221 protein-coding genes, 3 tRNA genes and 6 pseudogenes (2 of these 230 running past the window's edge) are annotated in these 230686 nt (G+C 44.1%); 77 read left to right on the forward strand and 153 right to left on the reverse strand.

Features of this window, described 5'->3' with window-relative positions:
- Both mgtE and E4N69_RS10395 read left to right on the forward strand, forming a co-directional pair.
- Nucleotides 1-317 carry the end of a magnesium transporter gene (mgtE, locus tag E4N69_RS10390; RefSeq protein ID WP_162664227.1) on the forward strand. The gene continues 1033 nt to the left of window position 1, outside the view, so only the last 317 of its 1350 coding nucleotides appear in the window; the start codon falls outside the window, past its left edge; the stop codon is at nt 315-317.
- A 24-nt stretch (nt 318-341) separates the two neighbouring features.
- Nucleotides 342-968, forward strand: a complete 627-nt coding sequence (locus E4N69_RS10395) for a diacylglycerol/polyprenol kinase family protein (protein ID WP_253823774.1) — start codon at nt 342-344, stop codon at nt 966-968.
- A gap of 1 nt (nt 969) precedes the next feature.
- On the opposite strand, the gene E4N69_RS10400 is transcribed toward E4N69_RS10395, so the two are convergent.
- Entirely contained in the window at nt 970-1836 is an 867-nt protein-coding gene (locus tag E4N69_RS10400; RefSeq protein WP_253714315.1) for a hypothetical protein, read from the reverse strand.
- 479 nt (nt 1837-2315) lie between these two features.
- Here E4N69_RS10400 and E4N69_RS10405 point away from each other — a divergent pair, with 479 nt between their 5' ends.
- Both E4N69_RS10405 and E4N69_RS10410 read left to right on the forward strand, forming a co-directional pair.
- Entirely contained in the window at nt 2316-3614 is a 1299-nt protein-coding gene (locus E4N69_RS10405; protein WP_253714316.1) for an NCS2 family permease, read from the forward strand.
- A 122-nt stretch (nt 3615-3736) separates the two neighbouring features.
- Nucleotides 3737-4672: an NYN domain-containing protein gene (locus E4N69_RS10410; RefSeq protein WP_162664229.1), complete on the forward strand. Its 936-nt coding sequence runs from the start codon at nt 3737-3739 to the stop codon at nt 4670-4672.
- Between the two features lie 296 nt (nt 4673-4968).
- Here the strand turns inward: E4N69_RS10410 and E4N69_RS10415 are convergent, their stop codons facing one another.
- The 9 genes from E4N69_RS10415 to E4N69_RS10455 all read right to left on the reverse strand — a co-directional run bounded on the left by E4N69_RS10415 (nt 4969) and on the right by E4N69_RS10455 (nt 14173).
- A complete protein-coding gene (locus E4N69_RS10415) occupies nt 4969-6735 on the reverse strand; it encodes an ABC transporter ATP-binding protein (protein ID WP_253823775.1) in 1767 nt (588 codons plus the stop codon).
- Nucleotides 6732-8510, reverse strand: coding sequence for an ABC transporter ATP-binding protein (locus E4N69_RS10420; protein ID WP_253823776.1), 1779 nt, complete (start codon nt 8508-8510; stop codon nt 6732-6734). Before E4N69_RS10420 ends, E4N69_RS10415 begins: the two co-directional genes overlap by 4 nt.
- Before the next feature lie 107 nt (nt 8511-8617).
- The gene (locus tag E4N69_RS10425; RefSeq protein ID WP_253823777.1) at nt 8618-9064 is read right to left on the reverse strand and encodes a hypothetical protein; all 447 of its coding nucleotides are present in this window, start codon (nt 9062-9064) and stop codon (nt 8618-8620) included.
- 72 nt (nt 9065-9136) lie between these two features.
- The gene (locus E4N69_RS10430; protein WP_253823778.1) at nt 9137-9538 is read right to left on the reverse strand and encodes a type II toxin-antitoxin system tRNA(fMet)-specific endonuclease VapC; all 402 of its coding nucleotides are present in this window, start codon (nt 9536-9538) and stop codon (nt 9137-9139) included.
- Nucleotides 9538-9768: a type II toxin-antitoxin system antitoxin VapB gene (locus tag E4N69_RS10435; RefSeq protein ID WP_162664233.1), complete on the reverse strand. Its 231-nt coding sequence runs from the start codon at nt 9766-9768 to the stop codon at nt 9538-9540. Before E4N69_RS10435 ends, E4N69_RS10430 begins: the two co-directional genes overlap by 1 nt.
- A gap of 142 nt (nt 9769-9910) precedes the next feature.
- Nucleotides 9911-10525 carry a TetR/AcrR family transcriptional regulator gene (locus E4N69_RS10440; RefSeq protein WP_253823779.1) on the reverse strand — a complete coding sequence of 205 codons (615 nt, stop codon included), beginning with the start codon at nt 10523-10525 and terminating at the stop codon, nt 9911-9913.
- Nucleotides 10526-10700: 175 nt separating this feature from the next.
- Nucleotides 10701-12068, reverse strand: a complete 1368-nt coding sequence (locus tag E4N69_RS10445) for a CCA tRNA nucleotidyltransferase (RefSeq protein WP_253823780.1) — start codon at nt 12066-12068, stop codon at nt 10701-10703.
- Between the two features lie 27 nt (nt 12069-12095).
- Entirely contained in the window at nt 12096-13331 is a 1236-nt protein-coding gene (locus E4N69_RS10450; protein ID WP_253672900.1) for a dicarboxylate/amino acid:cation symporter, read from the reverse strand.
- Nucleotides 13332-13588: 257 nt separating this feature from the next.
- Nucleotides 13589-14173 (reverse strand): flavin reductase family protein, encoded by a 585-nt coding sequence (locus E4N69_RS10455; protein WP_162664237.1) that lies wholly within the window; start codon nt 14171-14173, stop codon nt 13589-13591.
- Between the two features lie 61 nt (nt 14174-14234).
- On the opposite strand from E4N69_RS10455, the pseudogene E4N69_RS12825 reads away from it, so the two are divergent.
- Nucleotides 14235-14312: pseudogene (locus E4N69_RS12825) on the forward strand (flavodoxin family protein); the annotation flags it as partial.
- Between the two features lie 37 nt (nt 14313-14349).
- On the opposite strand, the gene E4N69_RS10460 reads toward E4N69_RS12825, so the two are convergent.
- From E4N69_RS10460 to E4N69_RS10505, 10 genes are all read right to left on the reverse strand, one after another.
- Nucleotides 14350-17439 carry an AAA domain-containing protein gene (locus E4N69_RS10460; RefSeq protein ID WP_253823781.1) on the reverse strand — a complete coding sequence of 1030 codons (3090 nt, stop codon included), beginning with the start codon at nt 17437-17439 and terminating at the stop codon, nt 14350-14352.
- Between the two features lie 67 nt (nt 17440-17506).
- Entirely contained in the window at nt 17507-19750 is a 2244-nt protein-coding gene (locus E4N69_RS10465) for a DEAD/DEAH box helicase (protein ID WP_253823782.1), read from the reverse strand.
- Nucleotides 19751-19920: 170 nt separating this feature from the next.
- On the reverse strand, nt 19921-20787 hold the full coding sequence (locus tag E4N69_RS10470; RefSeq protein WP_253823783.1) for an Rpn family recombination-promoting nuclease/putative transposase: 867 nt from the start codon (nt 20785-20787) through the stop codon (nt 19921-19923).
- A 310-nt stretch (nt 20788-21097) separates the two neighbouring features.
- Complete coding sequence (locus E4N69_RS10475) at nt 21098-22429, reverse strand: ATP-binding protein (protein WP_253823784.1); 1332 nt, start codon at nt 22427-22429, stop codon at nt 21098-21100.
- Entirely contained in the window at nt 22426-24249 is a 1824-nt protein-coding gene (locus tag E4N69_RS10480; RefSeq protein WP_253823785.1) for a TerB N-terminal domain-containing protein, read from the reverse strand. The genes E4N69_RS10475 and E4N69_RS10480 overlap by 4 nt, the downstream gene beginning before the upstream one ends.
- A gap of 24 nt (nt 24250-24273) precedes the next feature.
- Nucleotides 24274-24768, reverse strand: coding sequence for a methylated-DNA--[protein]-cysteine S-methyltransferase (locus tag E4N69_RS10485; RefSeq protein ID WP_253823786.1), 495 nt, complete (start codon nt 24766-24768; stop codon nt 24274-24276).
- A 37-nt stretch (nt 24769-24805) separates the two neighbouring features.
- Nucleotides 24806-26164 (reverse strand): hypothetical protein, encoded by a 1359-nt coding sequence (locus E4N69_RS10490; RefSeq protein WP_253823787.1) that lies wholly within the window; start codon nt 26162-26164, stop codon nt 24806-24808.
- Nucleotides 26165-26547: 383 nt separating this feature from the next.
- Nucleotides 26548-27699 (reverse strand): molecular chaperone DnaJ, encoded by a 1152-nt coding sequence (gene dnaJ, locus E4N69_RS10495; protein ID WP_253823788.1) that lies wholly within the window; start codon nt 27697-27699, stop codon nt 26548-26550.
- Nucleotides 27700-27936: 237 nt separating this feature from the next.
- Nucleotides 27937-29853, reverse strand: a complete 1917-nt coding sequence (gene dnaK, locus E4N69_RS10500) for a molecular chaperone DnaK (protein WP_253823789.1) — start codon at nt 29851-29853, stop codon at nt 27937-27939.
- A 44-nt stretch (nt 29854-29897) separates the two neighbouring features.
- Nucleotides 29898-30632: a nucleotide exchange factor GrpE gene (locus tag E4N69_RS10505; RefSeq protein ID WP_253823790.1), complete on the reverse strand. Its 735-nt coding sequence runs from the start codon at nt 30630-30632 to the stop codon at nt 29898-29900.
- A gap of 681 nt (nt 30633-31313) precedes the next feature.
- Between E4N69_RS10505 and E4N69_RS10510 the strand changes: the two genes are divergently transcribed.
- The 3 genes from E4N69_RS10510 (at nt 31314) to E4N69_RS10520 (ending at nt 38277) form a co-directional block, all read left to right on the forward strand.
- Entirely contained in the window at nt 31314-35249 is a 3936-nt protein-coding gene (locus E4N69_RS10510) for a right-handed parallel beta-helix repeat-containing protein (protein ID WP_253823791.1), read from the forward strand.
- 185 nt (nt 35250-35434) lie between these two features.
- On the forward strand, nt 35435-36838 hold the full coding sequence (trkA, locus tag E4N69_RS10515) for a Trk system potassium transporter TrkA (RefSeq protein WP_253823792.1): 1404 nt from the start codon (nt 35435-35437) through the stop codon (nt 36836-36838).
- Complete coding sequence (locus E4N69_RS10520; protein ID WP_253823793.1) at nt 36835-38277, forward strand: TrkH family potassium uptake protein; 1443 nt, start codon at nt 36835-36837, stop codon at nt 38275-38277. The genes trkA and E4N69_RS10520 overlap by 4 nt, the downstream gene beginning before the upstream one ends.
- A 51-nt stretch (nt 38278-38328) precedes the next feature.
- On the opposite strand, the gene E4N69_RS10525 is transcribed toward E4N69_RS10520, so the two are convergent.
- The 5 genes from E4N69_RS10525 to E4N69_RS10545 all read right to left on the reverse strand — a co-directional run bounded on the left by E4N69_RS10525 (nt 38329) and on the right by E4N69_RS10545 (nt 44159).
- A tRNA-Asn gene (locus tag E4N69_RS10525) sits at nt 38329-38401 on the reverse strand.
- A 93-nt stretch (nt 38402-38494) separates the two neighbouring features.
- The gene (locus E4N69_RS10530; RefSeq protein WP_253823794.1) at nt 38495-40222 is read right to left on the reverse strand and encodes an AMP-binding protein; all 1728 of its coding nucleotides are present in this window, start codon (nt 40220-40222) and stop codon (nt 38495-38497) included.
- A 63-nt stretch (nt 40223-40285) separates the two neighbouring features.
- Nucleotides 40286-42214 (reverse strand): DNA topoisomerase IV subunit A, encoded by a 1929-nt coding sequence (locus E4N69_RS10535; RefSeq protein ID WP_253823795.1) that lies wholly within the window; start codon nt 42212-42214, stop codon nt 40286-40288.
- Nucleotides 42215-42263: 49 nt separating this feature from the next.
- The gene (locus E4N69_RS10540; protein ID WP_253823796.1) at nt 42264-43265 is read right to left on the reverse strand and encodes a LacI family DNA-binding transcriptional regulator; all 1002 of its coding nucleotides are present in this window, start codon (nt 43263-43265) and stop codon (nt 42264-42266) included.
- Nucleotides 43266-43277: 12 nt separating this feature from the next.
- Nucleotides 43278-44159, reverse strand: coding sequence for a DMT family transporter (locus E4N69_RS10545; protein ID WP_253823797.1), 882 nt, complete (start codon nt 44157-44159; stop codon nt 43278-43280).
- A 408-nt stretch (nt 44160-44567) separates the two neighbouring features.
- Here E4N69_RS10545 and E4N69_RS12830 point away from each other — a divergent pair.
- Nucleotides 44568-45388: pseudogene (locus E4N69_RS12830) on the forward strand (hypothetical protein).
- Nucleotides 45389-45422: 34 nt separating this feature from the next.
- Here the strand turns inward: E4N69_RS12830 and E4N69_RS10560 are convergent.
- From E4N69_RS10560 to E4N69_RS10595, 8 genes are all read right to left on the reverse strand, one after another.
- Nucleotides 45423-48512 (reverse strand): glycoside hydrolase family 2 TIM barrel-domain containing protein, encoded by a 3090-nt coding sequence (locus E4N69_RS10560; RefSeq protein WP_253823798.1) that lies wholly within the window; start codon nt 48510-48512, stop codon nt 45423-45425.
- 161 nt (nt 48513-48673) lie between these two features.
- Entirely contained in the window at nt 48674-50380 is a 1707-nt protein-coding gene (locus tag E4N69_RS10565) for an amylo-alpha-1,6-glucosidase (protein WP_253823799.1), read from the reverse strand.
- On the reverse strand, nt 50377-51198 hold the full coding sequence (locus E4N69_RS10570) for a carbohydrate ABC transporter permease (protein WP_016519051.1): 822 nt from the start codon (nt 51196-51198) through the stop codon (nt 50377-50379). Before E4N69_RS10570 ends, E4N69_RS10565 begins: the two co-directional genes overlap by 4 nt.
- Nucleotides 51176-52087 carry a carbohydrate ABC transporter permease gene (locus E4N69_RS10575; protein WP_253823800.1) on the reverse strand — a complete coding sequence of 304 codons (912 nt, stop codon included), beginning with the start codon at nt 52085-52087 and terminating at the stop codon, nt 51176-51178. The genes E4N69_RS10570 and E4N69_RS10575 overlap by 23 nt, the downstream gene beginning before the upstream one ends.
- Nucleotides 52088-52368: 281 nt before the next feature.
- Complete coding sequence (locus E4N69_RS10580; RefSeq protein ID WP_162664258.1) at nt 52369-53589, reverse strand: ABC transporter substrate-binding protein; 1221 nt, start codon at nt 53587-53589, stop codon at nt 52369-52371.
- Nucleotides 53590-53822: 233 nt separating this feature from the next.
- On the reverse strand, nt 53823-55913 hold the full coding sequence (locus E4N69_RS10585) for a methyl-accepting chemotaxis protein (protein WP_253823801.1): 2091 nt from the start codon (nt 55911-55913) through the stop codon (nt 53823-53825).
- Between the two features lie 154 nt (nt 55914-56067).
- Nucleotides 56068-57276 carry a peptidase T gene (gene pepT / locus E4N69_RS10590; protein WP_253823802.1) on the reverse strand — a complete coding sequence of 403 codons (1209 nt, stop codon included), beginning with the start codon at nt 57274-57276 and terminating at the stop codon, nt 56068-56070.
- 27 nt (nt 57277-57303) lie between these two features.
- Complete coding sequence (locus tag E4N69_RS10595; RefSeq protein ID WP_253823803.1) at nt 57304-59091, reverse strand: DEAD/DEAH box helicase; 1788 nt, start codon at nt 59089-59091, stop codon at nt 57304-57306.
- Between the two features lie 223 nt (nt 59092-59314).
- Between E4N69_RS10595 and nifJ the strand changes: the two genes are divergently transcribed.
- Together nifJ and E4N69_RS10605 are read left to right on the forward strand one after the other, a co-directional pair.
- On the forward strand, nt 59315-62869 hold the full coding sequence (nifJ, locus tag E4N69_RS10600; protein ID WP_253823804.1) for a pyruvate:ferredoxin (flavodoxin) oxidoreductase: 3555 nt from the start codon (nt 59315-59317) through the stop codon (nt 62867-62869).
- A gap of 489 nt (nt 62870-63358) precedes the next feature.
- Complete coding sequence (locus E4N69_RS10605) at nt 63359-63508, forward strand: hypothetical protein (RefSeq protein WP_253823805.1); 150 nt, start codon at nt 63359-63361, stop codon at nt 63506-63508.
- A gap of 303 nt (nt 63509-63811) precedes the next feature.
- On the opposite strand, the gene E4N69_RS10610 is transcribed toward E4N69_RS10605, so the two are convergent.
- The 4 genes from E4N69_RS10610 to E4N69_RS12835 all read right to left on the reverse strand — a co-directional run bounded on the left by E4N69_RS10610 (nt 63812) and on the right by E4N69_RS12835 (nt 66081).
- Nucleotides 63812-64720, reverse strand: coding sequence for a radical SAM mobile pair protein B (locus E4N69_RS10610; RefSeq protein ID WP_006188103.1), 909 nt, complete (start codon nt 64718-64720; stop codon nt 63812-63814).
- Nucleotides 64708-65397, reverse strand: a complete 690-nt coding sequence (locus E4N69_RS10615) for a radical SAM mobile pair protein A (protein WP_253823806.1) — start codon at nt 65395-65397, stop codon at nt 64708-64710. The genes E4N69_RS10610 and E4N69_RS10615 overlap by 13 nt, the downstream gene beginning before the upstream one ends.
- Nucleotides 65394-65831 carry a radical SAM mobile pair system MarR family transcriptional regulator gene (locus E4N69_RS10620; RefSeq protein ID WP_006188101.1) on the reverse strand — a complete coding sequence of 146 codons (438 nt, stop codon included), beginning with the start codon at nt 65829-65831 and terminating at the stop codon, nt 65394-65396. The genes E4N69_RS10615 and E4N69_RS10620 overlap by 4 nt, the downstream gene beginning before the upstream one ends.
- 70 nt (nt 65832-65901) lie before the next feature.
- On the reverse strand, nt 65902-66081 hold the full coding sequence (locus tag E4N69_RS12835; protein ID WP_371922387.1) for a recombinase zinc ribbon domain-containing protein: 180 nt from the start codon (nt 66079-66081) through the stop codon (nt 65902-65904).
- 140 nt (nt 66082-66221) lie between these two features.
- Here E4N69_RS12835 and E4N69_RS10625 point away from each other — a divergent pair, with 140 nt between their 5' ends.
- Genes E4N69_RS10625 through E4N69_RS10640 form a run of 4 tightly spaced genes read left to right on the forward strand, consistent with a single transcriptional unit; the run spans nt 66222 to nt 71192 of the window.
- Nucleotides 66222-67337 (forward strand): hypothetical protein, encoded by a 1116-nt coding sequence (locus E4N69_RS10625; protein ID WP_253823807.1) that lies wholly within the window; start codon nt 66222-66224, stop codon nt 67335-67337.
- Nucleotides 67338-67360: 23 nt separating this feature from the next.
- Entirely contained in the window at nt 67361-69190 is a 1830-nt protein-coding gene (locus tag E4N69_RS10630; RefSeq protein WP_253823808.1) for an ABC transporter permease, read from the forward strand.
- 1 nt (nt 69191) lies between these two features.
- A complete protein-coding gene (locus tag E4N69_RS10635) occupies nt 69192-70301 on the forward strand; it encodes an ABC transporter ATP-binding protein (RefSeq protein ID WP_044015199.1) in 1110 nt (369 codons plus the stop codon).
- 39 nt (nt 70302-70340) lie between these two features.
- The gene (locus E4N69_RS10640; protein ID WP_253823809.1) at nt 70341-71192 is read left to right on the forward strand and encodes an inositol monophosphatase family protein; all 852 of its coding nucleotides are present in this window, start codon (nt 70341-70343) and stop codon (nt 71190-71192) included.
- Here E4N69_RS10640 and E4N69_RS10645 read toward each other — a convergent pair.
- A complete protein-coding gene (locus tag E4N69_RS10645) occupies nt 71110-71985 on the reverse strand; it encodes a ketopantoate reductase family protein (protein ID WP_253823810.1) in 876 nt (291 codons plus the stop codon). The two genes, E4N69_RS10640 and E4N69_RS10645, sit on opposite strands and share 83 nt — an antisense overlap.
- A gap of 108 nt (nt 71986-72093) precedes the next feature.
- Between E4N69_RS10645 and E4N69_RS10650 the strand changes: the two genes are divergently transcribed.
- The 3 genes from E4N69_RS10650 to E4N69_RS10660 all read left to right on the forward strand — a co-directional run bounded on the left by E4N69_RS10650 (nt 72094) and on the right by E4N69_RS10660 (nt 75227).
- Nucleotides 72094-72648, forward strand: coding sequence for an NAD(P)H-dependent oxidoreductase (locus E4N69_RS10650; RefSeq protein ID WP_253823811.1), 555 nt, complete (start codon nt 72094-72096; stop codon nt 72646-72648).
- Nucleotides 72649-72685: 37 nt separating this feature from the next.
- Nucleotides 72686-73603, forward strand: a complete 918-nt coding sequence (locus E4N69_RS10655) for a restriction endonuclease (RefSeq protein WP_253823812.1) — start codon at nt 72686-72688, stop codon at nt 73601-73603.
- 418 nt (nt 73604-74021) lie between these two features.
- Nucleotides 74022-75227, forward strand: coding sequence for a hemin-binding protein B (locus tag E4N69_RS10660; protein ID WP_253823813.1), 1206 nt, complete (start codon nt 74022-74024; stop codon nt 75225-75227).
- Nucleotides 75228-75521: 294 nt separating this feature from the next.
- Here E4N69_RS10660 and E4N69_RS12840 read toward each other — a convergent pair.
- A pseudogene (locus E4N69_RS12840) lies at nt 75522-75614 on the reverse strand (VapC toxin family PIN domain ribonuclease); the annotation flags it as partial.
- Between the two features lie 236 nt (nt 75615-75850).
- Here E4N69_RS12840 and E4N69_RS10665 point away from each other — a divergent pair.
- Genes E4N69_RS10665 through E4N69_RS10680 form a run of 4 tightly spaced genes read left to right on the forward strand, consistent with a single transcriptional unit; the run spans nt 75851 to nt 79320 of the window.
- Nucleotides 75851-76453: a TetR/AcrR family transcriptional regulator gene (locus E4N69_RS10665; protein WP_253823814.1), complete on the forward strand. Its 603-nt coding sequence runs from the start codon at nt 75851-75853 to the stop codon at nt 76451-76453.
- A gap of 43 nt (nt 76454-76496) precedes the next feature.
- The gene (locus E4N69_RS10670; RefSeq protein WP_253714386.1) at nt 76497-77093 is read left to right on the forward strand and encodes an MptD family putative ECF transporter S component; all 597 of its coding nucleotides are present in this window, start codon (nt 76497-76499) and stop codon (nt 77091-77093) included.
- Entirely contained in the window at nt 77090-77842 is a 753-nt protein-coding gene (locus E4N69_RS10675) for an energy-coupling factor transporter transmembrane component T (RefSeq protein WP_253823815.1), read from the forward strand. Before E4N69_RS10670 ends, E4N69_RS10675 begins: the two co-directional genes overlap by 4 nt.
- Nucleotides 77839-79320 (forward strand): ABC transporter ATP-binding protein, encoded by a 1482-nt coding sequence (locus E4N69_RS10680; RefSeq protein ID WP_253823816.1) that lies wholly within the window; start codon nt 77839-77841, stop codon nt 79318-79320. Before E4N69_RS10675 ends, E4N69_RS10680 begins: the two co-directional genes overlap by 4 nt.
- Before the next feature lie 145 nt (nt 79321-79465).
- On the opposite strand, the gene E4N69_RS10685 is transcribed toward E4N69_RS10680, so the two are convergent.
- The 8 genes from E4N69_RS10685 to E4N69_RS10720 form a co-directional block, all read right to left on the reverse strand.
- On the reverse strand, nt 79466-79648 hold the full coding sequence (locus tag E4N69_RS10685) for a hypothetical protein (protein WP_253823817.1): 183 nt from the start codon (nt 79646-79648) through the stop codon (nt 79466-79468).
- Between the two features lie 18 nt (nt 79649-79666).
- The gene (locus E4N69_RS10690; RefSeq protein ID WP_253823818.1) at nt 79667-80410 is read right to left on the reverse strand and encodes a hypothetical protein; all 744 of its coding nucleotides are present in this window, start codon (nt 80408-80410) and stop codon (nt 79667-79669) included.
- A gap of 63 nt (nt 80411-80473) precedes the next feature.
- Nucleotides 80474-81388, reverse strand: a complete 915-nt coding sequence (locus E4N69_RS10695; protein ID WP_253823819.1) for a hypothetical protein — start codon at nt 81386-81388, stop codon at nt 80474-80476.
- Between the two features lie 378 nt (nt 81389-81766).
- Entirely contained in the window at nt 81767-82303 is a 537-nt protein-coding gene (locus E4N69_RS10700) for a hypothetical protein (RefSeq protein WP_253823820.1), read from the reverse strand.
- Nucleotides 82296-83174 (reverse strand): DUF4261 domain-containing protein, encoded by an 879-nt coding sequence (locus E4N69_RS10705; RefSeq protein WP_253823821.1) that lies wholly within the window; start codon nt 83172-83174, stop codon nt 82296-82298. The genes E4N69_RS10700 and E4N69_RS10705 overlap by 8 nt, the downstream gene beginning before the upstream one ends.
- Nucleotides 83175-83220: 46 nt before the next feature.
- Complete coding sequence (locus E4N69_RS10710) at nt 83221-83679, reverse strand: flavodoxin family protein (RefSeq protein WP_253714394.1); 459 nt, start codon at nt 83677-83679, stop codon at nt 83221-83223.
- Nucleotides 83672-84589 carry a 4Fe-4S dicluster domain-containing protein gene (locus E4N69_RS10715; protein ID WP_253823822.1) on the reverse strand — a complete coding sequence of 306 codons (918 nt, stop codon included), beginning with the start codon at nt 84587-84589 and terminating at the stop codon, nt 83672-83674. The genes E4N69_RS10710 and E4N69_RS10715 overlap by 8 nt, the downstream gene beginning before the upstream one ends.
- On the reverse strand, nt 84586-85062 hold the full coding sequence (locus E4N69_RS10720) for a MarR family transcriptional regulator (protein WP_253823823.1): 477 nt from the start codon (nt 85060-85062) through the stop codon (nt 84586-84588). Before E4N69_RS10720 ends, E4N69_RS10715 begins: the two co-directional genes overlap by 4 nt.
- A 315-nt stretch (nt 85063-85377) precedes the next feature.
- Between E4N69_RS10720 and E4N69_RS10725 the strand changes: the two genes are divergently transcribed.
- Nucleotides 85378-87174, forward strand: a complete 1797-nt coding sequence (locus E4N69_RS10725; RefSeq protein WP_253823824.1) for a hypothetical protein — start codon at nt 85378-85380, stop codon at nt 87172-87174.
- Nucleotides 87175-87269: 95 nt separating this feature from the next.
- A complete protein-coding gene (locus E4N69_RS10730) occupies nt 87270-88049 on the forward strand; it encodes a hypothetical protein (protein WP_253823825.1) in 780 nt (259 codons plus the stop codon).
- 239 nt (nt 88050-88288) lie between these two features.
- On the opposite strand, the gene E4N69_RS10735 is transcribed toward E4N69_RS10730, so the two are convergent.
- Complete coding sequence (locus E4N69_RS10735; protein WP_253714398.1) at nt 88289-88567, reverse strand: hypothetical protein; 279 nt, start codon at nt 88565-88567, stop codon at nt 88289-88291.
- Between the two features lie 420 nt (nt 88568-88987).
- Between E4N69_RS10735 and dxs the strand changes: the two genes are divergently transcribed.
- Both dxs and E4N69_RS10745 read left to right on the forward strand, forming a co-directional pair.
- Complete coding sequence (gene dxs / locus E4N69_RS10740; RefSeq protein WP_253823826.1) at nt 88988-90859, forward strand: 1-deoxy-D-xylulose-5-phosphate synthase; 1872 nt, start codon at nt 88988-88990, stop codon at nt 90857-90859.
- A gap of 1036 nt (nt 90860-91895) precedes the next feature.
- The gene (locus E4N69_RS10745; RefSeq protein WP_253823827.1) at nt 91896-94184 is read left to right on the forward strand and encodes an immunoglobulin-like domain-containing protein; all 2289 of its coding nucleotides are present in this window, start codon (nt 91896-91898) and stop codon (nt 94182-94184) included.
- A 16-nt stretch (nt 94185-94200) separates the two neighbouring features.
- Here E4N69_RS10745 and E4N69_RS10750 read toward each other — a convergent pair whose 3' ends face one another.
- Nucleotides 94201-94350 carry a hypothetical protein gene (locus tag E4N69_RS10750; protein WP_253823828.1) on the reverse strand — a complete coding sequence of 50 codons (150 nt, stop codon included), beginning with the start codon at nt 94348-94350 and terminating at the stop codon, nt 94201-94203.
- A gap of 420 nt (nt 94351-94770) precedes the next feature.
- Between E4N69_RS10750 and E4N69_RS10755 the strand changes: the two genes are divergently transcribed.
- From E4N69_RS10755 to E4N69_RS10800, 10 genes are all read left to right on the forward strand, one after another.
- The gene (locus tag E4N69_RS10755; RefSeq protein ID WP_253823829.1) at nt 94771-95826 is read left to right on the forward strand and encodes an aldose epimerase family protein; all 1056 of its coding nucleotides are present in this window, start codon (nt 94771-94773) and stop codon (nt 95824-95826) included.
- Nucleotides 95827-95891: 65 nt separating this feature from the next.
- Nucleotides 95892-96506 (forward strand): V-type ATP synthase subunit E, encoded by a 615-nt coding sequence (locus tag E4N69_RS10760; RefSeq protein WP_162664301.1) that lies wholly within the window; start codon nt 95892-95894, stop codon nt 96504-96506.
- Between the two features lie 3 nt (nt 96507-96509).
- Complete coding sequence (locus tag E4N69_RS10765) at nt 96510-97055, forward strand: hypothetical protein (protein WP_162664302.1); 546 nt, start codon at nt 96510-96512, stop codon at nt 97053-97055.
- On the forward strand, nt 97052-98845 hold the full coding sequence (locus E4N69_RS10770) for a V-type ATP synthase subunit A (protein ID WP_253823830.1): 1794 nt from the start codon (nt 97052-97054) through the stop codon (nt 98843-98845). Before E4N69_RS10765 ends, E4N69_RS10770 begins: the two co-directional genes overlap by 4 nt.
- Nucleotides 98826-100145 carry a V-type ATP synthase subunit B gene (locus E4N69_RS10775; RefSeq protein ID WP_253714407.1) on the forward strand — a complete coding sequence of 440 codons (1320 nt, stop codon included), beginning with the start codon at nt 98826-98828 and terminating at the stop codon, nt 100143-100145. The genes E4N69_RS10770 and E4N69_RS10775 overlap by 20 nt, the downstream gene beginning before the upstream one ends.
- 31 nt (nt 100146-100176) lie before the next feature.
- Entirely contained in the window at nt 100177-100794 is a 618-nt protein-coding gene (locus E4N69_RS10780) for a V-type ATP synthase subunit D (protein WP_253714411.1), read from the forward strand.
- Nucleotides 100791-102740: a V-type ATP synthase subunit I gene (locus E4N69_RS10785; protein ID WP_253823831.1), complete on the forward strand. Its 1950-nt coding sequence runs from the start codon at nt 100791-100793 to the stop codon at nt 102738-102740. The genes E4N69_RS10780 and E4N69_RS10785 overlap by 4 nt, the downstream gene beginning before the upstream one ends.
- Nucleotides 102741-102905: 165 nt before the next feature.
- Nucleotides 102906-103328: an ATP synthase subunit K gene (locus E4N69_RS10790; RefSeq protein WP_006187911.1), complete on the forward strand. Its 423-nt coding sequence runs from the start codon at nt 102906-102908 to the stop codon at nt 103326-103328.
- Between the two features lie 83 nt (nt 103329-103411).
- The gene (locus E4N69_RS10795; protein WP_253823832.1) at nt 103412-103966 is read left to right on the forward strand and encodes a DUF2715 domain-containing protein; all 555 of its coding nucleotides are present in this window, start codon (nt 103412-103414) and stop codon (nt 103964-103966) included.
- 423 nt (nt 103967-104389) lie between these two features.
- Nucleotides 104390-106153 (forward strand): hypothetical protein, encoded by a 1764-nt coding sequence (locus E4N69_RS10800; RefSeq protein ID WP_253823833.1) that lies wholly within the window; start codon nt 104390-104392, stop codon nt 106151-106153.
- Here the strand turns inward: E4N69_RS10800 and E4N69_RS12720 are convergent.
- The 9 genes from E4N69_RS12720 to smpB all read right to left on the reverse strand — a co-directional run bounded on the left by E4N69_RS12720 (nt 106135) and on the right by smpB (nt 115473).
- On the reverse strand, nt 106135-106785 hold the full coding sequence (locus E4N69_RS12720; RefSeq protein ID WP_305880167.1) for a shikimate kinase: 651 nt from the start codon (nt 106783-106785) through the stop codon (nt 106135-106137). The genes E4N69_RS10800 and E4N69_RS12720 overlap by 19 nt on opposite strands.
- 22 nt (nt 106786-106807) lie before the next feature.
- A complete protein-coding gene (locus tag E4N69_RS10815) occupies nt 106808-107530 on the reverse strand; it encodes a YkgJ family cysteine cluster protein (protein ID WP_253823834.1) in 723 nt (240 codons plus the stop codon).
- Nucleotides 107527-109668, reverse strand: coding sequence for a methyl-accepting chemotaxis protein (locus E4N69_RS10820; RefSeq protein ID WP_253823835.1), 2142 nt, complete (start codon nt 109666-109668; stop codon nt 107527-107529). Before E4N69_RS10820 ends, E4N69_RS10815 begins: the two co-directional genes overlap by 4 nt.
- A 53-nt stretch (nt 109669-109721) precedes the next feature.
- On the reverse strand, nt 109722-110375 hold the full coding sequence (locus tag E4N69_RS10825) for a hypothetical protein (protein ID WP_253714422.1): 654 nt from the start codon (nt 110373-110375) through the stop codon (nt 109722-109724).
- A 39-nt stretch (nt 110376-110414) separates the two neighbouring features.
- Nucleotides 110415-111089: a DUF2259 domain-containing protein gene (locus tag E4N69_RS10830; protein WP_162664309.1), complete on the reverse strand. Its 675-nt coding sequence runs from the start codon at nt 111087-111089 to the stop codon at nt 110415-110417.
- Nucleotides 111090-111245: 156 nt separating this feature from the next.
- Entirely contained in the window at nt 111246-111998 is a 753-nt protein-coding gene (locus E4N69_RS10835; RefSeq protein WP_253823836.1) for a lysophospholipid acyltransferase family protein, read from the reverse strand.
- Between the two features lie 10 nt (nt 111999-112008).
- The gene (locus tag E4N69_RS10840; protein WP_253823837.1) at nt 112009-114138 is read right to left on the reverse strand and encodes an ATP-dependent DNA helicase; all 2130 of its coding nucleotides are present in this window, start codon (nt 114136-114138) and stop codon (nt 112009-112011) included.
- 6 nt (nt 114139-114144) lie between these two features.
- The gene (locus tag E4N69_RS10845; RefSeq protein WP_253823838.1) at nt 114145-114966 is read right to left on the reverse strand and encodes a TP0183 family DNA metabolism protein; all 822 of its coding nucleotides are present in this window, start codon (nt 114964-114966) and stop codon (nt 114145-114147) included.
- A gap of 42 nt (nt 114967-115008) precedes the next feature.
- A complete protein-coding gene (gene smpB / locus E4N69_RS10850) occupies nt 115009-115473 on the reverse strand; it encodes an SsrA-binding protein SmpB (RefSeq protein ID WP_253824898.1) in 465 nt (154 codons plus the stop codon).
- Between the two features lie 124 nt (nt 115474-115597).
- Between smpB and lepB the strand changes: the two genes are divergently transcribed.
- From lepB to mtaB, 5 genes are read left to right on the forward strand one after another with little or no spacing between them, the layout of a single operon-like run.
- Nucleotides 115598-116311 (forward strand): signal peptidase I, encoded by a 714-nt coding sequence (gene lepB, locus E4N69_RS10855; RefSeq protein WP_253823839.1) that lies wholly within the window; start codon nt 115598-115600, stop codon nt 116309-116311.
- A 9-nt stretch (nt 116312-116320) separates the two neighbouring features.
- Nucleotides 116321-117517 carry a coproporphyrinogen-III oxidase family protein gene (locus E4N69_RS10860; RefSeq protein ID WP_253823840.1) on the forward strand — a complete coding sequence of 399 codons (1197 nt, stop codon included), beginning with the start codon at nt 116321-116323 and terminating at the stop codon, nt 117515-117517.
- A 20-nt stretch (nt 117518-117537) separates the two neighbouring features.
- The gene (locus E4N69_RS10865; protein ID WP_162664314.1) at nt 117538-117900 is read left to right on the forward strand and encodes a bactofilin family protein; all 363 of its coding nucleotides are present in this window, start codon (nt 117538-117540) and stop codon (nt 117898-117900) included.
- 13 nt (nt 117901-117913) lie between these two features.
- The gene (locus E4N69_RS10870; protein WP_162664315.1) at nt 117914-118552 is read left to right on the forward strand and encodes a tetratricopeptide repeat protein; all 639 of its coding nucleotides are present in this window, start codon (nt 117914-117916) and stop codon (nt 118550-118552) included.
- A 56-nt stretch (nt 118553-118608) separates the two neighbouring features.
- Complete coding sequence (gene mtaB / locus E4N69_RS10875) at nt 118609-120141, forward strand: tRNA (N(6)-L-threonylcarbamoyladenosine(37)-C(2))-methylthiotransferase MtaB (protein WP_253823841.1); 1533 nt, start codon at nt 118609-118611, stop codon at nt 120139-120141.
- Nucleotides 120142-120237: 96 nt separating this feature from the next.
- Here mtaB and E4N69_RS10880 read toward each other — a convergent pair whose 3' ends face one another.
- From E4N69_RS10880 to E4N69_RS10900, 5 genes are all read right to left on the reverse strand, one after another.
- On the reverse strand, nt 120238-121875 hold the full coding sequence (locus E4N69_RS10880) for an ABC transporter substrate-binding protein (protein ID WP_253823842.1): 1638 nt from the start codon (nt 121873-121875) through the stop codon (nt 120238-120240).
- Nucleotides 121778-122566, reverse strand: coding sequence for an ABC transporter ATP-binding protein (locus E4N69_RS10885; protein ID WP_253823843.1), 789 nt, complete (start codon nt 122564-122566; stop codon nt 121778-121780). The genes E4N69_RS10880 and E4N69_RS10885 overlap by 98 nt, the downstream gene beginning before the upstream one ends.
- 111 nt (nt 122567-122677) lie before the next feature.
- Nucleotides 122678-123526, reverse strand: coding sequence for an ABC transporter ATP-binding protein (locus E4N69_RS10890; protein ID WP_253823844.1), 849 nt, complete (start codon nt 123524-123526; stop codon nt 122678-122680).
- Nucleotides 123519-124418 carry an ABC transporter permease gene (locus E4N69_RS10895; protein ID WP_253823845.1) on the reverse strand — a complete coding sequence of 300 codons (900 nt, stop codon included), beginning with the start codon at nt 124416-124418 and terminating at the stop codon, nt 123519-123521. The genes E4N69_RS10890 and E4N69_RS10895 overlap by 8 nt, the downstream gene beginning before the upstream one ends.
- 22 nt (nt 124419-124440) lie before the next feature.
- Nucleotides 124441-125352 carry an ABC transporter permease gene (locus tag E4N69_RS10900; RefSeq protein ID WP_253823846.1) on the reverse strand — a complete coding sequence of 304 codons (912 nt, stop codon included), beginning with the start codon at nt 125350-125352 and terminating at the stop codon, nt 124441-124443.
- Between the two features lie 430 nt (nt 125353-125782).
- Here E4N69_RS10900 and E4N69_RS10905 point away from each other — a divergent pair, with 430 nt between their 5' ends.
- Complete coding sequence (locus E4N69_RS10905; protein ID WP_253823847.1) at nt 125783-126064, forward strand: type II toxin-antitoxin system RelE/ParE family toxin; 282 nt, start codon at nt 125783-125785, stop codon at nt 126062-126064.
- Between the two features lie 9 nt (nt 126065-126073).
- Complete coding sequence (locus tag E4N69_RS10910) at nt 126074-126370, forward strand: HigA family addiction module antitoxin (protein WP_253823848.1); 297 nt, start codon at nt 126074-126076, stop codon at nt 126368-126370.
- Between the two features lie 343 nt (nt 126371-126713).
- Here E4N69_RS10910 and E4N69_RS10915 read toward each other — a convergent pair whose 3' ends face one another.
- Nucleotides 126714-127055: a winged helix-turn-helix transcriptional regulator gene (locus E4N69_RS10915; RefSeq protein ID WP_253823849.1), complete on the reverse strand. Its 342-nt coding sequence runs from the start codon at nt 127053-127055 to the stop codon at nt 126714-126716.
- 133 nt (nt 127056-127188) lie between these two features.
- Between E4N69_RS10915 and E4N69_RS10920 the strand changes: the two genes are divergently transcribed.
- On the forward strand, nt 127189-127578 hold the full coding sequence (locus E4N69_RS10920; RefSeq protein ID WP_253823850.1) for a nuclear transport factor 2 family protein: 390 nt from the start codon (nt 127189-127191) through the stop codon (nt 127576-127578).
- Between the two features lie 162 nt (nt 127579-127740).
- Nucleotides 127741-127979, forward strand: a pseudogene (locus E4N69_RS10925) (Txe/YoeB family addiction module toxin).
- A gap of 3 nt (nt 127980-127982) precedes the next feature.
- On the opposite strand, the gene E4N69_RS10930 reads toward E4N69_RS10925, so the two are convergent.
- A complete protein-coding gene (locus E4N69_RS10930; RefSeq protein ID WP_371922350.1) occupies nt 127983-128351 on the reverse strand; it encodes a hypothetical protein in 369 nt (122 codons plus the stop codon).
- Nucleotides 128351-128608 carry a hypothetical protein gene (locus tag E4N69_RS10935; protein WP_253728859.1) on the reverse strand — a complete coding sequence of 86 codons (258 nt, stop codon included), beginning with the start codon at nt 128606-128608 and terminating at the stop codon, nt 128351-128353. Before E4N69_RS10935 ends, E4N69_RS10930 begins: the two co-directional genes overlap by 1 nt.
- Nucleotides 128609-128787: 179 nt before the next feature.
- On the opposite strand from E4N69_RS10935, the pseudogene E4N69_RS12845 reads away from it, so the two are divergent.
- The 3 genes and pseudogenes from E4N69_RS12845 to E4N69_RS10950 all read left to right on the forward strand — a co-directional run bounded on the left by E4N69_RS12845 (nt 128788) and on the right by E4N69_RS10950 (nt 129706).
- Nucleotides 128788-129103, forward strand: a pseudogene (locus tag E4N69_RS12845) (type II toxin-antitoxin system YoeB family toxin).
- 20 nt (nt 129104-129123) lie between these two features.
- Entirely contained in the window at nt 129124-129327 is a 204-nt protein-coding gene (locus E4N69_RS10945) for a hypothetical protein (protein WP_253672963.1), read from the forward strand.
- Nucleotides 129328-129514: 187 nt separating this feature from the next.
- Nucleotides 129515-129706: a type II toxin-antitoxin system death-on-curing family toxin gene (locus E4N69_RS10950; protein WP_253823852.1), complete on the forward strand. Its 192-nt coding sequence runs from the start codon at nt 129515-129517 to the stop codon at nt 129704-129706.
- 62 nt (nt 129707-129768) lie between these two features.
- On the opposite strand, the gene E4N69_RS10955 is transcribed toward E4N69_RS10950, so the two are convergent.
- Nucleotides 129769-130611 (reverse strand): AraC family transcriptional regulator, encoded by an 843-nt coding sequence (locus E4N69_RS10955; protein WP_253823853.1) that lies wholly within the window; start codon nt 130609-130611, stop codon nt 129769-129771.
- 29 nt (nt 130612-130640) lie between these two features.
- Here E4N69_RS10955 and E4N69_RS12685 point away from each other — a divergent pair, with 29 nt between their 5' ends.
- A complete protein-coding gene (locus E4N69_RS12685) occupies nt 130641-130766 on the forward strand; it encodes a hypothetical protein (RefSeq protein WP_256478591.1) in 126 nt (41 codons plus the stop codon).
- A gap of 109 nt (nt 130767-130875) precedes the next feature.
- On the opposite strand, the gene xdhC is transcribed toward E4N69_RS12685, so the two are convergent.
- From xdhC to E4N69_RS11020, 13 genes and pseudogenes are all read right to left on the reverse strand, one after another.
- Nucleotides 130876-131370, reverse strand: a complete 495-nt coding sequence (gene xdhC / locus E4N69_RS10960; protein WP_253823854.1) for a xanthine dehydrogenase subunit XdhC — start codon at nt 131368-131370, stop codon at nt 130876-130878.
- Nucleotides 131371-131372: 2 nt separating this feature from the next.
- Nucleotides 131373-132254 (reverse strand): xanthine dehydrogenase subunit XdhB, encoded by an 882-nt coding sequence (gene xdhB / locus E4N69_RS10965; protein WP_253823855.1) that lies wholly within the window; start codon nt 132252-132254, stop codon nt 131373-131375.
- Nucleotides 132254-134551 (reverse strand): xanthine dehydrogenase subunit XdhA, encoded by a 2298-nt coding sequence (xdhA, locus tag E4N69_RS10970; protein ID WP_253823856.1) that lies wholly within the window; start codon nt 134549-134551, stop codon nt 132254-132256. Before xdhA ends, xdhB begins: the two co-directional genes overlap by 1 nt.
- Before the next feature lie 10 nt (nt 134552-134561).
- Complete coding sequence (ade, locus tag E4N69_RS10975; RefSeq protein ID WP_253823857.1) at nt 134562-136319, reverse strand: adenine deaminase; 1758 nt, start codon at nt 136317-136319, stop codon at nt 134562-134564.
- A 2-nt stretch (nt 136320-136321) separates the two neighbouring features.
- On the reverse strand, nt 136322-137605 hold the full coding sequence (locus E4N69_RS10980; RefSeq protein WP_253823858.1) for an amidohydrolase family protein: 1284 nt from the start codon (nt 137603-137605) through the stop codon (nt 136322-136324).
- 135 nt (nt 137606-137740) lie between these two features.
- Nucleotides 137741-137813, reverse strand: a tRNA-Thr gene (locus E4N69_RS10985).
- A 142-nt stretch (nt 137814-137955) separates the two neighbouring features.
- Nucleotides 137956-138402 carry an N-6 DNA methylase gene (locus E4N69_RS10990; protein WP_253823859.1) on the reverse strand — a complete coding sequence of 149 codons (447 nt, stop codon included), beginning with the start codon at nt 138400-138402 and terminating at the stop codon, nt 137956-137958.
- A gap of 733 nt (nt 138403-139135) precedes the next feature.
- Entirely contained in the window at nt 139136-140335 is a 1200-nt protein-coding gene (locus tag E4N69_RS10995) for a hypothetical protein (RefSeq protein ID WP_253823860.1), read from the reverse strand.
- On the reverse strand, nt 140332-141324 hold the full coding sequence (locus tag E4N69_RS11000) for a nucleoid-associated protein (RefSeq protein ID WP_253823861.1): 993 nt from the start codon (nt 141322-141324) through the stop codon (nt 140332-140334). The genes E4N69_RS10995 and E4N69_RS11000 overlap by 4 nt, the downstream gene beginning before the upstream one ends.
- Nucleotides 141325-141335: 11 nt before the next feature.
- Entirely contained in the window at nt 141336-142646 is a 1311-nt protein-coding gene (locus E4N69_RS11005) for a restriction endonuclease subunit S (protein WP_253823862.1), read from the reverse strand.
- A 96-nt stretch (nt 142647-142742) separates the two neighbouring features.
- Nucleotides 142743-143618 (reverse strand): protein adenylyltransferase Fic, encoded by an 876-nt coding sequence (gene fic / locus E4N69_RS11010; protein ID WP_253823863.1) that lies wholly within the window; start codon nt 143616-143618, stop codon nt 142743-142745.
- Between the two features lie 31 nt (nt 143619-143649).
- Complete coding sequence (locus E4N69_RS11015) at nt 143650-143778, reverse strand: type I restriction-modification enzyme R subunit C-terminal domain-containing protein (protein ID WP_230977707.1); 129 nt, start codon at nt 143776-143778, stop codon at nt 143650-143652.
- A gap of 211 nt (nt 143779-143989) precedes the next feature.
- Nucleotides 143990-144568 (reverse strand): annotated as a pseudogene (locus tag E4N69_RS11020) (DEAD/DEAH box helicase family protein); the annotation flags it as partial.
- 141 nt (nt 144569-144709) lie between these two features.
- Here E4N69_RS11020 and E4N69_RS11025 point away from each other — a divergent pair.
- On the forward strand, nt 144710-145465 hold the full coding sequence (locus E4N69_RS11025) for an SIMPL domain-containing protein (protein ID WP_253823865.1): 756 nt from the start codon (nt 144710-144712) through the stop codon (nt 145463-145465).
- An 8-nt stretch (nt 145466-145473) separates the two neighbouring features.
- Here E4N69_RS11025 and E4N69_RS11030 read toward each other — a convergent pair whose 3' ends face one another.
- The 4 genes from E4N69_RS11030 to E4N69_RS11045 form a co-directional block, all read right to left on the reverse strand.
- Nucleotides 145474-145911, reverse strand: coding sequence for a type II toxin-antitoxin system VapC family toxin (locus tag E4N69_RS11030; protein ID WP_162664341.1), 438 nt, complete (start codon nt 145909-145911; stop codon nt 145474-145476).
- Entirely contained in the window at nt 145895-146116 is a 222-nt protein-coding gene (locus E4N69_RS11035) for a hypothetical protein (protein ID WP_162664342.1), read from the reverse strand. The genes E4N69_RS11030 and E4N69_RS11035 overlap by 17 nt, the downstream gene beginning before the upstream one ends.
- Before the next feature lie 155 nt (nt 146117-146271).
- A complete protein-coding gene (gene radA, locus E4N69_RS11040; protein ID WP_253823866.1) occupies nt 146272-147678 on the reverse strand; it encodes a DNA repair protein RadA in 1407 nt (468 codons plus the stop codon).
- Nucleotides 147679-147691: 13 nt separating this feature from the next.
- A complete protein-coding gene (locus tag E4N69_RS11045; RefSeq protein WP_253823867.1) occupies nt 147692-148996 on the reverse strand; it encodes a S1C family serine protease in 1305 nt (434 codons plus the stop codon).
- Nucleotides 148997-149229: 233 nt separating this feature from the next.
- Here E4N69_RS11045 and E4N69_RS11050 point away from each other — a divergent pair, with 233 nt between their 5' ends.
- A complete protein-coding gene (locus E4N69_RS11050; protein ID WP_253714462.1) occupies nt 149230-149679 on the forward strand; it encodes a Fur family transcriptional regulator in 450 nt (149 codons plus the stop codon).
- Between the two features lie 27 nt (nt 149680-149706).
- On the opposite strand, the gene E4N69_RS11055 is transcribed toward E4N69_RS11050, so the two are convergent.
- Nucleotides 149707-152094 (reverse strand): tetratricopeptide repeat protein, encoded by a 2388-nt coding sequence (locus E4N69_RS11055; RefSeq protein ID WP_253823868.1) that lies wholly within the window; start codon nt 152092-152094, stop codon nt 149707-149709.
- Between the two features lie 90 nt (nt 152095-152184).
- Here E4N69_RS11055 and lspA point away from each other — a divergent pair, with 90 nt between their 5' ends.
- Nucleotides 152185-152730: a signal peptidase II gene (lspA, locus tag E4N69_RS11060; protein ID WP_253823869.1), complete on the forward strand. Its 546-nt coding sequence runs from the start codon at nt 152185-152187 to the stop codon at nt 152728-152730.
- Nucleotides 152731-152964 carry a hypothetical protein gene (locus E4N69_RS11065; protein WP_162664348.1) on the forward strand — a complete coding sequence of 78 codons (234 nt, stop codon included), beginning with the start codon at nt 152731-152733 and terminating at the stop codon, nt 152962-152964. It abuts the gene before it with no gap.
- Nucleotides 152965-152980: 16 nt separating this feature from the next.
- Here the strand turns inward: E4N69_RS11065 and E4N69_RS11070 are convergent, their stop codons facing one another.
- Nucleotides 152981-154633, reverse strand: coding sequence for a hypothetical protein (locus E4N69_RS11070; RefSeq protein ID WP_162664349.1), 1653 nt, complete (start codon nt 154631-154633; stop codon nt 152981-152983).
- 82 nt (nt 154634-154715) lie between these two features.
- Nucleotides 154716-154789, reverse strand: a tRNA-Ala gene (locus tag E4N69_RS11075).
- 149 nt (nt 154790-154938) lie between these two features.
- Between E4N69_RS11075 and E4N69_RS11080 the strand changes: the two genes are divergently transcribed.
- From E4N69_RS11080 to E4N69_RS11095, 4 genes are read left to right on the forward strand one after another with little or no spacing between them, the layout of a single operon-like run.
- Nucleotides 154939-155349 (forward strand): hypothetical protein, encoded by a 411-nt coding sequence (locus tag E4N69_RS11080; RefSeq protein WP_162664350.1) that lies wholly within the window; start codon nt 154939-154941, stop codon nt 155347-155349.
- Between the two features lie 3 nt (nt 155350-155352).
- Nucleotides 155353-155745, forward strand: a complete 393-nt coding sequence (locus tag E4N69_RS11085; RefSeq protein WP_162664351.1) for a (deoxy)nucleoside triphosphate pyrophosphohydrolase — start codon at nt 155353-155355, stop codon at nt 155743-155745.
- Between the two features lie 11 nt (nt 155746-155756).
- The gene (locus E4N69_RS11090; RefSeq protein ID WP_162664857.1) at nt 155757-156128 is read left to right on the forward strand and encodes a hypothetical protein; all 372 of its coding nucleotides are present in this window, start codon (nt 155757-155759) and stop codon (nt 156126-156128) included.
- Nucleotides 156129-156184: 56 nt separating this feature from the next.
- Entirely contained in the window at nt 156185-157387 is a 1203-nt protein-coding gene (locus E4N69_RS11095) for a coenzyme F420-0:L-glutamate ligase (protein WP_162664352.1), read from the forward strand.
- A gap of 181 nt (nt 157388-157568) precedes the next feature.
- On the opposite strand, the gene E4N69_RS11100 is transcribed toward E4N69_RS11095, so the two are convergent.
- The 6 genes from E4N69_RS11100 to E4N69_RS11125 all read right to left on the reverse strand — a co-directional run bounded on the left by E4N69_RS11100 (nt 157569) and on the right by E4N69_RS11125 (nt 163454).
- On the reverse strand, nt 157569-157937 hold the full coding sequence (locus E4N69_RS11100; RefSeq protein ID WP_253823870.1) for a hypothetical protein: 369 nt from the start codon (nt 157935-157937) through the stop codon (nt 157569-157571).
- A gap of 762 nt (nt 157938-158699) precedes the next feature.
- Nucleotides 158700-159158, reverse strand: coding sequence for a hypothetical protein (locus tag E4N69_RS11105; RefSeq protein ID WP_162664354.1), 459 nt, complete (start codon nt 159156-159158; stop codon nt 158700-158702).
- A gap of 307 nt (nt 159159-159465) precedes the next feature.
- Nucleotides 159466-159765: an acylphosphatase gene (locus E4N69_RS11110; RefSeq protein WP_253823871.1), complete on the reverse strand. Its 300-nt coding sequence runs from the start codon at nt 159763-159765 to the stop codon at nt 159466-159468.
- Nucleotides 159766-159817: 52 nt separating this feature from the next.
- On the reverse strand, nt 159818-160612 hold the full coding sequence (locus tag E4N69_RS11115; protein ID WP_162664356.1) for a PHP domain-containing protein: 795 nt from the start codon (nt 160610-160612) through the stop codon (nt 159818-159820).
- A 182-nt stretch (nt 160613-160794) separates the two neighbouring features.
- Nucleotides 160795-162510, reverse strand: a complete 1716-nt coding sequence (locus E4N69_RS11120) for a hypothetical protein (RefSeq protein ID WP_253823872.1) — start codon at nt 162508-162510, stop codon at nt 160795-160797.
- A gap of 83 nt (nt 162511-162593) precedes the next feature.
- Nucleotides 162594-163454, reverse strand: coding sequence for a flagellin N-terminal helical domain-containing protein (locus E4N69_RS11125; protein ID WP_016523188.1), 861 nt, complete (start codon nt 163452-163454; stop codon nt 162594-162596).
- Nucleotides 163455-163788: 334 nt separating this feature from the next.
- Here E4N69_RS11125 and E4N69_RS11130 point away from each other — a divergent pair, with 334 nt between their 5' ends.
- Nucleotides 163789-166251: an endonuclease MutS2 gene (locus E4N69_RS11130; RefSeq protein WP_253823873.1), complete on the forward strand. Its 2463-nt coding sequence runs from the start codon at nt 163789-163791 to the stop codon at nt 166249-166251.
- On the opposite strand, the gene E4N69_RS11135 is transcribed toward E4N69_RS11130, so the two are convergent.
- Complete coding sequence (locus E4N69_RS11135) at nt 166252-167424, reverse strand: HD-GYP domain-containing protein (protein ID WP_253714473.1); 1173 nt, start codon at nt 167422-167424, stop codon at nt 166252-166254. It abuts the gene before it with no gap.
- A gap of 79 nt (nt 167425-167503) precedes the next feature.
- Here E4N69_RS11135 and E4N69_RS11140 point away from each other — a divergent pair, with 79 nt between their 5' ends.
- Nucleotides 167504-168352, forward strand: a complete 849-nt coding sequence (locus E4N69_RS11140) for a hypothetical protein (RefSeq protein WP_253714474.1) — start codon at nt 167504-167506, stop codon at nt 168350-168352.
- A 35-nt stretch (nt 168353-168387) separates the two neighbouring features.
- Here the strand turns inward: E4N69_RS11140 and E4N69_RS11145 are convergent, their stop codons facing one another.
- A complete protein-coding gene (locus E4N69_RS11145) occupies nt 168388-169938 on the reverse strand; it encodes a helicase HerA-like domain-containing protein (protein WP_253823874.1) in 1551 nt (516 codons plus the stop codon).
- Nucleotides 169939-170207: 269 nt separating this feature from the next.
- Between E4N69_RS11145 and E4N69_RS11150 the strand changes: the two genes are divergently transcribed.
- On the forward strand, nt 170208-170627 hold the full coding sequence (locus E4N69_RS11150) for a hypothetical protein (RefSeq protein WP_253823875.1): 420 nt from the start codon (nt 170208-170210) through the stop codon (nt 170625-170627).
- A 68-nt stretch (nt 170628-170695) separates the two neighbouring features.
- Here the strand turns inward: E4N69_RS11150 and mutL are convergent, their stop codons facing one another.
- The 13 genes from mutL to E4N69_RS12850 all read right to left on the reverse strand — a co-directional run bounded on the left by mutL (nt 170696) and on the right by E4N69_RS12850 (nt 183100).
- Nucleotides 170696-172702, reverse strand: coding sequence for a DNA mismatch repair endonuclease MutL (mutL, locus tag E4N69_RS11155; RefSeq protein WP_253823876.1), 2007 nt, complete (start codon nt 172700-172702; stop codon nt 170696-170698).
- A 2-nt stretch (nt 172703-172704) separates the two neighbouring features.
- Nucleotides 172705-172938: an exodeoxyribonuclease VII small subunit gene (xseB, locus tag E4N69_RS11160; RefSeq protein WP_162664362.1), complete on the reverse strand. Its 234-nt coding sequence runs from the start codon at nt 172936-172938 to the stop codon at nt 172705-172707.
- Nucleotides 172925-173560 carry a hypothetical protein gene (locus E4N69_RS11165; protein WP_253823877.1) on the reverse strand — a complete coding sequence of 212 codons (636 nt, stop codon included), beginning with the start codon at nt 173558-173560 and terminating at the stop codon, nt 172925-172927. The genes xseB and E4N69_RS11165 overlap by 14 nt, the downstream gene beginning before the upstream one ends.
- Before the next feature lie 44 nt (nt 173561-173604).
- A complete protein-coding gene (locus tag E4N69_RS11170; protein WP_162664364.1) occupies nt 173605-173802 on the reverse strand; it encodes a type II toxin-antitoxin system RelB/DinJ family antitoxin in 198 nt (65 codons plus the stop codon).
- A gap of 137 nt (nt 173803-173939) precedes the next feature.
- Nucleotides 173940-175163, reverse strand: a complete 1224-nt coding sequence (locus E4N69_RS11175) for a hypothetical protein (protein ID WP_253823878.1) — start codon at nt 175161-175163, stop codon at nt 173940-173942.
- Between the two features lie 137 nt (nt 175164-175300).
- The gene (locus tag E4N69_RS11180) at nt 175301-177055 is read right to left on the reverse strand and encodes an NADH-dependent [FeFe] hydrogenase, group A6 (protein WP_253823879.1); all 1755 of its coding nucleotides are present in this window, start codon (nt 177053-177055) and stop codon (nt 175301-175303) included.
- A gap of 12 nt (nt 177056-177067) precedes the next feature.
- On the reverse strand, nt 177068-178849 hold the full coding sequence (locus E4N69_RS11185; protein ID WP_253823880.1) for an NADH-quinone oxidoreductase subunit NuoF: 1782 nt from the start codon (nt 178847-178849) through the stop codon (nt 177068-177070).
- A complete protein-coding gene (locus E4N69_RS11190; protein ID WP_253823881.1) occupies nt 178846-179241 on the reverse strand; it encodes a (2Fe-2S) ferredoxin domain-containing protein in 396 nt (131 codons plus the stop codon). Before E4N69_RS11190 ends, E4N69_RS11185 begins: the two co-directional genes overlap by 4 nt.
- A 37-nt stretch (nt 179242-179278) precedes the next feature.
- Complete coding sequence (locus E4N69_RS11195; protein WP_253823882.1) at nt 179279-179773, reverse strand: NADH-quinone oxidoreductase subunit NuoE family protein; 495 nt, start codon at nt 179771-179773, stop codon at nt 179279-179281.
- A gap of 409 nt (nt 179774-180182) precedes the next feature.
- A complete protein-coding gene (locus E4N69_RS11200) occupies nt 180183-180989 on the reverse strand; it encodes a hypothetical protein (RefSeq protein WP_162664369.1) in 807 nt (268 codons plus the stop codon).
- 67 nt (nt 180990-181056) lie between these two features.
- Nucleotides 181057-181848, reverse strand: a complete 792-nt coding sequence (locus E4N69_RS11205; protein ID WP_253823883.1) for a hypothetical protein — start codon at nt 181846-181848, stop codon at nt 181057-181059.
- 208 nt (nt 181849-182056) lie between these two features.
- Nucleotides 182057-182848, reverse strand: a complete 792-nt coding sequence (locus E4N69_RS11210; RefSeq protein ID WP_253823884.1) for a hypothetical protein — start codon at nt 182846-182848, stop codon at nt 182057-182059.
- Between the two features lie 102 nt (nt 182849-182950).
- Nucleotides 182951-183100 (reverse strand): type II toxin-antitoxin system RelE family toxin, encoded by a 150-nt coding sequence (locus E4N69_RS12850; protein WP_162664372.1) that lies wholly within the window; start codon nt 183098-183100, stop codon nt 182951-182953.
- 345 nt (nt 183101-183445) lie between these two features.
- On the opposite strand from E4N69_RS12850, the gene E4N69_RS11215 reads away from it, so the two are divergent.
- The gene (locus tag E4N69_RS11215) at nt 183446-183967 is read left to right on the forward strand and encodes a LysM peptidoglycan-binding domain-containing protein (protein ID WP_162664373.1); all 522 of its coding nucleotides are present in this window, start codon (nt 183446-183448) and stop codon (nt 183965-183967) included.
- A gap of 350 nt (nt 183968-184317) precedes the next feature.
- Here E4N69_RS11215 and E4N69_RS11220 read toward each other — a convergent pair whose 3' ends face one another.
- The 14 genes from E4N69_RS11220 to E4N69_RS11285 form a co-directional block, all read right to left on the reverse strand.
- Nucleotides 184318-184785 (reverse strand): hypothetical protein, encoded by a 468-nt coding sequence (locus tag E4N69_RS11220; protein WP_253823885.1) that lies wholly within the window; start codon nt 184783-184785, stop codon nt 184318-184320.
- Between the two features lie 101 nt (nt 184786-184886).
- Nucleotides 184887-185216 carry a hypothetical protein gene (locus E4N69_RS11225; protein ID WP_253823886.1) on the reverse strand — a complete coding sequence of 110 codons (330 nt, stop codon included), beginning with the start codon at nt 185214-185216 and terminating at the stop codon, nt 184887-184889.
- Between the two features lie 10 nt (nt 185217-185226).
- A complete protein-coding gene (locus tag E4N69_RS11230) occupies nt 185227-185826 on the reverse strand; it encodes a hypothetical protein (RefSeq protein WP_253823887.1) in 600 nt (199 codons plus the stop codon).
- 105 nt (nt 185827-185931) lie between these two features.
- Nucleotides 185932-186120: a hypothetical protein gene (locus tag E4N69_RS11235; RefSeq protein ID WP_253823888.1), complete on the reverse strand. Its 189-nt coding sequence runs from the start codon at nt 186118-186120 to the stop codon at nt 185932-185934.
- The gene (locus E4N69_RS11240; protein ID WP_253823889.1) at nt 186095-186361 is read right to left on the reverse strand and encodes a hypothetical protein; all 267 of its coding nucleotides are present in this window, start codon (nt 186359-186361) and stop codon (nt 186095-186097) included. Before E4N69_RS11240 ends, E4N69_RS11235 begins: the two co-directional genes overlap by 26 nt.
- A 301-nt stretch (nt 186362-186662) precedes the next feature.
- Nucleotides 186663-187406 (reverse strand): CPBP family intramembrane glutamic endopeptidase, encoded by a 744-nt coding sequence (locus E4N69_RS11245; RefSeq protein ID WP_253823890.1) that lies wholly within the window; start codon nt 187404-187406, stop codon nt 186663-186665.
- A gap of 168 nt (nt 187407-187574) precedes the next feature.
- A complete protein-coding gene (locus tag E4N69_RS11250; RefSeq protein WP_253823891.1) occupies nt 187575-187859 on the reverse strand; it encodes a hypothetical protein in 285 nt (94 codons plus the stop codon).
- 342 nt (nt 187860-188201) lie between these two features.
- On the reverse strand, nt 188202-188414 hold the full coding sequence (locus E4N69_RS11255) for a type II toxin-antitoxin system RelB/DinJ family antitoxin (protein WP_253823892.1): 213 nt from the start codon (nt 188412-188414) through the stop codon (nt 188202-188204).
- Between the two features lie 478 nt (nt 188415-188892).
- Complete coding sequence (locus tag E4N69_RS11260; protein WP_253714493.1) at nt 188893-189714, reverse strand: leucine-rich repeat protein; 822 nt, start codon at nt 189712-189714, stop codon at nt 188893-188895.
- 190 nt (nt 189715-189904) lie between these two features.
- Nucleotides 189905-190495: a tetratricopeptide repeat protein gene (locus tag E4N69_RS11265; RefSeq protein WP_253823893.1), complete on the reverse strand. Its 591-nt coding sequence runs from the start codon at nt 190493-190495 to the stop codon at nt 189905-189907.
- An 87-nt stretch (nt 190496-190582) separates the two neighbouring features.
- Nucleotides 190583-191701: a hypothetical protein gene (locus tag E4N69_RS11270; RefSeq protein ID WP_253823894.1), complete on the reverse strand. Its 1119-nt coding sequence runs from the start codon at nt 191699-191701 to the stop codon at nt 190583-190585.
- A 124-nt stretch (nt 191702-191825) separates the two neighbouring features.
- The gene (locus tag E4N69_RS11275; RefSeq protein ID WP_253823895.1) at nt 191826-192674 is read right to left on the reverse strand and encodes a DUF2971 domain-containing protein; all 849 of its coding nucleotides are present in this window, start codon (nt 192672-192674) and stop codon (nt 191826-191828) included.
- A 367-nt stretch (nt 192675-193041) separates the two neighbouring features.
- A complete protein-coding gene (gene ppk1 / locus E4N69_RS11280; RefSeq protein ID WP_253823896.1) occupies nt 193042-195087 on the reverse strand; it encodes a polyphosphate kinase 1 in 2046 nt (681 codons plus the stop codon).
- A 36-nt stretch (nt 195088-195123) separates the two neighbouring features.
- Entirely contained in the window at nt 195124-196554 is a 1431-nt protein-coding gene (locus E4N69_RS11285; protein WP_253823897.1) for an MGH1-like glycoside hydrolase domain-containing protein, read from the reverse strand.
- A 184-nt stretch (nt 196555-196738) separates the two neighbouring features.
- Between E4N69_RS11285 and E4N69_RS11290 the strand changes: the two genes are divergently transcribed.
- From E4N69_RS11290 to E4N69_RS11300, 3 genes are all read left to right on the forward strand, one after another.
- Nucleotides 196739-199123 carry an asparaginase domain-containing protein gene (locus E4N69_RS11290; RefSeq protein WP_253823898.1) on the forward strand — a complete coding sequence of 795 codons (2385 nt, stop codon included), beginning with the start codon at nt 196739-196741 and terminating at the stop codon, nt 199121-199123.
- A gap of 13 nt (nt 199124-199136) precedes the next feature.
- Nucleotides 199137-199541, forward strand: coding sequence for a GrdX family protein (locus E4N69_RS11295; RefSeq protein ID WP_162664385.1), 405 nt, complete (start codon nt 199137-199139; stop codon nt 199539-199541).
- Nucleotides 199542-199612: 71 nt separating this feature from the next.
- Complete coding sequence (locus E4N69_RS11300) at nt 199613-200248, forward strand: HEAT repeat domain-containing protein (RefSeq protein WP_162664386.1); 636 nt, start codon at nt 199613-199615, stop codon at nt 200246-200248.
- 52 nt (nt 200249-200300) lie between these two features.
- Here E4N69_RS11300 and E4N69_RS11305 read toward each other — a convergent pair whose 3' ends face one another.
- A complete protein-coding gene (locus E4N69_RS11305) occupies nt 200301-201242 on the reverse strand; it encodes a hypothetical protein (RefSeq protein WP_253823899.1) in 942 nt (313 codons plus the stop codon).
- 516 nt (nt 201243-201758) lie between these two features.
- Between E4N69_RS11305 and E4N69_RS11310 the strand changes: the two genes are divergently transcribed.
- The 5 genes from E4N69_RS11310 to E4N69_RS11330 all read left to right on the forward strand — a co-directional run bounded on the left by E4N69_RS11310 (nt 201759) and on the right by E4N69_RS11330 (nt 206734).
- Nucleotides 201759-202250, forward strand: coding sequence for a prolyl-tRNA synthetase associated domain-containing protein (locus tag E4N69_RS11310; RefSeq protein ID WP_253823900.1), 492 nt, complete (start codon nt 201759-201761; stop codon nt 202248-202250).
- Between the two features lie 54 nt (nt 202251-202304).
- Nucleotides 202305-203798 (forward strand): S41 family peptidase, encoded by a 1494-nt coding sequence (locus tag E4N69_RS11315; protein ID WP_253823901.1) that lies wholly within the window; start codon nt 202305-202307, stop codon nt 203796-203798.
- A gap of 17 nt (nt 203799-203815) precedes the next feature.
- On the forward strand, nt 203816-204640 hold the full coding sequence (locus E4N69_RS11320) for an RsmE family RNA methyltransferase (protein WP_253823902.1): 825 nt from the start codon (nt 203816-203818) through the stop codon (nt 204638-204640).
- Nucleotides 204622-205359: a WecB/TagA/CpsF family glycosyltransferase gene (locus E4N69_RS11325; protein WP_162664391.1), complete on the forward strand. Its 738-nt coding sequence runs from the start codon at nt 204622-204624 to the stop codon at nt 205357-205359. Before E4N69_RS11320 ends, E4N69_RS11325 begins: the two co-directional genes overlap by 19 nt.
- Nucleotides 205360-205435: 76 nt before the next feature.
- Nucleotides 205436-206734, forward strand: coding sequence for an S-methyl-5-thioribose kinase (locus E4N69_RS11330; RefSeq protein WP_253823903.1), 1299 nt, complete (start codon nt 205436-205438; stop codon nt 206732-206734).
- Between the two features lie 79 nt (nt 206735-206813).
- Here the strand turns inward: E4N69_RS11330 and E4N69_RS11335 are convergent, their stop codons facing one another.
- From E4N69_RS11335 to tuf, 30 genes are all read right to left on the reverse strand, one after another.
- Complete coding sequence (locus E4N69_RS11335; protein ID WP_253824900.1) at nt 206814-207953, reverse strand: SAM-dependent methyltransferase; 1140 nt, start codon at nt 207951-207953, stop codon at nt 206814-206816.
- 803 nt (nt 207954-208756) lie between these two features.
- Nucleotides 208757-208945 carry a hypothetical protein gene (locus E4N69_RS11340; protein WP_006188395.1) on the reverse strand — a complete coding sequence of 63 codons (189 nt, stop codon included), beginning with the start codon at nt 208943-208945 and terminating at the stop codon, nt 208757-208759.
- Nucleotides 208946-208948: 3 nt separating this feature from the next.
- The gene (gene rplQ, locus E4N69_RS11345; RefSeq protein ID WP_162664393.1) at nt 208949-209392 is read right to left on the reverse strand and encodes a 50S ribosomal protein L17; all 444 of its coding nucleotides are present in this window, start codon (nt 209390-209392) and stop codon (nt 208949-208951) included.
- Nucleotides 209382-210437, reverse strand: coding sequence for a DNA-directed RNA polymerase subunit alpha (locus E4N69_RS11350; protein ID WP_162664394.1), 1056 nt, complete (start codon nt 210435-210437; stop codon nt 209382-209384). Before E4N69_RS11350 ends, rplQ begins: the two co-directional genes overlap by 11 nt.
- A 15-nt stretch (nt 210438-210452) precedes the next feature.
- Complete coding sequence (gene rpsK, locus E4N69_RS11355; protein ID WP_006188392.1) at nt 210453-210836, reverse strand: 30S ribosomal protein S11; 384 nt, start codon at nt 210834-210836, stop codon at nt 210453-210455.
- 16 nt (nt 210837-210852) lie between these two features.
- Nucleotides 210853-211218, reverse strand: coding sequence for a 30S ribosomal protein S13 (rpsM, locus tag E4N69_RS11360; RefSeq protein WP_016519026.1), 366 nt, complete (start codon nt 211216-211218; stop codon nt 210853-210855).
- Nucleotides 211219-211234: 16 nt separating this feature from the next.
- Nucleotides 211235-211348: a 50S ribosomal protein L36 gene (rpmJ, locus tag E4N69_RS11365; protein WP_002672206.1), complete on the reverse strand. Its 114-nt coding sequence runs from the start codon at nt 211346-211348 to the stop codon at nt 211235-211237.
- A 42-nt stretch (nt 211349-211390) separates the two neighbouring features.
- A complete protein-coding gene (gene secY, locus E4N69_RS11370) occupies nt 211391-212710 on the reverse strand; it encodes a preprotein translocase subunit SecY (RefSeq protein ID WP_162664395.1) in 1320 nt (439 codons plus the stop codon).
- A gap of 17 nt (nt 212711-212727) precedes the next feature.
- Nucleotides 212728-213180 carry a 50S ribosomal protein L15 gene (gene rplO / locus E4N69_RS11375; protein WP_162664396.1) on the reverse strand — a complete coding sequence of 151 codons (453 nt, stop codon included), beginning with the start codon at nt 213178-213180 and terminating at the stop codon, nt 212728-212730.
- Nucleotides 213180-213365, reverse strand: a complete 186-nt coding sequence (gene rpmD, locus E4N69_RS11380) for a 50S ribosomal protein L30 (RefSeq protein ID WP_006188388.1) — start codon at nt 213363-213365, stop codon at nt 213180-213182. Before rpmD ends, rplO begins: the two co-directional genes overlap by 1 nt.
- 3 nt (nt 213366-213368) lie before the next feature.
- On the reverse strand, nt 213369-213890 hold the full coding sequence (gene rpsE, locus E4N69_RS11385; protein WP_016522586.1) for a 30S ribosomal protein S5: 522 nt from the start codon (nt 213888-213890) through the stop codon (nt 213369-213371).
- 8 nt (nt 213891-213898) lie between these two features.
- Nucleotides 213899-214261: a 50S ribosomal protein L18 gene (gene rplR / locus E4N69_RS11390; RefSeq protein WP_044014173.1), complete on the reverse strand. Its 363-nt coding sequence runs from the start codon at nt 214259-214261 to the stop codon at nt 213899-213901.
- Between the two features lie 11 nt (nt 214262-214272).
- Nucleotides 214273-214815 carry a 50S ribosomal protein L6 gene (rplF, locus tag E4N69_RS11395; RefSeq protein WP_253714503.1) on the reverse strand — a complete coding sequence of 181 codons (543 nt, stop codon included), beginning with the start codon at nt 214813-214815 and terminating at the stop codon, nt 214273-214275.
- Between the two features lie 9 nt (nt 214816-214824).
- Nucleotides 214825-215223 carry a 30S ribosomal protein S8 gene (rpsH, locus tag E4N69_RS11400; RefSeq protein WP_162664397.1) on the reverse strand — a complete coding sequence of 133 codons (399 nt, stop codon included), beginning with the start codon at nt 215221-215223 and terminating at the stop codon, nt 214825-214827.
- A 10-nt stretch (nt 215224-215233) separates the two neighbouring features.
- On the reverse strand, nt 215234-215419 hold the full coding sequence (locus E4N69_RS11405; RefSeq protein WP_081984397.1) for a type Z 30S ribosomal protein S14: 186 nt from the start codon (nt 215417-215419) through the stop codon (nt 215234-215236).
- Between the two features lie 11 nt (nt 215420-215430).
- Entirely contained in the window at nt 215431-215982 is a 552-nt protein-coding gene (rplE, locus tag E4N69_RS11410) for a 50S ribosomal protein L5 (protein ID WP_162664398.1), read from the reverse strand.
- Nucleotides 215982-216296 (reverse strand): 50S ribosomal protein L24, encoded by a 315-nt coding sequence (gene rplX, locus E4N69_RS11415; protein WP_006188381.1) that lies wholly within the window; start codon nt 216294-216296, stop codon nt 215982-215984. The genes rplE and rplX overlap by 1 nt, the downstream gene beginning before the upstream one ends.
- A 15-nt stretch (nt 216297-216311) precedes the next feature.
- Entirely contained in the window at nt 216312-216680 is a 369-nt protein-coding gene (gene rplN, locus E4N69_RS11420) for a 50S ribosomal protein L14 (protein WP_044014180.1), read from the reverse strand.
- 21 nt (nt 216681-216701) lie between these two features.
- Nucleotides 216702-216974, reverse strand: a complete 273-nt coding sequence (gene rpsQ, locus E4N69_RS11425) for a 30S ribosomal protein S17 (protein WP_006188379.1) — start codon at nt 216972-216974, stop codon at nt 216702-216704.
- A gap of 10 nt (nt 216975-216984) precedes the next feature.
- Nucleotides 216985-217191, reverse strand: coding sequence for a 50S ribosomal protein L29 (gene rpmC / locus E4N69_RS11430; protein ID WP_162664401.1), 207 nt, complete (start codon nt 217189-217191; stop codon nt 216985-216987).
- Nucleotides 217192-217206: 15 nt separating this feature from the next.
- Entirely contained in the window at nt 217207-217626 is a 420-nt protein-coding gene (gene rplP / locus E4N69_RS11435; RefSeq protein WP_162664402.1) for a 50S ribosomal protein L16, read from the reverse strand.
- Between the two features lie 3 nt (nt 217627-217629).
- Nucleotides 217630-218370: a 30S ribosomal protein S3 gene (gene rpsC, locus E4N69_RS11440; protein WP_162664403.1), complete on the reverse strand. Its 741-nt coding sequence runs from the start codon at nt 218368-218370 to the stop codon at nt 217630-217632.
- A gap of 2 nt (nt 218371-218372) precedes the next feature.
- Nucleotides 218373-218738, reverse strand: a complete 366-nt coding sequence (gene rplV, locus E4N69_RS11445) for a 50S ribosomal protein L22 (protein ID WP_212565611.1) — start codon at nt 218736-218738, stop codon at nt 218373-218375.
- 9 nt (nt 218739-218747) lie between these two features.
- Nucleotides 218748-219038 carry a 30S ribosomal protein S19 gene (gene rpsS / locus E4N69_RS11450; RefSeq protein ID WP_016522594.1) on the reverse strand — a complete coding sequence of 97 codons (291 nt, stop codon included), beginning with the start codon at nt 219036-219038 and terminating at the stop codon, nt 218748-218750.
- Nucleotides 219039-219048: 10 nt separating this feature from the next.
- The gene (rplB, locus tag E4N69_RS11455; protein ID WP_253823904.1) at nt 219049-219870 is read right to left on the reverse strand and encodes a 50S ribosomal protein L2; all 822 of its coding nucleotides are present in this window, start codon (nt 219868-219870) and stop codon (nt 219049-219051) included.
- A 33-nt stretch (nt 219871-219903) separates the two neighbouring features.
- A complete protein-coding gene (locus E4N69_RS11460) occupies nt 219904-220188 on the reverse strand; it encodes a 50S ribosomal protein L23 (protein WP_006188372.1) in 285 nt (94 codons plus the stop codon).
- Complete coding sequence (gene rplD / locus E4N69_RS11465; protein ID WP_162664405.1) at nt 220188-220826, reverse strand: 50S ribosomal protein L4; 639 nt, start codon at nt 220824-220826, stop codon at nt 220188-220190. The genes E4N69_RS11460 and rplD overlap by 1 nt, the downstream gene beginning before the upstream one ends.
- Nucleotides 220827-220841: 15 nt before the next feature.
- Complete coding sequence (gene rplC / locus E4N69_RS11470) at nt 220842-221468, reverse strand: 50S ribosomal protein L3 (protein ID WP_253823905.1); 627 nt, start codon at nt 221466-221468, stop codon at nt 220842-220844.
- 73 nt (nt 221469-221541) lie between these two features.
- Complete coding sequence (rpsJ, locus tag E4N69_RS11475) at nt 221542-221850, reverse strand: 30S ribosomal protein S10 (RefSeq protein WP_253714505.1); 309 nt, start codon at nt 221848-221850, stop codon at nt 221542-221544.
- A gap of 59 nt (nt 221851-221909) precedes the next feature.
- Nucleotides 221910-223097: an elongation factor Tu gene (tuf, locus tag E4N69_RS11480; protein ID WP_162664408.1), complete on the reverse strand. Its 1188-nt coding sequence runs from the start codon at nt 223095-223097 to the stop codon at nt 221910-221912.
- Between the two features lie 538 nt (nt 223098-223635).
- On the opposite strand from tuf, the gene E4N69_RS11485 reads away from it, so the two are divergent.
- From E4N69_RS11485 to E4N69_RS11520, 8 genes are all read left to right on the forward strand, one after another.
- A complete protein-coding gene (locus E4N69_RS11485) occupies nt 223636-225654 on the forward strand; it encodes a DUF4139 domain-containing protein (RefSeq protein WP_253823906.1) in 2019 nt (672 codons plus the stop codon).
- A gap of 90 nt (nt 225655-225744) precedes the next feature.
- Nucleotides 225745-226722 carry a molybdopterin-binding protein gene (locus E4N69_RS11490; protein ID WP_253823907.1) on the forward strand — a complete coding sequence of 326 codons (978 nt, stop codon included), beginning with the start codon at nt 225745-225747 and terminating at the stop codon, nt 226720-226722.
- Nucleotides 226713-227234, forward strand: coding sequence for a MogA/MoaB family molybdenum cofactor biosynthesis protein (locus E4N69_RS11495; RefSeq protein ID WP_253823908.1), 522 nt, complete (start codon nt 226713-226715; stop codon nt 227232-227234). The genes E4N69_RS11490 and E4N69_RS11495 overlap by 10 nt, the downstream gene beginning before the upstream one ends.
- 130 nt (nt 227235-227364) lie before the next feature.
- On the forward strand, nt 227365-228153 hold the full coding sequence (modA, locus tag E4N69_RS11500; protein ID WP_253823909.1) for a molybdate ABC transporter substrate-binding protein: 789 nt from the start codon (nt 227365-227367) through the stop codon (nt 228151-228153).
- 60 nt (nt 228154-228213) lie between these two features.
- Nucleotides 228214-228873, forward strand: coding sequence for a molybdate ABC transporter permease subunit (gene modB, locus E4N69_RS11505; RefSeq protein ID WP_253823910.1), 660 nt, complete (start codon nt 228214-228216; stop codon nt 228871-228873).
- Nucleotides 228870-229529 (forward strand): sulfate/molybdate ABC transporter ATP-binding protein, encoded by a 660-nt coding sequence (locus E4N69_RS11510; RefSeq protein WP_253823911.1) that lies wholly within the window; start codon nt 228870-228872, stop codon nt 229527-229529. Before modB ends, E4N69_RS11510 begins: the two co-directional genes overlap by 4 nt.
- Before the next feature lie 77 nt (nt 229530-229606).
- Nucleotides 229607-230395, forward strand: coding sequence for a hypothetical protein (locus E4N69_RS11515; protein ID WP_253823912.1), 789 nt, complete (start codon nt 229607-229609; stop codon nt 230393-230395).
- Nucleotides 230396-230397: 2 nt separating this feature from the next.
- A protein-coding gene (locus E4N69_RS11520; protein ID WP_253823913.1) for a hypothetical protein crosses the window boundary here: on the forward strand, nt 230398-230686 show its 5' portion. Its footprint extends 1496 nt past the window's final position; the window shows 289 of its 1785 coding nt (coding positions 1-289); its start codon is at nt 230398-230400; its stop codon lies beyond the right edge, outside the window.

A 230686-nucleotide genomic window follows, 5' to 3' on the forward strand; every position in this document is an offset into this window, starting at 1 on the left:
AAATTCAGCTGCGCGACTGGGGTAAAGTATTATGGAAGGAACTCCGTATCGCAATTATGGTAGGTGCGCTGCTCGGGCTAACTATTTTTGTAAAGGCTTATTTCTTGGACGGAAAACCGATTCTGATTTCTGCAAGTGTCGGGCTAACGCTTGTTGTAACCGTTACTATTGCAAAACTCACCGGCGGACTTTTACCGATTCTTGCAAAAAAACTCCACATGGATCCCGCTATTATGGCAGGCCCGCTCATCACCACGATTGTAGATGCTGTCAGCCTTATCGTTTATTTTAGAATCGCAAAGTTCCTGTTGTTTTAAAGGCTAATAGTATATTGGGATTATATGAAATGGTTTGAACGCTTCCGATACCGTACATTCTCTCAAACTGCCTCCGTAGAGGAACTGTTGGTTGAAGTGTTTAGGAAAACCATTCATCTGTCTTCTGCTTTAACCGTTGTATTTGCCGAACATTGGTATACGCCTACGATTGTCGCTATTGTTGCTATCACACTGCTCTACTGTATCTCAGAATTTTTTCGTATGCGCGGCTATGAGCTTGGTATCATTGCGCATATTACTCGTTACGCATCACGGGCACGCGATAAAGGGCGGTTCGTATTGGGACCGCTAACACTTGCCACCGGAGTGCTTGCCGCACTTTTGTTTTTCCCCATGCATACGGCAAAAATTGCAATATTTGCACTTGCTTTCGGGGACGGCCTTGCGAGCCTTGTCGGAAAGCGTTTTGGAAAAATTCACTTAGCTTTTTTTAAAGATAAGACCGTTGCCGGAAGTGTAACCTGCTTTGCCGCTGTGTTCCTTTCGTCCTTTGCCGTCAGCGGAAAGTTTTGGAAAAGCCTTGTATTGGGTATTGCCGGGGCGTGTATCGAAATGCTGCCCCTAAAAGATTATGACAACCTTTTGATACCGGTTGCTATCGGTTTTCTTGCCTTACTGCTCCATGCGTAAGCTATTGCCACAGATAAAACTGATGAATTGCTTTGAGGAAAAAGCCCCCACCTACTAGCAAAGCTACAATGCCAAAGACAGTAAAAAACCAGGAACCGGTATACAGTAAAAGCGTATATGCAATTAACATTATCAACAGCTGAATTGCAGCCTTCCGATACTCGGTAATACTGCGATAAATGCCGACCAACAAAAACGATACAACTGCCAATACGCAGACAATCCCACTAAAGGAATAAAGGAGATAGCGATAGGAGCGAGAAAATGAGAAAAACGAGACCACTTGAATGGTATCGATCGGAATAACATGAGACAATGCAAACGCGATAAAACTCAGCAAGAAAATAATAGATCCCGTTTCCCGCGTAAAAGTTTTATGGGCAAAGAGGCTTGAAGTTAAAAGCGCCAAGCAGGCTCCAAACCGAAAGAAGAAAATAATCCGTGCAACGGAAGCCATAAAAACGGTCAATAGCGGATACCGTTCTTGCAACGGAAAAAGGAGCTGTAACGCTTCAACAGACAGTGCGAAAATAAACAAGCCAAAAAAAGAAATCTCAAGAGCATGAGTTTTTTCGAAAAGAAAGAAAATACAAACAAGCAGTGCCAATGCTATTAGCGGAAATGCTGCGATACCGATCATGGCTGCATAATTATTATAGGCAAAAAACGGAAGTCTAAATAACTGAAAAGTACTTTCCGAGACTGTCGGCAACTTCGCAAGCAAATTATGCGCAACAATAACAATACAGCAGCTTATGCTTCCGATTACCATGAGCGCAGTAATACAAATACCGAAAATTAAGATTCTATTACGTCCGGCTATTGTCATATCGTGATTAGTATAGTTGGAAACGCCTAGTTCTGTCAAATATACCTTTTGAAAATATACGACGCATCTACTTCGTTGCCTTGCCAAAAGTGTACATCCTTGTACACTTTTGGCAGCGAGTTTCAGCATCGCTGAAACATCGCTTCTGATATAACCAGCGGCATCCGTGCCGCTACTGAAAAATCTTCAACGTATCTCAGAACCGCCACGGATGGCGGTGGTTTCAAGAAGTAACAAGTTTGCTTGCAAACTTGCAGCCTACGAATGTACACGGATGTACATTCGTGGGCGGGGATGTCCGGGGTTATAAGCAGCAGCGACGTTTTTGCGCAGCAAAAACTCGACGTTGAAAAGTGTACACGGAGGTACAAAAAACGGCTTGATGCATTTATTCTGACAATATAGCCTAAAAAAAAATAAGGAAGCAAAAAAAAAATTTTCTTGCGGAAACAATTATTCCGTGATACACTAATAGAAATGCTGACTGGTACTCATTTATTCTAAAAGGAGGCTACTTTATGGAAAAACTCTTTCAGCTTCAAGCGCACAAAACGAATGTGCGTACCGAAATCATTGCAGGATTAACAACTTTCCTTGCAATGGCGTATATTCTTGCCGTCAACCCGCTCATTTTAAGCGATGCAGGCTTGAATCCCGGCAGTGTATTTACGGCTACCGCATTATCTGCGGCAATAGCAACCTTGATAATGGCCGTACTTGCCAATCTTCCTGTCGCGCTTGCTCCCGGCATGGGCTTAAATGCTTTTTTCACGTATACTGTTGTTATCGGAATGAAGTATTCACCCGCAACAGCATTAACGGCAGTATTCCTCGAAGGCTTACTGTTTATTTTGCTGTCCTTTTTCAATGTACGGGAAGCGATTGTTGAATCAATCCCGATCAATCTGAAGAAAGCGGTTGCAGCAGGTATCGGCCTTTTCATCACATTAATCGGTATGAAAAATGCGGAAATCATCGTTGATAATCCTGCGACATTAGTCGGTCTCGGCAACGTTACTTCAGGAGCTGCTTTATTGGGCCTCATCGGTCTGGTTATTACTGCAATTCTGTACGTTCTACATGTTCCGGGTTCAATTCTCCTTGGAATTTTAATTACTACCGTAATCGGTATTCCAATGGGTGTTACGGCACCGTTCGGCGGATGGGAAAATTGGTCTATCGTAAGCGCTCCGGCAGCTCCGGTTTTCTGGAATTTCGATTTCAGCAATATCTTCAGTTTCCAGTTCTTTACGGTATTCTTTTCATTCCTGTTTGTTGACATTTTTGATACGGTCGGGACCTTAGTCGGCGTTACCAACCGCGCAGGACTTATCGACAAAGATGGAAATATCCCACGGGTAAAGCAGGCGTTGCTCTCCGATGCTATCGGTACGGTTTTCGGTGCTATGCTGGGAACTTCTACCGTTACCAGCTTTGTCGAAAGCACTTCCGGCGTAGCGGCCGGAGGAAGAACCGGTTTAACCGCGTTGACAACCGGTGTATTTTTCTTAATTGCCTTGATTTTCTCGCCACTTTTCTTATTGATTCCGTCAGCAGCTACTGCACCGGCGCTTATCATTGTCGGATTCCTGATGCTGAGTGCCGCAGCCGAAATCGATTTCAAAGATCCTACGGAAGGTATTCCTGCGTTCTTGACAATCGTTATGATGCCGTTTACCTACAGCATTGCCGAAGGTATTGTGTATGGCATTCTTTCCTACGTTATTTTGAAGGCCATAACAGGTAAATTCAAGCAAATCCCGATTATCAGCTGGATACTGTTTGTTATCTTCTTATTGAGGATTATTCTCCATTAAGCTGTTTTACAGTTAAAACTATACACATCTCGGACACTCATATAGAGTATGGGTGTCCGTTTTTTTTCTTACAGCAAAAAGCGCCTCCTTGAAAAATATACAAATAAGGATACAATATCTGTATGGACAGAAAATATGTACTACTGATCGACGGCGACAATATTCCGCCGAGTTTTTTGGAAGCCATTATCACCGAAGTTTCTAAAGAAGGCGAATTATTGATAAAACGTTTATATGGAGACTGGACAACACCGAATATGAACGGGTGGAAAAATTGGCTTGAAAAGATCCCCATTCGTCCGGTACAACAATTTCGTAACGGGCCAAATGCAACCGATAATACTATCATTATGGATGCTATCGAGCTTGCCAACACCAATAAAAGTATTAATGCTGTTTGCATCGTTTCGACTGATTCCGACTATTATAGCCTTGCGCTTAAATTGCGGGAGTACGGGCTTTATGTTCTCGGTATTGGGAAACAAAATGCTAAGGCTCTTTGGGTAAACGCTTGTAATGAATTTAAATATCTGGAAAACCTCGATAGTGCAACAACCCCTGAAGAGGAGAGTCAAGATTCTCCCTTCGATTCTCTGGAAAAATTATTAAACCATGCCTATAAAAACTCACGAATGACGGAAGACGGATGGGTCAGTCTTTCCGATTTAGGCAAATCCATCCGACGGAGTATGCCGGAATTTGATCCCCGATCTTATAACCATAATACCTTACGAGAAATTCTTGAAGCTTTTCCCGATCAATATGAAATGACAACCGATAGACTGGTTCCGCCCAACCATTGGATTAAAGCGAAAGAACAACAAAAAAGCGATACGTTAAGCGGCACCATTAAACGCTTTAAAGGAAACTGGGGAATTATCGAAACTGTCGATCACGGCGATTTCTACTTTGGTCTTACAAACCTTACCAAATCTTCCCGTCGTAAAAAGATTACGGAAGGAATGCAGGTACGCTTCAAGGTGTTTAAGGAACCGAACGCTGACGGAGAGAACTTTGCCGAAAGAAACGGCAAAGCAACAGACGTGGAACTACGATAAACGAGTTTGTTGTATACTGCTATTAGGTAGCTCTCAAATATTTACCTGTTTTCGCAAGTTCTTATTATCTTCATTTTTAAATAAGACGTTACAAACCGCTGACTGTGGGATTAATATGCAGTACGGTGTATATGTACTGTTACTGTAGGTACATAAATTCAGTATGACTCTGATATTCGACATGTTTTTTATGGCTACGACCTGTTATCAAAGCTTATACTAGGAGGAACGCTTCTTACAAAGAACCTCCTAGAAAAATATCTCGAAAAAAGTGAAGCCGTCTATGCCGCCCATTCCTAACGTTCTCTCCGATCAATCTTCCACCCGATTGCTTCTTCACGGATGCCGACAAATCTCCGGTATAGCCCTGCCTGTTTCATAAGTTCGGCATGAGTACCCCGTTGCACAATACGTCCTTCGTCAAGCACAATAATTTGATCCGCTTTGCGTACCGTATTTAAACGGTGCGCAATCATCAAGAGCGTTTTATTTTTTGTCAGCTCCTCGATAGCTGTTTGCAACTCGTGTTCATTTTCAGGATCGACACTGGCAGTCGCTTCGTCTAAAATAATAACAGGCGCATCCTTGAGAATTGCCCGCGCGATGGAGATACGCTGCTTTTCTCCCCCCGACAGAGTTGCTCCGTTTTCTCCGATTCTAGTTTGATACCCGTCCGGCAGTGCAGTGATAAAATCATGACAGCAGGCTTTTTTTGCTGCGGCAATCACTTCGTCCATCGTTGCATCCGGCCTACCGAAACGGATATTGTTTTCTATCGTATCTTCAAACAGGTATACGCGCTGAAACACAATAGAAAAATTTTTCAAAAGACTGTCGCATGTGTAGTCCTTAACGTTGATACCGCCAAGTAAAATTTCACCCTGACTGACGTCCCAAAAGCGCGCAATTAAATTACACAGTGTTGTTTTTCCCGAACCGGACGGCCCGACAATCGCGCAGCTTGTTTTCTGCGGCACCGTAAAATCGACATTCCGTATCACTTCTTTTGTATCATTTCTATCGTAAGAAAAAGAAATATTCCGAACCGTAATGTCATAATTATTCGGAATATGCTCCGTACCGTTTTCATCCAATAACGGCATATCCGATATTTCTTCCAGCCGCTCAAGAGAAGCATCAACTACCCGTGCAACAGCGGCCGTACTTCCGGCAAGTTCCACCGTTGCATAAATCATAAAACTTGCGACAGTCAGCAACAAACATTTTTCCGGTGTTATATTTCCATGCATTAAAAGATAGGGGGCTGTAATGAGTATTGCCGCTCTAACCACTTTGAATATTGTTTGAAAAGCAGCTGCGAGTTCGGAGAAAATTTTTTCCAAAATGATATTTGCCGCTGCGCTTTCACTGATTGCTGCATCAACCGTTTTACCGGATTGCTCGCCGAGTCCGAATGCTTTTACCACTGTCATTCCTTGAATGTATTCCAAAATACCGGTTACCAGTTGTGCCTGCGCCGCCTGCCTGCGCGGTGAATATTTTTCTCCCGCAGCTTGTGTTTTTGCATAAATCAAGAACGAGATTAAAAGACCGGTAAGCATCAGCAATCCGATTCTCCATTCATAAACAAACAACCATACATTAATAACAAAGGCGTGAATAAATCCGCCTGCAACCGCCTCCAGCACCGTTACCGCACTTGTTTCAAGATCACCGAGCGTAGTGGTAACCGCAGCGGTAATGTCTCCTAATCGATGCTCACTAAAATACCCCATCGGTGCACGCTTTAATTTTTCACCGAGGTTCATCCGCCACTCGCTGCACATGGCAAAACTTCCCAATGTTCTATTTATAGAAGCGATATTGATGAAAATGATTTTGCCTACAACACTGAGCAGCATAATTGCGAGTGAGACCCAGATCGTTTTGTACGGCATCCCATTTCCTGAAATAGCGGAAAGGATTCCGGAGAGAACCGTCAGAATTGCCATAATGGGAAGCATTTCAAAAAACGAATTACCGATATGAAAAATAAAAGAGAGTATCAATCTTCTTTTTTCCGCACCTGAAAAATGCAACAATCGTTTAAACATAGTAATCATACAGCCTCCCCAGATTTTTTATCGCTTACGCTGATGTGCGCATTCCACAGTGTGCGATACAGTTCACACGATTCCAACAGCGATTGATGCCGCCCCTCTGCTTCAATGCGTCCATGATTCATAACGATGATTTTATCTGCCATCGTGATAGTCGAAAGCCGATGCGCAATGACTATCAATGTTTTTCCTGCGACCAGTTCTCCGATAGAACGCTGAATGACTGCTTCATTTTCGGGGTCGGTAAAAGCGGTCGCTTCATCCAGCACAATGATGGGACTGTCTTTTAGTATTGCGCGTGCGATTGCAATGCGCTGCTTCTCTCCGCCGGAAAGATTATTCCCTCCGTCTCCTGCAATCGTATCATACCCTTGAGGAAGTGCGCTAATAAAATCGTGGCAGCTCGCTTTCTTTGCAGCCTGTTCTATCTCAGCATCCGTAGCGTCCGGTTTTCCAATCCGTATATTTTCCCGAATGGATAAATGGAATAAATAATTATCCTGTGAAACATAGCCAACCCGCCCCATCACTTGCGAAAGCGGAATGTTCCGTACATCGCAGCTGCCTATCATAACCGAACCATTGCTTGCTTCCCAAAAGGAGGCGATTAAGCGGGCAACGGTAGATTTTCCCGAACCGGACGGACCGACAAATGCAGTCATCCCATTCGGAACCGCTTGAAATGAAATGTCATGCAAAACTTCCGTATCGCTATATGCAAACGATACATGAGAAAATGCAATAGTATTTTCTTTAATAGGCACAGCATTCTTCGGACGGTTCATTTCTTCCGCTTCCAACAGTTTCGCAATTTCTTTTACGGTAGAGTCTACCATTGCAAGACTGTCCGTGTAACGCAGCGCCTGAATGAGCGGTGCAATAAGACCGAGCGACAGAATGATGCACGATATAAAACTTCCGGCGGATATACTCCCGTGTATGAAAAACCAACAGCCGAGCGGCAGCACACCTAATAAACTGGAAGGAGCAATTGCAATTCCCGCAGCGTAGTAAGGATTGGTCTTTTTAAACCATTCCGCTTTCGCATTCTCATTTTCCGCTATTGCCTCAGTATATTTCCGATATGATACGGTGCTTTGATTAAAGGCTTTTATCACTTCAATGCCGCCGATGTATTCAACCGTTGCGGCATCCATATTTTTACTTGCTGTAAGAACTTTTGCATACCGTTTTTCATAGTCCTTCATCATTCCCATATAACAAATAAGACCGAGCGGAAAAGTTGCAAAAGCGGTAAGCGCTAAGCGCCAATCAAGATAAAAGAAATAGACTAACATTAAAAAGGGAATGAGCAGATTAGCCGTCAGTTCCGGTATGATATGAGCAAGCGGTAATTCCAGTTTTTCTACCGTATCAACCAGCATTGTTTTGAATTTACCGGATGGGGTATCCAATATAAACCCCATCGGAACGCGGGAGAGCTTTGCCGTCAGCTGCATACGGATGTTTCTCAGCACGGTAAATGCCGCACGGTGAGAACGTATCGTAGAAAGTGTAGACAGATAGAGCTGCCCAAGATACCCGGCAAGTGCAATAAGCGCCGTTACAAAAATTGCCTGTAGGGTATAATCCCGTGCGCATATCCGAATGATAAGGCGGGACACGGCAAGGTATGGTACAATTCCCGCAGCTGCACCCAATACGGCAAAAATCACAGAAGTGATGAGAAGCCTCTTACAGGGTTTTGCAAGCTCCAATAGATACTGTAAAGCGGTTTTTTTCGCAGTATGTTCACCGGTTTTTGACAATTTTTCCATCCTTTCATCATTGCTTTATATCAATGATATATATCACTGATATAAAATAGAAAAGGAGCAACTTTGTCAAGGGAGTGGAGGGTGGTAGGAAAAATTCTCGTTTAAGCTTATATTAAAAGCTCTTCTAACTTTTCTCTTGCCTTTTTAGCTTCAATTCTATTTGGGATTATGACAAGCAAAATCCCAAAAACAAGCATGATATAAGGGACTAAAGCAGCCGGCATAGGAAATCCGGCGAATGGAACTATTAAACATCCCGCAAGCACGCCGGTAAACCATACAACTAAAAAAACGATAACAGAGATAGCCATTCTCATTCTGATGTTGATTGTTGAACCATACTCATGTGCTTCAATAGTTCCAATTATCAAAGGTAAAAATGAATTTCGATAATGTATACATCTACAAATTTTAAATGAATTTTCAGATACGCTCCCTTCAAAATATTTGTCTCCTTTGGGAAAATCAAATACAGAAGTTTCTATGTAAGTATTGCCACGTATGATTTGCAGAATCTCATCCTTTGATTTCTTTGTTTCAATTATAAAACGCATAGTACTCCTCATAACACTAGCCGTTAGATATTGCACCACAATGTTAAGTTGAATCGGCTGTTTTGGTTTGTCCTATTTCTTTGTCCAATCTTCTACTTTTATCCAGGGAATTCTAGCAAACTCATCGTAATTATTTGTTATAACGATTAAATTTCTTGTCATAGCTTGGGCTGCGATTTGCATATCATACGGACCGATAACGTTCCCCTCTTTTTCAAGATACGATCTGATCATACCATATGCCTCCGTATCTTCTGCCGTAAAATCAAGAATATTAAAATCAATACAAAAGTCTAATAAAGCCTTTCGATTTTTTTCTCTGTTCTGACTTTTTGAGGCGCCATATTCCATTTCAGCGATTGAAATAGACGATAAAAACAGATCATTACCGCTTGTCGAAAAAATCCTTTTAGTGAGAACGGGAAATGTATTCTTAATGAGAAAAATACAAATATTCGTATCCAGCAAATACATTAAAATGCTTCTCTTTCTGTCAATGAAGGTTGCTTTCTCCCTTCCGCCATAAAGTCATCAGAGAATTCCGATAAACTTTTTTTAAGATTTTCCCAGGGACGATTTTGAGGATACAAAATTATTGTTGTTCCAATCTTCTTGATAAAGAGTTCTGTATCGTCAATATGAAATTCTTTTGGAATCCTCACCGCTTGACTGTTCCCACTCATAAAGACTTTTGCACAAACCATAATAATCCTCCGTATATATGATAATATATACACAGATGTTTACGCATGTCAATCTTTAGTTGATCCTATATACGAGATTTGCATATGCATCATCGGTCATATCTCAAAATAGTATTGCTTACAGCGACACCACTTCACAATCTTACGTTAGCTTTAAAATACCGTCCCAACCGCAGTTAAAAAAGACGGCTAATTCTTTTACATACTCAAGCGCTTTTTTGCGAGACATATCATGAGCAACTGTTTCAAACACGGCGGTAAAATAGGCGCTTGTAATCATGTGATGCAGTTCACGGCTCACAACACCTTCAAGCTTTCCTCGCTTTCGTAAAAGGCGGTAGTATTTTTCGGTGACGGATACCTCAAGCTCAACTAAATCGTGAATATAGTGCTCGTACTTTGTTCCGGCAGACCGGCAAATTACGAGTTTAAATGCATCGAAATTATCATAAATATAGTTTACGAAAATCTGCAGATATTCCGTAGACAGTTTTCTGCTGAATTGCGTTTTACTTTTTTCAATTAAATCGAAGTGAGCTTCTTGCGCATGTTTGAATTGTTCAACCAAACCGTCTGCCGCTTCGGATACCAGCGCGGTAAATAATGCTTCCTTATCGGGGTAATAACCGTAGAATGCCCCCTGCGTAAAACCGGCATCCGCTACAATTTTCCTTAATGATGCATCCTTAAAACCTTTCTGCAAAAATTCCTGTTTGCCGATTTCCAATATTTTTTTCTGTGTGTCGGATATGTTCATATTGTACTCCAATGCTAATCGGTATCTTCCGAAACTATCGTTTTACGATAGACCGATTGAAAGATGTCATGTCTTTAATATCTTTCAATTTTGATACCGTTTTTTGCACCTTGTCACCTCTCAAATCTAACGGAGGGTATAAAACAGACTGTAGGGAAAAAATGCTAACCCATACCTATTGAAACCGTTGTATCCGCTCATAGAGCGCTGCGGCAATGGGTAAGAGCGCCTCTTTAGTGTTTTGCGCAGGATCATCCAATACCGTTTCCAAAAGATCATGCAAAACAAGACCGAGACATTTCCCCGCCGGGATACCGATAGCCATTAGATCCTTTCCATTAACCGCTAAATCTTTAAGGCTGTACGCCCCGTCCTCTTTGAGGAGCGTATCAATCCGTGCCGTAAATTCTACAAGAAAGTTCGGCTCTGCATACGTACCGGTGAGCCCGAAAACATCCGCTTTTCGCAACGCAAATAAATCATCGATATTTTCTTTCCCAACGCGGACGATAAAACGGCGGACAGCGGCGTCAGTCCATGAAGGATCATAATGGAACATGTGTTCGGCAACTAAATGAGCAGTCTTTTCTATTTCGGCATTGGAGTATTTCAGGCGTCGCATAATGCTGCGAGTCATTTTCTCGGAAATAGCTTCATGACGGTAAAAGGTACAGCTGCCGTCCGCCGCTTCCTTGCGGGCAGCGGGCTTCCCGATATCGTGGAAAAGTCCCGCAAGCCGGATATGGATGTGTTCCATTCCTGCTGGGCAGGCATTGCACACCAGAAAACTGTGGTCGAGTACATCAAAGTGATGATAGCTTCCCTGCCCGATGCCACGGCATTCCATCAGTTCCGGAATAAAGAGATTCAGCAGCCCCGTGCTTTCCATTAGCCGCAAGCCGGTAAGCGGGGTTTGACAGCTGAGCATTTTTGTAAACTCTTCGCGGAATCGTTCAATCGAAATTTTTTTGGTGATATGCAGCGCCTGCGGGATTGCTTGCAATGTTCCTGCATCGACGGTAAAGTCGAGCTGCGCTGCAAAGCGGACAGCACGGACGGGACGCAAGCCATCCTCTAAAAATCGGTCGAGCGGATTCCCGACTGTTTGAATCCGCCCTGCACGGATATCCGCTCTGCCGTTAAAGGGATCGACGATTTCTCCGTCAGGAAGAGAAACTGCAATGGCATTCATCGTAAAATCGCGGCGGGCAAGGTCTGCTTCTATACTTGCCGTATATGCAACCGCTGCAGGGTGCCGTCCGTCGATATAATCCGTTTCGGTACGGAAAGTTGTACATTCGATATGCTTATTTTTATAGATGATAGTAACGGTACCGTGTTCTATTCCGGTAGGAATTGTCCGCCGGAATAAGCGCATTACTTCCTGCGGTTGCGCATTGGTTGCAATATCCCAATCGCTTGCTTTTTTCTTTAAGAAAAAATCGCGGACAGCCCCTCCTACGAGATATGCGGAAAAGCCCGCTTCATGGAAATATCCGCTGATTTCTTTGAGCAGAGAAGAAACGGGAAATTTTTGTTCCATAATTTTACACTTCAATACCGGCTTCGGTTAAATAAAGAATCGTAAATCTTTTCTGCCGGTCATGTTGAATCGATACGCTGTGATATAGGTTCCCGTTATTGCAGTTAATGCGTTAATTGCTGCCGCGATGGAGCTGATAAAAAACGCAGCCGGACGTAAAATCAAATACCCCGACTCAAAGCCTCGTCCGTAAAGCATACACAAGGAGGTCAGCGCAATATATGTTCCCCCGATAGAAAACCGTCCGAGCAAACATGAAAAGAGAGAGGCATATCCCACAAGCCAAAATATATCGCTAAAAGCTATCCTAAATACATTAATCGAATAAGATTTTAAAATCACAACAAAACTAACGGTAATGACTAAAGCCGAACCCGCTCTTCCAAAAATAGAGAAAACAGGAAGGGCAACGGAGGAAATGCGCCGGCGTACACCGAGGCTTTCGTTGGAGTGACGCAGCAATACACTGAGCGCAACATGGGTATCCTGTGAAAAAAAAGCTGCCATCATGGGTGCGAGGCTTGCATAGAGAACTCGATACGGATTGATATCGCGGCAAAAGATTTTCAATAATGCGGGATAAATAACAAGCGCGATAATCAACAAATCGACAATAAGCAGAATTGCAAAATCGGCAAAAACCGCAGTCAAGAGCATTTCGTGAAATTTAATTACCCAGTAGGACGAAACGGCTACCATACCGAATACCAGCATATCCACAAAAAAGACCAGTACCGCATAAGAAATCCGCGCCAAGGAATCGATAAGCGTGATGGTCGGCTTCGCAATATTTCTGTCAACGGCACAGCCGGCTCCTGCAAACCCACCGAAAATGCAAAGCGGCAGGATATAGGTTCCATTTATCAGTGCTTCAAACGAGCTGGAAGGAAGTAATTGTAATAGCGATTCTTTCACACCAAGAACTTGTACATCGGATATGCCTTCTACAAAAATAGGTATACGAGCGGGTGTATGAATAAGTACGGATATTAATCCGATACAGGACAATAATAATGCGGCACCGCAGATAATGAGGCTTGTAATAATCGCAACTTTGAGCAGACTTCTATTTTCACGTAATTCAAAGATACTGAGCGTAAATCCGAAAAAAACTGCCGGATAGAGGGCATACCTTCCGAACTGTATCGCTGCTTTTGATAAAAAGTCTACAGCTTGTACAAATAGCGTATTTTCAGCACCGGCGACAAGAGCAAAGGTTACCCCCAACACAATACCGATAAAATATTTCAACCAAATTTTCATAACGACTGAGTGTAACCCAAAGATTGTACTGCGTCAACGCCAGCACGCTGCGGGTACACGCATCAGGTAGTTGTGACAGCCCTGCAAAATATATAGGCTGTTCAACCAGAGTTTCGCTGCTACGCAGCTCAAATGGTCTCCCAGCCTATATATTTTGCAGAATTGGAGCTATTTCCCTGATGCGTTTACCCGTCTACCGGAAAAATGTGCGAAATTTTGGATAAAATTTTGCACAAAAGGAAGGTAAACGCATCAAGCTATTTTTTCATCAAATCTACGCCTGACTTCCATGCTTGGCCGACTTTTTCTCCGATGGCATAATAGCCGTTTTGGAATTGATCAAAAATGAATGCATTGAGCTTTGACGGTTCAACTTTGCCCTTTTCGTTTAAAACAGCCTCATCTGCAAGAACTCCGACGATTTCCCCGACAACGTAAAAGCCGAACACTGCATTTTTTATCTCTACTACTTTGCACTCAAGCGTAAGGGGAAACTCTTGGATAATCGGTGCGTCCACCTTGGCGCTCTTAACCGCCGTTAAGCCGCTGCGTTCAAATTTATCCGGCATCGTATTTCCGCTTGCAATACCAAAGAAATCCGCTTCCTCGATATGAGGGATATCCGCAACACTGAGGGTGAACGCTTTTTTGTACTTGAGATTCGCCGCAGTCTTATGTTTTTCATCAAGATTCATCAAAACCATATTTTCTGCACAGATACCGCCCCATGCCATATTCATTACATCAACTTTTCCATCCTCACCGTAAGTCGCTATCATGAGTACGGGCATCGGGAATAAAAACGGATGAACTCCCAGCTCTTTTTTTGTATGGCTCTGCATTGTGTCCTCCTATACGCTGTCTTGTTTTTTTAACAGCATGTTCGCATAGAGATTATAAATAAATGGCTGGGCATACGGATCAAAAGGCAAAGCTCTGACAGAAAGAAAAATCGCACTTGCCGTCTCACTCGGTGCACCAACCGATGGACTAATTATATACACCATTAACAATCTGTCTACTTATATGAATCGGGCGCCTGACCAAAATATCCGACTAATATATCTTTGATATAGTTGTACCGCCGAGCATAAGAATTTTCTACAGGAATAAGGGTAAATCCTTGCTCTTTGCAAATATCTTTTTTCTTCGTGTCATTATCTTTTATGGTCGCATTATTATAATGCTCTCGTCCGTTTAATTCAATCGCAAGGATTGGTTCTTTCTTATTTCTATAGCCGATTTTATAAATCACAAAATCAAAACTGCATCGAAAAAAATAGTCCCGATGAACCGTCCCCGGTTTAAAAATATGCGAAGCTTGTACTTCTGTTTCGACGCAGTATTTTTTATTTTTTAAAGAAATAATTGAAAGTGCATGGTTCAATGTTTCCAAAAAAGCGTCTTCTGTTTCCGTTTTATACGGTTTTGTACCAAGTGCTCGCGAATCATTTGTACAGTTTGTTATCTTGTATGAGCCCTTTGCTTTTACATATTCCGCAAGTTCATAGATATCGTCTGATTTTGTCTTCTCTGCATTCCGGTGCAGCTGATTAAGAACAGTATTATTTGAAAATATCACAAGGCGATCTTTTGCACGGGATGTTGCAACATTGATAAGCTCACCATTATTTTTTAACCACTCGTAAGTTTTATTATTAGTGGTATCGGTCAATGCGAGTGAGAATAGAATAACATCCTTTTCGTCGCCTTGGAATGCATGAACCGTTCCGCAACTGTATTTTTTTGGATTGATACCAGCTTCCCTTATTGAAAATTCTATCTGTTCCTTTTGACTTCTAAACGGAGTAATAATCCCGATACTTTTATCAGGATTATTTTTTATATAATGTACAATCGCTTCCGCTTCTTGTTTGGAAGTATTTTTAAAATTAGTTCTTGTACTATCAACATTATAAAATACCAATGGTTCCGAAACCGTAGACTCTGATACTATATTTAACCGGTTGTTATAATATTTTTCATTATTGAATTGAATGATTTTTTTATTACAACGATAATGATTATGAAGTAAGATTTCTTCGCTGATTGAATCGTTTGCTAAAAAAGTTTTATAGATTGAATTTGTAATATAATCGTAATCGTCAGAAATACCGTATTTTGTTCTTAATGCTTTGTTGATATTCTCATCCAAGGTAATTACCGGATTAAGCTGTTGCGGATCACCTACCAGCATAAGCGTTTTACCGCGTATAATCGGGATAAGTGATAGAGCTGTATTACACTGACTGGCTTCATCAATTATAGTGCAATCAAAACAAAGTTTGCCACTGCCGAGTTTATGCGCCGAAATACAAGTAGTTGCAATAATCGGAAAAATCTTTTGCAGTTTGCAAATATTATCATCGACGGATGTATATTTATTAAAAGCCGTAATGCGTTCTTCCTCTTTTTCAAGTTTTAAAATAAGACGAAGATCATCATACTCCGGTTCTGAGAGCTGTTGGATATATCTTGCTGATATATAATAAAGATATTTTAGAAATTCATTTTCATCATTTTCCAAAAGATTAAGAGCATCCTGATCGGAAACCTTGGGGATTTCATTAAGTTTCTTTCTGATTGCATTAAGCTGCTGTCCTTCCAAAACAAGCCGCATTTCCATACTTGTGTTTTTTTCAAGCATTGCTTCAAGTGTATCTTTTCGTTCGGCAAGTTCTACCGTTTCTTGATGATTTTTTAACAATGTCGATAGTTTTTTTGTTCGCTCTATCGTATCGTATTTATTTCGTTCAAGTGTTGTACTATATATTGTAATGTTTGAACATTTTTGATACAGCGTTTCTATATAGTCTAATGCTTCTTTTACTTTCTCATTACTGCCAAGGCGGAGAATTGGAAATGGTATAGTATCGATAGTTCCGGAGTGTCTTTTATATTGCAGTGAACTTAAAGTCTGAAACACAGTATCGATTGGATGGTTGTTATACGAAGAAAATAGAACCGTTTTGTTGTTAAAGAATGCGGTGATAATAGTGTTTATTATTGTATTGGTTTTGCCCGTTCCGGGCGGTCCTTGCGTATATGATACAGGACTATGCATTGCATTGTGTATGGAAAGCAGCTGATCAAGATTTATTTTTTTATTCAGTAATGTTATAGGTATATCATTTTCATTTTTTTCAATACTATGCAGTTCGCCGAAGAATGCACGTATTGGAATGGAGACCTTACCGGTTTCATACATAGTCAGAATCGATTCGTATTCTTTTTCAAGATTGACTTTGACATTTCGTTGTAAATATAAAAAATACGGACGATCATCTATTTTTTCTTTTGAAATTTTTTCCTGAATAATGTTTTCAATTTTTTGTAAGTTTTTATCAAAATCTTTGAGTAGATATAATTCACATGGTTCAAGAAAGCGACGAATACTTTCAATCTTACCGTCGTCCGAATCGGCATTCATATAGAATTCTTTATTAAAAGAAATTTCGTTTGATATTTCTAATGTATGTTTTTCGACATTTAAAAATATTTCACGATACGCAAGTACATATAGCCCTTTCCGGGTATAAAGGCTTAGTTTATTTAGACACAGCTGTCCCTCCATTTGATGTTTTTTCTGCTTTATATTCAGTTTTTTATTAAACGCATCAACAATTTCTCGATACTGCGTATCAGATAAGCAATATTCTTGTGGATTACTGAGGAGGACATTGTCATCTAAATTTTCTATGAGGCAAAAATCATTGTTTAATGACGGAATACTTTCAAATTTATTGCAATCCGCAAGGTAATTGAGAATTTTGAAGTTTGCAGAGCCATCAAATAGTAATTCATACTTTGCAGGATTACAATCAATATCGTCAACAAGATGTTGATTTATCGGCATATATGTACCATTTACAATACTTGCCGATAGTATACGTTCTACAGAAAGCAACATATTATCTGCAAGTGTATACGTATGAAGATGGAGGCCACTGCATTGTAAAGTGTACAATGTTCCGTCCTTATTTTTGAGAATGTCTTTTATTCCTATCCAGAATCGAGAAACTTGCTCACTTTTTTTATTGCAGTACTCAACATAGAGCCACTTTCCTTCATATACTGCACGAAAAATTTGTCTTGTAATGTTATTCATAAGAGTATCCGATATTGTTGTTACTTAGAAGTATAGACATATTGTATAACTTAGTCTGTATTTCATATTATGCTTTCTCCGCATTCCCCTTCCATCCCAGTACCCGCTGCTTCATTCCGGCGATATCCAGCACTCCTAAGGCAAATCCTTTGCGCACCAGCTCAGAGGGAACATACTCGTCGTATTTGTCAAAGATAGGAACTTCGTTCTCGTACACAAGCTCCAGCGGGTCAAAGTTTTGTGCGGCTTCTTCGGCAATAATGCGATAGAATTCTTGTGCGCTTACCTGCATGGTGAACTGCAGGTAGTACGGTCTGGACGGACTCAAGCCTTTTAAGCCCAGCCGTGCACCGCAGCGGCGCTTGAGAAAGCGTTCCAGCGCAAGAAAGGCATAACTACCCAGCTGAGGAAAGAGCGCCCACAGAGTGCCGCCGAGGGAAATGAGCGGATGACTGTCCATCCCTGCCTTGCTGAACGTATTCCGCGCTTCCTGCAACCGGCACACGGCATGGCGCATCAGGTACGGGTAGCTTTTCTGTTCGGCAAGGACAGTATGCATCCGTTCCAAGATACGGGTATGTATATCGCCTGCCACATCACCGAAATACGCAGGGATATTCCCCTTTACCAGCGTACAGTATACCTCGCGCCGCTGGTGATCCACCTCGTCCACTGCCCACACCCTGCCTGCAATGGCTATCTTCTCGCCCGCAGGCGGCGGCTTGACGATTGTTCCCAGCTCTTCGGAACCGGAACGCACCGTGTATTCGATATTTTCTTGGAACACTGCGTAAAACTTATAATTATTGACAACCCGCTCCCCGGTAATCCCGACAATCAGCCCGCCGTTTTCCGTGCGGTTGATATGATCAATAGTGATAAGGTGCCGGAGCAAGGTGCGGAAGTCCTCCTGACTGATGCGGCGGAATACCGAAAGTGTCAGTACTCTGGATGCAAGCTCAGCCGGTGTCATCTCGCCTGAGGAGGCAAGCGTACTCATGGTCTGGTGATAGAGCAGGGAGAAGGGCAGCTTTTCCGTGCGCGGCGGTTCCACAAAGCGCTCTTCGATATAAAGCTGAACGAGTGCAATCCCTTGAATAAGATACCACGGGATCATCTCCGGCAGCATCGCCCGCGCTTCGGGATGATCTTCCCGCATAACAAACCACATTTCCGAAGGAGTGCCGCGCCGTCCGGTACGTCCCATACGCTGTAAAAAACCGGAAACGGTAAAGGGTGCATCAATCTGGAATGCCCGCTCCAGTCTCCCGATATCAATCCCCAGCTCCAGTGTAGCGGTAGCGCACACACTGATAAGCGAGTCGTCATCCTTCATCTCTTCTTCCGCACTTTCGCGGTACGAAGCGGAAAGGTTGCCGTGGTGAATTAAAAAGCGGTCGGGCTCGTGGTTGGCTTCACAGTATTGCCGGAGGTGCTGGCATACGGATTCACACTCCTCGCGGGAATTGGTAAACACGAGGCATTTTTTACCGCGGGTATGCTCAAAGATATAGCCCATCCCCGGATCGGCAGCCTTGGGGGCAGTGTCCGTCGCGGCTTCTACGGTAAGCGCCTCTACTGTGATGGGCTTACCTTCGTCAGCTTGCGGCTCCGTATTGAAGAAGTGTTCCATCGAAAGCCGCCACACTTCTTTGCCGCCGTCGCATTTGGGGATAACTGTTTCTCTCCCGCTGCCTGCAGCAAGAAAAGCGCCTGCTTCTTCAGGGTTACCGAGTGTGGCGGAAAGCCCAACCCGCCGGGGATTGCAGCCCGCAGTCCGGCAGAGCCGCTCGATCAGGCAAAAGGTTTGCCCGCCGCGGTCGGCACGCAGCAGGGAGTGGACTTCATCAATGACGATAAAGCGTAGGTCATGGAACAAAGCGGGGATTTCGCTCTGCTTAGTGATCATCAGCGCTTCAAGGGATTCCGGAGTGATCTGCAAAATCCCCGCCGGTTTACGGAGCAGCTTCCGCTTTTGACTCTGCGGCGCATCACCATGCCATCGCGTTACGGCGATTCCCGCTTCCTCGCAAAGCTCGTTCAGCCGTCCGAACTGATCATTGATGAGCGCCTTGAGCGGAGCAATGTACAACACTCCCACCGAGGCAGCAGGCTCTTCGTATAAGAGGCTCAAGATTGGAAAAAATGCCGCTTCGGTTTTGCCGGAGGCGGTGGATGCCGTCAGCAGCACATTGTTATCGGTATTGAAAAGAGCATCACCCGCCGCATTCTGCACCGCACGAAGCGCCTGCCAGCCGGAGCGGTAAATATAATCCTGTACAAAAGGGGCGTATTGATTAAAAATGTCCATCGCAGTTTTTCTGTTGAGTAGCGTACCTTCTTGTACACATTTGAATCACCGCCGCTCATGTCAGTACTGAGTACGGGGAATCCAGTCAGCTCACCCTTTGGTTATTCCTCTGCATTCTTAGCGCCTTTACGGTTTATCTTTAAAGTAACCGCGGAAGTACGCGTAGGTAGCTATAGTGCTTCGACTTCTGCTGGGGAGATACCCGCTATTTTGCAAATATCTGCAAGGGGATAGCCCATAGTGAGCATCATTTTTGCCGTTTCGAGAGCTTTTTGACGGGAGCCTTGAGATATTCCTTGCGCAAAAGCTATTCTGCCTGCTTCTTCTCTCTGTACCGCAATATCCGTGTCATAATCATATTCGGCTACTAGCATATTGATTACCTCCCGTGATTTTCTTTGTAAGTATTCTTTTAAGATTCCCTTTTCTATGCATATCTTTACTGCATTGGTAAAGCCGTTTTCAGGGTCGAGTTGCGTTTGAAGGCGCACCTCTTCAATAAACAAACTGTATTCGTCTAAGGTTTTGCAACGGCGCAATACTTCAGCTCCCTTGCTTTTGTTTATGTTATATACCTTTACCTCAAGGTCTAACGGTATCCGTTCAGGTTTTGTAATAAAAGCATCGGATAGTTTTAACACTGTAGTTTCAGGGTAGTCGTTTAATCCGTTGTAGAAGACGAAGAACTCAGGTGTCGGGATTTTTGATAACTTCCTTAGATACCTGTCTGTTGGTGCTTGTAACTTTTCATAGATCCTTGCGACGTATTCCAAAAAGCGTAAAGGCATATTCTCGTTTACGGTAGACTGATGCTCCGCAAGAACGATGATTTTGTTGTCTACAAGGCAGGAAACATCGTTGACAATATTCATGTACATGACATTATCAAGGCGTATGTTTTCTACTGGGCATGAAAGCTGTAAATTAGTATTATGCAAGGCATTATAGAGCGATAAAAAGTTCTCTTTAGCCTTTTCATCCTCACTGAATAGATCAACGAACACTGAATCTTTATATTTTCTGTTTACCGTACTCATACCTGTTCATCCTATTCCGGCATGGATACCGGTCGGCCGATACTCATGAGTTTTGAGCACAGTTCAAAACTCAACTCGAACCCTATGCTAAGTTCGAGTATTAAACTTGTTCGAAAACGCAGTTATCAGACATGTTCATTATAGCACAGACTACCGAATTTTTAAAGATACCGCATAGATAGCTTAACCGCCAAAGCACAAAGTACGCTGTTAATTGGCTGTACGTCACTGTCTGCAAGAAAAATCGTATAAAAAATCGCTTCTGCTCATTTCTTCGTTCATCAATCCATCGCTCTTCTGCGCACTCACCTTAAATCGTAAACTCGGCATAGTTTTCATCGGTGGTGTCCGATACCGCATCAGACTTTGCGTACGAAAATGTATCGGAGTTTAGTAACTCGATAACGCTCATTCCCGGATTTTGGTACAAAATATCCAGCAACTCGATAAAATCCCTGATTACTTCGCGCGGGGTGATATGCACATCGGCGCCGATTCGCTCATATTCAATTTTAATAAACCCAGCCAAGTCATTTGTGGTGATTTTCTGCTCATAGCCGTAGAGACCGGCGTGCATCACAGCGAGCTTTTCACAGAGGATCAGCATTTCTTCCGCAGTAATCGGGTCAAGCCGGATTACCGGCGCAAGTAAGTCCCGTGCACCGGGCTTGGAAAACTTCCCCTCTGCAAGACGGGAGCGGAGCGCCTCGTAGCTGTACACACCGCGCCGCTTATCCTCTATCGCCTGCGGTGTTGCCCCCATGATAATGCCGAGGTATTTTGCCTTTCCCTGTAAGGTGTCGTTGTACATAGTGAGGAGTTTTTCGTAATTGTACTGGCGCGTGATGGAGTTGGGAACTTTATAAATATTGACGAGTTCGTCGATCATAATCATCATGCCGGAATAACCCGCCAGCCGGAAAAATGTTGCAAAGAGTTTGAGATACTCGTACCAGTCATCATCCGTAATAATGATATTGACACCGAGTTCTTCCTTTGCTTCACGCTTGAGGGCATATTCGCCCCGGAACCACCGCACTACTTTTGCTTTCGTTTCATCATCGCTCTTGAGGTAGGCATGATAATAGGCTGAAAGTAATTGAGCAAACTCAAAACCGTGTACCAGCTCGCTCACCGAAGCGGTTACCGCGTAAATCTTTTGATCGACAAGCGCAGTCAGTGCCGGGTCTCCGGGTTGAAGCCCGCTTTCTTGCAAGGCTTCACTTTGCACGGTGCTGATCCACCGCTCCAATATCAGCGTGAGTGCACCGCCCTCCGGTTTTGTCTTTGTGGAAAGATTCCCGATCAGCTCGCGATAAGTTGCAAGCCCCTGTCCCCGCGTTCCTTGCAGCCTCCGTTCCGGAGACAGGTCTGCATCCGCAACAATGAACCCGCGATCCATCACATAATTTCGGATAGCTTGCAGTAAAAAACTCTTCCCCGCGCCATACCGCCCGACAATAAAGCGGAACGAAGCGCCGCCTTCGGAGATAATATCAACATCATGCAGCAAGGCTTGGATTTCATTTTTTCTTCCGACAGTGATATAAGGCAGCCCGATACGGGGCACAACACCGCCTTTTAAAGAATGCAATACCGTTTGCGCAATCCGTTTTGGAACTTTTCTTTCCGCTTCGTTCATTCTATATCTTCTCCCAATATCCCGATGATATTATCACGATAATCTTCCACAAGGATAATTGTTTTGCCGTCGCATTCTACCACCGTATCGCCGATAAGATCAAACAAGGCTTCGTTGATAGCATCGGCAATAACGCTCGGCATTCCGTGCTGTGCTGCAATCAATTCCAGCACCGGCTCTCCGCGGAGCAGCATCCGCAACAGCTGCATTTGCATATCATCTAACGGAACGGACACTCCGGATGAACCGGATGCTCCGAATGCTGAACCTGACGGCGCTGCTGCGGACGGCATAGATGCGGTCGATGGAACGGCCGCCGGAATCGGTATAGATGCAGCGTCCGGTATAGCATCTCCGCCATATTCGGGAGTACCGGTGTGCTTTGAGTTTTCCGTCTGTTTGGACGCAGCCTCCGGCGAGCCCATCGTCTCTTCCTCGGTTAACAGGCTGTCTTGAGTTTCAAGCGCATCCTTTCTGATTTTATCCAGGCCTGAAAAGTCAATCGAGATCTTAGGACGCGCAGCTTCGATTTTTGCCTGTGCATCCGCTGCGATAACCGCTTCTATATAAGATACCGCCCACGCCGCTTCTTTTCGCTCTTTTAACGGATGGCCTGTTTTCAGGTATAAGCGCAGTCTCCGGTCTGTTTCATGTAAAAAGTCAGCAATTATCTTTCTATTAAAATAGTAGCTTTGATACGTTACCACATACCATGCTCCCTCTTTAAAGAGATATGATCGAGAAGGATTCAGCTCATATGCGACGGATTTTCTTTTCTTACTATTATCATAGTAAAGTGTGTACTCAAGAGGGTGCCAGTCCTGTGCTCTTCGGCGCCCAAAACAAAGTTGAAAAAGTTTTTTTCCATCTTCTTGATATTGAACGGAAGCAAGCTGCCATACCGCTGCAAAGAGGGTGATAGCTTCCGTCCCGCGCTCTTGTATCAGCTTCGATTCGGCAGTCTTCTTCCCACCGAACACACAGAGCGCATTAAACACTTCCTGAGCATTGAATTTTTCCGGATAGTGAAGAATTTCAACTGCGGCGTCTTTTTCCAGTATGTCGCTGTCCGCATATTTACGGGTAATATCCGGGGCAAGTCCCTTCAATACAGCGAATTCCAGCATCCAGCGATGAAGCATATCTCGCAGATATTTGTCGCCAAATCCTGAATCGATATAACCCGTTTCAAATTCTTCCATTTTCCTAAGACTGTCTTCCACCGATTTCGTTCCTATCCCATTGAGCAGCTCATACAGATACATCGATACAAACGTTTCGCAGTGCTTCTGATAGTTTCCCTTCCGCAATTCAGTCCGCCATGTAAAATACCCACGCAGCTGAGCTAAAGATAAATTATGATAGGTCGACCAATAATAAGTGCTGATTTCTCCTTTCCAAGGAACATTATCTTCATAGTTCTCCATGAATTTTCCCTGCACATAGAAGTTTTTACATATCTGCTTAAAAGAACCATTCCCATATTGATAGAGATTCTTCATTCTGCGGATTTGCTCCGGAACATACTTTTTCGCTTTTGGTGTTGCGCTGTTTGAAGCTCTATCCGGTGCCGTTTTTTGCGTTGGCTTGGGATTATTACCGAATGATGTGGTTTGTTGTGCTGTTGTATTATCATTCGGTGGTTTTATCGTCAGTGTCTGACCATAGAAAAGCGGCGCGTCCCGATACTGAGCCTGCTCCGTATTGCTGTTATCGAGAATCACCGTGAAGCCGTTTTCATTATTGCAGCCGCCCGCTTTGTGTATCATCTGCTGCGGTGCCGATTCCAAGTCTTTCGCAAATTTTAATATATCTATCATACCCACACTGTATTTGCCTGCATCTTAAAGAATTTTCTCCAGCGTCAGTAATGCTCTTTTTTTATCAAGGCCGCCTGCATAGCCGGTTAAGTTACCGTTCGCTCCGATAACGCGATGACAGGGCACGATAATAGAAATTCCATTATGACCGACTGCGCCGCCCACCGCCTGTGCGGACATACGGGATAGACCCCGCCAGCGGGCAATCTGCTTAGCTATTTCACCGTAGGTAGTTGTATGCCCGTATGGAATAGTACAGAGGATATTCCATACTGCATTTTGGAAATCCGTTCCGTTAAAATGGAACGGTACGGTAAAATCCGGTTCTTTTCCGGAAAAATAGACATCAAGCCATCGCTTTGTTTGGTGCAAAAACGGAGTTTCTTTTTCTTCATGCTGTTCTTCAAGATACTGAGCAAAAAACTTTTCGCCGTTGAACCACACGCCGGTCAAACCTGCGCTGTCTGCTGCCAGCAAAATGTTCCCCAGCGGAGAATCATACCATTGGGTATATGTCATACGTATCCTCGGTTATCACATTTCAAGGCAACCTGTTTTAAAACTCATACGCGAGAGTGAGCCTGATAAAGCTATTGCGGGAAAATTGTCCGAAGTTTCCGGTCTTTTTACCGCCGAAGATACCGACATTACAGTCGATAAGCAAGGTTGCGAGCTGCCAGTGAATACCCGGCATAATGCAAAAGTCTGCGTCTTCAAGCCCGACAATGGCGCCAAGCTTCCATTCCAAGGAATTACGCAAGAGCGTTTGCGATACGGAAAATGCGAGCTTTGTATCCGTTGCTTTTTTGCCGTATTCCACATCGTTGATTTGAGCAACGCTTCTGTTATGATGAAGCCGAATATTTTCTGTTGCCGTTAAGCTGAGCTGAAAGCCGAGGGGTGCGGAATAGACCGCGCCGATATTCCACGCAAGCGACGGGTTATATATGGAAGGATTATTGCCTGATAAATCCGAGGTGATATTTGCGGCGAATTCCGCACTGAGCGATACGGGGCCGACTCCGACACCGTAGTCGATACCGATGTGGTGGTAGGGATTATAGAGACCGGTAAAGGTTGTAGGGGAAAGGGTTTTAAACGCAAGCTCCGGCAGCCAACCGTAAAAATACTGAATGCCGAAGTCGTGCTTGCCTCCTACGGCAGCCGTAAGCCGCCCGCCGCCCTGCGAATATGCGAGGGTATTGGTTTTAACTGTGCTAACCGCACGGGTAAAAAACGACGGGTCGGTTTGCACAATCCGGTCAAATTGCTGCGAATACCAGCGGCCGGTTTTTCCGGTAACGATGCGGTTCCCTTCAAATACCGGCAAATATACGCCTTCCAGTTTGAGATCGTGCGGAAGGTACACAGTAGCGGATATGAGCGGGCGGGCAATTTTCATCTCCTGCGGGGCATACATCAGCGTAAGGTCGGTTTTATCGCGAGGATTGACGATATCAAGCACGCTCAAATCTTCCGCTCGTCCCCAGTTCATCTTTTGGATACCGCCGGTAATGACTACCGAACCAAAGAGCATTTTGAGATATGCTTCGTCAATCCACGGAGCAATCTGGGGGCTTTTGGGAAAAACGTCCTGCTCCTTGCCGAGCAAGGGAGCGAGGGTTTTACCGTTAAGCTTAACGCCGAAATACGCTTCCGTCATCGGCGCCGTTGCGTGAACGTGCAGCTTTCCCTCAACCAGCGAGCCGGGCTGTACATCCTTAAAAGTCTTAAAATCGTTAAAATAAAACGAGCCGCCGAGGGAAAGCTTTCCGCCGATATCAATCGAAAAAGCACTGCCCGATTCCGCCTCACTGTCAAAGCCGAAGTCATCGGCTGCCTCTTCCGCATTCAACGCCGCCGCACAGCACAGACAAAACAGAATACCCGCCAGTATTGATTTTTTTTTCATCATCTTCCCCCATCTTTTGAAATATACGGCGCATCTACTTCGTTACTGCGCACAAATTAATCCTCAACGTATCAAAGATACGCCTGCGGTTAATTTGTGCTTGCGCCTCGTATCTACACCGTCTCTTTCAAAAGGCTGACGAAACAGCCCCATTATTCTGCGGGCAACCGCACCAAACAGTCTGATGCGTTTACCTTCCTTGGGGTGAAATTTTGAATAAAATTTCATCCCCTTTTTTCCGTAAGCAAGGTAAATGCATCAGACAGGTGCTACACATATCGCAAAATAAGCGGCTGGAGCAGCATTTGAACCGCGTAGCGGTGAAACTCTGCTGATACAGCCGCTTATTTTGCGGGGTTATATACCAAACGGTCTGATGCATTTACCTATAGCTTAGACAGCGATACCATCTCCGGCGCCGTATTTTCACCTTCCATTGCCGAAAATTCGCTGAGCAGTTTCCTTCCGTTTGAAGATATTCGCGTCGGTATTTTTATGATGACCTTGAGGTAGAGGTCGCCGGTTCTGCCGCTTGCTGCGGGAACACCTTCTCCGCGCACCTTGAGCGCATCGCCATGCTGCGTACCGGCGGGAATTTTTACCGTCAGGCGCTTATCGTTCAGCGATTTTACGGTTATCTCTCCTCCGAGCGCGGCTTGCGTCATCGAGATGGGAATTACACAGTACAGGTCATTTCCGTGCCGTTCAAATAAGTGATGCGGCTTAATAAAGATGAATACGTAGAGGTCGCCGTAATCGCCGCCGCCTGAACCTGCATTCCCCTGTTTGGGAATGGTGATACGCTTTCCTTCTTCTACGCCGGCGGGAATTGTGATAATGATTTTTTGCTTTTTCCGCTCTAAGCCGGAACCGCCGCATTTTTTGCACGGATTTTCGATAATAGTTCCCGATCCGCCGCAGCGCCGACACGTACTCGCAATGGAGAAAAAGCCGGTATTCTGCCGTACCTGTCCGGTACCCTTACAGTCGGGGCACATCTTTCTGCCGCTCCCGCCGACGCTTCCCGAGCCTTTGCACTCCGAACAATGCTCGTCGCGTGAATACTGTATTTCAATCTTCTTGCCGTATACAGCGTCGGTAAAATCGATCTGCAGGTCATACCGGAGGTTTGCGCCCCGCGCGGGGCCGCTGCTGCCTCGTGACGAACCGCGGCTCGATGAACCGAATCCGCCGAATCCTCCAAAGCTGCCTCCGCCGAATAAGCTTTCGAACAGGTCGGAAAGACCTCCGCCGCCGCCGAAGATATCTTCAAAGCCTTGGAATGCGGACGGGTCAAAACCGCCGCCCATATTTTTAACACCGTCAAAACCGTATTGATCATAGACGCTGCGTTTTTTATCGTCAATGAGCACTTCGTAGGCTTCAGTCGCCTCTTTAAATTTTTCTTCCGCTTCTTTATTTCCGGGGTTTTTATCAGGGTGATATTGAATTGCCAATTTGCGATAGGCTTTTTTTATTTCATCAGCAGTAGCGGTCTTTGCTACACCCAATACCTCATAATAATCTCGTTGTGCCAAAATAAGCTCCTAGGGTAAGCGCAGCAGACATTTTTTGAATATATCCGCAGAATAATAAGGTTATTCTGCCTCGCCTCTTTCTAAAAGGCTAACGGAAAGTCTATTCTTAACAACAATAGTCTCTCCGTCTGCGATTTGTTTCTATTTATTTGTTACGCTTACCCTTATTGTAAAAAAAATATGCGAAATTTTCAAGAAAAATTCAAGAAAATTTCGCATAGAAGAAAAACTTCTTAGTTATTTATCTTCGTCTTTTACGACTTCGTAGTCCACGTCGTCGGCGGTTCCCTTGGTGGGGCCGCTGTCGGCAGCACCGCCTGCTGCACCCGCTCCGGCAGCTCCCGCTGCACCGGTGCCCTGCTGCTTGTACATTTCTTCTGCAATTTTGTATGCAGCCTGCTGTAACGCTTCGGTCTTGGACTTAATGTCGGCAGTATCTCCGCCTTCAATCGCTTTCTTTAAGGTTGCAACGGCATCTTCGATACGCTGCTTATCAGCTGCGTTTACCTTATCTCCCATTTCCTTCAAGGTCTTTTCGGTCTGATAGATCATCGAATCCGCTTCGTTGCGTACCTCAACCTTTTCGCGCTCTTTCTTATCGTTTTCGGCGTTGGCCTCCGCTTCCTTCACCATGCGGTTGATTTCATCTTCGCTCAAGCCGCTGGAACTTTCGATGCGGATGTGCTGTTCTTTACCCGTTCCAAGGTCTTTTGCGGAAACATGCACAATACCGTTCGCGTCGATGTCGAAGGTAACTTCAATCTGCGGAACACCGCGGGGAGCCGGAGGAATACCGACCAAGTCGAAGTTGCCGAGCGTCCGGTTCTGGCTTGCCATACCGCGCTCACCCTGCAAGACGTGAATTGAAACCGCAGTTTGTCCGTCAGCCGCAGTAGAGAATACCTGGCTCTTGCGGGTAGGAATAGTGGTGTTACGGTTGATCAACGGAGTGAACACGCCGCCCATCGTTTCGATACCGAGCGAAAGCGGGGTAACATCGAGCAACAGTACGTCTTTGACATCGCCGCCCAAAATACCGCCCTGAATAGCAGCGCCGACAGCAACCGCTTCGTCGGGGTTTACGCCCTTTGAGCCTTCTTTACCGAAAATTTCTTTGATAATCTGCGCAACCTTCGGCATACGGGTAGAACCGCCGACCAGCAGGATTTCATCGATCTGATTCGGTTCAAGCCCTGCATCCTTTAGAGCTTTGCGGCACGGTTCTTTCGTGCGTTCAAAAAGGTCATCGGTCATCTGCTCAAACTTTGCACGGGTCAGCGTTTTCTGCAAGTGCTTGGGACCGTTTGCGTCGGCGGTGATGAACGGAAGGTTGATTTCCGTTTCTGCACGGCTGGAAAGCTCGATCTTTGCTTTTTCCGCCGCTTCACGGAGCCGCTGCAATGCCATACGATCCTTTGAAAGGTCGATACCCTGATCGGCCTTAAACTCTTTTTCGAGCCACTCCACAATGCGGTTATCAAAGTCATCGCCACCCAAGTGGGTGTCGCCGTTGGTCGATTTAACCTCGAATACGCCGTCGCCCAATTCCAAAATCGAAATATCGAAGGTACCACCGCCAAGGTCGTAGACCGCGATAACCTTCTCTTTCTTTGAATCCTTGTTAAAGCCGAATGCAAGCGAAGCCGCCGTCGGTTCGTTGATAATCCGCTTTACATCCAATCCTGCGATTTTACCGGCATCCTTTGTTGCTTGGCGCTGTGCGTCGTTAAAGTATGCAGGAACGGTGATAACCGCTTCCGTTACCGGTTCACCTAAATAGTCTTCTGCGGTTTTCTTCATTTTCTGCAGAATAAACGCTGAAATTTCCTGAGTTGAGTATTTTTTACCGTCCACTTCGATGCGGACATCATCACCCTGCGGTACGATTTTATACGGAACACGTTTTAACTCGTCGGTTAATTCGCTGTACCGATGGCCGATAAACCGTTTTACCGAATAGATGGTACCTTCGGGATTGGTAATCATCTGGTTTTTAGCAGGTTGACCGACAATCCGTTCATCTTTTTTGAACGCAACGATAGAAGGCGTGGTACGTCCTCCTTCGGCATTTGGGATAACGACGGGCTCTCCGCCTTCCATAATCGCAACACAAGAGTTGGTTGTTCCTAAGTCAATTCCGATAATCTTTCCCATAATAAAAACTCCTTATTTGTTTGATCCTTAAATAAAGGATTATCTTATTTTTTCTCTGCCGACGTAGGCATCAATACCATGACCTTTGCCGGACGGAGAATCCGTTCCTTCAATTTATACCCTTTTTGCAGTTCCGCTCCAACAGTCGGTTCCGTAACCTCCGCCGAAGGATTTGTCGCAACGGCTTCGTGAATGTCGGGGTTAAAGGGTTTTCCCTGCACTTCGTAATACTGCAGACCGTACTTCGACTCAAGTAGCGAAGATAAGCCGTTCCGGATCATCACAACGCCCTGCATAAAAGCGGCGGCGCTATCTTCTCCGGCTTTTTTACCGGCCTCGATTGCGCGGTCAAAATCATCCAATATCTGCAAGAGGTCGGAAATCAAATTCGTGTTTGCGTAATCGATTGCCTCCTGCTTTTCTTTTATCATACGCTTGCGGTAGTTATCGAAATCAGCCGCCTTGCGCAGATATTGATCCTGCAATTCCTTGCACTTTGCTTCCAAAGATGCGAGCTTTTCGGCAGCAGACGGCTCCGGCTTCGTATCTTTCGATGCTTCCGTATTCGGAGCAGTTTGTCCGGTCGCCGTATTTCCATGCTCTTGATTGCCGGTTTGCTGTTCCGGTGCCGCATGTTGTTCGGCATTTTTCGTGCTGTTACCATGCGGGTTTGCATCTGCGGCTTTTTTACCGGCTGCGGAGTCCGTGTTCATACCGTTCTGCTCTGCCGGCTGGGTCTCGCACTCCTGCTCATGTTTTTTTCCGTGTTTCTTTGTCATTCCATTCCTCAAATTCTCCGGCGTGTATCTGTCTATCAGCAGAACCGCCGTTTGTATTTCTCGTTTGACAAATAGAAAATACTAACGGAATCGCAAATGGTCAAGAAAAAATAATTGACAGGGTAAACACATCAGATGTTTTTCATATCCGCCACGGATGGCGGTGATGCTATACAGCCACAAGTTTTTGCCTTGAGCAAAAACTTGACACGAAAACTGTACAAGGAGGTGCAGTTTTCGTGTCCCCGCAGAATAATGGAGGCGGTTCGACCAGAGTTGAACCACTTCGCGGTTCAAATGGTCGCCCCACCCCCATTATTCTGCGATTTATCTATTCAACTGATGCGTTTACCCTGCTGCTAGAAAAAAGAACGTTTATTTTAAGCGGTACAAATGGTACCGCTTAAAAACACGTCGAGTTTGCTTACGCAAACATCGCAGATTGTATGTGCGCTGCCGCGCACGAATTAAACAACTTCCAAAGTTGAAACTTTGTTCAGTTGTTCAATTTTAAGGAACGGCTTTTTGCAATTTACCTTTAATCGGTATTATGATAGTATCCGGCTAAGATGGATGGAGCAGTGTAAGTGTCGCGTTAGTAAATCTCATCGCGACCTGTAAAACAGAGATTGTGGCAGCCGTTTCCACGTAACTTAATACGAGAAGAAGGAGACCTCTTCTATGCGTAAGATTCTTAGTTTTTTGGTAATTTTTGTTTTATGTGCCGGATGTAAAAACTATCAAGCAGATATTGACAACTATTTAAGTTATTGGTCAACACAGGCTGCAATTGTCCGGTCTGGCTTTGACCCTGCAATCACCGTACAAACCGATACAGACACAATACAGAGTATTCCTTCATCAAGCGATGTAACGGTAACATTTACCGTCCGTAATCCCAAAAACTTCACCTTTCAGCTGCCCGGAGATGCAGGCGCCCCTACCGATATTGTCGTTTTTCCCACAGACGTTGCCGGCACAACGACAATCAGCCCAACACAACCCGATGATTATGAACTAGCACAGGATTCATACAGTCAATTAACGCTCACATATAAAAAGAAATTTTTACAAAAACATGAATACGGTAAAAAGAATATCGGGCCGACGATTACGCTGTATGCCAAAGACGGCAGAAAATTTTCAGAAACATTTAAGCTCAATGTAAAAGCGAATACCCCGCCGCCCAATCTTACCTATCGGGCAATCGGCAAGACCACTGCAGCCGATGGAAGCGGTAAGCATTACTATGTGTTGTTCCTTGAAGCCAGGGGCATGGATACGGAAATAAACGGTTCCGTACTTTTGCATAAGGATATTGCGCAGTTTTCCATTGCGGAAGGGGGCGGCTCATACACCTCGGTACCGTTAAAGGTAAAAGAAGATAAAAGCGGCTTTGATATCAGTAGTGCGGGCGGACGGTTGTTGGAAGCCGGTGAGACAACCGAATTATTGCCAACAGAGATTACAGCAGGGAGTTTACCTGACTCATTACCAAGCGGGAAATGGATACTTCGCATAAAAACCGATGTCCCGGTGGGCGGGGCTACCAAGCAGTATCGATTCCGATTGGGTGATGAGGCCGGTTTGTATTCTGCTGACGAATTAAAGACATCAACAAATATAAATAAGGTTAGATCGGTAGAAATAATCGTTACATCAGGTACGTGGAGTGAAACTCCTAAGAGCGGAACAAATGCCGACCCGCATGAAATAGCATATCAATCCGGTACGGGAAAGATATTACTGCAAGCTAAAACCGCTACGCCCGGAGCTGTGGTGTACTATAGATTGGAACGTAACGGGTCAACGGTGAACGAAAGTTCCGGCACAACGCCTGTAACGATAGAGTTGTCTGCCGTTCCGGATGCTGTGTATAAGCTTACGGCGTGGGCTGTAAAAGAGGGTTTTGAGAATAGTCCGGAAGAAGTGGTATGCTATAAAACAAAACGCAATAACACAGTGGAAATAAGCGCAGGATCGAACGCGTGGGGACAGCTTAAAGCTGCCGTTGCAGTGGCCGAAGATGGAGACATTTTTTTGGTCAATGGCACAATAAAAGCAACAAGTGCTGACGGTAACAGCGGCGCAATCGAAGTTACTAAAAGCATTACGATAAAAGGTAAGCACAATAATGCGAATACCGATATACTCGATGCTAATAGCCATCTTCCAGACAGTAATGCTCCTTTAGTAAAACACCGCATATTCACGGTAAAAAACGGCGGTAATCTCACGCTGGAAAATCTTACCCTTACGAAAGGTCTTGCATCCGGATCCGGAGCCGCTCAGGATGGAGGAGCCATCTATAATGAGGGAACGCTCTCCATGTACGGCGGAATTCTTGACTTTAACAAAGCGGAACACTGGGGCGGAGGTATTTACACACGGCCGGGTGCACGTGTTACCCTTGGGACTGCAGACGGCAGCCGCCCATGTACCATAAAAAATAATACGGGAGCTCATGAAGGCGGCGGTATCTATAATCAAGGTGACCTTACCATGTATGGCGGAAGCATTGAGGGAAATACCACCTTAAACGATGGCGGTGGTCTCTATATCTACCAAGGAGACTGCATACTCAATAGTGTTGATATACACGGTAATATTGTAAGAACAGGAAAAAAAGGTTCAGGCATATATTTGTATCCCACTCCAGGATACACTCCAAGTCTTACCTTAACCGGTACGGCGAAAGTCGGTAACTCCGGGAATACAAATACGTTATGTCTGTGTATGGTTGGTAGTAGTAACAGCGCTTTTGTAACGGCAAAAAACTTGGCAGCGAGTTCCCATATCAATATTGAACCGTATGACTATAGTCTTCAAAGGGATAAAACACTGGTAAAAGTACCCGACGGTGTTTCTGCTGCCTATAAAGACTACTTCCATTTAACGGATACCCCTTCGAATGATTGGGTATTAGCTCCGAGCAGTGATGATAAAGAGCTGATATTGCGGAAAGAAACAGTGGTAGCAGGAGGCTCCGGTGCTTGGAGTAGGCTCAAAACAACAATAGCTGGTGCAGATCCAGGCGATACTATCGTTATAGACGGCATAATACAAGCAACGAGCACCCCCGGAAACAACGGCGAAATTCCCATAACGCAGAGCCTCACAATACGCGGTAAGAGCGGTAATCGGACTACTGATGTCCTTGATGCAAATAAGGGAGGACTTGGCTTAGATGCACGCCGTATCTTTAAGGTAACAGGTTCTTTTACAAAGCTTACGCTCGAAAACATCACTCTTAAAAACGGCAAGGCTGCGGGGGGAGGCTACGATGGTATGGGCGGCGGTATCTTCTGTAAGAATATTAAAGAGCTAACGATAAAGAACTGCGCTATTGCGGACTGCGGGGCAGATATAGAAGGCGGTGGAATATGTGTAGCTGCATCGGGCAGTGTCAATACGAAAGCCGTTATAACTGGGACAAGTATTTCGGGTAATACGGCAGGTTTGCGAGGCGGCGGTATTGCATTCAACCCTTCCAATGGAACACCATATATAACGGGAGTTTTGGATAGCGTTACCGTAGAAAATAATAGCCTTACAAGTACGGATTCGGATCCTTATTTTAACAATGGCGGTGCGGGGATATATTTTGGCGGGGGTTATAACGATAGCTCAAAGTATACCGTCAAGGGCGGCACTATTGCGGGCAATAACGCTGGCGATTACAGCGGTGGCGGTGCTTACATAAAAACAAATACAAGCGGTTCTGTAAACGGTACGCTGACTTTAACAGACGACGCTCGTATTTCCGGAAATACAGCCAAAAATGGCGGCGGAATCGCGGTACATAGTGCAAAGCTTATGATAGAGGCAGACTGTAAGATTGGCGGGGATAACGCTTCTCAAGGCAATACGGCAAAAACTTCAGGCGGCGGTATTTACATAGGAAAAAAGGGAGAATGTACAATTAAAGAAAATGTTGCTATCCGGTATAATATGGTGACCAGTGGCTCTCCAACCCGCGGCGGCGGCGGAATATATGTCGGCGATCCGAACTCTAATGCCGAAGCCGATATGGGAACATTAATCGTAAAAGGAATCGATACTAAGCCTGTTGTTATTAGTAACTGTGTAGTCAATGGTAATTATGGCTCGGGCGGAGGTATCTACAATAAAGGGAAGGTTACGTTGGAATATGCACAACTTGAACACAACAAGGCGCCGAACAATGGGCAAGGCGGCGGTATCTATATCAACCAGGATGCCGGCGATTGTATATTGAACAATACTGAAATTACCGGATGCGAAGCAGCCAGTGCCGGTGGTGGCGTATGTATTTCTAATAATAGAGCCATTACATTAAAGGGAAGTACCAAAATCACCCCTTCGAACGGTACGGATGAGAATAAAAAAGGAAAAAACGATGTCTTTTTAACGCCTTATTCATATATTCATATTGTGGGTATCTTAGACGCTCCGACGCCTCTTGCGCGTATCTCAATGGAAGATGCAAACTATGTCGCGTATTCCACCAGGCCAGTATTGCAGGGTGATGTTAACAACAACTACCGCAAGTTCACGGTAACGCCGGGGGGCTATCCCAGTCAAAATTGGTATGTCGGCTCGGACGGTAAACTGACCACGACACAGCCTTACCCCTAACGGTACTACGCAATAGCGGGAAAGAGACGATCAGGGTAAAAACTATACCTAAGTTTTTAGAAATGCCCAATAGGAATTCCCGTTGGTAATCTTCATTAAGAATTATCAATGGGAGCATTCCCCATCAATGTACCCATCAATGTACCCCTGTCCATGCCGGTACTTTTGTGTTAGTATAGCCCGAAATGACTGTCATTATTATTGGTGCGGGCGTAACAGGAGTTGAGCTTGCCCGAAGATTAATCGCAAAAAAGCATAATGTGGTTCTTATCGAACAAAATCAAGAAACCGCCCGCCATGCCGCCAATCGCTTGGACTGTACCGTAACGGAAGCGAGCGGTAACGATCCGAAAGTTTTGACTGAAGCGGCAATCCAACGGGCAGACGCGCTGGTTACCCTTACCGACAGCGACGAACTGAATATGATTATCTGCGGTGTTGCCGAATCTCTTGCCCCCAAGGTACTGAAGATTGCCCGCGTAAGAAATGAAAATTACGTTGCATCGCTGAACACCGGAAAAGACCGTACGTTGGGTATCGATTTTTTGGTGCATCCCGACCAAGAAGCGGCACTCGCCATCATTAATGCGGTTGAGCATGGCGCTGTCAGTGATATTATCGCCTTTGAAAATTCTCCGTATCAGCTCACTTGTTTTACCATCGGTGCAGGAAGCAAGCTTGACGGAGTTACACTGCAAAATATTCGCACTGTTGCTATCGATAGTCCTTTCGTCGTCGTTGCCGTAGAGGATGAGAATAAGACCGTTATTCCTTCAGGCGGGACAGTGCTTCATGCCGGCATGAGAATCTCAATTCTAACGCTGCCGAATTATATCGAGCGGTTTTATGCGCTTGCGGGATTCACGGTGAAACCTATCAAAAAGATTGCACTGGTCGGTATCGGGAAGGTTGGCAAGCGGGTTGCAGCGAGCCTTATCGAAAAGCATTCGTTTGGTATGTTCAAACGTCTGTTCGGACTCCGTTCAAAGCCTCGCTGGGAAGTTGCCATTATCGATAAAGACAGCGCCCTTGCAAAACAAGCCGCGGCGGAGTATCCCGAAGCGCGCATCTACAGCGGAGATGTTACCGATGAGGCATTTATAGAAGAGATTGCGCTTAATTCCTTCGATCTCGTTATCAATGCAACGCAAAATTATGAATTGAATATGATTACTTCCGCGTATCTTAAAACACTCGGCATCCCCAAAACCATTGCGCTTGTGCAAAGCTCCGTGATGTCGAACGTGGCATATAAAATCGGTGTGGATGTTGCAATTCCGTTAAAGGACGTTACGGTTGACGTTATTATGAGCCATCTGGGCGGTAAGCATCTTACCCGCATCCATACGATGGGCGCAGGCGAGCTCGAGATAGTCGAGGTCATTATTTCCGAGCACTCGGAAGCGGTAGAGAAAAGCCTGAAAGATATTGCAATGCCCGGTGTGTTCCTTATACTGCTCATTACGAACGAAACAGGCTGCCGTATCCCCGATGGTAATACCGTCCTTGAAGCGGATGATAAACTCGCCATTATCGTACAAGTTGCACAAAGCGACGAAGTTATTAAGTATTTTGCCGGTAAAAAATGAAATTCTTCCAATGTTTAACCATCATCTTCATCATTCTTTCGATTGTTGCCGGAAGTTTTTTGATTCCGGTTTCCGTTGCTGTTTATATGCATGAATGGAACATGCTGTCGGCATTTTTTATACCGATGGCAGTTTTGTGGACAATAACACTTCTTCTATTTATCAAGACGAAGCGACAGCCGATTCAGCTTACCGTGCGCGAAGGAATCCTTTTGGTAAGCGCCGCATGGCTCGGCGCGGGCTTATTGGGTGCGGTTCCGTTCATGCTGTCGGGATTTGTGCCGCACTTTAGCGATGCATTTTTTGAATCGGTTTCCGGATTTACGACCACCGGCGCAAGCGCCTTACAGAATATCGAAAGCTATCCGATGGCGCTGCGGGTATGGCGTACGCAAATGCACTGGCTCGGCGGTATGGGAATTGTTGCGTTAACCGTGGCGTTGTTCCCGTTGCTCGGCGTCGGCGGTTTTCAGCTGATAAAAAGTGAGACAAGCGGCCCGGACAAGGGAAAAGTAACGGCAAAGATTACGCATACGGCAAAAGCGCTCTGGTTTATTTACTTGGGGATGACGGTTTTGCAAATTATCCTCTTGTGTATTGCAGGAATGCCGTTTTTAGAAGCAATGTGCCACAGTTTTTCTACGCTTGGAACCGGCGGGTTTTCAACGCAAAATACCAGTATCGGGTATTATAACTCGGCAGCTATTGAAATTATCTGTACAGTGTTCATGTTTTTGGCGGGCGTGAATTTCAGCCTCTACTTTCACCTTTTTACCGGAAAGCCCGAAGAATTTTTTAGGAATTCCGAATTACGGGCGTATATCCGTATCGCTTTTTGTGCAGGAGTCGGTGTGGCGTTAGTGCTTGTGCCGATTTACGGCATAGCAGCCGCTTTTCGGCACAGCTTTTTCCATGTTGCGTCGATTATGACAACCACCGGATTTTCTACGGTGAATTACTGCGCATGGCCTGCGTTTGCCCAAGCGCTCCTCTTTTTACTGATGTTTGTCGGCGGGTGTTCCGGTTCAACGGCAGGCGGTATCAAAGTTATTCGCTGGGTTATTTTACGTAAGCAAGCCTTTAACGAAATGCAACGGCTTTTACACCCACATGGTGTGTTCAGTATTCAACTGAACCGCCGCCCGGGACGGAAAGACGTTGTATACAGCGTTGCAGGTTTTATATTCGTCTATTTTGTGTGTCTATTGGTAACGTTTTTAGCGGCGGCCTTAACCGGAACAGACATCCTTACCGATATAGCTGCATCACTTACGTTGGTCGGAAATATCGGCGCCGCATTCGGCAAGGTCGGAAGTGGTGGAGATTTTTCATTCTTTCCGCATTGGGCAAAGGTTGTGTTTTCTTTTTCTATGCTGGCAGGTCGTTTGGAGCTTTATACCATCGTTATCTTATGTGTACCCGCCTTTTGGCGCCGGTAACCGGATAAAAACAAAAAAGCTCAAACAGTCATACTGTTTGAGCTTTGGAAGCTCCCCCGCGCGGGTTCGAACCACGGACCCAGTGGTTAACAGCCACTTGCTCTGCCTACTGAGCTACAGGGGAAAGTGATAAATAACTATGGACAAACTTATACTGAAAATAGGAAAAAATGTCAAGCATTTCAGAGAAAATTACACGATCAGACTTGCAGGTATCTTATTTCCCTGCCGGAACCTCGCCTTCTTTTTTCCCTCGATTTGCAAAATTATAGAGATATCGCTTAATTTTTTGACTGGCAGTCTTCTCAAACCCTTCGACCGGTTCGATCTTATCGATCCGCGACATCTTATTCACACTGGAATTAACGAAAAATTTAATCTCGTTTAAAATTTCCGCTCGTTTATAAGCCATCGCATCCGTCAAGCCGGAAACAGCGCCTGCTACGGCGGATTGCAGATTTTGAATGGCAGAGCCTTCTTTGTTTTGATTCTGTTCTTTTTGCACCTCGGCTGCGATTTTTTCTTCATCAAGCTGTACGTAGGCGACAAGAGAAGACTTTTCTCCTTCAACCACGAGTGATTCCGTTACGAGCGGATGCTGATTCAGCACAAACTCAATATCTTCGGGGTAAATGTTCTCACCGCTGGCGCCGAGGATCATGTTCTTTGACCGGCCTTTAATCGCTAAATGCCCTCTTTTATCCATCATAAAAAGATCGCCGGTTTTGAACCAGCCGTCTTCGGTAAACGAATTTTTTGTGAGTTCAGGGGCGCGATAGTAGCCTTTCATCACATTTGGTCCTTTGACCAACAGTTCCCCGATACCGGTTTTGGGGTCAGGGGTATCGATTTTAACTTCGACATCGGGGATAGCGTAACCGATCCAGCCCGGAACGCTTTGGCGGACGGTAGAACCGGCAATAAGCGGCGCCGTTTCCGTTAAACCATACCCGATAACATACGGAAATTTAGCATCTCTCAAGAATTCCTCAACGGTCGTATCGGTTTTCGAGCCGCCCAATCCGAAAAATTTCAGGTGTCCGCCGAACGTTTTTTTCAGCTGCTTTCCGGCAAGGCGGTTAAGGAGTTTCTTGCCGAGCTTAGTATGATACAGCCATGCACGGAACGGCGAGGAAGTAAGCGCAGGAAGTATCTTATTTTTGTATATTTTTTCCATAACGATGGGAACGCTTAGCATCATCGTCGGGCGTACCTTCGTCAAAGCAGGAAGGAGTATCCGCGGCGATGGGATTCCTTCGAGGTAATACACGCAGGCGCCGTTCAAAAAGAACATCAAAAAGCCAATCGTAAATTCATATACATGAGAAAGCGGCAGAATGGAAAGCGCCCGGTCATACTCGTTAATACGCTGGCAGGACTGTCCTGCGATTGCATTGCAAACGAGGTTTTTATGCGAAAGTTCCACACCCTTGGAACGCCCCGTCGTACCGGACGTATAAATAACGGAAGCGGTATCGTCTTCTTTGCAGGTATGAGGCGGAGGGTTGCCGTTTCTTATTTCCGTACCCTTTTTAACTGAAAAGTCCTGAATATCGATGAGAACGGAAACGGTGTCGGGTACTCGGCTCATCAGTTTTTCCGAAACGATGATCATCGTCGTCTCGGAATGCTCCAAACAGGCCTTGACCTCTTTGTCGGTAAAATCGGGCAGCAGCGGCACGGCAATGGCACCCATCGTAACAATCGCAAAATAGGCGATCCCCCAATGAGGAACGCTATGACTGTAGATTGCAATCTTATCGCCGGGGTTAACACCGAGACAGTACAGACGTTGCTGCAGCTGCTTTATCTGCTCACCGGCTTCATTGTACGAAATCGGTTCTCCCGACACAAATGAAAGTGCTGGGCGTTCCCCAAATCGCTTGATGCTATTTTCCAGCATCGCTTGAAAGGTATAATGTTTTAGTTCATTGATTGTTTGCATAGGCAGTTTTCTCCCTACAAGGCAGGGCATCTCTAAAAAGATTCGACTTCCAGAGGTTTCCCGTTACTTTTTACTATTTTTTTTCGTTACCGGAGCCGCTGCTGTCGCTTCTCGTTCTGCAAGACGTACTCCTTGCGCTTTTAATCCCTTTTCGGGATAATCCGCGGTTTTGAAACGCTCCTCGGTCTTCTTTGTTCGAGGTTTAGGCGCGTATTGCACTGTAAACTCGAAATTTTCTGCCGTGCCCGCATACAGCACAGTCGCCGTATCCGGTACAAACAGGTAATCGCGGTTCAAGATATAGGATTCAACCCGTGCCCGTTTAATATACGGATATTGCGTTTTCTCATCTTTATAAATAACCGTAAAGAGGATTTGTGACAATAATTCTTTTTCCGCAAAACCGCAGTACCACATACCGGTATCGACAAAGAGCCGATCGGGCACATCCAAAATGGTGTATACTCCGCTTTTACGCAGGATAAAAATGCGGTCATATGGCGAAACTTTGAGTATTTCTTTTCCGGTAGTTACGGCGGTGCCAAGGTAGCCGGTTGTTTCATCATAGCGGAGCGATAAATCGCGGTTAACCGCTTCTTTCACATCTACTTTGGTAAAGCCGGTAATCTCTGTTTTGCGTGCCGTAACTTCGGGCGGTAGCTTTGCGAGTATCCCGTCAAGGACGCTGAGCGCATATTTTTTGAGATTCTTTAAAAGACGGGCAATCTCTTTGAGCCGGGCGGAAATTTCCTGCACTTCGGCACGGTTTTTTTGAATGTCGTAGAGCGAAATACGCCGAATGGGGATTTTGAGGAGCCGGTCTACATCGTCTTCCGTTACTTCCCGTATCAGCTCTGCCTTAAACGGTTCAAACCCTTTGATAACCGCCTTAATGACCGACTCGGCAGTTTTCATCGTTTCGATCTTTTTATAAATCCGCTCTTCGATAAATATCCGCTCGAGTGTTCTGAGGTGTAGCCGGTCGGTCAGCATCTCCTGCTCATACAAAAGTTCATCTTTCAGTAGGGCGGTCAGTTGTTTTGCGTGAGTTTTAATCACCTCGGTAACAGTCGTCTGTACCGGCAGATTGTCTTGAATGACCAGCAAATTACAGGAGATCGATTGCTCGCAATCGGTAAACGCATAGAGCGCATCGACAACATCCGCTGCGTACACGCCGCGCGGCAGCTTGAGTTCTATTTCTACTTGTTCAGCCGTATAGTCGTTAATTTCCGAAATTTTTACCTTTCCCGACTTCGACGCCGATTCTATCGAAGCAATTAAACTTTCGGTAGTGCTGCCGAAGGGGAGTTCGCGGATCACAATCCGTTTATCGTCGGAGGTGTCCAACTTTGCCCGCACCAGCACCTTGCCCTTGCCGTCCTGATAGTCGGACACATCGATAAGCCCACCAGTCTGAAAGTCGGGATAGAGCGTAAAGGATTGGCCGGAAAGGCAGGCTTTTTCCGCCTCGATGATTTCGCGGATATTATGCGGAAGTATCTTGGTAGACATACCGACGGCGATTCCTTCCGCCCCGATGAGCAGTACGACAGGCAGTTTGGCGCGGAATACAACCGGCTCCTTATTTCTGCCGTCATAAGAAGGAACATATCGCGTAATATGGGGATTAAACAGGATATCTTTTGCAAATTCGGTGATGCGGCATTCGATATACCGCGGGGCGGAGGCTTCGTCCCCCGTAAAGAGGTTGCCGAAGTTCCCCTGCTTGTCGATAAAGAGGCTTTTATTGGCGAGTACCGTCAATGCGTTCCCGATGGAAGCGTCCCCGTGCGGGTGATACTTCATACAGTAGCCGACAACATTGGCAACCTTATGGAACTTTCCGTCATCCATCTCAAAAAGAGAATGCAGAATACGCCGTTGTACCGGCTTTAAACCATCCTCTACATCGGGAATTGCACGGTCACGGATAACATAACTGGCATACTCTAAAAAATTCGTGTTAAATAAACTTTCTACATAGTCCATACAAGGTTGTTAAGCATAGCGGAAAAACCCGACATTGTCCAGATTTAGCCTACGGTGAAATATTCCGTACACTTTCACGCACAATCAGTTCACAAGGGATGACAACTTTTACCGGAACTTCTCTGTCGGAGCGGATACGGTCGGCTAAGATACCGACGGCTTGCCTTCCCATTGTCCGCATGTGCAGACTGACGGTGGTAAGCGGCGGGACCATATATTTTGCAGAAGATATGTCGTTAAAACCGACAATACTGATTTGATCAGGTACCTTCCATCCCAATTCATACGCAGCTTTATATGCACCGACTGCAATAGAATCGTTTACGACAAATACGGCAGTCGGAGGCTCCTGTTGTAATAAAAGTTGTTTCATAAGGGTGTACCCGCACTTAGGGGAATAATCTCCCTTACACAAATACTCCTGCCGCCAAATGTTATATTTTTTCATATAATTTATGTACACTTCTGAGCGGATATCAGGTACTTCGTTTCCGTCATAATCGAGTTCCGTACCGCCGCCACCGACAAAGGCTATTTTTGAATGGCCGTTTTCGCGCAAATAATCGAGTACACCGATGACGGCTTTTTCCATACCGATAACCACAGAATCAAAACGGTTTTCATCGGGGTTGCAGTCTACAAATACCACCGGTTTTCTTAATGCGGCAATTTTTTCCACAATGGAACGGCTAAAGGTGCCAAGGCAAATCAGCCCATGCATCGACGGTACAAACCCGTCAAGTGATGCTATTGAAACGGCAATTCGCACAAAACCTTCATCTTCCATTCTCTTTTCGGCAGCAACACGTACTGCTAAATAAAACGGATCGGCAAGTTCTTCTTCGTGGGAATATGAACTCAACAATCCTATTTTTAACTTATTTTTTTTTCGTTTTTTATTGTTCCGTTCATACTCAAGACTTGCCGCCGTTTCAAAAATACGGCAACGAGTTTCATCAAGAACACTGAGTGTTTCATCATAATTTAAAACACGCGATACGGTAGCAGCCGAAACACCTGCTTTCTCGGCAATATCTTTTATTGTAGCCATTACGTTACCGTATCATAACTCTTTTTTAAAACGCAATAGCTTTTTCAATTTCAGCTCCGAGATGAGTACAGCGCTTAAAATCAATAGGGCGCCGCACAGTACTCGAAATGAAAGTTTTTCGTGTATCAGCAACACGGAAAAAAGAGTGGCAAACACCGCTTCCAGCGACAAGATGATAACAGCCTGTACTTGCTTTACATATCGTTGTGATGAGGTCTGTAAAAAATAGGTAATTGCCGTGCTGACAATACCGAGATATAAAATCGATAATAAAGCATTTTTCCTCCACACTATTCCCGCCATTCCGCCGGTAAACGGCAAGGAAATACAGGATAAGACAAAGGCAGTTGTTATCTGGACAAAGCTGAGGATATCAGTTCGATAATGGGGAGCATATTTACCGGTAAAAAAAACTTGACAGGCAAAAAAGAATGCGCCGGCAAGCGAGAGCGTATCTCCGATGCCGATAGTAAAATCTTTTGTCAATGTTAAAAATCCTGCTCCGGCCATCGCTAAAATCATACCGGCGAATTCACGCAGTGCAGGGGGCTTTTTATATGCACCCCACACGAGGAAGGGAACAAAGACAACATTCGTCGCTGTTAAAAATGCGTTGTTAGACAGTGTGGAAAACTTTAAACCGATCGTTTGTAACGTAAACGCAAGAAATAAGCACAGCCCCATGATAACACCGGCTATCACCTCTTGCTTTAAAACGCTCTGCAAACTTTTACGTGCAGCAAAAAACATAATGATTGATGCAAGAAAAAAACGCACCGCCATAATTTGCATCGGCGTAAATGCGGTCAACGCAAGATCTACGGCAAGAAACCCTGCACCCCACAATATGGTAGCCGATAATAATCCAACAACGCCTAAAAGCTCTTTATTCATAATTGTAATCCTACGGGAAACCTATAAACCTATCCGAAGTTATCGGATAGGTTATAGTCGATAACTATAAGCTATCTTGCAAACTTTGTCGATAAATCCCGCTGCAATTCTGTAGCAATTCTGAAATGTCAATGTACCTGCGCCTCCCCGTATTGCATTATCACTTTTTTGATTCGTGCGGATTTCATACCTGCCGTTCCTCCACCGTGCTTATTGAGTCGTAATAGAGTATAAACCCTTTTTACAGACAGCAAAAACGAGCTAATTACCCATTACAAATTACAAATTAAAACAGCCGCTTTCACATTGGAAGAAACTCCTGTCTGAAGGTGTTTTTTTGTAATTTTTCTCCATATTTCTTAGCCACTTTTACATCCGTGATGTATATAGACAATATGGAGGTGTAAGATGGCTCAAAAACCATTTGAGGAATTAACAATCGCAGACGATTTTATGTTCTGTAAGGTTATGGAACATGAATCTATCTGTAAAGATTTTCTTGAGATGCTCTTTAGCGTCAAGATCGAGAAAATCACGTATCTATCGTCTCAAAACACCGTTACCACTAATTCGGGAGCAAAAACCGTTCGTCTTGACGTATTGGTAAAAGACAAAGCCGGTACATCCTATGATATTGAGATGTGTTTTCCGATAGACGTCCGTGTGTGTCTATCGGAAAACACGAGTTTTGCCATTCGGCAAAACATCGCTGCTGCTAGAACCAGCGGCATCCATGCCGCTGCTGAACCAGACTTTTCGAAAAAAGCCTTCCGTTAGCCTTTTGTAAATAGGCGGAGTAGATGCTAGGAGCGTACAAAAAACACCCGCAGGCGTACTTGCTGTACGTCGAGGACTGTTTTTTGTTAAGCGACAACGCAGATACCCGCATATTTTCAAAAGATACAAAAAAAGATTATATTGAGAATGCAAATGCATTTAACACAACTGATAATAAAGATCTACAAGGCTTTTTACAATATGTAAAAACCGGTAAGATAACAACGGACTATACGGGGAGGATAGAACAGATGATACAGACGGTAAAACAGAACGAATTAGTACGGAAAGAATACCATATCTTACCAGTAGCTCTTATGGATGCTTTCGACGAAGGTTCTCGTCAAAAAGCACTTGAGACGGCACGGCTGATGAAACAAGCAAATTGCGAAATTCCGTTTATAGAGAAGATGACTGGTCTTTCCCAAGCCGAGGTTGAAGCGCTGAACTAATGGGTAAGGGAAAGAAAGCTCCTTCTCTTTTTCGTCATAATCTCTCCACGAAATCCGCCGCCCCCGCAGGGCGGAAACGCATTGTAATTGCAAAATCGTTAATACGGGTTTTGTTTTTATACATTTGTTCTTCGCCGCAGCTGTTGGAACCGAGTCCGCTGTGTTTTGCATCGATATGCACCACTACTCTTCCGGCTTTTTTTATGGTGCCGATATGGCCAGCTTTCTCCAGCGCATCAATTGTATAATCATGCACATTTATTCCTACCGGCTTTTCAAAGCTGAATAATAGACCTTTACCGGAGCCGCTCAACAGGAGCCGTTCGACTTCTTCCCGGTGTCCGTTTTCCTGCGGTTTAACATATTCGGTGTGCATGTCTTGTACCGACGCGGAATACAGGCCCTTTTGAACATGGGCTTTCATATCACAGTAATTTTCTTCGAAACCTAATCCGTACCATGTAACACGGTTGAATTGCAGTGGCATACTGAATTCTATTCCCGCACGCGGAATCATCTGAGGAACAAAATCGGTATACGCAAATGAACGTGCTTGCAGGTCAAATTCAATCTCCCCGTCCGGAAATATTCGGTAACGGTATTCGCATTTAAATCCGAATGCTTGATTTAAAAAGGAGAAATGTGTGGAAATATGTACCGCTACATAATTTTTCTCGGAACTGTAGGTAAAGGCTTCCAACTGTTCTTGTTGTTTATGTATAAAATATTTCTCCTTCCAATCTTTAACTTTATACATATCGTTGTCTATCAACGCGCGCCGGACATTCGGGGTAAAACCTTCACATAGATAGCTTATTCCGTCTACCGTATATTCAAGCAGTCTACCGGTTACCTTGCAAAACGCTACCTGCACCCCATTGCCGGACACAGTAAGTTTTGCCTGTCCATCTGATATCTGCAAACCGTGTTCCGTGTCGTGTAAGCGCTGCCGGGGTATCCGCGCGACCGGTAATAAGAGCTGCCGCTTTGCAACAATAAAACCCGAATCCGCATATAAGGTCTTGTGTTTATGCGTAAATTGTATATTCAGATAATATGCTTCAAATGATTCTTTTGGTAAGGAATAGGGAATACAGATTGTCTCTTCCTTCCCCACAGCGGCGGTCAACATATCGATTATGCCGCTTTCATATACCGTACCGTTAGACACAACCTGCCAACATAAAGCAATATCATGCAAATCCGTAAAATCGTAGCGGTTCAGGATTGTAATCAGGCCTTTAGCAAGATCTGCCGGACGACAATCTACCGGAGCAATAACTTCTTTATAACACAAAAGGCCTGTTGAGGGCGTTCTGTCCGGCATTAATAAACCGTCGATACAAAAATTGGAGTTAGTAGGTTCGTCACCGAAATCACCACCGTAATAATACGTTATACTCCCATCTTCTTTTGTGATTTGAATTCCGTGATCATACCATTCCCAAATAAAACCGCCCTGCAATCTTTTATACCGGCGGAACAGGTTCTGGTATTCTTCAAGATTACCCGGCCCCGTTCCCATCGCATGAGCATACTCACAAAGCAGATGAGGTTTACCGTGCGCGTCATTGCCTTCGGCAATTTCCTGAAGCCGATTTAAACGGGTGTACATTGTTGAATACACATCTGCGGTTTCCGCATTACTATCACCCTCATAATGAAGGAGCCGTGTTTTATCGAGCAAACGGATACGGTCTGCGGCTTTTTTAAAATTGGTACCCATGCCCGATTCATTTCCCATCGACCACATCAGTATACACGGATGATTGTAATGAGCCTTTACCATCCGTTCACATCTATCGATATAGGCGTGCTCCCATGATGCCGTCTCATTAAGCCAATTCGTCGCTTGTATCCATTCAAACCCGTGCGATTCCAAGTCGGCCTCATCGATAACATATAAGCCGTAGGTATCACACAAATCGTAAAAATAATCTGCCTTGGGATAATGAGAGCAGCGGACGGCATTGATGTTATGCTGCTTCATCAATATGATGTCCTGCTCGACAACGGTCTTATCTACCGTACTGCCACCGGCCGGACTAAAATCGTGCATATTGACGCCGTTCAACAATATCGCTGTTCCGTTTACCGTAAAATTCCCGTCAATAATTTCAATTTTTCTAAAACCGAGCGTCAGCGCTGCAGTGTCAAGTATTCGTCCGTCTTTTTTTAGTTCAAGCTGTAAGCAATATAAAAAGGGAGTCTCGGCAGTCCAGGTATGCACCGAGGAAATTTCTTTGCGTATCACTCTGAGTCCGGAATTGCAGTTATTCGAGCAGAATACCGTACCGCCGTTTTGAACACCATCCTGCATTGTATTACAGGTACTATTTTGAACGGCAGCGTAGCCGTGTGCTATCTCCCGTCCGCTGTCTTTTTCCGACAGATGATATTCTACCGTATAATCTGCACCTTCGGCTTCTGCACTCAGCAGAACATCGGCATATAACACACCGTCCTTGTATCCGTTTTTTAAATCGCCGCAAACAAAGCAAGTAGAAATTGAACATGTACTCTCGTGATACACCGTTACATCGCGAAGTATCCCGCTGAATACCCACATATCCTGCCGTTCCAAATACGAACCGTCAGACCATTGGTAAACTCGTACTGTGATTTGATTTTCACCTATAACCACGCAATGTGAAATATCGAATTCGGAAGCAAGCCTGCTTACTTTGCTATATCCGCAATGAATGCCGTTTATCCATACATCGAATGCGCTGCCGACACCGTCAAACCGTAGTATTGTTTTACCGTCTTGCCACGTATCAGGTACAGTGAAAGAACGGCGATATATTCCGGTTGGGTTTTCACTCGGCACAAACGGGGGATTGACAGGAAACAGATACCACACATCCGTGTAATGCATCTGCCCGTATCCCTGCATCTGCCAGCATGAAGGCACCGGTATCGTATTCCATTCCTTTGTCGTAAAGTTTTTTTCAAAAAAACCTTCAGGTGAAAATTCCGGTGCACGCAGATATAAAAAGTCCCATGTACCATTCAGCGATATATCGGTAGGATGCATACCGCTGCGCATAAGGCGTGGCTGTGCTTCCCTCCGTCCAATGTGTAAAAGCGTTTCATCTTCCCATCGTTTTTTTTGCCGTTCCATCTACGTCCTTCTTCAGGGTAAACGTATCAGACTCTCTTTTTAACACCCCGCAAAATCAGGCGGCTGTTCAAGCAGAGTTGAACCTCTTCGCGGTTCAAATGCTTGTCCAGCCGCCTGATTTTGCGATTTTTATCTATTTGTCTGATACGTTTACCCTACTTTTAATATAAACTGTGAAATTCTTTTTCGAGTTGCAAAAATACGCAGGCGGGCCATGTGAAGGCCTGATCGTCGTACCCGCAGCCCGTAAACGCATCGTAATTTTCTGCCATTAAACCGATTTTTGTTACCTCAAAAAAACGGTACGCCAAACGTTTTGCGAAATCGGGATATCCGTTCGCTCTTAGGGCATCGATAAACAAATAGGTTACAGGCGCCCACAGGGGACCGAGCCAATAGCCGCCCTTCTTATATAGCAGACTGTTTTTTTGCTCGGTAGTGAGTCCGAACGGAGCTTCAAAGTTTTGTTCCAAATCATGCACTAATGCATCGGCAATCCGTTTATCCATACGGTAGGCAATAACCAACGGCAGATACATCAGCAGCGAGTGCCCCGTTCCAATTCTACTGCCCGTACCGGTATTCCATGCATGAAAAGCGCCATCCTCATAAAACCTGTCCATAAGGCTGTCAAAGAGTTCATCCGCCCGCCGCTTCCACTGTGCAGCCTCCGTATCATTGCCAAGCCTTTGCGCAAAGGAGGACAAGATATCCATTTTTTGAATGAGGAAGGCGCTTAAATCGGGAGATTCCACCGGAACGCCTTCATGGAAAACGGAAGCATTATCCCAGCCTGAATCGTTACCGTGATAGTACAACGGGAAAGCGCTTCCGTTCGGACGGCGGTGGTCAAGCCAATAAAGAGCGGCGCGGCAAAAACTTTTATACGCCGGTAAAAAGTATTCCTGCCGGGAAAAAAGCGGATCCGCTTCCAGCAATTTATTATATGCCCACGCATGAATGGGCGGTTTTAAGCAGTTAAATGATGCAAAGGCATTATTTACATAGTCGGGATAGGCGCCGAAAGAATCCTGCGTGTCAAAAAATATTTTCAGCTGTCCGTAGGCTTCTTTCGGATACGCGCCGCCCAATGCAAGCGCCGTAAAACAATTGTCCCAGCTCCAAATATTAAACATGGTGTTTTTAGACATATACACGGCATCGCAGGTTAATGCTCCCTGCGCATGGACGGTATTGTTCCATACAATATAACGGGCAAGCGAATGACTTTCTTGATACGCCTCGATGAAGCAGGGAAAGCGGCGTTTCCATTCATCATACTCGGCTGCAAGCTGTTGCTCCGCTTTATCAAAGTCGTCCCTTGTGCACACATCAGGACGAAAAGAAACGGTTGTGCTTCTAAGCACGGCGCAGGCAGCTTGCCCATCGGCATTAACCGTAAGTACAGGACAGGCACTTCCTCGTACCGTCCACTTTGATTTTGCAGTACAGCGCCCTTCCAAAACCGACATGCATATTTTTAATTGTTTATCATACAGCTGATGTTCATATTCCCCTTCGGAAACCTGCACAAGCGTATCGTATGCGCCGTCCGTAATTCCTTTTAAACGGATGGTAAAACCGGCAGCTTTGATAAACAGCCGATCATCCGCAGTACATAACAGCATAACAAAACAGGCGGCATCATCTTGAGCATGAAATGAAAGAACGGTTTCCGTTCTTTCGCATATCAAGTTTTTCCATACATAACCGTCTATCGAAAGTTCATAGATATTTGAATCGGCACCGTCCCCTCCGTGAAGATCCCGTATATATACTTTTCCTTCATTTTCCGAAACGGCAAAATACGAACCGCGTGCACTGAAAGGTACCATATCAATGCTATATGCAAAACCGTATGTATTCATTTTATTGCTCCTGAGGTGCCTTCGATAATGTATTTTTGTGCGATCATAAATAACACAATAGGCGGGATAATCATAATGACGGTAATACACAAAATGGGAATAATCTGCGTATCATGCACACCTTTAAACGACGCAAGTCCCAACGCGAGCGTATACTTTGCTCTACTCTGCAAGAAAATAAGCGGGCCGAGATAGTCGTTCCATACCGTCAGCATATTTAAAACTGCAACTAAAATAAGTTGCGGTTTTAATATCGGCATAAAGATCAGTGCATAAATCTGAAACGCATGGGCACCGTCGATACGGGCGGCTTCCTCAAAGTCGCGCGGAACGCCCGCTAAAAATTGGTGCATCAAAAAAATATAATAGGCCGAACCGAAGAAGGCGGGCACAATCAACGGCTTTAACGTATTGATCCAACCGAAAAGATTAAACTCCATATACAGTGGAATCATTGTTACATCCCACGGAATCATCATCGTAGAAAGCATGATGATAAACAAAACGGTTTTACCTTTGAACCGATACCGTGCAAAGCCGTATGCAGTTAAAGAACAGGCAATGAGCTGCCCGATCGTCGTCATAACCGTAATAAGAACCGAATTAAAAAAATACAACCCGAAGGGCTGGGACTTCCATGCAGCAGCAAAATTACCCCAACGCCATTCTTTAGGGAAAAAGCGGGGCGGATATGCATTTGCCTCCGCTTCCGTTTTAAACACGGTTAGCAACATATATATAAACGGAAATAAAAAATAGAGAGCGATTGCTATCAGCAGAATGTATATCAGTATTTTACTTTTTTTCGACAGCCTCATGTTTCCCTCTTTTTATTTCTGTTTCATAAAACACCCATGCGGAAGAAGACTTAAACACCAACATCGTCAATATCAAAATAATGATGAACATAACCCATGCATTCGCAGAAGCATAGCCCAAACGGTGATGTTTAAATGCATTGCGGTACACGTACAATCCGTAAAAGTACGTTGCATTTAACGGGCCGCCGCCGGTCAGCAGCATAACCAGTGTCAACTGTTGGAATGCCGTTATCAACGAAGTTATCAAATTGAATAATATGGTCGGTGTAATAATCGGAAGGGTGATACTGAAAAACTGACGCGCAACGCCCGCTCCGTCCAAATCGGCAGCTTCATATAAATCCGCCGGAATGGTTTTGATATTTGCATAAAAGATGAGCATCATCGTACCGACTCCGAAGGCACTTGCTAGCACAACGGCAACCAATGCCCACGACGGATCTAATAGCCACTTAGGGCCGGAGATACCTATTAAAGACAAAAGATAATTGAAGATGCCGTAATCGGCATTCAACAGCCATCCCCACACAATCGAAACGGCAACACCCGAAATAACGGTGGGGATATAAAAGACTGTTCTAAAAAATTTAACGCCCGCGACCGGCTGAGAAATCAACAGTGCCAAAAACAGCGCGAGGCACATATTCAGCGGCACAAAGATAACGGCATATTTTAATGTGATAAACAGCGAACGGTAAAACTGCTTATCCTGTGTGAACATCGTAATATAGTTTTTAAAGGCGGCGAAAACAGGCGGCTTTGTAATAGACCAATCAAAAAAGCTCATAATAAGCGACATCAGCAAAGGCCCTGCCGTAAAAACAATGAATCCTATCACCCATGGAGAAATAAAAAGATAAGGAGCTATTACGCTCTTTTTTTTCATTTTTAAAAATTCCTCCTAATGTCCTTATCTTGAAAAAAAACTGTAAAATTTTAAATCACCATGGGGATGTCTCAAAAGTTGGTTACTTTTTCGACATCCCCACGGTACTTGAGGTTCCGCACTATAGTAGACCTGTTCGGAAACTTCAGTTTCAGAACAGTTTTCCTTAAAATGCGATGTTCTAAATCGTGCTATTTGCGCGATTTAGAACTCGTCGACCTGTTCGATAACGGAGTTATCGAACAGGTCTAGTAAAGCAAACTGCTTTATGTGCTGCGTATTTATTTTATCTCGTTTAGAACGCTTGCACTGCTTTCCAATGTAGTCGGATTAAAGATTCTTTCAAAAGCTAAGGATAACTCATCCGACAGAGCAGACCAGGTAGGGCTTATAAAAGCCGACGGAGTGTAGCCTGCACTATGTTCAAGCATAGTGTAAAAAGGAGCGGTTTTGTCGTCGGTCATAATATCCTCTTCGGCAACAACGGATTTTAAAACGGGAAGCTCATAGCCGATACGCTCTTTGTTTAATTCGGAACCTGTCCAGTATTTTATGAACTCCCACGCAGCGTCCTTATGTTTTGAACTTTTGGCAATCGATACTCCCGAACTGCTGAGGATGCTGACAGAATCTTTGCCTGCTCCTGCAAAGGCGGGAATTTCGACAATACCGTAATTCAAGTTTTCTCGATTAAAACGTGCAATCGCCCAACCCCCGTAAACATACATAGCGGTTTTACCGCCGCTCATTTCGTCCGAACCGCCTTTTTCGGTTGCAATAGCCCATCCTTGTTTTTCCATATTTTGGAACATATCGAATACGGCTATACTCTTGGCAGAATTCAAGTATCCGTCGGTATTTCCGTTGTTATCCATATAGCTTGTTCCGTTGCTCCACAGATACATTTCAAAATCGTACGGATCTGCCTTTAACTGGAATGAGAATCCTTTTACGCCCGGAACTTTTTCGGTGATAAGCTGAGCATTTTTTTGCAAATCATCCCATGTCCAATCGGAAGAGGGATATGCCAGCCCCGCTTTATCGAAAATATCTTTATTAAAATACAGACAGTGTGTGGTAAAACCGACCGGCATACCGTATATTGTTCCTTTCATTTGATTGTACGGCCACAGGGCTTCATAGAAATTTTCTTTATAGGCCTTACCTTCTTTTTCGATATACGGTTCCAAATTTTCCAAGCCTTCATAATAGGCTGGGTAGTTCCACATATACATAACATCCGGTGCGTCGCCCGATCCCATACCGGCGCTGATCTTGGTGTCGTAATCGTCGCCGTAGGCTTCCAATGAAACTTTGATATCGCTATGAGTTTCATTGAAGCGGTCAACCAGTTTTTGCTGAGCTTCCAAAGTTTCGGCGCTGTCCCACGAAGCAAATCTGATTTCCGTTTTACCGGAGGTTTTAGAGTCCTGTTTTGAACAGCCTGTAACGCATACGGCACAGGCAATAATGTACGCCATTACAATGAATAGTTTTTTCATACCTTTCTCCATAAAAGTTTTTGCAGGAAACATTGGTTTCCAAAAAAGTTTTTAGCCGTGCGCATTATGCACACACGTCAATTTACTTAGTAAATATATTGTAAATTTACCAAGTAAATTTGTCAAGTTTTTATTTATGTGGTTTTATGTCTATTGAAAGTTTAATGAAGGCAACTCAAGCGGGGGGCTTTTCTTTTTATCGAAAAAAAAGAAAAGTCCCTCCCCTATTTATTTTAATTGACTTTAAACTTGCTTACTTCGGCAGCAAGACCGGCGATGCTTTCTTTGTTACGCTGGGTAATTTGGTTAACTTCTTGGACAGACGTATTGATGTATGATGCACCCGACGTCATTTCATCCATACTGCCGGTGATAACGCGGGTAAGATCGTCAAGTATCGCCATTTCTTTTGCAGCTTTTTCACCGCCCTTCAGCATTTCCGCGGAACCGCTATTAACTTCTACTGTAACCGTATTGATATTCTTAATTGCGGTAAGCACTTCCCTACTGGCATTTTCCTGTTCGCGCATTGCTTCGGTCAGTTGATTACTCATCATCTTAACCTGTTCCGACAGATTAAAAATAGCATTAAATTTTTCTTCAACGCTTTGTGCCGAATTTGAGAGGCTTTCGATTTCCGTACCGAACTGTTTAAGCGTCGTTGTAATGGTTTTTCCCTGTGTTGCCGAATCTTCGGCTAGCTTGCGTATCTCATCGGCAACAACTGCAAAGCCCTTCCCCGCCTCGCCGGCATGGGCAGCTTCTATTGCCGCATTCATTGCAAGCAAGTTTGTTTGACTGGCAATATGTTGAATAACACCGCTCGCCTCTATTAAGCTGCCCGACTCTTCGGCGATTTTTTGCGTAATGGCATTGGAGCTGTGCAGCGTTTCTTTACCGTCGGAGGTCGCAGATGCAAGTGATTTTATCGATTCATCGGTCCTCTCCAAAGTCTTGGTAATCGAAGCGATATTGGCAACCATCTCTTCAATAGCCGAGGAAGATTCCGAAACGCTCGCAGCTTGAGTTGCAATACTGGTGTTCAATTGTTTAATGGTTTGAATAATCTCTTCAATAGTTGCGGATGTTTCGGTAACGCTTGAGGCCTGAGTAAATATCTTCCTCTTTACGTCCTCAATATGAGTGCTGATTTCATTTGCAGCGCCGGCGGTTTCAGACATATTTTGGGCAAGCTCATCGCCTATCTTTGTCATTGCCCCGGCATTTTTATCAACGGATTGAATAGCTGTTCTGATTTTTCCGATCGTTTGGTTAAAATATTCTGAAAGATTACGGATTTCATCCAAGCCGGTTACCGGCAAACTGACGGTTAAATCACCTTCGCCCTGTGCAATATCTTTTAATGCGGCTGCGACACGTACAATCGGGCTGATAATTCGACGTGACAACCAATACACTACGAGAGCAGCGATAAGCAGCATTGCAATACCGATCAGATACATCCAACGGTTCAATATACGGACATCGCTTAAAAATTCTTTAGCCGGTGCACGCAGCATTACAACCCATCCGGTTTCCATCTTCTTGCCTACGACAAATTGAGCTTCTCCGTTATACGAACCCGAACCGTTCACAACATCATCCGAGCTAAAAACCGATTCGACAAGCACAGATAACGAAGCCATGTCCTTATCGGTCTTCGCAGCCTCGCTAATGGACGTTTTTGCTGTAACGCGACTAAAATCGGTATCACCGATAACTCTCCTACTCGTCCCGACGATAAAAACCGAACCGCCTGCACCAACGGTAACCGTTTTACAGATATCGGAAAGATATTGCCCGTCTATATCAATAGAAAAAAAGCCGCTAATCCGCTTATCTTTATCATACATAGGAATTGCATACGAGATAAGAAAAACATCTTTTCCTGCTTGAAAGGGTTCGGACAAGAACGGTGTTCCGCTCATCACCGTGTTGTACCACGGTTGATCGCCGCAAAAAAAACTACTCCCGTCCGCACGGATGAGGTTGCCGTCCATACCTGCCATACCGTAGTTTTTTACGGAGGGTTGACGTTTAATCAGGAAATCGATTTCTTGCAATCGTTGTTGAATAGTTAAACTTTCATCAAACAGAACCGGCGTATCGGCAACTCCTTCCAACCAGAAGGAAAGATCCTCAATTTCATGATCGATCTTTTCGGCAGTTGTAGTTGCTTTGTTTTGCAGTAATTCCATAACTTTTGCAGTAATGGCCCGTCTGACAATACTGCCTGCCAAAACAGTCTGCAAAATCGATACGGTAACAATAAATATTGCAAAAATAATAATCAGTCTTTTTTGCAAGCCGAGTTGTTTCTTCATTGCTTATCCTCACTCTAGAACACGAATATGGCCGCAAGGCGGTAGAACGATTATTAATTACATAATATCTATTATCATTATCATTATCTATTATATCATGTCAATTATTCCAAGGTAGCTTATAACAAACCTATTTTTAACAATCACAGCCTATTTACCCTACGGCATTTTCGATAATACGGATGAGTAAATCGATCCCTTTATAGATAGAGCTTACGGGGATGCACTCAAAACGTCCGTGGAAGTTAAAGCCGCCGGCAAAGATGTTCGGACAAGGGAGTCCCATAAACGAAAGCCGTGCGCCGTCCGTCCCGCCGCGGATGGGATGGATAATCGGCGTGATGCCGATCTCTTCCATAGACTTCTTCGCAAGGTTGATAATTTCGATATGCGGTTCAATTTGTCCGCGCATATTATAGTAGCTGTCTGTAATGGAAAGCGTGATGATGGCGCCATATTTTGTATTCAAAAAAGCCACGGCATTCCGCAGCAGCGTCTTCTTTTGCTCGAATTTGTCGGTAGAATGGTCGCGGATGATGTACGACATGGATGTGTGATCCACTGCGCCGTTGAGGTGAGTAAGCAAAAAGAAGCCTTCGTACCCTTCCGTATATTCGGGCTTTTGTTCTACCGGCAGCATAGCGTCCAGCTCGCCGGCAACTCGCAGCGAATTGATCATGATATTTTTTGCCGTACCCGGATGGACGTTCTTCCCCTGAATTTCGATTTTAGCGCTTGCAGCGTTAAAGTTTTCGTACTCCAGCTCGCCGATTTCTCCGCCGTCGATGGTATACGCAAAATCCGCTCCGAATTTTTTTACATCGAAGAGGTCTGCACCTCTGCCGATTTCCTCATCGGGGGTAAAGCCGATTTTAATCGTACCGTGTTGCACCCGCGGGTTGTCGCGGAGGTATTCAACCATCCCCATAATGATGGTGATGCCCGATTTATCATCCGCGCCCAAAAGCGTGGTGCCGTCAGTAGTGATAATGTCTTCGCCGATAAGTTTGTTGAGGAACGGAAATTCCTTTACCGTCAGCGAATAGGTTTCGTTCAGTTTAATATCGCCGCCTGTGTAGTGCACAATTTTCGGATTGACACATTTTCCGTCCAAGTCGGGCGCGGTATCCATGTGTGCAATAAATCCGATAACCGGCGCTTTTTTATCGGTGTTGGCAGGGATTGTTCCGTAGACATATCCGTGCGCATCCTGTTCGGCATCGGCTACGCCCAGCTCGTGCAATTCCTGCACTAACATCTTTCCAAGCTCAAGCTGTCCCTTGGTGCTGGGGCATTCGGGGTTATCCTCATTCGATTTGGTATCGACTGCAATGTATTTAAAAAAGCGTTCTACTGCATCCATAACGTATTCCTCCTTATTTCTTGCCGCTTACTTTCCGGTAAACAATTTTTTCAGCATACCGAATATGCCCGTTTTTTGTTTTACCGGCTGAGTTTGTGCCGAAGACTGTACCGGCGCCTTTCCGGTTCGGCTCCGCTGTTCCGGCATTCGGTCTTGGTTAGGCCGTCTCTTTTGCTTTGCTCCCTGCCGTGTATCGCCCGTTTGAGACGGAACATATTTATCACCTTTGCGCCGCTTTTTCTCAGGCTGTCCCTGCCGGTTTTTAGCGCGGTTTACTGGGGCTCCCGCCTTTCCTTTCTTGTCGGCAGCAGGCTGAGCATTGCGGCTTTCTTTGGCGCTTTCCGTACCCTCGTTGGGATCCCCAAAGGCGGCGCTCTCCTGTGAGGCAAGTTTTTTTCCGTACCGGTTTTTGTAATATGCCATCCGCTCTTCAAAGCTCAAACCGCCGAGTGAGTCGGCAGATTTTCTATCGGTTTTGTCTTCTCCCTGCGTGCCTTTCTTTTTGCGTTTGGAATCGGCAAGTCGGGACGCAGGTTTCGCTGTTTTAGCGCCGCGCCGGGAGTCTCTCTCTTCCCGCCTCGATTTTTCGCCGGGGCGCGGTTTGCGTCCGAACCGTCCGCCGGATCGTTCTTCGTCAAAGGAGTCGCGGTCAAGCCGTATATACTGATCGGCGCTGCGGTCTTTTTCAAAATCCTCTTCGCCGGGAATAACAACCGGTATCTTTGCTTCTATATACTTTTCGATATCGGGAAGGTTGTACACATCCTGTTCCGAGCAGAGACTGTACGCAGCGCCAGTCTTTCCCGCCCGCGCCGTTCTACCGATTCGGTGTACGTAGTTCTCCGCCTCATTCGGAAGGTCGTAGTTGATAACCATTGCGAGGTCGTTGATGTCGATTCCCCGCGCCGCGACATCGGTTGCAACCAAACAGCTGAGTTTACCCGCCTTAAACGAATCGATAATATGCAGCCGCTTCGGTTGGGGCAAATCGCCGATGAGGAACTCCGTCGCATAGCCGTTAATGCGCAGCCGCTTTGCAACAATCTCCGTTGTCTTTTTGGTATTGCAGAAGATGATAGCATTCTCCGGTTTTTCGTTACGCAAGATACCGAGCAGCAGGGACATCTTTTGCTCCGCAGCCACGTGGAACAGCTTCTGATTGATTTCATCAACCGTCACATTATCCGCATCGATGGTGATTTCTTTTGCATCGATGGTGTATTCCCATGCAAGGTTTTTTACCCATGTATTTAAGGTCGCGCTGAACAGCATCGTTTGCCGCTCTTCCGCCTTGGACAATACCGAAAGGAGGCTGCGCAAATCGGGATAAAAGCCCATATCGAACATACGGTCTGCTTCATCAACAACTAAAAAGCCGACGTTTTTCAGCTTCATGGTTTTTGATTTTTCAAGATCGATAACGCGACCGGGGGTACCGATGATAAGGTCTACTCCGTTTTTAAGCGCTTCTTCCTGCTGCTGATACCCGACGCCGCCGTAAAAGCTCGCGGCACGGATCCCCGTATGTTTACCTAATTTAAGCGCTTCTTCTTCGACCTGTACGGCAAGTTCCCGCGTGGGAACAAGAATCAAAGCGGGGCGGCGGTCTTCGGTTCCTGCAGCAAGCATCCGCTGCATCAGCGTTACCAGATACGCAGCTGTTTTTCCCGTACCTGTTTGGGATTGTACATAAAGATCGGAACCGTCCATTCCTGCGGAAAACACCTGCTCTTGAACAGGCGTGCATTCAATATAACCGGCTTCTTCAAGCCCCTGTAAAAGAGTGGAATTAAGATTACAATTAGAAAAATTCATTTGCCGATAAGTATAGCACACGGGGGCAATCATGAATAGCGGATTAAAAGATTTTTACCTCGATAAAGCTCCGTTTAAAATGCACTTAAACGGCAAAAAGAAACTATTGTCCAACTCTTGCACTTTTTGCATTAAAAGACTATGCTGTATGCAAATCGGATATATTATATTGAATAATATAATATACACACCCATTCACACCATACTTTAGAAGGACGATATTATGCCTGAAAAAAACCTCGTAATGATTGACGGTAATACTGCCGCCGGTCACGTTGCGCATGCACTCAGCGAAGTTATCGCAATCTATCCTATTACGCCGTCAAGCCCGATGGGGGAAGTTGCCGATGAGTATTCCGCCCACGGAAAAACCAATATCTGGGGAACCGTGCCGCAAGTCGTCGAATTGCAATCCGAAGGAGGAGCCTCCGGAGCCGTTCACGGTGCATTAACCACGGGAGCGCTCTCTTCAACCTTTACCGCATCACAGGGGCTCTTACTGATGATCCCCAATATGTACAAAATTGCCGGTGAGCTTACCAGCACGGTATTCCACGTTGCAGCCCGTGCTTTGGCAACCAGTGCACTCTCCATCTTCGGCGACCATCAGGACGTTATGGCATGCCGCCAAACCGGTTGGGCAATGCTGGCTTCCAACTCCGTACAGGAAGTTATGGATCTCGCGATTATCGCTCATACTGCGACGCTTGAAGCGCGCGTTCCGTTCCTCCACTTCTTCGACGGTTTTAGAACCTCTCACGAAATTCAGAAGATTGAAGAAGTTTCGCAGGATGTGATGCGCCAGATGGTCAATGACGATCTGGTACGCGCACACCGTCTCCGCGGCTTAACGCCGGAAAAACCGATGATTCGCGGAACCGCTCAGAACCCCGACGTATACTTCCAAGCGCGCGAAGCGGTTAATAAATACTATCTGGCAACCCCCGAAATCGTTCAGCGGGTTATGGATAAATACGCGACCTTAACCGGACGCGCTTATCACTTGTTCGACTATTATGGCGATCCCAATGCGGAATCGGTCATCATTCTGATGGGTTCCGGTGCTGACACGGTAGAAGAGACCGTAGACTATCTGAATAGCCAAGGTAAAAAGTACGGCTTACTCAAAGTACGCTTATACCGCCCCTTCAGCGCGGAAGCCTTTGTAAAAGCATTGCCCGCTTCCGTACAGAATATCACCGTACTCGACCGCTCAAAAGAACCCGGCTCGCTCGGCGAAGCCCTCTACGAAGATGTGCGCACTGCAATCGGTGAAATGCAGGCTGCAAAGAAATGCCCCTTTACTCACTATCCCGTTATCCTCGGTGGTCGCTACGGTATGGGTTCAAAAGAATTCACTCCGGCAATGGTTAAAGCCGTATTCGATAATATGGAAGGAGAAAAGAAGAGCAACTTTGCCGTTGGTATCGAAGACGACGTAACGCATGTAAGCCTTGCCTACGATCATCACTTCCATGTTGACGATTCCGGTATGCATCAGGCGATGTTCTACGGGCTCGGCTCGGACGGTACGGTCGGCGCTAACAAGAACTCCATCAAAATTATCGGTGAAGCGACCGACAACAACGCGCAAGCCTATTTTGTGTACGACTCCAAGAAGTCCGGATCAATTACCACATCGCACCTGCGCTTCGGCAAGAAAAAGATCCGCAAGCCCTACCTCGTCGGACAAGCAGACTTTATTGCGTGTCATAAATTCACCTTCCTCGAAACCTACGATATGCTCAAGAGCCTTAAAAAAGGCGGTACTTTCCTTTTAAACAGCCACTGGAATAAGGATGAAGTATGGGAGCATCTGCCGATAGAAGTGCAGAAAGACCTTATCGCGAAAGAAGCGAAGTTCTACGTTATCGACGGTGTCAAGATTGCGGAAAAAGCGGGTATGGGCAACCGTATCAACGTCGTTATGCAGACCGCATTCTTTAAGATTTTCGGTATTTTGCCCGAGGACGAAGCGGTAGCGCTGATTAAGAAATTTATCGAAAAATCCTACGGCAAGAAAGGACCGGAAATCGTTCAGAAGAACATCAAGACCATCGATATGGCGCTTGAAGGGGTTGAACAGGTTACCTATCCCAAAGAGGCGACGAGTAAACTTTCTCGCCATGCCGCAATGAGCGCCGATGCGCCGGAGTTTGTCCGCAAAATATTAGGCAAAATCGCTATCAATGAAGGTGATGCGGTAAAGGTGAGCGAAATTCCGGCAGACGGTACCTTCCCGACTGCAACGACTCAGTATGAAAAACGTGCAATTGCAGAGCATATACCGATTTGGAAGAGCGAACTCTGTATTCAGTGCGGTCAGTGTACCATTGTGTGTCCTCATGCTGCTATCAGAATGAAGGTCTACGATAAATCCAATATCGGCCATGCGCCTTCCGCATTCCGCTCTATACCGTATAAGGGCAAGGAATTCGATAATTTCCTCTTTACCATTCAGGTTTCTCCCGAAGATTGTACGGGATGTGGTATCTGCGTGGAGCAGTGTCCTGCAAAGTCTAAGGAAAATCCGGCGATTAGAGCGATTAATATGGAAGGCTTTGTCGAGCACCGTGCTGTTGAATCGGAAAATTGGAAGTTCTTTATGAGCCTTCCCGACCCCGATACGCGCAAGGTCAACTTGAGCCAGCCGAAAGGTATCGGTATGCGCCGCCCACTCTTCGAGTTCTCCGGCGCTTGCGCAGGTTGCGGTGAAACTCCCTATATCGGTGTTCTGTCGCGACTCTTCGGCGATCGTGCCGTTATTGCAAACGCGACCGGTTGTTCTTCCATTTACGGCGGTAACCTCCCCACGACTCCGTATGCAAAACGCGCGGACGGACGAGGGCCGGTATGGTCGAACTCCCTCTTTGAAGATGCTGCCGAATTCGGTTACGGTATGCGCTTAACCAGCGATAAGCTTGCGGAATACGCGCGCGAAGTTGCCGGAAAGCTCAAAGAGAAAGGTATCGCTGCGGCCACTATCGATAAGGTGTTGAGCAATACGCAGGCCGATGATGCGGCAATCGATGAGCAGCGCGGCTTTGTTGCCGATCTGAAAAAGGAATTGGAAAAATCTTCCGACCCGCTTGCAAAAGAGCTGTTGTCCTTGACCGATCACTTTGTTAAGCGTTCCGTATGGATACTCGGCGGTGACGGCTGGGCGTATGATATCGGCTACGGCGGCTTGGATCACGTGCTTGCTTCCGGTAGAAACATCAACGTACTGGTACTCGACACGGAAGTGTATTCCAACACCGGCGGTCAGATGTCAAAGGCAACGCAGATCGGCGCTATCGCAAAATTCGCCGCATCCGGTAAAGAGACCAGCAAAAAAGACCTCGGTATGATGGCGATGAGCTACGGCTATGTGTATGTTGCGCAGGTTTCCATGGGTGCAAATATGTCGCAGGTTATCAAGGCGTTCCGTGAAGCTGAAAGCTATGACGGGCCTTCGATCATCATCGCATATAGCCATTGTATCAACCACGGTATCAACATGACGAAGGGTATGTCGAACCAGAAAGAGGCCGTTACCTGCGGTCTGTGGCCGTTGTACCGCTACGATCCGCGCTTAACAGATCAAGGTAAGAACCCCTTCCAGCTTGACAGCAAAGAGCCGGACTTTAACCTTGCAGACTTTATGTACAAAGAAGTACGCTTCAAGTCGTTAAAGAATGCAAACCCCGAACGTGCTCAAATGCTGCTTGATAAAGCGGTTGCGAAGGCAAAGCGGCGCTGGCAGGAGTATAAGTATCTGGCCGACCGCCCGTTCTAAGCGGATACTGAATAGAGAATGCCTCTAACGATCAAATAAAATTGTTAGAGGGGCTCCAGTAATGTAACGATAAAAACAAGCCGCTTGCTTCCGGTTGGAGGCAAGCGGCTTTGTTATGAAAGGCACTGTAAAAGTTTTGCAGTGCCTTTTTTTTATGTGTGAGGAAGCATCTCCGATATGCCGCGCCGAAAAACACGAAGCTTTCTACCGGCCTCCCGAAGCCCCGCCGCAAATAGTTTTTTATTCGTGCGGAAGGGTTTAATACCCCGACGCTTGCGTCGGGGTTGTTGATTATTTAGGCAGCAGGATAAGCCGCAAGAGTATTGAAAATACTATCACCTTTCATATTTTTATATTTCTCGTTGACAAATTTTTAAGAGCGAAGGTATAATCAACCCCATCCAGGCTCTTGAAAAACCGTTTTGAGGCTTTTAAGATGCCCTCTTGTTTTTTCAAAAATTTACAGGAACGAAAAAGGAGTTTTCTAACATGAAAAAATTTGGAATTGTAGCGGTTTGTTTGTTGTTAACCGGGCTTATTGCCGGATGCGGACAGCAAAAGAAAGCGGACGATGTGCTGAGTGTTATCAATAATGCGAAAGACACAAGCATTGAACAGTTAATCGAGCGTGCAAACTGATAATAAAAAACTACAGGAAAGATACTTCAAGCCTTTTTATGTGACTTTTCGGGGTGAAAATCGGGGAAAATCCCCGTTCTAAGCCTTTCAAAAAATCACACAAGGGTTTGTACTAACCTGTGGTCATGTATGAAATTGTAGGTTTTAAGCAACAAAAAACACCGTATTACTACGATGTTTTTCGTTGTTCATATTCTGTTTAAGATACTGGCAAACTGGAATTGTTCTAAGTCTTCTCGGTTGCACCTTCTTGCCCTTCGGACAAGGAGTCTCCCTCGTTCAAAGAGCTCGGTCAATTTCTGTTTAACGATTTCTTTTTCCGGTATTTTCTGTCCCTCGGATTTCCTCATGATAGAAATAATCCACGATCACCGGATGTCCCTGCGGGACTCTGCCATAAGGCATTTCATTATCCACAAAGGGACAATCATACTTTTTAGCCATTCCCTCAGCTTTTACTTCAAGTGCTTCAAAGTAGCTGCGGTTATGCTTGTTATAGATCTCATCGTAAAGCGGTACAAGATCAGGATATTTTCCAGCGATATAATCCATAATCGTCTTCTTGAAACCGCCCCGAAGATTGAGATTTTCGAGCCAGAACAGATCGCACTGACCCTTTACCCGCTCAAAGATCGCTTCAAAATCCGTGATACCGGGGAATACCGGGGATACGAAACAGACTGTACGGATACCTGCATCATATACCTGCTTCATAGAAGCGATACGACGCTCAATGCTCGAAGCAGAGTCCATATCGTTCTTGAAATTTTCATCCAGTGTGTTGATCGACCATGAAACGGTTACTCGTCCAAGCTTCTTCAGCAGATCAATATCCCGTACCACAAGATCAGACTTTGTGCAGATTAGAATATCTGCGTCACTGCCGATCAGCTGCTCCAGAAGTTTTCTGGTATTCCCGAATTGCTCCTCCTGTGGATTGTAGCCATCCGTCACAGAACCGATGACCACCCGCTGCCCGGCATACTTCTTCGGATTTTTAATTTCCGGCCAATGCTTCACATCAAGGAAAGTGCCCCATTCCTCCTTGTGTCCGGTAAAGCGCTTCATAAAAGAAGCATAGCAATACTTGCAGGCATGTGTACAGCCTACATAGGGATTGACCGAGTAACCGCCTACCGGCAGACTGGACTTGGTCATGATGTTCTTTGTTTCCACCTCACTAATGAGGATTCCATCGATTACTTCTGCCATGATCTCTGTACCACCAACACTTTATTGAATTCTTCTGGCATTTCCTGAATCATATTTTCATCCCCTATGATAGAGACAAGGTCTTCCTTCATAAACACCGGAATGCCGAGCGCGTGTGCCTGATCCGTCAGAGACCATGCCCACTCCGGCTCCGTATGAACCTTCCTGCTCTGAGCTCCAGTCATGGTGCCGACAACAATCCAGTTGATTCCGGAAAGGTCAACTGAACCGGGATCGTCGAATAACGGTTCAAAGGTAACATGGTAGTGTTTTGCTCTGACGTTTTTCCGAAGGGCGTCAATACGCCACAGTTCTGCTTTCCTCGTTACCGTAACGCCAAACCATGCGTTTTCCAGATCGGTATCAAAATCCAGCAGATCGGGGCGCTTGGTAAGAAACAGGAACTGATGCTGTGGATTTTCACGGATCTTTGCAAATACCTCGTCTCTCCATTCCAGCTTCCATCCGGAGAGATCGCTCATGCCGGTAAGAAGAAAGTTCTGCGGACGTTTCTTTTTCATCATCTTGAGCTTACCCGGGAAGAACTCAGGAACAGCGAAATCATCAATCATATGCCAGCGCCTCACATTGTTGCGGGCATAGCAATATGCACACCCCACTGTGCAGCCGATGACGATATTCATATTCTGAATCTGATTTTTGATACAAATACTCATGACTCCTGCCAATCCTCAAGATTCTTTCTGATGCGGTCGAGGCATTCCTCAAACCGGGTAATTTCTTCCTCCGAAAAACCTTTGTAGTAAATGCTGCCCATATCATCAGATACAGAATCGTACTCGCCCTTTAAGGCATGTGCTTTCTCAGTCAGAAACAGGAGTGTTTTCCTTTTGTCCGTTTCAGACTGAACGCGGCTTATCAGCCCTTGATTTTCCATTCTTTCCAGCATCGTCGTAAGAGAAGTTATCGCTAATCCACATTTGATCGAGAGTGACCCAATTGGGATTCCATCCTCCTGCCACAGCACATAAAGAATACGCCCCTGGGCTCCATTGAACGCATCAATATTCTTTTCACTGAGAATCCTCTCAAAGATCCGGTCTCCAAGCTGTTTTATTTTGGTGACCAGAAATCCTCCATTCATTTCCATACAAAAGATCCTATATAGTAGTTTATCAAATCATACTATATAGGAGTTTTATTGTCAACAGTTTGTATGTCTAAATAGAGGTAAACTCCGATAGAACGAATTTTGAAAAGCGTTTAACTGCCGATAATATCAAGGCTTCAACAGTATCAGCACTAATTGTATGGGAAGTACAAGAATTAACCCTGCTTGCATACCCGCCGCAACGGTAAGAATACTGGATAGAACCATCTTTCTTCTTTGTCCAGCGTATTTTATCTTTTTCGTTGACAAGTTTTTGAAAGCAGCGGTATAATCAACCTCATCCGGGCTCTTGAAAAACCGTTTCGAATCTTTCAAGGTGCCCGCTTATTTTTTCAAAAATTTACAGGAACAAAAAAGGAGTTTTCTAACATGAAAAAATGTGGAATTGTAGCGTTTTGTTTGTTACTAATCGGGCTTATTGCCGGATGCGGGCAGCAAAAGAAAGCGGACGATGTGCTGAGTGTTATCAATAATGCGAAAGACACAAGCATTGAACAGTTAATCGAGCGTGCAAAGGCGGAAACCGGTGATTTTACCGTGTACTCCACCTCCTCGAAAACCGATAAAACGGTTAAGGCGTTCTTTGCTAAATACGGACTGCAAGGAACCGGCTCCGGCGTAAAGCAGAATGAAAAAGATTTCTATTCTGCTATTGAAAAGTTGATTGACGGTGGTTCGGCAGAAATTGATGCAGTCGTTACCCAGAACGGAGCTTCTTTAAGTGTTGAATTAGGCGCTGGAAATCTTATCAATTATAATCCCGTTGTACCCGGCGCAGCGAAGAGCGATATGTACGCGTTTATGTACTATTTTAAAGAATTTGCAATGGATAAAAAATTCGATGAAGAGCTTTCCAATGTGTGGGATTTAATCGACACCTCATCGGCAGTCTATTACCGGAAAGCGGGAGAGCCGATTAACCAGCTGTTTATGGCAGCGTTGACAACCGATGCATGGGCACAAAAATTGTCTGCTGCCTATGACGAAAAATACGGTGCAGGAACATGTGATTCCGCTGTTGCTGCCGGAGGCTTTAAGAATGCAGGCTATTTATTTATAGACGGTTTTTTGAAAAAAGCAACCGATTACGAAAGTGAAGGAAAGATAGCCTCCAAGATTGTTGTCGATGCAGAAAAGCCTGTTATCGGATTTTCTCCGGTAACAAAGTATTCAACCGGTGCAGAAGGAACGTACAACAAAGTAAAATTTTTCAATAAAATGAAAGGCTTCAACGGTTATGCGTATAAATTTTATACGCAGATTGCAAAAACAACCGACCGTCCATATACGGCGATGCTTTTTATTAACTATCTGTCAACGGCAGAAGGCATTGCAACCTATCAGGAAGGGAATGGAGTGTATTCTACAAATAGCATGGTACAACAGGACATAGATTCGTTACTCGACGGATTTGTGCTGGAAAATTATACCGATGTAAAATCAGATTGGGCATCGATTGTCAAACTTCTTGAAGGGTATAATTGATCCGGTTTGTATCTTGTATATATATGAAACCTATGACACTTACCGTGAAGAGGGCCGGCAACAAGTTAAAAGCGTTTTTCTCTCAGCCCTCAAATATCATTCTTACCGTTGCGCTCATTTTACTCGGTGCAACGACTATCTTCCCGCTCATTTCGATGATTATCGAAAGTTTTACCGTACATTTACGGGAGGCTTTGTTTCATGGAGAGCCGGCGGGAAGCATATCGCTCAGCGGATGGAAATCGCTTTTACTCACGTCGGACTATAACTACAGTAAAAATTACTTTTACGTTCCGCTGTTTAACTCAATCTCCATGGCGTTGATTGCTTCCGCAGTTGCGATTGTTATCGGCGGAGTATTTGCATGGTTTATCAACCGGACGAACATCCCGCTGAAAAAACCGATATCGGCGCTGCTTTTATTTCCGTACATTATGCCGTCGTGGACGATTGCACTTTTTTGGCACAATATGTTTGCTAACGTAACGGTGCACGGATGCAGTGCAAACGGGATTATCGCTTCGTTATTCCATGTCTATGCACCGGAGTGGTTTGTTTACGGACGATTCCCTATCGGGATGACGCTCGGTATTCACTATGCGCCGTTTGCCTATATTCTGATCGGCGGTATTCTGAAAAACATGGATGCCAATCTTGAAGAAGCGGCAACCATTCTAAAAACGCCGCGCTGGAGAATCCTTACAAAGATTACCTTACCGATTGTAGCTCCTGCGATGATGAATACGTTTTTGCTGGTGTTCGCCAGTTCCGTAAGCGCGTATGCGGTACCCGTTTTTCTCGGTACTCCTATCGGCTTTATGACGTTAACTACCTCGATGACCTACTTTAATCAGGCGTATCCGGCGCAAGGCTATGCAGTCGGTATCGTGCTGGTAGTATTAGGGCTATTCGTACTGGGCATCAACAACCTGTTTACCGGAAAACGGAAGTCATACACAACGGTAACCGGCAAGAGTTCGCAAGTATCATTCATCAATTTGAAAGCAGCGCGGCGGCCGCTTGCAGCAGCAGGTCTTCTTATCGTCTTCGCTATCTCCATTCTGCCGATGATCACCTTTGCACTGGAATCGGTACTGAAAAGCGCCGGTAATTATACACTCGGCAATATGTCGTTTAATTTCTGGATCGGAGACCCCAATTCGCAAGCTCTGCAAGCGCAATACTATAACTGGGAAGGCGGTATTTTGGTCAATGCACATGTATGGAGTGCGCTGGGGCATAGCTTACTGCTCTCACTTGCCTGCGCACTGATTGCCGGTACGTGTGGACTGTTGGTCGGCTATGCGGTCGTAAACAAACGGCATTCCAAGCTATCAAAAATCGTGAGCACACTTGCGTTTATTCCATATCTTATTCCTTCGATGGCATTCGGTATGGCGTACCTTGCACTGTCGGTTAACTGGTCGTTTTTATACGGGTCGTTTTTTCTACTCGTGTTGGTCGGCGCTATTAAATATATGCCTTTTGCAACGAAGTCCGCCACAGGCGCGATGCTGCAGCTGTCAGGCGAAATAGAAGAAGCCGCAATTTTAACCAATACGCCGTGGTGGAAACGGATGCTGAAAATTATCTTTCCGATTCAAAAGCCGAGTTTCTTGTCGGGATATCTCTTGCCGTTTATCTCGTGTATGCGCGAACTGTCTTTGTTTGTGCTTTTGATTGTGGATAGTAACTTCATTACAACAACCCTGCTGATGTATTACAACGAAAAAGGATATTCTCAGTACGGCAATGCGTTAAACTTATTGATTGTCATTATCGTGCTGCTTATCAACTGGATGGTGAATAAATTGACAGGCGCAAGCGTTACCAAAGGCGTAGGAGGAAAATAAGATGTCTGAGATTATATTGGAACAGGTGACAAAGCAATGGGGAAAGTTTGTCGGCGTTGATAACCTCAATATGACAATAGACGACCGTGCATTTGTAACGCTGCTTGGTCCTTCCGGCTGCGGAAAAACGACAACGCTCCGGATGATTGCGGGACTGGAAACGCCTACATCGGGAAAGATTATTATCGACGGTACACCCGTCTTCGATTCGGAGAAAGGAATCAATGTGCCGCCGTCAAAACGGAATGTCGGCTTTTTGTTTCAAAACTATGCGTTGTGGCCGCACATGACGGTGTATCAAAATATCGCATTCGGCTTGCAAAACTTAAAGTGGGATAGCCGGCGCATCAGAGAACGGGTGGCGGAGCTGCTTGCCTTGCTGAAAATCGAGCAATTTGAAAAAAGATATCCGAGTGAGCTTTCAGGCGGACAACAGCAGCGGGTTGCCATTGCGCGCACGCTTGCTCCCAATCCAAAAATTTTATTTATGGATGAGCCGCTGTCAAACCTTGATGCAAAGCTGAGGACGGAAATACGGGTTGAACTGAAACGGCTGCACAGCACTACCGATTCCACATTTGTGTATGTTACGCATGATCAGTTGGAAGCGATGACGCTTTCTACGAAGGTCTGCATTATGGAAAAGGGACTGTTAAAGCAATACGCCGCTCCGCTCGAAATGTACAATAAGCCGTCGTGTGTATTTGTCGGCGACTTTATCGGCAATCCTACTATGAATTTTATCGAGGCGGAATACCGTAAGGGTACCATTCAATTTTGCGGATTGCAGGCGGAATTTGTCAGCGATACGCCGCTCCCATTTGAAGAAAAAAGCGTTATTCTCGGCATTCGTCCTGAATATGTGCAGATAAGCGAACATGGAAGTGCAGAGGGAACCGTCTTTTCAACCTTACCTGCGGGCATGGAAACAACCGTTAAGATCAATTCACACGGCACCATTCTTACTTCCGTTGTGTTCGGCAGTGTCGATTATGACATTGATAAAAAAGTCTCATTCGATTTTTCCGGTAACTCCATCATCCTCTTCGATAAAGAAACCGAAGCAAATATTGCAATGGGTCACTTGGGCATCTCTAAAACTCAAGGTTAGTTTTTAGGGGTTCACACTTGCAGTTTAATGGATAGCAGCATGACATCAGAAACATTACATCACCTCTACGATTATTTGATTCCGCTGGTAACGGGAGCCTATCGGGAAGCATCACGGTATAGTGTTCAAGGAATTGAAAAAAAAGAATTGAACGATATTGCCACGTTTACCGACCGGTTTATGGAACAAGCAATTGTAGAAGGCATCCGGCAGCGCTTGCCCGATCATACGTTTATCGGCGAAGAATACGGCGAAAACCGTGGGGAAAGCCCGTACGAATGGCTTATCGATCCGATTGACGGTACGGTGAATTTTGCTGCCGGTATTCCAATGTTCGGCACAACGCTCGCCTTGCGGAAAAATAAAGAAACGATTTTCGGTATCATATTCGATTGGCCGAATAACGCTATTTATTACGCAATCAAAGGCGAGGGAGCGTACTGCGGCACTATGAAACTGCGGGTGTCGCAGCGTTCGCGGCTTGACGAATCGATTGTCAGTATTTGTTTAACATCGAGTTATAATGCCGAATACAGCGGAAAAGTACTCGACCTTATACAAAAATTGCAGCCGCACGTACGCGGCATACGGATAATTGTTTGTACGGTTTATGAGCTTATCTGGCTTGCCACCGGCAAAAGCGAAGCGATGATCAACGTCAAGCCGTCAATGGGTTTAAGCTCCTGCGCCGGTAAGTTGATTGTCAGCGAAGCGGGCGGTAAGGTAACCAACCTATCGAATAAGCCGCGACAAGAAATCGATGATTTATTAATCACCAACTCGGTTATCCATGATGCAGTGTATAACATTATCGCGCAGAAAGATACCGATAAAATTGTACATGCAACCGATTCATTTCATCGGGAGCTTTCATCGAATGCCGGTACATAAACATATATCCGAAACGGCTTTTGAAAATGAGCGTAAAAATATGCTGTAATATCCGGACGGGCAAAAGTCTTAAAAGATGCATTTTCGGCGGTGAAAGTTTTGCGCCGGAATGATACAGCGTTTGAAGGTTCTTTTTGATTTGCCGTACGGTTTCATTCATAATGCTCGATTCTTTCCAAACCGTTTCCGGATTTTTTGCTTTATAATACGCATCGGCAATCGGAACAACCATCGCCAGATGACAGAGCTGCCAGCAGTGCATATCTTTTACAATCCCATGCGGTATGTTCGATGCGGTAAAAAGAGCGGCAAGTTTTTTCAAACGTTCGGATTTATTCCCATTGATTTCGGCAAAGGTCGTAACTTGAATAATACGCGGCGTAAAGTCCGCGTTAAGGATGCCGTTTTCATAACTGCCGCCTGCACCCGGAAATGCCGGTATAATACGTCCTGTTCCGCAAATACGTTCCCAATTACCGTACGGTTCAAGCGTGTTGACCATTGTAACAATATTCGGACTGATATTGTGCTTCAACTCTTGTAACGCCGTATGTACTTGATTTTCCTTTACCGTTAGAAAAATAAAATCATACCAATCATCTTTTTCCAATGTACCGATAACGGTAACATTTGCTTTGCATACTTTGCCGCTTTTCTCATACTGTAGACCGAGGGTTCTCAGTGCTTTAAGCCTTTCCCCTCGCGCGTACACCGTGGTGTTATATCCTGCTTCAGCAAACGCAGCGGCATACAAACTGCCGATTACACCTGCACCGTAGATTAAGAGTTTCATTTTACTACCTGTCTAATAGCCATACAGTTTTCAGTTTCCTATCGTCAGTATAGAACATTTTTATCTTTGATGGTATGCTCTCGGCACAACTCATTCAAGGAACTTACCATGCCAAAAACCCTCATTATTCTTGCTCACCCTACTATTTCTCAATCTACCGTTCATAAACACTGGGCGGCTGCAGTGCGGCAACACACCGATCGCTTTACTGTCCACGAACTGTACACTGCCTATCCTCAAGGTAAGATTGATGTAGCGGCTGAACAAAAATTGATAGAAACTCACGATGCACTGGTGTGGCAATTTCCCGTATACTGGTTTAATTGTCCGCCGCTACTGAAACAGTGGTTTGATGAAGTGCTGACTCATGGCTGGGCTTATGGCTCGAAAGGCAAAGCGCTTACGGGCAGAAAAATTGCACTTGCCGTCTCGCTCGGTGCGCCGGCCGTAGACTACCGCGCTGACGGTGCTGTCGGGTACAGCGTTGCCGAAGTACTGCGTCCGTTTGAACTGACAGCGAAATACTGCAATGCAGACTACCGCCCGCCGTTCATCTTCCATACGATAGACAGTAACGCGGGATATAGCGAAGCTGCACGGCAAGAGGTAGAACAGAGCGCAAGGGACTATTTAGCTTGGTTGAATGCACTGCAACAAGCGTAAAGTGTTTCTTAATATCGACTACATTAGGAGGGAAACAATGGCAATTCCAACGTATGAAGAGTGCATGTTACCGCTTATGAAAATTGCAGAAGATGGTAAAGAGCATTTATTTAGAGAAGCTACTGACGCATTGATAAATCAATTTAATTTAACTGAGAAAGAAAAACAAGAATTATTACCAAGCGGCTCAGCATTTGTTATTAATAATAGAATTGGATGGGCAAGAACATATTTAACAAAAGCAGGTTTGTTACTCAAAACGAAGAGAGGTTATTTTCGTATATCAGAAGAAGGAAAAAAACTCTTGCAAAAGAAGCCTGCATTTATCAATACCAAAATGCTCAAAGAATATGATGCTTTTAATGAATTCCAGACGACAAAAGAGCCTGATAATTCTGAAAATAATAAAACTGAACATAATATTCAACAAAGCATTACCCCACATGAATTGCTTGAAAGCGGTTATCTCAGTATAAAAGATGAATTGGCAGATGAGTTATTGTCTACCATTAAAAATATCAGCCCTTCAAAATTTGAAAAATTAGTGATTGATTTATTGGTTAAGATGGGATACGGCGGTTCAATCAAAGAAGCTGCCACGGTAGTTGGAAAGTCCGGCGATGAAGGAATTGATGGCATCATTAAAGAAGATAAGTTAGGCCTTGATGTTATTTACATTCAAGCAAAAAAATGGGATAGCGGTACTATCGGACGCCCCGAAATACAAAAGTTTGCGGGGGCATTGTTAGGGAAAAAAGCGAAAAAGGGGATATTTATTACTACCTCAACATTTACAAACGAAGCAAAGAAATATGTTACCGATATTGATGCGAAAATAATACTACTTGACGGAAAACAATTGACCGAATTAATGATAGAAAATAATCTTGGCGTAAGCACACAAGATGTTTATACAATAAAACGGATTGATTCGGATTATTTTGAAGAGAATTAATATTTAGGGCATCCTGAGTCTTCTTTCTCTAGCGGTATGGAATTTCTGTCATTCCAAAATATCCACATTTCAAAACCGGTAATGTCAGCAAGCTGCTGTAATGATTGTATCATATACACATCTTTATTGTATTTTAAATAATATCAAAACATAATCATTTCTGTTACCTCCGTATCATCACGATAAACGATGCCGATTTCTTATTTATGGCAATCTATCTCCTATATCATTTACCAATTCAATATCGATATATTTCCGATACTGCTCAAAGTCTTTATCTAATGTAAATATCAAAAAATTATTATTATGAGCAACGCTGCATATCAAATGATCGATATGTAAACCTTGGATGCGATACCATTGACATTTTTGATTGTTTGCGCCACTATCCCTACCCTTGTATTTTACGGAGGTTTTTATGACATCTAAAAAGTATTTACAGGCAGCTGTAGGGGCTGCTTTGTTGTCGGTGTGCCTGTTTGCAGGCTGTGCCAGTGTTCCTGCTACCGCGGTATCGGATACTGCAGCAGCTTCAGAACTTGCTGTTATGAAAGGTTCATGGCAGCCCCTCAGCCGTTTTGAAGATGATGCTGTTTTGCAGGATGTATACGCCAAAAATGCTGCCGCAATGCCGTACTATAGTGAAGGCGGATTAAAAGCAGCAGTACATTATGCGGTGGCTGCGCCGGTGATAAAAGCTGTTTTTGACGGTTCAAATACGGTAGTGTTTACTGTACGTACTGCCGACGGTTCTGAGAAAGAGGTTTTGTGTGAATATACCTTTAAAGGTACACGCCCCATGGTTGAAGATTCGACTCGCAATTGGCTCACATTTGAAGCGGTAAAACCAATTCAAGAATTAAAGAATTTGCGCTATTTTGTTGTTACGGCTCCTCAAGTTGATAAAAAAACCGGAATAAAATCATTTGATGCCCGCTTCGGCAAATGGGGAATTCGATCGTTGGTACATGGGGATCCTTTGAAGCGAGCTCCTTTTGTAGAAGCAAATCTTCCAAAAGAAGAGGTACTTAAACAGTTTACGGCTGTTATCAATACAGTGGCAGCAGAAAAATTACCCAAAGAGCCGCTTGCGTTATATAATGGCAAATGGGTAAATTCAGTTACCGTTTGCGAAGATCCGCGCCCTGCTATTCAAAATGTTTACACGCAATTGATTAAAGAATTTGCCGGACAAAATCCGAAGGGCGGTGATTATACAAAAGAAGATATTATGGCACTGGTGTACAAGGCATTCGGTACCGCCGATGATTTTACTCATATTGAATTTGTTGCAGGAAATGGTAAAAATGAGATTATCGTATGGAAAGGCAATAAAGAAATCAGCCGCAGTTCATATATACAAGATAGTGCACATGCTGCACATCCGGCATACCGCGCATTTTCCGCTACTGATCCTGCATTTAAAGGCAAGTTGGCTCATTTCGCAATTACCATTCCCCACGCTGTCCCGCCTCACATGCATTTCTGGTACGGGACTTCCGTCGAAGAAGCCGCAAAAATGAAGAGCGCTCCTACCTGTATACGTGCTGATGTATCTGAAGAAGAAATGGTGCAGCATGTTCTTGATAGCTGCCGGAGCTTTTTAAAAGGTTCTATGCATTAATTAAAACGGAGCTGTATTACCGATGGCAAAAACAACTAGTTTTTACCATCGGCAGGAGTATTAAAAACGCTCCGCACAAATAAACGACGGGAATCCTGTTACACAAAGATTCTATACTTTAAACTGATTAATCCTCGCATTATTGACTCCAAAGAAGCTTCATAGAGTTTCATTTATAATTCCTGTCTAATAGCCGTACAGTTTTCCGATATGGTTATATATTGTAAGTTTAGCTTTCATAATTTATCTTAAAAATCCCGTGTCGTATCAGAAATTTCCAATTCTATTGCCTAATTATGTTTTCCAGTTTTCTAATTCTAATAATGGAATATTCTTAAAATGCTTTGTATTATTCGTTACTAAAGTCAAATCATTGTAAATTGCCGTTGGACTTGTAACATTGCCATACTATGCCTCCATATCTACTATACGGCAAGTAATATGAAAAAACAAGCAAAGCTCATGATTTCTTTCTCACGCTATTATCTGACAAAAACAAATGTGACTTCTTGACTTTTTCTCTCGTTCGGTGCATTATAGACAGACACTCGTTCTGTGAGTGTTTTTTTCTTTGTACGGTTAGCCTCATCTAACATGTAAAACAAAACCGAAGGAGCTGATTTTTGAAGCGTAACAGCAAAAAACCTGAAGTCCGTAAACAGGAATTGATTGAAATTGCGGCAAAGCTCTTTGCAGAAAAAGGATATGAGGCGGTATCCGTACGAGATATTCTTGATGTTGTTGACGGCGCTCCCGGTATGTTTTATTACTATTTTAAGTCAAAGCAAGATATTTACGTTGCAGCTATGGAGCAATACATTTCCGAACGCTTGGAACGAAAGTGCCGGATGCTGGAAGACGATACCGTTCCGTTTTCTAAAAAACTTGCTGCGTTCCGTAGTATGATTCGGGAAGATATCAGCGGGTATACGGAGCGGTTTATACCAAACGGCGATGTGTCCATTTCAGATGCTTCGTATAAAATTTGGGATTTTCTCCAAATGTTAAACCGCATGATTAAACCGTACGCCAAGTTTCTTTTGCAGGCATATAATGACGGCCATTTATCCGATAGGCTAAAACTAACGGAAGAAAATGCGGAACTGTTTGCGACATTTATACTCTACGGTTCGTGGGGAACTATCTATAACGGAAAGTTTACCAAGAGCGCTCAAAACTTCACGATGGAGGATGTAATAGCAGTTACCGACAAACTATTGCAATAAATAATAAGGGTGAATATCTATAATTATATATAAGGAGTTTTTTATGGACAATCAAAAAAACACAAAGTCTTCCAGAGGAGCGATTGCCGCAGGTCTTTTTATCGCGCTCTATTTGGTAATCTTCGTCATCATCGGCGTGATTTGTATGCCTATTGCAGTACTTTTCTTGCTGATGCCCGAACTGCTGGCTTTCTTTGCAGCGCCGGTCTACCATACGATGCTGACAAAGGCGCCCGGGTGGATTTCGATCTTTCTTGCGGCGGTCATTCCCAGTCTGGTTTTAATTGCTACCGGGCATATCCCCATTGCGCCGTTGGTTTCCGTTCCGGCCGGTCTTATTGCCGTACTGTTATCAAAGAAAGGCCAATACAAAAGTTTTAAGTGGAACACAATCAGCCACATGGTTTTTTCTTTAAATGTATTCGGAGGCTTTCTCCCTATTTGGTTTATGCGGGAGTATTTTTTTCAGCGTACACTTAAAGGCGGCATGAGCCAAGCGTTTGTCGATACTGTCCGCTTGCTTACCCCATGGTGGGGGCTTCTTGTTATGATGATTGCAACGGCGCTCTGTTCGCTGCTCGGTTCTTTGTTCACAAAAAAAGTATTGCATAAACGTTTGGAAAAAGCAGGTATTGTATGAAGCATTCTGCGGGCGGACTCTATACAACAAAACGGCAGAATAACGGATTAGTGTTTGATCCCAGAACTAAATTGATATTACTGATTGAATTTGATATTCTGATGTTTTTAGGCCGCTCGCTATTCTATGAAATGGGCGTGTTCTTGCTGTGTTCCCTCATTCTTGCGGTCGGAGGACACCGGAAAAACGCAATCAAGTGCATCGGCATCTTTGCAGTCTGCGCCGCTATTGAACAACTGATACACCCCTATATGTCTCATTCTTTGATTTCGCTGGTTTACTTTGCCGTTGCGCTGATACGCAAGGTTTTACCGATTTTTATTTTAACAAAGTGGTCTGTTGAAACAACAAAGGTGAGCGCTTTTGTAGCTGCACTGTGGAAGATGCGCCTTCCAAAAAATATGATTATAACCGGCTCCGTAATTTTTCGCTGCTTCCCTACCATTCGAGAAGAATGGACTGCAATTCAATCCGCGATGCGTATGCGGGGCATTGAATGTAATGCGCGGAGTCTTTTATTCAAACCGTCGGAAACGATTACGTATATATTGATTCCCCTTTTTATTTCAATCTTGAACATCAGCGATGAACTGGCAGCTGCGGCATTATGCAGGGGGCTTGATAATCCGGGCACACATACCTGTATGACGGAGATAGGTTTCAAGCGGCAGGACGTAGCGCTTTTGATTCTTGTTACAGGTATTTTTGCCGGTATGTGCATTGTTAGAATACTGGGAGTGAGGCTATGATCCATATTCAAAATGTTTCTTTTACGTATGAACAAGCGGATACGCCAAGCCTCAAAAATATCAACCTCTCTGTTAAAACAGGCGAATGCGTCTTGCTCTGCGGAAAAAGCGGGTGCGGAAAAACCACGCTGATACGGCTTCTCTGCGGTATGCTGCCTGACTTTTATAACGGAGTTTTTACAGGCAGTGTGTCGGTGAAAGGAATTGATCCCGTTACCGCACCGATGTATGAGATTGCAAAAACAGTCGGTACCGTTTTTCAAAATCCACGTACACAGTTTTACACCGTTAATACGACAAGTGAAATTGCATTCGGATGTGAAAATTTCGGAATGGAGCCGAAACTCATTCGAGATAGAGTATATGAAACCGCCGATGCGCTGCATATAAACTCGCTCCTTGACCGAAACATTTTTCAACTTTCAGGCGGAGAAAAACAAAAAATCGCATTCGCAAGTATTTATGCCGTTAATCCCGATATTTACGTCTTGGATGAACCTTCTTCCAATTTGGACAATCACGCTATCAATGAATTGCGATCGATGCTGCAGTTTTTAAAAGCGCACGGAAAAACCATCGTCATCGCGGAACACCGAATCCGGTATCTCAAAGAATTGGCGGATCGTGCGGTATATATGAAAGAAGGACAAATTGAAAAAGAATACACCATGCAAGAATTGGATTCTATGTCGATCGCAGAACGGATGGAAACCGGTATACGGCCGGTTTCGTTAGGCGGTTTTTCTTCTATTATAAAAGAGCAGAGCGAAAGCACCGGAGATATCGGAGGTAATGCATCGATACAGATGAAAGACGTTTGTTTTTCTTATACGAAATATAAGGGACAGCCTTCGCTCACTATACCGGAGGCTTGTTTTCCGGCAGGAACCGTCATTGCGGTTACCGGAAACAATGGAGCGGGAAAATCGACATTGGTTTCAGTGATAGGTGGATTATTAAAAAATAAGAAAGGCACTGTTAAGCTAAACGGAAATATTCAATCGGCAAAAGAACGCTTATTCGTGAGCTATATGGTGATGCAGGAAGTAAATCATCAGTTGTTTACGGACAGCGTAAAGGAAGAAATTGTGCTCGGCGTTAAAAATCCGGACGAGGGGGCGTTGAATGCCGTTTTGACCAAGATGGATATAGAGCGTTTAAAAGACCGCCATCCTATGACGTTATCCGGCGGACAAAAACAACGTGTCGCGATTGCGGCAGCAGTCTTTTGCAAAAAGAAAATTTTGATATTTGATGAACCGACAAGCGGTCTTGACTTCTTTCACATGATGCAAACGGCAGAACTCATTAAAACGCTGAAAGCCGATGACACCTATATATTTGTCATTACGCATGATTATGAATTGATTGCGGCGGCCTGTGATATCGCCGTTGAAGTGAAAAACGGCCGCATTGAATCGCAGAACGTATTAGATACAAAGGGGATTCAGCAATTACAGAACTCTATGTTTTCGTGAGGTGATGAGAGGCCATTGTTGATTTTGAATACGGGGGCGGGACTGTATACGCTGCTTTGCTTGGTGTTATCATTTATTAAAAGATACAACGCGGTGTTGTATGCATGATTTACAATCAGGTTCGGATCAATCGTGTGGCGGCAAACTACGCTACGGCAGTATCGGAATCGTACGAAAAACATTCGGCATCTCCCAAACGCTTTTGCATCACCGCTTCCATCTGCTCTCGAGGCGACATTGTTACCGGCGCTTTAAACAAGAGCTTTACAATAAAAATACCGCCGACTTTTTCTTCTTTGGTTAAATCCTGTTGAAAAATTTTATCCATATTTCACCTACCCTTCTATTATTTATACAGCGCAATTTCTTTTTCTATAATCTCTTGCTTTACGGATTTTATCAATGTTTTTACATTTGTCTTGCAATCGTAAATAAAATACGATTGTACCGCTCCGTCATATTCTGAAAACAGAATTTCTTCGCCGCCGAGAAAGCGGAACGTAATTATGGAAGACGCAATCTCTTTCACATGCGTACCGTCGTAATCGGAAACGTAAAGCGCAATATTATCTTTGCTGTTTAAAATCTTATCGTTTGTTGTATCATTTTTAATGACGGCATACACATTGCACTCATGAGGATACCTCGGGGGCTGCTCATCCTCAACTGCTGCTAAGCAATATTTATAGATGAAAACATTTGCCGGAAACAACTTGTATTCTTCCCGCCCATTATTTTTCACAAAAACAAGGTTTGTGATACCATCTCCATCAGAATTTCTTCCTATCAAATTCGAAAATCCATTTCCCGACCACTTGGATTTTTCCGTACCGTATGCCTCATCCACCTTAATCGCCGAACTTTTCACGCTAAAAATATATACATCTTTTATTTTTCTCTCAAATTCCAGATGTTCTTTAATTTCTACTTGTACATCCTCGACAACTGCAATCTGCTGCGCCCGTGTTCGATGAAACGGTAACAAATCATTGATGAGTGCTGAACCCAGAGCTATAATCCCCAAAAAAGCAAAAACAAACACCAACACAAAATCCGCTTTTTTGATAAACTCAAAAATCTTCTTTTTCATTTTTCCTCCGCAATCCTTTCAGCAATGGTCTTTGAGATTATTATAGTTTGTATGTTCTCAAATTTAGTACATAACAGATTTAACCAAAATAAAAAGTATTAAATTCCTCTCAGGCGCAGCTTTGTCATCGGCAATTTTCATACATTCGGTTCTTACCAGAGAATGACGATTTAAATTAGCGGCGAGCGACCAAAAGGCTGCATTTTTTATAGATGCACGGTACAATTCTTCACCTGTTATATTCAGTGTTTTAATGAGTTTTTTAAAACTTTCAAGATGTTCCGTATAGCTATCTAACACGGAAATATCGCAGTCTTCCATGGGCGCATCCGGCTCCTCATTGTTATATTTAATATTAAAATCGGAAAGAAGTTTTATAAGCTCTTTTTTTTGTTCTTTAGTGCCCGCAAACGTCGTAATCTTATGCTTAAAAATATCTTCCCATGCTAACACCGAGGCAATTTTTCGAATAGGTGCGGAATCGCCTGTTGCAAAAAAAATACTCCAGAGTATATCGAGCTCCGTTGAATTAGTGATATCGGCTGTCAGCGGATCATACTTGGTCTTATCATCGATAATACCTTTGATAAAGCCTTTTAAATAAGCATCGTTTTCTTTTTCATAAAGCTTATTCAAAAGCTGTTTATCTTTGAGGCTGACAACCAGAATAAGGAATCGCCGCTCTTCGCTATCGCTTTTGCCATATATGGTCATAAGCTGATTGAAAGATTGTTCCGTAGGAAAGATTTTCGAAAAAAAGAATACCGTCGGATAATACCACGAGGCTTCTCTGTCAGGGTGATGGTCGTTAAAAAAAGATTCCAATAATTCCGGCGCTTTTTGGTAGTCTTTCGTTTTATAAAAATCCATTATTCGGTCATCGACGCTTCCGTATTCTTGTGCGACAGCATGCGTCCCACAGATTACGGCAAATACAAACATACAAAAAATACTGATAATAGTTTTCGGTTTTCGCATATACCGCCTCACTTCTCAATGATTATGCACGATATTTTAACCGATCTTACATAAACCGTCTATTCACAAAGAGAAATCAAAAGTGGAGTTGAAAAGCATTGCAAAATGGTCATACAATATGTTCAGATGATAACCGTGTTCCTTCCATGTATCGCCGCAAAATGACCATAAAATAATCACTAAAAATAAGGGACTGATAAGCCATATCATTTTTTGCAGTATACGGGCAATTAAAAAAAACGGAAGATTAAATAAATATGCCGGAAATATTCGATACGTTCTTACTCCCAGATTAAGAGTTTCATTGTATAGCCTCAGTTATTTTATTTCAAAAATCACAATAGTTGCTTAAATCAGCTCTTTTCACAATATATTATATTATCGCATTAACAGCATAACAGCAAAAAGTGCACCGGACACCATAAAAGCTGTAAGCGTCATTGCAACAATCCCTTTTAGAAATCCGATAAAATGAAACAGATAATCTTTATTGCCTACGCAGTTTTCGGTTCCCGGAAAAATGAATAATTTTGAAGTGAGTACACATATCATTAACCAGTCTACAATGGTTAAATCAACTACATTCCATATCATCGACATAATCCACAGATGGAAAAAGACGGTGATGAACGAGACACTTTTGGCACCATAGGTATAAAGTACCGACAAAACAGCCGTACCGATAATTACTAAAAAACTGCAAACAAAAAAGACAATGCTCTGTCGTTTTTGCTTTTTATCCGGTGGCGGTATATCGGCACATTGTACTACGTCTTTCGGATAGTCATGCGCTATCGTCCATGGAAATTTGCGAACTGAAACCGACACTATTATCATCCACACTACCGACCAGACAAAACCGTGAATAATTGCTGTGTTTATTTGTAAAACCATAATATTAGCTTCTTTATTCATACTGTCTGTTACCCGCAGCGTAGGCACCGGTATCTATATCGAGGACTTCGCGCACAGGCTGTATAAGCGATTCTTCGTAGCGGCATATCCATCGTTCAGGCGGTGCAGAACCGTCCGGTATGCCGTCAATGGTGTCGCCGGTTTCTATGGGGTTATCATTTATTAAAAGATACAACGCGGTGTTGTATGCATGATTTACCATCAGGTTCGGATCAAGTCCATGAAAATGATATTGTATGTCGGGCAAGAACAACAAGCTCATGCCGAGCGTATCGACAAGCATATCTTCGCCGCCTTGAATAGTAAAAAAGCGGACGTTCACGGCAAATTGAATAAAACGGTTTTCACGGGGAAGTGCATGGTTGCGGATAGTTTCTGCAGTAAAAAGTTTTCCCGAATTTTCAAAATAAACGGCAGTACAGTCAGGGAAAAGCTCGACCAGTGCCTCCGTAAAATCCATATCGAGTTCAGCTCGCTCCGATGCGGGAAGCGCCGCCGCCAGCATATCGGTACCGATGAGTGCATATCGGCATTCGGACAAAATAGCATCTTTATCGTCTCCGCAGTCCCACATCTGGCTTTTGGTAAAATCGTCAATGGTATTTTCATCAAAGGCGGCGGGAGCAATCATCAGCATGGGCGGATACGCCCCATCCTTAAATTCCGCCCGATATCGAGTGGCGGCAAACTGCGCTACAGCAGTGTCCGAATCGTACGAAAAACATTCGGCATCTCCCAAGCGCTTTTGCATCACCGCTTCCATCTGTTCCCGAGCCGGCATTGTTACCGGCGCTTTAAACAAGAGCTTGACAATAAAAATGCCGCCGACTTTTTCTTCTTTGGTTAAATCCTGTTGAAAAATCTTATCCATATTTCACCTACCCTTCTCTTCTATTTTTGAAAGTATGAAAAAACCGTTACGCGTTTATAATATTTTTCTCAAAAAAATCGATTGCATTTTTAAAATCGTTTTCGTTCGGTCGACCTTTGTTTAAACCGCCGATGAGTTTTAAAGGGCCGAAGGTATCGAAACCTTTACAGCCGAATATACCCAGACAGATCTTTCCGTTTTGTTCGGTTCTTTTACGCAGCGTTTTTTCAAACCCTGCATTAACCGCTCCGGCGGTGTAAATAAAAAACAACTTTTGTACGTCGCTCGCAAGTGCTTGTTCAAATAGTGTATCGACCGGTTTTGCAAATTTAAAGTAAAAAATTCCGGAGGCAAAACCGACCGTATCATATCGCTTAAAATCATCGGGATTAAAATCGACAGCTTTGATCAGAACCGTTTCGGGGTACTTCTCTTTTATTTTATACAGCACTTTTTCAGTGTTCCCGTGGTGTGTTGAACTGTATACAATGCATACATTACTCATAGCATAATTCTCCTTCATTATTTATATAGCCGTATCGTTTGGGGTATACGGCCGAGAGGTCTTTTTCCAAAATAATATTTCCATCATTTAATCTTTTTTGTGCAACCGTTCGATATGCAAAATCGATTGCGTTGCTTTTACAATGATAAAAACATTCTCCGCATAAGATACAATTTTTTTGATCTTTTATCGATACCTTACCATCTGCAAAAATAAAATTGTTAACAGGGCACACTGAAATACATTTTTTACATGCACGGCAGTTTTCTTGTATAATCGATACGGTTTTAAACTTTGCATGTATTTTTTCTTGCGAAAGTATGTTCAGCATAAGACGCATAGGGACTTTGGTATATGCAAAAGAACTGCTATTGTCTTGTATATGTTCCATATGCAAACATAAATTAAAAATAATACTTATGGTCTTCTCTATTAAGCGTTCTTCCGCGTCACCGGGCTTGTGCTCCAGTATTTTGGTACGAAAAAATCTGCTCAGTGTATGAAAGGAGGCAAGTTTTATTCCCAAAACCGGCACATATTTTTTCTTTTTTAATGCACGCCCCATCTCTTCCAATGCAATAAATGAATGAGCACCTCCGTACGTGATAAACGGAACGGCAATTTTTGAACGCTTTTGATCCGGTTCAGGCAGCGCTTCAAGGATGCGCAATACATGAGTTTCCGCATGTCCTGCGTATACCGGCGCGCCTGCAAAAAGAGCATCGAATTCTTGTAAGCGTTCTTCCAAGATTTTTTGCCTTTCGGATTTTGAGGCAAACAACAGGTTATCATCTTTTGTAATATTTATGATATCCGCTGTGCCGCCTTTCTCTTCGATACTCCTCTGAATCATGCGTGCAGCAGCCAATGTGTGTCCCGAAGGACTAAATACAATGATAGCAGCTTTCATAGTAAACCCTCCCATACGCCTTCATTTGAGCTTAAATCGGGAATATTGTTATCTACCAATTCTGCTAAACGAGCAATTGCGTCAAATTCTTTTTTTGAGAGTGAATTTAAATACGCTGCAAGTTTCTCGTTAAAACCGGCATGAAATTTTTCGTGATTGTTATACGCAACGATTCCTTCTTTCGTCAGCTTAAAATAAACGGTTTTTTTGTTATCCGCTTTTTTATATTTTTCTATCAATTTTTTCTTGATCAGCTTATCGGCGACTTGCGTTACAGCGCCATTTGTAATACCGAGTTTTTCCGAAAGCTCGGAAGCGCTGTGTCCGCCATCCAAACCTATCGCTTCTATAAAATGAATTTCACTTTGGTACAAAGTATGCTGTGTACCGAAAGTCCTCGGTCTTTTATCATTAGCGTTTATTTTATACTGAATTTTTACCGTCCGTTTTATGAGATTTTCTACATTATTCATTGCATTGTCCTTTTTATTTTAGCTACTAAAATAAAAATACATTAAAATGCAGTCGATGTCAATATGTTTTAGCAACTAAATATTTTAATACACTAAATCAGTTTCATCAACTTCCAATTTAAGACCAAGCAAGAAGAACTTAACTCCTGCACGGATTGCAAAAAGTTTATTGTATTCCACCGGTTCTTCTTCCCAAAACCACGATGGCAATTTTAATTGAAATGGCAGCATTCCTATGATATAATCTAATTAATTTATAAAAGAAATTGAACACGTCCATTCAACGGATAGCTTACTGAACCGCTTGGAGATAAAATGAAAAAATCACTTTTAATCATAGCACTTCTGTTCGCCTCATTCGCGGCATTTACTGACGACGGCGGCTCATACAAGCCGGAGGACTGGACTTACGGGAACATCTATGTCAAGGAGCCGAACGACAAAATCGCGCTGGAGCGAGAGCTTCTGGTTGTGGAGCATACGTATATCGGTGAATATGACAGGAAGAGCGACACGTTTCATAAAACCAGCGGGCGCGAAGTAACCGCACGCTTTGATTTTCTGAACACCACGCGGGAGCGCGTCACCGTGCCGTGTGCATTCCCTGTGGTGGTAAAGACACAAGTCAGCGTAAAAAAAGATGGTACTGTTTCCGCCGAAGTGCCTGTAGGAAATGGCTACATGGCGAACGAGACGGTGATAGCTATTGCGTTCGGAAAAAGCGGCATCGAGGGCACTGCAAAGGAGGCACTTCTCTCGCTCGACAAAAAACTCCGTACACTTTCGGCAAAAGACTACCTCGCAGAGCTTTCACGCACGGAGCGTTCCGATTCAGTCATGAGACCGTGCTCCATAGAACAGGATGGGAACAGTGTTCCGATCCTGACCGTGGGAATCGAAACAACGGTGGAAAAGGACGAGGAAGGTACGAACTACATTTCGGAAAATGACTGGCATGATGTAAAAGAACTCTACACACTCACGCTCGTACTTCACTTCTATCATGAGCTGCACTTTGCACCGGCGGCACGGTCAAAACTTTCGGTCAAATATGACATCGATTCGGTAAAGAAAAGTTACCGTGGGGACACCTATGCGCTAACCTACGACATCTCCACAGGAGGCACATGGAAAGGGGCGATGAAAAGCTTTGTGGTGCTTTCCGACGGCACAATGACTGCGCACGGCTCTCAGGCAAATTTCGAAGAAACGGAATTCGGAGAGCTTTCGATAAATGGGGTTGACTTTAATCTATATACAGTAGAGAACTACAAACCTCAGAAAGGCGAATACCTCGTGTTCAAAACCAAAACGCCGTACCGCGACGGTTTTTCCATAGTGTGGGAACGGCAAGATGGCAGGCAGACATTCGTCAAGGGAGTCCGCTCGTCTTCCGCCTACAAAGGTTCGTACAAAATCGCGGGAGATGGCGAACACACCAACTTCTCCTATCAAAACGAAGACGCTCACCTTCGCACATCAGGTTATGGTGTGGAAACTTCGTTCGATGGAATCCTTTTCAACGGCTGGGTCGAGGGGCGTGCAGGTGACGGGATCGGCGAGTGGATTGAGTTTACACTAATAAAAGCCGCGCTTGGTCCTTTCGCCTCAAACGGACTCGCCCGATTCGCGGGGAGACTATACAGCGATTATGGCTCCGGCGACCCGGATTTTACCGTCTTCACGAAATCAGGCTATGCGGGGGCTACATGGCAAGAGAACAACCGCGTAAAGTCGATGATGCTCACTTCCTCCGCGCTTCAAAAGCCGATTGCACTCGAACTTGCAGACATCTTCCCCGCCACTATGAACGATTTTTCACACCAATGGATAGCGCTGAACGCAGTGAAAAACCCGCTCATCCTTCCGAAAGGTAACTACCGCATGACTATTCGAGGCGTGTATAAGGGCGAAAAGTACGACGACACCGCTATCGGCGAAGTGTGGTTTCTGCCGCTCTCCGCCGCCGCAGAAAGAATCCTTACTGCTGACTGTAATAACGATGGCTTTTACACCGCCCCAATCACAGACATTGTGCAAACTCATGTTGCACACTATGTTTCGCGGCTGGCAGCAATACAGCAGGACGAAGAGGGACAGTGGGGAAAATAAGATGAGTATCAAGCGCTGTTTAAGGCGATACCTTACCGGTAGATTAAATCGGATAAATCAACTATCATTGTACATACTGATAGGAGGAAAGATAAATGAAGAAATTAAAATTTATCACAGCAGCGACAGCCATTATTGCAGCGGCTTTGTTTTGTACCGCCTGTCCGGACGGATCAAGGGCTGCCGAACAATTTCTTACGGGTTCCTACGGAACATACACATGGGCAGAAAATGATCTGACTATTACCAGCAATGAAAGCAATTTTGAAAGACACTTTGCAGGGGCTGGGGTACACAGCGTTACACTTAAAAAAGAAAGCGTAAGCAGTAGCGACTACCTTACAAGCGGAAAATACAGTCTTGATGCAAAAAATATAGACGGCGGTGTCTGGAAGGGTATTTTTTATTTGAACGGGAAAGGCTTCCGATACATTACGATTACGCTTAAAAGCGACGGCCACTGTACGGTTCAGCCCGGGTTATCGGTCGAAGAAGGGATTAAATTCCCGGAAGATTTGAAGATAAAAGGGAAATTCACGCAGGCAAACGGTCCGGCAGAAATGATATCTTCTACCGGTATGCCGACATACACTACGATATTTTTTAACAGTATTAAACACGGTTCTTTGGAGACTACGTGGGGAGAAAGGGAAGTCGGAACCTTTACGGATTGTCAGACTCAAGAAAGCACCAATACCGGGGGTAAAATAACTACGAAAACGTGGAAGGGATCGTCGCAGCTATTCGCAAACGGAACTGCTACCAACGTGTATTACAAGAAAATTTATAAATACAATACTTCAAACAATTTCATTTCCGGCGAATTTGAAATTTTTATTCCGAAAGATACGGTTCTGCCTGCCGTACTTGAGTAACAGATATCCCATCCGGATCCCCATCTATGCGTTCCTGCTGTACAGTCAAGTTTTACTGCACAGCAGGATTCCTGTACAACCGGTTGTTCCCTTCCTTTATTCATAATGTCAGTTGCCCACACCGTAGGCGTCGAACCAATTTTCATTTTCGACTTCCGTAATTGTCATTGGGGCAATCACGTATACTTATTCTGTTGATACTGTACATCTACTTGCACAAAATACAAGATAGCTACCGTTTACTGAACAAGAAACGGTGTCAAATATACCGGCTTCTTTTGCAAGGCTCCTTCCGTACTCACATCTTTTTGAGACAATACATACAGAGCGCCGATATTTGTCGAGAATTTTTTTGCAAATGCACCGATTGATTCGTGCCTACCCGTTCCGGACGACTTTACTTCAAACACTGCTATTTTATTGCCATTTGAAATTAAAAAATCAACTTCGTAGTAATGGGTACTTCCGGATTTCTCCCATGCGTGATAGTACAGTTCACGTCCTGTTGCCGTAATCATTTGTGCAACCGCATTTTCAAGAAAAAACGGCAGCCTTGACTTTTTACTGCTGTTCGGCTATTATCTCCTATCTTTATAAATAAGGAGTGTGTTCACGTGCCCTGCGGAAAAAAACGGAAGCGACAGAAAATAGCAACGCATAAACGAAAGAAGAAGCTTCGAAAGAATAGACATAAGAACAAGTAATAAATAACCTCTAAAAATACGATTAAACTTTTTAGAGGTTTTCAGTAATCTTGCATCCTTCTTTATTATATCCGTATATACGTAAGTATATAAGCATAAGAAGAAAAGAATTTACTTATTCACAAGATTATTATAGGCGTATTGTTCTATCGCTTTCACTACGGTGAGAAAGGGCTTTGTTGAGTATCTTCACAGCCCTTTTTTTATGTATTCGGCAGTTCACTGAGCATCTACATGAATAAAAACGTACTCTTATCAATACGGGAACCGAAAGACCTGCAGTCTCTCTCTCGAGAGGAGCTTCGTATATTAGCGCAGGAAATGCGCAGCGTTATTTTGGAGACTGTAGGCGCAAACGGTGGACATCTTGCCAGCAATCTCGGTGTTATTGAATTGACTATTGCGCTGCATCGAGTATTTTCGAGTCCGAAAGACGCAATCATCTGGGATGTGGGGCATCAATCCTATCCTCATAAGCTCCTAACCGGAAGGTATGACAATTTTTCGACACTCCGCTTAAAGGACGGCCTCGCAGGATTCCCCAAACGGGAAGAAAGCCCCCATGATACATTCAATACAGGGCATGCCTCCACCTCAATTTCGGCCGCCGAGGGGATTCTTATCGGGCGAAAGCTGCAGCACCAAAACGGAAAGGTTATCGCTGTTATCGGTGATGGGGCTTTAAGCGGAGGCATGGCCTTTGAAGCGCTCCTAAATGTTACCCCATATACAAAGAATTTGGTTGTTATCCTCAACGATAATAAGATGTCTATCTCTCCGAACATACGGACAGTTTCCGAATACCTCAGCCGTTTAACCGTGCGGAAAGGATACCAGCAGTTTAAATACATCTTTGATACCGCTGTCGGCAAAATTCCGTTTTTAGGCAGGCGTATTAACTTTTTGATTCACCGGTTAAAGCGGGGCGCCAAGGGGATTTTTTACAGGAACAATCTTTTTGCCGATCTCGGATTTGAATATGTCGGGCCGCTGAACGGGCATAACGAAAAAGAACTTGAAAAAGTATTCCGTAATGTCAAAAATATCGATGCACCGGTGCTTATTCATGTTGAAACAAAGAAAGGGAAAGGTTACCCGCTCGCGGAAAATAATCCCTCCGCTTTCCACGGTATCGGACCGTTTAATATTGCCGATGGGAAAATTGAAAAAGCGAGTACCAACTCTTTTACCGAAGCATTTTCTCATATTATCACTGATGAGGCGGCAAAACGGGACGATATCGCCGCAATTACCGCTGCAATGGCGCAGGGGACAGGACTCCAGCAGTTCCAGCAGCAGTTTCCCGATCGTTTTTTTGATGTCGGCATTGCCGAACAGCATGCGGTAACTTTTGCCGCCGGACTTGCCGCAGCCGGTTTACGGCCTATCGCAGCCATTTACAGTACGTTTTTGCAGCGGGCAATCGATCAAATCATCCATGACGTTGCACTGCAAAAACTGCCGGTTATCTTTGCGATAGACCGTGCGGGAGCGGTTCCCTATGACGGCGAAACCCATCAAGGTCTCTATGACATCTGCTTTTTACGTAGTATTCCCAATATGACAGTGCTCGCTCCCGCCTCGGCAGCGGAAATGCGGGCGATGTTTGAATGGGCATTGCAGTTGGATGCACCGGTTGCAATACGGTATCCTAAAAATACATGCGCAGCGGAATGCCCCGCATTTTCGCTGCCGATGGAAACCGGTCGCGGCGTGTTCACCGTAACGGCAGAACACAGCGATGTACTGCTGGTATGTACCGGCGGTATATACCCGGAAACAGCCGAAGCGGCAGCGCTGCTTAGACAAAAAGGGATATCCGCTGATATATACAATCTCCGCTTCTTAAAACCCATCGACGAAGCTTTTTTCTTGGAAAAAGCAAAAAAATACCCTGCGGTACTCTTTATCGAAGACGGCGCATATATCGGCGGTGTCGGGCATTATCTGGAAGGTCTGGTTCAAAAACAACTTTCAGGCATAAAAACCGCAGTACGCGCTTTTCCCGACACCGTCTTTATGCAGGGCTCGCGGCAGGATGTTCTTGAATGCGCCGGACTAACCGGTGAGCAGCTTGCCAAAGCCGCATCGGCTCTCTGCCGTTAAGATACGAAGCAGCAATCGCACAGCCCTCCTTTTAAAACGCAGATGAGCCGCCTCCAGCGCTTTTGAAAATAGCCTGTCCGGCAGTGTACATCCGTGTACACTGCCGGACGCGAGTTTTTGCTCACGCAAAAACATCGCTACTGCTTAGCTTCCCCGCCATCCATGGCGGTACTGCATCGCCAGCGCTTTTGAAAACAGGCGATGCAGATGCACCTGCCTATTTTTACAGGGCAACCGCATTATAAAATATTTGCAGCGGGTGCCTTCCTTCTGTGCGAAATTTTGCTTAAAATTTCGCACATTTTTCCAGCAAAGGGGGAAACGCATCAGGGAAAATAGATAAAAATCGCGGAAAAATTGAGACTGTGAGACCATTTGAACCGCGAAGAGGTTCAACTCTGGTCGAATAGTCTCAATTTTTCCGCGGGGGTGTTAAAAAAACGGCCTGATGCGTTTCCCCTGCATATTTTCAAAAGCACTTGTATTCTCTCCTTTTTGCTTCTATAATAATAGCGTTATGCAAAGCCGAATTGGAGAATTATCTCGCTATCAATTTTCTCAAAAATGCCGTAAAGCACTTGACACGTGCAAAATTTCCGGCACAATTCAGCATTCAGCATTCAGCATTCAGCATTCAGCATTCAGCATTCAGCATTCAGCATTCAGCATTCAGCATTCAGCATTCAGCACTCAGCACTCAGCACTCAGCACAATGTAGCATCCGATAGCGTTCTCAGCCAAAACCAGATAAGCAGTCCGCTTTGTTCTGCACCACCCCCCTCTACGCTCAAAAAACATACTTCTGCAAAAACCAATTCCATATACCGGCGCTCGTTTACCGTTTTTTCAAGCGGCGCCCGGCTGCAATGCTATCATTTTCCCACAGTATTCGTATTAGTTCACAGCATCCTAAAAGGTTTAGTTAGCAGATTTTCAAGAGTACCTCATAATGAAGAATGGGGCTGTCAAAAAACCAACCAATTTTTGAGACTTCCTTATCGTCCATATATAAAACTATCAAAATCAGGAGAATTCTATGAATCATGATGCAAAGAAAAGTGTACGTCATTTTATGAAAACGCTCTCTGCCTGCATTGCACTCGTTGTAGCGGTAATGTTTTTCGGCTGTAAGCAGAATATGGGCAACGAAAGCAAAACGCCGGCTGTCCAGAAATTTGCGCTCACCTTTAGCGTAGACGGCGGGAACGGTTCCCTTGAAGCGAAAGTTGACGGTACTAAAATCAATTCAGGGGATCAAGTCGAAAAGGGGAAAACCGTTGAATTTACCGCAAAGCCATTTTCCGATTATAGTGTTGATACGTGGAGCATCGACGGCAACACCTTTGAAGAAGGTTCCGGCGCCGCAGGAAGCCAAACGGCAAGAGTAAAAATTACAGCGGGCACAACGGTAAAAGTGAAATTTAAACCTACCTTAACGGATCAAGAAAAGGTTGAAAAAGCAAAAGAGGCTTTACAACTCAGTTTTCAAAACGGAGATACTGCAGACAGCATAAGCTCTCATTGGCTGGATCTTCCTGTGAGTGGATTACATGACACTAAGATTAGTTGGCAATCAAACCGTGAAAATATAATCAAGATAAAGAAAGAAAATGAATGGAACAGTTACGGTAGTATTACTCGTCCCGAAGAGAATACGCAGGTAATACTGACGGCAACCATCACAAAAGGGGACGCTTCCGCAACAAAAAACTTTGATGTTACGATACGCGGCACAAATGAGGATGCGGTAATCAGTGCGGCAGAACAGGCGGTAAGATCGATCCCTTCATTTGTGACGAAAGATACGCCTATTCAGTTAAGTACCAAAAAAACGGTTTCTATTAGGAAGAGCGATAATTCTTCTGTTGAGGTTGAGGTCACTATAGAATGGAAGGCAGAACCGGCAGGGGTTATCTCAGTTTCGGACGGTACGGTTACACCGCATGAAACGGAAACAAAGAAAGTAAGATTGACTGCAACCGCAAAAAAAGGAAATGCCCAAGCCCAAAAAAACGTTACGGTAACCGTATATCCTAAAAACAACGAACCCGATCTTCAAACTGTTGTAGAGAGTATTGTCAACACAATACCGGACAAAATTGATGCCGATATTCAGCTGCCGCAGTCTCCCTCAGAGTATGAACTCACATGGACATCTTCTAATGACAGCATACTAAAGATTGCCGGAAATAGCGGGCATATTGAGACATGGGATTTGGCCGACCGGACGGTAACATTGACTGCAACACTGAAAAAAAATGCTACCGGTGAACAGGCAACAAGACCGAAAACGCTTACAATAAAAGCTCGAAAGAAGTTTACAAGAAAAGCCAATATCTATGGAAACGGTGGAACTTATGAATTTGACGGCAATAAGCTGACGCTGCGCCATGGAGACGATGAACCTACTGCCGTATACCGTGTGAGCATTGATGCCGTTGCCAAAACTATAACGGCAACAGTTGAATCAATTATTTATAATAGTAATATAGGCGATTATGCTTTGCTGAAACCAGAAAAAATGGCCAAAAAACACCTCGCAACCGTTGAACAACTATTTGATATGTACTTTTCTCTCTTTGAATTGCAGCAAATGCCGTTGGTTACACTGCAAGACATCAGAACCACCGTACACCAATTCCCGGATCAGCCTGACTTTAAGACCGATAAAGAGCTTTTCGAAAACTGGTTTCAACATTTGCTTTCAATGATGTCTTATGAAGAGTTTTCGAAAAAAACTAAGGAAGAACAGAGTGAGCTGCTTAAGACAGTATTAAAATTATGGCATGACAGTATCTACAAGACTTTTGGTTTTGACAAAACGGTTCCGCTTACAGAAGCGAGAGCAAAACAGAAATTATTCCTAAAAAAGGCTGTAGATGCTCACCTTGAAAGAGCCAAAAAGGTGTATGTATATCAGTACCACATTGAAGGAGAGGTCTTGCATACTAACGCACAGTATATCCCCAATACGCTGTGGTACCGGCAGCCGGGAAAATACAGCTTTCATGCGGAAAATGGCGAAATAAAGGATGTATCCCTATTGGTCAATATTGAATTAGATGGAACGACTTATAGTCACATAAACATCAAAAAAGCAAACGAACAGACGATGCAGTTTTTTGCAGGGAATTATGATGGCAGCTCGGCCTTTAAAGCAAAGAAAAGCGGCCACGGCATACCGGATGAAGAAATAGACGTAACTATTACCGGAGAAGATAAAAATGCTCACACATTGAGCGTGCAGATAAGCGGTGCACTTTCCTTTACAGGCGTCCTCACCTTTTCCGGAAAGCCTATCCCAACATCATGGCATGAATTTTAACGCTGTTCGGCTGCCTTTAAAACAGGCGGCCGATATATATCAACACTCTTTCCATCAGCCTTTTAAAACGCAGATGCGCCGCCTCCAGCGCTTTTGAAAATAGCCTGTCCAGCAGTGTACATCCGTGTACACTGCCGGACGCGAGTTTTTGCTCACGCAAAAACATCGCTACTGCTTAGCTTCCCCGCCATCCATGGCGGTACTGCATCGCCAGCGCTTTTGAAAACAGGCGATGCAGATGCACCTGCCTATTTTTACAGGGCAACCGCATTATAAAATATTTGCAGCGGGTGCCTTCCTTCTGTGCGAAATTTTGCTTAAAATTTCGCACATTTTTCCAGCAAAGGGGGAAACGCATCAGGGAAAATAGATAAAAATCGCGGAAAAATTGAGACTGTGAGACCATTTGAACCGCGAAGAGGTTCAACTCTGGTCGAATAGTCTCAATTTTTCCGCGGGGGTGTTAAAAAAACGGCCTGATGCGTTTCCCCTGCATATTTTCAAAAGCATCCTTGTAAATTTGTGGAAATGCTTGTACAATAAATACCAGCGTTTACTTTTTTGCAGGTAACTTTGGGCAGGTAGTATGGAAGTAAAGAAAGAGCGGTTCGGGATGCTGTCATCGGGAGATGCGGTATCGATTTTTACGGTTTCTAATGGCACAATGTCGTTTTCGGCAATCGATTACGGCTGCTGTATTACCGCGATTTTATTACCTGCTGCCAAGGGCGGATATGACGATATCGTGCTCGGCTATTCAACGCTCGAAGGGTATATCTGCAATAAACCTCATTTCGGTTCCATTGTCGGGCGATGTGCAGGTCGTATTTCAAATGCCCGCTTTTCTATAGAAGAAAAATGCTATACACTGACCCGCAATGACGGCGGGAGACATTGTTTGCATGGCGGTTATCCTCTGTATGGCAAGCAGTTGTGGCAAGCGGAACCTATTTCCGGCAGTGATGAGGCGGGTATCCGTTTTTCCAGAATAAGTCCTAACGGAGAGCAAGGCTTTCCCGGCGAAGTTCAGCTTACCGTTTCGTATACCCTCAACAAAAACAATACTATCACGCTTCGGTACGAAGCTCATACAACAAAGACAACTCCAATCAGTCTGACAAATCATACGTATTTTAATCTGAACCCTGCGGGGATGCAGGATGATGGAAGTTATGTTTCAGTGTTGAATCATCAAGTTCAGCTTTTGGCAAGTCGCTATGCAGAGGTTGACGCTTTGCTTATACCGACCGGCACGCTGGTGCCCGTAGCAGGGACGCCGTTCGATTTCCGTACGCCGAAGTTGTTATCACAGGATTTTGCTCAATTGAAAAACGGCTATGACGATACATGGCTGCTCGATGCGGATGGTGCGGACGATGTTCCGCTTGCTGCGGTTGTAACTGAGCCGGCGACAGGCAGAGCGCTGCGTATTTATTCAACACAGCCGGCAATTACGATGTATACCGGAAACTTTTTAAGCGGAGAGCAGGGCAAAAACGGTGATGTGTACAACAAGCATTCCGGCGTGTGCTTTGAAACTCAGCATATACCGGATTCGCCCAATCGTCCTGAATTCCCTTCCGTATGGGTTCATCCCGACGAAGTGTATCGGCACGAAACGCAGTGGCGCTTTACGGTTTAGTAGAGGACTGATAGAATAGAAATTGATCGAATCGATATATACGATATAAGAGAGGTGAGTTGATTATGGAAGTTCAGTTACAGGATCTTGTTGAAAAGATCAAGCAGGACGGTATTGCTTCTGCTGAACAGCAAGCTGCGGGTATCATTGCCGAAGCGGAGAAAAAGGCAAAGGCTATCGTTGCGGATGCGGAAAAAGAGGCTGAAACCTTGTTGAAGAAGACTGAAGTCGAATCCCAACGGTTTACAAACGCTTCGGAGGCTGCCGTTAAACAGGCTTGCCGCAATGCGCTCATCGCCTTTAGAGAAGGAGTTACCGCTTCTCTCGATGCCCTCATCAAAGCGGAAACCGCAGCGGCATATAACAGCGATGTACTCAAAACGCTGATTCCCGAAGCGGTAAAGGGTTGGATTAAAACAAACGAAGCCGATATTTCCATTATTCTGTCCCCTGAAGATGCTAAAAAGCTGGAAAGTGCTTTGCTCGCTGCGTTTAAGAAAGAGGTTGAAAAAGGCATCGAGGTTAAATCCGATGCACAGCTTGCAGGCGGCTTTAGAATTGGGGTAAAGGACGGTTCGGCATACTATGATTTTTCTGCAGAAGCGGTTGCCGATTTGTTTTCCGCCTATATCAGCTCACGCGCTGCACGCCTGTTGAAGGATGCGGTAAAGGAGTTATAAGGAGTGGCTTCATACTATTATTTGATGGCTCAGCTGCCGTCAATTATGCCGCACACCGACCCTCCGCTTTCTTACGCGCAATTTAAAGAGCTTGCCCTGCGGTTTTTAACTGAAAAAGATGCCGCCGTGCTGGAATCTTTAACGCTCGTTCCGCCCCGCGAGGCTGTCCATACGGCTTCTGCTGTGGTGAACGAATGGTATGCGTTTGAACAAGAACTGCGGTTTGCGCTTGAACAAATACGCGCTGCAAAGCTGAAACGGGATGAGCGGATTGCTCCTGCAGAAACACCTGCTTCCGCCTTTGATATCGGCGCTATTGTGCGCGGGGTTTCCAACATCGATGACCCCTTAGCGGCGGAACGGTATTTGCTGAATGCGCGGCTTGCGGCAGCGGATCAGCTGCGGAAACTGCATTTTTTTGATAGCGAAGCGGTTTTCGGCTATGGAATTGTATTACTGTTGAGCGAACGGGCTTCAAAATTTAAGATGGAAACCGGCCGCACAGAATATCACTCAATTTATACACAAATTCTCGGAGAAAAGATATGAGAGGAACGAAAGGAAAGGTAGTCGGTATTAACGGGAATATGGTCAGCGTTGAGTTTGACGGTCTGGTTACGTTAAACGAAGTTGGCTACGTCCATATCGGCGACACCAAATTGAAGAGCGAGATCATCCGTATACGCGGCTCCGTTGCTCAGATGCAGGTATTCGAAATTACGAAGGGTATCCGCGTCGGTGATGAAGTTGAGTTTACCGGCGATCTCTTGTCGGTTGAACTTGGGCCGGGACTGCTCGGCAGAGTGTATGACGGTTTGCAGAACCCGCTCCCCGACCTTGCAGAAAAGGCGGGCTACTTTTTGGAGCGCGGTATCTATTTAAATGCGCTTCCTACCGAAGCACAGTGGGATTTTACGCCGGTTGCACAGGTCGGCGATACGCTCGTGCGCGGCGATGTGCTGGGAACCGTGCCGGAGGGGAACTTTACCCACCGGATTATGCTTCCCTTCGGTATGTACGGCACATACACGCTTTCTTCCATTAATCCGGCGGGACAGTACACCGTACACGAAACCATTGCGGAAGTAATCGATGAACGCGGGAAAAAGTACCCGCTTACGATGAGCTTCCGCTGGCCGGTAAAGCGTGCAATCGACTGCTATGCCGAACGGCTCAAGCCCTCCGAAACGCTTGTTACCAAAATCCGCACCGTAGATACCTTCTTCCCGGTAGCAAAGGGCGGAACCTACTGTATTCCGGGGCCGTTCGGCGCCGGTAAAACCGTTTTACAGCACGCAACCAGCCGTAACGCAGAGGTTGATATCGTAATCATCGCCGCCTGCGGTGAGCGCGCCGGTGAAGTTGTAGAAACCTTAAAAGAATTCCCTGAATTAACCGACCCCCGCACGGGACGCACCCTAATGGAGCGGACGGTTATCATTTGTAATACATCGTCAATGCCGGTTGCGGCGCGCGAGGCTTCGGTTTATACCGGCGTTACCCTTGCCGAATACTACCGCCAGATGGGGCTTGACGTTCTGCTCCTTGCAGACTCCACCAGCCGCTGGGCGCAGGCTTTACGCGAAATGTCCGGACGCTTGGAAGAAATCCCCGGTGAAGAAGCCTTCCCCGCCTATTTGGAATCCTACATTGCAGCGTTCTATGAGCGCGCCGGTATTGTCCGTTTAAAGGACGGCAGCAAAGGCTCCGTAACGATCGGCGGCACGGTTTCCCCCGCAGGCGGTAACTTTGAAGAGCCGGTTACGCAGGCAACGCTCAAAGTTGTCGGCGCTTTCCACGGACTTTCCCGCGAACGCTCCGATGCCCGTAAATATCCCGCCATCCACCCGCTCGATTCATGGTCGAAATACCCGAGCGTACTCGGCACGGCACAGGTGGAATACGGCAGAGGAATGCTCCGCCGCGGTACCGAGGTCGAACAGATGATGAAGGTTGTCGGTGAAGAAGGTACCAGTATGGAAGACTTTATTGTCTACTTGAAGGGAGACTTCCTCGACGCGGTTTATTTACAGCAAAACTCCTTCGATAAGGTTGACGATGCCGTTTCCGTAGAGCGCCAGCGCTATATTTACAAACTGATCCTGCGCATATTGGGTTCTCAGTTCTCCTTTAATACCAAGGATGAAGCCCGCGCATACTTTAACAAGCTGCGCCAGTCCTTTATCGACTATAACTATTCGCCGTGGGAATCGCCGGAATTTAAGAAGCACGAAGCAGCTATTACCGGAGCGCTTTCCGATAAGGCAACAGGGCTGGATGAAAAAGCGGCAAAACTCATAAAAGAAGCGGAGGCACATCATGAAGAAAGTGTACAGTAAGATTGAATCCATTAACGGTTCGGTTATAACCGTCAAGGCTGAAGATGTGTCCTACGGGGAGCTTGCACAGGTACAGACAAGCTTTGGCGCCTCGCTTGCACAGGTCAATAAGCTGGATAGAGGGCTTGTTTCGCTACAGGTATTTGCAGGCGGACGCGGCGTTTCCACCGGTGATGAAGTACGCTTCCTCGGTCGGGAAATGCAGGTAAGCTTTTCCGATGACTTACTCGGACGTATCTTTAACGGTTCGGGTGAGCCGCGCGACCAAGGCCCGATGCTCAAGGATAATATGGTAGAAATCGGCGGCCCGTCCGTAAACCCGTCCAAGCGTATTATGGCAAAGCGCATGATCAGAACCGGTATTCCGATGATCGACGTATTCAACACCCTCGTGGTTTCCCAGAAGCTACCGATTTTCTCAAGCTCCGGTGAACCCTACAACGAACTGCTCGCACGTATCGCAATGCAGGCTGAGGTTGATGTCATCGTACTCGGCGGTATGGGACTGAAATACGACGACTACCTCTATTTTAAGGACACGCTGGAAGAAGCAGGCGCGCTGAGCCGCACGGTGATGTTCGTACACACCGCCGCCGACCCGACGGTAGAATGTTTGATGATCCCCGATATGTGTCTTGCAGTCGGTGAGCAATTCGCACTCAAAGGCAAGGATGTCCTCGTCCTTTTAACCGATATGACCAACTTCGCCGACGCGATGAAGGAAATCGCCATTATACAGGAGCAGGTTCCGTCAAACCGTGGTTATCCCGGCGACCTTTACAGCCAGCTTGCCGCCCGCTATGAAAAAGCGGTTGACTTTGACGATGCCGGTTCGGTTACCGTTCTTGCCGTTACCACCATGCCCGGCGACGACGTAACGCACCCCGTTCCCGATAACACCGGATATATCACCGAAGGTCAGTTCTACCTTAAACACGGACGCATCGAACCGTTTGGAAGTCTTTCCCGTCTCAAGCAGAACGTCAACGGCAAGACCCGTGAAGATCACCGTGCGCTTATGGACAATATGATCAAGCTCTATGCTTCCTACAAGGACACGCTTGAGAAAAAGTCTATGGGCTTTATGATGAGCGAATGGGACGGCAAGCTGCTGAAATACGGTGAGCTTTTTGAATCCCGCATGATGGATTTGTCCGTGAACATTCCGCTTGAGGAAGCGCTCGATAACGGATGGAAGATTCTTTCGTCCTGCTTTACTCCTGAGGAAACCGGTATTAAGTCCGATTTGATCAAAACCTTCTGGCCCAAGGATGCGCAGAACAATCCCTCCGCGGATTAATGCGTTTCCTTCTATATTATAAGGAATAGCGATGGCTATTAAACTGACGAAAAACGAGCTGAAAAATCAAAAAGAATCGCTCAAGATGTTCCAGCGGTACTTGCCGACGCTTCAGCTTAAAAAACAGCAGCTGCAAACCGAAATCCGCACGATTGAGATGCATGCAAAAGAGGTTCGGCTGAACCGCGATGCGCTGCACAAGGAGTTTGAGCAGTGGATTGCCGTCTTCGGTGAAGCGGGAGTCTTTACGCCTGAAATCCTCAAGGTGAAAGAAGTGCGTACCTCGACGGGAAATATTGCCGGTGTTTCGATACCGGTATTTTCCGGGGCGGACTTTGAACGCAGCAGCTACGATCTTTTTACAACGCCGCTCTGGCTCGACATTGCCTGCGACCGGATGGAGCGGGTTTTATCGCTCGATCTTGAAGCCCAAATCCTCGACGAACAGGTTGCACGGCTCAACAACGAACTGCGTACCACAACGCAGCGGGTCAACTTGTTTGAAAAGGTAAAGATACCGGAAACAAAGCGGAACATCAAAAAAATTTCCGTGTATCTGGGAGATCAGCAGGTAGCGGCGGTTGTGCGCGGGAAGATTTCCAAGAAAAACTTGGAAAAGAACGCTCCGGATGAGGAGGAAACGGCATGATTTTACCAATGAAAAAACTGACGCTCCTTGTGCTGGATTCTCAGAAAAAGGCGGCTTTAAAAACACTGCGGAACTTCGGTGCGGTGCATATCGAAAAGGAAGCTGCTTCAAGCGATACCTTGACGGAGCTGCAGAACACATACGCGAGAGTACAGCAAGCGGAAGCATTGATTACCGAATCGCAGCCGAAAAAAGCGGAAAAAGCAAAGACTGAACCGCTCACATTGAACCGGAATGACCTATTGCAGGCAGTTGACGAGATTCTTGACCTCAAAGACCAAGAATCAAATACACGGGCTGCAATCAATAAGCTGACCGGCGACATTGAAGCATACAATGCTTGGGGGGATTTTGAGCCCAAAGATATACACAGCTTTGAAGAAAATGGCATCTATTTGACGATGGGTGAGCTTCCGGAAAAGTCATATACAGCATTGCCTGAAACGATTAAAACGGTACGGCTTGCAGGCGGCAAAAAAACAGTCCGCTTTGCGATAGTGTCCAAAACCGCAGATGTTCCTGCCGATTTGCCGTCCGATTTTAGTCCGCTTATTTTACCGGATATGCGGCTTTCGGCAATGCATACCGAAAGGGAACGGCTGCAAAAACAGCTGCCCTCATTCAAAGCAAAGATTGGGACACGGACTGAATTGCTTGCGCCGTTAAAGGCAGAGGCAAAAAAGCTTGCAAAAGAGATTGAGTTTGAAACCGTCCGTGCCGGTATGGAAGTCATTCCGCTTGAAGAAGATACGGCGGCTGCTTCCGGTATCGATAGCTCGGTAACGCTTGCCGCATCCGGCAATACTGCAAATGCTGCAAACGGCACTACCGGGACTGCCGCAAAAGAGCCGATACGGCTTGCACGGCTTTCCGGTTATATTCTTGCTGAAAAACAAGCTGATTTTGCAGGGCTTGCAAAGGCAAACGGCTGGGCGTTTATTGCAGATGATCCTGCTGAAGAAGATGCCGTTCCGACTGCCATGCGGCATAACCGGTTTGTACAGCTGCTTACCCCGCTAACGGACTTCCTCGGTACCGTGCCGGGCTACCGCGAACCTGATATTTCGCTCTGGTTCCTGCTCTTTTTCGGTATCTTCTTTGCAATGATTTTCGGGGACGCAGGCTACGGCGGCATCCTCGTGATCTTATCGCTCATCGGAATCGTCAAAGCAAAAGCGAAAGAGCAGCCCGCTCCGCTCGCTATGCAGATGTTCCTCTACCTCGGTGTCCTCACCGTTATCTGGGGAACTGCAACCTGCAACTGGTTCGGCATCTCGGTGGAGTACATCCCCGCATGGCTGAAAAACCTGTCCGTACCGGCTATCTCGAACGTAACGGAAGAGAGCATCAGAAATGCCAACTTGATGCAGTTCTGCTTTACACTCGGGCTTATTCAGCTGACAATCGGGCATATCATCTCGATTGTGCGGAATATCCGTTCTCCGCAGATACTGGGACACATTGGTTCCATTGCGATGCTCTGCGGAATGTATGTTGTAGTGTTAAGCCTTGTCGTCAGCGCCGAGCGGTACCAGATTAACCAGCCGGTAATGATTGCGGTAGGTGGCGGCTTTGCGCTCAACTTTATTTTTTCAAATTATCAAACCGGTATCGGGCAGAGTATCGTGGACAGCCTTAAAAATATCATCACGATGTTCTTAGGGGTGGTAAACGTCTTTGCCGATATCATGAGCTATATCCGTCTTTGGGCAGTCGGGCTTGCAGGTTCTGCAATCAGCGCGACAGTCAACCAAATGGCGGGGCCGGCGCTCGGCAGCTTCCTCATCTTTTTGGGCGTGCTGCTGTTATTCTTCGGACACGGCTTGAACTATATTATGAACGTACTTTCGGTCATCGTACACGGAGTGCGGCTTAATACATTAGAGTTTTCAAACCATGTCGGGTTAACGTGGGCAGGGTTCAAATACGAACCTTTTGCAGAATAAGGGTTCTAAAACGAGAAGCTTTTAAAAAGCCGACGTTCTTAGAAGATGTGATAAAACGCCGGTACGTCAGTATCGGCGGATAGAAAGCGGTAACGCTAACATTTCTTATTTCATACGCGGGAGCGGTGAGATAGATCGAGTAGATTATAAACTTGGAGGATTTCAATGAGTTTTGGTATGTTTGGTGCAGCAGCTGCACTCGGTATTTCGGCATTCGGATCGGCATTAGGGCTTGCTATCGCAGGACAGGGCACAATCGGGGCGTGGAAGCGGTGTTATTTGAATAATAAACCGGCTCCCTTCATCCTCCTCGCATTTGCAGGTGCCCCGCTCACGCAGACCATTTACGGCTTCTTGCTGATGAACAAAATGCTTACTTCAAAAGCGGATCCGTGGTTCCTGTTAGGTGTCGGTGTTGCGTGCGGTCTCGGTATTGCAGCTTCCGCTATTGCACAGGGTAAGGCTTCCGCAGCAGGTTCTGATGCGTTGGCGGAAACCGGTAAAGGTTTCGGTCAGTACATTACCGTTGTCGGTCTTTGCGAAACCGTCGCGTTGTTCGTTATGGTTTTCGGACTGATTAACTGCTAAGCGGTGTCCATTGCTTATTTAAAGCAGCACTGATTATTCCGTGTCGGAATTAGTCAGCGCTGCTTCCTTAAGGAGAAATACACATGAAAAAAAATATAGTATTCTGTTTCTTTGCTGTCGCTATTCTTTCAAGCTTGTTTGCAGATCATGATATAATTTTAGCTCCCTCCGTGGGGTATACATATACCAATGCCTTTACGGTGAAAAATCCTATCAATCCTTCATCGGAGAATATCGATTATTTTAAAGCTCACAACGGTTACCTTGAATTTACGGTTGGAGTTATTTTGGACAACGGCTTTACTTTTATTGAAGATGCCGGATTTGCAGCCGGCCCCGCGTATGTTACGGATAGCCAAATGCGTGTTCCTTCTTTCTTTTTTATATCCCGCTCTTTGCTAGGATATACGTTCAAGCCTACACAGAACTTGTATATTAATCTTTTAACAGGGCTCGGATTAACCTGGGGATATCCGCAGGTGCTGCAAGTAGGTATGCCGGTTAATATAGGTCTTTTTTGTTTTTTTAGTAAAAAAAGCGGCTTAAACATAACAGCAACGGATATGGTTGGAATCGGGTTTCCGTCTTTTTTAACAAATGCCTTTACCGTTAAAATAGGGCCTATTTTTAGACTGTAGCGTTATCAGCCATGCTGATAAGACAGCATTTTCGTTAACTGAGACTTACGCTCCTGCCTTTTTCAACTGTTCAAAGTTTTAAAGGTTCTGCAATTATGGCTTTTCTACTGCGCAGAGAATATTTTTGTAGCCGGTACAGTCCACGAGCTTTGGAACATCGGTGTGTATTATTATCTGTGAGGAAATACAAGCTTCGCGTGTACTGTATTATTGCTGTACTTTACGCTCGGCGTTTATTTCAGCAAACTGAATAGGGTATAGTACAAGATTAAGTTTACGCAGAAGTAGGAGGAAAGACATCGCTATCTTTCCACGTATTTCTTCACTTTTTTTCCAAAAACATAAAAATTATTAGCCGAAACGCCGTTGATGTCGCATAAAAGGGGCATGAACCTTATAAAATTTTATTACGGCATCAAGTGTATGCCAACCCTATTGTGTATGTTTGTTACCCTCTTCGGATGCGTTTCTACGCAAGTCTACGGGCAACAATCGCTTTTTGACCGTCTAACCAATGACCGTTTTATATTCGGTCTACAAAACGGCGAGGAATACGATATCGATGAATACTCCAATGAAGATTCCGATGAGGATTCCGGCACCGAGACGGATGAATACAATTTCGATAAAGCTTCCGAAACCGGATCGGAAACAGGCGGCGGACAACAGACGGGCGAATCAACTGAGCAGCAAACGGATAAAGCGCTTACCCAACAGACAGACGAATCGGTCAAACAACAAATAGACAAAGCGGATTCCTCATCGGACATACAACAGAATGATAAGGCTGATGCAAAACACACAGCCCCGGAACGCGACTATTTTTTCCGATATGTACACAGTGTTCATAAAGGCGCCCGGATTTCTGCCGGAGTCAGCGGTCGCGGTTACATCGGTTATTTGCAGCTTGAATCGCCGATGCCCGTACCCTACTTTGAACTTTCGGTGAGAAATTTCGGTGTCGGGCTGTATCCGCTTGCAGCACTGCAACCTTCTTTTCCTGAAAAAAATATCCCAACGCTTTTCCTCGGTGCAGGAAGCCTTACCTTTGATAGTTTCTTAAAAACGGCGCAGTTTTCCGGCTTTTCGAAAACAAAAGCAAGCTACGGCGGAGTCAAATTTCCGCGAGAACAGTTCATCGGTATCGGGAATGCGCAAAAGGCTATTCAATATGGGGTTGAAGTATACGGCAGCGGATGGAACGGCGCTTTTTTTGCAAGTCCCGAACCAAAGAAGCAGCGGATGCGCTACGGCCTTATTGGCGGTTGGCGTATGAATCAGAAAAAAACGGACATCAACTTTGCCATTCAATATCTTACCGCTTTTATGCCGGAATTGATCAGAGAGGTAAAAACATCTTCTGCAGAATCCGCAGGCATATATGGTGGAGATATCCGGCAGCGTTACCACACGCTTTTCGGTTTAAACGCCGTTTTTACTCATCCGGTTGTCTCGTTTTCGACAACCGGTTTTTGCAGCTATGCGGCAGACAAAACAGTTTCCGGTGCGGTACAAGCCGAAATCGATGCTTGGTACCGGTATGCGGGTATACGAACCGGCGGCAGCTATACCGGAGCGCGCGCCGTCAACTGGGATGGAAAGCAGCAAAACGAACAGGTTACCGTTTTTATTCAGCCGCACTTTAAGGTGGGCATTTTCTCGCTGTCCGCGCTCTATGGATTCAGTATGGAAGATAAAACAATGCTGCATAACGGCGGGCTTATTACACAGGTAAAACATGAAGTAATCCGTTGGAAGGCAAGCTGGGATTACCGCAATGAACTGCATACTATTAAAACGGAACTGATATGCATAAGCAAACCGAAATGGTTTAACGGCGTTCAATGGTTCCAAAAAGCGACTGCCGGAGCTTCCGTTGAATTACAGGATAAAACTGCCAATCCGTTTATCTTAAAAAAGTATGCTATCCATATAAACGGTCATTTCTGCATTACCGACGGCGTTTTTTGCGGTATCGCCGGTTCGTTTTCCCAAGCAGTACGAAAGGAAGAAACCGAAAATGAACGCCTTATATACCTGCAAAACCCCGTGTATGGCGGCGGCGTATATGTCAGTTTTAAGCGAGACGGTATCGGAAAGGTACACTCCGGCAAATTGGAAGTTTCGGTAAAAAATGAAAAGCCGTATTACGATGTTAAGCTTGTGTATCAGGTTCGCGGAAAGTGAGAGGATTGCTCCGCTATCTTCTGAGCGGCGGCGGCACAATCCAAGCCGGCCGTGTCGATGATAAGGTTGCAGCTCCTGCGGTACAGTTCGGTGCGGCGCGTATACAATTCGATAAACAGATGCCGCGCTTCCGCTTTTTGAGCAACAGGCAGAAAGCGTAGAAATGCCGGATAATACCCTGTTTGCAGCGCATCGTGCGTCAAGCGTTCAAAAAGCGCCGCTTCCGTTGCATAGAGGAATACCCGCAGCGGTATTGCTGCAACGATGGCAGACGCTTCCGTGTTATCGCAGATGCCGCCGCCCGCCGCAATGACAGCGCAGTTTTCTACGGCTGCCCCCTGCGGTTTCTCAGCGGAGCCGTCGGTTGGCAGGGACAGAGATACGGAAGACAGCAACGGCTCGGCTGCAAAGGCATCCCCGCCGCAGTCATGTAGAGCGCAACATTCACGCAGGGCAGCGGCTTCCGCAGCATGTAATGCGGATACCCCTCCTTGACGGCAAAGCTCCCGCGGCGTTAAACCGGTACGGATACGGATAAGCTCATCGGTGTCGTAAAAGGAGCAGCCGAGCCGTTTAGCAAGGAGTCTCCCTACGGAAGTCTTTCCCGAACGGCTCAAGCCTAAAAGTATCATGAAGTTCACGATAGCGGCAGTGCTAGGCACTTAACGGATGCGGTGAAGGACAATCGGGTTCGGGCGGTGTGATAAAGTGCAACAACATTTTCAGCTTTTTAATCGCAGCAGGGAGCGCAATCCGCAGCGGGAGGGGGTGTGTATCATCGGGATTCAGAGCCAAAAGGCTTGACGAAGCGGCGCCCATATACGGCGGAACAGCACCGAATAACCGCATCATCTCCTCTTCTCCATATTGCCGCCCCGTTTGAACATCTTGCACCGTACCTATCCCGTTGATAGGGGTACCGGAAATTCCGCCTGCTGCATTACCGGTAACTACGGAAGGCTCCATATATCGACACGGCTTCCAGCGGATACGCCTGTCTTTACCATGATCTCCCGAAAAACCGAATAACCGGCATATCAGACACCGTCCGCCGTACACCGTGCAGTGATACGGGCTTTCGGGGTCAAACAGAACGCAACCGTCGCCTCCGATAGAAGCACCGCTGTCCGCTTCGGCAATACGTTCCGCCCGCTCGCTCTGATTTTCCAGCATCCATGCCGCGAGATACAGCGCTTCAGCCTCATATACTTCAGGTTCAAAATGAACACAACAACTACCGCAGCCATCAGGGCATTGCATGGGGCTCTTTGCCTTCCATATTTTTTGACCTGCGTCTATATCATTATACAACGAATCAACTGCCGTCAAAATATCATAGATCACAGTACCCGCAAATTTTTCCGCTTCTTTTATCATATCGTAAATTCTTTTACCTTATTCGCCAATATTTCGATACTTTCTTTATTTTTTTGAACCAGCTCATTTACTTCTACAACAGCATTATTTATTTGAATAGCACCGGCAGACATTTCGTCCATGCTGTTGGTAATAACCTGAGTCAATCCATCCAGTTTATTCATCTCCTGCGCAACTTCTCCGCTACCCGAAAGCATTTTCGATGAACCGGCTTGTACCGTATTCGTAGTAATATTGATATCTTTAATCGCTGCCAATACTTCTTTATTCGCATTCATCTGATCTTGCATGGAACGCGTAATAAAGTCTTCCTGATCGGAAATTCGGGTCGCAAGTTCATATACCTTATCAAAGGTCTGTTCGGCACCGTTACCGGCAGCTATCAGCGTACGAATAATTTCAATAGATTCTTTTAAAACACCGCCGATTTGCTTTCCCTGTGCATTTGATTCTTCCGCAAGTTTACGGATCTCATCTGCAACAACCGCAAAACCTTTTCCGGTTTCTCCCGCATGGGCGGCTTCGATAGCGGCATTCATAGCGAGCAAGTTTGTCTGGCTTGCAATATTCTGAATAATCAGACTCGCTTCCAAAAGTGCATCGGATCGTTCTGCTATTTGCTTAACTACCGAGTTTGCCGTATTAGCGCCGTTTTTCCCCTCACGAGTCATCGAATACATCTCTTTTATCAAATCATTATTTTTTTCAAGCGTTTGCGTAATAGTAACAATATTTGCAGCCATTTCTTCAACTGCAGAAGAAGAGTGCGCAACTGAATTTGCTTGTACTGTAATCTCTTTATCCAGTTCTTGAATTTGCGCAATAATATTTTCAACTACATTGCCGGTTTTTTGAACACTCGAAGCCTGGGTTTTTGCTTGCCTTTTAATACTTTCCACATTTGCACTGATTTCGTTTATTGCACTTGCCGTTTCGGCCATATTATTATAGAGATCATCTCCCACATGCTGCATCGCCTTCGATTCATGGATAAGCGAATTAATCATACCGGCAACCTTATCCATTGTCGTATTAAAATCGATCATCAGACGACCGATTTCATCATTTTTCTTAATGTAAAATCGTCCGGTCAGATCGCCGGATGCCATTTTTGCAAAGATAAGCTGTAACTTTCGGAAATATCCTTTTATACGTTTTGAGAACCAGAAAATAAGCCAGAAAAATATAATCAGCATCCCCGTTCCGACTGCTGCCATACTGATAACGATTCGGTAAAAACTTTCCAATATCTCACTATTTTGCATCAATATCGCTATTTTCCATCCTAATTCATCAATAGCAAAAACCCGTATCCGCCACTGAATATTATCGATCGTAACAACTTTCGTTTCGATACCGATATCTTGAAAATGTTTAAGGTATTGATTACCGGTACTATCCAGCTTTGTAAACACTAAATCTCGATGCATCGGATCGGCTAAAATAGTCCCGTCATTTTGAAACAACATTACATATCCTGCCTTGCCGACTTTTATCGAATCAATAAATGAAGTAAGTTGCTCAAGTTTTACCTCAAGTCCCAGATTTCCGATAAAACGCCCTTCCGGCGATAATACTTGTCTGGAAAAACAGATAACAGGGGCCCCTATCGTCGACATATACGCAGGGGTCACAACGGTATCGCCACCGGCAGCTTCCGCTTGTTGATACCATATACGCTTTCGCGGATCAAATCCCGCGCTGACGGTATCATCCCACGAACTGGCAAACCCGCCCCATTTTGATCCGAAAAAAACTTCCGCGATATCGGAATATCCGTTATAGACACGCTTAAACAGCGTTACTATATCTTGCTCTATCTCTCCTTTCGGTACATTTTTCAGTATCATGTTCTGCTTTGTAGTCGTATAATTATTGAGGCTGGTATCAGCAACTTGCACGATAGGATGCTCTGCAAGCACTTTTGCCGTATTTTTATTATTTTGCATAAACAGCATGATCGTTTGTTCTATCAGCGAGAACTGCTGGGATGAGGTTCGGTCGTATTGTTTTATATTAACCTGATATACTTGAAAACCGATTATAGCGCAAGCGCATATTATTAAAATACACAATATAACGACGCCGGCAAGCAAAATTTTAGCGCGCAGGGATATATTCCTTTTTCTAGTATCCATCATTTCTCTCCTCAATAACAAATGATAATTAAAGAATGCCTAAAAGAAGAATCCTATTTTCCAAATAATCCGCGTTGTCCTGCTTTTATCCATTTACCGGGTATGCGCGATAATGCTGACTGGTTTATTTGTGCAGCCAACCATTCGGTATAGAGAGCATTATCTTCTCCTTCAAGACGAACAAGCATTGTTTGCAAAAGAGCGTTTTCTTCCTGTGCAATCGTTGCCGAACTTGCCTCCGCCATCCTCACAAAGGCCCCGGAAGCAGCGGCAACCGGTATATTCCCGCATGAAGGAGAGACATCTCGATGTACAAATATTAACTTCCCCGATTTTTTATGAATAAAATACCGCATGAAAGTGTAGGCTAACTGTATATTTGCAGTAATCAATTCGGTAACAATCTTATCGGCATGCAATACACCGGTATTGGAATATAATTCGGTATATGCCGGTGCATCAAAGATCAGCAGAGCAGTTTCAATATTCAACTGTAAATTTTTAAATTGGAGTGGTAAAGATTGAAGAGAGAATACGGATTGGCGATTCCATAATAGCACAGGGCCTATCGCATTCTCCGCTTTTTTATCTTTTGTTCGTTCGGCATCGGAAATAACAATTACGCGTTGACCCTGTACTCGTAGGAAATCAGCTAAACTTAACGAAAAATTTAAACGATCGTCTGTTATCAGTATATCAGTACTCATAGTTACTAGTATATACCGAATAAATAAAAATTTAAATAGCTAGTCGATTAAAGTCGCTTCAACCATATAACGGAACGAATCACCTGCCACAGAGCGTTCTTTTTTTTCTATGATGAAAATCAGAGCGCGAGAGGTATCGTCCATCAGTATTTTCTTAACGGCATAATTTTTAACACCACTTCGCACATAATCGGGGCGGCCGACTTCTTTTTTTACCTTGGTACCATTCGGTTTTGTTTTTTCTACCGTTAAATAAAATGAACTTTCCGTTTTTGATTTTTGTGTCGTATTAAGCACAACCGTATATTCGTCGCTTGTCTGGAAGTCGCGGAAAAATAGTGTTTGATTTCCTTCAGTTGCTTCTGTTTGCGCATAAAGAACACGTCCCTGCCGTGTTTCGGAAATACCCCACTTGCTCAGTGAAACTTGAGCCCTATTCTGCAGTGCAAGGAAAGTCGATTTACTTTCTTTTCCTTCCGTTTGCTTTGAAGGAGATGTTCTGAAAATACCGTTGGGGAGAAAAGTATTGGCACCTACATCGACAGCGTAAATTTCGGCATACGCGCGATAGGTTTTATCCTGTAAACCGTATTGGCCGAAAGCAAACTTAGTTCCGTCAGCGGAAAAGCCTAAATTAACAAAGTTTGCAAGATCGCCGGCATAAACGGCAGCCGCAAAGACCGCCATAACAATTATGGTATAAAATTTTCGCATAACAACTCCTGCGCGTGAAAATCCGTGGATTACGTTCCTATACTTGTATCGGAATATAAAATGCAAACTTTAAAAAGGGGAAGCAAAACAAGCACTTTATCTTGTTCAAAGTAATCGGAAACCAATTACCAAATACTACAAATTATCCATTACCCATTACTTACTCAGCTGTCGCCAGACTTTAAGCTGTTCTTGTATCAAAGCCTTACCTTCTTCCAAAACTTTTAACTGGGCTTCTTTTGTAGTGGGTGTCGGATATATTTTAAGAACTTTTACCCGATATGCGCCTCCACGTAGATTGGTTGCCATCCGAGTTACCGAAGAAATATTCCACCCGCCGTCAACCGCGGCAACAACTACCGGCATCGGTGCCTTGGATAAAAACCGCCGGAAACCGGCCGAATGAAAAGTTCCGACTTCGCCATTCTTTGAGCGGGTTCCCTCAGGAAAGAGTATCGGTATCCAATTGTTGCGCATCACCCGTCGCGCGAATGCATCCATTGCCTGCATGGCCTGACTGGGACTACCGGTACGCTGCACGATACAGTGTTCGTCACTTTTCAGCATAACGGAAACTAACGGCACATAGTCTGCCAGTTCCTTCTTCGCAACAAAACGAACACGCTTTCCACCGAGATAGTTCATAAACACCACAATATCTAAGATGCTTTGGTGGTTGGAAATCAGCAAATACTGTTCCGGCAGCTGCGGCACAAGAGAATAATCCCCTCTGAAATGGAAATTAAGATAAGCAGAAAAAATCGAAAAGATACGGTGCGCGACAACGGTCGAAATATGTGCATTGATTTTTTTACACCACGAGCGGTGAATAGCATAAGCAATACGGTTTAATAACGCCCATCCGGCCAAAGTGCCGATACAGCATATAATACAAAAAACGCCAAGCATAAAGTCCCTGTCAATACAAAAAGTTTTCGACAGTATAAACTATTTCTTCTAAAGATGCAAAGCATTGCTTGGTTTTAGGAATACTGTCGATAAAGATTCTTCCGTACTGTTTCACAAGCGCCCGCTTGTCGAGCAGCGTTACAATGCCGCGGTCGGTTTGCGAGCGCATCAGGCGGCCGAAGCCCTGCCGGAATTGTACGACTGCTTCGGGGACGCTCAGCTGCATAAACGAGCTGCCGCCTCTTTTTTCGATGGCATCGGCACGGGCACGAAAAAGAGGTGCACTCGGCACGGCAAAAGGGAGTTTTACCAAAATGACATGGCTGAGCGCCTCGCCCGGTACGTCGATGCCTGCCCAAAACGATGCGGTCGCGAATAAGCTGCTTTCGATATGTTCCTTAAAGGTTTGCAAGAGGCGGCTGCGGTCGTCCTCTCCCTGCTGTAAAAGCTCCATATCGGGCAGCTGAGTGCGGGCGTACGCACAAGTTTGTTTTAACGACTCGTAAGAAGTAAACAGGACAAGCGTTTTTCCTCCGGTCATTTCAATCAATTTGGTAACGGCGGTGTTCACAAATTGCTGAAACTGCTCATCATCAGGGGCAGGTGCATCGGTCGGGATGTTTAAGAGCACATTTTTGTCGTACGGGAAAGGCGATTCAAAGGTACCGGTGCGCACCGGCTTGTCGGAAAAAGGATGCAAGCCGACCCTGCCCAGCCAATACGAAAAGCTCGTGCCGATTTTCAGGGTTGCGGAAAGGGCAATGACGGTATCGAAGGGGATGAATACCGCCTGCCGCAGCAAACCCGACATATCCACCGGCGTTTGATTAAAGTACGGAACTTCCCCCGCAGGGCTTTGGTATTTTTCTATCCAAAAGACATACTCGGGCAGTTCTTTCCAACGGAAAAAATTTTCGAGCGTTTCGGAAATGTCTTGCAGCCGGTGCAGTGCAAGCGAACCTTCCCGCACCGCTTCTTCATACGGAGAACCTTCATCCGGTTCGGCATTGGTAATCAGCACCGCGAGCTTGACATTCAGGATATTCAGCTCCGCGTAAAAATCCTTGCACGCGGCAAGCAGCGCCGCCGTCTTCGATGCCGGAACCTGTGTAAAACCGAGACTGCTCACATTCCCGCAAAACGAGAGCGCCCGCGCCTCCAATACGGAGTAAGCCGTTTGCGTTTTTGCAAGAGCGGCGATAATAGCAGGCATCAACTCGGCTTTAGTAGAAACCGCAGTGATTTTTTCGATACAGCCGGCGGCTTTTCCCTTTTTAGTACGGGAAAGCGTTGTAATACAGCGGGTTAAATCATAGCGGGAAAAGGTACGCGAAAAAAATCCGCTTGCCGCCTCTTCAATCGTGTGAGCTTCGTCAAAGATGATTGCGTTAAAGGGCGGCAGAACGGCAGTTGAATCATAACCGGCGCCTTCTTTTCTGCTGGCGAGATCGGCAAAGAGCAGATGGTGATTAACAATTAAGAGCGCTGCCTTTTCCGCTTTTTTACGCAGCTTCATCACAAAACAGTCGGTATAAAAAGGACAGCGCTGCCCAAGGCAGTTATCCGATTCGGAGCAAATCTTTGACCACAATCCTGCCGCGGGCATAAACGGGAGTGAAGAGCGGGCGCCGTCTTGGCATGTTTGCGCCCATTTTTGAATGGCTGCCAGCTCTTCCGCCTCATGACTAAAAAGATCAGGTTCCTGTATCGTTTGCATGAGCCGCCGCAAACAGAGGTAATTCTGCCGCCCCTTAATGAGCACCGCCTGCGGCTGTTCCGATTGTTCGCCGCATACACCGAGTATTTTTAAGGCGTCGGGAACATCCTTATCGATGAGCTGATGCTGTAGATTGATGGTGCCGGTGGAGATGACAATGCGAACTTTATTTGCAAGCGCCCATTCAAAGGCAGGCAGCAAGTAGGCTAAACTCTTCCCAACGCCGGTTCCTGCTTCAAAAACACCGATTGCGCTGTCGTTAAAACAATGTGTTATTGCGCGGATAAGATCGAGCTGTGACGGGCGTTCTTCATAGCGGTCAAAAAAAGACGCAAAGCTGCCGGTTTCTTCAAGATAGCCTGCTATTGTATCGGCATTAAGGCGGTGGTATACACGTTCCTCCGCTTCATCTTCGTAGTGCATAAAGGCTTAATCGCGCAGCCATTCTACCGTTGCGGTATCGTATTTAACACTGATAATAGCCGTTTCATTGTATTGAATCTGAGCATCGACCTTTGTGCCTGAAAGAATTTTTTTATCGGGGGATACCAAAAAGCGCCACTGTGGAGGATTGGTTTTTTGAACCGCTTGGCGGGCAATTTCATCGGGTAAATTGAGAAATTGGCGGGGCTGCAAACTGCCTTTTTGCGTTACCAGCAAGTATCCGTTATCGATTTTTAAATCGAGTGAGACGGACACACCGCTTGAAAATACCGCCATTCCGCGACCGCCGCGCAAGATCATCACACGGTCGAGCCCCGGCTCCCCCTTCCATGAACCAGCAAGCGAATCAACGGTGTCGATGTACCCGAACTCCGTATTCTGCTCAGTTTGCGGCAGGGAACGCGCAAGTTGCTCCAGCGGAACCGAAAAGTCAAAGAGGTTGAACACTAACAGTCGGGAATCAAGGAGAATCTTGTTAATATTATTGTATACTTTTGAAATGATGCGGGTAAACTGATCTTTTCGTCCCTTTAAAATAAGTTCAAGCTTAATCCCCTCCGGAACCTCTTCCAATGCCCCGAAGAAAATATATTCAATAGCCGGATTTTTAGGAAAATCAACCGGCGCGGACTCATTACGCAAATCAAAGATAGTATAGGTTTTAAGTTCTTTAATAAAAGAGAAAACAAGATTATCAACCGTTTGGGCAATCTGTTCGTTCATAGTAGGAGCCTGTAATTGATATACGGCAACGCCCGGAAGCGCCGAAAGCACCGGTGGCAGGCTAATAAGCAGAAGGAGAAGCATTATGTAAAGTTTCTTTGTTTCTCTATATTTCATTGCTCGTTATTACCTGTTCTTTAGCTGCAATTCCCGTTGTACATCCCGCTTAATATCCCGTTCTTTTATGTCGGCACGTTTATCAAACTGCTTTTTCCCTTTGCAGATGCCGAGCATAACCTTAATCCGTCCTCGCTTTAAATAAAATTCAAGCGGAATGAGTGTATAGCCTTTTTCTTCCGTTTTTCGAGTTAATCGTTTAATTTCATCTTTATGCAGCAGTAGTTTCTTAGGACGGTCGGGATCATGGTTAAATATTGAAGAATAAACGTATTCCGAAATATGAAAATTCTTTAACCATACCTCATTCTGCATAATTTCGGCAAACGAGTCGGGAAATGAAATACGCCCGTCCCTCACCGATTTTATTTCGGTACCTTGCAGCGCAATCCCGCATTCTATTGTTTCTTCGATAGAATAGTCAAAATGCGCTTTTTTATTTTTTGCGATAATTTTTATCGACTCTCCGTCCATTAAACTCATTATATTCATCTGAAAATACTTGTCAACGTAGAGACAAAATGGTACTGTATCTTCAAAAGGTATTCCGGCATCATTCATTCGGATATGTCGGCACCACTGGTAAAATAGGTTTTTTATGTTTTTTCAACGGTACAAATTTACTTCCTATACTGAGCGGCGGGCAAAACGGTTTCGATTGCTCCGCATTTGTTGTATTGTCTTTCTCATGTTTATCTTTTATCAGCTGATCAGCTCATATATTATTACGACATATCGTATCCAAGCGGATACAATGCAGCCGACTTTTTCCTCCGGTGATATGGTTATCACGACTCCTTTTTATTCCGCTCAAAAAGATATCGAACGAGGCGCTCTGGTAACGGTTGAACCGATTGAACGGCCTCATCAAAGTTTTTTTGAAAAAACGACTCAAAAAATCGTTGCTTTTTTTACCTTTCAGCTGGTTCATCCTTTTAAATCCAATCAACCGTCGCAAGCGAAGCCTTTTATCCGGCGTGTTGTCGGTATCCCCGGCGATACGATATACATGGAAGGTTTTGTGTTGCATATTAAAACAAAAAACGGTGGGCATTTCTTAACCGAGTTTGAAGTAACGGAAAACGACTATAACGTCAAAATCGAAAACCTGCCGGAGAACTGGGATACATCACTGCCATTCTCAGGAGCTTATCCCGAAATGACGCTCAAAGAAGGGGAATATTTTGTGTTGTGCGACAACCGGATTGCCTCAAGTGATTCCCGCCTCTGGGGGCCATTACAGGCGGCAACGCAGATCAAAGGACGCATATTGATGCGATATTGGCCGTTTTCTCATATTTCGGTTTTTTAAGCCAAAACCGTGAAACCTTCCGGTCTTTACATTCATATTCCTTTTTGTACACAAAAATGCCGTTATTGCGATTTTTACTCGATAACGCAAAAGGCGGATTTCCGCCCATACCATCCTAATCCTCAATTTATTGAACGGCTTTTGCAGGATGTTCGCTTTTTTAAAGAACGCTCTGCTATTGAAGCATGGAAAACCGTCTATATCGGCGGGGGCACACCTTCGCTGCTGCACCCCGATGATATTCGTACGCTTGCCGCTGGAGTCTGTGAAGGACAGAAACAGCCGGTTCAAGAATTTACGATAGAAGCAAATCCTGAGGATATTACCGCTGACTGGCTTGCAGCCTGCAGCGAAGGCGGCGTCAACCGGCTTTCCATCGGCGTGCAGACTTTTGATAACGATGTATTGGCCGTAAACGGACGCCGCGGTTCAAAAGAAAAAACGATAGCGGCTTTGGAGACGATAAAACGCCGATGGCAGGGTGCACTTTCCTGCGATTTAATCGCAGGTCTGACAGGACAAACCGCGGCAAGCCTTTCCGACGATGTACGGCGACTGATAGACTACCGCATCGAGCACCTCTCCCTCTACGGGCTTTGCAGCGAAGATCCGCTCCCCGATACCCGGGAAGATTTTATTTCCGAGCTTTTATGGGAAAACACCGAGCTTTTAGCTGAAAACGGGTACATCCGGTATGAGGTATCGAATTTTTCGTATCAGGATAAGTACCGCTCCCTGCATAATCAAATCTATTGGAATATGGAACCATACGCCGGTATCGGCCCGGCTGCATGCGGCACTTTGATATATGAAGATAGCAACGGCAGATTTATCGCAGCAGCACGTTTTGAAGGGAGCAAAGATATCGATAAATGGATGACTGCAGCCGACCGCACTTCGGTATATCCGTGCGAACATATCGACCGAAATACCTTTTTGGAAGAAGTCTTACTGATGGGATTCCGGCTTTCGGAAGGGATTAACCGTACAGCCTTTGCCCGGCGGTTCGGCGCGGATATTACCGCCTTTATCGGAGAAACCCTCAGCAGCTGGGAAAAACACGGGCAGTGCCGCATCGAACCTCATCGCGTATATCTTACGGAAGAAGGCATGCTTTTCCTCAACCGTTTTTTAGTCGATGCGCTTTCGGAACTGGATACAAAAGCACAATGCCCTGCCGGAAAGCCTCTTGACCTCGACGGTTAATCATTGTTATTCTATGTGCTATGACAGAAACGGATAAAATAGCGTTGATAGATTTGGATGAAGAAGATTACGATACGGTTTTAGCTGAGGATATTGTCTTTGACGGGATCATTAAGTTTGAAAAGCCCTTTATGATAAAGGGTGCCGTACAAGGAACCATTCAATCTTCAAGCGATTTAATGATCAGTGAATATGCAAAAGTAAAGGCAAAGATAAACGCAGACCGCGTTATTATTAAAGGCGAGGTCATCGGTAATGTTACTGCTACAACCTCCGTACATGTATTTGCCTCAGGTAAATTAACCGGCGACGTAACAGCTCCCGAAGTAATACTGGATAGCGGTTGTTTTTTCAGCGGAATTTGTACGATGAATCGGCACTAGAGGTTGTAAGAACGTGTTTGCTTTTCGCAAAAGATTTCCGGCAGGAATCGCATTAGTTTTTTTAACGCTCTTTTTTCCCTATTGTATTTATGCACAAAAGGGTGATGATGCGCTGGTATTATATCGTGAAGGCCGCTATAAAGAATCCGCATCGGTATGTTTAAACGAAATAGAACGAATGCCCCGCAATATCGACAGCTATGTTGTGCTGACATGGGCGCTACTTGCCGACGAACGCTATCAGGAAGCGGCCGACTGGACAGTTAAAGGGCGGGAAGTTTCGCAATATGATCCGCGGCTTATTGAAAGCCATGCACAAGCGCTCTATCACCTTGGAAGGAACGAAGAGAGTCTGCATCTCTTTGAAGAGTATATCGCCTATGCGCCTAACGGTACGAAGGTAAGCGGCGTGTATTATCATATCGGAGAATTGTATTTGCGCATGGCAAAATACCGTCATGCCGATATTGCCTTTTCTACCGCTATCCGGTTGGAACCGCTCAATAGCGTGTGGTGGACGCGGCTTGCGTACTCGCGGGAACAGGCAAAGGAATACCGGGCAGCATTGGAGGCGTATTCGTCTGCATTGCAGCTGAATAAAAATTCAACCGATGCTCAAAAAGGTTATGAACGCGTACTGCACCGCTTTTAATCCGTCGCAGCGCCCGCCCTTCTGCTTGACTCTTTGTGCAGGTTTTCTTCATTAATATGAATGTTCAATTATGTTCAATACGAATTGAAACGCTCGGATGCAGGCTTAATCAAACAGAGGCTGAGTCCTTTGCCGCGCTGTGTACCGATGCGGGATTTTCCATCTATACCGGTCATGCCGATTATGCCGGATACGCCGGTACAACGCCTGCCGGCACTTCAACGATAACAGCCCCGGAATCCGCGGCTCCCATTCGATTATCTTCCGCGCTGCCGCCCGAACAGACGGTTCTCTGCTTTGTGAATACATGCACGGTAACCGGCAAAGCGGAACAAAAGGCGCGTCGGCTGATCAGATTATTGGTGAAGACACATCCCTATGCCGTTATTCTGGTAACAGGCTGCTATGCGCAACTGGAAGCCGCAGCAATAGAAGCGCTGCACCCCCACATACTCGCGTTTCCCGGACAACAGAAAGATTTATTAACCGAAATACCGGCATACCTTGCAAAATTGGTAGCCGACAGCGCTTACTTTGACACAGCCTTTTTTCTAAGTGCAGTGCGCGCCTACCTTACCGACTTGACAACCAAGGTTCCGCAGCATACACAGACCAAACCGGTACAAAATTCATCAGTACAAAACATATCCATACACGGCATACGGGAGAGCCGGCTATTCGCACTCAGCTCCCCGCATTTTTTATTCCACTCACGCGCACTGCTGAAAATTCAGGACGGCTGTAACGATGCCTGTGCTTATTGCAGGATACGGCTTGCACGGGGAAAATCCGTGTCGCTGCCCGCCGCCGAAGTCCTCGAACGGCTTCGCTGTATAGAAGAAACCGGTGCTCATGAAGTAACACTGACGGGTGTGAACCTGTCGCAGTACCGGAGCGAAGTCGGAGACTTTGCCGATATGCTCAAACTCATACTGGAAAACACTGCAATGCGTATCCGCATTTCGAGCCTCTATCCCGACAGGATAGATGAGACACTTGTTCCGCTGCTGGCACATCCGCAGATTTGCCCCCACTTCCACCTTTCCGTACAATCGGGCAGCGATACTGTCCTTAAAGCGATGCACCGAGGCTACAGGAAAGCAACCATATACCAAGCCGTTTCCGAACTCCGCCGCGTAAAGGACAATCCGTTTATCGGTGCGGATATCATCGCCGGTTTCCCCGGTGAAACGGAAGCTGATTTTGAGGAAACCTACCGGATGTGCCGTGAACTTGAGTTTGCCGGAATACATGCGTTTCCCTTTTCCGCCCGCCCGGGAACAGAGGCGTGGAAAATGCAGCCAAAAGTACCTGAACGGATCGCAGGTCAACGGATAAAAAAGCTGAACGAACTGGCGGAAACGCAATCCGTATCATATTTACAGGCATGGGATGGAAAACTGATATGCGGGGTTGTCGAAGCGCCGCGCAACGGACAGCAAACCGTTATCACGGAAAACTATCTTTCGCTGCCGTTAACATCGGCTTCTTTGCAAGAATATCGTTTATACGGCGGCGAATATGTCCATATACGAGTACAGGGAAAGAATGCCGTACTAACGGAAATCATCTCCGACCCGCACAGCTAACCGAAGCAACCTCACATCATTTTGGTGGGTAATAGGTAATGGTACCGATGGGTATCTCTAAAAATCTAACCGAGTTTTTAGAGATGCTCTATTCTTTTATGGCCACACTATTACCCGCGTCATATCGAGGCTGTACGGATTGTCGGCAAACGCAATATCCTTCACCTTTTCCGAATTGTATACCGCCATCTCTTTCGCATAAGAAATCGGTATGTTCACCGCCTCATCATGCAGCGTTGTTAAAATGAATCGATAATCGTCCCGTATCGCATCTTCGTTTACGGTGCTCATCATACCGGCAATACAGGCATCGATGCGCGCTTTTTGCACCAAGCCTGCCTGAGAGGTTTTATCCAACCCGTCGTCCGCCATCGCAGTCAAAAAGACATGCGGGTCTTGGGGAAAGCCGTAAGTGTCGTTGACGGACAGTTCAAATGCACCCGACGTACCGGTATCGAACCACGTCATCGTTTCGTACCCTTGCAAGACAAGATCAATGCCGATATCCGCAAGCTGCCCTTTCACCGCCGTCAGTATTTGCCCGTCGATAGGCTTTGCACTCTGATAAATCGCCCGCAGCTGTAATGGCGTTCCATTGCGCATCCGTATTCCCTTGCCATTCAGTTCCGTCCAACCGGCCTTCTCAAGCAGAGACACCGCACGCGCTTTATCGTATTGATACGGCGGCAGCGCAACATCGCAATACGGCATATCGCGGGTAAACAGCGTATCCGCCTTAACTTCGCTTCCGTGCAGTACCGTATTGATAATTTCATCTTTATTGATTGCGTACTCAAGCGCCAAACGCAATTGCTTATCCCGCGTAAGCGGCGAAGACGCATTGAGCAGCAGATTCCGGGTGATATAGGTTTTATCCGAAAACCGCACGGTCAACCCGGCCCCCGCACCGTTCTGATTCGTCATCCCGGTCTGCGCCGGCATCCTGACCTGCTCCAGCATATCGTAGGTAATTTGATACGAACCGAACAGTATATCGATTTCCCCCGCTTTAAGCGCAAGAGCGCGGCTGTCCGCATCGGGGATAATCATTACGGTAAACGACTCCGGCCCGCCGTTTTGTCCATACCATTGCTGATTTTTTGTAAACCGATACCGCTGCCCCGCAACACAGTTTGCCGCCTTTATCTCGTAAGGCCCCGTTCCCGCCGTATCCGCTGTATAGGAGCCGTAGGGATTATTCCCGTTTTCAAACAGACGAGGAGAAAGCATCCCAAACGCCGACGCACTTAACTCCTGCAAAACGGCAGGGTGAGGTTCTGCATAGCGGAACCGCACCGTGTATTCATCTGCCGCCTCCACCGCACTGATCCGCGAAACCGCCCCATAATAGCCGAGATAGTCCCCGACAAATTCCTGCATCTTTTCAATGTTGACCTTTACCGCCTCCGCAGTAAACGGCTCCCCATCGGTAAACGTAACCCCGCGCCGTAAATGAAACGTCCACGAATGTTCGTCATGCTCCCACCTTTCGGCAAGAGCCGGCTTCACTTCCCCATTCTCAAACCGGACAAGCGTTTCATACACCATCTCCGAATAATGAGAAAACCCAAGCCCGTCCATAATCCCAATCGGCTCATAACTTGCAAAATCGACCGCTTCTCCGACAATCAACTCATCACGGCCTTTTACCTCCGATGCATTTTTGCATCCCGACACGGCAATCAGCGCCGCAACCGACACCGCTGCAATCCATCGTATTTTCCTTGTATTCATACAAACCTCCATTGTTTTTGTTACTTCTAAGTCTGATGATCTTCCCCTCATTTTCCGTCATAAAAGCGGCTGCCTGCAGGTCATGTGTGATAAACAAATATGCGCATTGCGTCTCTTTTTGCAGCCGTTTTAAAAGCTGAAGGATATGCAACATCACCGTAGGATCAAGACCCGCGACGGCTTCATCCAACACGGCGAGCTTCGGTCTGATAGATAGCGCACGGATAATGCATATCCTTTTTTGCTGACCGCCCGACAATTCATGCGGATACTTTTCCAAAAGATAGGCAGGAATATCGGCGATATCCAGCAGCGGAGCAAGCCGAGCCATACACTCCTTTTCAGAAAATCGGCAAAAATGCTGCAGCGGCTCGCAAAGGCTTTTCTTAATTTTTTGCCTTGGGTCAAAGCAGTTCAGGCTATCCTGAAACACGGGTTGAATATGCCGGTAGAGCGTTCTCCTGCGGGCAAGCGGAAAAACATCCTCGCCGTCCCACCGGATGCTGCCATCAGTCGGTTTTTCAAAACCGCAAATAAGACGCGCCAAGGTACTTTTTCCGCTACCGCTTTCGCCGATAAGCGCAACCGTCTCCCCGTCCCCGATCGTCAATGAAAAATCCTCCAGCACCGGTACGCTGCCTTTCCTGCCGTTGTCCGTATAGCGTTTTGTTACCTGTTTTACTTCAAGCATCGCTTCTCCTCTATAAAATACCCACGTGCACACATGAAAAGAAAAATCTTCCGCCATGGAGGGCGGTAGTTCCATACAGAAGCGACATTTTGGTCTTGCCAAAATTTGCAGTCAAAAGTGTACATGGACGTACACTTTTGACGATGATAGTAATTCGGCTGTGTACGGATGCCGGGGATTTTTCAGAACCGTTTCGGCGGTTCCTGTCTCTACTATTTCACCCTCCTTCATCACGGCAATACATTCTGCAATATTCGCAACGGCATTCATATCGTGCGAAACAAACAGCAATGCAGCTTGGGTCTCTCTTACCGCTTTTGCAAGCAGTTGTAACACAATACCGCAATTACCGGCATCCAGTGCGCCGGTCGGCTCGTCGGCAATGAGCAACACGGGACGCAGCGAAACGGCAATCGCAACCATAACCCGCTGCAGCATTCCGCCGCTTAATTGCCCCGGATAGCTTTCCATAACACGTTCCGCATCGGAAAGCCCTACGGCGCAGAGCAGTTCATACCCCAGCCGGAAAGCCTCACGTGTACTGCAATGACGGTGAGCCTTAATCGTTTCCATAAAATGGCGCTTTATTTTCATACACGGATCGAATGCCGCATGAGGATTTTGCATGACATACCCGATATCCTTTCCATTGATTTTCTGTTGTTCCTTTGGGGATAATCGCAGCAGTTCTTTACCGCACAGCCGGATACTGCCGCTTTGCAGCGCACGGTCTTTGAGTAAGCCGAGTATCGCTTTGCACACGGAAGTTTTGCCGCTGCCGCTTTCACCGATCAAACCGAACGTTTCTCCCCGCGCAATGGAAAAACCGATATTGCGTATTTTCGTTCTTTCATTCGGATATTCGATACACAAGCCGCTTACGGAAAGGATGGGGGCATCCTTCACCGGTTCTCCTGTATACAGTGCATACTGCGGCATGAGCATACTCGCTTCATTCATCGATGCTTTCCTGTACGATTTCGTTAGGCAGTACCCCCTTCGACACACTTTTCGTCGTTTGATATATATGTTCCTGTACGGAGCCTTGATACGGAGAAAAGAAACGGCGCAAACCTTCCCCCGTTATATTGCAGGCGCATACGGTAAAGAAGATACAGAGTCCGGGATAAACGGCGAACCGAGGAGCGCGAATAAAGCTGCTTTTTGCATCCGACAGCAGCGCGCCCCATTCCGGCGTCCCCGCAGGCAATCCGATCCCTAAAAATGAAAAACCGGAGAGCATCAGTACCGCATCGCCGATTCCTATCGTCAGCAGTACGATAAGGCTCGGCATAATATTCGGAAAAATATGCGTTACCGCAATGCTCCAATCGGAAAGACCTGCGGTTTTTGCATAGACAATATAGCTTTTTCGGCTTTCGTGATGCGTATAGCTGCGCACCATTCTGCCGTACCACCCCCAATATGCAAAAACCGCGCTTACCAGCAGATTGACTACGCCGTTTCCCATAATGCCGATAACCGCAAGCACCAGCACCGTTGGCGGCATCGCCATACTCACATCGCAGCTTAACACAAAAAGCTTATCCGCAACGCCGCCCTTAAACGCCGCAATCATCCCGATAGGTGTTGCAAGCACGGCAACTGTCCCGATAACTGCGGCGGCAAGTCCCATGGAATAGCGCGTGCCGTACAGCAGTCTTGAAAATATGCACCGTCCGTACGCATCCGCTCCCAACGGCATCGCAAAAGACCGCTCGGCAAACCGTACACTCATATCGATTTTGTCAGGATTATTCGGCGCCAACACATCGCAAAAAACAGCGATGATAACCAATACCGACACCATACCGAGCCCTGCGCCGAGCGCGGCATTCATTTTTCCCCTCATGCACGATTCCTCAACAAACGTTTTAGGAAGGATTAAGCGCTTCGCCGATAAACTCTGCCGCGCCGTTGCACACGGTAAATGTAAACGCTGTTACAATAAGGTACGCATTGATGACGGGAAAATCGCGGTTAACTGCGGCGTTCAGTGCATACATACCGATCCCCGGAATTGAAAAGATAGTTTCTGCAATCGCAGTTCCCGCAATAAGATAGCCGATATTTTGTCCCCACAAAGTTACAAGCATCGGAGCTGCGTTGCGTAAAAGATGACGCGTCATAATGTTCCGGTCGGTAATCCCGCGGGCTTTCGCGTATTGAACATACTCTTTCTCCTCATTTTCCAATAAGAAGGAGCGTAAAAGGCGGATAAGCGTACCGGTCATCGGCAAAGCAAGGGTAAAAGAGGCAAACAGTACACTGCTCCCCTGCCCGTGCCCGATAACGGGAAGCAGATGTAAGCGCATACCGAAAACGAGCAAAACCAAAAGACCGGTGCAATAACCGGGTACGGAAAAACTCAAAAAAGAAATGAAGCCGATAAGTTTATCCGCCAACCGTTTTTTGTACAAAGCCGCCGCTATGCCGAGCGGAACGGCAGCAATGATGCTGAATGCCGATGCACAGGCGGCAATCAGCAGCGTTACAGGCAGCGCCTTGCCGAGTTCTTGCCGTACGGATTTTTTGGTAAGGTACGATGCGCCGAAATCCAGCCGCACCGCTTTATGCAGCCATGACAAATACTGCTGCAGAATCGTCTTATCAAATCCGGTAAGCTCACGGTATTGCGCAATCAACTCCTTATTTGCAGAACGGACAACCCGCCGCGCGTATGCTTCCGCAGGATCAATCGCCGAAATATTTGCCAGCAAAAACGAAAGGAAGGACACGCACACCAAAACAAGGATAAGATACCCCGCTTTTTTAATAATTCTCACGCTTCGTCAATTTCCTCATAGTATCGTCTAATATCTTTGACACAGTTGCCTTATCTTTGGCGTTAGCCGTCTATTTTTAAAAGATTATTCTACGAAAAAGTATAGGGAGCTCTACCCCAATCGGAATTTATTATGCCCCAAACAGATATTGTTATATTTATCAGGTCAAATCTCGAGTTTTGGTAAAACAGGAGAATCAAGGAGAACCCATTATGGTTTTGTTTGTAGCTTTAAGAAAGTTCTCCAAAAACTAAATGGGAATAAAATAGAATTTTCCAATTCTTTAATAAAATATTAAGGTAATAAGAGAGAATGTTTTATAAAATGAAATTGAACTTTAGGGCTAAGCAAGGTAGCAATAAAACGCGGCTTTACACCGCCAAAAAAAAGCCTGTTTGACATATACACGCTCTGTATGTATAATACACTTATGATAAAGACTTTTGCGGATAAAGAAACAGAGCATGTTTATAAACAGGAGTTTTCAAGACGGCTTCCGAATACAATTCAGAAAGTTGCTTTGCGTAAACTTATGTTAATAGATAATGCAAAGTGTCTTGAAGATTTGCGGGTGCCTCCAAATAATCATCTTGAACAACTTGTAGGAGACAGAAAAAGACAGCACTCTATCCGTATAAATGATCAGTGGCGTGTCTGTTTTACAGAAAAAGACGGACACTTTTATAATGTAGAAATTGTGGATTACCACTAGGAGAAAACTATGGCAGAGTATATCGAAACACCGACAATGGGTGAAATCTTAAATGAAGAATTCTTGATTCCTCTTAGACTTTCCGCATATAAAGTAGCACAGGAAATTAAGGTTCCTACATCTCGCATTCAGGATATTCTTCATAATCGCAGAAGAATTACTGTAGATACATCTTTACGACTTGCAAAATTCTTTGGAGTTTCAGACGGTTATTTTATGGCTTTGCAGGATGATATTGATATAAGAAATGCAAAGTTAGAGCTTGCTCCGCAATTAGAAGAAATAAAAGCCTACGCTTATGCATAATAATATGCCATAACAAGAAGTTCAAAGCCGACACGGGCTCAAGGTCTGTGCGGTTTAACTCATTGTTAGATGTACAAATCACTAAGCAGATTCTTTATTTACAATCAACAACCCCGACGCAAGCGTCGGGGCACAGTGCTCAACGTTTCGCACTGTGTATTCTATAAGGTGGTTGCAGTCGGCTTTAATACCCTTTGTTACGACGCAAGCGTCGGGGTATTAAACCCTCCGCACGAATAAAAACGTGCAGGTGTACAAAATCTTGATATTTCAAGCATTCTATAGATTGAAAATGATTCCCTAAATAGGTTTCAATATAAAAAGTAATACATCGATAAAGATGCTATCTACTTTTTCCTTTTTGTATTTTATTTAATTCGGCGATATAATTTAAACCAAAAATCTCAATCTCGTCTAACACTTTTTGAAACTGAGTTCCCAATTTACTCAAAGAGTATTCAACGTGAGGCGGGACTTCGGCAAAGACTTTGCGGTCGATTAGTTTATCTTTTTCAAGCTGGCGGAGTTGTCTTGTTAAAACAGTTCGAGTTGTTGTAGGCATTAATCTTTCGAGTTCATTAAACCTTTTTGTGCCCGTACTCAGATGATATAAAATTATAATCGCCCATTTCCCTTGCAATACTCTTTGAGTAGTAGCAAAGGGACACTTATCATAAATCGACATTATAAGAACCCTCTCAAGTATTATTTTTGATACTATGTATTATAAATGTTCGTACTTACAAAATCAAGACTAAAGACTATAATGATACTTAAAGAAGTGAGAACCACTTCTAAATATTTACTGGAGGAATGTTATGAAACATGAAGTAATGAAGGTCTTTGCTGCTTATCGAGATGCATTGGAAAAGGGCGATTTTGCGGGAGCTTTTGCAACAATGTCCGACACTGTTGTATGGCACATGGGAGGCGAAAGTTCGCTTTCAGGTACGATTATAGGGAAACGAGCATTGGGTGAGCGGCTAGGTGAATTTGCAAAAAGGAGCGGCGGTACATTTAAAGTTATTACCAATTGGGCTGCGAGTAACGAGTGTTTTGTTGCTGCAAGTGTTGTTTCCGTAGCGGAGAGAGGAGCTGATAAGCTCAATGATCCGGGGATTGATCTATTCAAAATAGAAAATGGCAAGATACAAGAAGTATGGACTTTTGCCGAACAACAATCGGCAGAAGACAAATTTTGGGGTTAAGTGTGTACGCTTTGATTCATATAGAATTTTTCTGTGTTATAGCTCATTCATCATAGAAAAATAAATAAAAGACATCTAACATCCGCTTCAACCTGCCATTACCTTTGCGGCAATGCAAGAAAAGGCTCATTTTGCCGAACATGAGTTGATTGAGGCAGAGTAATGCGGCTATTATGGGAAGATAGAGCATGGGATGATTATTTATATTGGCAGGCACAGGACAAGAAAACACTGAAAAAATAAACGGGCTTATCAAAGATATTCAGCGAAGTACTTTTGAGGGGATAGGTAAGCCGGAACCCCTAAAGAGAAATTTAAGCGGTATTAGGGCGCTCTACCCCAATCGGAATTTATTATGCCCCAAACAGGTATTGTTGAGGAATCGTATAAAGAATGAGTAAAGACTATTTCTCTACTATGGAAAGCGTTATTTTATTGTAAGCGTCCTTTTTATCGTTCGGGTGCGGTTCCAAGCCTATCACTGTAATATCCTCCCGACCAGGTCCATAAACCCAAAAAATTCTTTCAGCCGCTGGTTTGTTATTTTCCACATAGGATTCCCAAACTTTCAGATCGTATCGTTTTGTAAGTGCCTCAATATCATGTGTACAAAGGCTTGGATACCTTGGGTCAGTAGAAAGTTTCTTAAAGCAACTGACAAGTTTTTTAAATAATTCAATCTCTTTTTTACTTGCGCTTTTAGCTTTGATTTTTTGCTCTAAATTGTCCCAAAATTGTTTCATTTCAGGAACACCCATTCTAATGTTGAACATTATTCAATATCTGTATAAGAGGAGAGACTCAGAGGAGCTGATACATTGCCTGTTTTAAAATTATCCACACTGGAATCCAACATAGAAAGAGAATTCTGAGAAATTTGAAATGGTTTTGTTAATTCCCGAGGTTCCAACACAATTTTCCCATCTTCATATTCTTCAATATGAAAATATTCATAAATTGTATTGCGCAACGTAATTCTTTTCTTTGAGTCTACTTTTGCATTATATGATCTGACCGCTGCTGCCTGCATAGTATGCCTCCAAATAGTGGGATTTCCCACCTACACTATAAAATATAAGCCTAAAAAAAACAAGTCGCCGTTGATCCGTTCTATTCTGAAAGTAATATCCGCTATCTTAAAAATATTGTGCGTGATATAAAAAAGAGAAAGGCTCACTTTGCTGAGCATGAGTTGATTGAGGCAGAGTAATGCGGCTATTATGGGAAGATAGCAGGGAATGATTATTTACGTTGGCAGGCACAGGACAAGAAGACACTGAAAAAAATAAACGGGCTTATCAAAGATATTCAGCGAAGTACTTTTGAGGGGATAGGTAAGCCGGAATCTCTAAAGAGAAATTTAAGCAGTATTAGGATGCTCTATCCCAATCGGAATTTATTATGCCCCAAACGGATATTGTTATATTTATCAATTAATTTGACAATAATTACATCCCTTCGAATCAGAGTACCATGGGGTATGTTTATGAAAAGCTCTGCAAAAAACAATCAATATATGCTATAATACCACCCGGAGGCAGCAAAATGTTTGCAATAACTGGGATTATTCAGGGAAATACCATTCTTACGGATTATCCTTCGCTTGAATATTATAACGGTAGAAAAGTAATAATAACCGTTTTGGAAGATGACAAGCCATATCATACCGTTTCTGATGAAAAACTTTTTGCGATTTCCGATTCTCTCATCGATCAGAATAAGCAAGCGTATCAGGAATTAGCTAAATGATTTTCTTTGAGTATGAACAAGTAGTAAAAATCCACAGGTCTCTTATCGAAAAGACAGGCGGTATGGATGGTATACGTGACGCGCAGCTTTTGGATTCAGCATTGAAAACACCATTTCAAACTTTTGGCAGGAACAATCTTTATCCTGATATTTTATTTTAGACAAGGCTTCGCAGCTGTGCTACTCTTTGATTGAGAATCACCCTTTTATAGATGGAAACAAAAGAATCGGCGTACATTTAATGTTGCTTTTTTTAAAGTTGAATAATATTGAAGTAAATTATTCACAACAAGAATTGATTGATTTTGGTTTAGACATTGCTTCGGGGAAAATGTCTAAAAATGACATAAAAGGATGGATTATTGAGCATAGAAAATAATCAGCCTCCCCCGCAGCAGCAACCTCGTATGCAGGACTGCGGAGGAAGAGTAATTCACAGCCTTATGCCTTTACAATAGGCACCCATAGCTCCATCATGTAATTCTTGCTGTACATATCCCCTTCCGAATATGCTTCAAAGTCGGGAGTACCGGCATGACAGTACCCTTGTTCGGGAAAGAAGGTTTCTATAACATACTTCCAGCCTTTGTGGATGCAGTTGGGAACGGAGCCTTTCAGCTGGACTACTGCGTATTCGGCTTCAGGGATGTGCATCACCGACAAGCCGAGTTTGGCCGCCTTTTGTGCATCACGGCAATCATATGCCGCTGCATAGGTAAACGTTTTGCCGTCTTTTACCTCGGAACAGATGCCGAAGCTCCTGCCGTTTCCGAGTTTTGCAAGTTCTTCGTGCGAAGCTTTTTCAAAAAGGCTGCCCCAGACTTTCGGAAAATCACTGGTTCGATCCGCATCGACTTGAATACCTGCAAGCGTAAATCCGCCCTTTTTTTCAATTTTGACTTCCATAGTTTGCCCTCCGTTGACAGTTAAAGATAATTTAATTGGAGCAAATGATTTAAATTCTTTTCCGTTTCGAACCGCGCTCGGACTGACGCCGTGAAATTTCTTAAACGCAGCTGCAAAAGAATCAGGCGATTCATAGCCGTACGCCAATGCTATGTCGATAATCTTAGCATCGGTATTGCGCAAATCGGCGGCGGCTCGGCTGAGCTTTCTAAAACGGAGATATTCATTTAAAGGATACCCGACCAATATCGAAAAAATTCTGCTGAATAGCGGATAGGAATAACCGGAAATGCGCGCAATCTCCGCTTCATCACACCCTGTCTCAATAGTTCTTTCAATATAAGCCATCGTTCCGTTAAATGATTGAATGATATTCATCTTTTGCTCCGAAACCTACGGAGAGTATAATGCATATAAAAACAGCCGTCCCGATAGTTATTGTACAAAAAAAAGCGGCTGCGATGTGTCTTCGCTTTCATCATCAGCCGCAAAAACAAATACAGCGCACAGTAAAAAAGCTGCATAAAAAATAGGCGTTTCATACAATGTTTTTCATAAGTTATTGGTATTCCAAAACTTATGAAAAACATCATCGCGGATAGGCTTACGATTTTTAGCGGAGCCCAATACTCAGGTGGAGTCTTACGCTCCTGCCTTTTTCATTTGTTCAAGGTTTTGCTTCATCGCTTTTTCAACAGCGCGGAGGATGTTTTCGTAGCCGGTACAGCGGCACAAGTGCCCGGAGATAAGCTTACGCAGCTCTTCCCGCGTATACAGCCTTCCGCTTCCGACAATTTCCACCGCTGTCATAATAAGCCCGGGGGTACAGAAGCCGCACTGAACGGCAGCTTCATCGATAAAGGCCTGCTGCACCGGATTGAGTTCTCCGTTTTCGCCCTGTAGTCCTTCAACCGTCAAAATACTCTTGCCGTCCGCCCATACTGCAAGGTAAATACAGCTATCAACAGACACTCCATCCACCAACACGGTACAGGCGCCGCATTCTCCTACTTCACAGCCCTTTTTAACGCTCGTCATCGAAAGTCTATTGCGGAGCGCGTCTGCAAGCGATTCCCGAACATCGACCGCAAGCTCGTGCTTTTTTCCGTTCACCGTCATTGTAATAATTTTTAACATGCCTACACCTCCTGCCGCTCGACAGCTTTCCGTAAAGATCGCACCGCTATTTGCTTGGCGGTATTAACTCTGAACGCTTTTGACGCGCGCCACGAGTCACGGGGATTGATATCCGTGAGGAGCACTTCCTGCAAGCCTTCATATAACGCATCGTTGATTTCTTTACCGGTCAAAAAAGCCTCGGTATTTTTACAGCGGAGCGGTACCGGAGCGGCAACGCCGAAGCACATACGCACCTCGTCGATTTTTAAGGCGCCGTTTTCCCGTTTGGTTTTTACAAGGGAGGCGCAGCTCAAGTTTGCAATATCCATCGCATTACGCATCGCATACTTGATGTAATCACCGGTAAAGCCTTCGTAGTCCTTCTTTTTAATGAGGAATGAGGTTACCAGCTCGCCTTTTTGCAGCACAACCTTTCCGGCGGAGACGTAAAATTCCTGCACGGGAACCAACCGTACTCCGTCCGGGCCGGTAATTTCGACAACCGAGTTATAGCACTGCTGACTCGGCGCGGTGTCGGCGCTGGTTACACCGTTGGAGATGTTCCCGCCTGCGGTTCCCATATTCCGTATTTGAGGCCCGCCGACCTGATCGGCTGCATAGCCGAGCATCGGTAAGTGCTTTTGCACGATGGGACTTCCGGTTAATTCGCTAAAGACCGTCAGCGGACGGATGCGGATCGTACCTTCCTCGTCTATGCTCACACCGCGCAATTCGGGGATGCCGAAAATAGACACGACATTCCGTCCGGCAAGTTTACCTTCCCGCATTTGAATAAGCACGTCGGTGCCGCCGGCAAGGATAACCGGATTTTCGGTACGGACTAAGGCGCTTACGGCATCGGAGATTGATGTCGCTTGATAAAAACTTTCCATATCGTACATTAGATTACCTCCTTCAGCAGCCCGCTCTCGCTGAACGCTTCAAAAAGCCGCTGAGGATTAAGCGGCAGCTTGTTAATGGCAACACCGGTGGCGTGCAGCAGCGCATTGCGGATTGCCGGCGGCTGCGAAATAATCGGCGGTTCGCCCAGTGATTTATTTCCGAAGGGGCCGGTGGGGTCGGCATTTTCGATAAACAGCTCGTGTAAGTCAGGAAGATCCATCGCCGTCGGCAGCTTATAATCCAAAAGGTTCCCGTTCAGCAGCTTGCCTTTATTATCGTAGAGCATTTGTTCGGCAGTCGCAGCGCCGAGACCCATTCCCATGCCGCCGTGTACCTGAGCCGCCGCCAACTGCGGATTGATCAGCGTGCCGCTGTCGTGCAGGTTCAAAATATTCAGTACCGTGATTTTGCCGACCGGGATATCAACTTCAATCTCAACAAAGGTTGCGCCGAACGAGAAGCAGTTATCGGTACAATGAGAGGTTTCTTCCGCGCTGAGGTGATTAGATTCCTTCATACTGTAACAGCTTTCCATTGCGACCTCTTCCAAGGTGAGCCGCTCTTCACCGGTACTGCGGACAATAATTTTTTCATGCTGCAGATCAAGTTCATCGGCCTTCATATCGAGCATCCACGCCGCATAGTCTAATATCTTTCGTTTAAGTGATTCGGCAGTTTTTTTAATCGCCTTGCCGCTCACGTATGTTTGACGAGAAGCATAGGCCGCGCTGTCGTACGGGCTGACATCGGTATCCTGTTCGGAAAAAATATAGACCTTATCCATCGGCAGCGAGAGCACTTCGGCAGCCATCTGGCAGAACACCGTATCGGCGCCCTGTCCTATTTCCGTCGCACCCATCTGAATTTGAATACTGCCGTCCTGATTGAGCACAATACGGGCGGAGGCAGTTTCGAGCGAGATGGGGTAAACGCCGGTTTTGTAGTTAAAACAGGCGACTCCGACACCGCGGCGTACCGGCCCTGTTTGATTTGCATACTTTTTCCGCAGCTCATCCCAGTGGAATACCTCGCGGCCTTTCTGCAAGCACTGATAGAGCCCATCCGAGTTTGCTCTAATCTTTGTAACAGGGTCTTCGTATCCTTCCCGCATACAGTTCTTGAGCCGCAAATCAACAGGATCCATATTCAGTTTGAGCGCCATATCATCCATAAAAGATTCAAGGGCAAAATCCGCTTGCGGAATCCCATACGCGCGCATAGCTCCTGCGGTAATATGATTGGTAAACACGGAATACGCTTCGGAAATGATTCCCTTTTCCGCCGAATAGAGCTGCTTAAACTCGTTGGCGGCATTCGCGGTAATTGCGTGTCCGTGGGAAGCGTAACCGCCCTTTGTAGAATAGCAGAGCATTTTGCGCGAAATGAACCTGCCGTCCGACTTCCGCACTGTTGTCTTCATGTGGAATTCCATCGCATGGCGCGTGCGGGTGCACATAAAGGTCTCTTCCCGCGAAACGGACAGCTGTACGCACCGTCCGCCGACCACCGTACAAAGGTAGGCATTCAGCGGCTCATACAGGATATCCTGCTTGTTGCCGAAGCCGCCGCCGATATACGGCTTGATAACCCGTATCTTTCCCCAGTCGATACCGAGCGCCTGTCCGCATACGCGGCGGCAAATGTGAGGCAGCTGCGTGGAAGACACCACGATAATCTTTCCGCCCTTCATATAGGCATACGAGCCGGGATTTTCGATATGGCAGTGCGAAATCGGAGATACGGCATAATCGCCTTCAAACATAACCGTATCGGGATCATCCGGCGTTTCTTCATACTCACCCACGCTAAACACCGTATGCTTCAGCACATTGCCCGGGAACGCTTCGTGTAAAACGGTCGCGTCGGGGGACATCGCTTGATGCACATCCAGAATAGGCGGATATTCTTCATATTCAACGGTGATAGCCTTTAACGCGCGTTCGGCGACCACATTATCTTCCGCAATAACGGCAGCAATATCATCCCCGTAAAAGCGTACTCTTTTGTTGAGCAGCTTGCGGTCTGCAATATCCTGATGTGCCTCCTCGGTAGACCACGGGTGCCCCGCTGTCGGGAAACAAATGTCCGGCACATCGAAACAGGTAACAATCTTAACCACACCGGGAATTTTCTCCGCAGCGCTTATATCGATCTTCGTTACCAACCCATTCGCGATGGTACTGTGCAATACCTTTGCGACCAAAAAATCACTGTGAAAATAATCGTCAACGTACTTTGCCCTGCCGGTTACCTTATCGTAAGCATCGACACGGGGCACCGCTTTTCCAACTATCATTTTTACCTCCCTATATAAACTGAAATTTTACTACATCGAACAAACCGGAATCCGTCAATTTTAATTCGGGGATAACCGGCAGCGCAAGGAACGACAAACCGATCAGCGGTTCAACTTCGGGGTATACGCCGATAGTATGCGCTCTCTCGGCCGCGTCGTGAATACAGTCGGCAAGCTGCACCGGTTCCATAGCGCTCATCAAACCGGCAATCGGCAGTGCAAACTTGCTGAGCACCGTGCCGTTTTGTACAACAGCCACGCCGCCTTTCATATCGATTACTTCTTCAACGGCACGGTGCATATCGGCCGCATTGGAACCGGCTACGATGATATTGTGTGAATCATGCCCGATACTCGACGCGATGGCTCCGTTCGACACTCCGTAACCGTGCAGCAAAGCGCGGCCGATATTGCCGGTATTCTTGTGCCGCTCCAGCACTGCCAAATAGCAGAGCTTCCCGTCTTTGAGCATCTCGGCGCATTCCTGCCGCGGAAACACCAGATGCTTCGTAAAAAGTGTTCCCCGCTGCATTCCGATAACATGGAAATTATCGGAACCCGACGGCATAAAATGATCGGCGCTAAAGGCGCTCCGAGATACGGGAACAACATGCACGCTGTCGGTAATCCGTTTAATGGAGAACGAAGACGGTTCCTCTGCCGCCGCCGACTCCGTTTCTTGCGCCATCGGAACGGAAGAAACTTCAATACCGGCTTTGTATACCGAATTGATTGAAAAGTCCGTTATATTGTCAAATACGACAATATCCGCATAGTGACGCGGAGCGATAGCCCCTCTGCCGCTCAAACCGTAACACTGCGCCGCATGAAAGCTCGCCATACACAGCGCATCTTCCGGCGATAATCCGAGCGACACCGCTTTGCGTACATTATTGTTGATGTGTCCGTTTGCTAAAATATCACTCATTTTTTTATCGTCGGTACAGAACGCAAAGCGGCTCGTATCGGTCTTATGCTCCAACATGCCACGTACAATTGGCTCCAAATCCTGCGCGGAAGAACCTTCGCGTATCAGGATGTACATTCCCTGCTGCAATTTTTCAAATGCTTCATCGTAGGAAGCGCATTCGTGATCGGTACGGATACCGGCAGCGCAGTATGCCTGTAAATCTCGGCCGCGCACGCACGGCGCATGACCGTCGCATATCTTCTTCTTTTCCCGAGCCGCGGATATCTTTTTCAATACGGCTTCGTCCCCACGGATGACTGCAGGATAATTCATCATCTCGCCGAGGCCGAGTACGTTCGGCTCATCCAACAGTTTTTCTATATCATAGACGGTAATCGCGCCGCCGGTGTGTTCAAAGTCGGTAGCAGGCACGCAGGAAGGAATCATAAAATAGATGGAAACAAGCGGCTGGTTCGTACCGGCAAACACCGCCTTCCGCGCATCCTCCAGCATATAGAGGATACCGTCAACGCCCGCGACGTTGGCAATTTCGTGCGGGTCGGCGATAACGGCGGTTGTACCGCAACGAAGCGCTTGGCGAGCAAAATTCCGCGGAGACGCCATCGTGGACTCAATGTGCAAGTGCGCATCGATAAGTCCGGGGCACACGAACTTACCGGTTAAATCTTTTTCTACAACGCCTTCGTATTGTCCGACTCCGGCGATATAGCCGTCCGCTATCGCAACATCCTGTTTAATAAACTCTTTGGTAAATACATTAAGCACAAAAGCGTTTTTTAACACCAGATCGGCTTTTACCCGCCCTGCCGCAATATCGATAAACCTTTTTTCATCCATAGTTATATCTCCTCCCGTTTATCCCATACGCAACGGCCTTGTACGAATTTTGCAACCATGTTGTGCCGTTCCGTCAAATAGAGCGCACGCTCCAGCCGCTGCTCAACGGAAAAATCGGTACGTGCACTCAACCGTGTATCATCGATCACTACTGCGTCAAACCAGAAGTTTTTTTCAAAGCTGCCGGTATCGCCGAAGAAGGAACCGCCGCCTTTCGTTCCAAGGTATAAGGCCTCCGATACAGAAAGCGCACGCTCTCCTTCATAAAAATACCGCCGCATTTTTGAAACTTGAAGCGCCGACATCATCGCTTTAAAAAGAGACAGTTGAGAACCGGCAGCCACATCTGAGCCAAGCCCGATATGAACGCCCGCATCCAAAAGACGCGCAATCGGTGCAATGCCGCTGGTTAAATTGATATTCGATTCGGGACAATGCGCAATGTACGTGCCGCGCCGAATCAGCAATTCTATTTCTTCGTCGGTAGGGTGCACACAATGAGCGAGGATGGTTTTATCGGTTAAAAGGCCGTAGCGGTCGTACACTTCGGCATAGTTTTTGCATTCGGGATGAAGTTCCTTCACCCATGCGATTTCTTTTTTATTTTCCGAAAGATGACTCTGTATAGGCAAGTGCCGGGCTGCTGCCAGTTTGCCGAGATTATCCATTAAAGCGGGCGTACACGAAGGCACAAAGCGGGGCGTTATAATAGGAGCAACGGTATCATCATTTTTAAATGAATCAACAAAGGCTTGGGTCGTCGCAAAAGATGATTCCGCTGTTTCGCATAAGTAGTCGGGCGCATTCCGATCCATATTCACCTTGCCGACGAGGCACGGCATCTTTTTAGCTTTCAGTAAATCCGCTAGCACACGATTGCCGCTGTTATGAATGGTGCCGAAGATTACTGCGCGGCAGGACGGACTCGCTTCAAGGTCATCGGTAAAAAGCCGATAGCTCTGCAAAGCGTAATCCGCATCGGCATATTTCGCTTCTTCGGGAAAGGTATAGGTATTCAGCCAATCGATGAGCTCAAGCTCCATCCCCATTCCGCGGAATGCATACTGCGGCGCATGAACGTGTAAGTCAACACAGGCAGGGACAATCAGCATACCAGAAAAATCAAAACAGGGGGTATGCTCCCATGATCCTTCCGGCAATGCGGTAACAAAATCGATTATTTTTCCGTTTTCGCACAACGCATACGCATGAGGATGCGCTACAAGACGGTCTTTTGTTACGGCTGATACAAAATCACCCTTAACGACAAACTGTGTCTGACTCATACTGCAATACCCTTGTACCAGTATAGCACGGTTCACCGCAAAAACAAGCAAAAAAACGCAAAAAACTAATTTTTTTTTAGGATGTCTCACAATATATAAGGATTAGTGATGGAATTAAAAGGAAAAAGATAAAAAAGCCAACTCTCGGACTTGAACCGAGTACCTGCACGTTACGAGGGTGCTGCTCTGCCAGGTGAGCTAAGTTGGCAAATAAAACAACCTGAGCCGAGTTGACCGAAAAAGGCTTCCTCAGACAAAGTTTGAATAGTATACGGAAAAAGCACCGTTACGTCAAGGAAAAAATTGACAAACTTATTCGGATGTTTTTAGCTCTTATAGAGAAAATGCCCCTATCGCAGACCTTCCTTCAACTCTGCTAACAGCGTATCGCTTTTTATAAATGACCGGTGCAGCAGCTCCAGCAATTCCGCCGTGGTGTGCGTCACTTCTTCTTGCTTTATATACGGATTTTTTATATCCAGGTTATAGCCGTTGGTTTTTAAGGTTTCAATACTGACCTTCCAGACGCGTTCATTTTCGAAACGGCTATTCCACCATGCTTTCAGCGGTTCAAACTCACTCTTCCGAATAGGCTTTGTTTTGGAGTAGGATTTCTGCCCCTCCGGCAGTTTATGCTCCCAGTACCAGATGTCCCGTGTCGGCTCGCCTTTTGTAAAGAACAGTAAATTTGTCGCAACACTTGCATAGGGCTGAAACACGGAGTTAGGCAAACGCACAATCGTGTGCACATTGCACTGTTCCAAAAACTCCTGCCGGATTCTCTGCTTCTTTGTCATCAAGAATTTTAAGTGTAACCATCCACCCCAGCTATTCAATGCGCTGCGCATCCCCCGAAACGCCCGGGTCTTTTCGCATAATATTTTGCAATGATTTTATAATTCCACCAATATTCGGCATGTGTACTCCTGTTACTTTTTTCATTTGGGCGTTCCCGCCGCAAGCGGCGGTCGGGCTTTCCGGGATTCCTTAAAATGCAGCAGTGGAACAAAATGTGAATTTTGGAAACTGTTGCATTACGCCGTTTCATAAGCTAAGCTGAGAAACGGCATACAATATGCGACGTTTGCGAAAGCAAACTCGACATTCACTACCGCCACGGATGGCGGTGGTTATAGCAGCAGCGATATTTTAGCTGTGCCAAAATTCGCCATCAAGCAATGTACAAGGATGTACATTGCTTGATGAAGGCACTATTTCAGCGGCTGAAAATAAACTTTTCGCTATCGCTCTATTCTTGCTGCGCAAGAACGCTACGCGCCCCTACAATCCCTAACGCTGTCCAGATTTTGACTTCCATGTCAAAATCTGGACATGAGTTTGCTATTCGCAAACTCATTGGTGCTTGGAACCAGCGGCATCCGTGCTGCTTCTGAATGTACATCATTGTACATTGCTCAACGACAAGTTTTTCTAACGAAAAACTTGCTACTGAGTGGAACCACCGCCATCCATGGCGGTTCTGAACTTGATATCCATGGCACCCGCTGGACGCGAGTTTTGAGTCGTCGACTATTGCAAAACTTCTAAATTTGTATTACTACTTGCAAGAATTTTAATTCCTAAAATTATCATTAATAATACAAACACACAAACAAGCAGCAAACATATTATTCTAATTCCAATAAGCCGATACTTAATTAATTTCTTATCAGGTTCAACTTTTTCTAAAAGAAATGGAGAATTATTAGTATATAATATTAATTCTTTGTCAAAAGTTTTATCTATTGCAAATGTATCTATAAATTCATAAATCAGGAAGCCACATGAGAAAAACGTATAAATACACATTGCAACAAAAATAAATGGTGCAAGAGTATTGTCAGTTAATTTATCAAACGTAAATACTACTCCTGCATAAGTCAACGGTAAAGTAAAAACATTCGATAACATTTTTTCTATTATACTTCGAGATTGGGAAAAAAATCCAGCAAGCGTTTCATTATACTTCTGAATATAAGAATCAAAATCTATTTTCTCAACAAAAATTGCAAAATCGGTTTCAACTTTATTACAAATTTCATCAAGTTGTAAAATAAGTTCCTCTAATGTAGATTCATTCGATTCCGAAAGTATTGCTACACACCTATTTTTTAATAGCATTGGATAAAGATTTGTTGATTTAAAAACCTCTTCAAAATGATTATAAGTACTTTGTAAATCCTTGTCATTCAGGAATGGATTATATGGTAAATAGCTAAACCGACATTTTCCTTTTTCATAAGAATGAATCGAAATAGATTTATCAGAATTTGCTTCTTCACTTATATTTTTATAGAGCAATTCATAGATTTTTTGCCAATAAAATACATTAGAAAATGAATATTCTTTATTATTTTCTATTTCATTCTTATCAGAGAAATAAAAAGAATAAGGATTATTATCGGCATCAAAATCTAAAATAACTAATCTCTTCTCTTTGTTTGAGTAATAACAGTAATTTTCTTTTAAATTATTACTTTCTATAGCTATAGGTAAAGCTGAAACAACCCGTTCAAAATTCGGATAAATAACTATATCATCATTTTCCACTTTAAACTCTGTTTCCGCACTTGCATCATCAAATTTAATATTGTGCTTCTGGGCATCTTTCTTTAGTAATTTTGGAATAGTTATATCAATGAATACAAATGTTCCATCAGAGTTTATGTATTCTGCCTTCATTGCAGCGATATTCAAAATTTCAAAGTACTTATATTTATCTTCTATCATTGTTCTGCCCGTAATTTATCAGCAAAAGATTTTGATCTAATAATGACAATATCATCTTTACTTTGATCTGGATAAATCTTGGTGCCAATATATTCAGGTGGAAAATCCAATTTAATGTTATCACTTGAAATCGAGTATTTCTTCAATTTCCTCAATTCTGTTTCATCAGCAGTAAACTCATCACTAATAATAAAACCATGATTAGCAGCATAATTCGCAATATAATCAGGATCTTTCCAAATCTCCTCGCTCACAGCTCTAAGATTTATATCTTTTGAATAAGTCTTAGAACATAAGTCATATACTTTTTCTCGAAATTGCTCTCTTGATAATGTGTTCCCATCTTCATCTTCTGGAATATCAATTCTATTTATAATGGTACGCAATGCTTTGGTATCTTCATGACTTTTACTCTGGGCTTCTGCACCTATCCATTTTTGAAAATACTTAGAAGCTTCATCTTGTGTTGTACTTAGAAAAGATAAATACCGATCTTTTTTATTATTGTATGAGCAAATATTTATTCTACAAGCCATCGCAAGCTTGTTCGTATCAATATGTATGACTTCATTTATTTGCATTGTGTTATCTTTATAAGAAAATTGTTTTCCTGTTTTATCGCGAACAACAAAAACAGTGAGAAAATCTTCATTGTGATTTTTTATTTCTGCAAAAATTATATATCCACCCTTTGACTGTGGAATAGAATCCATCCGATCTTTTAAATTGGGAAGTACATTTTTCGAAAATGAAACGAAAGCATCATTTTCTGTATTTAAATAATGATCAAAGTTCTGATGAAAAATAGTATTTTCATTTAAGGAAAATACTCCATATTTTATACTTTTAGAAAAAAATGTATATAATTCTTCAAATAACGATAGACACTTCTTATCTTGCAAGTTCAGAGTATTTTCAGAATACTCTATATCAGCATCACCTTTTATTTCTTTTTTTACATTATGAATTATCGCGTTCTTAATTTCCATAATATTTACCCTCAAATATTAAAATTTTCCTTTAAAATACTTCGCATTAGTTGATTTGTATATTCTTCTCGTAGTGAGATTTGTTTTTTAAGTTCCCAAATATTATCAAGTCCAGCAGAAACAATATCCACAATTTTTTGTTGTTCTGCAAGTGGCGGAAGAGTCAAAACAAATTTTTTTAATTTTTCCGCATTAATATTCGATTGTCCTAAAGCATCCGTTTTCATTGCATTACACCATTCTCGGTGCATAGGGCTATTCAACACATAATTTATGAAATAAGGATTTGATAAAATAATCCTAAATCTGACCAAATACCCAGCATATATTGCTTGTTTGTCCGATTCATAAACTGCTGTTTTGCCAACAATTTCACGGCTGTTGGTGCGATTAAATAATAAATCAAATTTTCGTAATGCATATTTTGAGATTTCTTCTTCATTATTTGAATAGACTAATTTTTCCCAATCAATCATCCCATCTTGGATATTACCCATCCTTAATACTGGACATGTTCCGAATGGAGATGATTTTGCACTTGTACCATACATAAATCCTTCTGCTATCTCCCCCAATCTCACCCACTTCCACCCGGTAGGAAGTTCAAAAGGCTTTTCCGCATCAAGTATCGGCGGTAACTTTTTCCATTTTTTATAGACTTCCCTTTCCTTCTGAATCAGCTCAAACAAAGCCTCTGCATCGTAGTCGGGGTTGCCTTTCTGCACCGGATGTTCTTTGCGCCAATCAGCGGTAAGTTTGCCTTCTATAGCATCCTGCAAAATATTCCGGCGGAGCTGTTTCGCGTATCCTTTTTGAGTTTCTATTTCTTTTGCCAGTTCATTTACTCGTTTTAGATTTACAGAAATTCTTTTTACAATTTGCTTTTGTGTTGGTAAATCCGGAAGTGATATTTCTAACGGTAAAAATACTTTCGACTTTATTTCAGTCTTTATTCCGCCTTTTGCTTGTTTTTTCAGTGTTTCGATAAAAGCGGGGCTTTTGACAAAGTATTTAAAATACTCTAAATCAACAACTGAATCATCGAATATATATGAAGAATAATGGATTGTTGCTGTAACGGGTTCCACTCCCTGATATACTGCAATAGCCCCTTTTGCCACGTTAGTTCCGGAAATAACCAAATCACCCGGCTGAACAATAATCATATCAGTTTTAGAAGGTTTTTCGGAAATATGAATTGTTCCGGAAAAATCTATTTTATCGAGGCGTTTATATGTTACGATAGCGTTATCATCGGGTTTGTATCGGCCTTGCCGTTCTGTCAGGAACTCCCCAATCCTAACGTTCTTCCATTTTCCCATCTTCTATTCCTTCAGTAAATCCATCATGTCCCAATTATACTCCTTTTTGGGATATATAGCACAGATATGTACCAAACATTCGGAAAATGGTACATATTACTCCGCTTCTTCGTAATAATAGGAATAATCAATCCCTTTCATAAACATTTCACGGTCATTGATTTTGTCCGTCAGAGCATTCTGCAGCAAAACCTTTATTTTGCTTGACTCGATTACGCTTTCCGCCATAGCTTCCAGATATTCTCTTTTATTGATTTTGCTCCAATCGATGCACTTTTTTAATGTACGCTTAAAGATTAAATCCAGCCATATCCTTGTTGTTCTTCCGTTACCTTCACGGAAAGGATGGGCGATATTCATCTCGACATATTTTTCTACGATCTGTTCAAACGTTGTATCCGGCATTTTCTCTATTCCGGCAAGATTTTGTTCAAGGAACTCTGCTGCCGCAAACTGAAAACCGCCTTTTGAAATATTTACGGTTCTGATTTTACCGGCAAAATCATAGAGCCCTCCAAAAAGATAGGCATGAATCTGCTGTAATCCCTGTATCGTCCCAACTTCAATACTATCCAGCAATGAACTTTCAAAAAGTGCGTATGCCTTTGTTTTACTTTTTGCATCTATTGTTTCTTCAGAATAGGTAAACCACTGGATAAACGGCACAGATTTATTGTTCGGAAAATTTTTTGCAAGCTCTATTACCTGATTATAATCAATGACGTTTGATAAACGTTTTTTCCCGTCAGGAGCGGTAAGTTTGAACTGGGTAGTAACACTACCCAGTTGATTATTTTCTTTTTTGAGCTTTGCCTTCAAATATTTCCAGTAGTTACGGTTCTTTTCGTATTCGCGTTGTTCGTTTAAGACCCCGATAATATCAAGCACACTAAACCACCATTTGGAATTCTCTTCATCCCAAACAGCGCGAACTTCCGTATCATTAAAAAACCTAATTGATATTTTATCCATCTTGTCCCTTATATCTTATTCGTGCAGTATCTTACGCCGCATATATTTCATTCTCAAGTTCCTTGAGCGCAGCCAGATACTTCTCTTTGCCGCCGAATATTTTTACAATTTCTGCCGGTGTTCCCAGATTCTTCAAAGGCTCTATCGTAAACACCTGCATTTCTTCAATATTCTCTATACCGGTTTCTACATATGTAGAGGCGGTCTTCTATTATTTCGCCGTTTACATCTGTCTTGCCGCGTTCAGGACGGTAGCCTTCTAAATCAACACCCCTGACACAGAGCATCGGGGGTGTTGTTCTCATAAGGTGGTTGCAGTCGGCTTTCATCCCCTTTATTACGGCGCAGAGCACCGGGGTATGAAACCCTCCGCACGAATCGACATTCATTCCAACGCGAAGCACTTTGTATGGAGCCAAAAAGCCGTCATCAATTCCTTGTTTTAACGAATAGGTATAAATCGGCTCTCCAAAATATTCTATATTTGACAGATTCTCTGTCTCTTTCGGCGTAGCGGTCATACCAATCTGTGTTGCTGAACTGAAATACTGTAAGATTTTATGCCACGCTTTATCAGCATCAACCGAACCGCGATGGCACTCATCTACAATGATAAGGTCAAAGAAGTTTGGACTGAAATTTTTGTAAGCATCCGCCTCGTCATCATAATCGGTCAGTCCCTGATACAAGGCAAGGTAGATTTCATACGATGTATCGATTGTTTTCTGTTTGATAATATGGCATTTATCCTTGAAATGCTTAAAGTCACCTTTTTTAGTTTGCGTTATAAGGTTGTTTCTGTCAGCTAAATACAGAATTCTCTTTTTTATTTTTGATTTCCAAAGGCGATAAATAATCTGAAATGCCGTATACGTTTTACCGGTTCCCGTTGCCATAACAAGCAGGAGACGCTTTTCTCCGCGGGCAATCGCCTCTACTGTTCTATTGATGGTATCCCGTTCCGATAACGCTTTCTTAGAAAACATAATTGATTATAGCACGGCTTTCTTCATTTATATAGTGGAAAGATTGTGATATAATGCAACACATATCAGGCAGTCCTGATTCGATTATCTTAGTTAGGAGATCCTATGAACAAATACATCCGTTCAATTATTTTATCATTAATTACTGTTTGCACTGTACTGCTAAGTACGGCTTGTACTGAAAAAAACGTCGCGCAAGAACATTGCATCAGCGTCGTTGGCAAAGCAACCGTGTACGTTTCACCCGATCAAGCAATGATCTCTTTTTCAATTGTTTCGCAGGCAAATGACTTTACCGCAGCAAAACAGCGTCACGATACGACGATGCAAAAAACAAATACACTATTCAACCAGTACGGCATCGAACAAAAAGACGTTACAGCGGAAAACCTTACCATTCATCCCCAATACTCTTACAATGCCGATACGCCTAAATTCCTCTATTATGAAATTACTCAGAATATTTCAGCAGTGATTACAAACTTGGATAATTATGAACCGTTCTTAACGGATTTAGTAAATAACGGTATCGACCGGATTAACGATGTCCGATTTTCTACAAAAGACGTTAAAAAATACAAGGATGAGGCACGGCGCAATGCTGTAAAAGCTGCGGAAGAAAAAGCGCAGCTTCTATGCGAAGCAGCATCAAGCGGCAATCATAAACCTTCACTCGGTAAAATTATCCGCATTTCGGAAGCTCCCTCTTATTCCGATTGGAATGGAAAGGGATACAATATCGCTGTGCAAAATCGAGTTGCGTACGCGCAGACAGCTGGAGGCACTTCGGAGTCAGGCGGCGCTCCAATCGGAAAGATTCTCTTTGACGCGCAAATAGAGATGGTATTTGAGCTGAGGTAATTTTAAATTTAAGGTGATTGCTTCCACATATCAAGCGTAAGGCAGAAAAGTTTATCGTACCGGCATAAACGAACATCATTGGTAAAAAATGCATCACAGCCGGAAATTAAAGCAGATGCAAGCTGGAGTGCGTCCATCCCTTTAAGCGAATGCAATTCTGCACGGATTTCAGCTGCTTTTTCAGCAATTGGCCGGGTAATATCGATAACATGGATTCCACATGCAGTTAGGAATCTATTAAAATTTTCAATAAGCGCTTGATCGCTTTGCATATACGGATAAACCAAATATTCCTGTACTGTTACTACAGAAGTCAGTACCGTTTTGCCGCTTTTTATACAGCTCTCAAAAAATGCTTTTGCAGTATCAAAATAAAGTGGATGTTTTTCCAAATAATAGATAAAAATTGCGGTGTCAACAAAGATTTTGTTATACCCGATCGCCATTCCTCAGTTCCTTTAGATAAATATCCGCATTTTTTCCTCTTTCGGTCGGTTTAACAAACATGTCAAGGTTTACGCCAATAGTTTTTTCAGATATAGCAACATCGTCAATAATGGTTACCAGAGCTGTTTTACCTTGATATTCTCGAACAGCCGCTGCATCCAAAACGACCGTATTGCCACGAATAATTCCTTTTACTGCAAGCATAAATAGCTCCTTGGGCATTTCTAATCAACACGGTTATAGCAAATTTAAGCATAAGTTGCTATAACCGCCGCCAGGGTGAACACATCAGGCAGTCTTACCATATTCTCCACGAATGGCAGTGATTCCACACAGTCACAGCAGAACACAAGAGGCCTTTACTTCCCCGCACCGAACGCATGCTTGATTGTTTCGGCGAGGTTTTCTACGCGGAAAATGCCTTGCATTGCAGGTTCGGGCTCATCGCCGTCGCCGGTGGCTGCCGGGACATAGAGTTGGGTAAAGCCGAGGCTCTGCGCGGTTTTAATCAGCGGCTTTAAGCGGCACACCGGTCTGATCTCACCGGCAAGACTAAGCTCTCCGATAAATGCTTCGTTTTTACGCGCGGGGATATCCGTTCGCGCAGAGTAGAGCGCAAGCGCTAAAGCCAAATCGATAGCCGGTTCCCGCAGCCGGATGCCGCCGGCGACATTGATATAGATATCTTGATCGGAGAACCGCAAGCCTATCCGTTTTTCCAATACGGCGGCGACGCGGCTGACCCGTGCGGAATCTATCTTATCGGAGAATACGCGCGTCATCGTGCCCTTAGCGGGTACCGTAAGCGCCTGAATTTCTACCATAAATACGCGGCTGCCTTCAAACACCGGCACGGTCGCAGACCCGGCAGGCAGCTCACCTTGCCGCTGAATGATAAACAGCGCGGCGGGATCCTGTACGGCAGCCAAGCCTTTTTCATCCATCCTGAAAATTCCCAGTTCATCCACCGAACCGAAGCGGTTTTTAAGCGCACGGAGGAACCGCACATCATCTTCATTCCGCTCAAAAGAGATAACGGTATCAACCATGTGCTCCAGAACCTTCGGCCCTGCGATGACGCCTTCCTTTGTTACATGAGCAGTAAGAAAGAGCACTGCCTCCCGTTCCTTTACCCACTGCACCAATTCGTTGGCGCAGTATTTGAGCTGATTGATCGTGCCCGGGATAGTTCCTGCCTGCGGGGAAAAAAGTGTTTGTACCGAATCGATAATGACGATAAGCGGGTTGAGATTATTCAATACTTTTTCGATATTTTCCACCGAATTGGTGCAAAGCAGTTCGATATTTTTGAGCGGAACACCAAGCCGGTCTGCACGGCCGCGTATCTGCCCGGCGGACTCTTCCCCGGAAACATAGAGCGTCCGCTGCCCTACGGCTCCGGCTGCTGCGGCAGCTGCCGCTTGCAAGAGCAATGTCGACTTTCCGATACCGGGTTCGCCGCCGATCAATACCGCCGAGCGCTTTACCGCACCGCCGCCGAGCACTCTGTCAAATTCAGAAATGCCGGTCGTGATACGGACGGTATCGTGCACCTCCACCTGTTCAAGCGGGATAGGATGCGCTTCGTCCGTTTGCCGCACGGCTGCGGCGCTCGAAGCAAAGCCGGGGGTAAAGTCCGCTTCCTGGAATTGCTCCTCTAAGGTATTCCATTCGCCGCAGCTCGGACAACGTCCGAGCCATTTCGGCTGGCTGTACCCGCAGGAGCTGCACCGGAATATCCGTCCGCCGGCTTTCTTTTTTGCCATTCTTCTTCGTTACCTATTCATCGTTCCGTTCGGAAAGGGTAAGCGTCAATTTTACGGTCTTATTTCCGCGGAGCACCGTTACGGCGATACTCTCGTTCGGTTTTTTATCTTCCAAAACAGCGTAGTATTCGCTGAGGTTGCTGACAGCCTGACCGGCGATTTGGGTGATGATGTCGCCGCCGAGGTAGATAACCGCAGCGCGCTTCCCAATACCGTAACGGACAGCATTCGCTCCACCGCGAAGCCCCGCCTTTTCAGCATTGCTATCTTTTTTAACACGGGAAACCAGCAAACCGCGCTGTACCGACAGCCCCGCATAGTTTGCAATCGAAGCATTCAGCTGTACCAGCTCCGCATCGATGGACGCACGCCGAACCTTTCCGTACTTGATAATTTCGGATACAACCCGTTTTGCCGTGTTGATGGGCACCGCAAAGCCGACCCCTGCCGAACTGCCCGACGTAGAATAAATCATCGTATTGATGCCAATCATCTTGCCGTCCGAATCGAGGAGTGGGCCGCCCGAATTGCCCGGGTTGATGGCTGTGTCGGTTTGAATCATATTTTTGATGATGACGTTTTTATCGGTTTGAATCGGGCGGCCGAGGGCGGACACAATACCGACCGTCAGCGTCCGTGTTAAGCCGAAGGGGTTCCCGATTGCGAGTACCCGCTGCCCTACCTTGAGCCCGTCAGAATCGCCGAATTTTATCGTTGTAAGCTGCGTGTTTGCAGGCGGGTCGAATTTGAGCACAGCAAGATCGTTTTCACGGTCTACGCCGATCACCTTGGCATTGTACTGGCTGCCGTCCGAAAGGGATACGAATATCTTTGTTGCATCCTCGATAACGTGCGTGTTGGTAAGGATGTAGCCGCGACTGTCGATTATCGAGCCCGAACCGGAACCGCCTTCCTGCGGAATCGGTTCAAGGAACCAGTTTACCCCGACCGTTTCCGTGGTGATGTTAACAACCGCATCGTTGGTATTTTCGTACACTGAAATATTTTGCTTCTCTTCTGCGGTGTAACGGCCCGCCGGTTCCGCGGTAGCTGTCAGGTAAGGGCTTGTTTGCCCCGCTGCTTCTAAGACAGACACGCTCCCGTCACCGGCATTTTCTACACCGTCAATTTGCCCGCCGCTCTGTTGTGTGAGGGCGGTATTACCTTCCGCCAATGCTTCAAGCTCGGCTGCGGCATCCCCCTGCGGCGTTTTTGTTCCGTGCCCCAAATAGAAGCCCATCCCATAAGCGGCAAGTGCAATAAAACAGCCTGCAACGACTGCGGAAAGAATAAGTTGTCTTCTACTATAAAGCTTCATATACTATCCCCTTATACGCACGAATAAATATACAAAAAAAAGGCATATCCGCCAATAGACAGACAGAAAAATAAACATATCGGATTATTTTTTAAAGCTTCTTTATTGTTCTAAAATATACACACTCTTCCTTATGCGGAATTCCAAAAACACTGAGTTTTTGCCCTTTCAAAAAAGAACATTCTCCGATATAATCGATCTATCGAATAGATAGTGCGTAGGACACAAAAAGTATGGAAAACTCGCTCGTTACAAAAAAGTTGCGCAAAACAAAAGCACGGAACTTAATCATCAGTATTTTATCTCAAGATAAGGATAAGGCTTTCTCCGTCGAAGAGCTGCATGAAGCCTGCGGGGCAGATCTGCAAATCGACTTATCGACGGTATATCGAACAATGCATACACTTGCCGAATCCGGTTTTGTAACAAAAAGTATGCATCCCAACGGAAAAGCCTATTTTCAGATTGCCTCTCAACAGGGAACAGAGCATCACCACCGAATCGTATGCAGTAAATGCAAGGCTTCGGCTGACATTGCCGTCTGTCCACTGCACGATTTGGAAAATCAGATCTTATCCGAAACGGGCTTTACCATGACATCACACAGTATAGAACTTACCGGCCTTTGTCCCACCTGCAAAGCCGAAGAGGAAGCACAGGCTTCACAGACAAAAGCTCCATAACATATTTTAATTCAAAAAGCGACAACCTTAAATCAGTTTGTTTTTTTGCGCCGCAGCATAAAGTTTCGCATTCCACACATTACGGAAAATAAACTTATCGCGCACCGTATTCTCCGTCATCGTATCCATACAGTTCTGCAACGCCTTAAACGATCGGCTTAAATATCCGTTCGCGGTATCGGAGGTATTTCCCTCCCTGCGGCGAATCGCATCATAACAAAGATACGAATATATCGAAGCGTACATATCATGATTTTTAAGAGCATCCCGTGCAGTGTCTTCGAGTTGTTGCAGATATGTCGGAGCAGATTCTTCCAATAAGTCCGCTGCAAGCCTAAATCGATAATAGCTATCAAAAGCGGTATAGCATATCTGCATTGCCGGTTTACCATACAGCTGTCCCCAGACTAATTCCTCTGCAAGCACAAAACCACTCTGGTACGGTTCAAACGGTACGACAAATGCATCGGGAGTAACCTGTATCTCGGCACGTTCATCGCGAAGAATAGGCGCAAACAAAAATGATTCAATCAAAAATAAGCGGGCATCGGGAGACTTATCGAGGTTTGTAATGAGTATCGGCTGTGCCTTACTTGTTTGCCCCTTTTGGGATAATGCTCTTGCATACCAAATCCTGCAAAGAGGTACCCATTCTTGGAAGTGCTTCGAAGCTGCTTTTTCCGCCTCTTGAAATAACAGTTCCGCCTTGCCGTAATCACCTAATTGCAATGCTACCCTCCCCTGCATGAACAAGCACGGTATTTTTTTAGGCTGTTCAAAATAGTTCTCTGCATCCTGTAAGAGTCGATCGAAAAAATTTTCAGCAGTATGTAAACTATTCTGTAAAAAGCAACTGATACCGAGGTTAAACAATGCCTCGCATATAAAATTGCTATCGTTCAGTGCTTCGGCAATATCAAGCGCGTATTGAAAGTATGTAACAGCATCTTCTATTTTATTTTGAGATAAATGCAAAAAAGCAACGCATGAAAGAGCGCGATACTCTCCTGCGGGAAACGTATGCGCTTGGGCGGAACTGACCGCTTTCTTTACTGCATAAACCGCTTCGTTAATATTTTTTTGTTCCCTGATTTTTAATGCTTTTTGGTAACTTTCGAGAGCGGGAAAAAAGACCGCAGACTTAAAGGGGCTGATATCAATCTGAGGAATTTCCTTATCCGAGTACTTGTGGAAGAAATGATGCAGCATAAATTGATCTTCCGGAACAAATTGAAGCATACCAAAAATAGCTTTCAGGTTTTCATCGGGACATAACATCCCTCTCTTATATTTACCCCATAGGAAATTGGCTATATACCGTTTTGCCTTGTTTTTTTCTATTCCAAGCCGCTGCTCCAATCGATCGGTAGTCAAGGGGCTTACCGAGTACAAATCGTTTTTAACCTCGGTAATACCAACTGCATACATCCACTCATACAAACTTGTAATAAACGGGGCGCTTTTATGCAGTGAAAGGAAAAACTCCGACATTTCATCGTCAAAGATAAATAAAGGTGCATATATTGTAAGATAAGCAAGTTGTAAAAAATCAGTCGATAAGCCGTCAAATATCATCGATTTTTCCGACATCAGTTCGGTATGGGCGGTAATGGGGAGTACACTTATCAGATGATTTGCTGCCTCCGCATTTTTTTCGGTATATATAACCGTTAATTCGGTAGTATGATAACTTTTTACAAAGGCCTGAAAATAAAGACGCGTATATAATAAAAACGCGTCGATAAAATAATCAGGATAATCAGCACAAAAACGGTTCCGACGGAAATAATACTGCACATGTTGAACTTTTTCGTATTGAACTTGTTCGTCTTTCGAGAGTGCTGCTGTTACCGCGTACTCAGTAAGAGGATGTACAAGCATAAAATGATACAGCGCGTGTATCCATGTGCCGGTACTCGAAACGTAGAGGCAGCACGGAGTTTTCGCCGTTTCGGTATGAGCCGTTTTCGGTACGATAAAATCGGCACTGTAGTAAAGTTTTACCTTAGGTACATATTCGAACCGGATATAGGCTTTCAAAAGCTGTTCTGCTTGCGCGGAGGCAAAAAAGCTACGGCTTGGCACAAGGGTGCTTCTATAAGCGGCAAAATAATCTGCGATAACATCCTCGGAATCCGTTTCTCCACAGCAATCGATAATAACGCGATAATCTACAACCCGCCTTTTATAAACACGCAATAAATCAGCTAAATTTTGCAAAAATAAATTAGCGGAAAACATCGGAGCAACTTCATCACTGCTAAAACAGTAGATTGAAGCACACGAAATCTTAAATGAGGAGGCTCCGTTTGCTTCAGCCGATTCCGCGATGGTATTCAATAATTTTTGTATTTCAAATGGAGCAATTCTCAATAGCTGCCGTTCATAGGGAATTTCAAAATAAATACAAATCATAACAACCTCGTTTCCATCCTATGTATCGGCTTTTTTTTATTTCTGATAAAGTTTGTAGACCTTTCGAAAAAATTTGGCTATACTGTACAGATGAATATAAAAAACAAGCGAGATTACTTCTTACCGCTTATATTAACCTTTGCGGTTATTGCGTTTGATCAACTAACCAAATGGCTGATTATTAAATCGATTGATCCGTGGTCTGTGGGGGCTTCTTTTTTTGGAGACCTCATACGAATTGTCTGTGTTTACAATACTGGAGCAGCCTTCAGCCTAGGAAGTAGACTTTCCTCTATTACACGCCTTATTGTAATGGCCTGTATCCCTGCCTGCTTTATTGCCGGTATCTGCGTAGTCTATTTTAAATCGGAGTTCTCACGGGTGCAGCGCTGGTTTTTAAGCGGTATTATCGGCGGCGGGATAAGCAATTTACTCGATCGTTTTTTTAGAGCGGAAGGCGTTGTAGATTTTATCGATGTTAAATTTTTCGGTCTTTTCGGTTTGGAACGCTGGCCAACATTTAACATCGCAGATTCCGCTATTGTAATATGTGGAGCAGGCTTATTTGTTGCCCTTCTCATGCAAGAGTGGAAAGGAAAAAGCAAAACTCCGGAAGCACCAAAAGACGGGGAATAAATGCGGAATATTATTCTTTTTCTGATTATCGGGACATTGATAACACTCGTGCTTATCGCCGGATGTAGCGCAGTATGTGCCACAATTATTATTTTGCTGGCAAAATTCGTGAATGAACATATTTTAGCAGCGCTGCCTTTTTCTGTTATTGCCGGTATTATCTTGTCGTTTTTCTTTTACGGTAAGATAATGAAGAAAATAATGAATAAGTACGGATTAAATAACAAAAAATAAGCAGTTAAAATAGGGATTAATAACCGTCGGACATCTGGCGATTTAAATCTTTCTGGCACAGCTCTTGATAAATAGGTGCACGGTTTTTCAGTTCTTCCTTGACAGCCTTGCTGAACGGCATATATCGCCAGAATACGTTGCGTACTTCTTTATCGAGCTTTTGTATTCCTTCACTTTCCTTAGTCATCCAGATTAAATAATCTTCGATAAAGTACTCTTTTACATCACCTTTCAGTTTTTGAGCCTGGAACCATTGATAGTAATTGCCGGTTAATCCCTCTTCCATCCAATAGTACGAAGCCTTTTCCTTTGCAACTTGCCATCGAAGGTCAGCGGTAGCTGTTAAAAGTGCATTTTTCAAATTTTTTGTATACATTGGAATTGCAATACGCCCGCGGCTGGTTACGCGATTATACCGATCGAAGGGTTCCCAACAAAAACCGATATCACCATAAGAGGGAATAAGTACGACAAACGGAGGTATTCTATTCAGTTGAGAACGGTACTGCCGACAGTACGCTTCGCAATCAATACTTTCAATCCAGCGCATAATATCCAATACGTTTTCTCTAATACCGATTTCGTTCGGTGTACACCGGAAAAATTCGCGCGATAAAATAGGAAAGTGATTCCCTTGTCGTCCGCAAGTCATCTTAACCATTTGTCGAACGGTTTCAAGCTCCGTATTTACATCGGAGACGTTCAACTCGCCGTCGCCGCTCACCTCGATTTTTTCTTTTAACAAACGGACATCTTCATCTACACGATGGTACTCATTCAAAAAATTTGTCAGTTCTTTATCCAGTGCAAGAATCCGCCTCAAGCTGTCACCCAGATCGCTTACATTACGCTTCTGTATTTCAGTAAAAGGCGCTTTTATTCCTGCAAAACCGGCAAGACTATCATGTACAAATAGCTCATGAATTTGATTTTTTACTAATTCTTCTGCATTGGAGCGCTCATCCGATTTTGCACGGAGCAAATTTTCCGCACTTTGCAATTTGCCCTGAGCCTTATTAAGCAGTTGCTGGAAATGAGTCGAAATATTTTTTTGTTTTGTCCGTACCTCGTCGGTGGAAGAAGGATTAATCAATCCGACAGCAATATCATGGAACCACTCATCAAGGTAATAAACAGGTTCATTGTAGGAATTTTCATCGATAATCTTTGCAAACGTATCTTTTTGTTCAGCAGTTAAAAGCGTCGGCAAAATGAGCCCGTACCGCAACGCATACTTTTTTTCAATTCCGAATTCATCTGTTGGTAATTTTAATACAAGTACGGAAATAAACTGCCAATAATTTGTGACAAGCTGCTGCCGGTATACGGTACGGTCTTTCTGATCGCGGGTGGTAAGATATTTTGTGAGCGTATTATGCAAACGCTGAGAAGCCTCACCACAATTTTTTAGCACTCTTTTATAAAAATCCGCTGAATCAAAATAGGTATGCGGCGTTTTATTATAAAAATGTTCGATTTTAGGGAAAGCTTTAACAGTAAGATCAACGCGGGCAGGACTCGGTTCAGAACTACCGGAAGCTTCCGGTGAAGCGGATAGGAGAATATCATCGCCAATATCATCAAAAAGATCAAGCGAAGGGGCAGAGGGAGCTACAGGAATATCTTCCAATAAGGCTGCGAGATCAGGATCAAGATTTGATATATCCATACGCGGTTCTATTCCTACCTTCTTTTTATTCGTGTGGAGGGTTTAATGCCCCGACGCTCGCGTCGTGGTTGTTGATTTTATCTGGAGGTGAGGGGAATTGAACCCCTGACCTCTTGCATGCCATGCAAGCGCTCTAGCCAACTGAGCTACACCCCCAAAGGCAACGAAATAATTATGAAGGAAATTCCATTTTAGGTCAAGCCCTGAAGCAGGAGTGCCAGAAGAATGTGCGACATGAATTGCTTTTTTTTTATAAATGCGTTATTCTATTAGCAATGCTTATTATGCGTTACGGGGGCACATATATGTTACCATTCTACTTTCTTTCCGTCACCACAAATTTAATGATGGGGGGGATTTTACTCCTTTCCGCAAAAAACAAAGAGGAATTCAACATCAAATATCCTCTTTTAAATGATCCGACTTTCTTGCTGGTACTCCTGATCTTTTCAGGAATTTCAGCCGTATTTAAACTGCTTAGCCCCGTTGTTGGCCCCGCCGGAGGAAGTGCTCCGATAGTCGGCGATATTATCCCCGCACTTTCAGGTATACTCGGTTGTATCGTATTTTTTGACCGCTGGGTTAAAGCCTCTGAAAATCATTTGACGCTGCCGCCGTTCTTTACCCGTATTCTTGCCTTTGAACAGCCGATAGGCTTCTTCTGCCTGTTTGCCGGTGTTACTCACCTGCTTTTTTCACAGGTACTGTTCTTATAGCCTATGCGCCAATCGGTAGTAGGTATTGTCCGCAAGGATAACAAGTTCCTGCTTGGCTTGCGAACACCAGGCGGCGATGTCGGAGAGCATTGGGAGTTTCCGGGAGGAAAGTGCGAAGAAGGCGAAACGCATCAGCAGGCTTTAATCCGCGAGTATGAAGAGGAACTCGCCGTCCGCATATCCGTCGGGCAATTCATTGCACATAAGCATTTCCAAAACGAACACCGTAATTTCGATCTTTTTGCTTACGAAGTAATTATTCCAAAGGATCGACCATGTGCTTCTTCCGTGCATTCTGAATTAAAATGGTTTTCGATTGATGAGCTGCAGGATATTTCGATTGTCCCGTCTGATGCGCTGTTCATTCCCGAACTCCGAAAGTTTTATCGGTTATAATTGTGAAAAATATGATACGGGGCGGCAGTACTACAACATTATGCACCATCGCTTGTCTCTTGTTCTGCTTGGTTTCTTGTACACGGCATGCAAGTTTGGATTCAATTACGCTGCCGTCCGATTCCGCCTTAAACGATGCCGACCGGTTTGCCGTAATTACCGAGACGTATATCTCGTTAAAAGATAGCCCGGGAGTAAACGGTATTATTGTCAACCATGCGCGGCGAAAGGAGATTTACGAAGTAACAGGAACGCAATTCGTATCAAGAGATTCGGAGAGCGAACTGTGGGTACACCTTACGGATGGCTGGCTGCAACGCTCCTGTGTAGAGTTATACCCAAGCAGGGCAAAAGCCGAAACAGCTGCCGCCCGGTTAAAATAAAATGGAAGAATACCCTCAATAGCCGAGTGCGCGCAGGGGTATCCTAAGGAGAGATTATGCCTCAGAAGATCGGAACGGTTTCGCGGGGATTGATAGCACCCATTGTACATGCCGGAGATGATATTGCCGCAATAGCGGTTGATACGCTCTTGTCGGCGGCAGAAACGGAAGGCTTTTCCATTCATGACCGGGATATCCTTGCCATAACGGAGTCCGTGGTGGCACGCTCGCAGGGGAATTATGCTTCCATCGACCAAATTGCCACCGACATACGGGCAAAATTCGGAACCGAGCACATCGGATTAGTTTTCCCTATATTGAGTAGAAATCGTTTTGCTATCTGCTTGGAGGGTATCGCAAAGGCGGGAAACAGACTGACGGTTGTGCTGAGCTACCCTTCCGACGAGGTAGGCAACCGACTGATGGATCCTGATACGGGTAAAGCGGAAGCGATAAATCCGTGGCAGGATACTTTTACAGCTGAGGAGTTTACGCAGCGCTTCGGGGCATATAAACACCCGTTTACGGGTATCGATTATATCTCTTTTTATAACTCAATCATTAAAAAATACAATGCACAATCTTCTATCCTACTGGCAAATGATCCGTGCGCTGTTCTTTCCGAAACAAAATATGTACTCGCCTGCGATATCCACACGCGGGAAAATACGAAACGGCGCTTAGCGGAACACGGTGCGAGCCGCGTGTACGGGCTTGACGATGTACTGTCCCACCCTGTTAACGGTAGCGGATATAACAACAAGTACGGATTGCTCGGATCAAACAAGGCGACGGAAGATTCCATCAAGCTCTTTCCGAACAATTGCCAAGCATTGGTAGAAAAGATTCAGTGCATGCTTAAAGAAAAAACCGGCAAAACGGTTGAAGTGATGGTATACGGCGACGGAGCATTTAAAGACCCTGTCGGAAAGATTTGGGAGCTTGCCGATCCTGTTGTGTCCCCCGGCTTTACCGCAGGACTATCCGGCACGCCGCATGAGGTAAAATTGAAATACCTTGCGGACAACAACTTTAAGGATTTGTCCGATAAAGAACAGTACCAAGCAATGGTTACTTACATCAGCGAGCATAAAAAAAATGCCCTTTCGTCACAGATTGATCAAAAAGAAGCCCAAGGAACGACCCCTCGCCAATTAACCGACTTAATCGGTTCGCTATGCGACCTTACCTCCGGCAGCGGCGATAAAGGGACACCGATCATTTTTATTCAAGGCTACTTTAATAAATTCGGTGAATGAAATACTGAATATTGGTACTAACGAAAGGAGAATCGAACCAGACAAATAAATACACAGCATAATAGTAGGAAAGAAAAAATCATAAGAGTTATTAAAATTTTATTTTTTATCATTCCGACAGCCCCTAATTGTTTTAGTTAAAATTGCTGGATACGTATTATTTTTGCCATTATTCAATATTTTACTTAGGAATTTCATATTCTTTTATTTTATATGTATCCATATTGTTCCCTTCAACCAAATACTCTAAAAATAAAGTCTTATTATCAAATTTAGTTTTTTTTCCTATACAAAACCAATAACACCCAGCACGAAAAATATCATGCGGTAGTATGAGTATAGTACTTTTTCCAGCATTAAATATATCTACTATCGAAATAGTAGTATCTGCACAGAGAACCAATTCGTTATTCAAATCTACAAAATTTGTTGCAAGAAAAATATGATTTGAAAATTTTTCATACTTGGTAGAAAAGAAATATGATGATATATCCGGTGCAACAGCACTACCAAAGTCAATCCTTAGTATATCTTCATTAAGCCAATACATACGAGGATCAAGCCTCGTAATTCCTTCAATTTTTATATTCTTTCTATTTCTCAGATTAACTGCTTCAATGGTAGTATACGCCTTGTCATATTCATAGATACTAACGATCCAATCTCCTTTTTTATCGGCAACTTATAAAACTTGTCCACACGCGATATGCGCAACAAAAATAAAGACTACACTGAAAATAAGCTTTCGTTTTAAGGCCATCGACGTCCTCCTTGACTTTGAATTGATGAATCACTAAATTAAAAAAAATCAGCTGTTCTCACTGAAAGGGGATTTATCCAATCAATGTCTTAATTAGCATAAAAAAGCAAATCAGAAAAACAAAGACCGTTGCGACTAACCCTTTAATATTAGAAGGTGATACTTCATCATTGTTACAGTCATTTTTGAAATCTAAATAGCAAGTTGGAAACATTCCTGCACCAGCAATAGCACCGAGGAGATAATATAAAATATAGGTTCCTCTATATCCAATTATATACAATATAATTACAATAAAACATGTCACTAAAGTAATATAAAAACAAATCCGAGCAATCCGCCTATTCATCCTATTCTTTCGCCTTTTCAGTTTTCAGAAGTTCCCTATATCATAACCACCATGTCCAATCCAAGGCGCTGATCTTACCGCTTATAAGCATATCTTCAGGGTATGCGTGCCAATATTCCATCAGCATATTCCACCAGCATTTATCTTTTATCTTTTCTTTTCTGCCAATACATCCAATTCTTGAAGTAATATTTCATTAATTGTTATTTCAAAGAATAATGCTGTTGTAATAAATATTGTAATGTTAATGCTCTTAATCTATCTATCATACTGACTTTTATAAATACATTATTCGTCATATCGTAAATAACATTCTCTGTCTCCATTTCATAAGAATACTTTTTGCCATCCATTGTAATTAATTCAATATGATAAACTCCTTCAAATATCACGCACTTAGGTACATTTTCTATTGCGATCTCCTTTCCATTCTTTATTTCATTTAATAGATCAGAAAATCTTTGTGCATCTCCATCATAAAAAATAATATCGTTGGATAAGTTATTATTCACTATTAAATACATTTTTAATTTCCCAATAAACTTTAATTGCTTATCAATTTTAGGCGACCTATCATTTATAACACTTATAGACAAATACAACAAACCAACGCAAAACATAAAAGCAAAAACACAAAAAATAAATAAACACTTCTTTTTCATTTACTCACCCCTCAACGTTTTTCTCATATATCTCCTTAGAGTATATATTTGCTTACCACACATACCCCGGCCATTAAAGCTTTCTGTCCCAGTAATAGCAACACCTTTGCATCCGACAACATCAACATTATTGCCGAAGGCTCCCTCCCATTTATCTTCGGCATCGTCTTGAAAATAATTTTTCAAAAATTATAGTTTTAAGATTTTTATATCCCCATAGACGACCTTTTCTCTAAACACATGAAAAACTCAGTTTTTATTCAGCATTTATTTTTGTGCAGTAACGCCGTAGACGGTATGCATATTTTCAAAAGCGGACGTCGAAAGACTCCAACCCCTGATACTGCGCAGCCGTAATTGTAAAATTGGAAATATACGCACGGGGATGACTGTGCTGTACCACATTGAAAAAGTCATAGAGCGTGGCGCCGTCTCCTTCTGCAAATATCTCCACCGAATAGTCGGGACAGTTCCGTACCCAGCCGGTAATGCCGAATTCCCGTGCAACCTGTGCTGTCCAATAACGGAACCCGACGCCCTGCACCCGTCCTTCCACAACGGCACGAGCTGCTTTCCGTTCGGCTGCATGCGGCGCATCCTTACGCATAGCGTATCCTCAAAAAAATTTCCTCTCTCATCAACATACCGGTGAACTTATCCTACTTATGCGCAAAGCCCAGCGCTTCCGCCGCATCGATTATCGGTATACCGAGGTCTTCCGCATACTCGATACCGTTCTGCACTCCTGCTAAAACCTGTTCTATTTGGTGCGCATCGGCATTGCAGATAATACGGGCATTTTTTTGCGCCGCTCGTTTCCAAAACGCTGCTACGGGATATTGATAGTCCGCACCGTAATCCCGCCGCACCTTCGATTTAATCAACCCGTAGCCATTGATTTCAAGCGGCATTCCCAAATCATTTGCAGCATCGATGAGCGCATCAATGCAGGTAAGGCAGTCCGCATCAATAGACCGGATGCTACTCAAAAACAAATCAGGATGAGCCAAAAATGCATAGAGCCCCGACTTCATCCCTTCAATCGTAAAATCGATATAGGTATGCAGCAAACGTCTCTCCGTAACGGTCGCAATATATTCGAGTCCGCCGTGCAGCGGAAACCAGTGGGAACCGAACACCAAATAGTCGGCTCCGTAGCGGCCGATTAACTCATCCTTAAACCAGCTGCGGTGCTGCGGCGACCATTCACATTCAAACCCGAAATACACGGGAAAATCAGCTTCCTTTTTTGCGTCTTCAACAAGACGCTTATACAGTGGTATATCCGCTGCTGCCATCCGGCAATAGAGCCACATGTCGTCATGGGGATAAGGACAATGGTCGGAAAACCCGAGTGCGGAACAACCGTCGGATGCTGCCTGCCGTACATAATCAAGCGGAGTACCCTCAGCGTGTTTACACAGATAAGTATGGGTATGGAAATTACTGAGCATAAAAAAAGTATAGCGGTAAGCCCCTCAAATGTCAAACTTCCGCAGGGTAAACGTCAGGGTAAACGCATCAGGCCGTTTTTTTAACACCCCCGCGGAAAAATTGAGACTATTCGACCAGAGTTGAACGGCCTCCTGATTTTTCGGGGATATTGCCAAAGCATCTGATGCGATTGTCCTGTGCGTCAGAGAGTGTTTTGTGCCCAAAGGCGGATAATCGGTTCGAGGCTGTCAATACGGAAGCCCTGTGCGAACACATCGGCTTGTTCTTTGCTGCCCTGCCATTGCTGATAGGGATTATCGTAATTAGTTTCTAAAAATTGATAGATGATATTTTCGGCGTTGTTTTGTTCGTTGCCAAAGAACGATAATTTTTGTACTGCCGAATGTTGGAGGATCGTACGGATTGCCGAGCGGACTTCTTTAAAGAAGAGATCGCGATAGATGCCGTAGCTTTTGCCCGTTACTTTTTTTACCGTTTCGGCGATGGATGCCGGTAAACCTTTAGATTCATTGATAGGGTATATTTGAACGGGAGCCGATGCTTCTTCTACAGTCGGCTGGGCTGATACAGACTTACCAGCGGCTAGTTTAAGTACTTCCTGCCGGTCTGCAACCGGTCGACCCGATACGGCTTTACTTGTTTCAGAACCGATCGATGCAGATTTAATTGATACAACCGATTTCGTACTCTTTCTTGATTCGGATGCTGCTACTGTGTTTTTTTGCAATACTTTTTTTGCAGACGGCATCGCAGCTCCGAACACGGAAGCCGAATTAGCCTGAGCATTTTTTTTCGTCTCTTTTTTCTTACGTATGGAAGCAGTTTCCTTTTCCGCTTTGTCCGTTTCTTGAACCGATACTTTTTCAGTCTGTTTTTTTGACCGTTTTGCCGCTTTTGCTTTTTTTACAGCCGGTACCGGCAATCCTTTAGCCTGCGGAGGCGGAGACTGATCAGCTGGTTCCACACAGAGCTTCAACTTCTTCCAAGCACGTTGTAGGTATAGATCCCCGGAGATGCTGTAATAGTACCCTTGTGCTACATTCGCGAGCACTGCATGAAGCAGCTCTTCATCTTTCCAATTACGCACTCTGCCTACTTTTACTGCATGGAAAATCGCATAATGATTGGTGCCGTACTTTCTGCTATACAAGAGCAATATATTTTCAAAAGCACCATCAGCATAGCGATTCCAATATTTCATAATATAGGCGAGTACCTTATCTTCAACACGGGTTATAGACGTAGAAATAGTTATCGATGCAATTTGTTTTTTAGTAAAAACAATCTTTGAGAAATCGATAACGGAAGTCTGCGCCCTTTGAATCGCTCTCCGCGCTTTTTCCTGAGCATCTTTCCGACTACATTCTTCACGGTATTCTCTTACCGAAGAAATTGTATCGGTAATATACATACGAATGATATCGGCAGCCTGCCGCATATCGGCAGCATGATACTTGAGCCTTTCGGCATACCGCGTGTATTTTTCGGTAAAACTAATGGCGGCAAATCGATTCGGAGAAATGGCATTAATGACATTTTCGCATACTTTAATAATCGTATAAACCTTCGCACGCTTAAGCGGGGCAATGGTATTCGCAAAAAAGACAATAACCCTTTTTACCTGAATAATAGTCCTATCCGCAAGCTGAATAAGCGAATCGGTAAACAAAATATGAAACCGATAATCACGCTTTCGGTAATAAGTCATCAACTGCACCCGCATCTTATTATCAGGATATCGATGTATTAATTTTGTATTATAGAGCCGCAATGCCTCTGCTTGCCTATTCAAAGAACGGAATTCAAAATAACGTTCAATGTCAGGATCTTCGCTCAGACTGAGTCCGGGAAATTCTTGCTTTAAAATATAAACATCAAGTTCGGTAAGTTGCCGCATAATATATAACTTTTAGATTGATTATAGCAAAAAAAAGGGTTGCTTCCTAGTAGGAGGCAACCCTTTCCGTCACTCTTTAATGCTTAGCGCAACAGCGACATCACACTTTGAGTCTGCTGGTTTGCTTGTGCAAGCATTGCCGTACCGGACTGCGTCAGGATCTGGTTTCTGGTGAATTCTACCATCTCCTTAGCCATGTCAACATCACGTATGCGTGACTCCGAGGCTTGGAGGTTTTCCGCTGCAACATTGATACCGACAACGCTCATTTCGAGTCTGTTCTGGTATGCACCAAGATCAGCCCGCTGCTTGTTGATCTTCTTGATGGCTTCATCAATGGTACCGATTGCACGGTTTGCTGTTTCAGGCGTATCGATTGTAAGGATCGATTCGTCACCAATGTCGCGAACACCAAGTGCTTTAGCGGTCATAGTACCGACATACGCACGTACGCGCTGATCCATGTTGGCGCCGATATGGAACCACATAGAGGCGGTAACGGTGTTTTCTCCTGTTTCACGAGCGAAACGACCGGTAAGCATATTCATACCGTTGAACTGTGCGTGACTTGCGATCCGGTCAACTTCAGCAACAAGCTGAGATACTTCAACCTGGATGTACAAGCGGTCTTCAGCGCTGTAAATACCGTTTGAAGACTGAACGCTTAATTCACGGATACGCTGCATAACATCAGTTGTTTCCTGCAAGAACGCTTCGGCAACTTGAATAAAGGAAATGCCGTCTTGAGCGTTGGCACTTGCTCTATTTAAGCCGCGGATTTGGCTTCGCATTTTTTCGGAAACTGCTAAGCCGGAAGCATCATCCCCTGCACGATTGATGCGTAAACCGGATGAAAGTTTTTCTATGTTTTTCTGAGTATACACGTTGGTTTGACCAAGAGTTCTCTGTGCAAACATAGCGCTCATGTTGTGATTAATGATCATATTGCTACTCCTTCGGCGATTTTTGACGAGTTTTTTACCTTACGGCGTCCGTCACGGCATCCCTGCCGATATGTCAATAATTATTTTCCAGATCCTCTGCTATCCGACACAGAAGAACGTAACACAATGCAAGGCGCACAACCTTTTCACTGTGCTTATTACATATATCGGAGTTATAGCAAAACACTTAAGAAGAAAAAATAAAAAATATAAAGGTTATCGGTAGATTTAGATCAGGATCAACGTATTACATGCATATTACAAACCTCTTTCGATAAATAGTAAAAACTGATAGACTATTTATCGCTTATAACAGAAGTGGGTAAGGAGCGTAATGACACCGCATACATTCGAAGTTTTAGAATTTTTCCGCATCGCGGAGATTATCGCAGGATATTGTAAATCTGAAGAGGCACGAGTACGCTGCCTACAAAAACGGCCGCTGCAAGATGCGGCGGAGATTGCCGCAACGAAAGAGCTCGGTCGGGATATTCTCTCGTTTTTGCAAGCTGACGAACCGCTGCCTATTAAAAATCTCCCACCGCTCGCTTCCGTATTAAAACAGCTGCATACCGCTGGCGTCTGTCTTACCGTAGAGGAACTCTACGCGGCAGGGCTTTTAGCGCTGCAAGTCGGTGAGTTGAAGGCGTGGGCTATAAAGCAAAAGCGGACAGACAGTGCCGCATGTACGCTCATCGAATCGATACCGCCGCTTCCGCAAACCGAGCAGGCGGTGTTTTCGTTTATCGACAAAAACGGAGCACTGCGCGACATCCCCTCGTTGACGGCAATCCGAAAAAAGATGCAGCGTATCGAAGCCGATATCGAAAAAACAATGCGGAGCTACTGCACCGACGAGTCTACCAAGGGAATGCTGCAAACGCCTACGCCCGTGCTGCGGAACGGCAGGCAGGTTATCGCCGTGCGTTCCAATTTTAAAGGACGGATTAAGGGCATTATCCACGAATACTCCCAGTCGGGGCAAAGCTTTTACCTTGAACCTGAAAGCATTGTACTGCGTAATAACGAATTGATGCGAGCGCAGGCGGAGTATGAACAGGAGCTGCACCGCCTGTTGGTGAGCATCAGTGCAAAGCTCGCGGAGGAAGCGGAAGCGCTTGAACGAGCATACGATCTTGTGCTGGAACTGGATTGTGCTGCGGCTGCCGCCCGCTGGGCATATACGGAAAACGGTGTGTTTGTACCCGACACGGGGAATTCTCAGTACTTTTATTTACAGGCGGCGCGGCACCCGCTACTCGGCGCAGCAGCGGTTCCCATCGACCTGAAACTGGCACCGGAAGAGCGGATACTGATTATCACCGGGCCAAACACCGGCGGCAAAACCGTCAGCTTGAAGACCGCCGCTCTCTTTGTTCTATTAAACCAAACAGGCTGGCCGGTACTCGCAGGGGAAGAAACACGGCTGCCGGTGTTCCGCTACGTCGGCTGCGCTATCGGAGATGAGCAGTCGCTCGACCGCTCGCTTTCCACCTTTTCCGCCTATATGCGCACCGTCGGGGAGCTTTTGGCGGCGGCGGATGAAGAAAGCCTTATCCTCCTCGACGAACTCGGCAGCGGTACCGACCCTCAAGAGGGCGGCGCACTCGCCATGGCGATTTTGGATGAGCTGTTTGCCCGCCGCTCGCGGGTCTTTGTAACGAGCCATCACGGTGTACTGAAAAACTATGCGTACCGGAAAAGCGGCTGCGTGAATGCCTCCGTATCATTTGACGAGGCGACACTGCGCCCTTCATACCGGATACTGATGGGCATCCCCGGTGAAAGCCGCGCCGTCGATATTGCGGAAAAAAACGGATTAAGCCCCGACGTTATCCGCGCCGCACGTGCGTATATGGCAGACAGTTCCGCCGATGCCGCCGCCCTCATCAGGGGGCTGATGGAAAAGCATGAGCAGCTCGCCGTCTTTGAGCGGGAAAAAGACGAGACAGAAAAGGCGTTGCGAGAAAAGCAGCGCCGCTTCGATTTAAACACGCTCAAGCTTCGCCAAAAAGAGCAAGTTCTCCGCTCGCAGGGCTATAAACGGTTGAATGATCTATTTGAGCAAAAACGTAACGAAATAGAAAACCTTGTGCGGGAAATCCAAGAAGGGGAACTGACGCACGAAAAAACGACTAAGCTCAAGCAGTTCTTTGCCGATTTCGGGGCAACACTTGCAGAAGAGCAAACGGATATCCGCAATGAACAGGAGGAACTTTCCACCCTACAGCAGGCGCTTCGAAATCGTGAGCAGGCACAAGCACACGGAAAACCGGCAAACGGTATGCCTGCAACCGGCGTTTTGGCAAACGGCGTTCTCGCATGCGACGCTTCTGCAAGGGAAACGCTTGCCGAAGGCATAGAAGTGTTTATCCCCCACCTACATCGGCGCGGCATCATTATCCGGAAAGAAAAAAAGAATTGGCTGGTGGCGGTCGATACCGTTAAGATGACATTCCCCGCCGATAAACTTGAACCGCTTAACACACCCGCAGCCGCACCGTTACGCACACCGCAGGTTATCATAGAGGCGGAGCTGCACAAGGAAAGCCGTCCTGAGCTTGAGCTGCGCCTTTTGGGCATGCGCCTTGACGAAGCGGAAAAGTGCCTACAGAACCAGCTTGATCTCGCCCTGATGCATAATATGCAGGAATTTTCGATTGTACACGGGAAGGGTAACGGGATACTGCAAACAATGGTACAAGAAAAACTTGCCTCAACTCCGTACGTTGCGGAGTTTTTCTTTGCCCGCCCCGAACACGGCGGCACCGGCAAAACTGTTGTACACTTGAGATAGTTATTTTTTCTTTTTACCCTTGCCAAGAGCAGCAATCCATTCTTCTTTGCGGGCGGGGCGCATGATACGGATACCCTCCATTGAGGTTCGAATTGCTTCCGAAAAAGCTCCTTTTGCAGATTTATCGATAATACGTACGATGGGGAAACGGGGATCCTCCGAATTATTGTCGATCACCTGCGCAACAGTATTATTTGAGAGATAGACAAAACTACCGATCGGGAAAAACGACAGCGCATTCAAAAACGCTTTCAAAACCTCCTCATCATATTGTGAGGACTCCCGCCGTAAAACATTTAATAAGCCTGTTGAAGGGTCTTCGGCCTTTTTATATTTGCGTTCGCCGGTCATTGCTTCATAAGAACAGACAACCGCCAGAATCTTTCCATAAAGAGAAATCTTTTCACCGGTCAGCTTTTGAGGGTATCCCGTACCGTTTTCACGCTCATGATGATCGAGCGTTCCTAAGCAAATCGGTAATGGAAACTTTGCTTTTTTTAATATTTTACAAGACAGCACAGGATGCACATATAAGTACTTTTTTTCTTCATCTGATAATTCACCCGCTCTGGAATAAATATCTTCGGAAATATGAATAAGACCTATCTCATGCATCAAGGCTGCGGTTGCCAAATCAACCAGCTGGTGCCTTTGCATTTTGAGTTCCATACCGATTACAATGGCAAAAACCGCCGAACGGAGCGAATGGGTAACAAGGAAATTGTCTACATCATACGGCATAATAGATTGCAAAATAAGTACTGACTGCCGGTTTTCTTGTACAAAAGTGCAAAATTCCTTCATCTTAGCAATTACCTTTTCGGTATTGAGAGCTTGCTTGTTGCGGTATGCGCCATACACCTCGTCAGTAAAAGCATAGAATCTTTGATAAGTCTTTTCTACCAATTCTCCCGAAAGTTTTTGCTCGGGTACAGCTTGAACATTACCATTTGCACCGAGCTTTTCACCGCTCTTATCTTCCTTTTTTTGAGGATCTGTCTCGGTTACAATCCCTTTTGTATACAGAATCGTAAACTGCCATTCGGAAAGGAGTCTTTTTAATTCCTCCGTAAAGCAGCTTTCCCTTGTAAATAATAAAAACTTTTTATCAATGTACACATCCTCCGTAAAATATACGGGAGTTTTTAGCTCTAAAAGTTTCAATGTATTCACTTAAATACGCTCCTGTAGTACACTGAAAGTGCGATTAAAAAATTCGCACCATCTATTTATAGATTATAGGAGATTTTGAATGAAATTAAAAGTGCTTATTATTATCTTTAATGCTATCCTGTTGACTATCTTCTTTACAGTGCTTTCTTTTTCATTCTTTACTGCCGGTACTGAATTTATCGGCAGCTTTTTTAAAAACTATTGGATATTCGTCCTGTTTTTTACGATTCTCTTTCTGGGAATGAATATGTTCTTTATCAACAACTGGAAACTCATAACAACCCTTGAAGCTGAAGATTGGCCCGCGCTTTCCCTTTATTTGGAAACGGAAATTTTTGAAAAGCACCATCTTACCGCCAAAAAAGTGCAGCTACTGTGTGAAATCAGTATTTTATTGGGAGATTTTGAGATATTAAGGCGGCTCGAACGCGTACTAGAGGACTATAAACCTGAATATATCAGAACTTTTGCTCCTCATTTCGCGGCGGCTAAGCTGCTTTCAAATGATTATCAAGGGCTTGCCGAGTTTATGACTCATATTGTCGGAAGCCCCCATAAAACTTCTCCGTGGATATCATTTTATGACGCATTCTCAGCACAAATGTTGAAGCGTTACCACGAGGCGGCAGAAAAATTCGCGCGTATGTTGGAAACGGAACAAGAACCGTTTGTTCGATTGCTTGGTGTTTATTTTATGGCATGCGGATTATATCATTACATTGATGTGCACAAAGACGAAGCAGATAAAAGAATCGAAGAAGAAAAACGAAAATTAAAAAAACGTTCATTGCAACAGTGGAAAAAATACGCTCAGAAAGAAAAACAAAATATACATATACTTGTTCTCACAAAAGCAATCGATGATGCACTGATATGGCTTTTTAAAGAAGATGAACTACCGAGGCAAACACCTCAGACGGTTTCTTAACAGCCTGATACATTTGCCCGTCCTTGTATAACTGCTCAACCGCGGAGCATTTTTTTAATGGAGCCGAAAACACCGCGGGTAATTTCCCGTCCAACCGAACGGGTGATACTGTCAACCAAAATTCTTCCCAATCTATCAGTGGTACTTTGATTTTTCCGTTTTGCAGCCTCTTCCAGCCTTAACTTTGCCGCTTCCGCCCTTGCTTTGGCGTTTTCGGCTCGTATAAGCGCAGCTTCTTCTTTTGCCTTTGCCGCGTTTTCTTTTGCAAGCTGTTTTTCTTCGGCTTGGCGCGTTGCGGCTTCAGCTTGTTCGCTAAACTGTTTGGTAAGAATCTCGTAGGCGGATTTCCGATCGACCGGATCCTTGTATTTATATAAAAGAGGAGACTCTTCTACCAGTGCTGTGATTTTAGCACTGTCGATTACGCCCATTTTACTGTGAGGAGGAACAATCATTGTCCGCTGCGTTATGGAAGGGCTGCCGTCCTGCTGCAAAACGGAAACGAGGGCTTCGCCGGTTTTAAGCTGCGTGATAACTTGAGCGGTGTCGAATGCAGGATTAACGCGGAAGGTCTCGGCGGCAAGGCGTATGGCTTTTGCGTCCTTAGGGGTAAATGCCCTCAACGCATGTTGAATCTTATTTCCCAGCTGACCGAGGATCGCTTCGGGAATATCGGCGGGATTTTGAGTAACAAAAAAGACCGCAACGCCCTTCGACCGGATTAAACGTATAATTTGTTCAATCTTTTGAAGTAAAATCTTTGAGCCGTTATCAAACAACAAGTGAGCTTCATCAAAGAAAAAGACAATTTTCGGTTTTTCAGCATCACCGATTTCCGGAAGATTTTCGTAAAGCTCGGATAAGAACCATAGTAAAAAGGTTGAATACAGCATGGGCTTTTGGTACAGTTTGACGGCATTTAATATATTGATATAGCCTCGCCCGTCCGATGTTTGCTTAAAAAAATCATTGATATCTAAAGCCGGTTCTCCGAAAAAATTATCCGCTCCTTCATTTTCGAGCGTTAAAAGATTCCGCTGAATTGCTCCTATCGATGTGTCGGAGATATTACCGTATTTTAATTTTAAATCCTGCTTATTTTCACTGATATAATGGAGCATCGCTTTAAGATCCTTTAAATCCAAAAGCAAGAGACCGTCCTCATCGGCGACCCGGAATGCGATATTCAATACGCCGGTTTGCACTTCGTTAAGGTCTAAAAGGCGCGAAAGCAACAGCGGCCCCATTTCGGAAATCGTAGTGCGTATGGGGTGCCCCGTTTCTTGTAAGATACTCCACATCCGCACGGGATAACTTTTGAATTCAAAGTTTGAAATATGTAAGAGACTGAGCCGTTCTTGCAGTTTAACGCTCGATTCGCCTTTTTCGGCAAAACCGCACAGGTCGCCTTTCACATCCGGTAAAAACACCGGTACGCCTAAATCGCTGAATGCTTCAGCAATTACTTTGAGCGTAACGGTCTTTCCGGTACCGGTAGCCCCTGTAATAAGTCCGTGTCTATTCGCCCTCATCGGTAAAAGTTCAACCGTAGTTTCACCGCGGCCTAAAAAAATTGCTTCGCTCATAATGCTTCCTTAAAGTAATAGTATGAAAAAAGGATTGGGAGTCCCTAACAATCTTCGTTGAGATATTTTCCTGAAATTTAATCAGCCTGTAAAATTTTTTAGCGAAAAACACAAGAAAGGTCAATGCCGGCGAGTTTGTTCAAGTCTATAAACAAGAATCTTGATGCAGTTCAAAGAAGAAACGTATAAGGATTTTTACTACAAGAAGTTTAATCTACCGGTATTGAAATGCTTATTTCCTTATATTATCATAAGTCAAAGGCTATAAAATGGGTTTCAGAAAATTTACAAGATTAATATTACTTATTTCTTTTTGTATACATTTATCTGCATGTATATTACCTAAACCGCCATTAATAAATTTTATTTCAATGGAGGGTAATGATATTATCATTGAATATAATGTAAAAAAAATAGGCAATAAAATCACTCGTTTACAGACAGAGTCAATAAATGATATGCAGCGAGTAGAAATACCATTTGAAATTTTAAAATATAGTATAAGTCCACAGAATAAAAATAAAATACTAGTAACTGTGTCTAAGTATTCTGATAAATTTCAAGGTTCATTTAATATTTTTATAGGTTTTCAAAATCGTAGATTTGATAAAATTACGGTGTTTGTTAAAATAGATAAAAAAGATTGCACAATAACAGTTGTAGATGAGTATAGTTTTTGGTTCCTATAACGCTTTCGTAAGCTCCCTAGCCTATTGTACTGAGATATTGGTTGCATAGCCGTACAAGAATATTTTGTCTACGTTCGCTTAACCCGTTTAAAGAGTTCTTCGCGGGTAAGCACAATCCAGATTGGGCGACCGTGCGGACAGATGGGTTCCGGAAGTTCAAAGGCTTGCGCCGCAATGCGCTGCTGGGTTACGGGGTCGAGGATGGCGTGATCCTTGCAGGCAGCGCGGCAGGCGGCTGAGGCTAAAATCTGATAGAGGATATCATCGGCATTTTTACGGACGCCCGTGATGTCGCGGATAAGATCGCGTTCCGTGCCTGTCCACCGTGCCGGTACGGCGGTTACCTGCCATACGCCTGCACCTTCATCGGAGAGGGAAAAGCCCGCTTTACACAGCAGCTCCTGATGTTTTTTGATAAACGCATCGTCTTCTTCCGATGAAGTGATAATGCGGTAGGGGATTAACAGCTCCTGTACGCCGCCGATATTATGCCGCAGCTGCTCAAAGATAATCCGCTCGTGGGCGGCATGTTGGTCAATTAAATACAGCGCCTCGTTTTTTTCTACTGCGATAAAGGTACCGGCGACCTGTCCGAGCAGCTTAAAATCAGCCGGAGGAAGATCCGGCGGCGGCTGTAGACACGCTGCCGTACCCGAAGCCGCAGGCGGCGGAATAATGTGTTCCCCTACTGAATAAGGAACCGCTGCTGTCGCCGCTATTTGGCGGAATGCGCTACCGTATCCGCTTTGTGCAGAACCGTACTCCGCTTGAGTGCCGGATACCTCGTGGTTGTATCCGTCAGGTAGTACAACGGTATCGTTTCCGTACTCCCTTCCATATCGGTCATAGTCATCGGCTGCTGTACCGGCGGCTGGGTTAGCGCTTTTACCGTATCCATACAGGCCGGCTGTCGTGTCGGAGTGCGGCGGCTGTGGGTATGCTCCTGCCGGGGAACCGTGCTGAAAATCCAACGGGCGGGTAAGGCTGGGGTCATACTTTTCTTTTAAGAGACTTGCAACGGTATGCTGCCGGTAAAAGGAGCCGACGGCACTGCTAACGGCGTGGTGGATGGCGCCGTAATCTTGAAAGCGCGCTTCTTTTTTTGCGGGGTGAATGTTAAAGTCCACACGGGAAGGCTCTACCGTTAAAAATAAAAACGCAACGGGGTGTCCGCCGTTGGGGAAATAGCCTTCGCTGCCGTACTCGATTGCCTGTATAAGCCCGAACTCGGTAATTCTTCTACCGTTGACAAATACCATGATAGCGCGTTTATCGCTTCGGACAACATCCGGGCTGCCGAGCACAATACGGAACGAAAAATGCTCACCGCTTCCTTCAATTTCAAAAAAGAGCACTTCGGGTTCTTTAAACGAAAATGCAGCGAGGCAGCGTTCCCGCAGCGACTGTGCAGGAGGAAGCAGAAAGCGAAGCTCGCCATCCGTGATAAAGCGCATTGCGGTACGGTAATGCGGCAGAGCTTTGTCGAGAAAGATTGTTCTACACAACGCAGTCTCGGCAGCAGCCCGCTTTAAAAACTGCTTGCGGGCAGGGAAGTTTTCAAAAAGGTTTTCTACCTGCACTACCGTGCCGGCATTTAGACGCGCCGGAAGTATCTTCCCTAGCTGCAGTTTCCATGCGGCGGGTCCGCTCCTCGTTGAGGTAATTTCAAGATCACTGACCGCTTTAATAGAAGAAAGCGCTTCGCCGCGGAAACCGAGGCTGTGCAGGGAGAGCAAATCTTCCGCGGTGGATATCTTGCTCGTCGTATGGGTATCCGTACAGATTGCGAGGTCTTCGCGGCTCATTCCGCAACCGTTATCCGTAACCCGAATGCGGTCGATACCGCCACCTGAAATTTCCACTTGCACCTTTGAAGCGCCTGCATCGATTGCATTGTCTAGAAGCTCGCGGATAACAGCGGCGGGACGGTCGATAACCTCCCCAGCTGCAATTTTCCGTGCCGTTTCCGCATCAAGCGCTTTTACCGGCTTGTACACAGCGGCGGAATCGACAGCTGTATCAGTATAAAAAGAAACTTGAGATATTTCAGCAGGTGATTGAGACGAGGTATCCATCGCTATATGTCATCAGCTGAAAAGAGCTCCAGCTCAGGTTTATCCTGCGATTGCACCGGCTGATTCATCAATATCTGCACCTTACTTTCTATTTTATCAATGTCTTTTTCCAAGGTTTTAGCAAGCTTGATTCCTTCTTCAAAAGCCGCAAGAGCTTCTTCCAACGGAAGATCGGCACTCTTGATTTTTTCGCTGATTTCTTCAAGACGCGTTAACCGTTCTTCAAATTTTTTCAAATTCTTCTCCTTCCATATTCAAGGCAATCATACCGGAGTTTTTAATAGCCCTGCAGAATAATGAACCGCGACGGTGATGATAGCATAAATAGTTAGTGTCAATAACAGTAGTGCTTGAGCACGAAGTGTTTTCACCTCGTATATATTTTATTACATACTCTACTGGATAGTAAAAAGCATTCCATCTCTTTCCACCGTCCGATAAATCCTGTTTACCTTGAATGGTAAAGTCATTTACACCAATAATATCTTTTGGGAGACTAATACAGTAATTAAACCCATCCTTATATTCAATATACTCGATCTCAAATTTAGTCATCCCCTCAAAATAATCTACATAAATATCCTCTTGCTTTTTTAGTAAGAAAATATACTCGCACCCCGTTTTAATTCCATTCTTTTGATATGTTACTATTGAATTTTCTGCAGCGTAACCTTTTATTGTTTCTTTAATATTTATAGTATATTGCGTTTTATTTCCTATAATTTTGCTAGAGATAATTTCTCCCACTATTATTAAATCAGCTTGACTAACAAGAGAATAGAATTCCTCGAAAATATATAATGGAAAAACAGGGATACTAAAAATCACAAAAATAATTGTTGATAACAATTTCTTCATATATTTTCTTCCTTTGTATCGTAAGAGCGCCGTCTAACATTCGATTAATCCGCATTACACATTTTCTCCGAATAAATATACGAATCTTCGGATGCTTTCAGAGCAAAGGGTAGTCCATTTTCTCGAATTGTAGCTTTTACAAAAGAATTTATAGCCGAAGAAATATTGATTCCCATAGAATCACATATCCGCTCAAAACTTATTTTATCATCATTTATAATCTTTGCTGATATTGTAGTCATTTTTAATACCTATTACTACAATATACTGTATAAATCTCTAAATATCAACACTATCAAAACTGCTACAAGTAATTATGCTTTATATTATTTTACTTTTCTTATTTATATCTATAAAAACAAACAGTCCAAATCCTTTCTTATTTTATATTCACCGCCTTGAACCATGGAACACCGAGGAAACCCTTGTACAATTTTATTTTAACCATATTGCCAAGCTCTACTTCAGAATACAATGTGCTTCCAACCGAAATTTCTTTTTGTTTTGTTTTTCCGTCAATCCATGGTGAAACTTCAAGATAATAATTCGTCCGTTTTCCTTTCAATATGCGTTGATTTATGACAGTAACTTCGAAAACCGTAGGCTTTGATTTATCAAGTATGATGTTTGCAGAAACCGAAAAACCAAATCCATATAAAAACATAAGAAATAAAACACTGGCAACTGTAAGCATTCTGGTAGAACGCTTTTCTTCTATTTTCTTTTCTGATTCACTTATGCAAATATAATATAAAAAGAACATAACAAGCATTACAAATACCGAAACGGAAACTTGTTTTGAAAAACTATATATTTGGTTTATATAAATAGCAGCTAAAATACAAAGCGTCACAGAACAAAAACAAAAAGGAGTAAGAAGGCTTGGATATAAATCTGTATTGTTTGCATTAAAGCGAATTTCTCCATTTGAGAGACGTATAATCAGGAACAAAAGAATCGGATACGCTGCGCACACAATAAAACCAATATGCATGAAACTTCTACCTAAAAAAATACAAGCAATAAAAAGAATAGAAATAAGCACGCCGCCCCATTTTAAAATCCGTGCAATCATATACGTTTTTTGAAGAAGCCTATTTTTTTCATCATCTGAAAGTTCATCATGGGATTCCGTAAATTCTTTAATAGATTGCGCAACCTGCTCGACATATAAATTATGCGCATGAGAATCAAGCCATTCATATAGTAACTGTAAATTCTGAAAATATATAGAGACTGTAAATGATTTTATTTTTTCTATACCGCCGATTAAAGTTTTGTATGAAATTGAAATTCCTTTTTGAGTTATAAGAAATGATTGAAGCGAAGAAACAGGAATCTTCTTCACTTTTGCAAAACCCGAATAAAATTCGATCCCATTTTCATCATCAAAAGAACAGTATGCAAAGAATGCTTCCAAAACACTAAAAACAGAAAGCGTACCAGATAATATAAACAGCGGGAGCATCAGCCCCCAAGTCACAGCGGGATGTACTTCGGTAAGCAGAAAAAATAAAAATCCAAATAAAAAAGCTGCTGATAAAAAAATACCGCTTGCCACAACCACAACTTTCATTTTTTTAGAAAAAGTAAGTTTTATCATTTATTTCTTAAGTCCTTCATCGATTCTAAACTATTGGCTTTAATACCATCTGTTACGACATAGCATATAAGATAACCCTCTGTGCGGATAACTCTCCGTACAGATAACAGGTTCAACCCGTTTAATATATTTCGTCCCTACGGCTCGTTAAAATGATACGGTTCCCTGCTTTGGTAATGCGTATGCAGCAAACGGTGCGCCTTTTCAGAATTCGGCTTTCCCAAGTATTCGCTATAGACTTGCTTGATGTATGGATTATTATGCGATGTTCGTATCACAGCTCTTTCATCATCGGTGTAAAGACCTGCAGCCCTTAGCTTCCGCACCTCGTCGGTACAACCGTAGGGCTGCCCGCCGCCACCGACACAACCGCCGCGGCATGCCATCACTTCGACAAAATGATAGAGCGGGTCTTCGTCTGCTTTAATTGACTGTCTTATCTTCTCCAAAAATTCAGGTAAATTCCCGAGCTGATTGACAACGGCAACGCGAACTTCAGTCCCTTCAATATCTATTTTAGCTTCTTTAATACCGGTAAGACCTCTTACTTGATAAAAATCAAGCGCGGTGAGTTCTTTTCCCGTTATATAAAAATAGGCGGTGCGCAAAGCCGCTTCCATAACGCCGCCTGTTGCACCGAATATCGTTCCTGCTCCGGAATACGGGCCAAGCGGAGAATCTGCCTTCTGCTCTTCCAATGCATTAAATTCAATCCCGGCCTGACGGATATAGTTTGCAAATTCCCGCGTTGTAATAACCGCATCTACATCCTGGTAACCGGAAGCGGACATGGTACCATTGCGTTCGCATTCGTATTTTTTTGCCGTACACGGCATAACCGCTACCGAAAATATCTTTTTAGGATCGATGCTCATCTTTTCAGCCCAATAGGTCTTTATCATCGCCCCCATAATCTGCATCGGACTTTTAGTAGAAGAAAGATGCGGTATCAAATCATGATGATATTTTTCGGCGAATTCAACCCATGCAGGGCAACAAGATGTGAACTGCGGGAATGTGTAAGTTCTATCGGTAAAATTCGTCACGAACTCCTGTGCCTCCTCGGCAATCGTTAAATCAGCGGAAAAATTACTGTCAAATACATACTCAAACCCGATGCGGCGTAACGCCGTATATATTTTTCCGGTGGTGAGATCCCCCGGTTTTAAGCCGAATTCCTCTCCCAATGCGACCCGCACCGAAGGAGCTATTTGAACGACACTGATCGTATCGGGATCGGAGAGCTTTGCCCACATATCCATTTTTGGCGGAGTCTCGTAAATCGCGCCGACCGGACAATGAGCTGCGCATTGGCCGCAATGTACGCATGGAGAATCCCTCAATAGAGCCATTGCTGCCGGAGCGATAATCGTCTTTCCTCCCCGTCCTTGATATTCTATCGCATGTACCGCCTGCATGTGCTGACAGACTTCGACACAGCGTCCGCACGAAATACACTTATTTCGATCAAATACAATAGCGCCGTTAGAATCATCTTTCGGTTTTTCATTGATGTAGTGTTCAAAGTGCATCTCCCGCAATCCGAATTCGGCAGCTAAACTTTGAAGTTCGCATTTATTATTCCGGCTGCACGTAAGACAATCCTTAGGATGATTAGATAAAATCAATTCCAATACGGAACGCCGCGCCTGTACAATTTCGGGGTCATGGGTAATAATGTTCATACCGTTGGCAGCCTTTGTGCAGCAAGCTCGCATCATTCTGGCGCTGTTCTCAAGATGGACAATACAAAGTCCGCACGAACCCCATGCCGGTAAGTCTTTGTTATAGCAAAGCGAAGGAATCTTTACATTTGCCGCACGGGCAGCCTCCATTATCGTTGCGCCTTCGGGCACTTGCACTCGTTTTCCGTTTATCTTTATGTCCAACATGCAGATTCCCCCTTATTTTTTCTCGATTGCATCAAACCGGCAGCTACGGAAGCATTCTCCGCATTTTAAGCACTTTACCTGATCGATTGAATGGCGGTTTCTCCGCTCGCCTGAAATGCAGTTTGCAGGGCATTTGCGTGCGCAAGCGCCACAGCCGATACATTTTTCAGTAATATAGAAACTAACCAAGTCTTTGCACTTACCGGTAAGGCATTTTTTATTGACAATATGGGCGATATACTCGTCGCGAAATTTCTTTACCGTTGAAAGCGTAGGATTGGGAGCAGATTGACCAAGTGCACATAAAGAAGCTTTTTTCATGGCAAAGCCGATTTCTTCGAGTTTATTCAAGTCGCTCATTTCACCTTTTCCCTTGGATATCTTATCGAGCAACGCATAAATTTGACGAGTACCTATCCGGCACGGCGCGCATTTTCCGCAGGATTCATCGACACAAAATTCCATATAAAACTTTGCAACATTTACTACGCAGTCATCTTCGTCCATAACGATCATACCGCCTGAGCCCATCATAGAACCGAGCGCTTGCAGGTTTTTAAAGTCGATAGGAGTATCAAGTGCCTCAGGCGTAATAATTCCCCCTGAGGGGCCGCCGGTTTGCACCGCCTTAAATTTTTTACCGTTTTTAATACCACCGCCTATATCAAAAATAATTTCCCGCAGCGTCGTTCCCATGGGAACCTCAACCAACCCTGAGTTTTCCACCTTCCCGGTGAGCGCAAACACCTTGGTACCGGCGGAATCCGCCGTACCGATGCTTTTGAACCATGCCGCTCCTTTCATCAAAATGATGGGGATATTTGCAAACGTTTCTACATTATTGATAATGGTCGGTTTGCCCCAAAGTCCCGCCTGTGCCGGAAATGGAGGTTTAGGCGTCGGCATCCCACGCTTCCCCTCGATTGAGCGGAGCAGCGCTGTTTCTTCCCCGCAGACAAAAGCACCTGCACCCAGTCTGATTTCTATATCAAAGCTGAAATCAGAACCAAGGATATGTTCACCCAAAAGGCCGTATTCCTTTGCCTGCTTAATTGCCTTCTCCAGCCGGGATATTGCGAGGGGATATTCCGCGCGAATATAAACGAAACCCTTATTCGCACCGATTGTCCTGCCGCAAATAGCCATCGCCTCAATAATGCTGTGAGGATCTCCTTCGATTGTCGATCTATCCATATAGGCGCCGGGATCCCCTTCATCGGCATTGCATACAACGTACTTTACATTGCCTTTTGCTTTAAAGCCGGCATCCCATTTTAATCCTGTCGGAAAGCCGGCTCCGCCCCGTCCGCGTAAACCGGAAGCGGTAATTTCAGCGACGATTTCTTCTCTCGTCATTTCAAAAAGCGCTTTTTCAAGCGCAAAGTAACCGTCATGAGCGATATAGTCCTCAATATTTTCAGGGTCGATTAATCCGCAATTGCGCAAAGTAATACGCAGCTGCTTTTTATAGAAAGGAATTTCATCCACATCTTCCGCACTCTTTTTCTCTTTTGCATAAAGGAGGCGGTTCACCTGAATGCCTTTTATAATATGCTCATTGATAATATCCGCGGCGTCTTCGGGCTTTACTTCGACATAGAAAGCGTCTTCCGGAAGCACCTTTACGATAGGGCCTTTTTCACAAAAACCGAAACATCCGGTCTTAATGATTCTTACCTGATCGTCAACGCCTGCTTTTTTTACTTCTTCTACCAGGTTTTCATAAATCCGAACGGAATGGCTGGATTCGCACGCAGAACCGCCGCACACCAAGATATAATGGGTATAGTTCATACGTGATTCTCCCTAGCTTCCGCAGCATCCAACATATATTCGGTTACCGTCTTTTTGTTTATAATATGGCTTTCTATAATTTTTTGTGCGGTTTCGGGGGTAACCCGTCCGTATTTTACCGGTTTTTGCCCCTCCATGATGACTTCAACGACGGGTGCTCTATCCCAGAAGCTCTCCATATCCGCTTGAATTACTGCGACGGAGCCGCGTAATCCGAGTGCATTTACTTTCTCACTGATTGCGGTAAAGACATCTTTTGCCCCCTTTTGAAGACCGCACTCCCCCATACCGACGATCACATAAGCAATTTTATCGGCTGTCTGTCTGATTTTTATTTCGTTTACTAACGAATCTCTCAGTTTATGCAGCATCTCGCGTGTTAATTTTTGCATACCCCGATACTCCTTTTTGTTTTAGCCCCATATTTCATTAATCCGGCATTTTTTGCTCTTGTGTGCGGCAATCTGCAATGATTTTTGTCATATCTTCGCGTTTCAATTTTCCATGAACGATACCATTGACGGAAAGGACAGGTGCTAATCCGCAACATCCGATGCATCGTACCGGCTCAACAGAAAATTCTCCGTCGGCGCCGGTAACCTGTTCTTCCGTTAATCCGAGCAGGCTGCGAGATTCATCGAGAATATCTTGACTCCCCTTTAGGTAACACGCTGTTCCTAAGCAAATACAAATTTTGTGTTTTCCGGGTTTTTCCGTTTTAAAAAAGTGATAAAAAGACATGGTGCCGTATACATTGGCGAGAGGAATACCGGTTCTGATCGAAACTTCTTGCGCAGCCTCTTTTGAAATATAGCCGAATTCTTCTTGAACCTTATGTAAAATCATAATAAGGTTACCCGGCTTATTTTTCCAATCGGCGATAAAAGAGTTTAAAGAATCGGAGAAGGACGGTTGTGCGTTCATAAATCAGCCTCCAACCTTACCGGCTTATTCTGCCGGAAACATGTTGACAACCTTTAAAAAAGTTAACTTTTAAGGGTACCGAATTATACTCTACTTAATAGTATCACACCGAAAGATGTAATCTGTCAACCGGAAAAATTTCCACATTTCGATAACCATGCCGATAAGCAATTTCTGCAACATAGAAATCACGGATATACGAATACTCCGTGATACAAACACTCGTATAGAAATTGGGTTCATATATGCGGATGTTCGATGTCATGCTTAGTTACAAACTTCCATAGATAATTTTTTACATATTATTACTAAAGGCCTATTGTTGGTGAGGGGAATTGCCTCATTTTCTCTTGCCATATGAATATGGTCAACCTACATTGCCAAGATCATGTCAGCGTTGAAGCGGGTGTTAGAAGTTTTTCTTTACATAATTCAAATAAAAATTTATAAAATCATCTTTATTATAATTTTCAGTTTTATTCATAAACATTATATTACTAAATTCTAACCTACCATTTCCTAGAATATATTTTTTTGTATCAATTTTTTTCTTATAATTTCTAATAATCATATTTTTTTTCATTTTTTTAGCGAATAAATTTACACATCTATTTTGATTTCTTGCTAGTTTTGATAAAATTTTATATTTTAATAATCCATTGCTACTAAAAAGAGGTATGGATAAATCATCTAAAGTTTCTAATAATATAAGATTAGCATATTCGTTATTTAGTTTCAAGATTTTTGAATAGAGATTTCTCTTAATTCTAATTTCATAAGCATACAACCATGTAAATTCCATTATATAATCATATAAAAGTAGTGGATCATTTTCTATTACAAAAATAAAATAATCTTCCAGTATTTTTTTACATTTTATTCTATGAATATTTAAGGTATCACAGATTATAATTAAGGCTTCTCTTCGTCTGATATATGAAGAATCAAATAGCATTTTTTCACAAAATTTATAAATACAATCATTTTCATATTTTTTTAATATTAATTCTCGATATTTATGCGAATGAGTTACTGAATCACAAATAAATGAACAAGGACTCTCCGATGTATAAACAGCATTATTTTCATAACATTTTTCGAAGAAAAGATTTGCATCTTTAATTTGCAACAAGTCTTTGCATACTTCTTCCAAATACTCATCTGTAAGATAATAGGTATATTCTTTCACCTTTTGCATTAATGCATCTTTTTCCAATATTTTACCCTCTTTTTACCCATCTAACAACTGGCTGGACTGCACACGCAGACTAAACGCGCGTCGACTATAGGTCTGTGTTATGTGATATTTCCATCTCCTGTAAAGCTTTTTTATAAAAAGAATAAAAATTATCTATTTTATAGGAACCATATATTTTTTCAAAATAATTAATACTTTTAATATATTCATCTTTCGTGAAATCTTTAATCTTGTTTGCACCTTGAACATTTGTTATAAATATTTCAAAATTCATAGCAAAATTTTGAATACTGTCAGCTCTTATTTTTTGTAAGTATTTTTGATTTTTATTTAAGCCTAATACTTTCTTAGTAAGTTCTTCATCATCAAACAGAAGTATAGAAATGAAATTTATTAAATCAAAATTTTCAACAAGTAATTTCTTGAATTCCTTTGCTTTTTTACTTTTTAAATAAAATAATTCTGTTAAACATCTGGCAGTTAGTATAGGATTCTTTTTGTAATATTCACTAATAAAAGCTGCCTCCAAATATTTGCAATTACTTGTGCTTCGTTTTTTTGCAAATGTTAAAATTGCAACTTCTTTTTTATATAGAAAATCAGAGTATAAATATTCTGAAAATTTTTCCCAAAAATTTATTTCCTCCAATTTTGAATCTATATATTTATAATCTTTGTCCTTAACATTCAGAGTTACGTATAAATCAGTTAGAAATTCTATAATATTTGGAAAAATAAATTCATTTTCAGTTTTTTGGTCTATATCGATTAAATTATACAAATCAAACGGTATGTTGATAATTTCATCTTCAGAAAAATAACTATAGGCTTCTTTGCTATTGTATAATCCGTTGGAAAAAACTTTGATAAAATTCATTTATTCTATTATTCCTAAGTACCCTAGTGCGGGTATCCATATAACATTCGCTTAACCTGCATTCTCGTAAAGGGAATGTCAGGTTAAGCGGATGGTAGACGCATTGAATTATTTATCTTTCTATTCTTGCCTGACAAGCATTATATCTATCTTTTCTTTTTTCATAAATATACTTCCACCCTAAAATATTCTTCTTATATATAATATCTTAGCCGTCTGTAAATGAGGTAATATTAAAAACAAAATCTTTTATTTTATACACTCCTTCTTTTTTTACTAAATGGAATATATGATTTTCTTCTGTCTTTATAGTATTTCCCGCGAATTTTCCTTCTCCAATCTTCTTATATTCCTGTAAAGCTTTTTGGTCGAATTTTTCCAGCTCTTCTTCATTTATACAAATATCATCATAATATTTGAAATATTTCTTTTTTGTAAGCGCCATACCATGGTCTGCATAAAACCAATGCGAAGCTTCTGCTTTTACGACACAAGTACATTCCTTATCAGTGATTGAAACTACTGAGATATCTTTTATCTTTATGCTTTTACTTGTATTAAGAAATCTGTCCGGTTGTTGTGATGCTTTTGTATATAAATTCGAAATGATATTTTGCCAAATTCCATCTTCTAAAAATATTTTATGAAATATTTCTGTTAATTCATCGCTTGGTTTATAATCAAAATCAAATATATTAAAATAGTATTCCTTATCCAATACTTTTATTGTTTCATAAAATAATTTTATCTGATCTTCAACAGTAGGATTTTCCACATCTAATATTTTTAAAGATTCATAAAATGGTTTAAAATACTCTTTCACTTCAGGATTTTTTAAATCTAATCTTTCTTTTACTTCCTCAACGGTTAGCAGTTCTTCTCTTTGAGAATTTTCTATATCTATTGCTGCAGCAGTAAAATCTTTATTTTCATTCTTTTTACATGAGATAAACAAAAATAATAGAATAGAAAAGAATATAATTCTACTTAAACTTTTCATTTTTCCTCCACAGCAGACCAGCGACCTGTCGCCACAACATTGTTTTAAACTGCAAACGAGCATAGTCCCATTTGTCGGCTTTGAAAGCGGTGTTAGGCTATATTATTTATAAGCACCTTTTCGTGTTCCAAGGTCGACTATAAATACAATGACTGTATCTTCTGATATTTTATAGAATAGACGGTAATCCCCTATTCTAAACCGATATAGGCCTTTGTAATTACCTTTCGATATCATCGACAACTGTCTCATTCATGGTGTAATTGCGCGTTGCATATTCCAGATAATTTGAGATTGTTCTTTTCTGCCCATCAGCGGCTAGTTTGAAAATGTCATATGTACTGTCATCTATACGAACAGTAATTGTCCTCGTCATTTTATACCTCTGCTTCAAATGTATTCAGTTATATTCAAAACGTCAATCGGTTGCGCAAAATCACATCCTGTCTATAGAGGTTTTGAAGCCGAGGTTGGTACTGCACTTTTATTGCACCACTCTAGGTGCTGCTTAAAACGCTTTGTTTCATAGTAAAAAATATGCTGTTATTGATAAAATTTTTTATTCTCATGTATAATAACGGAAAAGGAGTTATACATATGAAAAAAGCATTTTTCTTTTTGCTATTATCAATAGCGATATTTTCTTTGTTTACATCGTGTCCAACATCGCCGCCTTCGCCGAAAGAAGAGCCTCAACGGATAGAGGAGGCGCCTGCGAAAGAACCGGCGCCTATTCCTGCTTCCGAACCGGACCAGCCTAAACCAAAGGAACCTGTTCCGGAGGCAGAACCGAAAACGGTAAGTGTCAAAAAGTACACCGTTGTTAAAGGCGATATTCTTTCACGAATTGCCTTGAAGCACTTTGGAAGTCTTGATAGAGCCTACTATTTTCCCATTATCATGGTGATGAATGAGGGGATAATAAAGCATCCCGATAAGATACGCCCCGGTATGACGCTGAATATTCCGGATTTTCAAGAATTTATGGCTCATCCTGAATATCGACAAAAAGCGAAATCTCAATTTGAGCAGTGTATTAAAATATATAAAAGAGAAAAAAAGTTCACTATGATGAAACGATTGCAAAAACGCATAAAATATATGGATAAACCGCAGTAGCACCCTAAAATCATCATACCCCGACTCAAGAAGCGTCGGGGTATGAAACCCTCGCACGAATAAATGTTATAGGTCGGTTCCACACCCGCCTGCCTTTAGGCAAGTCAATCTAACGGGCGCGCAGCATTCATTCAACTACCGCTTAACCTGCATTTGCGGTTGTCCTTGTTGTCAGCGTTGAAGTGGGTGTTATGGCAAAAATATTTCTTAGACAGAATTAGATTTCTTAAATCCTTTTTTCTTTAAGAAAAATTCTGTTATATTTTTTGAAGCGTATGCTTCTATATATTGTACTGTTCCTAAACAGCAGAAAACCGCTTCTTCGTCCAAGCCTGAAATTATATCCTTTATTACCAAACTATTATTTCAGTATATTCTGTAATCAGCTCGCCATCATCAAAACTATATACAATTTTTCCTATGAAGTTTTTTTCATTTTTTATTTCTTTAACCAACCAATATTTTTTAATTTCATTGAATATATATCCATGATTGTTTATTATTTTATTTTTAATGATAAAAACTTCTCCATTCTCTGACTGATAGGAAAAGCTATAAATCAGTATTTTTTTCCATGATATATTCTTATCTACTAAAAAACTGAAAACATCATACAAAATACCAAATGGCCATGTTTGTACGGTATGAGTCAAAAGCACAATATTGTTATGATTTTTAAAATCGGTATTTTCTTCATGACAAAAATTATACTGTTGAAAAGCCCAATGTGGATAACTTTTAGAATTTATTGCAAAATTTATTGCATAGCAATTAAATAGATATATACATATAAATAATAGTGAAACTGTTCTTTTCATTTTTTCTTCTAGAAAAGCAGTCCAGTAGCCTGTCGCCCTAATAAATGGTTGTACCGCGCGCGGCTTTTCCGCGTGTCGGCTACTAACCTTTGTTATGTGTATTACTTTAATTCAAATCCTTTTTCTTTATAATTATCAGTATTCTCTTTACTGCCGTTTCCAGTAACTGTCCATTGTGATATATAATCTGGATTTTTAATTACTTTGCCACTTTGTCTTTCTCTATAGTCACCGGGCTTTGCTTCTATAATAGCTCTATCATCATTTGGAATTGCAAATAATTCTTTGTAATTTTCTCTTTTTATTTTAATTTCTTTGTCAGTAATAGATTCTATGATTCCACTTGTCTGATATTGTTCCAACAATTCATTATTGCTATTGTAATACCTAATTCCAATTAAAATCAGTTTTCCAATTTTATTTTTATTCATTTCATATCCTTTAATTAAAATCGAGCTTGACCCGATTTTTAATATTTTTTCCTAGTGTAGTGTCGCCATAACATTGTTTTAAAGTGCAACCGGATCTATTAATCCTAATATTTTCATAATTAAGAGTTGCCATTGGATAATACAAACCTTTTCTAATTTTATTTCCAAATAAAATCAAAGACACATATTTTTTTCCATTATCTTCGTAAAATTCTTCGTACCCATACTCTTGAGGTTTATATTTTTTATTTAATCTTGAAATATGACCGTTTTCTTTTACAGTGTTCCAAGATAAAATCTTAGCTTTTTCAAAAATAATATCAAAATAAATCGACTTCTTTTCTTCTGAATAAGTATTAACTTTTATTACAACGTTTCCATTAATTTGTTTCAGATGGATTTTTGCATCATGCAAATATTTATATATTTTTATGAAATCAGATTTTTCAAAATCTTTTACTATACTCTTATTATATTCAAGAAATGCTTTGCGATATTCATCATCATTGTAATCAGCTAAATAAATATATTTTAAAATTTTTGATTTTTTTATATTTCCATAAGTTAATAACATTTTTAATCCTTTCCCAACGCTTGACGTTGGATACATAACTAACGCTTAACCTGCAACAAGGCTTGTCCGGTTTGTCGGCTTTGAAAACAGTATTAGGTGTTATTACTATTTAAATTCTATTTAATTTACATTAAACTTAAACTATAACGAGCATCTAGCCCTAACAAATTTTTTCTTATCAGTTTCTGATAATTCAGAAACTTTCATATTATTTGCTTTTGCATAAGAAAATAATGCTTTCAAATCTATACTATTTTCCATTTGAGACAACAATATAGGTTGCGGGGTATCTTTTAAAGTTTCTTTATAATTTTTCATTAGCCCAGTCATAGGTATAAACCTCCATTATATTTTTTGCATTTTCTTCATCTATTGCAAATTGAAATGGATGAAGAATACCGATAAATTCAGCATTAAATTTTTCGACATAATGATCAAGTAAAATTTTATTCGCTGTAAATCCATACATCATTCCATCAAAACCAAAGTCGATTGATTTTTTTGCAGCGATTGCAAACAAATATCCGCCAACACCTTGATATCTGATTTCTTCTATGTATACTTTTTCCAAGCGTCGTAAAGCCGCGTACTACCGCTACCTTGTTTCGCCCTAAAGTTCAATTTCATTTTAGTAAGCAAGCTTGAGTTGCTTACTAAAACATACTTTTTTTCATCGAGCTTGACTGGATGAAATTATATTCTTTTTTAAAATTTTATAATATTGAAACTGAATAAATAAATTATAAAAGCACAACCAATGTTTGTCCTTTTCGACCTTTCCTTATAATACCATAAAAATGACTCGTCTGCAATCTAAACTGCTACAAGATAAGGAACTCCCATATTATCCCTGTTCCCGATCCTCTCGATTTCTATGCTTTTTTTAATTTAAAATACTCTCTATCATACATAAACAATAATATGAGTAACAATGCAGATGCGCCTAATATAGTTAAATATAATTGTATTGATTCTCTTTTAAATAAAAGAATCATATTTGATAAATTAAAAAAAGTATGATAAAAAATTGCATTTAAAATATTGTTTTTTGATTTCTTATAAAAATATGTGATAAAAATACTAAGCATAATAACCGTAGGGATAAATAATAGGTATCCTACGAATCCGACGTTCATTATTTTGAAGAAATGCCATGCACCCCAAAGTATTCCAACAAATAGTGAACTGGTAAACGAAGTATATTTATTTTCAAAAATCTGTAATAAAGTTCCCCTCCAACCAATTTCCTCACTAATAGATCCGACAATAGTAACTATAACACCAATTAGTAATAAATATCCCGTGTATTCTGACTTAACATACGGCATTCCCATTAAATCAAGTATAAATGAAGATAGTAAAACCAGTGTTATTGGAAATATAATAGCTATTACTGAGTATCTATTTAATTTATAAGCATAAAATTTCCTTTCATTATATTTTTTTCTAAAAATTAAAGCTGTTATCAATGGAGATAATTGTACTGCAACCATTGTAACAGAGCCTAATAGTAATTCATTACCTCTGATATTTTGTGTAACACCTCCGGATATCATAGCAAGAAGAAAGGTTATTAGTAAGTTCATCAAATTAAAAAATACTACTTTTTTATTCATTTTACTTCCTCTAAACTTATTTCTTCGTTATCGTTAAAATAAATGTTATAGATTGGTTCTGTTCCCGCCTGCCTTTAGGTAGGTCAACCTAACTGCCGCTTAACCTGCATTGCCGTAAAGGCAATGGCAGGTTGAAGCGGCAGTTAGGTTTTATTTCATTTTAGATTTTTACGATCCATATTTTTCAGAAAAATACTCCGATTTGGCATCTTCAATAGTTATATCTGAAGAAACACAGCCTGTAATCTGTTTTAATAAATCCATTCCTGCTTCAGGTGATAGTTTATCTTTCTTCTGAGATTTTATGACATTTATTTTATAATCCAGTAAATCAAAAAACTCAGAAACATCTGAAAGAAATTCAACAGGAATGGATTCAAGCCTTTTTTCCAAAACTTCATATGGAACTTGATAAGATCGTTTTTTTGATGTATTTATCATTGTATCAGACATATAATCCTCCTAGATTCAACTACTATATTTCTTTGTAATTTATATAAAGTCAGACGGAAACCTCCCGAAATATTTGCATATTATTGACTTTGACATTACATTTCCCAGTATTGCATTTAAAAATCTCATATTACGAATTCCTGTTTTCTCCCATTAACAAATAGAAACGAGGAACTGAAGTCTCTTTTAGAAAAGCTGACACGAGAACATTTGTATCGATTACAGCATATATCGGCATCCTATATCCCTTTTCGTGCAGCAGAAATTTCAGCATTAATCTCTTCAAGATTCAAATTTGCGACTCCATTCTCTTCTGCACTTTCAGCTAGTGTATTCATTGCATTAAGAATGTTTAACGGAATCCCGTTTTCGAATAATATCTTTTTTATTGTTATAATCAATTTTCATTGCAAAAGGAATGCCTTTCTCCGCAACACTTCGTTTGAAAAAGATTCTCACTGCTGTCGATAAATCTAATCCAAGCTGGTCATAGATGGCGGTAACCTCATCCTTTAATTTGTCATCAACCCTTACCTGGACCAAAGAATTTGCCATACGAAGCATCCTTTTCTGAAGTTCAATGTAATGACATTGTAATACGAATAAGCGTTTTAAGCAAGCATACTTATTTAATCTACCTATATTTATTTGCCGCTTTCTCTTAGTTCAAATTTTCGCTTGTCATTAAGAATTACTTTCTTTAAATCTAACCTGCATCAATTCCAGCTGATTTTACCGGATTGTCAGCCTTTAATTTCTTATGCTTTTCCCACAGAGTATACAATGGAGTGCCGATCCATTCGAAATTCTCGCCTCCCATTAAATCTCTTAATGCAAATTCTTTATCATTAAAATTTTTGCACCAACAATATACAGCACCTTGAAGAAAGCTATAAATTTCTGCTTCTTGTTTTTTGAAATTCCAGAAACACTTCTTACTATGCTATTACCTTTTATCAGCATTATAATTTTTTTCCTTAACCGTTTGTACTCTATGTATAAACACCATAGAGCACAAAAATAATACCTAAATTTAGTTACCAAAAGACCCCGAATATCCAAGTTTCTTTAACCGAACTTGTAATTTCAGCGGAATGGAAGTACCGTCAAACTGTTGACTACTATGTCCGAAGTCTATTCGTTCCAAGCTTTCTGGAATTACGACTTCTGAAAGTTGTTTGCAAAAACAGAAGCCATCACCTGCTAATTTTTTTGCAGATGTTGGTAGTGTTATTTTTTTGAGATCCGGACACCAACCAAAACCTCCGATTATTTCACACCCTTCTTCAAAAATAGCCTCTTTTATTGTTGAGTTTTCAAACTTGTAGTTTTCTGGTGCTCCTAAATAACCTTCATTCTTAGCCCAATTTGAGCGAATGATAATGCTCTTTTCTTCAAAATTAACATATTCTGTTCTAATTTCTGTCAAATTATTTAATTCTTTCAAAGAGCCTTTTAATGTAATATAAAGATTTGCAGGAGATTTTCGATTTTTCTGAGCAAGTATCTTACATTTCTCAATAGTAGATGGAAGTTTGTTTATAGTAATATGACTTGAGGGAATTCCTCTTGAATAGATCTGAGTTAAAGAAAATTCCTTTACACCTTCAGGTATTTTTATCAAAATTTCGCTAATACCTTGAAAACCTAAAAATTCAGATTTGACTGCAATGACAGGTATATCCTCTATTGTTGGAGGAATATCATATACTTTTTGATTATTTTTAAACCCAGTTATGATAATGGATTCAACATCATCGGAAAGTTTATAACTAAAATCGCTTGCAGAGTTTGCTGCAAAAACTGAAAAAGCAGTAACTACTATTAAAGATACTGAAACCAAAATTTTCCTCATAAAATCCTCCTATGATTTTATAAATTTATTTTTTGGTCGAAATAAATGTTATAGATTAGTTCTGTTCCCGCCTGCCTTTAGGTAGGTCAACCTAACTGCTGCTTAACCTGCATTGCCGTAAAGGCAATGGCAGGTTGAAGCGGGTGTTAGGTTTGTTCTCGTTTCCAAACAGCTTAATTATAATTAGAACTTACTCAACAGATTGAATATTAGCATACACAGACTGCATATTTTTTATAATCTTATCTACTTTACTATTATTCATTCCCAGTTTTATACTCTTTTCAATATTATTTATGCATTCTTCTTTTTTACCATTAGCCATGTTAATAATAGAACGGTTTAAATATGGAAGCGGATATTTATTATCAATATTTAAAGCCTCTTTAATATATTTTTCTGCTTCTTCATATTGTTTTTTATTTATATAAATACAACTAATATTGTGTTTAACCATGGCTAAAATATCTATCGTATAAACAGACCATGTCATCCAGAGAATCGTTTTTTTCCATGGTTTTTCCTCAATACAACGCTCAAATTGTAAAAAGTGATATAATGCTTTATCTAAATCATTTTTATTCATATACTTTCTACCGGTGTAGAAATCTTGATAAAAGTATTGACTTATTCTTCCAGGTATAAGCAAAAGTAAACCAATAAAAAGCGAAGTAACAAGGCGATAATCCTTGTTAGTATTTGATATACTCCAATAAACAATGGTAGCAAGTGATATAAGTATTACACCGTAAAGTATTTTTAAACAGAGCGTCCTATTCATTTTTTATCCTCCGCGCCGTAGGCGTCAACCTAACTAACGCTTAACCTGCATTTGCGGCTTGTCCGCAATGTCAGGTTGAAGCGAGTGTTAGGTAGTGATCAGTTTTGCTGAATACTTACTTGAACTTAGATATTCTTTTATTGATAGTGCATACCCAATAAAAGGGAAACTTTGTAATTCCTCTGCAAATAGATTAGTAACTAATATGAGGCTATTAACATTTTCTTTGTCCAATATTTTACTGACCATACTCTTAAACTTTAGATTTGTTTCAATTAATCTAAAAAGTTCAGTATTTGAGAAAAAAAGCGCAAGAGAGGAGTTTCCATCTTTTATTTGATTTTTAAATGCTTTTTGAATTACTTTCCGTAACTCATCAACAAAATAATCAATATTACTCACGCATATTTTTACACAGAACAGATTGCCGTCATTATTTCTTATACTAGTCATACAAGCAATTTCTACACCATAATTGATTTTTGCGAATTTTGCTTCTACTTCATCATCTGTTAAGTTGCTTATATCAATTTTATCAACATGCAGTGTATAAAACTCATTAATTTCTGGAACACCCCCCTTCATACATTGGTTAATTATATTAGATAGTTTTACACTATCAAGTTTATCACTAATTTTATTTTTAATTTCTATAGTACTACAGAACAATATATTTTTACTATTAGTATCTTTATGAATATTTGCAATAATATCGGTTAGTAGTTTATTTGCTGCATTTGCTTTTATAATTAATGATTTATCGTATGTAAATGATTTACACTCTAATTTAATGCTTCGTTCGTTTTGATGGACTAAAAAATCGTATGTATCACTACCAACATCACCATCCTTGATATCCACCTCATATTTGGAAGAAACCATGCTAAATACTAGCATTTCAAATTTAAGTGATAATAAATCACTAGAGTTAGAGAAAGAGGCGTATATTCTTTTTTTATACTTTTCGATTTTACTAGAATTAATTTTTTTTAAAAAAGCAATACTAGTCCAACAAAATGCAAGACTTTCTAATACACAATCATACTCATATTGATCGAGCTCTTCGATTTTTTTATGATCCAATAAATACAATCCATAGGAAACAGAGTTACTAAATAAAATCGAAATATCCATCGTTGCAAACATGGGTTGCCCATTCCTTTCCATAACAGCAAGCCATGGTTTTTCTGGAAATATTTCTTTCATATCTGAGAATACTCTTTGATAAATTTCATTACGCATATGTTAAACCCCATCAATCTAACATTCGCTTAACCTGCATTGCCGTAAAGGCAATGTCAGGTTGAAGCGGGTGTTGGTTGGCAAATTTTTATCTAATTCTCATTTTTGAATGTGAAATCTTGATAGTATTAACCCTGTTTAGAGATTCTATAAACTGAATTAGACCATTTTCTGCAATTATATCCGAGAATCGAGGTCCTATCATGATTTCATTAACTGGTAATTCCTTGTTTTGATTAATAATAATGTATGGAGTAATTACTCCATTACGAGGGCGAAAACAAATATCTTTTTGTAAATTAAAAACAAATCTGTATTCTTTTTCACAATAATTATTTTCTTGTTTTATTAATGAATGAAAAAGCAAAAGGAGTCCTTCAGACCGTACACTATTGTCGATTAATACCGGATCTAAATTATTGGTTTCCAGCTGTTTTTTATTTTTAATAATGAAATTTAATATATTAACTAAAATATCAACTTGATTTTTTTCACTATATACGACATTACCTGCTTCAAGATTAAATTTAGGTTTTTGTAAGAAATGAAAAATATCACTTATTTCAAATTCGAGACTATATCCATCATTTTTACCATAATATGACCACTGACTTATTAAATCTTTTTCTGTAGTGAAAGACAATACATAACTTCTTTTTGCATCTAACATATTTCTTGTAATAAAATCCTTATATTCTATCTCTGCCTTTTTTCCGTAGACAATTTGATAAGATTTATATAAAATTCTATCTGCATAACTCATTTCGAATACATCATTCATAAAGTCTCTTTGAGTAACCCATAATTCATTTTTTTGTAAAATATTTAATAACGCGTTACTATCTGTATAGTGATATAAGAATTCTCCTGATTTAGGTGCAGGTCTTTCTTTTTCACAAATCGAAAAAACAGTTTTAAGTAAATCATCAAAAATCATTCAATTACTCCTTTAATATATTTATGTCCATCCAACACCCTTTAGCCCCTTCCTCATAATATCATGGAAATTTCACGCTTTCAATCTAAACTGACACCCATCGCAGCAGCTACATCTTTCTACTATGAATACTCACTGGAATGCAGCAACAACAGGCAGATTAAGCCTACCCTCACTAAACAAGCTAAAGCAAAATCACATCCTATCTATAGGAACTAGGAAAAATTTTATCCATTTTTTCTGTCGTCTACATTTTTATATACTTCCATACGATCTCGTTTCCCGATTCCCCAAATTTCTATGATTCCTTTTAATTTAAAATGATCTCTATCAGTTCACTGCGTTCCAAAGAGCTCTCTAAAATAGCTCAATCGGCAGTTTGACTCTCAAAAAACCGATGCAAGGCTTCTTGTGCCCGAACCGGTTGCTGTCCCTGCTGCAAAGTTTTGCGGTGCCAGCTGCCGTCCGGTTGCATTTCAAAGGCCTTTACGTTATCCGCAAAGTACACGCTAAAAAAATAATCCAGAAGCTTCTGATTCTGCTTATCCAAAACAGGAAACAACAGCTCTACCCGCCGCTCAAGATTGCGGGGCATCCAATCCGCACTGGAAAGATACCATTCAGGATTACCGCCGTTTTCAAAATAGAATATCCGGCTATGCTCCAAATAGCGGTCGATAATACTGACGACGCGGACGTTTTCGCTGATACCCCGCTGCCCGGGAATGAGCATACAAATACCCCGCACGTTTAAATCGATCCGGACACCTGCCTGCGACGCCTTGTAAATCGCGGCAATCAGTTCAGGGTGAGAAAGGCTGTTCATCTTTGCGATAATGCGGGCGGGCTTATGCTGTCGTGCAAAGTCGATTTCCCGCTCGATATAGCCCAGCAGAGTACGCTTGAGTGCGTCAGGCGCGGTAATGATATAGCGGGGTGTCTCTTGTGTATATTTACCGCACAGACGCGAAAAAATAATGTGTGCGTCGGCAATCATACGCGGATGAACGGTAAACAACGATATATCCGCATAGATCCGTGCGGTGGTGTCGTTGTAGTTGCCGGTAGACAGGTGCACATAGCCCTGTTCACCGTGCGCCTCGCGCCGCATAATCAACAAAAGCTTTGCGTGAACCTTCAAATGCGGTAGATCGTACACCACCCGCACACCGTGTTTTTGCAGCCGCTTTACCCAGCCGAGATTCCGCTCCTCATCAAAGCGCGCTTTTAATTCCACAAATACCGTAACCTGTTTTCCCCGCTTTGCCGCCTCCACCAACGCACGCACAACAGGCGAGCTTTTACTGGTACGGTACAAGGTCATACGGATGGACGTTACGGCAGGGTCTTCCGCAGCGTCAGATAAAAGCCTGATAACCGGTTTATATGACTGATACGGAACGTGCAGTAGAATATCGTGTGCTTTGATGCTATCCCACAGCGTACCGTCAGAGGGAAAGGCAGGATGTGCAAAATGCTTCCATTTTTCATTTCTCAGCCGTTTAAACCCGTCTATTTCCGTGATTTTTGCAAAAGAGGAAAGTCCGATGGGAGCCTCGCTCAAATAAATATCTTTTTCGCCCAGCTGAAACAACTCGCTCATCCGCCGCACCAATGCGGGGGATTCATGCGTACTCGTCATCCGCACGACAAACGAGTATCGGCGCCTGATAAGAACCTCTTCCAATGCCTCGATAAAACCGTCATCGGAGGAATCGTCAACCGTCATACTGGCGGAGCGGTTAATCTTAAAGATTCCCGTTCCGGTAATCCGGCAGCCGGGGAAAAACGCTCCGCCGAAATACCGAATCAGCTCGTCGATCAGTACGAACCGAACCTTTTTTGCAGGGTCCGATTGCAAAAAGACAAAGCGCGGAGCCGATGGCACCGGCACAATCGCGAGCCGGTCTTGTCCGCCTGCATCACCCGAAAGCAAAAACCCGACGTGCAGCCGCACATTGGCAACACTGTCTGCAAGCGCCTGCTCATTTTCGGAAACTTGCGGGGTAATAATCGGGTAGAGGTGCCGGTAAAAATAATCTTCCAAAAAACGCCGCTCCGCTTCGGAACATTCTTCCGGTTTGCAATAGGCAAACCCATGCGCTTTTAGCTGAGGCAGAATTTCGGTATTTAATACCGCTTCTTGAATGTCAAACAAGACGCGCGTTTTTTGCACGATGGCTTCTAACAGCGTTTCTACCGGCCAATCGTCAGCATCGGCAGGTGGATGCCCGCTTTTATAAAATTCTTGCAAGCCGGCAACCCGCACCATAAAAAACTCATCAAAATTTGAAGATACAATACCGATGAATTTGAGCCGCTCTAAAAGCGGTACCGAGGAAGAGCACGCTTCCGCTAATACCCGCTCGTTAAAATCGATCCATGAAAGTTCCCTATTAAGATAGTCCATCATAGTGAAGGTCTCGCGAAACTTTGCAGGCAGCTCCGCTTACAGTTTATCGATGAGCATCGAACATTTACCGGAGGGTATCGGCAGCGTTTTCTTTTTTTGTCCGAGGATATTGATGGTAAAGTAATAGAGCTTTTCGCTTTCCATGTGGATTTCCCAGCCCCGCTGCGTTTTTGACGATAGGATGGTAACGAGGTTTCGTTTCAGGCTCAAGTTTTCGATTCCCATTACCTCAAGATTCGGGATAATCCAATCGACGGTTTTTCGCGGGAAACTGATAGAAAGCCCGATCACATTTTCAATCATCAACGTGATAGTCGAGAGCGCTGCCGAAAAAAGATATTGCTTGCGCGGGAAATTTTCATGGTCAGGCCATTGCGCGGGGCCTTCTTTTTGCGGCAAATACGCTTCCCACAACGCGCCTTTTTTGCTGTTGCCGTCGGGAGCAAGGCCGTCAAGCACATAGTAGATATGGCGGATAGCGCATTCCCGCGCAAGTTCCCACCGCTCATATTTTTCCAAGCCCTTAATGACTATAAAGTTCAAATGCGGGAATACACTACCCAACGCCCCCATACCGCGTTCATTATACGCAGGGTCATCAAGCGACAAACTGGGAATAGGATGGTCGGAACCGAAGGTTTCGGGATTGAGCAAGTGTGCGGAAAGCTGTTCGGCCTTGTCCTCATTGGGGATTTCGGCAAGCAGCGGCCAAAAACCGGCGATTGTCTTTTGCGGCAATTTTTGTTCATCCGCATCGATATCGTGATAAAAACCCGTTTCGGCATTCCACATAAGGGCATTGATACGGGTTTTCAGCGTAAAATAAACCCGCTTATACTGAAAACTCAATTCCTTGTCGTTAAGGATATCCCCCAACACCGACATATACAGCGCGTTAACCGCGACCGCCGCATTAAAGTCTACCAGATAGGCAGCTTTCTTGCGCGGTGTATTGTACATTTCTACGGCTGCGAGCGGGACGGTATACAATCCGTTCGGTTGCTTAAATGAGGTTTCCAACCACTTCATATAGCGGGTTAGTACCGGCATGACATCCTTCACCCGTTTTTTATTCGCCGTCTTGTGGAACATATTATATTCCGCCCATGCAAAAAGCGGCATACCGACACCTTCGGGATTATCGCTTGCAAACACCGGCTCACCGGTTTCTACATTGTACTTGGAGCGAATCGCTCCCGATTCTTCCTGATGTGCATAGAAAAAATCCAATCCCTGATTCGCACTATAGTTTCGGTTTGAATAGACAAAAAAGAACGATGAAAAGATGGTTTCATATTGATTTAAAAACCATCCGTTGTTATCGGGATACAGAAAGAAACTTTCAGTTGTTCCTTTTTCGGTCTTTATATTGAATAAAAAATCCTGAATAAACGACCACGTTCTATCATAAATATCAACAAAATCCTGATCATAAAAATGAACTTTTGGAAAATCGCGCTTGTTCACCACTGCTCCTCAACAATCCGCCGATAAAATAATTCAGCGAATCTTTCGCGTATATAGTATATCATATTTTTACGCATAGTTGTATAATTTTTTCTGTTTTTTGTATATTCTGATAAGAATCTCTAAAACCTATTGATTTTTTTAGAGATGCGCTGATATCATTTCTGTGCTGCAGGAGGAACGCTTGTACCAATCGTTTGTTTTTCTTGAAATCCGTGTTTTAATGTTATCGGATGAGAAAGCGTTTTGTTCCTGCAAAGCAGGCTCCGCAGCCGGAACTTGTCCTATTTGTACACGTACACCGGGATATCCGCTGCTTTTAACAGAACATATTGCCCGCGATGCCTATCGGCTCGCTCAAAGCCTCGGCTGTACGCTTATCCCAAAAGCTCAGTATGAATACCCTTCTGGTATGCCCGCCCTTCCGCCCGAATATCAGCTTTGCGGCGCTTCGGTAAAAATTGCGGAAAAAGGCATGCTCGATATCGAATTTCACAAACACAAAAAGCAAATTGATATTTTGGAAATACGCATCGAAGAAGATGCGGGCCGCCTTATGCACGCCGACGGCAAGGCTTTTATGGATTACAGCTCTGCGGGAATGCCGAGCATCAGGATACGCACCGGTAACAATCTTGAACTGGGCGAAGAAGCGGAGATGTTTTTAACCGAACTGAACAACCGGCTGCGGTACATCGGACTCCTCACCGATTCCGACAGCAGTCATAAAATCCGCTGCAATGCCTACGTTGCTTCTACTGAATTTCCCAATCCGCCGCAGCACTATGTAAAACTGCGGAACCTTAACTCTTTTAACTTTGTACGGAAGGCGGTAAACGAAGATTTACGGCGGCAGGAAGATATGCTCAAACAGGGGAAGGAGCCGATTTCGGAAAGCCGGTTGTGGAATGCCCGCATGGAGCGTACCGAACCGTATAAAACGCGGGATTTTATCGATTACGTTAAAACGAGACCGGCAAAAGAGCTGCACTTTTACACCGCGCCTGATACGCTGTTGCAAGAAGTATTGCAAACTGCTCCGGAAAATCAACAATCGCGAAAGCTACGCTATATTCAATCCTTCGGGCTATCCATTCCAATTGCACGGGCACTGTGTACCGAGGCGCGGCTTGCGGATTTTTTTGAAGCGGTGCTGCAATTCGGAATTGAGCCGAAAATCGCCGCAAATGGGATACTGGAAGATATTATTCCACTGCTGAAGCGCGCCGGTAAAACAATCGACGCCTTTGTTTTGCAGCCTGAATACGTTGCCCGTATTTTGCGGCTTGCGCAGGAGGGAACGATTAACCATCCGATTGCCCGCACCCTGCTGCAAAAGATTATCATCGACGGCGCAGATCCCGCAGCTCTGCTTGCTCAAGATGAATGGATAAAAATATCCGACGAAACAACACTGCGGACACTCGTTCAAGAACTGATTGCCAAACATCCGAAAGAGGCGGAACTGCTCAAAACCGGTTCGATGAAATACCTCGAAATCTTGTGCGGGCAGGTGATGAAGCGGACAAAAGGATTTGCCGACCAGCAGTTGGTAAAGCAACTCATTAAAGAAGAATTGAATATTCGCATTATCTATGTGCTTTCGATGGGCGGCGCAATTTCGGCTACCATACAAAACGGACAGGTGAAAGCGGGAAGTACCAAAATTCTGTCCGAGCTATTGGATACCGATATTGCCAAACGGCATATCCGCATTGAGCCGAGTATTTCCGACGGGCTTTTCAGCGAAGAGTTGGAGCCTGCGGATTGGGCGCGGCTTATCCACGCAATCTGCGAAAAAATCGCTTCGGGGACGGCCAATGGTATTGTGATAACACACGGAACCGACACGCTTGTTTATACCGCGCCGCTGATATACTGGCTTTTTGCCGACACGCCGGTTTCCATCGTATTGACCGCATCCGGTACCGCCCCTTCGGAATCGGAGGAAGCGCGGCGCAACTTTAACGCGGCAATCAAGCTCGCATGGGAAAAAGAAAACGGCGTCTATGTTTCTTTTAACGGTAAGGTGCTTTCGCCGCTCAATCTCAAGTTCGTCGATTCCGGCGATATCGGCTTTGTAAACTGGAATATGCAAACGCCGCTCTTTCGGGGAGAAGGACTGCTTTCGGATTATGAAGAAAGCGACAGTCTCGTTTTTGAAAGCCTCTTGAGCGAAGCTGCCGACAATATGTTTTTGATAAAAACCTATCCCGGTATTCGGAGCGAGCGTCTTATTTCATTACAAAAAGATATACGCACATTCTTTTTAGAGCTGTACGAAAACGGCACGGCCAATATGAAAGACAGCTCATATTCTTTAAAAGAGTTTCTGAAACGCGGAAAAAAACAGCAATGTAGGTTTTACTGTACTTCGCAACAGGAAGAAGCTATCGACTTCTCCAACTATGCCAGCGCACGGGACTTGTGGAAAGAAGGCGCCGTACCGATGGGAATGCTCACAACCGAAACAGCTATCGCACTGTACTATGCAGCATCTCTCGTATGCGACAGTCAGGAGGAGCTTGACCGCATTATGGAAACGGCAGCGCTCTTAAACGAAAAATAAAAAGGAAAAAACAGTGAAGCAACTGATTATTACCAACAACCCTAAAACCGCCGAATATATCGAACATCAACGTAAAGAATGGAATAGCAGCGCCGGGATAGATACCTCGAATGACGATACCGCAGCTATTGAACTGATATTCTGCGCTTCGAGGGACGAACTGTACACACAGGTACGCGACTATATCCATCGAAACTGGAAGCTGCAAAACCATGCAATGTACGGGAATATTCAACTGCACAAGCAGCCGTACCGCAGTATGGTGTTAACGAAAGGTACGGAGTTGGACACCCGATCGTTGCAGTTATGGGAGCAAGCCATGGAACGGGTAAAACGCACTAATCCGCCGAATTATTCGGAAAAAGTGCTGGAAGACTTCCAAGCCCTTGACCTTTCTTTATTTAGAAGTGCCCTATAGTATCTTGTACGTAAATATGATACACATATAAATCTTTATCGCACACGTATCAATATCCAGAGGAAGAAAAGATGAATAAAATTATTGAACGCTTACAAGGTATTACCTATACGGCACAAACAAATCCCGCAACGTTAACCGGTGATGATATTGCATTCGTTACCCAAAGCGTTAAAAGCAACAACGAGAAAGTAATTGCGCAGGCATATACCACTATCGGTCATATCGGAAATAACAGACCGGAAAAAATTATGCACCTCATAGACGGTGCCTTTGCTGCATTAAAAGACAGTAACTGGGAAATTCGGGAACAAGCTGTTTTAGCGCTCGGCCGCATAGGCAGGGCGGATATCAATGCGGTAAAAAATCGGCTGGATAAAATTATTCAATTACATTGCGATTCAGTACCCAAAGTACGGGCAGCAATGCTGGATGCGTGTCAAAGTATTGCCAACGCCAAAGCGTCCGTCTTTAAACCATACATCGGCTTATTTGAACGTATGCTGGACGATCCCGACAAGGAGGGTGTACGTGAGCATGCCCCGGACATATTCCGCATCATCGGGAAATACGAACCGGAAATGGTTGAACGTTCATTGGTGTTGTTAAAGGACAAGCTGCGCGATCCTTCCCCGAAAACGCAAGCTCGTGCCGTCGAAGCCATACGCACAATCGAAACATTCTTGCGCAGAACTCCGACGGTGTAGAGCATTTGTCAGGGTATCACTAAAAATCTAGCCAAGTTTTTAGAGATGCCCATTAGTTGTTGGGGAGATTCACATCGAAGATAATCCCCACACGCTTAAAGACTATCTTGTCCAGCTTACTTTTATCGATTGTACGTTTTTGATAAAATGTTTTTAAATCATCGACTGTATAGTTATGAGCGGTCTTCCATTGTGCAATCAACATGATCGTCAGCTGATCGATCGGTTTAAAGCTGATGATTGGGCCAAACACAACATTATAACGATCTTCGCCCCAATTACGTTTATCAGCGTCAGAGGGAACTTTAAAAAAGGTTTTCTCCGTTTCCACTCTCAATGCAATCATGTTCATCGGTAGGGGCATTTGATAGCCTAGGACATACGAGCCACAGTACGTAAAACCGTTTCTGTTTTCGCCGTCATCATTCTGAAACACCCACGAATCAAGCGATCCGACCCCTGTTACGCCCTTGTATAAAAAGTACTGATCAACCCTCGCGATTATATGAGTCCAATCATTCGGAATAATTGCCCCCAAATCAAATTGCAAAGCGGCGCCTAAATTAGCGGTATAAAATGCCTTCTTAAAGTTAATAGGAACTTTCTGCGTTGTGTCGGAAACATTCTGATTTAACGCAAGGCCGTGCCACCCTGCAAGTGTCCATCCGGATCCAACACTTGCCCCTCCGTATATTTCTAAAAAAGCGAGCGGAGTCCAGACCACATCAAACTTCCCTTCCACGGTAACCGGCGTAAGTTCCGCCCCTAGTTTAAATTTAATATTATTACCACGCATAAGCGGATTATCAAAGTTCAAAACCGGAACTTTAATAACTTCCGTTACACTCAACTTACCTGCCCAAGGATAGGTAATAGCCAGATTGATATTTGTCGAATATTTTACCTTTGACTTTTCCTCTGCCCCTTCTTCCTGTGCAGAAAGCGTACTGAGAATCAGCAGGGCACCAATCACCGATGCAATCAGTTTCTTCATAAAACACTCCTTAGACTGCTCGTTTTTTTCACGACAACGTAACATAAAAACAACGTTGCATAAAAACGGCGCGCTATCAAGCCTACACGGATGCAGCTTTTTATGCAAGACCTCGACAACGCGATCACAGGGTAAACGCATCAGGCCGTTTTTTTAATATCCCCGCGGAAAAATTGATACTATTCGACCAGAGTTGAACCTCTTTGCGGTTCAAATGGTCTCACAGTTTCAATTTTTCTGCGATTTTTATCTACTCTGCCTGATGCGTTTACCCATTTGCCGGAAAAATATGCGAAATTTTGAACAAAATTTCGCACAGAAGGAAGACAACCGCTAAAAATATTTTTGATGCGGTTGCCCTGAGCGCGATCACAGGGTAAACGCATCAGGTATTCTTTATCAGCCCCGCAGAATAAGTGAGGTTGCCTTATATATTCCGAAAACATCGATGTGTTGTGCTTTATGTCATTTATGTTATAGTATTTAAAAAACCGGATAAGACACAAGGAGATTTTTATGACACCAGCTGAAAATGTTTACAAAGCATTGCAAGATATGGGTATCAGCTATGAAGTAGTTGAACACCCGCCGGCATTAACTACAGAAGAAGCCGATAAATACATCGAAGGCAAAGAAGGATGCCGGACAAAAACGCTCTTTTTGCGGAACAGAAATAAAAAACGGTGTATTCTACTCATTATGGATGAGGCAAAACGGCTTGATATGAAAAAATGTGCGGAAATGCTTGAAGAAAAAGAATTTAAGTTTGCGTCAGCAGAATTGTTAGCGGAAAAACTCGGCCTTGCAGCTGGAGTGGTGTCACCGTTCGGTTTATTAAACAACACCGCACACGATGTCCCCGTATACTTTGATAAATCAATGCTTGACGAATACCGCATTTTAACCTTTCATCCAAATGAAAATACAGCGACGGTTTTCATCGATTCCGGCGACCTGCAGCGTTTTATCAAAAACACGGGACACGAGTATTTTATCATTAATGCATAAAAACCGGTCAATAAAAGGCTTGACAATTTTCCAATATAATAGAAAATATTTTCTATGAAACCGCGAAAAATTTGGATTATTACCTGTTTATTTTCCGTTATTCTCATTTCTACCGTATCGTATGCGCCGTCTATCTTTGCTCAATCACAGCAGGATCGGACTCAAAGTACAATACCGTATATGCAATACCTGCAATACTTAAATGAGGCGCTCCAACGCTATTATGTCGATGAGGTAAATCCGGAGGTACTCTTTCAGGGCGCCGCGGAAGGAATGCTCAATGCACTCAAAGACCCGTATACCATGTATATTGACAACGGCAGCTTAACCGGCGTAGGATTACAGGATACCACAACCGGCTACTTCGGCGGAATAGGTATTACCTTTACCAAGCCTACTGCTTCAACAGCTGAACGTCCATCCTATATTGAAGTTGCATCTGCCCTCGAAGGAACCCCTGCATGGAAAGCCGGTATTCAGGCAGATGACCTCGTTACCGAAATCGAAGGAGAATCCACTATCGAGATGACACAGGCGGATGTAGTGGCAAAGCTCCGCGGCAAAATCGGTACATCCGTTACCGTAACCGTCCGGCGCGGAAAGAATATGGAGTTTCCGGTTAAGCTGGTACGGGCTCGGATTGAAGTGCCGACCATTAAATACATGAAGCTCGATAAGGATATCGGCTATATCCGCCTGATAGAATTTAACCCCAACAGCAGCCGGCGCATACGGGAAGCAATGGAAAGCCTACAAGCGGAAGGCGTAACCAAATTGGTACTCGATCTCCGAAATAATCCGGGGGGACTTATCACTGCAGCAGTCGATACGGCGAGCCTTTTTATTAAAGAAGGATTGATTGTTTCTACAAAATCGCGTATCCCGCAGAATAACCTTGAGTTTAACAAAAACGCTGCGATCGATGCGGTGTTTGCAGATGTGCCGCTTGTTGTGCTTATCAATAAAGGTTCGGCAAGTGCTTCGGAAATATTGGCAGGCGCCTTAAAAGATTATAAGCGTGCATACCTCATCGGAGAAACCAGCTACGGGAAAGGTTCCGTACAGCAGATCTTTGAGTTGACACAAAAAGATTCCTTTAAGATGACGACTTCACGCTATTATACACCGAGTGACGCAAATATCGACAAGACCGGTATCAAACCGGACAAAGAGGTACTGCTGTTTCCGCCGCTATCGGCAGATGACGAAAAACAGCTGGAAAAGCTATTCAAAGATGAAAAACTTTCCACCTTTGTAGAGAAAAACAAGGATTTAACTGCTGCGCAAATTACCCGATATGCGGAAACACTCGCAAAAGAGTATTCATTGAACAAAGAGTTGCTCCGCATCTTGATTCGGCAGGAATACAATAGAACGCATACTGCTCCGGCAGCTGATATTGACTATGACGCACCGCTGCAGGAAGCTGTCAAAATTCTTAAAAGCGGAACCCTGCCGCAGTTGTTGCGAAACAGTAAAACCGTGCGTCAAATGCAGGAAGAAGCAGCTCAAGAAAAAGCCGCAGCTAAGTTGAAGAAGGCTTCATAAATCGGTATTACGAAGTAATGAAGCAATTTATTATCGAGCAAGAGCCGGATGGTAACGGCATGCTCACCTTGAGCGGCAAGGCCTTTATATACTTGATAAAAGTACGGCGTATGCGGGAGGGTGATGTCCTGCATGCGCAGCTGCCGCAAAGCGGTGCCGCCGATATGGTCATCGATTCGATAAATACTGTAAAGAAAACGCTGCGGTTAAAGCGGCGGACAACGCCTCTCAGTGTGTGCGGGACGGCTGCTGCGGGTGCAACCAACGAAGCCGCAAACAGTTTGCCTGCGTATGCCGCACCTGCTGCCGAACTTATCTTGCTGCAATGGGTGCTCAAAGGCTCTAAAACCGACACCATTATTAGGCAGGCAACGGAGGCAGGCGTGCGCGCCGTTTTACCGGTAATCGGAGAATTTTCCATTGCAAAAAAACAAAACCCTGCACAGTTGGAACGGTTCAGGCGCATTATCAAAGAAGCGCGGCAGCAATCGGGCTCTCCGATCGATACCATCGTTATGGAACCGGCTCCGCTTGCCGAAGCACTCAACACCTTAAAAACGCTTGTACCGGCTGCTACTACCGTGTTTGCTCAGTGCAGCGAAGCCGCCGTGACATCTGTCGGATTTCACCAACTGCTTGCAGAAAAGCCTTCCCATATCGTGCTCGCAATCGGAGCGGAGGGAGGCATAAGCCCCGCGGAAGCAGCAGTACTTCGCGACGCGGAATTCCAAACCATTCATTTTAAAACGAACGTATTACGTGCAGAAACCGCCGCACTGTATGCAATTGCAGCGGCGCAAATTATTATAAACGAGGCTGACCAATGGCAATTACCCGTATAAAACTCTTAGCAATCCCCATCGACATTCTTCCCGACGAAGATATTGAACAAACCATAATGGATATGGTGGATAAAGGAGAACCTCAGCATATCGTGTTTATTACAATTTGGGATTTGCTCAGAGCGCGCCGCGATGCGGAATACCGCGCAATGCTTGAACAAGCAGCGCTCTGTCTTCCGCTTTCAAGAAGTTTATTAAAAGCGGCGCAGTTCCTCAAACTTCCCGTACCGATCAGACGCGATTCCTTTGATATGATTATCAGAATCTTGAACATCATCGATTCTCACTATAAAACGCTCTACATCCTGGGAGGACGGGCGCAGAATCTGTTGGATGCCGAACGCAATGTACACGTAACCTTTCCTGGCATAGGTATTGTCGGTCGCTTTAACGGTTTTTACCGCAAGAGTATGGAACCGGATATTATCTTGTCAATTGTAAAAGCTCACCCTGCACTATTGATCGCCGGAAACGGTATTCCCGGCGGTGTCCGATGGATTTATCGGAATAAAGCCAAATTACCTGCAAGCATCTTTATCCACAATAATGATATCATCGATATCTTTGCAAAACGTAAAAAGCGCATTTCCGACGCTGCATTTCGAAAAGGGCGTGAGTTTTTGCCGCAGCTGCTGCGCAATCCTTTTAAAATATTTTACGTGTTTCGCTATCTTCTCTTTCTGCTGATCGTACTGTTCTACCGATTGTTCAGGACATAACTAACTGAACATACTCAACAAGGAACCTCTAAAAATTTAACCGAATTTTTAGGTATGCCCAATACAGATACACTATATGAAAGCACATTATTTACTTGATACGGAAACCGTAAAGGCCTACCTCGTTGAACAGCTCAAGCTATTTTCCGCCGATGAACCGCTCGACGCGGAAGAAATCGGGGACGGCAATATCAACTATGTATTCCGTGTGCGCTCACGGATAGGCGGAAAAAGCATTATTGTCAAGCAGGCAGACCGGCTGCTCCGTTCATCGGGACGTCCGCTCGATATTACTCGCAGCAAAAGAGAGGCGGAAGCGCTCCGCATTTACGCCGATCTTACCCCGCAGTTCATACCCCGTATTTATGCCTACGACGATACAATGAGCATTATCTGCATGGAAGATATTTCCTATTGCGGTAATTTACGGAAGGAACTGATGGCAGGACGTCCGCTTCCGGCAAATTTCGCGGAAAATGCTGCATCCTTTTTGGCGAATGCGGTTTTCGCAACAAGCGATTTGTTTTTGTCTCCGGAAGAAAAGAAGGAGCGGGTAAGTGCTTTTATCAATCCCGAACTATGCGCAATTTCCGAAACGCTTGTTTTTTCCGAGCCGTACTGCAACGGAAAAAACCGCAACCGTATTACCCCCGGTAACGAGAACTTTATTCAAAAAACACTTTACAACGACGAAGCGCTTAAAGCCGAAGTCGCTTCACTGCGGGAAACCTTTATGAATAAGGCAGAGGCGCTTATCCACGGTGATTTACACACCGGCTCAATTTTTATCGGCAATACTATCGGCGTACCTATCGATACGAATGCCAGTCACGATAAGAATACAACGAGCGAGCCGTGTACCGAGCCGTGCATGAAAATTATCGACCCCGAATTTGCCTTTTACGGCCCAATCGGATATGACCTCGGCAATATTATCGCAAATCTTTATTGTGCGTGGATGTACGCCGCTTTTACCCGCAAAAAGTTCTCCGCCGCCGATGCTTTTGATAATTTTATTGAACGAATAGCCGCCACAATAGAAGCACTCCCGCAGCTTTTTACCGCAAAGGCGTTGGAACGGTGTAAAACAGTTCCATTAAGCGACCCGCTCTACAACGAACGGTATATCCGGCGGCGGCTTGCTGAAATACTTGCCGATGCCTACGGCTTTGCCGGTACGGAAATAATCCGCCGCGCTGCCGGCGACACAAAAACTGCTGAATTCGATGCGATGGGGCAGGACACACGCCGCATTACTATGGAACGCATCATCATAAAGATAGCCTGTAGGTTAATTAAGCGACGGCAGCAAGCGAATATTGGAGCACTCACGATTACATACTTTAGGGAAGCGCTTTTACACAGCGGTATATAAATGAGAAAGGCCTTCCGCTAAACTTGCGAAGATATCACCGATGCCCCCAGACCAACAACCATTACCCATTATGTAACGGTCACTCATCAATGAACGGCGCACACAGCCACGTCAGCTCGTGTTTATTTGCAGTAAGATGAACGATTTTTGAATGAGGAATTTCCGCAAAACGGCGGATCGTATCGAAGTCGGGCGCCCCCTGCATTTTGATTGTGCAGATAAATTTTGAACAAAGACCGCTTGCCCGCCACCGTTCAACCCATTCCAGTAAGCGGGGCGGATAACAAATAACATCGGAACATACCCAATCCTGTTTACCGAGACTTTCGGGAGTTAATGTAAACGCATCATGCTGCATAAACGTAATCCGCGGTTCACGCATCAAAAAATCTGCCAGCGGGCTCCGGTCGATAGCGGTTATCTCCGCGCCCAGATTATTCAGTACCCATGTCCAGCCGCCGGGGCACGCCCCTGCATCCACACAATGGGAACCGCGCTGAGGTAATGCCCACTCTACCGGTATTACCGATGGAACAGCCCCTCCCTTTTGCTCTGCAGCACGCCGATAGTAAAAGTCTAACAGAGTTAAGGCTTCCCATAATTTAAGGTAGGCACGGCTTGGCGGATTTTGATGGTCTTCGGTAAAACGGATAACGCCGAGCGGAAACGGCGACGAGGTTTTCGCAGATGCAAGCAAGGTATGCTCATCTAGCAACGACCACACCCCCATACCGGCAAGCGGCACGGTATACGGAAATGCTTTTTCTTTTTTGCTGATATACGGCAGTTTTTCCCCAATCAATTCCGCCCGCCTAAAACAGTTAAGCGGATAGTGCGCCCAATTCCGCTGAATAGCCCGCAACAGCTCCGCAGCTTCTCCAATACTGCGGAACCGCACCACAAACGGTTCTTCCCAGCACAGCTGTTTCCAAAAGACCTCCCGCTCTATTCCTTCGCAATACACAAGCTTGCTTGATTGAACAGTACTATCGTTCAACTTAAAATCACTATGGCCTTCGGAAGCGGAAGAAAAGCGCCACATACGCTCGGGCAAACCGTGAGCCTGCAAAGCCAGCTCATCATCCAAATGCGATTCAAAACCTTTTACCGGTATCCATGCCTTACCAGCTAACTTACAAATAGAACCATAAGGGTTGGCAGCGGCAATTTTACACAAATCAACAACCCCGACGCAAGCGTCGGAGTATGTTGTTCTCATAAGGTGGTTGCAGTCGGCTTTAATACCCTTTGTTACGACGCAAAGCGTCGGGGTATTAAATCCTCCGCACGAATCAATCATCATCATAATAGTCTTTTCTTTTGTATCGGCAAAAACAATAGGGCATAAATGAGATTAAATCAATAGTATGGTATAATAAGAATCCGAGGTATAAGCAATGAACAGATATAAACAATTGTATTATAAGCTTTTTACAAAATTTGATCATGTTCATCACGGTTGGACAAACTTACATTTCTATTATTATGATTATTCCATAACAGTAAATTTTTCGGCGATAATGGATTCATTTCCGAATTTTTTACAATGGATTAAGCATGTTGAAAATTTAGAAATACATAAAAGTGCATATGTGAATATCGATCAGGAAGGATACTATAAAAGATTAACATGCAAAAAAATTAGTGAAACGTTGCTGAGTTTTACTATTCAATCCAATGACCGTTTTAGTTTCAAAATTGAGGGAATTGATTCAAGATATTTTATATGTCAATTACTTAAAACGTTACATAATTACACTGTACAGTTTCCGAACGAGCCATGGACAGGAATCAAGCTTGATAAATTAATATATACTGAATGCGGCTCTCTAATAGAAAAATATAAAACGGCCTGTAATGCCTGCCTAAAACAATGCGAGCAATTTCAAAATTCAGTTTGTTTATGTGATACATGAGCAAAACTATCAGTATGACAAGTCGCACTACCGCTATGGCAAAAACAATAGGGCATAAAAAAACGCTCGGCAGAGCGAGCGTTTTTTGCAAAACATAGCGTTATATTTACGCCTTAGCTTCGGCGGCCTTTTTGTTTTTCAGCATTGCACGGCCGACTTTTGAGATATTGACTTTCTTTCCGTCAATTTCCTGTTCATACAGGAGTTTAACACCGGTTTGGCCGGTTACGGGGCAGGTTCCCCGCCCATGATTGGGAACGCTTTTAATTCCTTTCCCGCGATGTGCTTTCGACATAGTTTAGCCCTCCGCTGCCTTTGACTTTGCAGCGCCCTTGTCTGCACCGTCTTTCTTTGCATCTGCCGACTTCTTCGTGCTCTTATCGAGCGTATAGTCAACCAGCTCTAAAATTGCAACCTGTGCGGCATCACCCTCACGCAACCCTAATTTAAGTACGCGGGTATATCCGCCGTTCCGATCCTTCATGCGCGGACCGATGTCGGTAAACAATTTATTCAAGATTGCCTCATCCCAAATATAGGTTGCAGCCTGCCGCCGATTATGTACTGAATCGACCTTAGCACGGGTAATAAGCTTTTCTGCGGTTCTCCGAATCTCCATCGCCTTTTGTTTTGTCGTAGTAATCCGCTCGTACTTAAACAGTGATGTAACCATGTTACGATGCAATGCGCGGCGATGTGCACTAGTACGTGAAAGCGGATTAAAGCCGTTTTTATGCTTCATCTGTTTCTTCCTTCTGTCTCGATAACTTGATCGAATTCTTTAAATGACTGTAATCAGTCATACCCAAACTCAAATTACGTTCCGCCAACTTTTCTTGTATTTCCTGCAAACTCTTCTTTCCGACATTTCGAGTTTTCGAAATCTCATCCTCGGTCATCATGGTCAAATCGCGGATTGTTGAAACGTTTGCGTTTTTCAAACAATTGGAAGCCCGCACGGAAAGATCAAGCTCGGTGATCGGAGTGTCAAGCAACTGCTTTATCATTTCATCGCTTTCATCGGATTCATCATCACTGAGCAATTCATTTTCGTTGAAATTGACAAAAACGGTAAAATGTTCTTTCGCAATTTTTGCAGCTTCCGCTAAAGCGTCTTCAGGCCGGATAGTACCGTCCGTCCAGATCTCAAGTACAAGCTTGTCATAATCGTTGCGCTGCCCTACTCTGCACGGTTGAATTTCATAGCTGACTTTTCGAACCGGGCTAAAAATGGTATCCAACGAGATTGTCCCAACCACTTCGACATATTTTTCGTTCGTCTCTGCCGGTACATAACCGCGGCCGAAATCAACTTGAATCTCCAATTCAACATGAGCATTTTCCATCAGCTCCATAATATGGAGATCGCCGGATAAAATTTCAAGTTGACCGGGTTTTGCAAAATCGGCCGCACTAACGGAGCAGGGACCTTTAAAATCAAACAAAAAGACATCTTGTTCAATCTCATTCGGGAGCCGCAGCCGCATTTGTTTCAGGTTATTCAAAACTTCCATCGTGTCTTCGGTTACATTTGGAATTGCTTCAAACTCGCTTGAGATACCATGCGGGACATCATCATCACCGTAAGAGGTAATTTTTACAGCGGAAATAGCATACCCTTGTATCGAAGACAACAAAACACGCCGCAAACAATTGCCGATCGTTGTACCGAAGCCTGTTTCAAAGGGAGACGCCGTAAACTTACCATAGCTGTCGTTTGAGACATCGGCCGCAAACTCCAGACCTTTTGGTTTTTTGAATCCTTTCAAAAGATTTTTACGAGCCATTTAAACTCCTTTTTATTAGATACGGCGGGTCTTGCGGGGACGACAACCGTTATGCGGAATAGGCGTGACGTCATTGATAGAGCGAACCTTTAACCCCATAACGCCAAGCGTTCTGATTGCGGATTCGCGGCCGACACCGGGTCCCTTCACAAATACGTGAACTTCCCGTAATCCATACTGCTGGACGCGCTGTACAGCCGTTTCAGCGACTGTCTGTGCAGCAAAGGGGGTTGATTTTTTCGCACCGTTAAAGCCCAATCCGCCGGAGGATGCCCAAGACAACGCATTGCCCTTCAAATCGGTTATGGTAATAATGGTATTATTAAAGGTAGCCTGAATATAGACATTTCCTTCATATACGCTTTTCTTTTCTTTTCGTTTTTTTGCAGTTGTAGCCACAGCTTATCCTCCAAAATTACTTCTTCTTACCGGCAACGGTCTTCTTCTTACCTTTGCGAGTACGGGAATTGGTTCTTGTACGTTGTCCGCGGACGGGCAAACCCTTTCGATGCCGAAGACCGCGATAGCAGCCGATATCCATCAAGCGTTTGATGTTTAAGGCAACTTCGGTGCGAAGCCGACCTTCAACCTTGTAGTCCTGATCGATAACGGCACGGATAGCGGCAAGTTCATCCTGATTTAAATCGTTGATCATCCGCATCGGATCAATTTTTGACTTTTCACAAATTGCTTTTGCAGATGAGTGAGATATTCCATAGATATACGTCAACGCGATATTAACATGTTTATTGGGGAGGTCGACCCCAGAAATACGAGCCATTCTTCAGTTTCCTCCATTAGCCTTGGCGCTGCTTGTGTTTGGGATTCGTGCAGATAATCCGCACAATTCCGTTGCGTTTAATAACCTTACATTTATCGCAAATAGGCTTTACGCTGGTTCTTACTTTCATATTGTTTTTCTCCTTAACAAAAGAATCACCTTTCCCGAAATACTACAGATTCCGTGATCTGAGCTTTCCTCGTTTTACCAACCCCTCGTGATGGTGCATTTTAAGCTGCGCTTCGATTTGACTCATCGTATCAAGATCAACGCCAACCAAGATGAGAAGCGAGGTTCCGCCCATCAGCATCGAAATCGATTGAGGGAAGCCGAAAATGGTCTGTATTACAGTCGGCAAGACAGCAATCAGCGCCAAATACAACGAACCGGGTAAAATCAGCCGGTTTAAAATCCGCTGCAAGTATTCCTCGGTTTTATCGGTTCTAATTCCGGGAATAGAACCTCCGTTTTCCCTTATCTGCTTTGCAATTTCTGTGGGGTTTAACGAAATCTGTGTATAAAAATATGCAAAAAACACAATAAGGATCAAATAGAAAATATTATACCACCAGCCGTTCGGGCGTAAGAAATGCGCAAGGCTGTTCAGCCATCGAACATTCGGCCCTATCGTTGTCGCAATCGAAATCGGGAACGTCAAAAACGATGAGGCAAAGATGATCGGGATAACACCCGACGGATTGATCTTAAACGGAATATAGGTGTTTTGACCGCCATACATTTTCCGTCCGACAACCCGCTTCGCATAGTGCACCGGTATCTTCCGTTGCCCTTGCTGCTCATAAACAACCAGTACGATAATACCGACAAACATAATCAACGCGATAACGACAAAAACGAGGTTCAATTCGCCGAGCCGCACCAGCCGGATCATCTGCGAAACGGCATGGGGTAACCGGACAATAATACCCGCGAAGATAATCATCGAAATACCGTTTCCAATACCACGCGCCGTAATCTGCTCACCCAGCCAGACCGTTATCATGGTACCCGTTGTTACGGTAAGCATCGTAACAAAGATGTACATAAACCGGCTTTGAAGCACGATAGCGCCGGGTATCATATACGCATAAAAGGTTACCGCATACGATTGAATCAATGCGACAAACACGGTGAGAATACGCGTCCATACCTGTATCTTTTTCCGGCCGCCGTCATCTTCCGCAATCTTTTTCAAACTCGGAAATACGAATAACGCAAGCTGCATCAAAATTTGAGTTGAGATATACGGCATAACGCCAAGCATGAATACGGAAAAGTTGGAGAATGCTCCGCCGACAAAGAAGTCCATATAATCGACAAAAGCATTTCCCCGTACCTGCGATTGGAAATATGCCGATAAGGCGTGGGGATCAATACCGGGAATAGTCAGTACCGATCCCAAGCGAAATACGATCAAAATTCCAATCGTAAACAGAATACGATCGCGTAATTCTTTTATCCGAAATACATTTACAAGTGCATTGTTAGCCATGTATGAAGCCCGCCTGTTTAGCCGTTTTGTTTAACGACCGTCCCGCCGGCTTTTTCAATCTTTGCCTGCGCCTGTGCGGAAACTTTATCTACATCAACCGTCAACTTTTTCGTAAGCTCTCCGGAAGCGAGCACTTTTACCAAAGTAGTCTGTTTTTTTACCAGCCCCTTTGCTTTCAGCGTTTCTTTATTAACGGTTTCCCCATCGGAATATTTTTCGTCGATCATAAATAAATTGACGACCGAATACGTTTCCTTAAAGGGATAGTTGGAAAAGCCTTTTTTTGCAACACGACGATACAACGGCATTTGTCCGCCTTCAAAACCGATATAGGTTTTACCGCCGGAGCGTGCATTCTGGCCTTTGTTTCCCTTACCCGATGTCGTTCCCCGACCGGATGAAGAACCGCGGCCTACAATGCGCTTCTTTTTATTTGCCCCTTTCGGCGCATTCAATATAAAATCAGACATTAATCAAGCTCCTCTGTTTCAACTAAGTGAGAAACCGCCCGTACCATACCCAAGATGGCGGGAGAAGCGGAGTGCTCAACTACGGAATGCAATTTTCCAAGCCCCAAGGAACGGACGGTTGCACGAACCGGCTTTTTTTGTCCAATGGTACTTTTAACTAACGTAATCCGAATTTTCTTTGCCATAGTTTACCCCCAGACATCCGTAATAGACTTTCCGCGGTTCTTAGCAATCGTTTTAGCATCCATCAATTCCGATGCAGCCTCGAAAGTCGCCCGCACAACATTTACTGCGGAGTTTGACCCCAAGGATTTTGAAAGAACATTCGCTGCTCCGGCTGCTTCCATAATTGCACGAATAGTACCGCCTGCAATAATTCCCGTACCGGAACGAGCAGGGCGAAGCAATACCGAAGAACCCTTGAACTTAGCCTGCACTTCATGCGGAATAGTGCCGTTTTTCAGTGGGATATAAATCATATTGGCTTTCGCCTTTTCAATGCTCTTCTTAATGGCCTGGCTTACATCATTCGCCTTGCCGAAGCCGTATCCCACGTGTCCGTTCTGATCACCGACAACCGTTAATGCGGAAAAAGAGAAACGGCGGCCACCCTTTACAACCTTTGCAGTCCGGTTTAACTTAACCAGCTTTTCTACCAGTTCCTTCTCGCGATGCGAACTGTCTCTGTTAAAATCTTTCTGACGATCCATATCCGCTCCTAGAAATTTATTCCCGCTTTCCGGGCACCGTCTGCAACCGCCTGTACCACACCGTGATACAGATAACCGTTCCGATCAAAAACAACCGTCGTAATATTCTTTTCCTTGAGGCGCCGACCGAGTTCTTCCCCGATTTTTGCTCCGGATTCGATATTTGCCTTTAAAGGCTTAAAATCTTTTTCGAGCGTGGATACCGATGCAACAGTTACACGTGCGTCATCATCGATAACCTGTACCGAAATATTCTTATTACTGCGGAACACAGTCATACGCGGACGTTCAGCTGTTCCATAAATCCGTTTACGGATATGAACCTTACGCTTAAATCTCTTTCTATCTTTCTCGATTCGCTTTTTAAACATAGTACCTATCCTTATTTAACACCGGTCTTACCGACTTTGCGCTTAATGACTTCGGTTTCATAACGGATACCCTTTCCCTTGTAGGGTTCAGGTAATCTGAGTTTACGGATCTGCGCTGCAAATTCGCCGACTTTTTCCTTATCAATACCGGAGATAATAATTTTATTCCCCTGCGGTTCAACCTTTACTTCAATGCCTTCGGGGATCAACGCGATAAAATCGTTTGAATAACCCAAAGCCATTACCAACAGTTTGCCCTGCACTTCTGCACGGTAACCGACACCGTTAACAACCAAGGTCTTAGAAAAGCCCTGACTGACGCCCACGACCATATTGTGAATTAAATTCCGATACAACCCGTGAAATGAGCGGGCTTCTTTGGTATCGTTTACCCGCGTTACGGAAACCTCAGAGTTTTCAAACTTTACCTGTACCAGCGAATTATAGCTACGGGAAAGTTTCCCCTTGGGGCCTTCAACGGTCAACGCACCATCGGCAATATTGATTTTTACTCCGGCAGGAACAGCCACCGGAAGTTTTCCAATTCTTGACACACTCGCCTCCTACCAAACTTTGCAGATAAGCTCGCCGCCGACCTGCTTTTCGCTTGCGTGCTTGCCGGTGATAACGCCCACCGAAGTTGAAAGAATAAGAGTACCGTACCCGTTATATACGCGGGGAAGCATCTTATATCCTGAATATACACGGCGTCCGGGTGTAGACACTTTTTCAATACCATGGATAACGGGTAATTCATTATCATCGTATTTTAAGAACATCCGGATCGTACTTGCGCCGGCTTCGTTAAGTCTTTTAAAGTTCTTAATAAAACCTTCGGTTTTCAAAATCTTCACAATTTCAAGTTTTAACTTTGAAGAAGGCACATCGACTTTCTCATGACCGGCTGCCGCTGCATTCCGAATCTTTGTAAGCATATCTGCGACGGGATCTGAAACGCTCATTTTTTACCTCCTACCAACTTGATTTTGTAACGCCAGGTATCTGGCCTTCACTTGCTAATTTGCGAAAACAAATACGGCACATCTGAAATTTTCTCATATATCCGCGCGGACGACCGCATACTCTGCAGCGATTATATTGGCGGCTGGAATACTTCGGCGTGCTGTTTGCCTTATTTATCATTGCTGTTGTTGCCATGAAAACCTCTCTTACTTTCTAAAGGGCATGCCGAACTTCAAAAGAAGCGCCCGCGCTTCTTTATCGGTTTTTGCCGTCGTTACGACGTTGATATTCAAACCTGCAATCTTTTCGATTTTATCAAAGTCGATTTCAGGGAAGATAATCTGTTCCGTAACACCTAAGGAATAATTTCCTCTCCCGTCAAACCCATTCGGATTGACACCGCGGAAATCTTTAACACGAGGCAGCGCAATATTAATAAAGCGATCCAAAAATTCATACATTTTGGCGCCGCGCAATGTTACCATTGCCCCGATTTCATGTCCTTCACGAAGTTTAAAGTTAGCGATACTTTTCTTTGCCTTTGTTTTTACCGCTTTTTGGCCGGTAATAGTACCGAGATCGGTTACTGCAGCATCAAGCAATTTTTTATTTGTCAATGCTTCGCCAACCCCCATACTGAGTACGATTTTAACAAGCTTCGGCACCTGCATAACCGTAGTATAGCCGAACTCTTTTGTAAGCTCAGGCGTTATCGTTTCCGTATAGATTTTCTTAAGCCGTGGCACATAATTGCTCATTATAATACTTCTCCACCCTTACGGCAAAAACGCACTTTTTTATCGCCGTCCATCTTATATCCAATGCGGGATACGCCGCTTTTCTTACCGACTATCATGACATTTGAAATATGTATCGGCATCTCGATTTCGGCAATTCCACCCTGATCCTGCTGAGAACGCTTGCGCATTGCTTTTTTACCCATATTGATGCCCTGAATAATCACTTGATTCTTTTCAGGTAAAACACGCAATACGGCGCCGCGCTTTCCTTTCTCGCTTCCCGCAATCACTTCTACCGTATCGTTCTTACGGATCTTGATTTTTCCTTCCATAAATGCTCAATCTCCTTATAGAACTTCAGGCGCAAGCGATACGATTTTCATAAAATCCATATCACGCAGTTCACGCGCAACAGGCCCGAAAACACGCTTACCCTTGGGGTTCTTATTCGCATCGACCAACACACACGCATTATCGTCAAAGCGGATATAAGTCCCGTCAGGACGGCGATATTCTTTAGAAACGCGGACGATAACCGCTTTTTCTACAGAACCCTTTTTGATTGTAGACGTCGGAAGGGCATCCTTTACCGCTACTACAATAATATCACCGATACCGGCATACCGGCGGTGAGATCCGCCGAGCACCTTAATACACTGTACAATTTTTGCACCCGAGTTATCGGCAACGTTTAATCTTGTTTCTACTTGAACCATAATATAGACGCTCCTTACTCGTTATTTTGCACGCTCAATAATCTCCGCCAAACGCCAGCATTTTTCCTTGCTGATCGGACGGTTCTCTACAATACGCACCGTATCACCAATGTGAGCTGTATTTTGTTCGTCATGCGCCTTATACTTTTTTGTATTGAGCACGTACTTTTTATACAGCCGATGAAGTTTCTTGGTAGCGACCTGCACAACAATGGTTTTATCCATTTTATCGCTGGTTACTAAACCAACAAACTCGCGGTTCCCGGATTTCTTTTTTGCCGTTGTTTCTTCCACGGGCCTGCTCCTACTCTGCACTTACACCGGCCAGTTCTTTCTGCCGGATAAATGTGTTCAGCGCTGCAATTTCGCGGCGCATAGACCGTTTCAGCATAGGGTTCTCTACGTGTCCCACTACAAACTGAAACCTCAAATCCATATATTTTTGTTTAAGTTCGCTCCGCTTTGCCTGCAATTCGGCAAGGGATAAATCTTTATAGTTCGGCTTTTTCATTCGGAAAACTCCATCTTAGTTCTCGCGCGGCTGCTCGGCAAAGCGCGTCTTAAACGGAAGTTTACTTCCTGCCAAACGCATAGCCTCTTCCGCAAGCGAGCGATCAATACCGGTAAGCTCAAACAGCACCGTTCCGGGTCTTACAACAGCGACCCAATATTCCGGAGCCCCCTTACCTTTACCCATACGTGTTTCAGCCGGTTTTTTTGTATACGGCTTATCGGGGAATACACGAATCCACAACTTACCGCCGCGCTTTACCTTTCTGTTTAAAGCAACACGAGCAGCTTCGAGCTGGCGATTAGTCAGCCAAAAGGGTTCAAGCGATACCAATGCAAATTCACCGAAGTCGATATGATTACACCGCGTTGCGTTTCCTTTAACTCTACCGCGCTGAATTTTGCGGTATTTTACTCTCTTAGGACTTAAAGCCATCGCTTAATCCCTCCCTGCTTCCGCACGCTCACCGCGGCCTTTTTCCGACCGAGGAGCGCGTTCCTTGCGCTGTTTTTTCAACAATAAACCGGCGTCATCTTTTTGGTCGCTGCCGTACATCATGCCGCTATAGAGCCAAACTTTTACACCGATTTTTCCGTAGGTGGTATGCGCTTCCGCAAAACCGTAGTCGATATCCGCACGGAGTGTATGCAACGGTATCCGCCCTTCCTTCATTTCTTCGGTTCGGGACATTTCCGCACCGCCGAGACGACCTGAAACACGGATCTTAATGCCCTGTGCACCGGCCTTCATCGTAGAAAAGCAGCCCTGCTTTAAGGCTTTTCTAAAAGAGGCGCGCCCCATCAGCTGACGGGCAACATTCTGGGCAACGAGAGAAGCATTCAATTCAGCACGCTTCACCTCTTTAATCTTGATCTGAACTTTTTTATTCAGTTCTTTCTGAATAATAGCGCCGATTTTTTCAATATTGGCACCTTTCGTTCCGATGATTACACCCGGCCGCGCAGTATGAATAACAATTGTTACACGCTGAGGATGACGGATGATTTCGATGTCGGCGACATCCGCATTTTTACACTCAGGCATCGTCTGGAGCATTGCGCGAATCTTTAAGTCTTCGTGCAACAAATCTGCGTATTCTCTCGGACTTGCATACCAGCGAGACGCCCATGTTTTGTTAATTCCAAGTCTTAACCCGATAGGGTTTACTTTCTGTCCCATACTTACGCTCCCGCCTTTTCGTCAACTATTACCGTAATGTGACACATTCGTTTTAATTGAACATCCGCACGTCCGCGGCCGCGGCACCATAAGCGCTTAAGTCTCGGTCCTTCATCAATACGGATCTCTTTGATATAGAGCATATCTTCATCCAGTTTTTTATTACCGTTCAAAGCATTCGAAGCAGCAGACTTAACCGTCTGTGAAATCAGCGCTGCCCCTTTATTGGGTATGTGCTCTAAGATCGCCATTGCATCGGTATAAGACTTGCGTTTAATCACATTCGCAACCGGTCGAACTTTTGTCGGAGAAGCAATAAAATACTTTATCGTAGCGCGGTAACCGTTTTTTGCAGTTGTTTCAGCCATTATTTCCACCTACTTTTTCGCCGCTTTTTTATCCGAGCCGCCATGCCCGCGGAAAATACGGGTAGGAGCAAACTCGCCAAGCTTGTGTCCAACAAACTCCTCTGTGATATACACAGGGATCCATGATTTACCGTTGTATACCGAAATAGTAAAACCAACCATCTCAGGTATAATCGTGGAGCATCGGGAGTAAGACTTAACCATCTTTTTTGTTTTCTGATCTCCCGTCTTGCTCATTTCAACAACCTTTTTGTACAGGCTTTTTTCTACAAAAGGGCCTTTTTTAACAGATCTTGACATTCTCTACTCCCTACTTCCGCCGTGAAACAATAAACCGATCCGAAGTATTCTTCTTCTTACGGGTTTTATATCCCTTACAAGGCTGACCCCACGGAGTAACAGGATTACGTCCTTTTCCGCGTCCTTCACCACCACCAAGCGGGTGATCGACAGGGTTCATAGCCATACCGCGTACGGAAGGTCGAACACCGCGCCAACGAGCACGTCCCGCCTTTCCTAAATTGATATTCATGTGATCGGCATTTCCAACTTCACCGATTGTTGCATAGCATTTTTTATGCACCAAGCGGGTCTCACCTGAAGGAAGGCGCAATGTTACATAATCGCCTTCTTTTGCAGCAATGAGCGCAGCCGCACCGGCGGAACGAGCCATTTGCCCACCCTTTCCAAGCGTCAACTCAACATTATGGACGGTAAAACCGACCGGTATGGATTCAAGCGGCAATGCATTCGCAAGCTCAAGTGCAGCCATTGTTCCGCTCATAATTTTTTGTCCAACCTTCAATCCCTTGGGAGCAAGGATGTATCGTTTTTCGCCGTCAGCGTAAAAGATCAATGCGATATTTGCACTACGGTTCGGATCATATTCGATAGTTCGAACCGTACCCGGAATACCGTACTTGTTACGTTTAAAATCGATCTCACGATACTTCCGCTTATGTCCACCGCCCTGATGCCGAACGGAAATACGCCCATGGCTATCCCGCCCTGCATTGGATTTTTTTCCGGTTGTAAGGCTTTTTTCAGGTTTCTGCGCAGTGATTTCATCACGCAGCAAGTCAATTCGACCGCGCATACCCGGTGTTATAGGCTTATATAATTTAAGAGCCATTTATCTTCCCCTTCAAAGCAGCGATAAGTGCTGTTATGCACCTTCAAAAACTTTAATCGATTCGCCTTCAGCAAGCGTCACAATAGCTTTTTTCCAGCTTGCAGTCTTACCTGCCCGATAGCGAACTCGACGCATTTTTCCGTCGACGTTTACAACAGCACAATTAAGCACTTTCACATTAAAAAGCTTCCGTACTGCTTCCTTAATCTGCACCTTTGTAGAGCGCGGATCCACCTTAAAAACATATTTACGCTGCTCACGCATTTCGTTTGATTTTTCCGTAAGCACAGGCGCTATAATAACATCAGTATATTGCATTACTCAGCCCCCTCGACCGCATAAAAGCTCGAAAGATTTTTTGCAGCAGACTCAAGCATCAGCACTTTCCGTCCATAAAACAGATCGTGCGCACGCAAACGGTTATACGTTAAAAACGACAGCGTAGGAATATTTTTTCCGGCACGCTTCAACATTGCATCATCATCTTTCAAAACAAGCACCGTGCGCTCATCCTGAACAAATGCCTGCAATATCTTCACCAGATCTTTCGTTTTACCGGTTTCAACCGTAAAATCTTCTATAACAACAAGACGGTCTTCATCCTGAGCTTTCAAGCTCAAAATAGATTTCATCGCCAACCGCTTTGCTTTTTTCGGAATTGCATAGCTGTAATCACGCGGCTTCGGCCCGAAAATCGTACCGCCGCCGATCAGAAGCGGTGATTTTTTATCACCACGGCGCGCACGCCCCGTACCCTTCTGCTTATACGGCTTTGCATTGGACCCGTTTACCTCAGCACGACCTTTTGTACACGCCGTACCGACACGCATATTTGCTAATTCATTTGTAATGGCATAGTAAATGACATCTTCATTCACAGGCAAACCGAACACCGCATCGTTAAGTTCAATTGTCCGCAATTCCTTACCATCAATCGAATAGACTTTCTTTTCCATTCTCTTCTCCTGCCGTTATCTTTCCCGTTTTACAGCGGATTTAAGGAACACAACCGCATCCTTTTTACCGGGAACGGAACCACGTACCATAACGACGCCCAATTCGGGATCTATTTTTTCAATCCGCAAATTCTGTACCGTTACTCGTTCGGCACCCATGTGACCGGGCATTTTAACGTTTTTAAACGATCGCCCCGGACTGGTGCACTGCCCTGTCGAACCGGGCTCACGGTGAAACTTTGAACCGTGAGAAGCACGTCCACCGCCGAAACCATAGCGCTTTACAACACCCTGAAAGCCCTTTCCCTTTGAAATCGCGGTAATATCAAGATACCGGACAGATTCCAAAACTTCGACACCGATTTTTGCACCAACGGTAACTTCTTTATCAAAACCTCTAAATTCTTTTAAAAGACGGACAGGAGTAACACCTTCTGCAAATTGATTTGCATACACCTTTGAAACACGTCCTTCTTTTAATTCACCCGCTCCTAATACAACCGCTTCATAACCGAAATGATCCGCATCTTTTACTGCGACCACCGTATTCGGCACTACTTGCAAAACGGTAACAGGTGTCAGCCGCCCCTCGTCATCAAACAACTGGGTCATGCCGATTTTTTTACCAATCAGACCAACCATAACTCACAACTCCTTGAGAAACTTATCGCTTCTCCGGTACGCACATCCTGATTAAATGCCGTCTACCGTTCTTTTATTGTTTAATTTCTACGTCAACCCCTGCCGAAAGCTCCAACGCCATTAAAGCATTCATCACATCCGCAGAAGGTTCAATAATATCGATCAACCGTTTATGCGTCCGCATTTCGAACTGTTCGCGCGACTTTTTATTTACGTGCGGGGAACGAAGCACAGTAAACTTATTAATGCGCGTAGGGAGCGGAATAGGCCCCAACACCTTTGCTCCAACTTTCTGTACTGCCTGTACAATTGCTTTAGAACTTTGATCAACCAACTCAACATCAAATCCGCGAAGTTTAACGCGAATCTTTTCCTTAGCCATATTTCCTCCGTACAAAAACAAGCGGCCGAATAGCGCCTACCCGACCGCCCTGTTTTTTATTACGCTAAAATCTCCGTAACCTGTCCGGAGGCGATAGTCCGGCCGCCTTCACGAATAGCAAGCTTCAAGCCCTTATCCATAGCGATAGGATGAATCAGCTCACCGATAATCTTGGTGTTATCACCCGGCTTAACCATATCAACGCCTTGAGGCAGTGTAACGGTTCCGGTAATATCGGTTGTTCTAAAATAGAACTGCGGACGATAACCTGTAAAGAACGGGCTGTGACGACCGCCCTCATCCTTGGAAAGAACGTAAATTTGCGCTTCAAACTTAGTATGGGGCTGAATGGTACCCGGCTTAGCCAATACCTGACCTCTTTCAACCTCTTTCTTATCAATACCGCGAAGCAAGAGACCGACGTTATCACCAGCCATACCTTGATCAAGCAGCTTGTTGAACATTTCGATACCGGTAACAACAGTTTTCTTCGTCGGCTTAATACCGACAATTTCAACTTCTTCGTTAAGATTGATGACACCGCGTTCGATACGCCCGGTAACAACAGTACCGCGTCCGGAAATCGTAAAGATATCTTCAATCGGCATCAAGAACGGCTTCGCATCATCACGAACAGGATCAGCAAAATAGCTATCCATCGTCTTCAGCAATTCTTCGATACAAGCAGTATCTTCAACAGAAGCGCCGTCAGCCAAGGCCTTGAATGCGGACCCTTTGATAATCGGCGTGTCACGCGGAAAGCCGTAAGACTCAAGGGTTTCACGAACTTCTTCTTCTACCAATTCAATAAGCTCAGGATCGTCAACAAGATCAACCTTATTAAGGAAAACGATAATAGAAGGAACACCAACCTGACGAGCAAGCAGGATATGCTCTTTAGTCTGAGGCATAACCGAGTCCGGAGCAGAAACAACAAGGATTGCACCATCCATCTGAGCAGCGCCGGTAATCATGTTCTTAACATAGTCGGCGTGTCCGGGACAGTCGATGTGTGCGTAGTGACGCTTGTCGGACTGGTACTCCAAGTGACGAGTATTAATAGTAATACCACGAGCCTTTTCCTCCGGCGCATTATCAATCTCATCATATTTAAGAAGCTTATCACCATACTTTTTCGCACAATAAGTAGTGATCGCTGCCGAAAGAGTTGTCTTACCATGGTCAACGTGACCGATGGTACCAACATTCATGTGAACTTTTGTTCTCTCGAACTTTTCCTTTGCCATGTAAATCCTCCTAACAGACAATAGGCAACTAACAAAAACCCCGCCCATCAAACAGCGAGACCATTTCCATATTGAAAATGAAAAAACGTTATAAACCGGATACCAAATACAGAAAAGAATAGAATGAGGAATAATCAGACAGTAAACACCGTTGTAAAAGACGTGTTGCGTAAGCTCGTCATAGCAATTCGACAAGCCTTATTCGGATCCACCTGATCATCATCAGAATCCATTCCGATGACTGGTTTGGCATCCTGCAGAGTAATAGGCCACAGCCCTTAACGCTTTCAAAAAGCGTTAACACGGAAACCTGCCTAAAAAGGCTTTACGGCACCGGAAAACTCTTAAAGAATACCGGACAAACAGTATTCACCTGTTTATCCAATTGAATAGCGCGACTATACTATTTCAAGTTAGAAATGTCAAGGGCTTTTAAAAATATACGCGCATTTCTATAAATTACAAGAGGGGATTGCCGTGCGCCCTTTCATTTTTCCCCATCGGTTAGTATAATCAAAATATGAATAAGGGAGCTTTCATGAAGAATATGATTTCTATGATTTTATCTGCTGCTTGTATAGTCGGCATCACAGCCGAACCTGCGAAAAACTTTAGTGCGGACGATATTCCGCTTAAAAAGGTAACGTTGTACTCATCGGGCGTTGCGCACTATGTACATGAAGGGACGGTAACCGGTTCGGGGAATATAGCGCTCTTGTTTTCACCCGCTCAAATTAACGATGTGCTGAAATCGCTTGTTGTAACGGATCCCGGTGCAAAAAGTTTAGCCGTCAATTATCAGTCCGAGGACACGCTGAGGAAAACGCTGGAAAGTTTAAAAATCGACCTTTCCGCCGCTACAACACTCTACGATATTTTAAAAGCGCAAAAGGGCGCCGAAGTGGAACTGTTTACACCTCATCAAATTACCGGAAAGATTTTGAGCGTCGATAAAAACAGCTCAAAAGAAACGGACTCTTTCTTTATTTCGCTTGCAGCGAAAGACGGCATCCACCTTATCGCCTTTTCAGACATTCAATCCTTTAAATTTACCGATGCCAGACGGAATGAAGATTTAAATACCGCTTTGGCGCTTATCCTCGACGCTTCGGCAAAGAACCGCAAAAAACTGGACATTAAAATCGATGCGCAAGGTGAACGGAAAATCGGTCTTTCTTATGTTATGGAAGCGCCGGTATGGAAAGCAAGTTATCGGCTCGACATGGGTACCGATAAAGCGGCGTTTCAGGCATGGGCGATTATCGACAATTCAACCGACCTCGACTGGAAGAATATTACGCTTACCCTCACAACGGGAAGGCCGGTCGGTTTTACGCAAAACCTCTATGCCCCCTACTATACGTATCGCCCCGAAGTGCCGCTTGCAATTGCACAAGCCGCGAAAGCAGAAACATTTGCCTCGGCTGATACGGCTGTCGAATATGCCGCAGCTATGCCTCTCGCAGAAAAACGGTCGATGATGATGAAAAAGGAAGCGTCTAGGTATGCATCTGAAGCGTATGATGAAGCGGAGTATCAAGACTTAGAGGAAAAAAATACTTCGGCCTATTTTGAAAATCAAGCTGAAGCCGGTAATGCGGGAGAAATGTTTGCCTTTACGCCGTCAAAACCGATTACACTTGAGCGGCAGCAAAGCACGATGATTCCCCTCACCCTTGCCACTCTTCCTGCAGAAAAGTATTCGGTGTTTTCATCCATTCCATATAACGAGCGTGTTAATCCTAAGTTCTGTATCAGCATTGAAAACACATCAGGCTTAAAACTGCCTGCCGGCCCCATTACAGTTCTTGACGGGGGGGAATACTCAGGTGATGCTCTTTTGGAGTTTTTACCCGAAGCCGAAAAACGCCTGATTGCTTACGGAGACGATATCGAAGTAACCGGTTCAAAGCGAGCCGATTCCACAAGGACGATTGAAACCATAAAGATGGCTGACGGAGTGATGACAACGTCGTACCGGCAAGTCCAAAGCACGATTTATTTGATACGAAATGCCAATAAAAAAGAGAGAACCGTTATTGTTGAACACGCAAAGAACGCAGGGTTTGAGCTGACATCAAAACAAGCTCTTGCGGAAACGACTGCAAACAAATATCGGTTTAAGTTTAAAGCTGCAGGCAATACCGGTACCGAGCTAAAAGTAGAAGAAGCTCGCACCTATCAATCAACTCAAAAAATATTCGATATGAATTCAAATACATTCATTTCCTACACGACCAATGCCGAAATTCCCGAAAAAGTACGGAAGGCATTTGCGTCTATTATAACGGAGAAAGAAAAGGTTTCCGCGGCGGAAAAAGCCCTAAAGACTTTGCAGGATCGTCAGACGGAAATCGGAAAGGAACAAGACCGTGTACGTAGGAATCTTGAGGCGGTCGGTTCTGAAAGTCAGCAGGGTAGAGCGTTCTTAACCAAGCTGCTCAAGCTCGAAACCGAACTGGACGAGCTGAAAACAGACATCACAACCGCAACGGAGCAGCTCACCAACGCACAGCAAAAATTTGCCGCATTCGTAAAGAATATCAAGGTAGATTAGTAAAATCGATACGCAGGGCAACCGCACCGGACAAAATTCTGCGAAGCTGTAAAAATATGCCTGATGCGTTTACCCCAAGTGGAGAATTTAATGAAAGAAATACCGCTTTCCGAGGCGGTCGGACACGTATTGTGCCACGACCTGACCCAGATTATCGTAGGGGTGTCGAAAGACGCTCGGTTTAGAAAGGGGCATATCGTTACAGAGGAGGACATTCCGGTGCTCCGCTCGATGGGTAAGGAACACCTGTTTGTCTGGGAAAAGACTGAAAACCTGCTGCATGAAGATGAGGGGGCTGAAGTTCTTGCTGCAGCGGCGATGGGAGCAAATCTGGAAAAGACCTCCCCAAAGGAAGGCAAGATTGAGCTGAAGGCAACGGTTGACGGGATGCTTAAAATCGACACCGACCGGCTTTTTGCAATCAACAAGCTCGGTAAGGTGATGATTGCAACACAACGCAATTATGTGCCGCTTAAAAAAGGACAGACGGCGGCGGGAATGCGGGTTATTCCGCTCCTTATCGAAAAAGAAAAAATGACTGAGGTGGCTGCGATTGCCGATGCCTCCAATCCGCTGATGTCCGTCATTCCTTACAGCATCAAAACCTGTACCATTTTGGTAACGGGACATGAAGTTCTGACCGGGGTTATTAAAGACACTTTCGCGCCGGTCGTGCAGGCAAAGCTGGCAGAGTATGGCGTGGAAACGTTAAAAACCATAAATACCGGAGATGATGTAGAAACCATTACGGCGGAGATACAAAAAGCCATACAGGCAGGTTCCCAGATGGTACTCTGCACGGGGGGTATGAGTGTCGACCCCGACGATAAAACCCCCGCCGCTATCCGCGCAAGCGGCGCGCGCATAGTCAGCTACGGAGCTCCCGTCCTCCCCGGCGCAATGATGCTGTTGGCCTATGCGGGCGATATTCCTATCGCAGGACTTCCCGGCTGTGTGATGTATGCCAAGCGCACCGTCTTCGATCGGCTGTTGCCGCGTATCCTTGCCCGCGACCCCATCACCGTTGAAGATATTGCACTGCTGGGAGAGGGCGGCTTATGTCCGTAACCGGCAGCACCGTCCGGTATAGAGCGGCTATTATCTGTGCATCCGACCGCTGCTTTCAGGGCTTGCGCGAAGATGCAAGCAGCCCTATAATAGCCGAAATGCTCACCGGTCAAGGATATGAGATTACCGCTACGGTAATGCTCCCCGATGAGTACGAAGCGCTGCAGAAGACAATGGCGAATATAGCCGATGAAGGCAGCGCCGACCTTATCGTTACAACAGGCGGCACCGGACTCGCTCCCCGCGATATAACCCCCGAAGCGACCGCTGCGGTTATCGACCGCGCCGTCCCCGGTATTCCCGAAGCAATGCGTGCGGAAAGCATGAAGATAACACCGCACGGAATGCTTTCCCGCGGTATTGCGGGCATACGAAAACGCACGCTGATTATCAACCTTCCCGGAAGTCCCAAAGCGGTAAAGGAAAATCTTTCCTACATTTTGCCCGCTTTGGATCACGCACTTTTGATGCTTACCGGCGGCACGCAGGATTGCGTCGCAGCCAAAGCATAGAGCATTTCCAAAAATCTTATGTTAGGTCGTCTCTAAAACTTGGGTTAGAATTACTTCATAACCTTCGGCATAGAGATGCTTGACTACTCATCAGCAAAGCTGATAAATCAACATACATAAGGAGTATCTTATGAAGAAAACCGTTGTAGCGCTGCTTATCGGCAGCATCATACTGGCCCCGCTCTGTGCGGGAGGTAGCAAAGAAAATGCCGCCCCTGCCAAAAAGACGGAAATTATGATTTCGGCGGCAGCCAGCCTGAAAAACTGCATTCAGGATCTTTCGGCTATGTACACCGGAAAAAATCCGCAGGTAACTATTACCGCGAATTTCGGTGCATCGGGAGCCTTGCAGCAGCAGATTGAACAGGGCGCTCCGGCAGATGTTTTCTTTTCCGCCGGTATTAAGCAGATGAATGCGCTCAAGGAAAAGGGGATGATGATCGATTCAAGTGTAAAGAACATCCTTGAAAATAAAGTTGTTCTGATTACCCCCAAAAACGCAGCTGCCCTTGATTTCTTTGAAGACCTCGCCAAAAGCTCCGTAAAGAAAATCGGCGTCGGCGAACCGAAATCCGTACCGGTCGGGCAGTATACCGAACAGATTTTTCAAAATCTTGGCCTTACCGATAAGGTTGCTTCCAAGCTTATCTTTGCAAAAGATGTCCGCGAAGTCCTTTCGTGGGTAGAAACAGGCAACGTCGATGCAGGCGTCGTATACGAAACCGATGCGAAGATCAGCAAGGATGTTACCATCTGTTCCACCGCTCCCGAAGGCAGCCATAAAAAAGTTATCTATCCGATCGGTGTCGTAAAGGCAAGCGCTCATGCGGCCGAAGCGCAGAAGTTTGTAGACTTCCTGTTTTCCGACGCGGCAAAAGAAGTCTTTGCACGTTACGGATTCACCGTTATCTCCAAGTAACGTTCATCGTTTATATCAGTTCGGCTGAAACCGGACTGATACTCAAGGATTACCTACACTATGTTTGACTACGCGCCGCTTTTTATCTCGCTGCGCGCAGCCGTCCTTTCCGGGATTTTCGTATTCATACTGGGAACGGCGGCGGCGCGGCTCTGTTTGAATATCCGCGGTAAATTACTCGTTCTTATCGATGTGCTTTTTACCTTGCCGATGGTATTGCCGCCGACGGTACTGGGCTTTTTCCTACTCGTTATATTCGGACGAAACAGCCCACTCGGTATGCTGCTCGCAAAAGCAGGAATTTCGCTCATATTTACGTGGCAGGCAACGGTTATCGCTTCGATCGTCGTTTCATTCCCGCTGATGTATAAGGGAGCAAAGGGCGCGTTGGAACAGGTAAACGAGGATCACGTGTGGGCGGCGCGCACCCTCGGCATGAGCGAGCTTTCCATCTTTATCCGCATTATGCTGCCGGAAGCATGGCCGGGCATCCTTGCAGGGCTTGCTTTGAGCTTTGCCCGCTCGCTCGGAGAATTCGGCGCAACGCTGCTGGTTGCCGGAAATATCCCCGGCCGTACTCAAACCATCCCGATGGCTATTTACTTTGCGACCGCGGGAGGCGATATGCACACGGCGTGGATATGGGTCGGTGTCATCACCGTTGTTTCGTGCGCGGCGCTTTTTATCATGAATATGTTTTCGAGGGAAAAACGGGTATGAAGCTTGAAGCATCGATTGTAAAAAAAATGAAAGGCTTTACCCTTGATGTGAGCTTTTCGGCCGTACAGGGAGAAATTGTCGGCTTGCTCGGAGAATCGGGCGGCGGCAAATCTATGACGCTGAAATCCATTGCCGGTATTCTAACACCCGATTCAGGCAGAATTGTCTTAAACGATCATGTCCTTTTCGATTCCGAGCGGAAAACCAATGTACCGGTACGGGAGCGGAACGCCGGTTACATGTTTCAGTCGTATGCGCTTTTTCCGTATATGACCGTGCGAGAAAACATTTGCTGCGGAATAAAAGACCGGAATCGTAAAAAAGAAATTGCCGACCAGTTTTTGGAGCTTTTACACATCACCCCCTTTGAAGGACGCTACCCGAAAGAGCTTTCGGGCGGACAGCAGCAGCGGGTTGCCCTTGCGCGTCTCCTCGCCGCCGCCCCCACGCTGATTATGTTGGATGAACCGTTTTCCGCCCTCGATAATGAACTGAAAGATTCCCTCCACGAAGATTTAAAAGCAACGCTCGAACGCGCCGCGTGCCCCGTCCTCTTTGTTTCGCACAATAAAGATGAGGTTGAACGGTACTGCACCCGCTCACTGTTCATCAAAAACGGCAGAATCACGACCGAACAAACGCAACAGATCGTTTAACAATAAGGCATCTGTACCGTTGATTTCAAAAGGTACCCTTGAGATTGTATCTATAACGTGTTACTCTAAGGATACCTATGAAGAATGCTTTACTGGTTCCCGGCGTTTTTTTCTTAAGCCTTTTAAGCGCAGTTGTTATCTTTGCCTTTTTTGGTGGAATAGCCTTGCGCTATGAAATGGCCGTTCCATTTGCATCAGAATCGGCGGGGTTGCTGCTTCTCTGCATGGCACAAAAGGCGTGTTACGTACTCCCATTCGCGGTAATGATGGCCATTATCGGGGTGTATACATTCTTGATGAGACACCCTGCAAAGCTGAGCGTAGCACTTACGCTGTTTCTTGTGTGTTTGATATTTACCGTAACGGTTATTGCACCGATCTGTTATGCGCAGTTTTCCGTCATCGAGAAAGCAATAGCAGCCTACAAAACAACGGCACCCATCGACAAAGCGTTGGCCGCTTTTACAAGCAAACCGTTATTTCTGGCTTTATTACAGCAAGGTTCCGGCAGCCTCTTTTCTGATGTATATACTGCCTATACGTTATATTTTACAACATACCTTTTGTTCACAGGTGCGCTTTTTTTCTGCGTTAGCTCATTTTGGTTTGCATGCATCATAACACGATGGAATCTGTTCAACCTTCTTTTCTTACTTCTCCTTTCCGGTTGTTTGTTGCTCGTATACCCCTATATGCAGCTGGAAGGATTCCGAACCACGCTCTTTAATCTCCATATAACAAATTCGGAAAACAGCATATACGGGATTCCACTCGTTTTGTGCGTTGTTGCCGTAGTGTTCCATTCTATAGGCGTTTTAAAAATACTGCTAATATATTCAAAGACCAAAAAAAGGAGCGCTGCATAAAAATGCCTGAGATGTTAAAAGGGTGGCTGTCTGTTCTTATCCACTTTGTGATCGGACTTGGCTGCTGCCTTATATATGTGTTTTTTTTCAAAAAGATCGATGTACTGCCTCAGTTTTTGTTAAGCCGGAGATTAGCGGAAACAGGAATCTTATTTATACGAATTATGCCAAGCTTACTGGTTTCCGCCGTATTGATAGGATATGCCGTCATCTTCGGTACTTGCGGTCAAAATACCGTACCGAGGTTTTCCGACATATTACTTCGTTACTTAAAGGATGCATTTATTATGC

It is taken from the genome of Treponema sp. OMZ 906, assembly GCF_024181185.1.
GTDB lineage: Bacteria > Spirochaetota > Spirochaetia > Treponematales > Treponemataceae > Treponema.

Coding starts and splice junctions, on each gene's coding strand:
- E4N69_RS10395 (WP_253823774.1), top strand. CDS start 342: ATGAAATGGTTTGAACGCTTCCGATACCGTACATTCTCTCAAACTGCC.
- E4N69_RS10405 (WP_253714316.1), top strand. CDS start 2,316: ATGGAAAAACTCTTTCAGCTTCAAGCGCACAAAACGAATGTGCGTACC.
- E4N69_RS10410 (WP_162664229.1), top strand. CDS start 3,737: ATGGACAGAAAATATGTACTACTGATCGACGGCGACAATATTCCGCCG.
- E4N69_RS10415 (WP_253823775.1), bottom strand. CDS start 6,735: ATGATTACTATGTTTAAACGATTGTTGCATTTTTCAGGTGCGGAAAAA.
- E4N69_RS10420 (WP_253823776.1), bottom strand. CDS start 8,510: ATGGAAAAATTGTCAAAAACCGGTGAACATACTGCGAAAAAAACCGCT.
- E4N69_RS10425 (WP_253823777.1), bottom strand. CDS start 9,064: ATGCGTTTTATAATTGAAACAAAGAAATCAAAGGATGAGATTCTGCAA.
- E4N69_RS10430 (WP_253823778.1), bottom strand. CDS start 9,538: ATGTATTTGCTGGATACGAATATTTGTATTTTTCTCATTAAGAATACA.
- E4N69_RS10435 (WP_162664233.1), bottom strand. CDS start 9,768: ATGGTTTGTGCAAAAGTCTTTATGAGTGGGAACAGTCAAGCGGTGAGG.
- E4N69_RS10440 (WP_253823779.1), bottom strand. CDS start 10,525: ATGAACATATCCGACACACAGAAAAAAATATTGGAAATCGGCAAACAG.
- E4N69_RS10445 (WP_253823780.1), bottom strand. CDS start 12,068: ATGGAACAAAAATTTCCCGTTTCTTCTCTGCTCAAAGAAATCAGCGGA.
- E4N69_RS10450 (WP_253672900.1), bottom strand. CDS start 13,331: ATGAAAATTTGGTTGAAATATTTTATCGGTATTGTGTTGGGGGTAACC.
- E4N69_RS10455 (WP_162664237.1), bottom strand. CDS start 14,173: ATGCAGAGCCATACAAAAAAAGAGCTGGGAGTTCATCCGTTTTTATTC.
- E4N69_RS10460 (WP_253823781.1), bottom strand. CDS start 17,439: ATGAATAACATTACAAGACAAATTTTTCGTGCAGTATATGAAGGAAAG.
- E4N69_RS10465 (WP_253823782.1), bottom strand. CDS start 19,750: ATGGACATTTTTAATCAATACGCCCCTTTTGTACAGGATTATATTTAC.
- E4N69_RS10470 (WP_253823783.1), bottom strand. CDS start 20,787: ATGAGTACGGTAAACAGAAAATATAAAGATTCAGTGTTCGTTGATCTA.
- E4N69_RS10475 (WP_253823784.1), bottom strand. CDS start 22,429: ATGAACGAAGCGGAAAGAAAAGTTCCAAAACGGATTGCGCAAACGGTA.
- E4N69_RS10480 (WP_253823785.1), bottom strand. CDS start 24,249: ATGATAGATATATTAAAATTTGCGAAAGACTTGGAATCGGCACCGCAG.
- E4N69_RS10485 (WP_253823786.1), bottom strand. CDS start 24,768: ATGACATATACCCAATGGTATGATTCTCCGCTGGGGAACATTTTGCTG.
- E4N69_RS10490 (WP_253823787.1), bottom strand. CDS start 26,164: ATGATGAAAAAAAAATCAATACTGGCGGGTATTCTGTTTTGTCTGTGC.
- dnaK (WP_253823789.1), bottom strand. CDS start 29,853: ATGGGAAAGATTATCGGAATTGACTTAGGAACAACCAACTCTTGTGTT.
- E4N69_RS10505 (WP_253823790.1), bottom strand. CDS start 30,632: ATGACAAAGAAACACGGAAAAAAACATGAGCAGGAGTGCGAGACCCAG.
- E4N69_RS10510 (WP_253823791.1), top strand. CDS start 31,314: ATGCGTAAGATTCTTAGTTTTTTGGTAATTTTTGTTTTATGTGCCGGA.
- trkA (WP_253823792.1), top strand. CDS start 35,435: ATGACTGTCATTATTATTGGTGCGGGCGTAACAGGAGTTGAGCTTGCC.
- E4N69_RS10520 (WP_253823793.1), top strand. CDS start 36,835: ATGAAATTCTTCCAATGTTTAACCATCATCTTCATCATTCTTTCGATT.
- E4N69_RS10530 (WP_253823794.1), bottom strand. CDS start 40,222: ATGCAAACAATCAATGAACTAAAACATTATACCTTTCAAGCGATGCTG.
- E4N69_RS10535 (WP_253823795.1), bottom strand. CDS start 42,214: ATGGACTATGTAGAAAGTTTATTTAACACGAATTTTTTAGAGTATGCC.
- E4N69_RS10540 (WP_253823796.1), bottom strand. CDS start 43,265: ATGGCTACAATAAAAGATATTGCCGAGAAAGCAGGTGTTTCGGCTGCT.
- E4N69_RS10545 (WP_253823797.1), bottom strand. CDS start 44,159: ATGAATAAAGAGCTTTTAGGCGTTGTTGGATTATTATCGGCTACCATA.
- E4N69_RS10560 (WP_253823798.1), bottom strand. CDS start 48,512: ATGGAACGGCAAAAAAAACGATGGGAAGATGAAACGCTTTTACACATT.
- E4N69_RS10565 (WP_253823799.1), bottom strand. CDS start 50,380: ATGAATACATACGGTTTTGCATATAGCATTGATATGGTACCTTTCAGT.
- E4N69_RS10570 (WP_016519051.1), bottom strand. CDS start 51,198: ATGAGGCTGTCGAAAAAAAGTAAAATACTGATATACATTCTGCTGATA.
- E4N69_RS10575 (WP_253823800.1), bottom strand. CDS start 52,087: ATGAAAAAAAAGAGCGTAATAGCTCCTTATCTTTTTATTTCTCCATGG.
- E4N69_RS10580 (WP_162664258.1), bottom strand. CDS start 53,589: ATGAAAAAACTATTCATTGTAATGGCGTACATTATTGCCTGTGCCGTA.
- E4N69_RS10585 (WP_253823801.1), bottom strand. CDS start 55,913: ATGAAGAAACAACTCGGCTTGCAAAAAAGACTGATTATTATTTTTGCA.
- pepT (WP_253823802.1), bottom strand. CDS start 57,276: ATGGATGCAGTAGAACGCTTTTTTAAATACATTGCAGTCGATACCAAA.
- E4N69_RS10595 (WP_253823803.1), bottom strand. CDS start 59,091: ATGAATTTTTCTAATTGTAATCTTAATTCCACTCTTTTACAGGGGCTT.
- nifJ (WP_253823804.1), top strand. CDS start 59,315: ATGCCTGAAAAAAACCTCGTAATGATTGACGGTAATACTGCCGCCGGT.
- E4N69_RS10605 (WP_253823805.1), top strand. CDS start 63,359: ATGAAAAAATTTGGAATTGTAGCGGTTTGTTTGTTGTTAACCGGGCTT.
- E4N69_RS10610 (WP_006188103.1), bottom strand. CDS start 64,720: ATGGCAGAAGTAATCGATGGAATCCTCATTAGTGAGGTGGAAACAAAG.
- E4N69_RS10615 (WP_253823806.1), bottom strand. CDS start 65,397: ATGAGTATTTGTATCAAAAATCAGATTCAGAATATGAATATCGTCATC.
- E4N69_RS10620 (WP_006188101.1), bottom strand. CDS start 65,831: ATGGAAATGAATGGAGGATTTCTGGTCACCAAAATAAAACAGCTTGGA.
- E4N69_RS10625 (WP_253823807.1), top strand. CDS start 66,222: ATGAAAAAATGTGGAATTGTAGCGTTTTGTTTGTTACTAATCGGGCTT.
- E4N69_RS10630 (WP_253823808.1), top strand. CDS start 67,361: ATGAAACCTATGACACTTACCGTGAAGAGGGCCGGCAACAAGTTAAAA.
- E4N69_RS10635 (WP_044015199.1), top strand. CDS start 69,192: ATGTCTGAGATTATATTGGAACAGGTGACAAAGCAATGGGGAAAGTTT.
- E4N69_RS10640 (WP_253823809.1), top strand. CDS start 70,341: ATGACATCAGAAACATTACATCACCTCTACGATTATTTGATTCCGCTG.
- E4N69_RS10645 (WP_253823810.1), bottom strand. CDS start 71,985: ATGAAACTCTTAATCTACGGTGCAGGTGTAATCGGCAGTTTGTATGCC.
- E4N69_RS10650 (WP_253823811.1), top strand. CDS start 72,094: ATGCCAAAAACCCTCATTATTCTTGCTCACCCTACTATTTCTCAATCT.
- E4N69_RS10655 (WP_253823812.1), top strand. CDS start 72,686: ATGGCAATTCCAACGTATGAAGAGTGCATGTTACCGCTTATGAAAATT.
- E4N69_RS10660 (WP_253823813.1), top strand. CDS start 74,022: ATGACATCTAAAAAGTATTTACAGGCAGCTGTAGGGGCTGCTTTGTTG.
- E4N69_RS10670 (WP_253714386.1), top strand. CDS start 76,497: ATGGACAATCAAAAAAACACAAAGTCTTCCAGAGGAGCGATTGCCGCA.
- E4N69_RS10675 (WP_253823815.1), top strand. CDS start 77,090: ATGAAGCATTCTGCGGGCGGACTCTATACAACAAAACGGCAGAATAAC.
- E4N69_RS10680 (WP_253823816.1), top strand. CDS start 77,839: ATGATCCATATTCAAAATGTTTCTTTTACGTATGAACAAGCGGATACG.
- E4N69_RS10685 (WP_253823817.1), bottom strand. CDS start 79,648: ATGGATAAAATTTTTCAACAGGATTTAACCAAAGAAGAAAAAGTCGGC.
- E4N69_RS10690 (WP_253823818.1), bottom strand. CDS start 80,410: ATGAAAAAGAAGATTTTTGAGTTTATCAAAAAAGCGGATTTTGTGTTG.
- E4N69_RS10695 (WP_253823819.1), bottom strand. CDS start 81,388: ATGCGAAAACCGAAAACTATTATCAGTATTTTTTGTATGTTTGTATTT.
- E4N69_RS10700 (WP_253823820.1), bottom strand. CDS start 82,303: ATGAATAAAGAAGCTAATATTATGGTTTTACAAATAAACACAGCAATT.
- E4N69_RS10705 (WP_253823821.1), bottom strand. CDS start 83,174: ATGGATAAGATTTTTCAACAGGATTTAACCAAAGAAGAAAAAGTCGGC.
- E4N69_RS10710 (WP_253714394.1), bottom strand. CDS start 83,679: ATGAGTAATGTATGCATTGTATACAGTTCAACACACCACGGGAACACT.
- E4N69_RS10715 (WP_253823822.1), bottom strand. CDS start 84,589: ATGAAAGCTGCTATCATTGTATTTAGTCCTTCGGGACACACATTGGCT.
- E4N69_RS10720 (WP_253823823.1), bottom strand. CDS start 85,062: ATGAATAATGTAGAAAATCTCATAAAACGGACGGTAAAAATTCAGTAT.
- E4N69_RS10725 (WP_253823824.1), top strand. CDS start 85,378: ATGAAAAAATCACTTTTAATCATAGCACTTCTGTTCGCCTCATTCGCG.
- E4N69_RS10730 (WP_253823825.1), top strand. CDS start 87,270: ATGAAGAAATTAAAATTTATCACAGCAGCGACAGCCATTATTGCAGCG.
- E4N69_RS10735 (WP_253714398.1), bottom strand. CDS start 88,567: ATGATTACGGCAACAGGACGTGAACTGTACTATCACGCATGGGAGAAA.
- dxs (WP_253823826.1), top strand. CDS start 88,988: ATGAATAAAAACGTACTCTTATCAATACGGGAACCGAAAGACCTGCAG.
- E4N69_RS10745 (WP_253823827.1), top strand. CDS start 91,896: ATGAATCATGATGCAAAGAAAAGTGTACGTCATTTTATGAAAACGCTC.
- E4N69_RS10750 (WP_253823828.1), bottom strand. CDS start 94,350: ATGTTTTTGCGTGAGCAAAAACTCGCGTCCGGCAGTGTACACGGATGT.
- E4N69_RS10755 (WP_253823829.1), top strand. CDS start 94,771: ATGGAAGTAAAGAAAGAGCGGTTCGGGATGCTGTCATCGGGAGATGCG.
- E4N69_RS10760 (WP_162664301.1), top strand. CDS start 95,892: ATGGAAGTTCAGTTACAGGATCTTGTTGAAAAGATCAAGCAGGACGGT.
- E4N69_RS10770 (WP_253823830.1), top strand. CDS start 97,052: ATGAGAGGAACGAAAGGAAAGGTAGTCGGTATTAACGGGAATATGGTC.
- E4N69_RS10775 (WP_253714407.1), top strand. CDS start 98,826: ATGAAGAAAGTGTACAGTAAGATTGAATCCATTAACGGTTCGGTTATA.
- E4N69_RS10780 (WP_253714411.1), top strand. CDS start 100,177: ATGGCTATTAAACTGACGAAAAACGAGCTGAAAAATCAAAAAGAATCG.
- E4N69_RS10785 (WP_253823831.1), top strand. CDS start 100,791: ATGATTTTACCAATGAAAAAACTGACGCTCCTTGTGCTGGATTCTCAG.
- E4N69_RS10790 (WP_006187911.1), top strand. CDS start 102,906: ATGAGTTTTGGTATGTTTGGTGCAGCAGCTGCACTCGGTATTTCGGCA.
- E4N69_RS10795 (WP_253823832.1), top strand. CDS start 103,412: ATGAAAAAAAATATAGTATTCTGTTTCTTTGCTGTCGCTATTCTTTCA.
- E4N69_RS10800 (WP_253823833.1), top strand. CDS start 104,390: ATGCCAACCCTATTGTGTATGTTTGTTACCCTCTTCGGATGCGTTTCT.
- E4N69_RS12720 (WP_305880167.1), bottom strand. CDS start 106,785: ATGATACTTTTAGGCTTGAGCCGTTCGGGAAAGACTTCCGTAGGGAGA.
- E4N69_RS10815 (WP_253823834.1), bottom strand. CDS start 107,530: ATGATAAAAGAAGCGGAAAAATTTGCGGGTACTGTGATCTATGATATT.
- E4N69_RS10820 (WP_253823835.1), bottom strand. CDS start 109,668: ATGGATACTAGAAAAAGGAATATATCCCTGCGCGCTAAAATTTTGCTT.
- E4N69_RS10825 (WP_253714422.1), bottom strand. CDS start 110,375: ATGAGTACTGATATACTGATAACAGACGATCGTTTAAATTTTTCGTTA.
- E4N69_RS10830 (WP_162664309.1), bottom strand. CDS start 111,089: ATGCGAAAATTTTATACCATAATTGTTATGGCGGTCTTTGCGGCTGCC.
- E4N69_RS10835 (WP_253823836.1), bottom strand. CDS start 111,998: ATGCTTGGCGTTTTTTGTATTATATGCTGTATCGGCACTTTGGCCGGA.
- E4N69_RS10840 (WP_253823837.1), bottom strand. CDS start 114,138: ATGCACTACGAAGATGAAGCGGAGGAACGTGTATACCACCGCCTTAAT.
- E4N69_RS10845 (WP_253823838.1), bottom strand. CDS start 114,966: ATGCTTCTCCTTCTGCTTATTAGCCTGCCACCGGTGCTTTCGGCGCTT.
- smpB (WP_253824898.1), bottom strand. CDS start 115,473: ATGGACGGAGAGTCGATAAAAATTATCGCAAAAAATAAAAAAGCGCAT.
- lepB (WP_253823839.1), top strand. CDS start 115,598: ATGTTTTTTCAACGGTACAAATTTACTTCCTATACTGAGCGGCGGGCA.
- E4N69_RS10865 (WP_162664314.1), top strand. CDS start 117,538: ATGACAGAAACGGATAAAATAGCGTTGATAGATTTGGATGAAGAAGAT.
- mtaB (WP_253823841.1), top strand. CDS start 118,609: ATGAATGTTCAATTATGTTCAATACGAATTGAAACGCTCGGATGCAGG.
- E4N69_RS10880 (WP_253823842.1), bottom strand. CDS start 121,875: ATGAATACAAGGAAAATACGATGGATTGCAGCGGTGTCGGTTGCGGCG.
- E4N69_RS10885 (WP_253823843.1), bottom strand. CDS start 122,566: ATGCTTGAAGTAAAACAGGTAACAAAACGCTATACGGACAACGGCAGG.
- E4N69_RS10890 (WP_253823844.1), bottom strand. CDS start 123,526: ATGAATGAAGCGAGTATGCTCATGCCGCAGTATGCACTGTATACAGGA.
- E4N69_RS10895 (WP_253823845.1), bottom strand. CDS start 124,418: ATGAGGGGAAAAATGAATGCCGCGCTCGGCGCAGGGCTCGGTATGGTG.
- E4N69_RS10905 (WP_253823847.1), top strand. CDS start 125,783: ATGATAAAGACTTTTGCGGATAAAGAAACAGAGCATGTTTATAAACAG.
- E4N69_RS10910 (WP_253823848.1), top strand. CDS start 126,074: ATGGCAGAGTATATCGAAACACCGACAATGGGTGAAATCTTAAATGAA.
- E4N69_RS10915 (WP_253823849.1), bottom strand. CDS start 127,055: ATGTCGATTTATGATAAGTGTCCCTTTGCTACTACTCAAAGAGTATTG.
- E4N69_RS10920 (WP_253823850.1), top strand. CDS start 127,189: ATGAAACATGAAGTAATGAAGGTCTTTGCTGCTTATCGAGATGCATTG.
- E4N69_RS10930 (WP_371922350.1), bottom strand. CDS start 128,351: ATGTTCAACATTAGAATGGGTGTTCCTGAAATGAAACAATTTTGGGAC.
- E4N69_RS10935 (WP_253728859.1), bottom strand. CDS start 128,608: ATGCAGGCAGCAGCGGTCAGATCATATAATGCAAAAGTAGACTCAAAG.
- E4N69_RS10945 (WP_253672963.1), top strand. CDS start 129,124: ATGTTTGCAATAACTGGGATTATTCAGGGAAATACCATTCTTACGGAT.
- E4N69_RS10955 (WP_253823853.1), bottom strand. CDS start 130,611: ATGAATATCATTCAATCATTTAACGGAACGATGGCTTATATTGAAAGA.
- E4N69_RS12685 (WP_256478591.1), top strand. CDS start 130,641: ATGCATATAAAAACAGCCGTCCCGATAGTTATTGTACAAAAAAAAGCG.
- xdhC (WP_253823854.1), bottom strand. CDS start 131,370: ATGTTAAAAATTATTACAATGACGGTGAACGGAAAAAAGCACGAGCTT.
- xdhB (WP_253823855.1), bottom strand. CDS start 132,254: ATGTACGATATGGAAAGTTTTTATCAAGCGACATCAATCTCCGATGCC.
- xdhA (WP_253823856.1), bottom strand. CDS start 134,551: ATGATAGTTGGAAAAGCGGTGCCCCGTGTCGATGCTTACGATAAGGTA.
- ade (WP_253823857.1), bottom strand. CDS start 136,319: ATGGATGAAAAAAGGTTTATCGATATTGCGGCAGGGCGGGTAAAAGCC.
- E4N69_RS10980 (WP_253823858.1), bottom strand. CDS start 137,605: ATGAGTCAGACACAGTTTGTCGTTAAGGGTGATTTTGTATCAGCCGTA.
- E4N69_RS10990 (WP_253823859.1), bottom strand. CDS start 138,402: ATGACAAAGAAGCAGAGAATCCGGCAGGAGTTTTTGGAACAGTGCAAT.
- E4N69_RS10995 (WP_253823860.1), bottom strand. CDS start 140,335: ATGATAGAAGATAAATATAAGTACTTTGAAATTTTGAATATCGCTGCA.
- E4N69_RS11000 (WP_253823861.1), bottom strand. CDS start 141,324: ATGGAAATTAAGAACGCGATAATTCATAATGTAAAAAAAGAAATAAAA.
- E4N69_RS11005 (WP_253823862.1), bottom strand. CDS start 142,646: ATGGGAAAATGGAAGAACGTTAGGATTGGGGAGTTCCTGACAGAACGG.
- fic (WP_253823863.1), bottom strand. CDS start 143,618: ATGGATAAAATATCAATTAGGTTTTTTAATGATACGGAAGTTCGCGCT.
- E4N69_RS11015 (WP_230977707.1), bottom strand. CDS start 143,778: ATGCAGGTGTTTACGATAGAGCCTTTGAAGAATCTGGGAACACCGGCA.
- E4N69_RS11025 (WP_253823865.1), top strand. CDS start 144,710: ATGAACAAATACATCCGTTCAATTATTTTATCATTAATTACTGTTTGC.
- E4N69_RS11030 (WP_162664341.1), bottom strand. CDS start 145,911: ATGGCGATCGGGTATAACAAAATCTTTGTTGACACCGCAATTTTTATC.
- E4N69_RS11035 (WP_162664342.1), bottom strand. CDS start 146,116: ATGCTTGCAGTAAAAGGAATTATTCGTGGCAATACGGTCGTTTTGGAT.
- radA (WP_253823866.1), bottom strand. CDS start 147,678: ATGGCAAAAAAGAAAGCCGGCGGACGGATATTCCGGTGCAGCTCCTGC.
- E4N69_RS11045 (WP_253823867.1), bottom strand. CDS start 148,996: ATGAAGCTTTATAGTAGAAGACAACTTATTCTTTCCGCAGTCGTTGCA.
- E4N69_RS11050 (WP_253714462.1), top strand. CDS start 149,230: ATGGAAAACTCGCTCGTTACAAAAAAGTTGCGCAAAACAAAAGCACGG.
- E4N69_RS11055 (WP_253823868.1), bottom strand. CDS start 152,094: ATGATTTGTATTTATTTTGAAATTCCCTATGAACGGCAGCTATTGAGA.
- lspA (WP_253823869.1), top strand. CDS start 152,185: ATGAATATAAAAAACAAGCGAGATTACTTCTTACCGCTTATATTAACC.
- E4N69_RS11065 (WP_162664348.1), top strand. CDS start 152,731: ATGCGGAATATTATTCTTTTTCTGATTATCGGGACATTGATAACACTC.
- E4N69_RS11070 (WP_162664349.1), bottom strand. CDS start 154,633: ATGGATATATCAAATCTTGATCCTGATCTCGCAGCCTTATTGGAAGAT.
- E4N69_RS11080 (WP_162664350.1), top strand. CDS start 154,939: ATGTTACCATTCTACTTTCTTTCCGTCACCACAAATTTAATGATGGGG.
- E4N69_RS11085 (WP_162664351.1), top strand. CDS start 155,353: ATGCGCCAATCGGTAGTAGGTATTGTCCGCAAGGATAACAAGTTCCTG.
- E4N69_RS11090 (WP_162664857.1), top strand. CDS start 155,757: ATGATACGGGGCGGCAGTACTACAACATTATGCACCATCGCTTGTCTC.
- E4N69_RS11095 (WP_162664352.1), top strand. CDS start 156,185: ATGCCTCAGAAGATCGGAACGGTTTCGCGGGGATTGATAGCACCCATT.
- E4N69_RS11100 (WP_253823870.1), bottom strand. CDS start 157,937: ATGTATTGGCTTAATGAAGATATACTAAGGATTGACTTTGGTAGTGCT.
- E4N69_RS11105 (WP_162664354.1), bottom strand. CDS start 159,158: ATGAAAAAGAAGTGTTTATTTATTTTTTGTGTTTTTGCTTTTATGTTT.
- E4N69_RS11110 (WP_253823871.1), bottom strand. CDS start 159,765: ATGCGTAAGGATGCGCCGCATGCAGCCGAACGGAAAGCAGCTCGTGCC.
- E4N69_RS11115 (WP_162664356.1), bottom strand. CDS start 160,612: ATGCTCAGTAATTTCCATACCCATACTTATCTGTGTAAACACGCTGAG.
- E4N69_RS11120 (WP_253823872.1), bottom strand. CDS start 162,510: ATGCGGCAACTTACCGAACTTGATGTTTATATTTTAAAGCAAGAATTT.
- E4N69_RS11125 (WP_016523188.1), bottom strand. CDS start 163,454: ATGATCATTAATCACAACATGAGCGCTATGTTTGCACAGAGAACTCTT.
- E4N69_RS11130 (WP_253823873.1), top strand. CDS start 163,789: ATGACACCGCATACATTCGAAGTTTTAGAATTTTTCCGCATCGCGGAG.
- E4N69_RS11140 (WP_253714474.1), top strand. CDS start 167,504: ATGAAATTAAAAGTGCTTATTATTATCTTTAATGCTATCCTGTTGACT.
- E4N69_RS11145 (WP_253823874.1), bottom strand. CDS start 169,938: ATGAGCGAAGCAATTTTTTTAGGCCGCGGTGAAACTACGGTTGAACTT.
- E4N69_RS11150 (WP_253823875.1), top strand. CDS start 170,208: ATGGGTTTCAGAAAATTTACAAGATTAATATTACTTATTTCTTTTTGT.
- mutL (WP_253823876.1), bottom strand. CDS start 172,702: ATGGATACCTCGTCTCAATCACCTGCTGAAATATCTCAAGTTTCTTTT.
- E4N69_RS11165 (WP_253823877.1), bottom strand. CDS start 173,560: ATGAAGAAATTGTTATCAACAATTATTTTTGTGATTTTTAGTATCCCT.
- E4N69_RS11170 (WP_162664364.1), bottom strand. CDS start 173,802: ATGACTACAATATCAGCAAAGATTATAAATGATGATAAAATAAGTTTT.
- E4N69_RS11175 (WP_253823878.1), bottom strand. CDS start 175,163: ATGATAAAACTTACTTTTTCTAAAAAAATGAAAGTTGTGGTTGTGGCA.
- E4N69_RS11180 (WP_253823879.1), bottom strand. CDS start 177,055: ATGTTGGACATAAAGATAAACGGAAAACGAGTGCAAGTGCCCGAAGGC.
- E4N69_RS11185 (WP_253823880.1), bottom strand. CDS start 178,849: ATGAACTATACCCATTATATCTTGGTGTGCGGCGGTTCTGCGTGCGAA.
- E4N69_RS11190 (WP_253823881.1), bottom strand. CDS start 179,241: ATGCAAAAATTAACACGCGAGATGCTGCATAAACTGAGAGATTCGTTA.
- E4N69_RS11195 (WP_253823882.1), bottom strand. CDS start 179,773: ATGAACGCACAACCGTCCTTCTCCGATTCTTTAAACTCTTTTATCGCC.
- E4N69_RS11205 (WP_253823883.1), bottom strand. CDS start 181,848: ATGAATTTTATCAAAGTTTTTTCCAACGGATTATACAATAGCAAAGAA.
- E4N69_RS11210 (WP_253823884.1), bottom strand. CDS start 182,848: ATGAAAAGTTTAAGTAGAATTATATTCTTTTCTATTCTATTATTTTTG.
- E4N69_RS12850 (WP_162664372.1), bottom strand. CDS start 183,100: ATGAGACAGTTGTCGATGATATCGAAAGGTAATTACAAAGGCCTATAT.
- E4N69_RS11215 (WP_162664373.1), top strand. CDS start 183,446: ATGAAAAAAGCATTTTTCTTTTTGCTATTATCAATAGCGATATTTTCT.
- E4N69_RS11220 (WP_253823885.1), bottom strand. CDS start 184,785: ATGAAAAGAACAGTTTCACTATTATTTATATGTATATATCTATTTAAT.
- E4N69_RS11225 (WP_253823886.1), bottom strand. CDS start 185,216: ATGAATAAAAATAAAATTGGAAAACTGATTTTAATTGGAATTAGGTAT.
- E4N69_RS11230 (WP_253823887.1), bottom strand. CDS start 185,826: ATGTATCCAACGTCAAGCGTTGGGAAAGGATTAAAAATGTTATTAACT.
- E4N69_RS11235 (WP_253823888.1), bottom strand. CDS start 186,120: ATGACTGGGCTAATGAAAAATTATAAAGAAACTTTAAAAGATACCCCG.
- E4N69_RS11245 (WP_253823890.1), bottom strand. CDS start 187,406: ATGAATAAAAAAGTAGTATTTTTTAATTTGATGAACTTACTAATAACC.
- E4N69_RS11250 (WP_253823891.1), bottom strand. CDS start 187,859: ATGTCTGATACAATGATAAATACATCAAAAAAACGATCTTATCAAGTT.
- E4N69_RS11255 (WP_253823892.1), bottom strand. CDS start 188,414: ATGGCAAATTCTTTGGTCCAGGTAAGGGTTGATGACAAATTAAAGGAT.
- E4N69_RS11260 (WP_253714493.1), bottom strand. CDS start 189,714: ATGAGGAAAATTTTGGTTTCAGTATCTTTAATAGTAGTTACTGCTTTT.
- E4N69_RS11265 (WP_253823893.1), bottom strand. CDS start 190,495: ATGAATAGGACGCTCTGTTTAAAAATACTTTACGGTGTAATACTTATA.
- E4N69_RS11270 (WP_253823894.1), bottom strand. CDS start 191,701: ATGAAAGAAATATTTCCAGAAAAACCATGGCTTGCTGTTATGGAAAGG.
- E4N69_RS11275 (WP_253823895.1), bottom strand. CDS start 192,674: ATGATTTTTGATGATTTACTTAAAACTGTTTTTTCGATTTGTGAAAAA.
- ppk1 (WP_253823896.1), bottom strand. CDS start 195,087: ATGATGGACTATCTTAATAGGGAACTTTCATGGATCGATTTTAACGAG.
- E4N69_RS11300 (WP_162664386.1), top strand. CDS start 199,613: ATGAATAAAATTATTGAACGCTTACAAGGTATTACCTATACGGCACAA.
- E4N69_RS11305 (WP_253823899.1), bottom strand. CDS start 201,242: ATGAAGAAACTGATTGCATCGGTGATTGGTGCCCTGCTGATTCTCAGT.
- E4N69_RS11310 (WP_253823900.1), top strand. CDS start 201,759: ATGACACCAGCTGAAAATGTTTACAAAGCATTGCAAGATATGGGTATC.
- E4N69_RS11315 (WP_253823901.1), top strand. CDS start 202,305: ATGAAACCGCGAAAAATTTGGATTATTACCTGTTTATTTTCCGTTATT.
- E4N69_RS11320 (WP_253823902.1), top strand. CDS start 203,816: ATGAAGCAATTTATTATCGAGCAAGAGCCGGATGGTAACGGCATGCTC.
- E4N69_RS11325 (WP_162664391.1), top strand. CDS start 204,622: ATGGCAATTACCCGTATAAAACTCTTAGCAATCCCCATCGACATTCTT.
- E4N69_RS11330 (WP_253823903.1), top strand. CDS start 205,436: ATGAAAGCACATTATTTACTTGATACGGAAACCGTAAAGGCCTACCTC.
- E4N69_RS11335 (WP_253824900.1), bottom strand. CDS start 207,953: ATGAGAACAACATACTCCGACGCTTGCGTCGGGGTTGTTGATTTGTGT.
- E4N69_RS11340 (WP_006188395.1), bottom strand. CDS start 208,945: ATGTCGAAAGCACATCGCGGGAAAGGAATTAAAAGCGTTCCCAATCAT.
- rplQ (WP_162664393.1), bottom strand. CDS start 209,392: ATGAAGCATAAAAACGGCTTTAATCCGCTTTCACGTACTAGTGCACAT.
- E4N69_RS11350 (WP_162664394.1), bottom strand. CDS start 210,437: ATGGCTCGTAAAAATCTTTTGAAAGGATTCAAAAAACCAAAAGGTCTG.
- rpsM (WP_016519026.1), bottom strand. CDS start 211,218: ATGGCTCGTATTTCTGGGGTCGACCTCCCCAATAAACATGTTAATATC.
- rpmJ (WP_002672206.1), bottom strand. CDS start 211,348: ATGAAAGTAAGAACCAGCGTAAAGCCTATTTGCGATAAATGTAAGGTT.
- secY (WP_162664395.1), bottom strand. CDS start 212,710: ATGGCTAACAATGCACTTGTAAATGTATTTCGGATAAAAGAATTACGC.
- rplO (WP_162664396.1), bottom strand. CDS start 213,180: ATGTCTGATTTTATATTGAATGCGCCGAAAGGGGCAAATAAAAAGAAG.
- rpmD (WP_006188388.1), bottom strand. CDS start 213,365: ATGGCAAAGAAAATTCGGATTACGTTAGTTAAAAGTACCATTGGACAA.
- rpsE (WP_016522586.1), bottom strand. CDS start 213,890: ATGGATCGTCAGAAAGATTTTAACAGAGACAGTTCGCATCGCGAGAAG.
- rplR (WP_044014173.1), bottom strand. CDS start 214,261: ATGTTTAAAAAGCGAATCGAGAAAGATAGAAAGAGATTTAAGCGTAAG.
- rpsH (WP_162664397.1), bottom strand. CDS start 215,223: ATGAGCGTTTCAGATCCCGTCGCAGATATGCTTACAAAGATTCGGAAT.
- E4N69_RS11405 (WP_081984397.1), bottom strand. CDS start 215,419: ATGGCAACAACAGCAATGATAAATAAGGCAAACAGCACGCCGAAGTAT.
- rplE (WP_162664398.1), bottom strand. CDS start 215,982: ATGAGCAATTATGTGCCACGGCTTAAGAAAATCTATACGGAAACGATA.
- rplX (WP_006188381.1), bottom strand. CDS start 216,296: ATGGAAGGAAAAATCAAGATCCGTAAGAACGATACGGTAGAAGTGATT.
- rplN (WP_044014180.1), bottom strand. CDS start 216,680: ATGGTTCAAGTAGAAACAAGATTAAACGTTGCCGATAACTCGGGTGCA.
- rpmC (WP_162664401.1), bottom strand. CDS start 217,191: ATGAAAAAGCCGAACTATAAAGATTTATCCCTTGCCGAATTGCAGGCA.
- rplP (WP_162664402.1), bottom strand. CDS start 217,626: ATGGCTTTAAGTCCTAAGAGAGTAAAATACCGCAAAATTCAGCGCGGT.
- rpsC (WP_162664403.1), bottom strand. CDS start 218,370: ATGGGACAGAAAGTAAACCCTATCGGGTTAAGACTTGGAATTAACAAA.
- rplV (WP_212565611.1), bottom strand. CDS start 218,738: ATGGCTGAAACAACTGCAAAAAACGGTTACCGCGCTACGATAAAGTAT.
- rpsS (WP_016522594.1), bottom strand. CDS start 219,038: ATGTCAAGATCTGTTAAAAAAGGCCCTTTTGTAGAAAAAAGCCTGTAC.
- rplB (WP_253823904.1), bottom strand. CDS start 219,870: ATGGCTCTTAAATTATATAAGCCTATAACACCGGGTATGCGCGGTCGA.
- E4N69_RS11460 (WP_006188372.1), bottom strand. CDS start 220,188: ATGCAATATACTGATGTTATTATAGCGCCTGTGCTTACGGAAAAATCA.
- rplD (WP_162664405.1), bottom strand. CDS start 220,826: ATGGAAAAGAAAGTCTATTCGATTGATGGTAAGGAATTGCGGACAATT.
- rplC (WP_253823905.1), bottom strand. CDS start 221,468: ATGGTTGGTCTGATTGGTAAAAAAATCGGCATGACCCAGTTGTTTGAT.
- rpsJ (WP_253714505.1), bottom strand. CDS start 221,850: ATGGCTAAGGAAAAGATTCGCGTTAAACTTCGCGGATTTGATGTTGAG.
- tuf (WP_162664408.1), bottom strand. CDS start 223,097: ATGGCAAAGGAAAAGTTCGAGAGAACAAAAGTTCACATGAATGTTGGT.
- E4N69_RS11485 (WP_253823906.1), top strand. CDS start 223,636: ATGAAGAATATGATTTCTATGATTTTATCTGCTGCTTGTATAGTCGGC.
- E4N69_RS11490 (WP_253823907.1), top strand. CDS start 225,745: ATGAAAGAAATACCGCTTTCCGAGGCGGTCGGACACGTATTGTGCCAC.
- E4N69_RS11495 (WP_253823908.1), top strand. CDS start 226,713: ATGTCCGTAACCGGCAGCACCGTCCGGTATAGAGCGGCTATTATCTGT.
- modA (WP_253823909.1), top strand. CDS start 227,365: ATGAAGAAAACCGTTGTAGCGCTGCTTATCGGCAGCATCATACTGGCC.
- modB (WP_253823910.1), top strand. CDS start 228,214: ATGTTTGACTACGCGCCGCTTTTTATCTCGCTGCGCGCAGCCGTCCTT.
- E4N69_RS11510 (WP_253823911.1), top strand. CDS start 228,870: ATGAAGCTTGAAGCATCGATTGTAAAAAAAATGAAAGGCTTTACCCTT.
- E4N69_RS11515 (WP_253823912.1), top strand. CDS start 229,607: ATGAAGAATGCTTTACTGGTTCCCGGCGTTTTTTTCTTAAGCCTTTTA.